The organism is Curtobacterium sp. 1544 (assembly GCF_040544915.1).
Taxonomy (GTDB): Bacteria; Actinomycetota; Actinomycetes; order Actinomycetales; family Microbacteriaceae; genus Curtobacterium; species Curtobacterium pusillum_C.
Genome location: NZ_JBEPKX010000005.1, coordinates 1 through 161,613 on the forward strand (window position 1 = coordinate 1; position 161,613 = coordinate 161,613).

The window sequence follows — 161,613 nt, forward strand, 5'->3', positions numbered from 1 at the left end:
CACTACCCGGCGTTCGGCGGGCTCGTCGGGCACGGGCTGGCGGCCGGTGCCGCGATGGGGAACCTCTTCGCCAGCCCGACCGCCCAGCAGGTTGCTGCCGTCGCGCGGGCGAGCGAGCACGGCGGTGGCGTGCTGCTCAGCTACGGCAACTACGCCGGGGACCTCCTGATCTGCGACGCCCCGGCGCCGCCGCGGGGGGGGGGGGGGTCGGGGGCGCTACGTGGGGCTGGGCCGGGGGGGGGCGCCGGGGGGGGGGGGCGGGGGCCGGGGGGGGGGGGGGCGGGGGGGCGGGGGCCCCGCGCCCCCCCCGCCTCCTGTCCGTCACCTGGTTCAGTTGAAGCTGAACACCTGCGGCTGCTGCCCGTTGCAGTCGTAGAGCTGCAGCGGCGTCGCGTTCGCGGTGTTGCCCGACGGTACGTCGAGGCACCGACCGGACTGCGGGTTCAGCACGGAACCGTTCGCCTGCGGCACCCACTGCTGCCCACCGACGCCGTTGCACGTGTACAGCTCCAGGTGCGAGCCGTTCGCCGTCGCGTTGCCGTCGACGTCCAGGCAGCGCCCGAGCGTCCGGATCGTGTGGTCAGCCGCGTTGTAGGCCCACTGCTGGTCCGTGGTCTGCTCGTCCGTCAGCAGCGTCTGGCAGTCGTAGACCTGGACCTGCTGGCCGTTCTGCTGCAGGTCGTTGCCGGCCACGTCGACGCACTTGGACCCGATCGTCTTGATCGGGACCGCGGCGACGAACTTCTGCGCCTGGTTGCCGTTGCAGTCGTAGATCTGCAGCGCCGTGCCGTTGGCCGTGTTGCCCGACGGGTCGTCGAGGCACCGACCGGACTGCGGGTTCTTGATCGAGCCGTCCGGCTGGACGATCCACTGCTGCCCGCCGACACCGTTGCAGTCGTAGAGCTCGACGTGGGTGCCGTTCGCCGTGCCGTTGCCGTTGACGTCCAGGCACCGACCGAGCGTGCTCAGCGTGTGCGCGCCGTAGACGCTGCCGAGCCAGTGCTGGTCGGCAGCGAGCGTCTGGCAGTCGTACAGCTGCACGACCGCGGTGTTCCCACCGGTGTCGTCACCGTCGACGTCGACGCACTTGCCGCCGGGGCCGGTGATCGCCGCCCCCGGGCCGCCGCCCGTAGACACGCCCTGGTAGTTCTGCGCCACGACGTTCGACTGCACGGCGTTGTCCGCCGCGTCGGAGGAGTACCCGGTGGTCATCACACCCTCGAAGAACGACTCCGTACCGCGGTTCGAGTTGTCGCCGCCGGCGCCGAGCACGATCGAGCCCTCGAGCTTCATCGGCGTGTAGCCCTGGCCGTCACCGTCCTTGTCCGTCGGCAGCGCCCCCTCGTACCACTTCGACAGCGAACCGGACTGCGCGTTCCCGCCCTTCAGCGCGAAGTTCGCGACGCCGTCGTTCTTGAGGAGCGCCGTGACGAACTTCGACGAGTTGCCGGTGTTCGCGGTGTTGATCGCGGTCTTCCCCTCGTAGACCCCGTTCTCCAGGTCGGCCTGCACCCACGGGCCGCGGCCGGCGCTGCCCTTGCCGTTGAGCATCGACAGGTTGAGCGCGTCCATGTGCCCCTTGCCGGTGTCCTTCTCCTGCGTCTCGACGTTGCCGAAGTCCGAACAGCAGCCGTGGTTCACGTTCGTGCCGCTGGCGACCTCGTACATCGACTCGGGGCTGGCGCCGCGCGCCGTGCCCTTCGCCAGCGTGCTCGAGATCCGGTACGCGACCCCCGGCGGCATGAAGACGCCGTAGGCCTTGTGCCCGGCGACCGTGATCGGCAGCGCCGTGGCGTTCGCGGCGACGTTCGCCGGGCCGGCGTCGCCCGCGGGCGCCACGGTCAGGTCGTTGTGGTTCGCCGACTGGTCGTAGATCTTCGGGATGGTGCACGTCGTGCCCGAGCAGAACGCGTCCTGCGTCGCGGCGTTCGCGTACCCGCCGGCCGCGAGCAGCCCGACGTTGGTGGTCGCGCCGTCCGAGGCGCGGCGCACCTGGTAGAGCGGTCCGTTGTAGGAGGAGTACAGCGCCCTGGTGGAGCTGTACGCGGCGACGCACGAGGTGCCGGCGCTGCCGTATGTGTCGCAGGGGCCGTTCGTGGCGGCGTTGGCGGTACTCGCGCCGAGCGTCGTGGTGAACAGGCTGCCGGCGATGAGCGCGAGGGCTCCGAGTGTGGCGGCGACTCTGCGCCGTCGTCTCGAGATCGACCCGATGTGCATGGTGGTGCGTCCTTCCGAGCGTCATTGCTGAGGGGAACGGTTGATCGTCGGGTGGGTTGCTTAATCGATTAACCGCGATCAATGCTACTCCGAGCGGGTCCACTTGTCCGATGCGGTGTCCGCGATGTGCAGGTCGAGGTCGTGGCCCCGTTGTCCGATGCCCTTCAAAAGGGGATGGCTCGTGGGGCGCGCCGGCCGGTGGGCGACCGTCGGCGGCGTCGCCGCGACGGGCTGCGATGCGTACGTGCGGCTCCTGCACCCGGTGAGCGCGCACCTGTCCGACGCGGACACCCTCGACGAGCAGGGCGTCCACCACGAGGTCGAGCACACACGTTGGCCGTGGGCCGAGGTCGCGCGCCGGAACGGCCGTGTGATGCACCCCCTCGTGCAGTGGTCCCGCATCAGCGACGGTGATCAGTCGAGGGACTGGGCGGACGGGTGGCGGGTCGACCAGTCCGACGACGGATGGTTCGATCCCGACGACCTCGCCGTCCTGACGAGGCACCTCCGGACGGCGACGCAGACTCCGGAGGACCTGGTCGTCGGAGCGTGGGACGAGACGTCGTCCCGCGCTCGACAACTGATGCACTGGCCCGGCCGGGACATGTGGCAATTCCGCTCGAGTCTCAGCGAGCTCGCGGATCCGACGTGGGCGCACCGCATCGTTCCGGGGTGGGAGAGCACCCGGTACGGGCACGAGGGGCCGCGGACCTCGATGATCTGGCCCGAGGACCACGCCTGGGTCGTCGCCTCGGAGGAGGACTGGGACTCGACGATCGTCGCGGGCTCCCGTGCGCTCGTCGACGGTGTCCTCGCGAACGACCACTTCGAAGCCTTCGAGGTGCACGAGGACGACGACCTGAGCTGGGACGGCGATCTGCTGAACCCCCGCCTGGCATCCTGCTGACGTGTCCCATCGTCACCCTGAAGACCTCGACGACGCGACGTTCGACGTCACCGACGTCCGGGTCGTTGGAGAGACCGTCACCCTGCACGGCCACGTCGACGAGCCGGTCGCGGGTGTCGGACTCGCGCGTCTGCCCGTCACCCTGTCGGTCGCCTCGGCCCGGAGCGTGACCGTCGAGGACGGAACCGGCACAGGGCAGCTCGTCCTGGAGGGCATCCGGACCGAGGACACAGGGGTCGTCCTCGACGGGGTCGTTCCCTGTCGCGTCCGGATCGAGACCAGCGGGCCGAGCGACGTCGTGCTCGATGTCGGTGAGGTCCCGATCGCGGTGCGGCGCTGGGGACGATGGCAGCACACCGGGCGTCTCCTCCCCTGGCAGGAGTAGGACCGTCAGGATCCGGACTCCTGAGGCACGCCCGCACGTCGGTCCAGCTCGGCGAGCATCGAGTCCGTGTTGCGGAGCGTCCGCGGTGTCGTGGCGACGGTGATGACGAACAGGGCGACGAACACTGCTGCTCCGAACCAGAACAGAGGCTGACCGGTGACCGCGAGCCAGACGGCCAGCGCGGTCATCGGGAGGTACAGCACCGGCGCCGCCCAGCGCAGGGGACGGTCCTGCCGCTGGTGCTGCGTCAACGCCCGACGCCACTCGTCGACGTCGACGTCCGGCGGGACAACGCCTCGGCGAACCGCCCGGCCGAACTCCGGACGGCGTGCTGCGCTGCCGTACCCGCGCCGTGTCCGTCCGAGCCAGAACCCCATGCCGATGCCGTAGAACGCACCGACGCTCACGGAAACGAGCACTCGAGCACCGAGGCCGAGTTCCGGTGTCGTGACGAACGTGATCCCGAACCACGCGGCGGCGAACAGGACTGCCATGACGATCCCGGCCACCCACGTCGGCAGCTGTCGCATCCACCCCATGAGCCGAGCATGCCACGACGTGGGTACGCTCGGCCGCATGATCCAATCGCTCCTGTTCGGTGCCTTCGGAGTGATTGCAGGTCTCGCCTTCACCGTCTTCGGAACCCGGATCGCGCGAGTGCTGCGCGCCTCACAGACCAGGGCGTTCGGTGCAGCAGCGGGTCGTGTGGTCACGCCGACGTTCATCCAGGTGATCGGGATCTTCTTCGTGATGGTCGGAGGGTTCATGGTTTTCCTGGCCCTCACCGGTCGGGGCTAGAACCAGCGAGATTCTCCGACCCGACGAAGCAGAGATACCGTGCAGAAGCCGATCGGTGACCGGACGCCCAACTCGGTACCCGCAAAGAATGGGTGGGGTGTGCAGAGGTACCCGTGACTGAGCTGGCGACAGTCTCACGGATTCGAGTCTGGGCGGGACACAACAGTGCTGCCTGTCTCGTCATCATCGTGGTCCTTGCACTCTCGATGTGCGTGCCGATCGCGTTCCTCTTCGTCGCGATGACGAGTGAGAACTTCGTCGGCTTCGCATCTCCGATCTTCGTGGTGCCGGTCTGCATGCTCGTCGTCTTGGGAGTCCCGCTCGCTGTCCTCGCGGTTGCATGGGTTCGGCGAGTACGGCCGAAGCATGCGAACAGAACCGATCTCGACACAAGCCACCAATAGCGATCGGTCCACGGATCACACTGCGCGATAGCGTCTGCTCGTGCGGAACGTCGAGGGCGAGTGTGTCTGGTGGAGTGATGAGAACGGCTGGGGTGCACTCCGTTCGGACGATGTCGCGTCAGAGGTCTTCGTGCACTTCGCGAACCTGCGCATGACTGGGTTCCACACGCTCCTGCCCGGGGAACGCGTTCGGTTCGACGTCGAGCCGTACTCATCTGGGCAGGACGGCTACTTCTTCCGCGCTCACGACGTCACGCCGATCTGAGCCGACCAAGCGCTCCGTCCGTTTCCGTATCCATCATCGGCCACCTTCGGGAGGTTTCAACAGCATGACGAATCTCGGGCGGCCAGGCCGACGCGTCCCACTCTGGACGCTGCTGCTGGTTGGGGTCGTCTTCCTTGGTGTCGCTGCGCTCCTGTTGTTCCTCGTCGACTCAATGCTCGTGTTCATCGCAATGTCTCCACTCACGATCATCGGGTTGTGCACGCTTGCCTACGCTGGCGGCGAGTGGCGACGGCGAAGCGACGAACGGGGTGTTCTATAGCCGGACGACGGGGTGTTCGAAAGCCGATCGAAACGCACTGCGACGTCAGTTCGAGGCGCGCGTCACTGCACGGCGAAGACCGTTCCAGCCGCGGTGACCACGATGGCGACCACTGCGGAGATGACGATGCGGAGCAGAAGAGATCTCTACCAAGCGGGTATGGCCACTGCGGCCGCCGCTGAACGGTTCGCGCATCTGACAGCCACTATTGCGTGCTGCGCTCGGAGTTGAGAGTGTCGAACCGTGGACGATGAGATCACCGCTGCTGCGCTTCGTCGAGCCTTCGCGGACGGGGATCTCGAGCCGTTGGTACTACCTGATGGTGAGGTCGTCGGGTCCGTCGAAGCCGATGTCGGACCATTGCGCGACACGCTCATGAACGCTGATTGGGTCCGTGCCATCGAATCCGGAGCGGGCGACGTGGGAGAGACCCTCTCCGTTTGGCCGAGCACCGGTGTGCAAGTCAACTTCTTCTTCGGTTGGGGAGCACCGATCGAGTTCGACATCAACCTCCGACAGATCAACGGGGAAGACGCCGTGAACAGTCTGATCCGTCTGCTCCGGCTGGTGAGTTCAGCAGCTGGCAAAGACGTCGTCGTTCGCCCCGAGGGGCAGCTCAACGCCTGCCCGGTCTTCCGTGTTGATGCTGCCACGGGGGAAGCGACGCTCAACCCGCGATCGTGAGCAGCGAGTGTCCGCAGGGCGGCGACGATCTCCAGCCGCCCGAACCGCAGTGGAGTTCCATCCGACGTAGCCGAGGGGCTCACCCTCTTCTTCTGCGAGTGCGGTGAACCGACTTACAACGGAGCGAAGCAGGACGGACACTCACTGCCGTGTCCGCCGCCGTGCTCCAGACACGTTCCGTGGCAGTCGGACAAGTGCGCTGGCCGACGACAACAACCGCCCTACTGCGGCATGTCGACGAACCGCGAGAACATCCCGTGGAACGCCACAGTGATGGTGTCCGTCGGACCGTTACGGTGCTTCGCCACGATGAGGTCCGCCTCGCCCTGACGCGGGTTGTCCTTCTCGTACGCCGACTCGCGGTGCAGCAGGATCACCATGTCGGCGTCCTGCTCGATCGAGCCGGACTCGCGGAGGTCGGAGATCTGCGGCTTCTTGTCTGCACGCTGCTCGGGACCACGGTTCAGCTGGGACAGGGCGACGACGGGGACCTGGAGCTCCTTCGCCATGAGCTTGAGCGCACGCGAGAACTCAGAGACCTCTTGCTGGCGGGACTCGACCTTCTTGCCCGAGGTCATGAGCTGCAGGTAGTCGATGACGACCATGCGCAGGTTGTGCTGCTGCTTGAGGCGCCGGCACTTCGCGCGGATCTCGACGAGGGTCATGTTGGGGGAGTCGTCGATGAAGAACGGTGCGTCGTTGATGCGCCCACGGGTCTGCGCGATGGTCGTCCAGTCTCGGGAGTCCACCGTGCCCTTGCGCATGTTCTGCAGCGGGACGCTGGACTCGGCGGAGAGCAGACGCATCGCGATCTCGGCGCGACCCATCTCGAGCGAGAAGAAGGCGGCGGTCTCGTTGTGCTTGATCGCTGCGGCGCGGCAGAGGTCGAGCGCGAGCGTCGACTTCCCGAGTGCGGGTCGGGCGGCGATGATGATGAGCTGTCCGGGGTGGAAGCCGTTCGTCAGGCCGTCGAGCTGCGCGAACCCGGTCGGCACGCCGGTCATCTGCCCGTCACGACCCTTCGCGGCCTCGATCTCGTCGAGGGCGGCGGAGATCGCGTCCGTGAGGGGGACGTAGTCCTCGGTCTGGATGCCACCGGCGACGTTGTAGACCTCGGCCTGGGCGCTGTTCACGAGGTCGGTGACCTCACCCTCGGACGCGTAGCCCATCTGCACGATGCGGGTACCGGCGTCGACCAGACGGCGCAGCACGGCCTTCTCGGCGACGATCGCGGCGTAGTAGCCGGCGTTCGCGGCGGTGGGCACCATGCTCGTGACACTGTGCAGGTACTCGGCGCCACCTGCACGGGACAGGAGCCCGGTCTTGGTCAGTTCGTCGGTGACGGCGATGACGTCGGTGGGCTCGCCGTGCGAGTAGAGCGAGAGGATCGCGTCGAAGATGACCTCGTGCTTCGGGATGTAGAAGTCCACACCACGGGCGGTCTCGATGACGTCGGCGACGGCGTCCTTCGACAGGAGCATCCCGCCGATGGTCGACTGCTCGGCGAGCATGTCGTGCGGCGGTGTGCGCTCCATGCCACCGCGCTCCGCGAAGTCCTGCGGGGCGGGCTCGAGATGCGCGATCGACACACTTGCTCCTCTTGGTTGGACGGGGTCCACGGACGGACCAGCCGAGCCAGTTCTACCTCGGGCGACCGACATCGCCGAGTCGCTGGGCCAAGCTACGGGGACAGAGTTATCCCCAGCAAACGGACTTGTGGATAACTCTGTGGAGAGTCTGCGGAACACGCCGGGGTGTTGTGTGGACAACTGTGGATGGGGGTGTGGACAAGTCGTGTGGGGAACACACTTTCGACCGCTTGACCTGGGGTTTTCAGTTCCACACCATGTGTGGAGAAGTGGGATTCAAGTATGCGTTGAAGGTTGTCGATTTGGTCGTTTCGCCTGTGTAAAAACAGTTGACAAACGGAAACCTGAGGACAACTTTCCCAAGCGCCTCCCAGCAAGCGGCACCACGTCTGAGAGGTAACCGGTCAGCGCGGGACGACCCGCGCCTCCAGGCCGTCTGACGTGCCACCGGACGGTCGGTGAGACGTCGTACGCGACCCGCGCCGACGCCGACGCCGACGCAGTGTGCGACGAACCGCCTACCGTGCGAGCCGCGGGCGGTCGCACCGTGCCCGGAACCTCGCACACTGCCGAGCGCGCCCCGCGCCGACGTCCCAAAACGCAAGCGCACGCCCGCGCCCGCCCCGGAACGCAACGACGGGCGGGCCTCCCGGAGGAGACCCGCCCGTCGTGGAGCGGAACGTCAGTGCTACTTGGCAGCGACGACCTTGAGCGAGATCACGGCAGTGATGTCCTCGCGCAGACGCACGGTGGCCTCGTGGTCACCGACGGTCTTGATGGTCGCGGGGACCTCGACCTTGCGCTTGTCGAGCGAGCCGACGCCCTGCGCCTGGACGGCGTCAGCGACGTCGCCCGGACGGACGGAGCCGAACAGACGGCCGTCCTTGCCGGCCTTGACCGACAGCTGGATGGTCGCGTTCTCGAGCTTCATCTTGAGGTCCTGCGCCTCTTCGATGGTGGCGAGCTCGCGAGCGGCACGCGCCGCACGGATCGACTCGACCTGCTTCTCGCCGCCCTTGGACCACGCGACAGCGAAGCCCTGGGGGATCAGGTAGTTGCGGGCGTAGCCGTTCTTGACGTCGACGACGTCACCGGCGGAACCGAGGCCGGAGACCTCGTGGGTGAGGATGAGCTTCGACATGTGTCGACCTCCGATCAGCGGCCGGAGCCGGCGTAGGGGAGGAGCGCCATCTCACGGGCGTTCTTCACGGCACGGGCGATGAGGCGCTGCTCCTGGACGGAGACGCCGGTGATGCGACGGGCGCGGATCTTTCCACGCTCCGAGATGAACTTGCGAAGGGTCGCGACGTCCTTGTAGTCGATGACGCCGACCTTGATCGACTTCGCGGGAGCGGCGTTCTTGCCGCCCTTACCGCGAGGCTTCCGGCGGTCGCCGGTGCTCTTTCCAGCCATTGTTTGTCCTTAAGAAGTGAAAGTTGTGTCCGTTGAACCGCGGAGGATCAGAACGGGGTCTCGTCGTCGTACGTGCCACCGGGCGTGCTCCACACGTCGTTCGACTGTGCGTTGCCGCCCTGCTGGCCACCCTGGGGAGACCAGGGCGCGTCCGACTGACCGCCACCGTTGTTGTTCCAGTTGCCGCCGTTGCCGGCCGGAGCGTTGCCGCCGCCGACCTGACCACGACCGCTGCCGGAACCACCCGCAGCACGGGTGACCTGCGCCGTCGCGTAGCGGAGCGAGGGGCCGATCTCGTCGACCTCGAGCTCGATGCTCGTGCGCTGCTGGCCCTCACGGTCCTGGTACGAGCGCTGACGGAGACGACCCTGCGCGATGACGCGCGAGCCCTTCGTCAGCGAGCCCGCCACGTGCTCGGCGAACTCGCGCCACACGCTCGCACGGAGGAACAGCGCGTCGCCGTCCTTCCACTCGTTCGCCTGACGGTCGAACGTGCGAGGGGTGGACGCGATGGTGAAGTTCGCCACGGCGAGCCCGTTCTGCGTGTAGCGCAGCTCCGGGTCCGCGGTGAGGTTGCCCACCACCGTGATGACGGTTTCGCCGGCCACGGGTTACTCGGCGCTCGCGGTCGCGGTTGCGTTGGCGGCCTTGCGGGCCGCGCGGGCCTCGTCGCGCTGCTTCTGGGCGGCGACCTGCGCGATGCCCTCTTCGGCGCGGAGGACCTTCGTGCGGAGCACGGCCTCGGAGAGACCGAGCTGACGGTCGAGCTCCTTGGCGGCCTCGGGGGAGGACGTGAAGTCGACGACGGCGTAGATGCCCTCGGACTTCTTCGCGATCTCGTAGGCGAGACGACGACGGCCCCAGACGTCCACGTTGTCGACGGTGCCACCGTCGTTGCGGATGACAGCGAGGAACTTGTCCAGGCTGGGAGCGACGGTGCGCTCATCGATCTCGGGGTCGAGGATCGCCATCAGTTCGTACTGGTGCATGCGGAACCCACCTCCTCTGGTCTCAGCGGCCCCGAGCAGTTCCCGGGGCAGGAGGGTTGATGCATGTGTCCCGCCACGCAGAATGCGCGCGGACAACCCGGCAAGCTTAGCGGACGGCCTGGAGGCGCGCCACCGGCTGTGGAGAACCGGTCGCGTCCGTTAGGCGGTCGCGTCGCGGGCGGCCCACCAGTCGCGCAGGCGCGCCTCGGCATCGTCGGGGCCCAGGGGCCCCTCGTCCATGCGGACCTCGAGCAGGTGCCGGTAGGCCTCGCCCACGGCACGCCCCGGCGGGATGTCGAGGATGCGCATGATGTCGTCGCCGGACAGGTCGGGCCGGATCGCGTCGAGCTCCTCCTGCTTGGACAGTGCGTCGATGCGGTCCTCGAGGTCGTCGTACGCGAAGGCGAGTCGGTCGGCCTTGCGGCGGTTGCGGGTCGTGACGTCGGAGCGGGTGAGCTCGTGCAGCCGTTCGAGCTGCGGGCCGGCGTCGCGGACGTACCGGCGGACGGCGGAGTCGGTCCAGGCGCCCTCGGTGTACCCGAAGAACCGGAGGTGCAGCTCGATCAGGCGGCTGACGGCGGCGATCGTGTCGTTGTCGAAGCGCAGGGCACGCAGGCGCTTCTTCGCGAGCTTCGACCCGACGAGGTCGTGGTGGTGGAAGCTCACGGCGCCGCCGGGTTCGAGCTTGCGGGTCGCCGGCTTGCCGATGTCGTGCAGGAGCGCCGCGAGTCGCAGCACGGTGTCCGGGGCCTCGCCGGGGTGGCGTTCGGCCTCGTACCCGATCGCCTGGGTCAGCACCGTGAGGGAGTGCTCGTAGACGTCCTTGTGGTGGTGGTGCTCGTCGATCTCGAGTCGCATCGCCGGCAGCTCCGGCAGGAACCGCTCGGCGAGACCGGTGTCCACGAGCAGCCGGACGCCGTCGACGGGGTCCCCGGTGTTCAGGAGCTTGACGAGCTCGTCCCGCACGCGTTCGGCGGAGACGATCCCGATCGAGTCGACCAGGTCCTCCATCGCCGCACGCACCTCGTCCGACACGGTGAAGCCGAGCTGCGCCGTGAACCGGGCGGCGCGCATCATCCGGAGCGGGTCGTCGCGGAAGGACACCCGCGCGGCCTGCGGCGTGTGCAGGCGCTGGGCGAGGAGGTCCTCCACGCCACCGTGCACGTCGACGAGCTCACGGGCCGGCAGCCGGAGCGCCATCGCGTTCACGGTGAAGTCGCGGCGGAGCAGGTCTTCCTCGATGGTGTCGCCGAACGCGACCTCGGGCTTGCGGGTCTCGCCGTCGTAGACGTCACTGCGGTAGGTCGTGATCTCGACCTGCTCGCCGGCGACCCGGGCGGCGATGGTGCCGAACTGGCGGCCGACGTCCCAGGTGGCGCTCGCGATGGGTTCCACGATCCGCAGGATGTCGTCCGGTCGGGCGTCGGTCGTGAAGTCGAGGTCGGTGACCGGGCGACCCAGGAAGGCGTCCCGGACCGGCCCTCCGACGAGCGCGAGTTCGTGTCCGGCGTCGGCGAAGGCCCGAGCGAGGAGGTCGACGGGCTCGGTGGCGGCGAGTGCGTCGAGACGCTCGACGGCCTGGGCAACGGACTGCATGACGGTCCTCATCCTCCCAGATCACGCCCCCGAGTTCTCCACATCGTCCGCGCGCACGGGAGCGTTCATGGTCGCGCCTCATACACTCGTGGACGGCCCGGACCGAACCCGTGGGCCCTCCCGCATGCAGATCTTCCGCAGAACGCTCGCCGCCGCCGCGACGACCCTCGTCGCCCTCGGCCTCGTCGTCGCGCCCGCGGCGGCCGACGGCGCCCTCGCCACGACGGCCCCCACGACGAAGACACGGGTGGCCCACCCCGCCGCCGCCGAGCAGGGCAAGACCACCATCTCGATCGCGCCGGCGAACCGCGGGATCGTCCGGCCCGACCAGGACCTCGAGCTCTCGGTCACCGTCACGAACGACACCGACGCGGACGTCCCCGCCGGCACCGCGGACCTCGACATATTCCGTGCGGTCAGCACCCGGGACGTCCTCTCGGACTGGCTCGGCGACACCAGCACGACCGGTTACTTCGGCGCCCCGATGGACTCTGTGGACGTCCCGGCGGTCCCGGCGCACCGATCGGTCACCCTCGGCTCGGTGAAGATCGTCTCCGGCAACGTGGCACTCGGGGGCTACTCGTCCTTCGGTGCTCGACGCATCGCCGCGGACTACACGGCCGGCGACACCCGAGCCGTGGCCCGGTCCGCGATCACCTGGTACCCGGACTCCGCCGACCAGACCCCGGTCGGCGTCTCGGTCGCGATGCCCATCACCGTCCCGAAGACCGGCGACGGCGTCCTCGACCGGAGCGTCCTCACCTCCGCGACCGCCGTCGACGGCACGCTCACCCAGCAGCTCGACGCGGCAGAGGACCACAACGTCGCCGTGGCGATCGACCCGAGGATCATCGCGTCGATCCGACTGCTGGGCGAGGACGCCCCGTCGTCGGCCACCGCCTGGCTCACGCGTCTCGAGTCGCTCCGCAACGAGACCTTCGCACTGCCCTACGGCGACGCCGACGTCACCGGCCTGCGCCAGGCGGGTGCGAACGGCATCCTGTCGCCGATCTCCCTCGACCAGGAGGTCGACCCCGACCACTTCCCCGGCGCCACGACACCGACGCCCACACCGACGCAGGAGCCCGCGTCGCCCTCGACCGCGGCCTCCGCGACGGCGACCCCCACCGACGGCGCGACCGCAGGCGCGGGTGACGGCACCGGCGACGGCAGCACGACCGACGACGGCACACCGACGACGCTGCCGACCACCGACTCGCTCCTCGACTTCCCGTACTCGATGGACTCGGTCGCGTGGCCGTCCGACGGCACGGTGACGGCGGCGGACCTGCCCGCGCTCGCGAAGGCCGGCACGAAGACGACCATCGTGTCGAGCGGCAACACGTCGGCCGGCGCGGACACCACGATCTCGGCGTCCGAGCAGATCAGCGGTCAGCACGTGCTCGTGTCCGACCAGTCGATGTCCTCGCTGCTCCGGTCGGCGGCCACCGCCACGAACCAGCAGGACTGGTCGTCCTCCGTGTCCGAGCTCACGGCCACCCTCGCCACCGCCGCCCGCGCGGGCACCGCCGAGAGTCCGATCCTCCTGACGCTCGACCGCGAGTGGCCGACGAACTCCGCACGGCTCAGTGCTGCACTCGACGCGATCGAGGGCACCCCCTGGGTCGCCCCGACCGACCTGTCGACGGCGTCGTCCGCGACCGCAGGGTCGCTCAGCCTCACCGCCGGGACGAACGGCGACGCACGGATCGACCAGCTGCAGCACCTCGTCGCGGGGGAGCAGGACCTCACGGCGTTCTCCTCGGCCCTCGACACCCCCACCGAGCTCACCGCCCCGGCGCGGCTCAACCTGCTCGCGCTGTCCTCGAACGCCTGGCGGTCCGACCCGGACGGCTTCGCGACGGCGGTCGACGCACGGGTCGCGAGCTGGGCGAACGCCGTCTCGAAGGTCAGCATCGTCGACTCGAGCAGCCTCACCCTGCTCGGCGACCGTTCGTCGCTCCCCATCTCGATCCGGAACAGCTCGACGTTCCCCGTGACCGTCCGGCTGTCCGTCCAACCCTCGAACTCGGCGCTGCGCGTCGTGCGCAACGACATCGAGGTCAAGATCCAGCCCCGGTCGTCAACCCGGACGACCGTCCCGGTGCAGTCGGTCGCGAACGGCAAGGTCAACCTGACGGTGTCGCTCGCCAGCCCGACGGGGGTGAAGGTCAGCGACTCGGCGACGGTCGAGCTCAACGTGCAGGCGCAGTGGGAGACCGTGATCACGGCCGCGGCGGCGGTCGCGCTCGTCGCGATCTTCGGCTTCGGCATCTTCCGGAGCATCCGCAAGCGGATCCGGCGCCGGAACGGCGAACTCGACGACGAGGACGACGACGACCCGAACCGGCCCCTGGAGGTCCAGCCGGTCGTCGGGGGCGAGCCCCTGCCGGCCGCGACGCACCGTGACGGACCCACGCCGCTCCTCCAGGCCGACCACCGTGCCGACGCCCGTGCCGCCGTCCCGGCCGACCGCGACGACCCGTCAGCCGACCCCGAGGAGCCCGTCATCAGCGCCACCCAGCCCCAGCCGTCCGTCGACGCGGAGCCAGCGGCCGAGCGCAGTCTCGGCCGGGCGAGCGCGATGCTCGCGGCCGGGACGATGGTCTCGCGCATCCTCGGGTTCGCGAAGACGTTCGTGCTGGCCTTCGCGATCGGCAACACGGGCTCCGACGCCGCCAACGCGTTCGCCATCTCGAACCAGCTGCCGAACAACATCTACGCGCTCATCGCCGGCGGCCTGCTCTCCGCGGTGCTCATCCCGCAGATCGTCCGCTCGATGAAGCAGCACACCGACGGCGGCACCGCGTACGTCAACAAGATCGTCACCCTCGGCGGCTCGGCGTTCCTGGTGATCACCGTCGTGGCGACCCTCCTCGCCCCCGTCCTGGTGCGGGTGTACAGCCAGAGCGCCGGCGACGGCGGCAAGGGCTTCAGCGCGGCCACGACCGACCTCGCCGTGGCGTTCGCGTTCTGGTGCCTGCCGCAGATCCTCTTCTACGCGATGTACTCGCTGCTCGGCGAGGTCCTCAACGCCAAGCAGGTGTTCGGGCCGTTCACCTGGGCACCGCTGATCAACAACGTGATCGCGATCGCCGGTCTCATCGTGTTCATCGCCCTCTTCGGCGGCCGCAGCGTGAACGCCTCCACCGACGACTGGACGCCGCTGAAGATCGCGGTGCTGGCCGGCAGCGCCTCGGTGGGCGTCCTCGCGCAGGCAGCGTTCCTGCCGCTGTTCTGGCGACGCGCGGGCCTGAGCTTCAGGCCCGACTTCCGGTGGCGCGGTGTCGGCCTGAAGGCGACCGGCACGGCCGCCGGATGGCTCTTCGCGATGATCCTCGTGACGCAGCTCGCCGGCGTCGTGCAGGCCCGCGTCGCCTCGCTCGCGACCGGGGCCGGGAACGCGACGCTCAGCACGACCTGGCTGCTCTTCATGCTGCCGCACTCGATCATCACCGTCTCGATCGCGACGGCGTACTTCACCCGGATGAGCCACGACGCCGAACGCGGCGACCTGGCCGCCGTCCGTCGGAACCTGTCCCTGTCGCTCCGGATCGTCGGCCTGTTCACGGTGTTCGCCTCGGTCGCCCTGATCGTCACCGCGATGCCGTTCGCACGGATCTGGGAGAACGAGTTCGGCCACACGCAGTCGATGGCACTCGTGCTCGTCGCCTACATGCCCGGCCTCGTGCTGTTCAGCATGCTCTTCATCATCCAGCGGGTGTTCTGGGCCATGCACGACCACCGCACGCCGTTCCTCATGCAGCTCGTGCAGTCCGGCCTGTTCGTCATCGGTGCCCTCGCCGTGGCGATGCTCCCCGGGTCGGTCATCGGCGTCGGCATCGCGATCTGCACCACCATCGCCGGCTCCGCCCAGACGATCGTCGCGCTCGTGCTCGTCCGGAAGCGCCTCGGCGGCATCGAGGGTCCCGTCGTCACCCGCTCGCACGTGCAGTTCGTCATCGCGGCCCTGATCTCAGGTGTCGCCGGTCTCGTCGTCGCGAACTTCTTCGGGGCGTTCTCCTCCGACGGCTTCGCGATGGCGGACGTCACGGGCGCCCTGATCACCCTCGCGCTCACGGGCGCCGTCATGGTCGTCGTGTACTTCGGGGCCCTCGTCGTGGCGAAGAACGGTGAGATCGCGAACGCGGTGTCGCTCCTGCGCAGCCGCCTCGGCCGCTGACTCCCGGCGTTCCCGGCTCTCCTGGAATGCGACGCCGCTAGCATGTGTTGACCCGGTCAGCGATCTACGGAAGGGCATCGAGGCACATGCGCCAGCTCATCATCATCGGTTCCGGCCCGGCCGGGTTCACCGCCGGCATCTACGCCGCACGGGCCGAGCTCAAGCCGCTCATCGTCGCGTCCAGCGTCGAGACCGGCGGCGAGCTCACCAAGACCACCGAGGTCGAGAACTTCCCGGGCTTCCCCGAGGGGATCCAGGGCCCCGACCTCATGATCAAGATGCAGGAACAGGCCGAGAAGTTCGGCGCCGAGGTCCTGTACGACGACGCCGTCTCGGTCGACCTCACCGGCGACGTGAAGAAGGTCACCGTCGGCTCCGGCGAGACGTACGAGGCCCTCGCGGTCATCTACGCGACGGGTTCGGCGTACCGCCACCTCGGCCTCGCCGACGAAGAGCGCCTGTCCGGCCACGGCGTCAGCTGGTGCGCGACGTGCGACGGCTTCTTCTTCCGCCAGAAGAACATCGCCGTCGTCGGCGGTGGTGACTCCGCGATGGAGGAAGCGACGTTCCTCACCCGCTTCGCCGACAAGGTCACGGTCATCCACCGCAAGGACACCCTCCGCGCGTCGAAGATCATGCAGGACCGGGCGATGAACGACCCGAAGATCGAGTTCGCGTGGAACAAGGAGGTCACCGGCATCACGGGTGACTCCGCGGTCACGGGCGTCACCCTGCGCGACACGGTCGACGGCTCCGAGAGCGAGCTCGCCCTCGACGGTCTGTTCATCGCGATCGGCAACGACCCCCGCACGCACCTGATCCACGGGCAGATCGACATCGCACCGGAGGGCACCATCGCCGTCCAGGGGCGGACGTCGAAGACCAACCTGCCGGGTGTCTTCGCTGCGGGCGACGTGATCGACCCCACCTACCGTCAGGCGATCACCGCTGCCGGTTCGGGCACGGTCGCAGCGCTCGACGCCGAGAAGTACCTGGCGGACCTGTCGGACGACCTCACCGCGGCGGCCGTGGGCGACGCGCCCGTCGAGCCCGTCACGGCGTCCGCCTAGGCACCGACGCGACACCCGGGGAATGCACCGACGGCACGTGCCGTTGCACCCACTGATCGACTTCTCGAAGGAGCACACATGTCCAACGCCAAGGCAGTCACCGACGCCACCTTCTCGGACGAGGTCCTCAAGTCCGACAAGACGATCCTCGTCGACTTCTGGGCCGAGTGGTGCGGCCCGTGTCGCGCGGTCTCGCCGATCCTCGACCAGATCGCCGCGGAGCACGCCGACAAGATCGAGATCGTCAAGCTCAACGTCGACGACAACCCGCAGTCGGCGATGAACTACCAGATCACCTCCATCCCGGCGATGAAGGTCTTCAAGGGCGGCGAGGTCGTCAAGACCGTCATCGGCGCGAAGCCGAAGCTGGCGCTCGAGGCCGACCTCGCGGAGTTCCTCGCGTAGGACCACCCCACACGGACGGCCCCGCACCCGAACAGGGAGCGGGGCCGTCCGTCGTTCCCGGCCGTTCCGGTCGTTCCCGGTCGTTCTCGGTCATTCCGGTCCACCGGTTCAGGATCGGCCCCGTCGCGGACCCCGGGTTTCCGGGATCGATGTCGTAGTGTGGCGGGAATGTGAGTGGCGGGCAGGTCCCGCTGGAACGGAGCCAAGATGACGAACGGCAACAGCCTCGACCCCTGGTACGACTCCTACGCCCAGCGCACCGCCGGGCTGAGCGCCTCCGAGGTCCGAGCCCTGTTCGCCGTCGCCTCGCGGCCCGAGGTGGTCTCGCTCGCCGGCGGCATGCCGTACGTCTCCGCGCTCCCGCGTGAGCTCGTCACGGGCTCCCTGGACCGTGTGATGGCCGAGGACGCCGCGATGGCGTTGCAGTACGGCGGTGGACAGGGCCTGCGGTCCCTGCGCGAGCACATCGTCGACGTGATGAGCCTCGAGGGCATCCGTGCCAGCGCCGAGGACGTCGTCGTCACCACGGGCTCGCAGCACGCGCTCGACCTCGTCACGCGACTCTTCATCGACCCGGGTGACGTCGTGCTGGCCGAGTCGCCGTCCTACGTCGGCGCGATCGGCGTCTTCCGCTCGTACCAGGCGGAGACCGTGCACGTCACGACCGACGACAACGGTCTCGTGCCCGAAGCCCTGCGCGAGGCCATCGCCAACCTGCGCACGCAGGGCAAGCGGATCAAGTTCCTCTACACGATCCCGAACTTCCACAACCCGGCCGGCGTGACGATGAGCCGTGAGCGGCGCATCGAGATCCTCGACATCTGCCGGTCGAACAACATCCTGGTGCTCGAGGACAACCCGTACGGCCTCCTCTGGTTCGACGAGCCCGCGCCGCAGGCCATCCGGTCCATCGACGAAGAGGGCGTGGTCTACCTCGGATCGTTCTCGAAGACCCTCGCACCGGGCTTCCGCGTCGGCTGGGCCCTCGCGCCGCACGCCATCCGCGAGAAGCTCGTCCTCGCCAACGAGTCCGCGGTCCTCGCCCCGAACTCCTTCGGCCAGTACGTGGTCAACGCCTACCTCGACGCCGCGGACTGGAAGGGGCAGGTCGACACCTTCCGCGGGCTGTACGCGGAGCGCCGCGACGCCATGATGTCCGCGCTGGGGGAGTTCCTGCCGGACCTGTCCTGGACGAAGCCGAACGGTGGCTTCTTCGTCTGGCTGACGCTCCCCGAGTCCCTGGACTCCAAGGCGATGCTGCCGCGCGCCGTCAAGGAACTCGTCGCCTACACCCCGGGAACCGCGTTCTACGCCGACGGACGCGGCGGCGGGCACATCCGTCTGTCGTTCTGCTACCCGACCCCGGACCAGATCCGTGTCGGCGTGAAGCGGCTCGCCAACGTCGTGAACGACGAACTCGAGCTCATCGAGACGTTCGGCCCGACCACCCGGCCGAACACCCTCGTCCGTCCGACCTCATCGGTCAGCGCGCCGCCGCCGAACATCTCCTGATCAGCACTTTTCACCGCTCCACCCGCAGTACCGGAGGTCCCTTCGCATGGCCGAGCTCACTCGCCGTCACGTCGTCGTCGTCGCCGGAGGGATCTCGCACGAGCGTGACGTCTCCCTGCGGTCCGGGCGCCGTGTCGCAGACTCCCTGACGGGGTACGGCTGGCAGGTCGACCTCCGCGACGCGGACGCGTCGCTCCTGCCGACCCTGCGGGAGACCCGCCCGGACGTCGTGTGGCCGGCACTGCACGGCGCCTCCGGTGAAGACGGCGCCCTGCGGGGCATCCTGGAGGCACTGGACATCCCGTTCGTCGGCTCACGTTCCACGTCGGCTCGCTTGGCATGGGACAAGCCCACCGCTTCAGCGCTGGTCGCGCGGGCGGGTGTCCGTACGCCTCGCTCCGTGACACTGTCCCACGACGTCTTCCGTGAGCTCGGTGCTGTCGGCGTCCTGGAGAGCATCGCAGCGGAGCACCCGGTTCCCCTGGCCGTGAAGCCAGCCCGGGGCGGCAGCGCGCAGGGTGTCACCCTCGTTGACGATGTGAACGACCTCCCGCGGGCGATGGTTACCGCCTACACGTACTGCGACGACGTCGTGATCGAACAGCTCATTCGGGGGACCGAGGTCGCCGTGGGCATCATCGACACAGGTGACGGCCCCGTCGCGCTCTCCGCGGTGGAGATCGTCCCGCGGAGCGGCATCTACGGCTTCGAGGCCCGCTACAACGCCGGCGAGACCACCTTCTACACGCCCGCTCGCCTGTCCGAGGAGTTCGCCGCGGCGGCCTCCGACGCCGCGGTCGCAGCGCACGCAGCACTCGGGCTCCGACACATCTCCCGAGTCGACCTGATCATCGACGCCGCCGGCACGCCATGGTTCCTCGAGGCCAACGTGCTCCCCGGGCTCACCGAGACCTCACTCGTCCCGCAGGCGCTCTCCGCATCCGGTTTCGATCTCGGGTGGACCTACGCGGAACTCGCCGAACAAGCGATCCGCGACCACCGCGCCTGATCCATGCGGAGGCGCGGCGTTCCACGTGGAACATCGGCGGTCGTCGCCACGCTCGCCGTAGCCGTTGCGACGGCGCTCACATGGGGCGAGTGGGTGCACGGCGCCGTCGAGCGAGCGGCCCGACGACTCCCGGAGCCACCCGCAGGAAGCCGGGGAGCCATCGTCGTCCTCGGGTTCGGCAATCGTTCGACCCGGGCGAATGCAGTCAACCGGTGGCGAGCTCGCATCGCCATTCGGACGGCCCGGCGCGCCGAGCTCGTCGGAGCGACGGCTACGATCATCTGCAGTGGGGGAGCCGTCCACGGGTCTGTCCCGGAGGCGGTGTTGCTTCGCACGTACATCGTGGAGCGACTGCGCTGGGGCGGTGACGTCCTCGTCGAACCGCACAGCTCGTCGACCTGGGAGAATGTCCGCAACGTCCTCCCGCTCGTCGAAGGCTTCGAATGGGTCGCTTTCGCATCGAATGGACTCCACGCCGCGAAGGCCCGTGTGTACCTCGCCCGACAGCGGCCGGATCTCCGCGGTCGGCTGGTCGCCGCTGACGACTACCGGGTCGGTGAGATGACAATATTGAAGCCGGTCTTCGCCGCCGTTGGAATCACCAAGCTGCGAGCGGTGTTCCACGTGGAACGTCGACACCGCTGACGTCACGGCTTCCGCGGCGGCAGACCGGTCACCTACGGCACCGCCTCCGACAAGAACTGCAACGTGATCGAGAGCTGGTGATGGTCTCCCGCGCCCCGGTCGTGTTCCATCCCGTCGTCGGATGGAGTCGCAACCCGGATGGCATCATCCGCTGATGCGCACCGTGTCCTCGTTCGCCAGGACGCCGAGCTCAGCCGTGATGCGTTCACGCAGGTCCGCGTGTTCGGTGCCGAGCGCGGTCTGCGGGTCTCGCCACCGCTCGGGCTCGTAGAGCCAGACGGGACGGGTCATCAACGGCGGCGGCTCCCACTCGTAACGCGGCCAGATGTGCGCGTGAACGAACGCGTCCGCGTTCCCGAGCACGTCAACGTTCACCCGTCGGAATCGCGGATCGATCGCCCGGCATGCGCGCTCGACAGCCGTGGCAAGGAGGTCGGCATCAGCGAGGAACTGCACTCGGTCAGCCCGCGGCATTTCGGCGAGGGCGGTCACTGACGGATCCTTCCCGAGAAGCACGCAGTACCCCGGCAGAAATTGCGCATCGCCGATGACCGCGAAGCCGCCAGCAAGCTCCGCAAGTACGGTCGGGTTTTCCCCACGGTGTGCCGCACCGATGCGGTCTTCACGCCAATCCACAGCCCCAACGTACTCGATGCCCACGAGCGGGCCGGCCACGAGGAGACACGTCTTAGCCCGCCCACGGCTGGACATCGACGATGTTCGAGCTGACCACATCAGCAGCCCTGCTGGTCCCCGTGCCGCAGCTCAGAGGCCCCACGAGAGGGTGAAGCGGCCACACCCGGGGGCGTCAGTCGTCCACCGCTCCGAACGAGCGGCTCGCGAGAATGTCCCGCCGAACGGCGAGTGCGGCGGAGTCCGATCACGGAACGATGCACCCGCGTAATCGCGCAATCACATCGAATGTTCCACGTGGAACTTGCCGGGAACCTATCCGTGCATCCCGGGCCGACCGCACAATCAGCCCCTCGGGCGCCGCTGTGGGACTGATCTCGGGCCACCCTACCCCAGAGGCCAGGAGCACCCCGGGATCGGCGGAGAAGGGCGTACAGCGCCGTACAGCGCCAGCGGGCGACGTTCCGTCAGTCGGCGACGTCCTGAATGCCCAGTTCGCCGAGGATCCGATTGAGGTCGTCACCGTTGGCGAAGTCGATCGTGACGGAACTCTTGCGTGCACCGACGGCGATCTTCACCCGCGTGTTCAGCCGATCGCCGAGCCGCTCGGCCAGATCGTTGAAGTGCACCTGACGCTTCGACGGCTCCGCCTTGGGCTTCACCGGAGCCTTCACCGACAGCTGCTGGGCGATCGCCTCCGTAGCCCGCACGGAGAGGTCCTCGTTCACGATCTTCTCAGCGAGGTACTCCATCGCCTCCGCATCTGGCGCGGCGAGGATCGCACGGGCATGACCGGCAGACAGCACACCCGCGGCGACGCGACGCTGCACGGGGGAGGGGAGGCGGAGCAGGCGGATCGTGTTGGTGATCTGCGGACGAGAGCGACCGATCCGCTGCGCCAGCTGCTCCTGCGTGATGCCGAAGTCCGCGAGGAGCTGCTGGTAGGCGGAGGCCTCTTCGAGCGGGTTGAGGTTCGCACGGTGCAGGTTCTCGAGCAGCGCGTCCCGGAGCATTGCGTCGTCCGGGGTGTCCTTGACGATCGCGGGGATCGTACTGAGGCCGAGCTCCTTCGTGGCGCGGAGTCGCCGCTCACCCATGATCAGCTCGTACTGCGGCTCAGAACCCGTGGCTCCCGCGATCGGGCGAACGACGATGGGCTGCAGGACGCCGATCTCACGGATCGAGTGGACGAGCTCCTGGAGTTCCTCCTCGCGGAACTCCTTGCGCGGCTGGTGCGCGTTCGGGACCACGTCGAGCGGGTTCAGGTTCGCCAGGCGGGCTCCGGGCACGGCGACGAGTTCCTCCGCCGTGGGCGCCGACGACGGAGACCCACCGGTCGGGAAGAAGACGTCGACCGGACGCTCCTGCTGCTCGGTGGCCGTCGGGATGAGGGCGCCGATGCCTCGGCCGAGCCCGGTTCGCTTCGGTGCCATCAGTCCTGTGCTCCTCGTGCTGCGATCTCCGCCGCTGCCTCCAGGTAGGAGAGCGATCCGGTTGAGTTGATGTCGTAGGCGACCACGCTCTGCCCGTAGCTCGGTGCCTCGCTGACGCGGACGGAACGGGGGATCACGGCCTCGAGGACCTGGCCTCCGAAGTGCTCCCGCACGTCCGCCGCGACCTGGTTCGACAAGTTGGTCCGGCTGTCGTACATGGTCAGCAGGATGGTCGAGACGCGCAAGTTCGGGTTCAGGTGCCGCTCGATCAGCTCGATGTTGCGCAGCAGCTGGCTGAGACCCTCGAGCGCGTAGTACTCGCACTGGATCGGGATGAGGACCTCCTGCGCCGCGACGAACGCGTTGATGGTCAGGAGCCCCAGCGAGGGCGGGCAGTCGATGAAGACGTAGTGGTAAGGCTCGTCGAGTGACTCGAGGTACTGATCGAGGGCAGTCCGTAGCCGCTGCTCGCGGGCGACCAGGGAGACGAGCTCGATCTCTGCGCCGGCCAGGTGGATCGTCGCCGGCACACACCACAGCGTGTCCGACTCGGGGGAGCGCTGGACGGTGTCGGCGATCGGAGCCTCGTCGACGATGACGTCGTAGATGCTCGCGACCTCCGCCTGGTGGTTCACACCGAGCGCCGTCGACGCGTTGCCCTGAGGGTCGAGGTCGATGACCAGCACCCTGGCCCCGCCGTGCGCCAACGCGGCCGCGAGGTTGACCGTGGTGGTCGTCTTCCCGACGCCACCCTTCTGGTTCGAGACCGTGAAAACCCGCGTCTTGGATGGCAGTGGGAACTGCTGCGTCGCGATCGCGCGACGACGACGGTTCAGGTCGGCGATCTCACGCGCGAGCGGCGTCGACGCGTCGTAATCGGTCGATGAACTCAACGAGTGCCTCTTCCCCGGTTCGGTGTTTCACGTGGAACGCGGAGCCACTGGCGGCCGGATGAACCGGCCCGAGCCGCAGCGTCAGTCAACTGTAGCCCGGAAGACCCGGGTGGTCTCCTCGACCACACCGACTCCGAGCTCGAGCACCTCGACGTCTGTGAGGCGCTTGCGGAGGATGACCTTCCGAGCCTTCTCGATCTCCTCGTCGACGCGCGCACCCTTCATCAGGATGAGCTGACCGCCGGAACGAACGAGTGGCACCGTCAGTGGGATCAGCTTCGAGAGTGCGCTGACTGCACGCGCCGTGACCTGGTCGACGACGATGTCATCAGCCACGTCCTCAGCACGGGCACGCACGACGTCGACGTTGTCGAGACCGAGGCGCTCCGCCTCCGACGTGAGCCAATCGACTCGACGCTCCATCGGCTCGATGAGCGTGAGGTGCACGTCGGGGCGGGCGATGGCGAGCACCAGGCCGGGCAGTCCAGCACCGGAGCCGACGTCCGCGACGCGGCCACGCGCCTCCAGGAGGGGTGCCAGCACCGCAGAATTGAGGATGTGTCGCGTCCAGAGCCGTGGGAGTTCGAGTGGGCCGATCAGGCCCAGCTCCTCGCCTCGACGAGCGAGCTCGTTCGTGAACGAACGCGCCACATCGACGCGTTCACCGAACAGGGTCGCTGCCGCCGCCGGCTCTGCCTCGAGGACGGGGGCCTGCTCCGTCATCGGGTGACGACGGTGTGGCGGTCCCGACCCTCACCCTCGGACTCGGAGTGGAAACCCTTCTCCGCGACGAGGTCGTGCACGAGCTTGCGCTCGTAGGAGGACATCGGGGGGAGCGCTGCGGAGGTCGAACCTGCCTCGATGCGCTCGACGGCGGTGTCCACGAGCCGCTGCAGCTCGGACGCACGAGCGTCGCGGGACCCACCGACGTCGAGGATGAGCCGGCTGAACTCGCCCGTCTCCGCCTGCACGGCGATCCGGGTGAGCTCCTGCAGTGCCGACACGGTGTCCGGCTTCGACAGCACACGGAGCGCGCTGCCCTCGTCCGTCACCGAGAGGTACACGCGCCCGGCGCGCTCCTCGATCTCGATGTCGCCGTCGAGGTCGCAGATGTCGAGGAGCTCCTCGATGTAGTCCGCGGCGATGTCCGCCTCGTCACGGGTGTCGTCGTCCTCGACGACCTCGGTCACGGGGGCGATGTCCTGCTCGGTCACTTACTTCTTGCCGTTCTTCTTGGAGCGGTTCTTGCCGACCGGCTGCTGACGCTGCGTGGTGACGCGCACGGCCTCGATCTCGGCGGCGCCGGCACCGGCACCGGCCTCGGCGAGCACCGGGGTGGCGGAGCCGCGACGCTGTGCCTTCTTCGCGAGACGAGCCTCACGCGCGAGCGCGGCCTCGGAACCAGGAGTCGGCATGCTGCGGATGACGAAGTACTGCTGCGCCATCGTCCAGATGTTGGAGGCGAGCCAGTAGAACATGACGCCGAGGGGGAACGAGAGACCCGAGATCACGAAGACCAGCGGGAGGATGTACAGCATCATCTTCTGCTGGCGGTACATCGGGGACGCCTTGGTCTCCGGCGACATGTTCTTGGCGACGAGCTGCAGCTGGGTGATGAACTGCGAGGCGGTCATCACGACGATCATGAAGCCGGCGATCGCACGGACCTCCCAGCCGGAGGCGTTCGTGAACGTCTCGTGCAGGGGAGCGCCGAACAGCGACGCGTTGCCGAACGACGCGGCGAGGTCGTTCGTCAGCAGGCCGATGCCGGTCTTGTTGATCTGCGCCTCGTGCAGCACCGAGTACAGCGAGAAGAAGATCGGCATCTGGATCAGCAGCGGCAGGCAGGAGCTCAGCGGGTTCGTCCCGGTCTCCTTGTACAGCGCCATGGTCTCGCGGCTCATGGCCTCACGCGAGAACTGGTCCTTCTTGCCCTTGTACTTGTCCTGGATCTTCTTGAGCTGCGGGGCCACCTCGAGCATGCGGCGCTGCGACTTGATCTGGCGCACGAAGATCGGGATGAGCGCGGCGCGGACCACGAACGTCAGGAAGATGATGGAGAGGACCCAGGTGATGCCCGCGCCGGGGTCCATGCCGAGGTTCTCGAAGACCCAGTGGAATCCGACGAGGATGGCCGAGACCACCCATTTGAGCGGCCAGAGGATCGTACCGATGAGGTCCATGGGGACGGTCACGCCTTTCGAGTGCGCTGGGGGAGCAGGACCGGGCGGAGGTTCCCGACCGCGGGCTGCGGCTGCTGCTGGGTCGGCGCGAGCACGAACCCGAACCGGTTGACGTCGTAGGGGCGACGCCGTGCACGGACGTCGTCGATGCCCCCGGCTGCCCAGGGGTTGCACCGTGCGATGCGCCACGCGCCCATCGCCGATCCGCGGACGACGCCGTACTGCTGGATGGCTTCGAGGGCGTACCTGGAGCACGAGGGGTGGTACCGGCAGACGTTGCCGTAGAGCGGTGAGATCACGGCCCGGTACGCGCGCAGCACGACCACGCACGCGTTGCGCGGGAGCAACGCGACGACCCAGGCGAGCCGGGTCCAGAGGTTGCGGTTCATGCTGCTGCCTTCTCCACACCACGCGCACAGGAGCGCGTGACGTCTTCGAGCAGGGTAGGCCATCCGGCCTGCGCAGCGGCTGGCAGTGCGCGGACCACCACGTCGTACCCGACGGGGATGTCCGCGAGGAGGCCGTGCGCGATCGCCTTGAGGCGACGCCTGATCAGGTTCCGGGTCACGGCGTTGCCCACCGTCTTGGCGACGATGAACCCGAAGCGGGTCGGACCGACACCACTCGACGCGTCGTCCGTGGTGCGACGGACCACCGATACGACGGCGTGCGCCGTGGCGCTCCTGCGACCACGACGCACGACGGACCGGTAGTCGTCACCACGGACGATGCGGTTGGCGCGGGCCAACACGATCGCTACCAGGTGTCCGGACGAGACCGGACGGGGTGCCCGATCAGGCGCGACTCGTTCAGGCGCTGAGCTCGGTGCGGCCCTTGGAACGGCGCGCGGCGAGGATGGCGCGGCCGGCACGGGTGCGCATGCGGGCACGGAAGCCGTGCTTCTTGGCACGACGACGGTTGTTCGGCTGGAAGGTGCGCTTGCTCATGATGGTCTCCACTACGGCTGCGCTGGGGGAACCCCGACGCGAGTCGTCACGTATGCGTAGTCGTCCGGTGCCGGACGACGCAGATGGGCGCGACCGAACGGCCGCAGTCAACTGGTTAACGGTACGTGACAGCGGCGAGCAGGTCAAACCCCGCACGGAGGCGCCTCCACCGGTGCCGTCCGCACGATCATTATCCACATTGGGGAAAACGTGCGTTCGGTACGACGCGCCCCGGTCCTTTACAGTGGTGTGATCGATCCGCCTGTGGCCCGGCAGGACGGGGGAGTCTCCTCGACCAGCCACCCGCGGCGGTCGTGGAGAACACTGTGGACAACCCTGTGGACCACCACGCGGGACGACACGCGGTCCGGGCCGTCGAAGAAGCCACCCGGGCACACGACGACCCGCCAGGACGATCCGACGGTCGACGCTGTCCCGGCACACCGGGCGGCCCCGAGCCACGGAACGCCCAACACCGCACACGAGACCTGGAGACGAGCGCGACATGACGATGCCGGCCGACCCCGTCGAGGACCTCTGGTCATCCGTCCTCGGACTCCTCTCGGAGGACGACCGCATCACCCCGCAGCTCCACGGCTTCCTCAACCTGGTCGAGCCGAAGGGCGTGCTCGCCGGGACGCTCTACCTCGAGGTCCCGAACGACCTCACCCGCGGCATGCTCGAACAGCGCATCCGGATCCCCATCACCGAAGCGGTCTCGCGCATCGGCGACGACACCGTCGCGAACTTCGCCATCACGGTGAACCCGGACATGGCCTCCGAGCCGCGGGTCGACACCACGGTCCCGAGCCACGTACCCGAGTACGCCGAGCCCGTGCAGGAGCCCGTCGAGCAGAGTGCGGCGCCACGGCAGTACATCGAGGCACCCTTCGTCCCGAGCCAGATCGACGCCCCTGGTACCAGCGGTCGCCCCGAGTCCCGGCTCAACCCCAAGTACAACTTCGACAACTTCGTCATCGGCTCGTCGAACCGCTTCGCCCACGCGGCCGCGGTCGCTGTCGCCGAGGCGCCGGCCAAGGCCTACAACCCCCTCTTCATCTACGGGGACTCCGGCCTCGGCAAGACCCACCTCCTGCACGCGATCGGCCACTACGCCGAGAGCCTCTACCCGGGGATCCGGGTCCGGTACGTGTCCAGCGAGGAGTTCACGAACGACTTCATCAACTCGATCGCGAACAACCGGTCGAACCAGTTCCAGCAGCGCTACCGCGACATCGACATCCTGCTGATCGACGACATCCAGTTCCTGCAGGGCAAGGACTCGACGCAGGAAGCGTTCTTCCACACGTTCAACACGCTGCACGACCACAACAAGCAGGTCGTCATCACGTCGGACGTCGCGCCGAAGCACCTCACGGGGTTCGAGGACCGGATGCGCTCGCGCTTCGAGTGGGGCCTCATCACGGACGTGCAGGCGCCGGAGCTCGAGACGCGCATCGCGATCCTCCGCAAGAAGGCGCAGTCCGACCACCTGCAGGTGCCGGACGACATCCTCGAGTTCATGGCGTCGAAGGTGTCGAGCAACATCCGCGAGCTCGAGGGGACACTCATCCGCGTCACCGCGTTCGCGAGCCTCAACCGCACGGCCGTCGACATGGCACTCGTGCAGACCGTCCTGAAGGACCTGATCACCCTCGACGACGACAACGTGGTCGCGCCGACGGACATCATCAACCACACCGCGGAGTACTTCAAGCTCTCCGTCGACGACCTCTACGGCTCGTCCCGCTCGCAGGCGATCGCCACGGCGCGACAGATCGCGATGTACCTCTGCCGCGAGCTCACGAGCCTGTCCCTGCCGAAGATCGGGCAGCTGTTCGGCAACCGCGACCACACCACCGTGATGTACGCGAACAAGAAGATCACCGAGCTGATGAAGGAGCGACGGTCGATCTACAACCAGGTCACCGAACTCACCAGCCGGATCAAGCAGGACCGCCGCTACCGCTGATCGCGGATCGGCCGAGTCGAGCGGCTCGCATCGGCAGATGGTCGCGCCGGCGGCTTGGAGGCACGACTGACGACCGTCAGATCGGCCTGCCTCCGAGCGCATCCACCATCTGAGACGGTTCCATGCGCCGGACTTCACACAGTGTGGAAAGCCTGTGGATAACTGTGGAGGACACGCCGGTCGGTTGTTCACAGCGGAGGGGTCACCTGTGGAGACTGGGGATGGAAGTGGATAGATGAGATTCACTCATCCAGAGGTCCCCCACACACCGCTCACAACTCACACGTGTGTAGTTCCCTGTGGACAAGCGGTGTTAACAGGGTTATCCACAGTGTGCACAGGCGTTAACACCATTACTTCTGGTTAACGATTGATCTCAGCGGGCCAACCTTGTGGACGGCGGGATGACAAGAAATCCGGGTCGGGTCGGGCTGTGCCACAATGGGGCGGCCGGACAGTCCAACCGATCGACAGGGGTTCCAGCTGTGAAGTTCGAGGTCAACCGGGACGTCTTCTCCGAAGCCGTCTCCTTCGCGGTGAAGCTCCTCCCACAGCGCACGACCCTCCCGATCCTCTCGGGCGTCCTCATCCACGCCGACGGCGACCGACTCACGCTCTCGTCGTTCGACTACGAGGTCTCGGCGCAGACGTCCATCGCCGCGCAGATCGACGACCCGGGCACGGTGCTCGTCTCCGGCCGCCTGCTGAACGACATCGCGAGCCGCCTGCCGAACGCGCCGGTCACGTTCACCACCGAGGACTCGAAGATCTCGGTCACCTGCGGGTCGGCGCACTTCACGCTGCTGTCCATGCCCGTCGAGGAGTACCCGACGCTCCCGGAGATCGGTGCGCAGACCGGCGTCATCCCCGGCGACGCGTTCTCCGAGGCCGTCTCCCAGGTCGCCGTCGCCGCCAGCCGCGACGACGTCACCCCGGTGATCACCGGCGTGCAGCTCGAGGTCGGTGACAACGACCTCTCGCTCATCGCCACGGACCGCTACCGCGTCGCCGTTCGCACGATCGCGTGGGACTCCGGCCGCGTCGGTTCGGACCCGCTGCACGCACTCGTGCCGGCCCGCACCCTGCAGGAGGTCGGCCGCACCTTCGGCTCGGCGTCCACGGTGTCGGTCTCGATCAGCGGTTCGTCGGACCGCGAACTCATCGCGTTCCACGCCGACGACAAGACCGTCACCTCGTTGCTCATCAAGGGCAACTACCCGCCGGTCCGCCGGCTCTTCCCCGAGACCGTCCAGGACCACGCGGTGATCAACACCGCGGAACTGGTCGAGGCGGTCCGACGGGTCTCCCTCGTCCTGGAGCGCGAAGCCGCGCTCCGGTTCTCCTTCACGGTCGACGGGCTCACGCTCGAAGCGATCGGTTCCGAACAAGCGCAGGCGTCAGAGTCGATCAGTGCGTTGCTGACCGGGGAGGAAACGGTGGTCTCGCTGAAGCCCGCCTTCCTCCTGGACGGGTTGAACGCGGTGCACTCCGAGTTCGTCCGGATCTCCTTCACCAAGACGGAGAACCCCAACAAGCCGGGTCCGGTGCTCATCACCGGACAGACCTCGCAAGAGGCCCCGGCGACGGACGGATACCGGTACCTGCTGCAGCCCAATCTCCTGCTGCGGTAAGCGCAACAGCCGAACACTGCGCTGACGCGCCACCCCTGCATCAGCGCGACGACGAACAGAAGAGGAAATCATGCACATCGGTCTTGTCGGCCTCGGTCGCATGGGCAACAACATGCGTGCCCGTCTCCGCAACGCAGGCATCGAGGTCACCGGCTACGACGCGAACCCCGCCGTCTCGGACGTCGCCGACCTCGGCGCACTCGCCGCGGCGCTCCCCGAGGGCAAGAAGCTCGTGTGGGTCATGGTCCCGCACGGCAAGATCACCGACGACGTGATCACCGACCTGTCGAACGTCCTGAGCGAGGGCGACCTCGTGATCGACGGCGGCAACTCGAAGTGGCTCGACGACGAGGTGCACGCCAAGCAGCTCGACGCCAAGGGCATCCGCTACATGGACGCCGGTGTCTCCGGTGGCGTCTGGGGCAAGGACAACGGCTACGGCCTCATGGTGGGCGGCGCCCCCGAGGACGTCGAGTTCGCCATGCCCGTCTTCGACGCACTCCGTCCCGAGGGCCCCCGCGAAGAGGGCTTCTCGCACGCCGGCGGCGTCGGCGCGGGTCACTACGCGAAGATGGTCCACAACGGCATCGAGTACGCGATCATGCAGGCGTACGGCGAGGGCTACGAGCTCCTCGAGGCCAAGGACATCGTCCACGACGTCCCGGCGGTCTTCGCCGGTTGGCAGCGTGGCACGGTCGTCCGCTCCTGGCTGCTCGACCTCCTCGTCCTCGCCATCAACGAGGACCCGAAGCTCGACGAGCTCGAGGGCTACGTCGACGACTCGGGCGAGGGTCGCTGGACCCTCGAAGAGGCGATCGAGCTCGCGGTGCCGATGCCCGCGCTCTCCGCGGCGATGTTCGCCCGCTTCGTCTCGCGTCAGGGCAGCGAGTCCCCGACGATGAAGGCCGTCGCGGCGCTCCGCAACCAGTTCGGCGGCCACGCCGTCAAGAAGGCGTAGCTCAGGTAACCACCTGAGCTCGTCTCGGCCCGCGTGCACGTCGACCACCTGCAACTGACGGACTTCCGGAACTACCGGGAGGCCGAGGTCGACCTCGCACGCGGGCCGAACCTGTTCGTCGGACGGAACGGACAGGGCAAGACCAACCTCGTCGAGGCGATCGGTTACCTGTCGACGCTCGGCTCGCACCGGGTCCCGACGGACGCCGCACTCGTCCGGCAGGGCTGCGACGCCGCGATCGTCCGCGCTCGGCTCGCCCACGAGGACCGCAGCATCCTCGCCGAGGTGCAGATCAACCGCACCGGCGCGAACCGTGCACAGGTGAACCGGTCCGCCATCAAGCCGCGCGAGCTCCCGCGGTACTGCACGAGCGTGCTCTTCGCTCCGGAGGACCTCGCGCTCGTCCGCGGTGAACCGGCCGGTCGGCGCCGGATGCTCGACGAACTCCTCGGCCAGATCGCCCCGCGCATGCAGGGCGTCCTCGCCGATTACGACCGGACGCTCCGGCAGCGGAACACCCTGCTGAAGTCCGCCCGGGCGACGGGCGCGAAGGCGGGTTCGCTCGCGACGCTCGACGTCTGGGACGAACGGCTCGTCGCGTTCGGCTCCGAGATCATCGCTGCTCGTGACCACCTCACCCGGCGGCTCGCACCGTTCGTGGCCGAGGCGTACGCGACCGTCGCCGGCGAACGGCACGAGGCGTCGATCTCGGGCGTGCTCAGTGTCCGCGGCGGCGACCCGGAGGACGCGGCAGCGACGGATCCCGTCCTCGGGACACCGGACGAGCCGGTCACCATCGCGGCGGCCGCCGATGCGTTCCGGGCCGCGCTCGAGCGACGGCGGCGTGACGAGCTCGACCGCGGCCTGACGCTCGTCGGGCCCCACCGGGACGACGTGCTCTTCCAGCTGAACGGGTTACCCGCCCGCGGGTACGCCAGCCACGGGGAGTCGTGGTCGTTCGCGCTCGCCGTGCAGCTCGCCAGTGCGTCGATCCTGCGCGCCGAGTCGAGCCTGGGCGACCCGATCATCATCCTCGACGACGTGTTCGCCGAACTCGACGAGTCCCGTCGGGAGCGCCTGGCCGGAGCGGTCGCGGACTACGAGCAGGTGCTCATCACCGCGGCGGTCTTCGGCGACGTGCCCGAGCAGTTGGCCGCGCACACCGTGCGGATCGAGGCCGGCACGATCGTGACCGACGAGGCGGAGGCGAGCCGCGCCTCCAGTCCGACCGAGCGCACGGGAGACCACCCGACGGAGGCCGGCGTCTGATGCCGAAACCCGTGAAGCCCACCGAGCCCTCGCGGGTCTACCGGCACCTCCGTGCCGTGTTCGGCGACCCCTCGAAGCGCGGCGTCGACGCGCGCCGCCGGCGCATGAAGGGACTCGACCCGGACTCCGTGCCCTACGGCCGCGGTCGCGAGCCCGCCGGACTCGGCGACATCGTCGGGTCGTTGGCCCAGGAACTCGGCTGGACAGAACCCCTCGCCCGCTCCGAGCTGTTCGTCGACTGGCCGGCCGTGGTGGGGGACGAGCTCGCGAAGCACTCCCGGCCGATGACGATCGACGACGGCGCACTCGTCATCCGGTGCGACTCGACGGCCTGGGCGACCCAGCTCCGACTGATGCGGAGCACCATCACGACGACGATCGCCGAGCGGCACCCGGAGGCAGGGGTGCAGTCGATCCGGGTTTCGGGCCCCGACGCCCCCACCTGGAAACGCGGTCCCAGGACGGTCCAGGGGCGCGGTCCTCGCGACACTTACGGGTGAGCCGACGAAATCGTCCGGGAGGACGAAAAAAGGCCGTCCACGGGCGGATTCCGCCCTCGGATCCGGGGTCCCTGCGGTAGACTGGGAGGTGCAGTGCGCGGGTGTTCCGCGCGCAGGCAGGAGCACCCTCGAATGACATCCGGATCTGACGACGACCGACTGAACTCGTCCAGCGAGCAGACCCCGCAGAACGATCCAGAGTACGGCGCAGACCAGATCCAGGTGCTCGAGGGACTCGAAGCGGTCCGGAAGCGTCCGGGCATGTACATCGGGTCGACCGGGCCGCGCGGTCTGCACCACCTCGTGCAGGAGATCGTCGACAACTCCGTCGACGAAGCACTCGCCGGGTACTGCGACACGATCAACGTCACCATCCGCGAAGACGGTGGCGTCCGCGTGGTCGACAACGGCCGCGGCATCCCCGTCGGGATCCACGCTGCCGAGGGCGTCTCGACCGTCCAGGTCGTCCTGACCGTGCTGCACGCCGGCGGCAAGTTCGGCGGCGGCGCGTACGCGGTGTCCGGTGGTCTGCACGGCGTCGGCTCGTCGGTCGTCAACGCGCTGAGCTCCGAGCTCGACGTCGAGGTCCGGCAACAGGGCCACGTCTGGCGCCAGAGCTACACCGACGGCGTTCCCGTCGCGCCCCTGTCCAAGGACGAAGAGGACGACGGGCACGGCACCACCATCACGTTCTGGCCGAACGCCGACATCTTCGAGACCGTCGTCTTCGACTACGAGACCCTCCGCACGCGGTTCCAGCAGATGGCGTTCCTGAACAAGGGCCTCCGGATCACGCTGCAGGACGAGCGCACCCCGGACGAAGGGGAAGAGTCCCGCAAGGACTCCTTCCTGTACGAGCGCGGGCTCGCCGACTACGTCGAGTACCTCAACGCCCAGAAGAAGGCCGACCTGGTGCACCCGGACGTCATCGGCTTCGAGGCCGAGGACCCGGAGCGCAAGATCGCGCTCGAGGTCGCGATGCAGTGGAACACCTCTTACCAGGAGAGCGTCCACACCTTCGCGAACACGATCAACACGCACGAGGGCGGCACCCACGAAGAGGGCTTCCGCGCCGCGCTCACGTACCTGGTGAACAAGTACGCGCGTGAAGCGAAGATCATCAAGGAGAAGGACGACAACCTCACGGGTGACGACATCCGCGAAGGGCTGACGGCCGTCATCTCCGTGAAGCTCGGCGAGCCGCAGTTCGAGGGCCAGACGAAGACGAAGCTCGGCAACACCGAGGCCAAGGGCTTCGTGCAGCGCGTCGTCGGCACCGAGCTCACCCACTGGTTCGAGAGCAACCCGACGCAGGCCCGCGACGTCGTGCGCAAGGCGATCCAGGCGTCGCAGGCCCGGCTCGCCGCCCGCAAGGCGCGTGAGACCACCCGACGCAAGGGCCTCCTCGAGTCGGGCGGCATGCCCGGCAAGCTCAAGGACTGCCAGTCGAAGGACCCGACGGTCTCCGAGATCTTCATGGTCGAGGGTGACTCCGCCGGCGGTTCCGCCGTGCAGGGTCGCAACCCGATGACGCAGGCGATCCTGCCGTTGCGCGGCAAGATCCTCAACGTCGAGAAGGCCCGCCTCGACCGCGCCCTGGCCAACCAGGAGATCCAGTCGATGATCACGGCGTTCGGCGCCGGCATCGGCGAGGACTTCGACCCGGACAAGGCCCGGTACCACAAGATCGTGTTGATGGCGGATGCCGACGTCGACGGTCAGCACATCACGACACTGCTGCTCACGCTGCTGTTCCGCTACATGCGGCCGCTCATCGAGCGCGGCTACGTCTACCTCGCGCAGCCGCCGTTGTACCGCCTGAAGTGGTCGAACTCGGCGCACGAGTACGTGTTCAGCGACCGGGAGCGCGACGCCCTGATGACCGCCGGCCTCGCCGCCGGCAAGCGGATCCCGAAGGACAACGGGATCCAGCGCTACAAGGGTCTCGGCGAGATGGACTACAAGGAGCTCTGGGACACCACGATGAACCCGGACACCCGCACGCTGCTGCAGGTCACGCTCGAGGACGCCGCCGCGGTGGACAGCGTCTTCGCGACGCTGATGGGCGAGGACGTCGAGTCCCGTCGCCAGTTCATCCAGCAGAACGCGAAGGACGTCCGGTTCTTGGACATCTGATCCTGGCCTGGAGGCACGGCGTGAGCCGCGCGCACCAGTCCTGACCACCTGTGGTCGCGCCCGGCGCGACGATGTGAACCACAGCCTCCCGGCTGTCCAGAAAGGGAACGAAGCCACATGGCTGACGACAACGAGAACGGCGCCGACGAGCAGCCCGAGATCGTCCACGGCGACAGCGGGGACATCGTCGTCTCCGGTGACCGCATCTCGCAGGTCGACCTGCAGCTCGAGATGCAGCGCTCGTACCTCGACTACGCGATGTCCGTCATCGTCGGTCGTGCCCTGCCGGAGGTCCGTGACGGGCTGAAGCCGGTGCACCGCCGCGTGATCTACGCGATGTTCGACGGCGGCTACCGCCCCGACCGGGCCTTCTCGAAGTGTTCCCGCGTCGTCGGCGACGTCATGGGGCAGTTCCACCCGCACGGTGACTCCGCTATCTACGACGCACTCGTCCGCCTCGTGCAGCCGTGGTCGCTCCGCTACCCGCTCGCACTCGGCCAGGGCAACTTCGGTTCCCCGGGCAACGACGGCGCCGCGGCCCCGCGGTACACCGAGACCAAGATGGCGCCGCTCGCCATGGAGATGGTCCGGGACATCGACGAGGACACCGTCGACTTCCAGGACAACTACGACGGCCGCACGCAGGAGCCCGCGATCCTGCCGGCACGGTTCCCGAACCTGCTCGTCAACGGGTCCGTCGGCATCGCGGTCGGCATGGCCACGAACATCCCGCCGCACAACCTGCGCGAGGTCGCCGCCGGCGCGAAGTGGGCGCTCGAGCACCCCGACGCGACGCGCGAGGAGCTCCTCGGTGCGCTCATGCAGCGGATCAAGGGCCCGGACTTCCCGACCGGGGCGCAGATCCTCGGGACCAAGGGCATCCAGGACGCCTACCGCACCGGCCGTGGCTCGATCACGATGCGTGCGGTCGTCAACGTCGAGGAGATCCAGGGTCGTACCTGCCTCGTCGTCACCGAGCTGCCGTACCAGGTCAACCCGGACAACCTCGCGATCCGCATCGCCGAGGGCGTCAAGGACGGCAAGCTCGCCGGCATCGCGGACATCCGTGACGAGACCTCCGGCCGCACGGGGCAGCGCCTCGTCATCGTCCTCAAGCGCGACGCCGTCGCGAAGGTCGTGCTCAACAACCTGTACAAGCACACGCAGCTGCAGGAGAACTTCGGCGCGAACATGCTCGCGATCGTCGACGGCGTGCCCCGCACCCTCGCGCTCGACGGGTTCATCTCGGCGTGGGTCGACCACCAGATCGACGTCATCGTCCGCCGCACGCAGTTCCGTCTGCGCGAGGCCGAGAAGCGCGCCCACATCCTCCGCGGGTACCTGGCCGCGCTCGACGCCCTCGACGAGGTCATCGCGCTCATCCGCCGGTCGCCCGACGTCGAAGAGGCCCGCACCGGCCTGATGGACCTGCTGTCCGTCGACGAGATCCAGGCGCGCGCGATCCTCGAGCTGCAGCTCCGTCGCCTCGCGGCCCTCGAGCGGCAGAAGATCCACGACGAGGCCGAGGAACTCGAGCGCAAGATCGCCGACTTCCAGGACATCCTCGGTTCGGAGACCCGGCAGCGCACGATCATCGGCGAGGAGCTCGACGAGATCGTGGAGCGCTTCGGCGACGACCGCCGCAGCGAGATCCTGCTCGGCTTCGACGGCGACATGTCCATCGAGGACCTCATCCCCGAAGAGGAGATGGTCGTCACCCTCACCCGCGGCGGCTACGTCAAGCGCACGCGGAGCGACAACTACCGCTCGCAGCACCGCGGTGGCCGCGGGGTCAAGGGTGCGCAGCTGCGCGCCGACGACATCGTCGAGCACTTCTTCGTCACGACGACGCACCACTGGCTCCTGTTCCTCACCGACCAGGGCCGGGTCTACCGGGCCAAGGCGTACGAACTGCAGGAAGCCAGCCGCGACGCCAAGGGCCAGCACGTGGCGAACCTGCTCGCGCTCCAGCCGGACGAGAAGATCCAGCAGGTGCTCGACATCCGCGACTACGAGGCCGCGCAGTACCTCGTGCTCGCCACCGAGCACGGCCTCGTGAAGAAGACGGCGCTGACCGAGTACGACACCAACCGCACCGGCGGCATCATCGCCATCAACCTGCGTGACGGTGACACCCTCGTGCAGGCGCTCCTCGTCGACGAGCACGACGACCTGCTCCTCGTCTCGAAGCACGGCATGTCGCTGCGCTTCACCGCGACGAACGACACGCTGCGCCCCATGGGTCGATCGACCTCCGGCGTGAAGGGCATGTCCTTCCGCGACGGCGACGCGCTCCTCGCAGCGCGGGTCGTGTCCGACGACGGCTACGTGTGGGTCATGACGGAGGGCGGCTACGCCAAGCGCACCTCGGTCGACCAGTACCGCGTGCAGGGCCGTGGCGGACTCGGCATCAAGGTGGCCAAGCTGGCAGCCGATCGAGGCGACCTTGTGGGTGCTCTCATCGTGGGCGAGGACGACGAGGTGCTCGTCGTGCTGCAATCGGGCAAGGTGGTAAGGTCTGCCGTGTCCGAGGTGCCCGCCAAGGGTCGCGACACGATGGGTGTGGTCTTCGCGAGGTTCGCGGAGAACGACCGGATCATCGCGGTGGCCCGGAACACAGAGCGGAACCTGGACGACCAGGACGACGCCGAGATCGAGCCTGCGGGCCCGGTGGAGACGGTGTGCCCTGCTGAAGCAGCGCCGGAATCCACTGATCCCATCGACACCGAGCCTGGCGACGACCAGGCCGGAGAGGACCAGTCAAGCAATGAGTAGTGTCGCCGAGAAGCTCCAGAAGAAGGCGAAGCGTCCCGTCGGCACCCGCCAGGTGCGGTTGCGACTGGTCTACGTCGACTTCTGGTCGATGGTGAAGCTCAGCTTCCTCATCGCCCTGGCCGGGTCCATCGTGATCGTCGTCGCGACGGCGCTCGTCTGGGTCATCCTGAACCAGACCGGTGTCTTCGGGGAGATCGACTCGCTCCTGAAGGACGTCACCGGACAGAACAACTACTCGATCATGGACCAGTTCTCGCTGGGCCAGGTACTCGGGTTCTCCATCGTCGTGGGCATCCTCAACGTGGTCGTCGGCACCGTGCTCGGCGCCATCGTGAGCGTGCTCTACAACCTCAGTGTGCGGATCACCGGCGGCCTGCTCGTCGGCTTCACGAACAACTGACACACCCGGCCCGGATGGGTCGACCGCCTCGATTTCGTTCTGCGGGATCGGTACGGTAGGCTTTCATCCGGTCTGAGGGGCTATAGCTCAGGCGGTTAGAGCGCTTCGCTGATAACGAAGAGGTCCAAGGTTCAAGTCCTTGTAGCCCCACCATCTCCCACCGGCTCCAGTACGCTGGAGTCCTCGGGGCCTTAGCTCAGTTGGTAGAGCGCCTGCTTTGCAAGCAGGATGTCAGGAGTTCGATTCTCCTAGGCTCCACTCCCTCAGGGTGAACGCTGTTCGCTCGTTCCTCGGCTCACCGGCCTTCGGCCGTCGTGTTCGTCGGCGCCTTCGGCGCGCCGCTCCGCGATGGGCGCCTCTCCGCAGCCGTTCCGGTGCGTGGCGTGGGCGCTTCGGTGCGTGGCGTGGGCGTGGGTCGTTTCGCGCGTGGGGTGCAGGAACGCTCGTGGGAGGCAGGAAGTTTCTGCCTCCTCTGCGCGGAACGACCTTCCATGTCGGACGCGATGGGATGGAACGCGACCCCAAGGCGGACTGGAGGCGCGGGGCGGCGCCGCCACGGGCCTCCAGTCCGTCACATGGTTGCGCCGTCACCCCCGCCGGTCGCCAGGTCCCACGGAGTGCCGTTCGGCCGGCGCACGGGCTGCACTTCCTGCGACCTCGGCGGACGTGAGTGGCGAGTCGTGCGACCTCGTGCCACCTCGTACGCCCCGACCGGAGACGACGAAGGGCCCCGGCGGATGCCGGGGCCCTTCGTACGAACCGGGGAGGTCAGGCGGCAGGCTTCTCCGCCGTGTCAGCGTCGTCGGCGACCCACAGGTCGTCGTCGGCGCGCAGCGTCTGGTACGCGGCGTACGCGGCACCCGCGACGGCGACCACGCCGACGACGATGAGCGCGACACCGCCGAAGCCGATGCCCTTCTTCTGGTGCGGCACGTACTTCTCCGCAGCCTTCTTGGCCTTCTTGCCCTTCTTCTGGGCGTTCTTCACGATCTTCTTGACGCGCGGGTCCTTCGCGAGGTCGCCCACGCTCAAGACCGAGCCCGCCGTCGCGACCAGGCCGGGGACGACCTCGGACTGGAAACGGTGGGATGCGTTCTGTGCTGCGCTCGTCGCGGCGTGCACACCCGTGGCGACAGCCGGCCGGATGCCGTTGTCGATCGCGTTCTGCACCCGCGGTGCGATGTCCTTGCGTGCGGCATCTGCCGCATTGGAACGCGCTTCCGCCAGGATCGCGTTCGCGTGCTCGAGGACCTTGCGCTGCTCGCCGAGGAGCGAGGCGGTCTGGCCCTTGAGCTTCTTGATCTGCTTCCGACGCTTGCGCGGGATCTCGATCGTCGTCATCTGGTACCTCCATCGGATCGGCGTGGGTCCCATCCTGCCACCCGACTCCCTGACAGGTCACGGAGCCTCACCTGTGGGATCCGTCTGACCTTCAGCAGTACATGCGAGAATCGGAACATGTCTCTGCACACCGCTGTCGCAACGATCCACACGAACAAGGGCGACATCCGCGTCAACCTGTTCGGCAACCACGCTCCGAAGACCGTCAAGAACTTCGTCGACCTCGCGACGGGCAAGCAGGAGTGGACGCACCCGGGCACCGGCAAGGTGTCCACCGACAAGCTCTACGACGGTGTTGTCTTCCACCGCATCATCAAGGACTTCATGATCCAGGGCGGCGACCCGCTCGGTCAGGGCATCGGCGGCCCGGGCTACCGCTTCGACGACGAGATCTCCCCGGAGCTCACCTTCCAGAACCCGTACATCTTCGCGATGGCGAACGCCGGCATCCAGGGCGGCCGCGGTACGAACGGGTCGCAGTTCTTCATCACCACGGTGGCGACCCCCTGGCTGCAGGGCAAGCACACCATCTTCGGCGAGGTCGCGGACGACGAGTCGCGTGCGGTCGTCGACGCGATCGAGGGCGTGCCCACGGACGGCCGTGACAAGCCGCTCGAGGACGTCGTCATCCAGAGCATCGACGTCGAGGACGTCTGAGCCACCACGTGAGCGATCCGGCGTACAACTCGAACAACACCTGCTACCGGCACCCCGACCGGCAGAGCTTCGTGCTCTGCCAGCGGTGTGGGCGCACGATCTGCCCTGAGTGCCAGACGCCGGCGGCGGTCGGGGTGCACTGCCCGGAGTGCGTGCGCGAGCAGCGCGCGCAGTTCGCCGCGAACCGTCGGGCGACCGGTCCCAGTGGGATGACGGTCGCCCGACGGCGCTTCGCCATGCTCGACCAGAAGGCGACGGTCGTGATCGTCGCCGTCTCGGTCGTCCTGTGGCTCCTCAACCAGGTCAGCGGCGGGTACGTCAACGCCTGGCTGAGCTACTACACGCCTCTCGTGGGCACGCAGCCGTGGCGTCTCGTCACCGGGCTGTTCGTGCACTCCTCGTTCTTCCACATCCTGTTCAACATGTGGGCCGTCTGGATCTTCGGACGGATGCTCGAGAACATCCTCGGGACCTGGCGCTTCTTGGCGTTGTACCTCCTGGCGGGACTCGGCGGGGACCTCGCGGTCTCGTTGCTGAGCCCGGGAACGCAGGTCGTCGGCGCCTCCGGTGCGATCTTCGGCCTGTTCGCCGCGTTCTTCGTCATCCAGCGCAGCCTCGGCTACAACGCCGTGCAGCTGCTCGTGATCATGGGGTTGAACCTCGTCGTCGGGTTCCTGCCCGGCACGGCGATCTCGTGGCAGGCGCACGTCGGTGGCATCGTCCTCGGCTTCATCACCGGGTTCGTCTTCGCGAAGACCCGCAACGTCCGGCAGCGGGGCCTGCAGATCGGCCTACTCGTGGCCGAGGCGGTCGTGCTCGTCGCGGGCATCTACGCGGTGTACGCGAGCCTCCAGGCCGGCATCGGGATCGGCATCTGACACACCCACTCGAAGGCCCCGTCGCACGCGCGACGGGGCCTTCGTCGTTGCGGGACGCGGCGGGTGTCGTGCGGGACGCACCAGGCCCGACGCACGCCGTGCTGCCGGATCGGTTTCCACACGTGCACGACCGAGTTATCCACAGCTGTGGACAAAGCGGTGAGTTACACGCGTGTGATTATCCCCACTGTGGACTCCGCTGTGGATAACTCCGGGGTCAGGGTGTGGAGAGTGATGTGGAGAGTGTGGAGAACGGCGCTCGGGTTGGGGAGAACGCTGACGCAGTGGCGGGGTGGGTGTGGAGAACGGGCCACCGGCTGCAACGACGACGCCCGCCGCACCTCTGGGGGGTGCGACGGGCGGCAGGGAAGCAGGTGGCCGGGGTGTCAGCGCCAGCGCGTGGTCATGAGGAAGCCGACGAACATGATGCCGAAGCCGATCAGGATGTTCCACGACCCGAGGGACGGAACCGGAAGGGTCGTGTTCGAGATGTAGAAGACGATCACCCAGGCGAGCCCGATGAGCATGAAGCCGAACATGACCGGCTTGAACCAGACGGGGTTCGGCTGGTCCCCCGCTGTGTCGACCGAGTCGGCTCGGGTCCTCCGGGCGGGCTTGGTGCGGTCCTTGTCCTTGGCCATGGCCGGTATCCTACCGTGACCACGTGTGTGGGAGGACTCTCAGCCCGCTGCACACATCCCCCACGAGTACGGTGAACCGACCATGACCAAGATCCTCGTCGTCGACAACTACGACAGCTTCGTCTACACGCTGAACGGCTACGTGCAGCAGCTCGGTGCGGAGACCGACGTGGTGCGGAACGACGCGTTCCCCGCATCCGAGATCGCAGACCGCATCGCCGACTACGACGGCGTGCTCCTGTCACCCGGCCCCGGCACCCCGGCCGACGCCGGCGTGTCCATCGCGACCGTGCACGCCGCGATGGAGGCGGACAAGCCGCTCCTCGGGGTCTGCCTGGGTCACCAGGCGATCGCCGAGGCGCTCGGCGCCACCGTGACGCACGCCGAGGAGCTCATGCACGGCAAGACGTCGCAGGTCGACCACGACGACAGTGCGCTGTTCGCCGGCGTCCCGCACCCGTTCACCGCCACGCGCTACCACTCGCTCGCGATCGTCGACGGGACCGTTCCCGAAGGACTCACCGTCACGGCCCGGACCGGCGGCGGGGTCATCATGGGCGTCCAGCACCGCGAGCACCCCGTGTACGGCGTGCAGTTCCACCCCGAGTCGGTGCTCACCGAGGGTGGGTACCGGATGGTCGGGAACTGGCTGGAGACCACCGGCATGGCGGGCGCGGCCGACCGAGCTGCGGGACTGAACCCGCTCATCGCGGTGCACCGCGCCTGACGGGCGTCCGGCCTGGAGGCACGGCTCGGCCCCGACGGACAGCCTCCGTCAGGACGCGGTCAGTTCACTGCCCGTCGCCGCCATCGCCGCCGTCACCGGCGTTGTCCCCACCGCTGTCGCCGCCCGACGCGGGCGGCTGTGTGGGCTGTGACGAGGCGGCGCAGTAGGTGAGGACCACGGTGCTGCCCTGCGCGATGTCGCCGGCGGGAGCGCTCTGCTGCGTCACGGTGCCACCGGTGCAGGAGTACGCGGGCGCCGGGGTCACGGTCAGCCCCAGGCCGGCGAGCGTCGCGTTCGCGGTCGCGAACGGCTGCTGCGTGACGTTCGGGAGCTCGACCTTGCCGTTCGACACGGTCAGGTTCACCACGGTGCCCTTCGCGTGCAGCGACGCGGATGCCGGATCGGTGCTCATGACCGTTCCCTCGGGGACGTCGGGCGAGTAGTCGGAGTTGATCGCCCCGACCGTGAAGCCGGCGTCCGTGAGGGTCTTCTCGGCAGCGTCCTGCGCCTGACCGGCGAGGTCCGGGATGGCGATCTGCTGCGGGCCGAGCGAGACGACGACACGGACGTTCTGACTGCGGCCGACCTTCGTGCCGGCACGGGGCTCGGTCCGGATGACCGTCCCCTTCTCGACGTCGTCGGAGTTCTCCTCCACCTTGACGGCGACCAGGTCCTGCTTGCCGAGCGCCGACGCGGCGGAGTCGTAGGTCGCGCCGGCGACGTTCGGCACGCTCACCGACGACACCGGACCCTTGCCGGGCTGGAGGTTGGCGACGAAGAACACCACCGCGACGATCACGGCTGCGGTCAGGATGATGCCGACCCAGATCCACGCCACCGGCGGACGGTTCTGCGTGCGCTGCGGGCGGTGCTCGGCCGTGTCGTCCTCGAGCTCGCGGAACGCGACGGCGGGGTTCGACGTCGTGCGGGGGTTGACGCCGAAGAGCATCGTCGACGCGTCGTTCGCGACCTGCTGCTGGAGCTTCCGGGTCGACGCCGGGACGTGACCGGCCGCGGCCTGCTGCAGCTCGGTCCGGAACTCGGCGGCGTTCTGGTACCGACGCGTGCGGTCCTTCACGAGGGCGTGGAGGGTGACGGCGTCGAGGGCCGGTGACACCTCGGGCACCAGGGTCGACGGTGCGACCGGCTGCTCGCTGACGTGCTGGTAGGCGACGGCGACGGGCGAGTCCCCGATGAACGGGGGCCGTCCGGTGAGGAGCTCGAACAGCACGACACCGGTCGAGTAGACGTCGGTGCGAGCGTCGACGGTCTCACCGCGTGCCTGCTCCGGCGAGAAGTAGGAGGCGGTGCCGAGGATCGAGGTGGTCTGCGCGACCGTGGCCGACGTGTCCGTGATGGCACGGGCGATCCCGAAGTCCATCACCTTGACCTGGCCGGCGTGCGTCACCATGACGTTCGCGGGCTTGATGTCGCGGTGCACGACGCCCGCGCGGTGCGAGTACTCGAGCGCGGTGAGGATGCCCTCGGTGATGCGCACGGCCTCGTCCGGGGCGACCGGACCGTCCTCGATGATGTCGGAGAGCGGACGGCCCTCGACGTACTCCATGACGATGAAGGGCACCTGCACCTCGGCGCCCGAGGTCTCGGTGACCGTCTCCTCGCCGGCGTCGTAGACGCGGACGATGGTGGGGTGGGCCATGCGCGCAGCCGCCTGGGCTTCCTGGCGGAACCGCGTTCGGAACGCGGGGTCGTTGGCGAGGCTCGGCTTGAGCAGCTTCACCGCCACCTTGCGTCCGAGGCGGGTGTCGTTGCCCAGATGCACTGTGGCCATGCCGCCCCGACCGATGACGTCACCGATCTCGTAGCGGTTGGCGAGGAGGGTGATCCCCGCGGTCACACCTTCTGGCACGTACTCCTCCGAATGTCCGTCCGGGCCAGTGTACGGCAGCCCTCGCTGGTGAGACGCTGCGGACGGGGCCCCCGACCGAACCGTTACGCAACGGTGTCGCGAGTCCCCGTCCGAGGGTCAGTCCTGCGGGCCCTGGCTGGGGTTGTTGCCGTCCGTCGGGTCGGTGGTCGGCTCGCCGGTGGCCTGCCAGGGGTCGCTCGTGGCGGACTCCGAGGCGGCCGATGCGGCGAGGTTCCCGCAGGTCACGGTGTAGGTCAGTGCCGCGGCCTTGCCCACCGCGTCGATCTGCACGGTGACCGAACGGTGCGAGGCGTCCAGCGTTCCCGAGGTCTGGCTCGAGGTGTCCTTGCCGCCGGTGATCGTGTACGCGTACGACGCCACGGTGTACCCGGTCGGGCAGGTCGCCGCCGCCCAGCTGAAGGTGACCTGGCCGTCCGTCGACACCGTGCCCGGGGACGCGGAGTTCGGCTGGTTGACCGTCGGCTGCGCCGTGTACTGCTGGATCACGACGACCGCGCCCGCTGCCAGGCTCCCGGTGGGGCTGATGGACTGGACGGTGTTCGCCTTGTCCGCCGTCGGGGCCGGGTCGCCGTCCTCGACCTGCGGGGTGAGGCCGAGCGACTGCAGCTTCGCCTGGGCGTCCGTGACCGAGAGCCCGACGTAGTCCGCCGCGTTGACGAGCACCCGTGTCTGCGTCGGGGTCGGCGTCGGCGTGTTGCTCGGACGCGGCGTGGAGCTCTTCGTGGTCGCCGAGCGCGTCGGCTCGGGCGTCCCGTTGCCGTTGATCGCGAACGCAGCGATCACCGCCGCGATGACGAGGACCGCGATGCCGCCGACGAGCCACCAGATCCAGGCGCGCTTCTTCTTCGGTTCCTCGTCCTCACCGTCGACCGGCGAGCCCGGCGTGCGGGGACCACCGGTGACGGCTCCGGCCTGGGTGCCGATGAGCGCGGTCGCGGCGTCGTTCCCCTGCCCCTGCGGCGGGTTGAACGCCACGGTGCCCCCGGCGGCGATGGCCGGCACGGCGACGGTGGCCGCTGCGACGTCACCACGGCGCAGCGCCTGTGCGGCACGGGCCAGGTTCGCGGCGGTGGCGGGACGGTCCGCGGGCTTCTTCGCGATGCAGGACATCACGAGCGCGGCGACGGGCTCCGGGATGTCGCCCGGGAGCGCCGGCGGCTGCTCGTTGATGTGCGCCATCGCGATCGCGACCTGCGACTCACCCGTGAAGGGTCGACGACCCGCAAGGGCCTCGTACGCGACGATGCCGAGCGAGTAGATGTCCGTGGAGGGCGACGCAGGGTGTCCGCTCGCCTGCTCCGGCGAGAGGTACTGCACGGTGCCCATGACCTGGCCGGTCGCGGTGAGCGGCACCTGGTCGGCGATGCGCGCGATGCCGAAGTCGGTGATCTTGACGCGGCCGTCCGGCGTGATGAGCAGGTTGCCGGGCTTGATGTCGCGGTGCACCAGGCCGACCGCGTGCGCGGCCTGCAGGGCGTTCGCGGTCTGCGCCACGATGTCGAGGACCTTGTCGACCGGCAGCGTGTGCTCCCGCTCGATCATGGTCGAGAGCGCCTCGCCGGGGACGAGCTCCATCACGAGGTAGGCGCTGCCGTCCTCCTCGCCGTAGTCGAACACGTTGGCGATGCCCTCGTGGTTGACGAGCGCAGCGTGACGGGCCTCGGCGCGGAAGCGCTCGAGGAACCCCGGGTCGCCGAGGTACTCGTCCTTGAGGATCTTGAGTGCGACGGTCCGTCCGATGACGAGGTCGGTGGCCTGCCAGACCTCTCCCATGCCGCCGATCGCGACGCGGGACGAGAGTTGGTACCGCCCACCGAAGGTGAGTCCGCTGGTGGGTCTCATTTGTTCAGCACCGCCTCCATGACTTTCTTCGCGACCGGAGCCGCGACCGTGTTGCCGACACCGGACTGCCCGAGCCCGCCGCCGTTCCCGACGACGACCGCGACGGCCACCTCGGGGTCCTTCGCCGGGGCGAACCCGGTGAACCACAGCGTGTACGGATCGCCCGTGCCGCCCTCTGCCGTGCCCGTCTTCCCTGCGACGTCGACACCGTCGATCTTGGCATTGGTCCCGGTCCCGGAGCTGACGACGCTCTGCATTGCCTCGGTCAGGTCGCTGGACTCGGAGGCCGAGAGCGGGTCGCTGTACTGCTTCGGGGAGAAGGACTCGACGGTCTTCAGGTCGCTCGTGGTGATCGAGTCGACGAGGGACGGCTGCATCACCTTGCCGCCGTTGGCGATCCCGGCCGAGACCATCGCCATCTGCAGCGGGGACACCCGGACGCTGGCCTGACCGAACGAGCTCAGCATGAGCTGCGCCGTGGAGTCGACGTCGGGGTACTGGCTCGCCGTCGCCCGCATCGGGACCTCGATCGCGTCGCCGAAGCCGTACTTGTCCGCCATGCTCTTGATCGCGTCGTAGCCGAGCTTCTGTCCGAGTTCCGCGAACGGGATGTTGCACGAGTTCTGGATCGCGGTGCGGAGCTTGACGGTGTCGCCGCCGCCGCAGGAGCCGCCCTCGGCGTTGTTGATGTAGGTGCTCGTGCCCGGGAGCTGCAACCGCGAGGGGTTCGGGAACTCGGAGTCGAGGTTGTACTTCCCGCCCTCGAGCGCGGCCGACGCGACGATGAGCTTGAACACCGATCCCGGCGTGTACAGGTCGCCGCCGATGGCGCGGTTCTGCAACGGCGTCCGCGACTGGTTCAGCAGGGCGTCGTACTGCGCCTTCACCTGCGCCGTGTCGTGCGAGGTGAGCGTGTTCGGGTCGTAGGACGGCTTCGACACCATCGCGAGGATCTTGCCCGTCTTCGGCTGGATCGCGACGACGGCCCCGGTGTTGTCGCCGAGCGCGTCGTAGGCGGCCTGCTGGACGTCGGGGTCGATCGTCAGGTTGACGTTGTCGCCCTGGACGTCCTGGCCGGTGAGGATCGCGTTGAGGTTCTGGAAGAACGACGCGTCGGAGTTGCCGGAGAGCACGGTGTTCTCCGCGCTCTCGATGCCGGTGTTGCCCTGGCCGATGGTGAAGTATCCCGTGACGGCCGAGTACAGGTCGCCGTTCGTGTACTTGCGCTGGTACTGGTACTGGTCGTCCACCGGGGTCGACTCGGCGATCGGGCTGCCGTTCACGAGGATGGCGCCGCGCTTCGTCGAGTAGCTGGCGAGGATCGTCCGGGAGTTGCGGGAGTCGGCACGGAGCGAGTCCGCCGAGAAGAACTGGATGGACGTCGTCGACACGAAGAGTGCGACGAACATGAGCACGATGACGGTCGAGACACCGCGGAGCTGTCGGTTCACCGGCTGCGCTCCTTCCTGGTCGCGCGCGCGTTCCCGCCACGCGCAGCGGGGATCGCGCCCTGCTGGACGCGCTGTTCGGCTGGGATGGCGTCGGTCAGTCGCAGCAGCATCGCGGCGATGATCCAGTTGGCGATGAGGGACGAACCACCGGCCGCCATGAACGGGGTCGTGAGGCCGGTCACCGGGATGACGCGGGTGATGCCACCGACGACGACGAACACCTGCAGGGCGATGACGAAGCCGAAGCCGACGCCGAGCAGCTTGCCGAAGTCGTCCTGCGCCATGAAGGCGACGCGCAGGCCGCGGGACGCGAGGACGATGAACAGCGCCAGGATCGCGAAGACGCCGATCAGGCCGAGTTCCTCGCCGAGCGAGGCGATGATGTAGTCCGCGTTGGCGACCGGCGTGATGTACGGGCGCCCCTGGCCGAGACCGGTTCCGGTGATCCCCCCGTTGGCGAAGCCGAACAGCCCCTGGACGAGTTGGTAGCTGCCCTGGGTCTGGCGGTCGAAGATCTCCTGGTTGAACGGGTCGAGCCACTGCTCGAACCGGCCGTGCACGTACACCAGCGCGCTCTGGGCGATGAGCGCGCCTCCGACGAACAGGGCGAGGCCGATCACGACCCAGCTGATCCGACCGGTCGCCACGTAGATCATCACGAGGAACAGGCCGAAGTACAGCAGGGCGGTGCCGAGGTCGCGCTGGAACACGAGGACGGCCATCGCCGCGCCCCACATCACCAGGATGGGACCGAGGTCCCGACCGCGAGGGAAGGTCATGCCGAGGAACTTCTTGCCGACGATCGACAGCGAGTCCCGAGCGGTGACGAGGTACCCGGCGAAGAACAGCGCCATGGTGATCTTCGCGAGCTCGCCGGGCTGGAACGAGAAGGCTCCGACGCGGATCCAGACCCGAGCGCCACCGACGTTGGACCCGATGCCCGGCAGCATCGGCAGCAACAGCAGCGCGATCGTGAGGAACATGAAGATGTACCGGTACCGCTGCAGGAACCGGTGGTTCCGGACGAGGACGACCGTGATGATCGCCAGGACCATCGCGAGCATCGTCCAGACGATCTGCTTCACGCCGATCGCCGACCACCCGGACAGGTCGTTGTGGATGTCGATCCGGTAGATCTCGGCGATGCCGATGCCGTTCAGCACGAGGGCCACCGGCAGGATGAACGGATCGGCGTTCTTCGCGACGACCCGGAGCACCACGTGCATGATCAGCGCCAGGCCGAGGATGCCCGCGCCGACCCAGAGCACCGAGGTGTCGAAGAGCCTGCCCTTCGTGCCGAGCTGCACGAGGACCATCGCCCCGGCGCAGATGCCACAAGCGATGACGAGCAGCACGAGCTCGAGGTTCCGGGCCCGCGCGGGCTCGCGCAGCTTGATCGTGATCGCCTGCGTGAAGGACTGGGCGGTGGCGTTGCTCATCGCTTCGCCCCGGGGGACGCGGACGGGGAGCCCGTGGGTGAGGAGGTCGGTGTCGGCGACGGCGAGCCGCCGTCACCACCCGTGCCGGCCTGGTCCTGCCCGGTCTCGGCGGCCTTCCGCAGTCGGTCCACGATGTCCCGCGCGTCGTCGAGCGACTGCGCGTTGATCGTCGAGCGGACGTTCTCCCGCGTGTAGTCGGGGAGCGACGACACGGTGATGTCGGTGTCCTCGTAGACGTCGGACAGCGCGATCGGCCCGATCGACTGCTGCACGCCCTTGTAGATCGCGACCGTGCCGCGGTCGGTGCCCACGTAGTAGTGGTCCTGGATGATGCGCCAGCCGAGGAACACGGCGCCGACGAGGGCGGCGATCGCCACGACGAGGGCGATGGTCCACGAGATGCGACGACGGATCCGGCGACGACGGTCCTCGGCGATGAGCTCGGCGAAGAACTGGTCGGACTCGGGCTCGAAGTGCGAGTCCTCGGGCGCCGTCGTGACCTTCAGCGGGTGCAGCAGGATCGTGGGGAGGCGGATCGGCTTGCGGCCGGTCGACGCCTCGAACGTGAGCGGCGCTGCTGCGGACCCGACGGTGGTCGCCGCGTCGTCGTCGTCGCCCGGCTCGGAGTCCGTGACGTCCATCACGACGACGGTGACGTTGTCGGGCGCGCCGTGGTCGAGCGTCTCCTTCACGAGGCGCTGCGTGACCTGGTTCGCGTCCATGTTCGACGCGAGGGCGTGCCGGATGCGCTCCTCGGCGAGGTACGACGAGAGCCCGTCCGAGCAGAGCAGCCAGCGATCGCCCGGCTGGATGTCCATGATCGCGGTGTCGACCTCGGGTGCGGCGTCGACGTCGCCGAGCACACGCATCAGCACCGAGCGCCGCGGGTGGACCGCTGCCTCTTCCGGGGTGATCCGGCCGCTGTCGACGAGCCGCTGCACGAAGGTGTGGTCCGAGGTGATCTGCCGCAGCTCGCCGTCGCGGTGCAGGTAGATGCGGGAGTCACCGATGTGCGCGATCGCGATCTGGTCGCCGACGCGGATCATGGCGGACACCGTGGTGCCCATCCCGGTGAGTTCCTGGTGTTCGAACACCGTCTCGGTGATGAGTTGGTTCGCCGCGATGAGCGCCGACTGCAGGGCGAACTCGGCGTCGTGGGCCGACGGGAACTCCCGGTCCACCTCCCTGATGCGACGGATCGCGATCGCTGACGCGACGTCACCGCCGGCGTGGCCGCCCATGCCGTCCGCGACCGCGAACAGGTGCTGCCCGGCGTAGCCGGAGTCCTGGTTGTTCGCGCGGATGCGTCCGACGTGGGACACAGCGGCGCTCAGCGTGCGAGCCGTCATCCCGGGTTACCGCCGCAGCTCGAACGTCGTCGTCCCGATCGTGATCGGCGTCCGCTCTGCGATGGTCACGGGAACGGTCACCTTCTGACCGTTGACGAAGGTGCCGTTCGTGGACTCGAGGTCGGTGAGGAGCCAGCCGTCGGCACGCAGGTCGAGACGGGCGTGGTTCGTCGAGGTGTAGTCGTCGCGGATGACCACGTTGGACTCGCTCGACCGGCCGATCGTGATCGGGCCGCCGCCCAGTGGCATCTCCATGCCCTCGCGGGATCCCTCGGTGATCACGAGGCGGGTCGCGACCGGCGTGGCGGGCTGCTGCGTGCCTCCAGGCTGTCCGATGAGGTCCGTGAACGCACCGTTGGATGCCGGAGCCGGCGCCGCTGCTGCCGGCACCGCAGGTGTCGTCGGGCCGGATGCACCGGCCTTCGGGTCGGTGGGGATGGTGCGCACGCGCTGACCGAAGAGGTCACTGCGCAGCGCGAAGACGATCACGAACACGAACAGCCAGAGCACCGCGAGGAACGCGAAGCGCAGGACGAGCAGGGTCAGCCCTGTGGTCACCTGGTACCTCCGTCGTTCTCGGGGATCACCCGGAACACCATACGGGTACGACCGATCTCGATCGTCGAATCCGGCTCCACGATGGCCTGCTGGAAGCGTTCGCCGTTCAGTTTCGACCCGTTCGTGGAGCCGAGGTCGTTGGCCTGGGCGTGCTTGCCGTCCCAGATGACCTCGACGTGCTTGCGGCTCGTGCCGGTGTCCGCGACGGTGATGTCCGCGTCCGTTCCGCGGCCGATCACGGTGCGACCGCGCTGCAGCTTGTGCCGCTGCGAACCGATGTCGAGCACCGCGACCCAGGCGACGTCGCGCTGCACCGTCGTCGAGTCGATCTGCAGGATGCCCGTCGACAGCGTGCCGTCCTGCTGCAGCCGGATCGTCACCGGGCCGGAGAACGAGTAGTTCTGCGCAACGGCGTGCTGCTGCACCATCTGCGACAGCTCGTCGATGAGGGGACGCCCCACGTCGTTCATGCGCGTGAAGTCCGGCGGAGCGAGGCGCACCGTGAACTCGTTCGGCACGAGGATCCGCTCGCGGGACACCACGGCAGCCTTGGTGTCGAGCTCTCGGCGGAGTGCGCTCGAGATCTCGACGGGCTGCACGCCGGAGCGGAAGGTCTTCGCGAACGCGCCGTTCACGGCACGCTCCAGCCCTCGCTCGAAGCTGTCCAACAGGCCCATGGGTCTCCAGTGTTCTCGGTCGCTGACCTTACGCATGGTAGTGGTTGGCGTCTGGCACCGTCTGTGCGTGGTAGTGTTCTCGGGCTGGCGCGAGTGGCGGAATTGGTAGACGCGCACGGTTCAGGTCCGTGTGCTGGAAACGGCGTGGGGGTTCAAGTCCCCCCTCGCGCACCAGGCGCAGTGCACATCAAGTACTGCACAGAAGGCCCCCGGAGGAATCCGGGGGCCTTCTGCGTTCCTGCTGGGCGTCACTGCCTGGAGGCGCGGCTCGGCTCCGCAGCGTCGACTCGCCGGAAGAACGGGCGTGCGCTGGGCAGGAAGAGCAGGACCGCGGCCACCACCGACAGCAGGACGAGCACCGCGGCGGGCCCGCCTTCCGTGATGCTCAGGACGGCACGCAGGGCGGCGACCGCGACGAGCACGATGCGGGCGACCGGGGAACCACGGAGGAGCAGGACGACCGCCGCGGCGACCACCGCCCAGACGACGAGGGACAGCGCGATCGTGAGGACGCCGCCGACGCCCGCGAGGCCGTCTGACGTCGCGACCAGGGCGGTGGACAGCACCCCGGCCACCAGCCACACCGCCCAGAGCACGACGGCGATCGTCACCACCCGTGGGCGACTCGGTCGTGTCCGTCGGAGGTCGTCCGTCGTGGTCATCGTGTCCCCGTCCCCGCCGCTCCCTGTGCGACGTGACGAGCGTACCGATCGGTGGGGCACGGACGGGAGATCACGAGAGCGGGGTGAGGGAGGCCTCGTCGAGGCCGACCGCGCGGGCGATCGTCGTGCGGACGAGCCCCTCGCGGGTGGGGCGGTCGAGGTAGTCGACGAGGGCGTACCCGTTCGTGGCGTCCACGAGCGCGAAGAGGAGCCGGCCGACCGCGTCCGGGTCGTCCACGCGCATGACACCGGCCCGGACCCCCTCGACGACGATCCCGGTCGCCAGTCGCTGCCAGTCGTCCATGACGCCGCGGGCCGCCGCCGCGAGCACGGTGTTCGTCCGGCCGATGCTCCACGCGTCGGCCCAGAGCGCGGCGACGTCGTCGCGGTCCGGGTCGGCGATGCAGGACAGCAGCGCGCCGAGCCTGGCGCCAGGGCCGTGCACGTCGGCCACGATCGCGGCCACCTCGGCGACCTCGGCTGCGGCGATCGCGCGGAAGGTCTCGCCGACGAGGTCCTCCATCGCCGGGTGGTAGTGCGCGACGAGTGACGGAGCGACCCCGATCGAGGCGGCGACACCGCGCAGGGTGACCGCGGCGAGTCCGTCGGCGCGGGCGACGGCGATCGCGGCGTCGGCGATCTGGGCCTCCCGCTCGGCGGGGCTCAGGCGCCGTCGGGTCGGTGTGGTCGGCACACGTCCAGCCTAGGCGGACGCCGTCGACCCGGCTCCGGGGCCGCCCTCGACGACGAAGGCCGCCCAGAGGTCCGCCCGGGTGGCGAACACGGACAGGTCCCGATCGAGGAGTCGTCCGGCGTGCTCGATCCGGGCGCGGGCGGTGTGCCGGTGGACACCGAGCTCCTGCGCGGTGCGGTCGTACTCGCAGTTCTGTTCCAGCCAGGTCCGCACGGTGCGGGTGAGCTCGGTGCCCGCGGTGCGGTCGTGGTCGAGCAGGGGAGCGAGCACCGCGCGGGCGACGGCCCGGGCGTCCACGTCGACGTGGGCGAGGTGGGCGAGGACGCCGTCACGGGCGAGGTCGCCGAACTCCGTGATCCCGGGGCGTCCTTCACGACGCCGGTCGAGCGCCTGGACGGCCTCGGTCCGGGCTCGGCCGAAGTACGGGTACGAGGCACCGTCGGAGAGCCCGGCGTGCAGGTCGTAGCGGCTGACGAGCTCCTCGACGACCGCGGTGTCGTCGGCGCCCACGCAGAGGAACAGGGCGTCGTCCACCGCGAAGAACAGCCGGCCGGGGCGGTCCTGCACCCAGAGCTCGAGCAGGTCGACCACCGTGTCGAGGTCCTGGTCGGCGACGTCGAGCGCCGCGATCCGGACGGGTTCCGCTGGGAGTGGCCCCCAGACCTCCCGCGACGTGGTGTCGACGACGGCCGGGTCCCCGACGGACAGCATCGTGAGCAGCCCGGTGCGGAGCAGGCCGCGGGCCCGCGCGAGCTCGCGGTTCTGCTGCAGGGCCAGACCGGCGAGGGCGATCACGGCGGTCACGACCTCGCGACCGGCGCGGTCGAGGGCGCTGCCGTTCGCGATGGCCAGGACACCGCTGAGGTGGCCACCGCTGCCGAGCGTCTGCAGCGTGAACCCGGTGCGGTGCTCGGTCGTCACGGGCAGGCTGGCCCGCTGACCGGCACGGAGGAGCCGGAGCGACTCGGTCCGGAGCAGGTCCAGGTCGGTGGCGGGCACGCCGCCGTCGGGGTACCCGCGGTCGAGACGTCCGGACACGTCGAACAGCCCGACCCAGCCGTCCAGCTGCCGTGAGAGTTCCGCGATCGTGGCGCCGAGACCGTCCGGTCGCATCGCGGCGAGGGAGATGGCGCGCTGGGCGGCGAGGGCCCACGCGTTCCGGGCGTTGGCCTCGCGCGCGACGGCGTCCGCGTTGGCCTGCGCGACGGCGATGAACGAGGTCTCGTACGGCACCTCGAACAACGGCAACCCGGAGGCCTCGCACGCGGCCACGAGCTGCGCGGGGGTGCCGGCGCGGACGACCTCGGTGCCGAACCCGAGTGCGACGACCCCGCGCTGCCGCAGCCGTCGCACGTAGGCGGCGGCGAACGACTCCGTGACCTCGGCCTCGGTGCCGAACTGCTTCCCCGTGGTCAGGAGACCCTGCCCGTCGGCGAGGAACGGCGTGGGGTCGTCGAGGTCGGAGCTGTGCAGCCACGACAGGGGAGCGTCGAGCGCCTCGGCCTCGGGGCTGGTGAGCAGCCGCAGGTGGAGGTCGGCGCGGTGGAGCAGGGATCGCAGCGTCGCGGGCATGAGGGCACCCTATCCGCCGAGTCGATCGAGACCACCCCGGGTGTACACGGCGGACAGTGGGTCCGGGCGCGCGGCGCTCCTACCATCGGCGCATGACCTCCACCGCTGCACCCTCGATCAGCGCCGCCCCCGGTGGCCCCTCGCTGCCCCAGGAACGGCGGCTCGTCACCGAGGTGCCGGGTCCGCGCTCGCGGGAGCTCTTCGAGCGCAAGTCCGCGGCCGTCGCAGCCGGGGTCGGGGTCGCCGTGCCGATCGCCGTCGTCGCCGCGGGCGGTGGCGTGGTCGTCGACGCGGACGGCAACTCCCTCATCGACCTCGGTTCCGGCATCGCCGTGACGAGCGTCGGGAACGCGCACCCCGGCGTGGTCGCCGCCGTGCAGGAGCAGGTCGCCGCGTTCACCCACACCTGCTTCACCATCACTGCCTACGAGGGGTACGTCGAGGTCGCCGAAGCCCTCAACCGGCTGACCCCCGGCGACCACGAGAAGCGGACCGCCCTCTTCAACTCCGGTGCCGAGGCCGTCGAGAACGCCGTGAAGATCGCCCGGAAGCACACCGGACGGCAGGCCGTCGTCGTGTTCGACCACGCGTACCACGGCCGGACGAACCTCACGATGGCGCTCACCGCGAAGAACCAGCCGTACAAGAACGGCTTCGGTCCCTTCGCCCCCGAGGTCTACCGCGTGCCGATGTCGTACCCGTACCGCGACGGGCTCACCGGTGCCGAGGCCGCGAAGCGTGCGATCAGCCAGATCGAGAAGCAGGTCGGCGCCGAGAACACCGCCGCGGTGCTCATCGAGCCGATCCAGGGCGAGGGCGGCTTCGTCGTCCCGGCGCCCGGGTTCCTCGCCGCCCTGTCGGAGTGGACCACGGCGAACGACGTCGTGTTCATCGCCGACGAGGTGCAGACCGGCTTCGCCCGCACCGGGGCGATGTTCGCCAGCGAGCACGAGGGGATCGTCCCCGACGTCGTGACGACCGCGAAGGGGATGGCCGGTGGTCTGCCGCTCTCGGCGGTGACCGGCCGCGCCGAGATCATGGACTCCGCCCACGTCGGCGGCCTCGGCGGCACGTACGGCGGCAACCCGGTCGCCTGCGTCGCAGCGCTCGCCGCCATCGACGCGTTCGAGCACGACGGGCTCGTCGAGCGTGCGGAGGCGATCGGCACCATCCTGCTCGACCGGCTCCGCACGGCCCAGGCGTCGGACGCCCGCATCGGCGACGTCCGCGGCCGTGGAGCGATGGTCGCGATCGAGCTCGTCGACCCCGCGACCGGCGAGCCGGACCCGGGACTCACCGGCGCGGTGGTGCGGTACGCGTACGAACACGGCGTCATCGCACTGACCGCCGGCACGTACGGCAACGTCGTGCGCTTCCTGCCCCCGCTCGCGATCGACGACGCGCTGCTCGGCGAGGGCCTCGACGTCGTCCTGGAAGGACTGGCAGCAGCATGACCACCACCGCCCCCACGACGGCCTGGCCCGTCGTCCCCGACGCGACCGGACCAGCCGCCGAACAGGCCGTCCTCGACCGGGTCCCCACGGGCCTCCTGGTCGACGGCACCTGGCAACAGGCGGCCGACGGCGCGACGTTCCCCGTCGTCGACCCCTCCACCGGCGAGACGCTCCTGCGGATCGCCGACGCCACCCCGGACGACGGCCGACGGGCGCTCGACGCCGCGCACGCGGCGAAGGACGGCTGGGCGACCACCCCGCCGCGGCAGCGCGCCGAGGTCCTCCGTCGCGCGTTCGACCTGCTGCAGGAACGCCGCGAGGAGTTCGCGCTCCTCATGACGCTCGAGATGGGCAAGCCGCTCGCCGAAGCGCGTGGCGAGGTGACGTACGGCGGCGAGTTCCTCCGCTGGTTCTCCGAGGAAGCGGTCCGCATCGGCGGGTCGTACCGCACCAACCCCGAGGGCACTGGCCGGGCGATCGTCACGCACAAGCCCGTCGGCCCGGCGTTCCTCATCACACCGTGGAACTTCCCCCTCGCGATGGCCACGCGCAAGATCGCGCCGGCGCTCGCCGCCGGTTGCACCGTCGTGGTGAAGCCGGCCGAACTGACGCCGCTCACCACGCTGCTCTTCGCCGACCTGCTGCTCGAAGCGGGGGTGCCGGCGGGTGTCGTGAACGTCGTGCCGACCACGCACGCGGGCGCGCTGTCCGAGCCGCTCCTCGCCGACCCGCGGCTGCGGAAGCTGTCCTTCACCGGGTCCACGCCGGTCGGCCGGACGCTCCTGACGCAGGCCGCGCAGACGGTGCTCCGGACGAGCATGGAGCTCGGCGGGAACGCCCCCTTCCTGGTGTTCGAGGACGCCGACCTCGACCTCGCCGTCGACGCCGCGCTCGCCGCGAAGTTCCGGAACACCGGGCAGGCGTGCACCGCCGCGAACCGGTTCCTCGTGCACGAGGACGTCGCCGACGAGTTCGCGCGCCGGGTCACCGAGCGCGTCGAGGCGATGTCGGTCGGTCGCGGCACCGAGGACGGCGTCGCGATCGGACCGCTCATCGACCAGCGTGCCGTGGACAAGGCGCACCGCCTGGTCACCGACGCCGTCGAGCGCGGAGCCGTCCTGCGCACCGGCGGCCACCCCGTCGACGGCCCGGGCACGTTCTACGCCCCGACCGTCCTGACCGACGTGCAGCCCGGCAGCGAGCTGCTCCGCGACGAGATCTTCGGGCCCGTCCTGGCGATCCGGACCTTCCGGACCGAGGACGAGGCGGTGACGGCGGCGAACGACACGGAGTACGGTCTCGTCGGTTACGCCTGCACGGAGGACGCCGCTCGCGGACAGCGGCTCATGGAACAGCTCGAGACGGGCATGCTGGGGCTCAACACCGGCGTCGTGTCGAACGCCGCCGCCCCGTTCGGCGGGGTGAAGCAGTCCGGCCTCGGTCGGGAGGGCGGCGGCGAGGGCATCGCCGAGTACCTCGAGACCATGTACACACTGACGCCCGACCCGTTCGGGCGCACGAAGGGAACGCAGCGATGACCATCGAGAAGGACGTCGTCGTCATCGGCGCCGGCGTGACCGGACTCACCGCCGCGAACCGGCTGGTCGCCGAGGGCAAGACCGTCGCCGTCCTCGAGGCCCGCGACCGCGTCGGTGGCCGCACGTGGACGAACGACATCGAGGGCGTCACGCTCGAGATCGGTGGCCAGTGGGTCTCACCGGACCAGACCGCGCTGCTCGAGACCCTCGACGAACTCGGCCTCGAGACGTACGACCGCTACCGCGAGGGCTCCAGCGTCTACGTCGACGAGCACGGCACCCGCACCGAGTACACCGGTGACATCTTCCCGCTGCCCGAGGCCACCGCTGCCGAGATCGAGCGACTCGTCGCCGTCGTCGACGAGTACGTGGCGACGGTCGACCCGGCCCGCCCGTGGGAGGCACCGGGTGCCGCGGCCCTCGACGAGACCTCCTTCCGCGCCTGGCTGCACACCCTCAGCGACGACCGGGTCGCGACGGACAACGTCGAGCTGTTCATCGCCGGCGCGATGCTCACGAAGCCCGCGCACGCCTTCTCGGCCCTGCAGGCACTGCTCATGGCCGCGTCGGCCGGTAGCTTCACGAACCTCGTCGACGCGGACTTCATCCTCGACAAGCGCGTCGTCGGCGGCATGCAGCAGGTCTCCGAGCGGCTGGCGGAGCGCCTCGGCGACGACGTGCACCTGAACGCACCGGTGCGCACCCTGCGCTGGGACGACGACGGGGTGGTCGCCATCGCGGACGGTGGCATCGAGGTCCGGGCACGGCAGGCGCTCGTCGCGGTGCCGCCGCCCCTGTACTCGCGCATCTCGTACGAGCCACCGCTGCCGCGACGCCAGCACCAGCTGTACCAGCACCTGTCGATGGGCTTCGTCATCAAGGTGCACGCCGTCTACGACCGGCCGTTCTGGCGCGGTGCCGGGCTGTCCGGCACGGCGTTCAGCCCCTACGAGCTCGTGCACGAGGCCTACGACAACACCTCCCACGGCTCGGAGCAGGGCACCCTCGTCGGGTTCGTCTCGGACGTGCACGCCGACGACGTCTTCGCGATGAGTGCCGAGGAGCGCAAGGCCCGCGTCCTCGCGTCGCTCGCGCACTACTACGGCGACGAGGCGCTCCGTCCGGTCGTCTACTACGAGAGCGACTGGGGCACCGAGGAGTGGACCCGGGGCGCGTACGCGGCGAGCTTCGACCTCGGCGGACTCGTCCGCTACGGGGCCGACCAGCGCGCGGCCGTCGGACCCATCCGGTTCGCGTCGAGCGACCTCGCCGGGCACGGGTACCAGCACGTGGACGGCGCGGTCCGGATGGGCCGCGAAGCGGCCGCCGAGATCCTCGCCTCGCTGCCGCAGCCGGCGGTGCGGTAGACCCACACCGAGACGGACTGGAGGCGCGGTGCCAGCTGGCGCCGCGCCTCCCGTCCGTCGTCTCCGCGCGTCTCGTTCAGTCGTCGCGGCAGACGTGCCCGAGCAGCTCCAGGGCGTCGGCGGCCGGGCCGCCGGGAGCCGCGTGGTACAGGAGCACACGGAGGCTCGACTCCGCGGGGCGGACGACCTCGTAGTCCAGGTCGAACCGACCGACGAGGGGATGCGCGTAGTGGTGCGTGCCGTACCCGCAGTCGCCCACGGGGTGCTCCGCCCAGATGCGCGCGAAGTCGTCGGACCGCTGCGTGAGCTCGCCGACGAGCGTGCTCAGCTGCAGGTCGTCCGGGTGGAGGCTCGACGAGTAGCGCAGGAACCCGACCACGTCGTCGGCCATCTCCTCCGCGTTCGCGTACAGCTCCGCACCGCCGGGTCCCAGGAAGAACCGGCGTGCGAAGTTCGGCCGCCGGTCCGGGTCGTGCGGGGCGTCGAAGGGCACCTCGTGCGCCATCAGGAGGTTCCCGAGCCGGTTCCACGCGTGGATGTCGTTGCTGTGGTCGAGGACGACCGCCGGTGCAGCCATCCCCTCCACGATCGCGACGAGGGAGGCACGGGCGCGTTCCTCGGCCGGTCCGACGACGCGACCGTACGACGGACGGGCCAGCCGGCGGAGGTGCGCGGACTCGTCCCCGTTGAGCTGCAGCGCGCGGCCGAGCGCCTCGATCACTTGGTCGGACGCCGTCTCGGCGTGGTCGGACTGCTCCAGCCGCGTGTAGTACGCGACGCTGACCCCGGCGAGCTGCGCCAGTTCCTCCCGACGGAGGCCGGGGACACGACGCGTGCCGTACGACCGGACGCCGACCTGCTCGGGGTGCAGGGCCGCGCGGCGGCTGCGGAGGAAGGCACCGAGCTCAGTGGTCATGCCCTCAGTATCCAGCCCCGGTCCTCGCTGCGGAACGACCGTGCCTGACCCTGTCGGTGGTACGCAGAAGGGTGGTCTGGCTCGCTGCGTCCGACGGGCCGAGGCTGACCGGCATGCACACCTCGATGACCGGGCGCCAGTTGACGGTGCTCCTCCTGCTGCTCGCGTCGCAGTTCATGCTCGCGGTCGACTTCTCGATCCTCAACGTCGCGTTGCCCCGCGTCGCCGACGGCCTCGGGTTCCGCGCCGCCGACGTCCAGTGGATCGCGACATCGTTCGCGCTCTGCGCCGCCGGCTTCACCCTGCTGTTCGGCCGACTCGGGGACACGCTCGGTCGCCGGCGGTTGTTCCTCGTCGGGATGGGCGTCCTCGGGGCCGCGTCACTGCTCGGCGGTGTCGCGACCACCCCCGAGGTGCTCCTCACAGCACGGGTGCTGCAGGGCCTCGCGACGGCGGCGGTGACCCCGGCGGCGCTGTCGCTCCTCACCGGGACGTTCCCCGAGGGGCCGCTGCGCCGCCGGGCGCTCGGCCTCAACAGCGTGATGATGTCGCTCGGCTTCACCGGCGGGGCCGTCCTCGGCGGGGTGCTCACCGACCTGTTCTCCTGGCGGGCCGCCTTCCTCGTGAACGTCCCGATCGCGGCCGCGGTCATCGTCGTGGCACTCGTCGTGCTGCGGGAGACGGCGGAGCGGGTCGTGTCCCGACTCGACGTCCGCGGAGCGGTCCTCGTCACGGCCGGACTCGTGGCCCTGGTGTTCGCGGCGACCCGCTTCGGCGAGCACGGCATCGCCGACCCCGTCGGACTGGTGTCGCTCGCACTCGCCGCGCTGCTCGTGGTGGCGTTCGGGATCGCCGAGCGGGGGCACCCGAACCCGCTCGTGCCGCTCGGACTCCTGCGTCGACCGACGATCCTCGGCGGCCACATCGCCGGGTTCACCACGTTCACGATGGAGACCGGGCTCGTCTTCCTGTCCACCATGTACCTCCAGCACGTGCTCGGCCTGGACCCGATGCAGACCGGTCTCATGCTCGGCGCCATGGGAGCCGGTGCCGTGCTCGGTGGGATCGTCGGTCCGCGCGTCATCGCGGCGGTCGGCGTCCGGAACACCGCCGTGGGCGGGCTCGCCCTGCAGGGGCTGCTGACCGGCGTCCTGCTGCTCCTCGGGTCCACGAACGGGTCCCTCTGGCTCTACGGCGTGGTCGTCTTCACCGCAGCGGTGCCGCACACGTGCGCGATCGTCGCGTTCATGGTCGCGGCGACGTCCGGGCTGCCGGACCGCGAGCAGGGGCTGGCGTCCGGGCTCGCGACGATGACACAGCAGATCGGGATGGCGCTCGGCACTCCGGCCCTCTCCGCGGTCGCCGTCGCCGCCGGGGGACTGGCGTCGCTGGGAGCGCTCCGGACCGCGATCGGCGTCGACGCGGCTCTCGTGCTCGCCGGAGCGGTCGGCGTCGCCATCGCGTTGCGTGCCCGTCGACCGGCACCTGTGCCGACCACGCCGGCGCGCGCGTAGCGTCCCGGCCATGAGCGACACGACCTCCACCGGCAGCAGCGAACCGACCGACGACGAGCGGCAGTACACCGAGGACCTACCGGACGGGTCGCCGTCGGGCGACGCCACGGAGGACCCGGGGCAGGACAGCGACCACGACTCCGGTGGCGAGCCCGCCGACCCGCAGTAGCGGTCAGGTCAGCGGTCGTCGACGAGGCGCAGGGCCGCGGCACGCGCCGCCGCAGCCCACGGCCGGGACGCGTCCGCCTGTGCGCTGGCCATCGCTCCGTCGTAGAGCAGGCACAGCTGCAGTGCCGTGCCGTCGGGCTCGGTGTCCCCGGCCTCGACGAGGAGTGCGGTGAAGAGCGCTCGGACCCAGTCCCGGTGTTCGAGCGTCACCTCGTGCGTCGGATGGCCGTCGCCGTACTCCGCTTCGACGTTGATGAACGGGCATCCCCGGTACCCGGGCTCGGCGAACCACTCTCCGAGCAGGTCGAACACCGCGAGGACCCGTTCACGCGGGGTCTCGCCGCGGGCGGGGAGCTGCGCGGCGACGTGTTCCTGCCACGAGCGGCTGCGCCCGCGGAGGTAGCCCAGCACGAGGTCGTCCTTCGTCCGGAAGTGCGTGTAGAGGCTCGCCTTCGAGATGTCCGCCTCCGCCGCGACCTGGTCGACGCCGACCGCGTGGATGCCCTGCTCGTAGAAGAGCCGGTCCGCGGTGGCGACGGCCCGTTCGAGAGCGGGGCGTCGGCGGGTCCTCGGTGCGGTCGTGTCGGGCATGGTTTGACTTTACTGCACTGATCTGTACAGTTACCAGCGCCAAACCAAACAGATCTGTTCAGATAGGACGACCACCATGCGCAAGACCGCTCTCGTCACCGGCTCCACCAGCGGCATCGGACGTGCCGCCGCCGAAATCCTCGCCGCCCGCGGCCTGCACGTCGTCGTGTCAGGACGGGACCAGGAACGCGGAGCGGAGGTCGTCCGCACGATCCGGTCGGCTGGCGGGTCCGCCGACTTCGTCCGTGCCGACCTCCGGGACGAGGCGGGTGCGCGAGCGCTCGCCGATGCAGCCCGCACGATCGGCGGCGGTCGGGTCGACGTCCTGGTGAACAGCGCGGGCATCTTCCCGTTCGGGCCGACGGCTGCCACCACGACCGAGGGGTTCGACGAGGTGTTCGACGTGAACGTCAAGGCGCCGTACTTCCTGGTCGCGGCGCTCGCGCCAGGCATGGCCGAGCGCGGTGACGGTGCGATCGTGAACGTGACCACGATGGTCGCCGAGTTCGGTGCAGCCGGGATGGGGCTCTACGGCTCGACCAAGGCGGCGCTCGTCCTGCTCACGAAGTCGTGGGCTGCTGAGTTCGGACCGTCCGGCGTGCGCGTCAACGCGGTCAGCCCAGGACCGACCCGGACAGAGGGCACGGCGGCGATGGGGGAGAGCCTCGACCAGCTCGCCGCTGCGGGTCCCGCGGGTCGGCCGGGGACGGCGTTCGAGGTCGCCGAGGCGATCGTGTTCCTCGCTACGGACGCCGCGTCCTTCGTGCACGGCGCGGTGCTCCCCGTCGACGGCGGGCGCATCGCGGTCTGACGCGACCAGTGGACGGACGGGAGGCGCGGTGTCGGCCGGCATCGCGCCTCCTGTGACGGTGCCCTCACGCTAGCGTTCCTCCATGAGGTGGACGCAGGCGCAGTGGGTGCGCGCGACGCAGTGGCCCCTCGCGGGGGCGGCGCTCGCGTTCCTCGCGGCGTACGCGGTCGAGGTGCTCGCCGAGCCGACGGGTGGGGCGCGTGTCGCCTGCGAGCTCGTGGTCAACGTCACCTGGGTGATGTTCGTCGTCGACTACGTCGTCATGCTCGTCCTCGCCGAGCAGCGGGTGCGGTGGTTCCTGCGGCACCTCCTGGACCTTGCCGCCGTCGCGCTCCCGTTCCTCCGTCCGCTCCGGCTGCTCCGACTCGTCCAGCTGTTCCGCGTCCTGCAGCACACCACCGGTGCGGCTGTCCGCGGGCGGGTGACCCTGTACGTCGTGGTGACCACGGCACTGCTGGTCTTCGTGTCCGCCCTGGCGGTGTTCGACGTCGAACGGCACGCGCCCGGTGCGACGATCGTGTCGTTCGGGGACGCGCTGTGGTGGGCGATGGTGACGATCACCACCGTGGGCTACGGCGACCTGACGCCGGTGACCGAGGCAGGACGGCTCATCGCGGTCGGGGTGATGGTCGGCGGGATCGCCCTGCTCGGCGTCGTCACCGCGACCCTCGCCAGCTGGATCATCGAGCAGGTCGGCCGACGGGACGAGGCAGCGCAGAGCGCGACGCGGCAGGAGATCCGGGAACTGACCGCGGAGGTACGTGCGCTGCGTCAGGAGATCGCCCGCCGCGAGTGAGTCGACTGCCCGTCAGCCGATGCGGATCAGCTTCTTGTTGACGAACTCGTCGGCCCCCAGGGGGCCGAGCTCCCGGCCGAAGCCGCTCGCCTTGACCCCGCCGAACGGGAGCTCCGGGCTGTCCGCGCCGACGATGTTCACGTAGACCATGCCGGCCTCGATCCGGTCCGCGACCCGGAGCGCCTGCTCGGCATCGGTCGTGAACAGGTACGAGCCGAGGCCGTACGGGGTGTCGTTCGCGATCGTGATCGCGGCGTCCTCGTCCTCGACGCGGTAGACGGCGGCGACCGGACCGAAGAACTCCTCGCGGTAGGCGTCGTTGTCGGGTGTGACGCCGGTCAGGACGGTCGGCGTGAACGCGTTGCCCTGGCGCTCGCCGCCGGTGACGACGGTCGCACCCTGGGCGCGGGCGTTCTCCAACTGCTCGGCGAGGCGGTCGGCGGCGGCCGGAGAGGACAGCGGGCCGAGCTCGGCGCCGGGCGTCGTCGGGTCGGTCGGCGCGACCGCGGCCATCGCCTCGGTGAACTTCGCCAGGAAGTCGTCGTACAGGTGGTCGGCGACGAGGAACCGCTTCGCGGCGTTGCAGACCTGGCCGTTGCCCTCGAGGCGGGTGGCCACGGCGGACTCGACCACGGCGTCGAGGTCGTCGGTCGACAGCAGGATGAAGGGGTCGGAACCGCCGAGCTCGAGCACGACCTTCGTCAGGTTCCGGCCGGCGATCTCGGCGACCGCGGCACCGGCCCTGGCGGAGCCGGTGAGCGAGACGCCCTGGACGCGCGGGTCGGCGATGACGTCGGCGGCCTGGTCGTTCGTCGCGAAGACGTTCGTGTAGGCACCCTCGGGGAAGCCGGCGTCGTGGAAGATCCGCTCGATGGCCAGGGCCGACTCGGGGCACTGCGGGGCGTGCTTCAGCAGGACGGTGTTGCCGAGGAGCAGGTTCGGGCCGGCGAACCGGGCGATCTGGTACGCGGGGAAGTTCCACGGCATGATGCCGAGCAGCACGCCGATCGAGGACTTCCGGATGAACGCGCTGCCCTCGCTGCCCGGTGCGAGGGTGATGGGCTCGTCCGCCAGGAACTCCGACGCGTGGTCGGCGTAGTAGTCGTAGATGTCGGCGCAGAAGTCGACCTCGCCGACCGCCTGGTCGATCGGCTTCGCCATCTCGCGCACGATCGTCGCGGCGAGGTCGTCGCGACGCTCCCGGTACAGCTCGGCGACGCGGTGCAGGAGCGCTGCCCGGTCGGCGACGGTGCTGCGGTCGGCGCGGTGGGCCCGGTCCGCGGTGTCGATCGCCGCGCGGAGCTCGTCGTCGGTGATCGTGGGGAAGGTGGTGAGCACCTCGCCGGTCGTCGGGTCGGTGACGGCGTAGACGGTGGCGGTGTCGGTCATCGTGTCTCCTGTGCGTGCTGGTCGGTCAGCTGCTTGTTGACGCCCGTGACGGGCTGGTTCTCGTCGAAGCCCTTCGGCTGGATCCGGAACCCCTTCGTGATGACGAGCAGGTACACGAAGCCGATCGCGGCCCAGACCCCGCCGGCGATCAGCGCGTCGGCGTGCAGCTGAGACCAGAGAACACCGGTGAGCAGCATCGCGACGCCGGGCAGCACGATGTACGTGAAGCGGTCGCGGGCGGAGTGGCGTCGGCCCTCGCGCCAGGCGAAGTGCACGATCACCGTCAGGTTGACGAACGTGAACGCGATGAGGGCGCCGAAGTTGATGTACGACGAGATCGTGTCGAGCGAGAACGTCATCGCGAGCAGCGTGACCGCACCGACGACGATCACGTTGAGGATCGGGGTCCTGGTGCGCGGGCTGACGTAGCCGAAGACCTTCTTCGGCAGCACGTTGTTCCGACCCATCACGAGCAGCATGCGGGCGACGCTCGCGTGCGAGGCCAGGCCGGACGCCAGGGCGGCGACGAACCCGGCGGCGACGAGGATCGCCTGGAAGACCTTGCCGCCGACCAGCAGGCCGATCTGGGGGAGCGGGTCGTCGGTGAACTCGCCGAAGGGGGCGTTCGTCGGGAACCGCAGCTGCGCGAAGTACGCCGAGACCAGGAAGATCAGGCCGCCGATGAGGACGGTCAGCAGGATCGCCTTCGGCATGATCCGGACGCTCTTCGCCTCCTCCGTGTACATCGTGACGGCGTCGAAGCCGATGAACGAGAAGCACACGACGGTCGCCCCGGTCAGCAGGGCCGACATCGTGACGCCGTCGTGCACGAACGGCTCCGCGCTGACGATCGTGCCTGCGCCGGCGCCGCGGACGAGCTCGATCACGGCGAAGACCACGAACGCGATCATCGCGAGGATCGCCCCGATGAGCAGCACCATGTTGAGGTTCGAGGTGCCCCGCATGGACAGGCAGATGACCGTCGTGACGAACAGCGTGTAGACCACCACCGTCACCCAGGCGGGCAGTGCCGGGAACACCTGCTCGAGGTAGAGCCGGATGATGAGCGCGTTCACCATCGGCAGCAGCAGGTAGTCGAGGAGCGAGGCCCAGCCGACCATGAAGCCGGCGTTCGGGTGGATCGACTCCCGCACGTACGTGTACGCGGACCCGGCCGCCGGGTAGACGCGGACCATCTTCCCGTAGCTGACCGCGGTGAGCAGCATGATGACGAGGGCGATGAGGTAGGCACTCGGGACGGCACCGTCGGTCTGGCCGGACACGATGCCGAACGTGTCGAACACCACGGTCGGGGTCATGTAGCCGAGCCCGAGGCCGACGATCGAGGCGAGGCCCAAGCTGCGTTGGAGCGACCCGCCGCGCGACGGTGGGGCCGGGGCGGTGACCGCGGTGGGTGATGCCATGGGAGTTCCCTCCTGCCCGCGGACTGCGCTGCGGGGCCGGGGTCCGCGCGGCGGTGCGTGGACCGTGTCGGGTGGACCGGTTCGCCGACGATACCGAGCGGAACGACCCGGTCCGACCCGCCACGGAGTCCATCGTTCGACCGGTTGCTGTACGCCGTGTCGATTGCCTGAGCGTGAACGGTGGGGCGGCTGGAGGTGTCCCCGAGAACACTCAGCCCGTGCTCCCGTCCCGTGGTCCGTTTCCCGGCGGGCTTCCCTACGATCGGCCCGTCACGACCGACGTCGTGGCGGAGGACGGGCCCTGGCGCCCGCGACGGACGAGGACGACCCATGGCACGGACACCACGAGCAGGACGGGCCCGCGGCGTCGCCGTCGGCCTGGTGGTGGGGATCGTCCTCGGAGCCCTCGGCGGCTGGGGCGTCGCCAGTGCCGTCGGCGGCGACGATCCCGTCGGCGCGCGTTCCGCCGCCTCGGCGACACCGCGATCGGTGACCCCGACCGGTACGAGGACCGCGACCGTCACGCCGACACCTGCGCCGGTGTCGACCGCCGGCATCCCCGCGGCGGAGGCACCCGGCGGCACCCGGGCCCCGGCCGACCTGGACCTGGCCACCACGTGGACGGCGCCCACCGACCAGCCCGAGCAGGGCCGCCTGCTGCGGGTGACGATCCCGGCGACGCGCTCGCACTTCACCGCCCGGCAGGCGCTGCTCTACCTGCCGCCCGCTGCACTGACCCCCGATCCGCCGTTCCTGCCCGTGGACGTGCTGCTGTCCGGGCAGTCGCGGGGTGCGGGCCCGGACGACGTGCAGAACGCCGGCCACATCGAACAGACGATGGACGCGCTCGCCACCGTCGACCGCGGCCTCACCCCGATCGTCGTCGTGCCCGACCAGCTCGGTCCGCAGTCGGCCAACCCGATGTGCGTCGACGGCCGCCTCGGCAACAGCCGGACCTACCTCACCGACGACGTCCCGGCGTGGGTCACGAGCCACCTCAAGGTGCAGACCGCGGCGTCGGCCTGGACCATCGGCGGGTTCTCACAGGGCGGCACCTGCGCGATCCAGCTCGGCGCCGGCGACCCCGCCCGGTTCGGCAACCTCATCGACGTCTCGGGTGAGCGTGGCCCCTCGCTCGGGACCGAGGCGAAGACGATCGCCGAGGGGTTCGCCGGGAACCGTGCCGCCTGGGCCGCGGCGCAACCCGCGGCGCTCCTCCGTGCCGGTGCACTGTTCCGGGCCACGAACGCCTTCTTCGCCGCCGGGGCCCAGGACGCCGCCTACGGACCGGTGATGCCGGTGATGGCGCAGGCCGCGCGGGCCGCGGGCATGCACGTCACCACCTGGGCCGTGCCCGGTGGCCGCCACAACTGGACCACCGCCCGAGCGGCGCTCGCCGCGGGACTCGACTGGCTGCAGCCGCGGATCGGGCTCGCGCCGTCCGGGACCTGATCACCCGGCGGGCTGCTGCTGGGTGATGCAGTGCAGCCCGCCGCCGCGGGCGAAGACCTCGCGGGCGTCCACCTTGCGGACCTCGCGCCCCGGGTACACCTCCGCGAGGATCCCGCGAGCCCGGTCGTCCGCCACCGGTTCCCCGAACCCGCACGCGATGACGGCACCGTTCACCACGACGTGGTTGACGTAGTTCCAGTCCACCGGGCCGTCGCCGTCGGTCAGTGTCGCCGGGGCCGGCAGCTCGACGACCGTCCGGTCCGTGGCCTCCTCGACGGCGCGGCGGATGATCGGCATCACGAGGTGGTCCGGGTGCCCGGGGTCCGGCTGCGCGTGCAGCAGGAGCGTGTCGGTCTCCGCGGCGAACGCGGCGACCATGTCGACGTGCCCGCGCGTGCCGAGGCCGTCGTAGTCGCGGGTCAGACCGCGGGGCAGCCACACCACGTCGGTGGCGCCGATCGTGCGGGCGAGCTCCTCCTCGACACGGGCGCGGTCGGCGTACGGGTTGCGCCGGGGGTCCAGCTGCACCGTCTCCGTGACGAGCACGGTGCCCCGGCCGTCGACGTGGATCGCCCCGCCCTCGTTCACGAGCAGCGACGGGATCCGTCGCACCCCGGCGGCCTGTGCGACGGTCGCCGCGATCTCGGCGTCGCGGGTCCAGGTCGACCAGGCGTTCGCTCCCCAGCCGTTGAACACCCAGTCGACGGCGCCGCGCTCGCCGGTCGCGTCGTCGACCACGAAGGTCGGGCCGATGTCGCGCATCCAGAAGTCGTCGAGCGGAGCCTCGAGGACGTCGACCGCGCCCGCGAGCAGGCGGTCGGCGTCCGCACGGGCCACTGGGTCGACGACGACGGTCACCGGCTGGTACTCGCTGATGGTGTTCGCCGTCGTGGCCCACGCGACCCGGGCCGCCTCGGCGCTCACCGGGTCGTCGCCGAGGGTCGCGCCGGGTCGCGGGAACGCCATCCAGGTCCGTTCCTGCGGTGCCGTCTCCGCCGGCATCCGCCAGGTCACGACCGCACCGCCAAGGAGGCACGGATCGCCTCGCGCGCGCCGTGGCCGTCGCGGACGGGGTCGACCTCCTGCACCAGGCCGCCGTACAGGTCGGGTCGCCGGGTCAGGTAGAAGGGGAAGAGCCGGAGCCACTCGACGCGAGCGTCGAGGTCGAGGTCCGCGACGAGCACCGCGTCGGCATCCCGCGGTGCCTCGACGAGCACGCGGCCGAACGGGTCGGAGATGAACGAGGAACCGTAGAAGGTGATGTCGCCCTCGTCGCCCCAGCGGTTCGGCACGACCATGAACTGCCCGGCCGTGATGCCGTTCGCCACGATCACCTGCCGCCAGATCGGCGCGGTGTCGAACGCCGGGAAGGTCGGTTCGGAGCCGATGGCCGTCGGGTACGCCAGCACCTCCGACCCGGCGAGCCCGTAGGACCGCGCGACCTCGGGGAACCACTCGTCCCAGCACGTCGGCAGGCCGAGCCGGAGGCCTGCGGCGTCGTGCACCGGGAACGGGTCGGCGTCCGCGCCCGGGCGGAAGTACGTGTCCTCGTAGTAGCCGGCGCTGATCGGGATGTGCGTCTTCCGGGTCCGGCCGACCAGGGTGCCGTCGGGTGCGACGAGGATCGCGGTGTTGTAGCCGCGCGGGTCGTCCGGCTGGTCGTCCTCGGCGGGGCGCTCGTACAGCGAGGCGTGCACGACCAGACCGTGCTCCGCGGCCTGCCGGCGGGCGAAGGTGATCGTCGGGCCGTCGAGGAGGGACTCGGCGCGGTCCTTCGGGACTCCGTCCGCGGGGGTGTCGCCGGGGTAGCGAGAGAGCGTGAGCTCCTGGAGGAAGACCGCTGCGGCACCCTCGGATGCTGCTGCGGCGATGCCGTCGGCGAGTCGGCGCTGGTGCGCGACGGGGTCCTCGAGCCAGCGGGCCTGCACGAGTGCGACCCGTGCAGACCGCCGTGGCGTGCCGGTGTCCTCGCGCAGTGGTGACGGGTGCGGCGTGCCGGTGATGACGTCCATGACGCCATTGTTGATCACATGATCAACGGACGCAAGGCCCCTTCGCTCGCTGGGATGTCAGTCTTATGGCGACAGGTCCGTGTCGCCGCCGGGACGGGGCCCGGACGACAAGCGAAGCCCACCACTGCTCCAACAGTGATGGGCTTCGCTTTGTCCTCCGAGTGGAGAACCCGCTCTCCGAGCGAGTTGCATCCCTCGGCCCGCACTGATCGTGTCCGTCGGCGTTGACACGAAGGTGGTCCGATGTCGAACGACAACGAACCGTCGCGGCCGACCGGCGCCGTGGCTGGGGATCGCGAGCTTGCCCGTCGGGCGGCCGGCCTCAGGAGTTGTCGATCACCCGGACGTAGTCGACCTTCATCTGCTGCGGCAACGGCGTCGAGCCGTCCGGGGACCCCGGCCAGTCGCCGCCGACCGCCACGTTCAGCACGATGAAGAACGGCTTGTCGAACACCCACGGGTGGCCGTTCGTGTCCGCAGGGGTGACGGTCTCGTACGCGACACCGTCGACCGACCACGTGATCGAACCGGGCTTCCAGTCCACCGCGAACGTGTGGAAGGTGTCCGCGAACGACCAGCCCTGCGGGTGCTGGTAGCTCGCCGTGATGCCCTGCCCGCCGGAGTACCCCGGGCCGTGGACGGTACCGTGCACGGTCGCGGGCTCGTACCCGACGTTCTCCATGACGTCGACCTCGCCGGAGCCGGGCCACCCGACCTGCGGCAGGTCGGACCCCAGCATCCAGAACGCGGGCCAGATGCCCTGCCCGCGCGGGATCTGGATGCGAGCCTCGACCCGGCCGTACCGCGGGGTGTACTTCCCCTGCGTCGAGAGTCGTGCGCTGGTGTACGAGCCGTCGGCCTCCCGCTTCGCGGTGATGACGAGGTTGCCCTGGCCGTCGAGCGCCGAGTTGTCGCGCGAGTCGGTGTACGTCTCGAGCTCGTCGTTGCCCCAGCCGCCCCCGCCGGTCTCGTTCGTCCAGACCGAGCGGTCGGGTGCGCTCCCGGCTGTGCCGTCGAAGTCCTGCGACCAGATCACGTCACCGTTCGCGGCGTTCGCGGCGGTGCCGGCGGTCAGCGTCGGCGTGACGCCGAGCACGACCGCTGCCGCCCCGGCGACCAGGAGCGCGGCGGCTCGTTGCTTCCTGCTGGTGGTCATCGTCGATCCTCCTCAGTTGTAGGACGCCAAGCGGTTCGGTGCCGTGTTGCCCGCGGACGTCGGGACGGACCCGCCGACGCCGTTGATCACGCTCGAGATCGTGCCCGTGTCCCCGAGCGACACCGTCACGAGCCCGTGTGCTCGGATGCCCGAGCCGGTCGGGGTCTCGAACGCGCGGTCGGCATGGACTGCCGGGTTCGTGTTGAAGAAGCAGTAGACGCCGCCACCCCAGATCTCGTGGCTGGTGACGTTCGCCGCGACCTTGTACGCGGCGTACCCGGCGCCGGTCGGGCTCTGCCACGAGGCGTTGTCCGGCACGTCGTACGGCATCTCGTTCTGGAAGAAGACCGTCCTGCCACGGTTGCCGTTCCAGAGCACCTCGTACCGCTGGTAGTGCTCGACGAACAGGCCGGTCGCGAGCACGTCGTCACCGTTCACCTCGACACCCGTCGCGCCGGTGTTGACGTTCCAGCCGGTCGCGGCGCCGCCGTGGTCGGCGCGCCAGGCCCAGATGTGGTCGACGAGCGTGTCGTCCGCGTTCACCTGCAGGGTGGTCGTCGCCTTGCCCTGGATGCTCGACCCGACGCGGAAGAACACGTCCTGGATGCTCTGCGGGTCGGCGGCGTGGTCGACGTGCGAGCCACTCGTCCCCAGTCGGACGAGCTGTGCGCTGTTCTGCGATCCGGCGTCGACGACGAGGTTCGAGAGGTTCACCCCGGCGACGTCGGTCGAGGTCAGCACCGCGTTGCCCTTCGTCGGCACGAGGGTCGGGAACCCGATGCCCGTCACGACGGTGTCGGCCCGGGTGACGGCGATCGGCGCGTCGAGCTGGTAGGTGCCCGGCGTGAAGAACAGGTTCAGCCCCTGCGTGAGCGCGCTGTTGATCGTCGCTGCGGAGTCCCCGGGGTGCGCGACGTAGAAGTTGCGCATCGGGATGTCGGTGCCGGCGGTGTTCGGCCAGGTCACCCCGGACGAGTTCTGCCGGAGGGACGGGACGAACACGTGGTACTTGTTCGACGAGTCGACGTACAGGTACGGCTTCTCACGGGTGGTCGGGGTCGTCGCCAGGGTCGTGTAGCTCTTCGAGAAGTCGTTCGCCGGTGCGCCCTGCACGCCCGAGAACGTCATGTTCCAGTTGCCGCCCTGCCACGCGCCGAGCGACGAGTTCCGGGTGTACCACTGCTGCTGCGACCCGCTCGTGACGGTGCCGTCGACCTTGGAGTCCGCGATGTACCCGCCGGACGAGTAGCCCTGGCCGCCGTCCTGGTTCGAGGGGCCCATGGTCAGGTTGCCCTTGACGTGCACCCGCCGCATCGGTGCAGCCTGGGAGACGGCCCACCGGTCGGTGCCGCCCTCCGGGACGATGGCGAGGTTCTCCACGGACCGCCAGAAGTTCTGCGTCGCGTTCTTCTCGTCGCCGGCGTTCCACCCGGAATCGACGTTGACCGCCCCGTTGATCGTGACGGCGTCCGGGTTCTTCCCCAGCCCCTGGAGGGCCGTGTAGAAGCCGAGGTTCGCCCAGACGCGGCCGTAGCTGCCGGGCTTGAACAGGAAGGCGTACCGCTGGGACCCGAACTGCGCGGTGGTGCTCCGGAGCTGCGAGTTGAACGCCGCGTCCACGTCGGCCTGGATGGTCGACGCGGGCACCGAGGGGTCGTAGACCTTGACGTTGCTCCCGAAGTCCGGGGTGTCGCTCGTGGTCACCGCCTGGGCCGCGATCGTCGGGATCGTGGCACCCACGATCCCGAGGCTCACCGCCACCACGAGGAGCTTGGTCATCCGTCGTTGCATGATGCTCGATTCGTCGTCGTGCGGCGCCGTTGCCGCACGAGGACCGACGGTAGACCTGTTCGCACGCTCAGACAGTCGGTCGAACTGCCCACGGCGGCGTCCCCCGACAGGTGTTGTGTGGGGGGATGCGCGAACCCATCCTCAGGCCGCTCGGCTTCTCGCACGTGCGGCTCACCGTCACCGACATCCGGCGGAGCAAGGCGTTCTACGAACAGCTGTTCGGCATGCCTCCCGGCAGTGACTTCAGCGACCAGATCGACGACCCGACGATCCACGACGACCCGTGGCGCACCTTCGGTGGCTGCTCGTTCACGTTCGGTGGCCAGACGCTCGGGCTCCGGCCGGTGGCACCCACCGACGACCGCTTCGACCCGGACCGCGTCGGCCTCGACCACGTCAGCTTCCGGGTCGCCTCCGTCGACGACCTGCACGCTGCGGTCGAGCGGCTGGACGCCGCGGGCATCGAGCACGGCGAGGTCACGGACCTCCCGCCGTTCGGTCTCGTGATCCTGTCCGTCCAAGACCCGGACGACGTCAACCTGGAGTTCGCGGCGCCCCGCCCCTGACTGTCCGGTCGGCGCACGCGTCCCCCGTGGTCCGAGCGGGTTCCATCGGTCCGGGCGTTGTCTGGTCCCGTCGATCACGAGGAGGACACATGAGCAAGACCTGGTTCATCACCGGCGCGTCGAAGGGCTTCGGTCGTGAGTGGGCGGAAGCCGCCCTGGAACGCGGCGACTCCGTCGCCGGCACGGCACGCAACCCCGACGACGTGCAGGCACTCGTCGACCGGTACCCCGACACCTTCCTCGGGCTGCAGCTCGACGTCACGGACCGCGCGGCGGACTTCGCGGCCGTCCAGCGCGCGGCCGAGCACTTCGGCTCGCTGGACGTGGTCGTGAACAACGCGGGCTACGGCCACTTCGGCATGGTCGAGGAGCTCACGGAGGACGAGGTCCGGGCGCAGCTCGAGACGAACCTGTTCGGCGCACTCTGGGTGACCCAGGCCGCGCTGCCGCTCATGCGCGAGCAGGGGTCGGGGCACATCGTCCAGGTCTCCAGCATCGGCGGCATCAGCGCGTTCCCGACCGTCGGTGCCTACCACGCGTCGAAGTGGGCGCTCGAGGGGCTCTCACAGTCCCTCGCGCAGGAGGTCGCCGGCTTCGGCATCCACGTGACCCTGATCGAGCCGGGCGGGTTCTCGACCGACTGGTCCGGACCGTCATCGAAGAAGAGCGACGAGATCGCCGCCTACGCCGACGTGCGCGAGGCGGCGTCGAAGCGTCCGTCGGCCGCCGATCCCGGCAAGCCCGGGGCGACCCGGTCGGCGATCCTCACGGTGGTCGACGCCGAGGAACCGCCGCTGCGGGTGTTCTTCGGCACGGCGCCGCTGGGCATCGCCGAGCGGGACTACGAGTCGCGTCTGGCGACGTGGCGCGCGTGGCAGTCGGTGTCCGAGGAGGCGCAGGGCTCCTGATCCGCACCGGGCGTGGAGCCGCCGCGCGTCAGCGGAGGTCGGCCCCGATGACGGACAGGAGCCGCAGCCGTTCCGCGCTCGCGCTGCCGGGTTCGGCCGTGTAGACGAGCAGGTTGTGCGAGCCGTCCGGGTCGGTCCGGCGGGGCGCCGGACGGCGTGGGCGCCCGTCCTGCGCGACGAGGACGCCGCGCGGCTCTGGGACGTCTCCGAGGCGCTCGTCGGCCGGACGGTCAGCTGATGATGTTGACCGCGCGCGAGATGACGAGCGCCAGCAGGATGAACCCGCCGATCGACTGGTAGGCCATGATCATCTTCGCCCGGGTCGTCATGGGCATCGTGTCCGTCGGGCTGAACGCCATCATGTTCGTCAGGGCGACGTAGAGGTAGTCGAGGTACGCGGGGCGCCACGCGGCCGTCTTCGGGTCGGTCTCCTGCGGGAACTGGAAGTCGGCCCGGTCGCTCACCCACAGGTCCGGCTGCCGTCGCGCCACGGGACCGCCGCGGTCGAGCTCCCAGTACACGAGGCCGAACGCGATGATGCTGCTCACCCAGACCTGCAGCGCGGTGAGCAGGACCGCCCCGCCGTCCGGGTGGCCGTGCAGGAGCTGGTCGATCGTCCTGACGACGGTGAGCTGGTTCGCGACCGTGAGCAGGACGGCGAGCCCCGTGGACAGCCACCGCGACCACGTCGTCTCGCGGGTCAGCCGCCGCGGGTTGAACACGATGAGCGGGGTGAGGAGCAGGACACCGATGAGCGGGACCACCCAGGACGGGAAGAACAGCACCTCGTCCGGCAGGAGCAGGCTCAGTGCCAGGTTGACGAGCACCGCGACGGCGACGGGCGCGCGGTGCTCGTGCTGCGGTCGGGCTCGCCCAGTGGTCACGCGCCGAGTGTAGAGCGCTGACCGGAGACCGCCGGGTGCGCGGGGATCAGTCGACCAGGTCGGCGACCCCGACGCCCCGTCCGAGCACCCGCCCGGCCGCCCGGAGTCCGGACAGCAGCGCGCCGTGCACCGTCGCCGGGTCGTCGCCCCACGTGGCCTCGCCCGCGAGCTGGACGCGGCCGAACGGCGTGCCGAGCAGGTCGTGGTCGTCCGGTGCGGCTCCGACGTGCAGGTACGAGTACGACCCCTTCGCGAACGGGTCGGCCGCCCACCGGGTGATCCGCACGGCTTCGGGCTCGGGGACGACCGGGCCGAACGCGTGACGCAGGGCAGCGAGGGCCTCGGCGACGATCTCCGCGTCGGGGAGCGTCTCGAGTCGTCGTGCTCCGGCACCCCCGACGAGCGCGGCCAGCACGGGGGCTCCGGTCACGCGGGACATGTCGTACCAGGAGTGCCAGTCGACGCCGGCGGGACCCTGCTGACGGACCACCCAGTCGCCGCCCCAGAACGCCTCGGGGAACCGGAGGAACACCTTGTCGTAGACGCCCATCCCGAGGCGGTCCCGAGCACCGGCGACCGGCTCGGACAACGGGGGGTCGAACGTCACGTCACCGGCCTGCAGGACCCCGAGCGGGACGGTGACGATCGCGTGCGCGGCCGAGACGGTCGACCCGTCCGCCAGTCCCACCGTCACGCCGGAGTCCGTCGACGACACCGACCGCACGACCGAGGACAGCCGGACGTCGAGGCCGGAGGCGAGTGCCGCGGCGTACTGCCCGTACCCGCCGGGGAAGACGACCTCGTCCCCGGCGACGTGTTCTTCCTCGAGCCCGTGCGCGTCGAGGTCGGTGACGGGGGCGCCGCACAGGTCCTCGGAGCGGTGCGCCGCGTACTCCTGCACCCGGTCGGCCCGGGCACCGGACCAGCCGAGGGCCGACACGACGGACGCGACGACCTCGGCGTACGAGGCACCGGGGGCAGCGTCGGCGACGGCGTCCTCGAGGGCGGCGTCGACCGTGTGCAGGTCGGCCGCGAAGGACGCCGCCGCAGCGCCGGACAGCGGTTCGCCCGACGGGTCGTGCCAGGCGATCGGGCGGCCGTCGAACTGGAAGCTGCCGACGGTGAACTCGACGGTCTCGATCCCGAACGACGACGCCAGCGACCACAGCGGGTTGCCCTCGATGCCGTGGATCCACGACGCGCCGAGGTCGACGGGCACGCCCAGCTCGGCGTCCGTCCAGGTGCGCCCGCCGATGCGGTCGCGGGCTTCGAGCACGATGACGGACCGACCGGCGCGTGCCAGTGCCCGGGCAGCGGCGAGACCGGAGACCCCGGCCCCCACGACGACGGTCTCGGCGTCCATCAGTGTCCTCCGGTCAGTGGTGCCATCAGGCGCGCGGCCAGGCTCGGCCGTCCGGTCAGTGCTTCCTCGCGGTCGGCCAGGTCGGTCGCCACGAGACCGGCGTTCGCCCCGAGGAACCGGAGCGGCTCCGGCTCCCAGTCCGGCGACCGGTGGTTCACCCACGGCAGTGCCGTCAGCGGTGACGACCGCCCACGGACGAGGTCGGCGAGGGTCCGCCCGGCCAGGTTCGTCGTCGACAACCCGTCACCCACGTACCCGCCGGCGGTCCCGACGTGTCCGTCCCACGTGACCGAGGCGCACCAGTCGCGCGGGACGCCGAGCGGGCCGCCCCAGGTGTGCGTGACCGGGGCGTCGGCCACCGCGGGGAACAGGTCGACGAGCGCCGAGCGCAGGTGCGCGAAGACCCGCGGTACACGGTCGTACCCGGGTGTGATCGAGGACCCCCAGTGGTAGCGGGCACCCCGGCCGCCGAACGCGAGCCGGTCGTCCGCCGTCCGCTGTCCGTAGACGAGCAGGTGTCGGTAGTCCGAGAATGTCTGCCCGTGCTCCAGGCCGATGCGGTCCCACACCGCGGCCGGCAGCGGCGCGGTCGCGATCATGAGCGAGTACAGCGGCAGGATCCGCCGCCTCGTCTGCGCCAGCTGCGCACCGTACCCCTCGACCGCGATCAGCACGGCCCCGGCCGAGACCGTCCCACGTGAGGTGACCACGCGCCCTGGAGCCCACGACACGGCGGGCGTGTGCTCCGCGATCCGGACGCCCCGTGCCTCCAGGGCGGCCGCCAGGCCACGCACCAGCGCTGCGGGCTGGACGCGCGCGCAGTCCGGGGTCCACGCGACGCCGGCCGAGCCGGCCGCGTCGCCGGGGCGACCGTCGCGGTACGTCATCTCGTCGCCCCACTCGGCGGACGAGTCGACCTCGTGGCGGGCTGCGCGCTCCTGCACGGCGGAACGCGCGTAGAGGACGGTGCCGCCCTTGACGTAGTCGCAGTCGACCTCGGCTTCGGACGCGGCACGTCCGACCTCGTCGACGGTGTCACGCATCGCGGCGCGCAGGGCGAGGGCCGCGTCGCGGCCGTGCTCCTCGGCGATCGAGGCGGCGGAACGTGGGAACAGGGCGGAGCACCAGCCGCCGTTGCGTCCGGAGGCGCCGAACCCCGCGATCTCGCGTTCCACGACGACGATCTGGAGGCGCGGGTCGGCCTGGTGCAGGTACCAGGCGGTCCAGAGACCCGTCAGTCCACCCCCGACGATGCAGACGTCCGCCGTGGTGTCGCCGTCGAGCGACGGCCGGGGCGTCAGGTCGTCGCGTCCGGAGGACACGAGCGCATCGAGCCAGAACGAGACGCCCCGGTAGCCGCCCACGGTCAGATCTTCGTGCCGGCCTCGGACAGGACGCTCCGCAGGATCGAGGTGATCTCGCGGAACTCCGGTTGCCCGATCGTGAGCGGCGGTGCGAGCTGCACGACGGGGTCGCCGCGGTCGTCGGCACGGCAGTACAGCCCCGCGTCGAACAGTGCCTTGGACAGGAACCCGCGCAGCAGGCGCTCCGACTCGTCGTCGTCGAAGGTCGTCTTGGTGGCCTTGTCCTTCACGAGCTCGATGCCGTAGAAGTAGCCGTCGCCGCGGACGTCGCCGACGATGGGCAGGTCGCGCAGGGTGTCGAGTTCCGCCTTGAAGAGCGGGGCGTTCTGCTGCACGTTCTGCAGCAGGCCCTCTTCCTCGAAGATGTCGAGGTTCTCCATCGCCACCGCGGCGGAGACCGGGTGCCCGCCGAACGTGTACCCGTGGTAGAAGGTCGTGTCGCCCTTCGAGAACGGCTCGAACAGCTTGTCGCTGATGATCGTCGCGCCGATGGGGGAGTAGCCCGAGGTCATCGCCTTCGCGCACGTGATCATGTCCGGCACGAAGCCGTAGGTGTCGCACGCGAACATCGTCCCGATGCGGCCGAACGCGCAGATGACCTCGTCGGAGACCAGCAGGACGTCGTACTCGTCGCAGATCTCGCGGACCCGCTGGAAGTACCCGGGCGGCGGGGTGAAGCAGCCGCCGGAGTTCTGGACGGGCTCGAGGAAGACCGCGGCGACGGTGTCGGGGCCCTCGAACTCGATCATCTCGCGGATGCGCTCGGCCGCCCAGAAGCCGAACTCCTCCTCGGTCTCGCCGGCGAAACCCATCTCGGCCGCGCGGTAGTAGTTCGTGTTCGGGACGCGGAAGCCACCGGGTGCCAGCGGCTCGAACATCTGCTTCATCGCCGGGATGCCGGTGATCGCGAGCGCGCCCTGCGGGGTGCCGTGGTACGCCACCGCCCGCGAGATCACCTTGTGCTTCATCGGCTTGCCGCGGAGCTTCCAGTAGTACTTCGCGAGCTTGAACGCGGTCTCGACGGCCTCGCCGCCGCCGGTCGAGAAGAACACCTTGTTGAGGTCGCCCGGCGCGTGGTCGGCCAGGCGGTCCGCGAGCTCGATCGCCGCGGGGTGCGCGTACGACCAGATCGGGAAGAAGGACAGCGTCTCGGCCTGCTTGGCGGCCATCTCGGCCAGGCGCTTCCGGCCGTGCCCGGCGGCGACGACGAACAGGCCGGACAGCCCGTCGATGTAGCCCTTGCCGTGGCTGTCGTAGACGTGGTGGCCCTCGCCGCGGACCATGATCGGCACGTCGGCGCCGGCCTGGTTCGCACCGTGCCGGGCGAAGTGCATCCACAGGTGGTCGCGGGACTTCTGCTGCAGGGCGGCGTCGTCGACCGGGGCGAACGGGTCGTAGGAGCCGAGGCGGGTGGGCTGTTCGGTCTTCTGGTCGGACATGGTCATCGCGTTCCCCAGTCGTAGAGCTGTTTGCGGAGTTGCAGGTAGACGAAGGTCTCGGTGGCGGTCACGCCCGGGATGGCCCGGATCGTGCCGTTGAGCAGTTCGATGAGGCCGTCGTCGTCCTCGCAGACGACCTCCACCATGAGGTCGAAGCTGCCGGCGGTCATCACGAGGTAGTCGACCGCCGGGAGCTGCTCGAGCGCGTCGGCCACCTTCCGGGTGTCACCGTTCACACGGATGCCGATCATCGCCTGCCGGTGGAAGCCGAGCTGCATGGGGTCGGTGACCGCGACGATCTGCATGACGCCGGTCTCGGTGAGCTTCTGGACGCGCTGCCGGACCGCCGCCTCGCTGAGACCGACCGCCTTGCCGATCTCGCCGTACGGACGGCGGCCGTCGGCCTGGAGCTGCTCGATGATGCGCTTGGAGATGTCGTCGATCGGACCCGGACGTCGTGGTGCTGCCGCCATGCCGCACAGCATTGCAGTGACCTTCGCGAGAACGCAAGGGATTTCGTTGTGAACACCGTGTTTCGCGACGATTTCCGTTGTTACGGTTCTCCACAACCTGCGGATTCTTCTTCCGCACCACCGGATTCCGTGCCAGTATCGCCGCCATGCTGGACACGACGAAGACAGCGACGGAGACGCACGAGGTGCGCAACTTCGTCGGGGGCACGTCCGTCGAGTCGCGTGCCGACAGCACGTTCGACCTGGTGGACCCGACCGACGAGCACGTCTACGGCACTTCACCCGTGTCGACCCCGGCCGACGTGGACGCCGCGTTCACTGCCGCGAGCAGCGCGTTCGAGACCTGGCGCCGCACCACCCCGGGGGAGCGTCAGCTCGCGCTGTTCCGGATCGCCGACGCGGTGGAGCAGCGTGCGGAGGAGTTCGCCGACCTCGAGTCGCTCGACACCGGGAAGCCCCGCGCCACCCTGGTGGAGGACGAGATCCTGCTGTCCGTCGACCAGATCCGCTTCTTCGCCGGAGCCGCCCGGAACCTCGAGGGGCGCAGCGCAGGCGAGTACATGACCGACCACACGTCGTTCGTCCGCCGCGAGCCGATCGGTGTCGTCGCCCAGGTCACCCCGTGGAACTACCCGCTCAACATGGCGGTGTGGAAGTTCGCCCCGGCGCTCGCCGCGGGGAACACCACGGTCCTCAAGCCGAGCGACACCACACCCCTGTCGACCCTGCTCCTCGCCGAGGTCGCCGCCGAGTTCCTGCCGCCCGGCGTCCTCAACGTCGTCGTGGGGGACCGCACCACCGGCGCCGCCATGATCGACCACCCGACGCCGCAGCTCGTGTCCATCACCGGGTCCGTCCGCGCCGGGACGGAGGTCGCCCGCGCCGCCGCCGGCGACCTGAAGCGCACGCACCTCGAGCTCGGCGGCAAGGCCCCGGTGATCGTGTTCGACGACGCAGACATCCCGTCCGCGGTCGCGGGCATCGTCGCCGCCGGGTTCTTCAACGCCGGGCAGGACTGCACCGCCGCCACCCGGCTGCTCGTGCAGGACGGCATCCACGACGAGTTCGTGGCAGCGCTCGCCGAGGAAGCCCGGGCGAACGCGCAGACCGGCGCCGGTACGGCAACCCCGTTCTTCGGCCCGGTGAACAACGCGAACCAGCTCGCCCAGGTCCGGTCCTTCGTCGACACGCTCCCGGACCACGCCACGATCGAGCTCGGGGGCGAGCGGCAGGGCGACGTCGGCTACTTCCACCAGGCCACGATCGTGTCCGGCCTGCGCCAGGACGACCGCATCGTGCAGCAGGAGGTCTTCGGGCCCGTGCAGACCGTGCAGCGCTTCACGACCGAGGACGAAGCACTGCGCGCCGCGAACGACGTCGAGTACGGGCTCGCGAGCTCGGTGTGGACGACCGACCACTCCCGGGCGATGCGCTTCGCCCGTGACCTCGACTTCGGCTGCGTGTGGATCAACACGCACATCCCGATCGTCGCCGAGATGCCGCACGGCGGCTTCAAGCACAGCGGCTACGGCAAGGACCTGTCCCAGTACGGCTTCGACGACTACACCCGCATCAAGCACGTCATGTCCTACATCGGCTGAGGCCGACCACCCCCTGGAGGCACCATGGCAATGACCGGCACCTTCGCCGAATCGGGAGCCGATCTCCGGCTCTACCAGATCACCAAGTCCTTCCCCGGGCACACCGCGGTGGACGCGCTGGACCTGACCGTGCCGGCCGGGTCGTTCTTCGCCCTGCTCGGTCCCTCCGGGTGCGGCAAGACCACCACCCTGCGGCTCGTCGCCGGCCTCGAGGAACCCACGAGCGGCACGATCACGATCGGCGGCCGCGACGTCACCGACACCAAGCCGTACCAGCGGCCGGTCAACACGGTGTTCCAGAACTACGCGCTCTTCCCGCACATGAGCGTGCTCGACAACGTCGCCTTCGGGCTGAAGCGACGCCGGATCCCGGACCCGATGACGAAGGCGCGCGAGGCCCTGCACCTCGTCGAGCTCGACGACTCCGCGGGCAAGCGTCCCGCCCAGCTCTCCGGCGGCATGCAGCAGCGCGTCGCCCTCGCCCGGGCGATCGTGAACCGGCCGGCGCTGCTCCTGCTCGACGAACCGCTCGGTGCGCTCGACCTGAAGCTCCGGCACCAGATGCAGCTCGAGCTGAAGACCATCCAGGCCGAGGTCGGGCTCACGTTCCTGCACGTCACCCACGACCAGGAAGAGGCGATGACGATGGCCGACACGGTCGCCGTCATGAACGGCGGTCGGATCGAGCAGATGGGCAGCCCCCAGGACCTGTACGAGCTGCCCCGCACCGCGTTCGTCGCGAACTTCCTCGGCCAGTCGAACCTGCTCGAGGGCGAGGTCCGCGGCACCGAGGGCGGCCTGCTCGTGGTCGCGACGGGGGCCGGCACGCTCGCCGTCCCGGCAGCGCGGGCGGTCGCGACCTCCGGCCGCGTCGTCGTCGGCGTCCGACCCGAGAAGCTCAAGATCCGCACCGCCGAGCCGGCACAGGAGGCCGGCCGCAACATCCTCGGACCGGGTCGGGTCGTGGACGTCTCGTTCTCCGGCGTCAGCACCCAGTACCTCGTCGACGTGCCCGGCGCGGGTCGCGTCTCCGTCTTCGCGCAGAACTCGAAGGGCGGGCCGCGGATCGCGACCGGCACCGAGGTCTGGCTCACGTGGGGCGTCGACCACGGTTTCGGCCTGGAGGCGCACCCCGCGTCCGACGCGAGCCTCACCGCCGGAGCCGACCCGCGCCTCCAGTCCGCACCCGCCACGGCAGGAGCCGTCGCGTGAGTCGGCCCGACCTGGTGCGCGGACTGACGTCCGCCCGGGTGAGCCGACGGGGGTTCCTGGCCGGCGGCGGCGCGGCCGCCGTCGCAGCGCTCCTCGCCGGGTGCAGCATCAAGGGTTCCGCGGCGTCGATGGGACCCGCCGTCGACTGGACGGCCTTCTGGAAGGACGCGAAGCCGACCAAGGAGCTCAACTTCGCGAACTGGCCGCTGTACATCGACTCCGACCACGGCAAGTCCGAGTCACTCGCGCTGTTCAAGCAGGAGACCGGCATCGCGGTCGACTACCAGGCGGTCATCCAGGACAACGCGACCTTCTACGCGACCGTCTCGCCGATCCTCCGGGCGCAGGGCGCCACCGGTTACGACCTCGTCGTGATGACGAACGGGTACGAGCTCACCGAGATGATCGGCAACGGGTTCGTGTGCGAGCTCGACCACTCGCGGCTGCCGAACTTCGCCGCGAACGCGTCCGACTCGGTGAAGGACCCGATCTACGACCCGGGCAACAAGCACTCGGTCGTGTGGCAGACCGGGTTCACGGGGCTCGCGTACAACCCGAAGTACACGGGCCGGAAGATCACGTCCTTCAAGGACCTGCTCGATCCCGCCTTCCAGGGCCGCATCGGGCTGATGAGCGATAACACCGAGCTCGGTTCCCTGGCGTTGCTCGCGCTCGGCATCGCACCCGAGCAGTCGACCCCGGCTGACTGGCGGAAGGCCCAGGACTGGCTGCGGAAGCTGCGACCGAACGTCACCGGGTTCTACGACCAGAGCTACATCAACCGGCTCGAGAACGGTGACACCTGGATCACCCAGGCCTGGTCCGGCGACGTGTTCCAGGCGCAGCAGTCCGGGTTCCCGCACCTGGAGTTCGTCACGCCGGAGGAGGGGCAGATGACCTGGCACGACAACATGCTCATCCCGCGGCAGGCTTCGAACCCGGTGTCCGCTCTCGAGTGGATGAACTTCTACTACACGCCGAAGGCCGCCGGCATCGTCGAGGACTACGTCAACTACGTCTGCCCGGTGCCCGGCGCCGAGGACTACGTGCGGAACGAACTCGACGACCCGACCGTGGCGGACAGTCCGCTGGTGTTCCCCTCGGAAGAAGTCCTCGCGAAGTCGCACGAGTTCCGGGTGTTCAAGAACTACGACGAGTACTCGGAGTGGAACGGCATCTTCAACGCGGTGGTGCAGTCGTGACGGCCCTGTCGGTGGGCGCGCCGCCCTCCGTGCCGGTCCGGCGGGGCCGACGTCGGAGCACACCGTTCCTGCTCGCCCTGGTCGGGACCGCGTACCTCTGCGTGTTCTTCGTCATCCCGCTCGTGTCGGGGCTCATCGTCTCGCTCATGTCGGGCAACCCGGACGACGGCTACACGTTCACGTGGAACTTCGGCATCTACTCGTCACTGTTCGTCGACCCGCAGGTGCCGTACCTCACCTTCCTGCTCCGATCGCTCTGGTACGGCTTCGCTGCGACACTGGTGACCATCATCGTCGGTTACCCGGTCGCGTACTTCATCGCGTTCCGGGTGTCACCGCGGTGGAAGAACCCGCTGCTCATGCTCGTGTTCGTCAGCTTCCTGGTGTCGTTCATCATCCGGACCGACATGTGGGCCTTCGTCCTCGCGTCGCAGGGGCCCGTCGTCACCTTCCTGCAGGGGATCGGGATCGCCGGCAAGGACTTCCACATCCTCGGCACCGGCGGCGCGGTCATCTTCGGCGACGCGTACAACGACCTGGCGTTCATGGTGCTGCCGATCTACGCGGCGCTCGAGCGCATCGATCCCCGACTCGGTGAGGCCGCGAACGACCTGTACGCCGGGAAGTTCCGCGCGTTCTGGCACACCACCCTCCCGCTGTCCCGCTCCGGCATCTTCGCCGGGGTGCTGCTGGTGTTCATCGACTGCGTGGGGGACCCCGTGAACTCGGCGCTGCTCGGCGGCACGAACACGTACACGATCGGCCAGGCGATCCAGGACGCCTACTCCGGCAACCAGCAGTACAACGTCGCCGCCGCGCTCTCGACCGTGCTCATGGTCGTGCTCGGCATCATCCTGTTCATCTACGCCCGTGTGTCCGGCACCGACGACCTCGAGGACCTCGTATGACCGCCGTCGCACCAACCCGCTCGTCCAGCGCCCCGACGTCGCCCGTCACCGGAGTGACCGGTCGGCTGCCCGGCCGGCACGGCGTGAACCGGCGCGGGCCGTGGCTCGCCATCGTGTACTGGGTGGTCATCGCCATCACCCTGGTGCCGATCGTCTACATGATCGTGTACTCGTTCAACGACGCCCCGACGAACCGGTTGTCGTTCGCCTGGAACGGCTTCACGACGTACTGGTACGCGAACCTCGTGAACGTCTCCGGACTCGGCCAGGCGTTCGTCACCTCGGTCGCCATCGCCTTCCTGGCGGCACTGATCTCCGTCGCGATCGGGCTGCCGCTGGCCCTGGCCCTCGAGCGCTACCGGTTCTTCGGGCGTGGTGCCGTCAACGCGGTCGTCTTCGCGGACATCGCGGCACCGTCGATCGTCGTCGGGTCCGCGTCGCTGTCGTTCTTCCTGTCGATCGGCCTCGGCACCGGGTTCCTCACCGTGCTGCTGACGCACGTCGCGTTCGACGTCGCCTACGTGGTGGTGGTGCTCCGGGCGCGGATCGCTGGGACCTCCCGGGCGTTGGAGGAGGCCGCGGGCGACCTCGGCGCGACGCCGTTCCAGGCGTTCCGGCTCGTCACCCTGCCACTGCTCGCACCGGGCATGCTCGCTGCGGGACTCCTGGCGCTGGCGATGTCGATCGACGACTACGTGATCACGTCGTTCGTCGCCGGGCCCTCCGTCACGTTCCCGCTGTTCGTGTACGGCGCCGCGAAGGCCGGGATGCCGCCGCAGGTGCTGTGCTTCGGGACGCTGGTGTTCGCGGTGGGGCTGCTCGTCGCGCTGCTGAACGGGGCGCTCAACCGGCGCTTGACCCGGACACGCGGCTGACGCCCGGAGCTCGATCACACTGGACCCGGGCGTTGAGTCTCGGGGACGTCTTGTCCGTCCTCGGCTTTCCACTCGGAGAGCCAAGCGAAGCCCATCACCGTTGGCGCGGTGGTGGGCTTCACCCTTGCCCGGGAGCACCACCCGGCGGTGGGATCCTCCCGCGATCAGCCTACGTGATACTTCACCGTCCAGTGCGGAGCAGCCGGTCGGCGGTGCGGAGCGACAGCGCCATGATCGTCAGCGCCGGGTTCGCGATGAGGGAGCTCGGGAAGACCGAGTTGTCGACGATCCACATGTTCGGCACGTCCCACGACCGACCGGCGTCGTCCACGACCGAGTTCCCCGCGTCCGTCCCCATCCGGGCGGTGCCGACGGTGTGCGCCGTCCGGTCGAGGACACGGACGTCCTTGCCGCCGGCGGCTTCGACGATCGCCGTCATGGTGCGGACCGCGTGGCGGGTGATCGCCTCCTCGTTCGAGCCCGGGGAGAACGTCACACGGGCCTTCGGCACCCCGTTGGCGTCCACCTCGTCGGCGAGGACCAGGCGGTTGTCGTCGTACGGCAGGCACTCGGCGTTGATGCCGACGCCGGCCATCCGCGGGTAGTCCTGCAGCGCGCGGACGAGTTCGGCGCCCCGGAGCCCGCCACCCCGCACGAGCGTCGTCGCGAGGGTCAGGGGCTGCACGCCGAGGCTCTGGATGAGGTAGCCGCCCGCGAAGTCCGCGTCCGCCGGTCGGACGAAGTCCTCGGTGATGATCGACGACGGGTACCCGCGGTACGACCGCATCGACTCGTCGAAGGTCGCCCAGACCTGGGTGGCGCCGTGCGCCGTGAAGTTCCGGCCGACCTGCCCGCTGCTGTTCGCGAGCCCGGTGTGCAGCAGGAGTCGGGGCGTCTCGATCCCGCCGGCGGCGAGCACGAGCGCCCGGCAGCGCTGCCGGTGGTCGCGACCACCCTGGCGGTACACGACCGCTTCGACCTCGCCGCGCGCGTCGAGTTCGATTCCGTGCACGAACGCCTCGGCGCGGATCTCGGCACCGAACGCCACCGCGGTCGGCAGGTACGTGGTGTCCATCGACACCTTCGCGCCGTTCCGGCAACCCTGGTGGCAGGAACCGCACGCGACACAGGCCTGCCGGAGGCCGTGGTGCTCCTGGTGCCGGTCCTCGGTGGTGAGGCCGACGGGGGCGTCGGTCGCGGTGATGCCCACGGCTGCGGCGCCACGGATCATCATGTCGGACGAGGCGTTCCGGGCCGGCGGTCCCATCCGGTAGCGACGGGCGGGGTCCCACGGGTAGTGCGCGGGACCGGCGACGCCGACGTCGTGCTCGACCTGCTCGATCCAGCCGGTGAGCTCGGCGTGGTCGATCGGCCAGTCCTCGCCCTGCCCGGAATCGGTGCGGAGCCGGATGTCGTGCGCGTTCGGCCGCGGGGTGAACGCTCCCCAGTGCAGGGTGGAGCCGCCGACACCGGTGCCGCTGTTGTTCGGCCCGAAAGCGGTCGGTGCGCTCCCGCCGCTGATCCGCTCGTCCATCCAGTTGATGTCGCCTGGAGCCTCGACCTCGTCGGGGGTGTGGTCGTCCGGCTCGGTGTTCGGACCGGCCTCGAGCGCGACGACGCTCAGACCCTTGCGTGCGAGGCTGGCGAGGAGTGGCGCACCGCCGGCTCCGGTGCCGACGACGACCACGTCGACGACCTCGTCTTCGCTGTGTTGGCGCTGGTGGTCGAGTCTCATCGTGCGGCTCCCGTCGGTTCCCATGCTTCGCGTTCGTCCGCTCGGAGCAGCAGGAAGCCCTGCTTGCGGAGCCCGTCACCGCCGTTGGCGAACCCGTCGTAGTCGACCGCGGCCATCGTCGCGGGGTGCGCCATCCACTGCTTCGCCAGGTCGACGGCGGCGTCCTCGGCCCAGGCCTGCAGCTGACCAGAGTCCAGGCGGCCCGACGCCGGCGTGTACTCGCCCGCGTCGATCGACGCGAGGACGTCGGCGAGGTGGTCGTCGCCCTGGGTCGCATCCGCCTGGAGTGCGTCGAGCCCTGCTCGGTAGGCGTCCACGTCGGCGGGCAGTCCGTCCGGTCGCCAGCCGTCGCCGAGCCCGTCGGCGAGCTGGTCGTCGACGCGCAGCGCGAGGTCGATCGGCCGGTCGCCGGGCTGCGGCACGACGACGCGCGCCAGGGCCCGGAGGGTGTCGAGCTGCCCGCGGGTGAGGGCACGGGGCTCGCGGTCGGGGGCGTCGGGCAGCGAGCGGACGGCGAGGATCCCCCGGGTGCGGGCGCTCACCCGCGGGGAGGCGATCACCCGGGCGGTGTCCGCGGGGACGACAGGGCCGTGGTCGACCCGTCGGCGCCAGAAGTCGCGGATGCGGTCGGCGACCTCGTCCGGCTGCTCCCACGGCAGCAGGTGCGCCGCCCCGGAGACGATGTCGAACTCCCCGGCACCCCAGTGCGGCAGGTTCACGGAGCGCTGGGCGTCTGGTCCGAGGTCGCCGTCCTCGGCGCCGGCGAGCACGAGCGCGGGCACGGGGTTGGCGGGGAACACGGTCGACCAGTCCTCACGGCTGCCGCGGACGAGCCAGTCGGTCCAGGCCTGCGGCACGGCGCGCTGTACGTCATGGACGGCGGTGGCGTGCGGTTCGGGTGCCAGGCGGGACGCGGTGTTCGCGTCGACGAAGGCCTCGGCCTCGTCCGGTCCGATCTCGCCGTCGGCCGCCCACGCGAGCATGGTGGCGCGGCGCTCCTCGTCCATCGGCTCGGGCGACAACGGCGAGGCGGCGAGCAGCACCACGGCCCGGAGCCCGAACAGGCCGTTCGTCCCGTCGACGGTGCGGGACGCCACCACGGACGCGACCTTGCCGCCCATCGAGTGCCCGAGGAGCGCCCACTCGGTGACGCCGCTGCGACCGATCGCCCGCTCGACGAGGACGACCATCTCCTCGACGGTCGTGCCGGTGGCGGCGGTGCTCGTCCCGAAGCCGGGCAGGTCGATCCCGACGAGGTCGAGCGTGCCGGCGAGGCGGGTGCGGAGGCCCACGAACTCCTCGGAACTCGAGCCGAGGGCGTGCAGGCAGAACACGGTGGTGGGCATCCTTCGTTCCTACGTGCCGGCGTACCGACGCTCACAGCACCGCTGTACCCCGTGTTTCGAACATGCGAAGATCGGCGGCGGTCCGGGCGGAACCGATGGTGGCGACGGTAGGTTCCAGCCATGAGTGCAGAGCTGACGCTCGGCGCCGAGGAAGAACTGCACCTCATCGACCTCGAGTCCGGCCGACTTTCCGCGAAGGCCCCGCGCCTTCTGCCCAAGCTGCCCGCCGATCGCTTCGGCGCGGAACTCCAGCGGACCACCATCGAGACGAACACCCCCGTGGTGCGGACCCTCGACGACCTCAGACGGGTGATCGTCGACCTCCGCCAGGAGCTCAGCGCCGCGATCGCCCCCGCGGGTGTCACGATCGCGGCGGCCGGCACCGCACCGCGCTCCGAGTACGCCGACTTCGAGCTGACGAGCGGCGGACGCTACGGTCGCATGCAGGAGCAGTACCGGATGCTCGTCGACGAACAGCTCATCTGCGGCCTGCAGGTGCACGTCGGGGTCAGCGACCGCGACCTGGCGGTGCAGATCGCCCAGCGGGTGGCCCCCGTGCTGCCGGTGCTGCTGGCGCTCAGTGCGTCGAGTCCGTTCTGGAACGGGCAGGACACCGGCTACTCGTCGTTCCGCAGCATCATCTGGCAGCGCTGGCCGTCCGCCGGCAGCTTCGGGCGGGTGTCCGACGCCGCCGAGTACGACAAGGTGCTCGACGACCTCATCGCGTCCGGGGTCATCGCGGACAAGAAGATGGCGTACTTCGACGTCCGACCCTCGTCGCACGCGCCGACGCTCGAGCTCCGGGTCTGCGACGCGACGCCGATCGTCGACGACGCCGTCCTGATCGCCGGGCTGTTCCGGGCGGCCGTCCGGAAGGCCGAGAAGGCGGTCGAGTCCGGGGCCGAGTGGCACCCCCGCAGCGAGCCCCTGCACCGGGCCGCGATGTGGCAGGCGGCGCGTGGTGGCCTGACCGGCGAACTGCTCGGGCTCGGCCAGCACCCGGAGCGGCTCCCCGCCGAGACCGCCGTCCGGCAGCTCGTCTCCCGCCTGCGCCCGGAGCTCGAGGAGCTCGGCGACTGGGGCACGGTGGCCGAGCTCGCCGAGGACACCCTCGCCCGCGGCAACTCCACCGACCGGCAGCGGACCGCGTACGCCGAGCGCGGCGAGCTCGACGACGTCGTGGCGTCGGTCGTCGAGGACACCGCCGGCACCCCCTCCGGCCGCACCGAGCACCCGACCGTGACCCTGCCGTCGTACCGCGTCCGCGCCGGCGACGAGGCGGTCGGTCCCGGTGCCCGACCGCGCCCGGCCTTCCGGGACCTCGCCCTGTTCTTCCGCGACTGGGACGCCGAGACCACGATCGACCGGTGCGCCGCCCGCGACGCCTGGACCCGCGAGCACGAGGTCGGGTTCGTGGTCGACGGCGGCGTCCAGGCCTTCGGGTGCGACCTCGTCCCGCGGACGATCAGCGCCTACGAGTGGAGTCAGCTCGCCGCCGGCCTCTCACAGCGGGCCCGTGCCGTCGAGCTGTTCCTCCGCGACGCGTACGGCGAGCAGCGGATCGTCGCGGACGGTGCGATGGACGCGCACCAGTTCGTCGGTGCGAACGGCTGGGACCCGGACGCGTCACGCCTCCCCGCATCGGCCGTCCGTGCGCCGGTGATGGGCTTCGACCTGGTCCGGAACGAGTTCGGCGGGTGGCGTGTCCTCGAGGACAACGTCCGGTCGCCCTCCGGCGTCGCGTACGGCATGGCCCTCCGCGAGCTGATGGACGACGTGGTGCCGGACGCCCCGCGTCCCGCGAACCTGCGCGACCCGGCGAGCGTCACCGGGCGCCTCCGCGACACCCTGCGGACCAACGCGACCGCCGTCACCGGCAACCCGGACCCGGTGATCGCGCTGATCAGCGACGGCCCCGCCGCCGGCGCGTGGTTCGAGCACCGCAGGCTGGCTGACGGAGCCGGGCTGCGCCTCCTGGCCGACACCGACCTGGACGTCCGTGACGGCCACGTCGTCGTCGCGGCGACCGGTGAGGTCCTGGACGGGCTGTACCTCCGGATCGACCGGGACGCGAGCGCCCTGACCACCGAGCGCATGCCGGACCTGGGCGCCCGGATCATCGACGCGGCCGAGGCCGGACGGGTGCACCTGGCCAACGCCCCCGGCAACGCGCTCGTCGACGACAAGGCGATGTACGTCAACGTGCCCGACCTCATCTGGTACTACCTCGAAGAGAAGCCCCTGCTCGACTCGGTGCCCACCTACCGCACGAGCATCGAGGGCGAACGGCTCTCCGTGCTCGACCGCGTCGGCGAACTCGTCACGAAGCCGGTCGACGGCGAGGGCGGCAGGGACGTCCTCATCGGACCGAGCGCGAGCGCCCCCGAGGTCGCCGAGCGACGTCGCGCGATCGCTGCCGACCCCGCGGGCTGGGTCGGCCAGGAGGTCGTGCAGCTCTCCTCGCACCCGACGATCGGGCCGGCGGGGCTCGATCCCCGGCACGTCGACCTCCGCGCCTTCGTGTACGTCACGGGGACCGGCCCGGACGACACCCACCTCGCCGACGTCGCGCTCACCCGCGTCGCACCCGAGGGCAGCATGGTCGTGAACTCGTCGCGGGGCGGCGGCGCCAAGGACACGTGGATCCTCGGCGCTCCCGCGACCGGGTCCGGCACCACCGAGGGAGACAGCTGATGTGTGGACTCGCGGGCGAGATCCGGTTCGACGGGACGTCCCCGGACGTCGGCGCGGTGGCCCGGATGACCGGGTGTCTGCGGCACCGCGGTCCGGACGGCGACGGACTGTGGGCACGCGGGCCGGTGGCGCTCGGGCACCGCCGGCTGTCGATCGTCGACCTGTCCACGGCCGGAGCGCAGCCGATGGTGGTCCCGCGGCTCGGGCTGACGATCGCCTACAACGGCATGGTCTACAACTACCGGCAGCTCCGCGACGAGCTGCACGGCAAGGGGCACACGTTCGACTCGACCTCGGACACCGAGGTGATCGTCGCCGCGTACGCCGAGTGGGGCACCGCGTTCGTCGACCACCTGATCGGCATGTTCGCGATCGCGATCTGGGAGCACGCGAGCGGTCGGCTCGTGCTCGCCCGTGACCGGCTCGGCATCAAGCCGCTCTACGTCGCCGAGGTCCCGGGCGGGATGCGCTTCGCGAGCTCCCTGCCGGCGATCCTGGCGGGGAACGCGGGTGCCGGCGACGGCGGTGGGCACAGCGTCGACACGTCCATCGACCCGGTCGCCTTCGCGTCGTACATGACCTTCCACTCCATCGTCCCGGCACCCCGGACGATCCTGTCCGGCGTCGGCAAGCTGCCACCCGCCACCGTCCGGGTGGTCGAGCCGTCCGGTGCGTTCCGCGACACCACGTACTGGGAGCCCCGCTTCGAGCGCGACCCGGCCAAGGCCGACTGGAGCGACCAGGACTGGCAGGAGGGCTTCACCGAGAAGCTCCGCACCGCCGTCGAGCGTCGCATGGTCGCCGACGTGCCGGTCGGCGTGCTGCTGTCCGGCGGCATCGACTCGTCCCTCGTGGTGGCGCTGCTCGCCGAGGCCGGGCAGCAGGACCTCGCGACGTTCAGCATCGGCTTCGAGTCGGCGGGCGGGGAGTCCGGCGACGAGTTCGAGTACTCCGACGAGGTCGCACGGCACTTCGGCACCGACCACCACCGCATCCGCATCCCCTCGTCGCGCCTGCTCGACGGGATCGACGGGGCGATCCAGGCGATGAGCGAGCCGATGGTCAGCCACGACTGCGTCGCGTTCTACCTGCTGTCCCAGGAGGTCTCGCAGCACGTCAAGGTCGTGCAGTCCGGCCAGGGCGCGGACGAGGTGCTCGGCGGGTACAGCTGGTACCCGCCGCTCGCGTCCGTCCCACGGGACCAGGCCGCCGAGGCCTACCGCTCGGTGTTCATGGACCGGCGCTGGCCGGCGCTCCAGCCGCTGCTCGGGGAGCGCTGGCGGAGCGACGACGACACCCCGTCGGCGTTCGTGGACGCCTCGTTCGCGGTCCCGGGAGCGGAGACCAGCGTCGACGCCGCGCTCCGCAGCGACACGATGACGATGCTCGTCGACGACCCGGTGAAGCGCGTCGACAACATGACGATGGCGTGGGGGCTCGAGGCGCGCGTGCCGTTCCTCGACCACGAGTTCGTCGAGTTCGCGAGCGCGATCCCGCCGTCGCTCAAGCTGGCGGACGGCGGCAAGGGTGTCATGAAGCGTGCGGCGCGCGGCATCGTGCCCGACGCCGTCATCGACCGGACGAAGGGGTACTTCCCGGTGCCGGCGATCCGCCAGCTCGAAGGCCCCTACCTGGAGCGCGTCCGGCAGGCGCTGCACGCCCCGGAGGCGCGCGAACGCGGGCTCTTCGACCCGGGTACGGTCGAGCGGATGCTCCAGGACCCGAACAGCACACGGACCGAGATCGGCGCCAACGCGCTCTGGCAGCTCGGCCTGATCGAGATGTGGCTGCAGCACCAGGGGGTGCGGTGAGCGGGTCGACGGTGCGGACTGGAGGCGCGGATCGCGTCGGGTCGTCGGCCCGCGTCGAGCAGGCGGTCGGCCTGGGCGAGCGCCTCGTCGCGGCCTGGGGATCGTGGGGACCCACCATGACGCGCAACGCGCGCCGGGTGGCGTTCGTCAGCGACCGGCACGGCAGCCCCGAGGTCTTCGTGCAGGACGTCGTCGTCGACGGCGCTCCGTCCGAGCCGGTCCGGATCCGACTGTCCGACGACCCGGTGATCCGGGTGACGTGGTCCTCCGACGGGGAGTGGCTCGCCGTGGCGATCGCGACCGACGGCGGCGTGAAGCAGCAGGTCTGGGTGGTCCGGCCGGACGGCACCGACGCCGCGCAGATCGCCGGCTCGCGGTACCAGCACGCCGAACTCGGACCGTGGAGCCGCAGCGGGCACCGGGTCGTCATCACCCTGCCCTCCACCGAACCCGAGCAGCCCGCACGCTCGTACCTCGTCGACCCGGTCTCCGGCGACCGCGACGACCTCGCCGTCGGGGAGCTCATCCACATCCTCGACCTCTCCGTCGAGGAACGACTCGTCGTGCTCCGGGACGGGCAACGCGGCCACGAGTTCGTCGTCGTGGTCGACCGGCTGACCGACGAGAGCCAGGCGCTGCTGACCGATCCGCCGGACGGCTCGGCGGAGGTCGCGTTCCTCCGTCCATCGCCCGCGAGCGAGACCAGCCCGCTCGTCGCCTACGTCGCGACCGAGGCCGGACTGCCCCGCCGCGGACTCGTCGCGCAGCCGGTCGGACCGCACGGGTGGCGCGGACAGGCCCGCCGGATCATCGAGCGCGCCGACGCGGAGCTCGAGTACCTCGACGCCGACGACGCCGGTCGGACGCTCCTGCTCGTCTGGAACGTCGACGGCCGGAGCGAACTCGACCTCATCAACACCCACGACGCCTCGCGCACCCCGGTGCCGGACCTGCCCGGGTACGTCGTCACCGACCCGGTCCTCAGCCGCGACGGGCGGAGCGTCATCCTCGCCGTCGAGGGCCCCACCCGGCCGCGCGAACTCTGGCGACTCGACACGAACGCGCTCACGTGGAGCCGGGTCACCGACGTGCCGGAGCTCCCCGACGTGCCGCTGGTGGAGCCGACCCTCGAGCGGTTCGCCGCGCGTGACGGACTGGAGCTCACCGGCTGGCTGTACCGGGCCGTGGAGCCGACCGTGTCGTCGACCGGCGGCGACCCCGATGCCGGTGCCGCGCCTCCAGGCCGCGCAGCGATGCTGCACCTGCACGGCGGACCGGAGTCGCAGGAGCGACCCACCTTCTCGCCGCAGCACCAGGCGCTCGCCGCCGCGGGCGTCACGGTCTTCGCACCGAACATCCGCGGCTCCAGCGGGTACGGGCGGGACTTCGTGCACGCGGACGACCTCGCGCTGCGCTGGAACGCGCTCGCCGACGTCGTGGACTGCGCACGGTTCCTGGTGTCGAACGGGTACGCGGACCGTTCCCGGGTCGCCGTCGAGGGCCGGTCGTACGGGGGGTACGCCACCCTCGCGTCGCTGGCGTTCACCCCGGACGTCTTCGCCGCCGGCGTCGCGGTGTGCGGGATGAGCGACTTCGCGACGTTCTACCGGGACACCGAACCGTGGATCGCATCGGCAGCCGCCACGAAGTACGGGCACCCCGTGGACGACGCCGCACTGCTCGACTCGCTCTCGCCGATGCGGGCGATCGACGACGTCACCGCGCCGCTGCTCGTCGTGCACGGTGAACTCGACACGAACGTGCCGATCGGTGAGGCGCACCAGGTCGTCGCGGCGCTGCGGGGACGGTCGCACGACGTGGAGTACTTCGAGCTCGCGGGCGAGGGGCACGAGTACCGGCGAGCGTCCTCGCGCGCGGAGCTCGTGCGGCGCATGGTGACGTTCCTGGCGGCGCGCCTGCGGTAGCGGGCGGTGCCGCGTGCCGCCTGCCGCGTGCCGCGTGCCGCAGTGTGCGAGGTCCCGCGCAGTGTGCGGGGTGAAGTGGCTCCCACACTGCTGTGAGCCTCGCACGGTGTTGGAGCGCACGTCGCACTGTGCGAGGTGCGGGCGCCGCCGTCACGTGGTGCAACGATGCGCCGTCGGACGCTCGCGGAGTCGCAGGATGGACGCCCCGACGACCGACGCCCCGACGACCGACCTGACCCGACCCGGAGAGGTCCTGCTGACCACCGCGGCGGACGTCGGCGACGTCGTGGACGGGGCGCGCAACCGCTACGCCGCGGCCGTCGTCGCCGACACCACCGGGTGGGCGGACGGGGACCGTCGCCGGCTGGAGGACCTCGGGTTCCGCGGGGGTGACGCACGCGGTGAGGCCGTCCGGGCCCTCGACCTCACCATCGCGGACGACGGCACCCCGACCCGGCTGCTCGACAACCCCGCGCTGGCCTCGCTCAACGGCGCGCACGCCCGGTTCGCCGAACGCCGCGGGGAGATCGCGCGGTACCTGCCCGACGTGTCGGTGTGGACCGGGATCCCGGAACGACCCACCGCCGAGGACTGGGAGGACGTCCGGACGCTGCTCGGCTCCGGTGCGGTCTTCGGTGTCGGTGCGTCGGCCGTGGTCCCCGAGGGGTGGCCCGCGGTCGAGAGCGCCGGCGGCGTGCAGCTCACCGGCGAGGACATCGAGGGCGCTCCGGACTCCGAGACCGTCGAACTCACGCCCGACGACGTCCCAGAGATCCTCGAGCTCATCGCCCGCACCAAGCCCGGACCGTTCCTGCCGCGCACGATCGAGCTCGGGCGCTACGTCGGCGTCCGGCGCGAGGGCCGCCTGATCGCCATGGCCGGGGAGCGCCTGCACCCGCCGGGGTGGACCGAGATCAGCGCCGTGTGCACGGACGCCGAGTTCCGCGGGCAGGGGCTCGGTCGGCGCCTGGTGCTCGACGTCGCCTACGGCATCCGGCAGCGCGGTGAGATGCCGCTCATGCACGCGGCCGCCGGGAACACCGGGGCGATCGGGCTGTACCAGCACCTCGGGTTCCGGCTGCGGGACCGTGGGGCGCCGCGGTTTTTGCAGGTGCCCTGATGCCGAGCGGGATCAGTACGTGTACGAGCCCTCGGTTGCGTAGAGCCGGAGCTGGGTCATCGTCGCGACGCCCTGCGTGATCGTCGGCATGGCAATGCTCCCGTTCCAGGTGTCCGACGGTCCTCCGCTCGAGACCGCACTGCCGACCCGGAGGCCGCCGGTGCTCGGCTTCTCGTCCGTCCCCAGTGCGTGGTATGCCGTCCCATCGAACGCCGCATCGTGGTTGATGACGATCCTGATCTGCTGGTTGTCGGCGGCGCACGGGCCTACGATGCGTCCCTCGGGCGGTTCCTCTCCGTCGACGCAGTGCTCAACCCCGACCAGCCTCAGCAGAACAACGGGTACAGCTACAGCGGGAACAACCCGATCTCGAACCCGGACGTCAGCGGCATGTGTCCGAAATGGCTCTGCGCCCTGATCAAGGCCGTCAATAAGGTCGTCAAGGCGATCGTCGGGTCGGCCGTCGCTGCGGCGGTCGCTTCGACCCGGCCGTCAACACGACCCGCCACGAGTCGCGCGAGCTCCTACACGGGCTGGACCCCGCATCGCGCCACGGCAGCGTCGTCACACGCGCCGAGCTGCACGTGGGGAGGAACCTGTGGCATCGGCATCGCACCACCGCCGCCGAAGAAGTCGACGGCGAGCACGCCGGAGAAGTGGGTGCTCTTCGAAGGAGCGGTGGCCCTCGGCGTGCTCCTGTTTGCTTGCGTCGTCGCCACAGAAGGAATCTGTGCTGCGGCTGTCCCCGAGGTCGTCGCCGGCGAATCGGCGGCGTTGACGGCTGACGCAGCAGCTTCCGCCACCGTCGAGACGGGAGCGGCAGGCGCCGGTGAGGCGGCCGCAACGGACGGCGTGGCCGCCTCCACGCGCGGATGGAAGCTTGGAGACGACGTGAACGCAGTCACGAAGGCCGGAAACAAGCCCTCTTGGAGCACCGTCAGGCAGCGCACGTGGAAGAATGAGGCAGCCAATCCCGAGTACGAGGGGTATGCACGCACCCCGGACAACCTGGCTCGGATGAAGGCGGGCAAGGCGCCGCAACGCTTCAACTTCCAGAAGGGCGACATGGAGTCCATGGAGCTGAGTCATGAACCGGTCCCGCAGCGCGACGGCGGCACCGAGTTCGTTCCGCGGTGGCCTCAGGAGCATGCACAGGTCGACCCGTTCCGATACGTGAACTACTAAAGGGGATTCGTATGACTCTTCTCATGCAGGAGCGATTCCAGCAAGCGGCGGCACCGTCCTTGGAGATGGACGGCCGCACGGTGTGGGCGATCTACGATTTGCCCGTTCCGGCGGACCGTGGTCGGGTCCAGTTCGAATCCGTTGCTGGCGAGCGTGCTCAGGGAGTCGCCCTTGCGTCGTCGGGGTCTCCGCTCGAGGTGAACGGTGCAACCGCGAACGACATTCGATTATGGAGCGATACTGCACCCGAGTTGATCGAATTCGGAGTGAGCGACCGGTCTCGATTGCAGCGCCTTCGTGTGTGGAACGTCTGGCGAACTCGACACGGAGCCGAGGACGCGTGGACGGGTAACTTCGGGATGTGGGTGGAGCAGAGCGGAACGAGTTTCCGTTTCCACTGCAGCGACGGAATTGGTGACGTCGATTTCGGCGATCTTGTCTTCCGGATCGAGTTCTGACCGCACCGGACGTAGCAGACCGGGGTCATCCCTGCCGGCATGAAGGCCTGAAGTGGCGGACCCCAGTTCACAGTCGAAAGCTGCCCACCGGCCTCGGAAGATCAACGGCATCGCGAACGATCTCCGGTCGTGGCGCGGTCCGAACATGGAACCTGGACGAGTGGACGGACAACTTCGGGATGTTGATCGAGCGGAGTGGCGCGGGCGTCACCGTGCCTGGGGCAGGGCGTCGAGCTCCGGGGCCGGTTCACCGAGGACGCGGCGGGCGAGGGCATCGCCGAGCAACGGGCCCATCGTGAGTCCCGCTGCGCCGTAGCCGGTGGCGACGAAGAGGCCGTCGTGCCCCGGGACCGCCCCGACGATCGGCATCGTGTCGTCGGCAAGCGGACGGAGGCCGACACGGGTCTCCAGGATCGTCGCGTCGGCGAGCCCCGGCGCGATGGACAGTGCGTCCCGCAGCACCTGGAGCTGCCCGGCCGCCGTCACCCGGGGATCGAAGCCACTGCCGGTCTCGCGGGTCGCACCCACGGCGACGCGCGACCCGTCGAACGCGACGAGGTAGTGGTGCGACAGCGGGTGCACGGACGGCCAGTGCGTGGTGTCCACCCCGGGCAGGGTCAGGTGCGTGATCTGTCCGCGCTGCGGCGCCACCGGGACCCGCACGCCGAGGGCCCCGAGCAGGTCGTTCGTCCAGGCACCGCCGGCGAGGACGACCGCGTCGGGGTCCTCCGTCCGGTCGCCGAACCGCACGCGTCCGTCGTCGAGGAGCGCCGCGTGTGCCGTGACCGTCGTCCCGCCGTGTCGCCGACCGGCCTCGACGAGCGCATCGCGGACAGTCCGCCCGTCGACCCGACCGCCGCCCTCGATCCACAGGGCGTCGAGTCCGGTCGCGAGCGGCGGGAACAGTCCTCGAGCGCGGTCACCACCGATGCGCTCGACCCGGCCGACCACGTCAGGGTCCGCCGCCCGGCGCCGTCCCACCCGCTCCTCGGCCGCGTCGACCGCCGCGGGGTCCGCGTTCACCACGAGGGCACCGCTCCGCCGGTGACCGGTCTGCGTGACGCCGACCTCCGCCAGACGTGCCAGGACCTCCGGCCAGAACGCGGCGCCGCGGACGTACAGGTCCGCGAACGGGCCGTCGATCGCGGACGACCAGGGCTGCAGGATCCCGGCGCTCGCCGCGGTCGCCTGCCCGACCGCACCGTCGTCGACGAGCGTGACGTCGGTGCCGCGGCGGGCGAGGGCGAAGAAGGTGGCGGCGCCGGCGATGCCCGAACCGATGACGACGACGGAGCGTGATCCCATGCACCGATCCTGCCGGACAGCACATCCGACCCGCGTTCGCACAGGCCACTTCGGGGGGTTGACCCTGCCGACGGCCGCTCCGCACACTGACTGCGTCGGGCAAGGGACTGCCCGGGCACAGGGGACCAGGAGGGTCGGATCGTGCGCATGTCTTCCGTGACCGCAGGGGCGGTCGCACTCGGGATCGCGGTGACCGCGGTCGTCGTCACGTCGGTGGGCGGAGCGTCGGCCGACGCGGTGCCGACCTGCCGCGGCGACCGGATCACCGTCGCGGAGCTCGCCGGCGGCTGCACGGTGTCCTCGGGCACCGTGGTGCTCCCGGACGGTCGTCGGTTCGTGGTGCCCCGCGCGGGCACGACGGTCTCCGCGTTGCCGGTGGCGTCGACCGGAGCCGGTGACCCGGGCGACGTCTCCGTCACGAACGCCGGACGCGCCGGACTCGCGGTGCGGATCGACCACGCGTGGTCCGGCTCGCCCGCGGCCATCCGACTGCAACAAGCCGCGGCCCGTCCCGTGGCGTCGCCGCACGCCGCGACCTCCGCGGTCGCCGTGAAGGCCGCGTCGAGCTGCGGCAACAAGACGTACACCAAGCTCGGGTTCCGGTGGACCGCACCGGTCTCCTGGAGCTACAACACGTCCGGCCAGAAGGCGGCCGTCGCGCCGGTGATCCGCGCCGGTGCCGACGCGTGGACCGGAGCGATCTCGGCGTGCGGGAAGTCCGTCACGTCGGCGGCGGCCGAGCGGCTCGTCGGCAACACCACCGAGCCGATCGCGGTCAGCGCGACCGGCGGCTGCGGAGCGTCGAGCGGGACGAGCGTCATCGGGTGGGGGCCCCTCAAGACCGGGACGCTCGCGGTGACCTGTGTCTGGTCGCGGTCCGGGGTGGCCATCGAGGTCGACCAGCGGTACTCGACCACGGCCGCCTGGTCGGCGAGTTCGACGTGCGCCGGCGCCCGGTACGACCTCCGGGGAGTGGCCACGCACGAGTGGGGGCACGCCTTCGGACTCGGACACACCGCGCAGAACAGCGGTCTGGTCATGAAGCCGGCGTCGACGACCTGCGAGGTCGGCCAGCGCACGCTCGGGCTCGGTGACCTGATGGGCATCGACGCCCTGTACTGATTCCTCGATTCTCTAGGATCGAGGCATGTCCAGCACGATGCCCGGCTTCGGGAGCGAACGCATCACGCAGCTCGGCCTGCGGGACCGCGTCTACGACCGGGTGCTCGAGGTGCTGATGGGCCACGACGTCGAACCGGGCATGCGCCTGTCGATCGACGGCCTCGCCCGGACCCTGGGCGTCTCGCCCACCCCGGTGCGCGAGGCACTGGTGCAACTGGAGCGCACCGGACTCGTCACGCGCGAGGCGAACAAGGGGTACCGGGTGTCCCCGCCCCTCGCGGGGGACCAGCTCGAGGCGCTCTTCGACGCGCGGCTCATCGTGGAGAGCGGCGCCGTGGACCTCGCTGCCCGCGGTGACGTGGACGCGCTGCGGGCCCGGCTGGCACACGCGCTCGAGGAGCAGGCGGCCGTCGCCGAGGAGATCGCCGCGGTCGGGGCAGCAGACGCGTCCGAGGAGCTGATGGCCCGGTTCTTCCGGAGCGACTGGCAGTTCCACCAGCTCGTCTTCGACGCGACGCGGAACCCGTTCCTCGAGGAGATGTCCGAGATCATCACGACCCGGGTGCACCGCATGCGGCAGATCGTCGAGGGCGGCGGCGACGACACCGACCGTGCCGTGCACGAGCACCGGGCGGTCCTCGACGCGCTCGCCGTGGGGCCGGCCGAGGCGGTGGCGGCGATGCGGCACCACATCGACGCCGTCCGGCTGCGGTCCCGCGCCGACGCCTCGCACGCCGGGTAGCGCGCACGGGGTTGCGTTTCGTCTCCGCACGAGTATCTTTCCTATAGGAAAGAGGTTCACCGCCGAACCGAGACATGCGAGGGAGCATTCCGTGAGCACACCACAGGACTGGGTCGACCAGGACTGGAACCCTGACACCTGGACGTCCGACACCTGGCCGATCGCCACCTGTCTCCACGGGTTCCCCCCGGTCACGCGCGACGGGGTCGCCTTCCACGACGCCGACCCCGAGGTCTGGGACGACGTGTTCGCGCAGATCGAGGCCGTCGGGTTCTCGCTCGCGGAGCTCGCGGACAGCCACATCCGTCCCGCCGACCTCGAGCGGTCCCGGCGCGACGAGCTGTTCGCCATCGCGAAGGCCCACGGCGTCGGGATCCCGTCGGTGCACCTGCAGCGCAAGAGCGTCATCCAGCCCGGGCACGAGGAGGACAACCTCGCCTACGCCCACCGCACGATCGACGCCGCGGCCGAGTGGGGCATGCAGGTGTTCTCGACCGGGCTGCACCAGCCGTTCAACGAGGCCCAGCGCGCAGCCCTGTGGTTCTGGACGGCGCAGGGCCCGAAGGACCCGGACGACCCCGAGGTCCGGAACGCCGCCGTCTCGCGACTGCGCGAACTCGGGGAGCACGCGGCGTCCGTCGGACTGCCGATGGCGCTCGAGCTGTACGAGGACACCTACCTCGGCACCGCCGACAGCGCCGTGCGGCTGATCGAGGAGATCGGCCTGGACACCGTCGGGCTGAACGCGGACGTCGCGAACCTCATCCGCCTGCACCGTCCCGTCGAGGACTGGCGGGAGCTGTTCGCCAAGACCATGCCGGTCACGAACTACCTGCACGTGAAGAACTACACGCGGGACGAGGCCGGCGACGGCAGCTGGGCGACGAGCGTGCCGAGCACCATGGAGGCCGGGCTCATCAACTACCGCCAGGTCCTCCGCGACGCCGTGGCCGACGGGTTCCGCGGGATCGTCATGACGGAGCAGTACGGCGGGGACAGCCTCGGCGTCTGCGCCACCAACCAGCAGTACATCCGTTCCGTCCTCGCGACGACGAAGCTCGACGCAGCGGCGGCGACCACCACCGAAGGAGCAACACGATGAGCACCCTCGACATCGCCGTCGTCGGGTCCGGCTACATGGGCGGCGGGATCGCCCAGGTCCTCGCCCTCGCCGGCCACACCGTCCGGATCGCGGACGTCTCCGCCGAGATCGCCGCGTCCAACCGTGCCCGGCTCATCGCCGAGACCGAGCAGTTCGTCGCGGACGGCCTGTTCCCTGCGGACGCCGTGTCACGCGTCGACGCGCACCTCAGCGCCGCCGCGTCCATTGAGGAAGCGGTCGCCACGGCCGACTTCATCGAGGAAGCGGTGCCGGAGAAGCTCGAGATCAAGCACGCGACCCTCCGTCGCATCAGCGAGGCCGCCCGTCCGGACGCCGTGATCGGTTCGAACACCTCGACGATCCTGATCGAGTCCCTCGCCGAGGCCGTCGTCGGACCCGAGCGGTTCCTCGGGGTGCACTTCTCGAACCCCGCGCCGTTCATCCCCGGCGTCGAGCTCATCCCGCACCCGACGACGAACGAGCACGCGGTCGAGGTCGGCGAGGCCGTCGTCGCCGCCACGGGCAAGCAGTCGGCACGGGTGAAGGACTCGACCGGCTTCGTGCTCAACCGGCTGCAGTACGCGCTGTTCGAGGAGGCGACGAAGATCGCCGACGAGGGCATCGCCAGCCCCGACGACATCGACACCATCGTCCGGACCACCTTCGGGTTCCGCCTGCCGTTCTTCGGCCCGTTCGCCATCGCCGACATGGCGGGGCTCGACGTCTACGCGTTCTGCTTCGAGTCGCTGCAGACCCGCTGGCCCGAGCGCTTCGCCACCCCGCCGTCGCTGCAGCAGCACGTCGACGCGGGCGAACTCGGCACGAAGTCCGGCGCGGGGTACCTCGAGGTGCCCGCCGACCGGACGCCGGAGCTCGTGGCCTACCGGAACAAGGCGTACGTCGCGATGCAGAAGGTCCTCGACGAGCTCGGCCCGGCACCGATCCACTGACGGGAACGACCGTGACCACGAACACGCAGAACCAGGACCACACCGTCGTCCTCACCGGAGCGGCATCGCCTCGGGGCATCGGCCGGGCGACCGCACACCACCTCGCCGAGGCGGGATGGAACGTCGGGATCATCGACCTCGACCAGACCGCGAGCGAGCAGGTCGCCGCCGAGATCCGCGAGCAGCACGGCGTCCGGGCCGTGGGCGCGGGCGCGAACGTCGCCGACGAGTCCGCCGTCCGTGCGGCCTTCGACACGATCGAGGCGCAGCTGCCGCCCGTCACCGCGCTCGTGAACCTCGCCGGGGTGTCCTCGGCGCACGCCTACCTCGACCTGCCCGAGGGGGAGTGGCACCGGGTGCTGTCGATCAACCTCGACGGCGTGCACTTCGCCAGCCTGCGGGCGGCGGAGTCGATGGTGCGGAACGGGTACGGGCGCATCGTCAACCTGTCGTCCGTCTCCGCCCAGCGCGGCGGCGGCACCTTCAGCAAGACGCCGTACACGGTGGCGAAGGCCGGCGTGATCGGCCTGACCCGCGGCCTCGCCCGTGAGCTCGGACCGAAGGGCGTCACGGTCAACGCGATCGCCCCCGGGCCGATCGACACCGACATCATGGGCGGCACCCTCTCCGAAGAGCGCAAGGCCGAGATGGCAGCGGACGGCGTCCTGCCCCGCATCGGGACGCCGCGGGACATCGCCGCGGCGATCGCCTACCTCATCAGCGCCGACGCCGGGTTCGTGACGGGCCAGACCCTGAACGTCGACGGCGGCCTCTACATGCACTAGACGGAACCACCCGCGGACCGCGCGCCGATCCGCGCGCGCCGACCCGCGCCTCCAGTCAGAAACCGTGTTCGCAAAGGAGCGACCGTGTCCTCATCCCTGCCCGCCCTGGGGTCCACCCACGACCCCGCCCTGAAGTCGGCCATCGGCAAGGCGACGAAGCACCTCATGCCGATGCTCGTCATCCTGTACTTCGTCGCGTTCCTCGACCGCACGAACGTCGGCTTCGCGGAAGAGGCGCTGAGCGTCGACCGCGGCATCTCCGACGCGGCCTTCGCGCTCGGCGCCGGCATCTTCTTCATCGGCTACGCGATCTTCGAGATCCCGTCGAACCTGCTCCTCAAGCGGTTCGGGGCGCGCTTCTGGCTCGCCCGCATCGCGGTCACGTGGGGCATCGTCGCCGCGCTGTTCGCCTTCACGACGAACGACACGATGTTCATCGTCCTGCGGTTCATCCTCGGTGTGACCGAGGCGGGTCTGTTCCCGGGCGTGATCATGTACCTGTCCGAGTGGTTCCCGAACAAGGTGCGCGTGCGGATGTTCGCCATCTTCTACCTGGCGCAGCCGTTCTCGCAGATGATCGGAGCGCCCCTGTCCGGTGGTCTGCTGAGCTTCGGCGACCAGGCCACCCCGTTCCACGGCTGGCAGGTCATGTTCTTCGGCGAGGGCATCCTCGCGGTGCTCGCCGGCGTCGCTGCCCTGGTGTTCCTGACGAACAGTCCGCAGCAGGCGAAGTGGCTGGAGCCGGGGGAGAAGGACTCGCTCACCGCGGCGATGGCGCGGGAGGACACCGCGCGCAGCGCCGACGGGCCGACGGGCATCTGGAAGGCGATGGCGAGCGGGCGCGTCTGGTACTTCACGATCATCTACTTCTGCCTGCAGGTCGCCGTGTACGGCACGACGTTCTACCTGCCGCAGCAGGTCTCCGCGCTGCTCGGGCAGGACGTCGGCTGGCAGGTGGGACTCGTCGCGGCGATCCCGTGGCTGGTCGGGCTGGTGGCCTGCTACCTCGTCGGATCGAAGGCGGACACCGTCGGTCGTCGGCGTCGCTGGGGGACCCTGTTCTACGTCACCACCGGCCTGTCGATCCTCGGGTCGGCGTGGGCCGGGGCGAACGGGCAGCCGATCCTCGGCATCGTCTTCATCACCCTGGCCGTGGCGAGCTTCCTCGCCGTGGGGCCCATCACGTGGGCGTACCCGACGGCGTTCCTCACGGGGGCCGCGGCGGCCGCGGGCATCGGTCTGATCAACTCGCTCGGCAACCTCGGCGGGTTCGTCGCCCCGATCATGCGGACCGCGATCAACGAGGTCGTGCCGACGGACAGCGGGGCGTTCGGCATCGTGTCGCTCGGGGTCCTGGCGTTCGTCGCCGCCGTGATGATCTTCTGCACGAAGTTCTTCCGCGGTGCGAAGGCGGACGAACTGCTCGACACCACCCACGTGCGCGCACAGGGAGACGGACGATGACGCGGCTGTTCAACGACCCGGCTGACTTCGCGGACGAGGCCACCGACGGCTTCGTCGCGGCGAACGAGCGATGGGTGCGGCGGGTGCACGGCGGGGTCGCCCGGTCGACGACGTCGCCGGACGGCACGGTCGCGCTGGTGGTCGGCGGCGGATCGGGGCACTACCCGGCGTTCGGCGGGCTCGTCGGGCACGGGCTGGCGGCCGGTGCCGCGATGGGGAACCTCTTCGCCAGCCCGAGCGCCCAGCAGGTTGCTGCCGTCGCGCGGGCGAGCGAGCACGGCGGTGGCGTGCTGCTCAGCTACGGCAACTACGCCGGGGACGTCCTGAACTTCGACGCCGCGGCGCGGACGCTCGAGGCGGAAGGGATCCCGGTCCGCACCGTCCGCGTCACCGACGACGTCACCTCGGCGCCGGCCGACCGGTCGTACGAGCGGCGGGGCATCGCGGGCGACCTCTGCGTCTTCAAGGTCGCCGGGGCCGCGGCGGAACGCGGCGACGACCTCGACACGGTGACGGCGATCGCGGACCGTGCCAACGACCGGACCCGTTCCTTCGGCGTCGCGTTCTCCGGCTGTTCCCTGCCCGGTGCCGAGGAACCGCTGTTCGAGGTCCCGGAGGGTCGCATGGCGGTGGGCATGGGCATCCACGGCGAACGCGGGATCGACGAGACCGACGTCCCGACGGCCGACGAGCTGGCATCGCTCCTGGTCTCCCGGCTGCTCGACGAGCTGCCCGCCGGGGTCAGCGCCGCCGGATCGCGCGCCGTGCCGATCCTCAACGGGCTCGGGAGCGTGAAGTACGAGGAGCTCTTCGTCGTCTACCGGTCCGTCCAGCGGCTGCTCGGCGACGCGGGCGTCGTGCTCGCCGAACCCGAGGTCGGGGAACTCGTCACGAGCTTCGACATGGCCGGGGTCTCGCTGACGCTGTTCTGGTTGGACGACGAACTCGAAGAACTCTGGGCAGCGCCCGCCGACACCCCCGCCTACCGGAAGGGCGGAGCCGTGCCGCAGGAGCGCGTCGCCGCGTCCGTCGCGGCCGCGGAGGCGACCCCCGACGCGGTCGGCCCGGCGAGCGACGACTCCCGTGCCGTCGCGGCACGCATCGCCGCCGGCTTCACCGCCGTCCGCGCGCTGCTGGACGAGCAGGCCGACGAACTCGGCCGGATCGATGCGATCGCGGGTGACGGCGACCACGGGATCGGCATGCAGCGCGGCGCGCACGCCGCGGCCGACGCCGCATCAGGTGCGGTGGAACGCGGTGCCGGAGCGGGTTCCGTGCTCCGGATCGCCGGTGATGCCTGGTCCGACAAGGCCGGCGGCACGTCCGGTGCGATCTGGGGAGCCGCCCTGGAGGCACTGGGTCGCGTCCTCGGGGACGACCAGCGTCCGTCGGGTGCCACCGTCGCGGACGCCGTCGGTGCGGCCACCGAGGCGGTGCTCGCCTTCGGCGCGACGGTCGGTGACAAGACCATGGTGGACGCGCTGGTCCCGTTCGACGAGGTCCTCCGGTCGCGGATCGACGAGGGAGCACCCCTCGCCGAGGCCTGGCGTGCGGCTGTCGTCGCGGCCGGGACCGCTGCGGACGGCACGGCTGCACTGCTCCCGCGGATGGGCCGGGCGCGCACGCACGCCGAGCACGCCGTCGGGACGCCGGACCCGGGAGCGGTGTCGTTCGCGCTGATCGTGGCGACGGTCGCGCCGTGACCACCGTCGGGGTGTCGCTGAAGGCGTACTTCTCGCACGCGCGGACGCTCGCCTGGGCCGCCGACGTCGCGGACATCGCCCGGCGGCACCCCGCGGTCCGGTCCGGGGCGGCGACGCTGTTCGTCGTGCCGACCTTCCCGGCGCTCGTCCCCGTGCGCCAGGTGCTCGGGGACGCCCCGGTGCTGCTCGGCGCCCAGGACCTGTCGTGGGCCGACGCCGGGGCGTACACGGGCGAGGTCACGGGCGCGGAGCTCCGTGAGATCGGCGTCGACCTCGTCGAGATCGGGCACGCGGAGCGGCGCGCCCTGTTCCACGAGACGGACGACGACATCGCGGGGAAGGTGCACGCCGCCTTCCGCAACCACCTGCGTCCGTTGCTCTGCGTCGGCGAGGCGAGTCGTGCCTCCAGGCCGGAGACCATCGCGGAGGTGACGGCGCAGCTCGACCGGGCCGTGTCGACGGCCGTCGCCGACGGTCTGGCCGGTCCGCTCACCGTGGCGTACGAGCCCGTCTGGGCCATCGGCGCGGCGCAGCCCGCGCCCGACGAGCACGTCGTCGCGGTCCTCGCCGGGATCGAGCAGCACCTCGCCACGCGGCCCGAGCTGGCGGGCGGCACCGTCATCTACGGCGGCAGCGCCGGACCGGGGCTGCTCACCCGTGGTGGCGGCAGGATCGGTGGGCTGTTCCTGGGCCGGTTCGCGCACGACCCCGCGGCGATCGGCACGATCCTCGACGAGGTGCAGGCGCTGGCGACCGCCCGCTAGGAGTCGTCGCGGGCGCCGGCCAGCCCGTGGTCGTGCGCGTACACGACGAGCTGCACCCGGTCGCGCAGCGCGAGCTTCCCGAGGATGCTCGAGATCTGGGTCTTCACGGTCGACTCCGTGACGAACTCCTTCGCGGCGATCTCCGCGTTCGACAACCCGCGCGAGGCCCAGCCGAACACGATTCGCTCCCGGTCCGTCAGCGTCTGGAACGCCGGCGGCTGCGGGGCCGGGGCGCGCTCGACGTCGGCGCCGAACAGCTGGGAGAGGTCGTTCGGCGCGATCACCGAGCTGCCCTCGTGCACCGCCCGCACGGCTGCGAACAGGAACGGCGGCGTGGTGTCCTTGAGCAGGAACCCGCTGGCGCCGAGGCGGATCGCCGTGGCTGCCGCCGGATCGAGGCCGAACGTCGTGAGGACGATCACGCGCGGAAGCGGCCCGCCGACCGCGCCGGAGAACAGCTGCCGGACCGTCTCGACGCCGTCCATCCCGGCCATGCGCATGTCGAGCAGCACCACGTCCGGTCGGAGCTCCGGGATCGCGGCGAGGGCCTCGGCGCCGTCGGACGCCTCACCCACGACGACCATGTCGTCCTGCGCGTCGAGGACGACACGGAGGCCGGCGCGGAAGAGCGCCTGGTCGTCGGTGAGCAGGATGCGGATCGGATCGGTCATCGGTTGGTCCCCCCATGGACGTCGAACGGGATGCGGGCGCGTGCTGCGAACACGTCGTCCAGGACAGCGGCGTCGAACGACCCGCCGAGTGTGCTGAGCCGGGACTGCATCCCGACGAGGCCGCGGCCGGAACCGCGGGTGGTCGGAGCCGGGAGCGCGACGGGACCGGTGCCGGCGGTGGAGCCCGTTGTGGCGTCCGTCGTCCCCGGGACCACGTTCTCCACCTCGAGCACGAGGTCGCCCGACCGCCAGGTCTCCCGCACGGTGACCGGCATGCCGGGGGCACCGTGCCGGAGCGCGTTCGTGAGCATCTCCTGCAGGACCCGGCGTGCGGCGGTCCCGCTCTCCGGGCCGAGCGTCACCGGGTTCCCGCGGACGGTGTGGTCGACGTCGACCCCGGCCTCCCGGATGCCCTGCACGATCTCGTCGAGCGACCCCGGGTCCGTCGCGGCGCCGGAACCGTCGATGTGCCCGAGCACCTGCCGGACCTCGACGAGGGAGCTCCGGGCGGTGCTGGCGATGGTGGCGCTGACCTCGCGGATGCGGGCCTCGTCGTCGAGGAACGGCACCGAGTCGGCCTGCGCGATGATCACCGCGAGGGAGTGCCCGACCACGTCGTGCACGTCGCGGGCGATGTCCGCGCGGATGCGTTCGGACTCGGCCTCGTCGATCGCGCGGGTGGCGGTGGCCTCCGCCTCGGTGGCGACGGCCTCGGCGCGGGAGGCAGCGGCCTCGGCATCGGCACGACGCTCCGACTCGCGGTCACGGGACCGGAACGCCCGGACGGCGACACCGCCGGCCCAGACGCCCAGGAGCGCGGTGACCGGGGCGGCCATCGCGAGGAACGCCTGGTCGCGCGGGCCGTTGATGAGCACCGCGAACCGGAAGCCGGTCAGCGCGAGGTAGGCGGTGGCACCGATCCCGACGACGAACGCCAGGAACCCGGAGACGATGACCTCGGTCCGTGAGCCGACCACGGCCGCGGTGCCGATCACGACGAAGATCGCGAGGTCCACCAGGGACGGCCGTTCGCCGCCGCCGACCTGGACGATCCCGAGGACGACGACCATGAGCATCGCCGCGGACGGCGACACCCGGCGGAGCGCGATCGCCCCGGACGCGGCGAGGACGGCGAAGAAGCTCGCGTGCTCGAGCTCGAGGTCGATGGGGAGCAGGAAGACGAACGCCGCGAAGACCGCCCAGGCCACGTCGACGACGATCGAACGGGTGGCGAGCGGCCGGATGAACGTGCGCCGTTCCGTCACGGCTCGATCATCGCACGCGGGCGTGTCGGGATCGTCACGGGACGGGCGACATCGCGATGAGGGCGGTGGCCGTGACCGCGACGATCGCGGCGCAGAGCAGCAGCGTGGCGATCGTGTGCTTCGTCGAGGACTCCATGCCATCAGCCTCCCGTCCCGGCGGGTCCACGGCATCGGGCGTGAGGTGGAAGGCGTTCATCCGATCGACTGAACCGCACACGGTCACCCCGCCGAGCTGTCGCGGCGCATCGGCGGGCACTCGCCGCCCGCGGTCGTCGCGAGCTCGTAGTGCCACGACTCGTTCTCGTAGGTCTGGCAGAGCCCGAACCGCCGTCCGTGCTCCTGCATCCACACCGCGGCGTCGAGCGCCCCGACGTCCACCGCACGACCCTGGACGTGCGTCGACCGGTCCGGGGTGTTCACCCAGCGGCGGGCCTCGTCGAGCGAACCGTGCTCCTCGACGCCCTGGTCGAGCAACGCCTGCTGGTACGCCCTGCTGCGCCAGCCGGAGTTGATGCGGACCTCCACCCCGTCCTCGGCCGCCGCCTCGGTCGCACGGGCGACCGCCCGCCGCAGGTCCGGGTCCAGGTTCGCGATCGCCGGGGTGTGCGCGATCTCGGACATGGGTGCGCCGTCGGCCGCGTACCCGTCCGCGGTGCTGACGGTGTGGCCGCCGACCTCCGCGGTCTCGCCTGAGGGCGGCCCGACGGACACCGTCGTGTCGCCGGCGTGGGCGCCGGCTCGCTCGGCGGCGGGGATGGAGGCCGCGGCGCACCCCGCGACGGTCAGCGCCGTGGCGGTGACCACGATGGTGGCGATCAGGTGGAGGCGTGACTTCTGCATGCTGCCAGCATGTGGAACATCGCCGTCGTCGCGCTTCGGGCGCGGGACCCAAGGCGGTCACCCGGCCGGGTGAACCCGCGTCGTCCGCGGTGACCGGCCGTCGGACTGGAGGCGCGGGGCGGCGCCGCCACGTCCTCCCTCGCAGGCTCGGTCGGCGCGCCCCGCGCAACGCTCCGCGTCGCCCCCGAGCGTGGCGCGCCAGTCCGTCAGATGGTGATCTGGCCCAGCACGCGGTGGGCGATCGAGATCGACTCGCCGGACACGACCGACAGCGGCGACGCGAGGAACGCGACCAGGTCGGCGATCTGCTGCGGGCTGGAGTCCCCGGGGCCGCCCGGCCGGACCTCGGCGCTCGGGGTGTCCGTCACGGTCCCCGGGTTGACGACGTTGACCGTGACACCGGAGCCCACAGCATCGTCGGCGAGGTTCTTCGCGATCACGCTCACCGCGGTGTTCCGCAGGGACGCGGTGATGTTGCCCGACAGGTACGCGTTCTGGCCGCTCACCACGACGACGCGTCCGAAGCCCGCGGCCCGCTGCGCCGGCAGCACCGCGTTGGCGACCCGGAGGAAGCCGAGGGCCTTGCCGTCGATGGCGGAGAGCACCTGCTCCGGGTCGGACTTCTTCGCCGGGTCGAGCGTCCCCGCGCTCGGGGCAGCCGTCACGACGAGGGCGTCGATGCGGCCGTGCTGCTCGAGCACACGGGCGATCCCGGCATCGACGGAGGCCTGGTCGGCGGTGTCGATCGCGACACTGTCAGGGGAGTCGCCGGCGCTCCGGGAGGCGACGACGACGGTCGCTCCCTCGGCTCGGAGGCGATCGGCGACTGCGGCGCCGATGTACCCCTTCCCTCCGACGACGAGCGCGACACGGTTCTTGAGTTCGAGGTCCACGACGCCACGTTATGCCGCGCACCGAGCCGTGTCCGTCACCATCGGTACGCTGCTGCCCATGGGTGGGAAGCAGGCACGCGGGGCCGAGTGGACGGCAGACGATGCCGCGCTGTGGAACACGGTCGTGATCGCGGGCGAGCTCGACGCGCGTCGGGTACCGGCACACCGCACCGGGACCTCCTTCGCGTTGCAACCCGGTGAGATCGCGTTCGTCGGCGGTCCCTTCGCACTCGACGAGTGGCGGGCCGACGGGGACGGCTCGTACCAGCAGTCGTCGACGTTCGCGTTCGGCGGTCCGGCGTTCGTCGCCGGAGCGCTCATCGGCACCGCGATCGGCAACAGCCGGCGCCGGTCGAACGCGCGATGGGCGGCGACGCCGATGTGGCGGCCCGGCTTCGCCGGCTGGGTCGTCGTCACGAACCGCGGGTTCCACCTCTCCACCGACCACGCGAACCTCTTCTGGAACTGGGAGTCGATCTCGCAGATCGACGTCGTGGGTCGCGGGCAGCTCGTCATGTTCGGCGAGAGCACCGGTGGTCCGGTCCGGTGGATGATCCGAACGGGCTGGGCGGAGCTCGTCTTCGTCCTCTGGGCGCACCAGCAGCATCCCGACCACCCGCAGTACCGCGGCCGTGGCTGGCTCCACCCCGCCTGGCCCGAGTGGGCGGCGCACATGGGGCACCCCCTCCCGGACGGTGTCCTGCACGGCCAGCCCTCGGGACGCTCCGAACTCACCTGATCGACGCTCCCGCCGACTCGGCGACAGTCGCGAATGACACGGATGTAGTTCAACAGTGCTAACAGTTCGGTGCGTGAACCGTACAGAACAGAAACAGTTCGTTGCACTGATCGTTCACGTCGTGAAAGACTTCTGACCGTCCGCAGGGGACAGCAGGAAGCAGGAAGGCGGGATCGCAATGCACAGCACGTACACCGGGATGCCGCGACACACACGGCTCGGCGGCACCCACACCCGCGTCGGCCTCACCGACCCGGCCGTGATCGACGCCTGCGTCGAGCGACGCATCCAAGACCCGTCGCTCCTGTCCGGTCGCGCCGAACCGTCCTACGCGGACTTCTTCAACGTCCCCGCCGCGTAGTCCCAGGTCCGTCCCACCCCGCACCGCCCGTACGAGAGAACACTCGACCACATGCCGTTGACCGTCGTCCGTCGTGAGCACATGCACCTCTACGCCCGGGAGCCCCGGTCGCGTGCCGCGAAGGTCGCCGTCGATGCCCTCCTCCGGCTGCAGCACGCCGAGGAGCAGCAGCTCGAGCAGGCCCGCGGCGAGAGTGGGCTCACGAAGAACGAGTTCCTCGCCGTGCGGTACATGCTCCAGGCGCACCGGGACGGCCGGGCGATGGGTCCGAAGGACCTCGCCGTCATGCTCAACGTGTCGAACGCGTCGGTGACCAAGATCGTCGACGGGCTCGTCGACAAGGGCGACCTCGTGCGTGGACCGCACCCCACCGACCGCCGGGCGCAGGTGCTCGAGCCGACGGTGCAGGCGGCGAAGAAGATCGACGCCTCGTACGCCCGCTTCCACGAGGCCGTCGTCGAGGTGATGGACCACCTGTCCTCCGTGGAGAACGGCATCCTCGCCCGCTGCCTCTCGCAGATCACCGAAGCGCTCGCCGACGGGCGCCCCGCGCCCGTGGACGAGTACACCGTCGACCCGGACGGCGTGGCTGAGCCGCACGACGCCTGACCGTCACCGGGAGGAACGAGTCCCCACGCGCCTCCCGGAAAAAACCTTCCAGCGGTAAGTTGGGGGCATGACGCACCCCGCCGACGACGAAGCGGCCGTGCCGCGACGCGGTGGGTACCGCAAGGGTGCCGAGCGCCGGACGCAGATCCTCGACGAGATGATCCGGATGGTGGCCGACCACGGCGTCGACGCTTCGTCACTCCGGTCGGTCGCGGATGCACTCGGGATCACCCACGCGGCACTGCGGCACTACTTCCCGAACCGCGACGAACTGCTCCTCGCCGTGTACCGCGAGCACGAGGTGCGCGAGCAGGGCGCTCCGGACCGGATGAAGTCGGCGATCGGTGACATGCGTGACAGTGCCTCGCGGAACCGCGAGGTCCCGGGACTCGTGCAGCTCTACACGACCCTCGCGGCCGACGCCGTGCAGGAGGGGCACCCCGCGACGCGGGAGTTCATGCGCGAGCGGTTCACACGGCTGCGGGCGGACCTGGCGGCGTTGATCGCGGCGGACCAGGCGTCCGGGCGGATCCGCGCCGACCTGGACCCGGTCGACCTGGCGAGCCTGAGCATCGCCGCGTCCGACGGGCTGCAGGTGCAGTGGCTGCTCGACCCGGAGGCCGTGGACGGCGAGAAGGTGCTGCGGTTGCTCGAGCAGATCGTGCCGGCGGCCGACTGAGTCGCGGGCGGTCTTGCGGCGGGGGCCCGTCCAGTGAGCAGAAGACGTCGGGTACCGAATCGGTACCCGACGTCTTCTGCTCAGTGAACGCTCACCGCCCACGCGGGTGGCGCGTGCGACGACCTACGCCGTCAGCACCGCGGCCGCAGGGTCGAAGTCCTCCGGCAGCGGCGGGATCGGGTCCACGGACGACGTGATGTCGACCGCGGAACCCGAGGCAGCCGCGTCACGGATGCCGAGCAGCACGTCGAGGACGTGCAGCGCGACCGCGCCGGAGGCACGCTCGGGACGGTCCTCGGCGATGGCGCGGGCGAGCTCGACGACGCCGGTGCCGCGACCCCACGTGGAGCCGACGGCCTCGAGCGTCTCCGGCTCCTCCTGCCCGTAGCGCCAGAGCTGCGACGAGCCCTCGAACGTGTTCGGGTCGGGGAGCGAGATCGTGCCGAGCGTGCCGTTGATCTCCACGAAGCCCATGCGCGGCAGGGCGTGCTGGAACGAGAACGTCGACTGGGCGGACTGCCCGCCGGCGAACTCGATCAGGGCGGCGTGGTGGGTCGGGACCTCGACCGGGAACGTCTCGCCGGCGCGGGGGCCGGACGCGATCGTGCGACGGTCGAGCGACTTCGACGACACGGCTTGCACACGCGAGGCGGTGCCGAACGCGTGCACGAGGGTCGTCACGTAGTACGGGCCCATGTCGAACAGGGGACCGGCACCCTCGGCGAACAGGAAGTCCGGGTTCGGGTGCCAGGCCTCGGGTCCGGGGACGTGGAACAGCGTCGTCGCGGAGAGCGGTTCGCCGATGTCGCCGCGGGCGATGGCGCGGAGTGCCGTCTGGATGCCCGCGCCGAGCACGGTGTCCGGAGCCGTCGCGACACGGAGCCCCTTCGACGCAGCAGACGCGAGGACCGCGGCGGCCGACTCGTGGTCGGTCGCGATCGGCTTCTCGCTCCACACGTGCTTGCCGGCGTCGACGATCTGCTGGTCGACCTCGGCGTGTGCGGCCGGGATCGTCAGGTTGATCACGATGGAGATGTCGTCGCGGGCGAGGAGCTCCTCGACCGAACCCGACGCGCCCACCCCGTACTCCGCTGCCTGGGCGGCGGCGCGGTCGAGCAGCACGTCGGCGACGAACCGGACCTCGACGTCGGCGAACTTGGTCAGGTTCTCCAGGTACTGCGTGGAGATGTTGCCGGCACCGATGATGCCGATCCCGACACGGGTCACTTGTCGTTGTCCTTCAGCCACGCGAGCGACTCGGTGATGCCCTCGAAGACGTCGCCCTTGTACGCGTCGAACTCGACGACGCGGATGGCCTGCGGCGCCGCGGCGAGGATGCCCGCCACGTCGACGTCGCCCTGGCCGGCCGGGGTCTGGTTCTCGAAGGCACGCTGGAGTGCTTCGGGGACGATGAGGGCGCTCTCGGACGAGGGCAGCGCGGTGCGGATGTCACCGTCGACCTTGCCGTCCTTGACGTGGATCGCGACGACGCGGTCGCCCAGCGACTCGAGGACCGCGGGAGCGTCAGCGCCGCCGACGGTCGCCCAGAAGGTGTCGACCTCGAGGACGGTCTCCGGGCTGATCTGCGAGACGAACAGGTCGTAGACGGTGCGGCCGTCGACCTTGTTCGTGAACTCCCACTGGTGGTTGTGGTACCCGAACTGCAGGCCGCGCGACGCGGCCTCGGCGGTCAGGACGTTGACGCGCTCGGCGATCTTCGCGACGTCGTCGGCGGTCTGCCAGCGGTCCGTCGGGATGAACGGGTCGATGACGGTCTTGATGCCGAGGCGCTCGGCGGCGTCCCAGATCGGGGCGGTGTCGTCGGCGTCGATCACGGCGACGTGGCCGGACGGAGCCTCCAGGCCGGTGGCAGCGAAGGCACGCTCGAGGTCCGCGGCGCGCTCGACGAACGCGTAGGGCTCGACGTTCTCGTAGCCGATCTCGGCGACGCGGGCGATGGCCTTGTCGAGGTCTTCGGCGATGGCGTCGCGCAGCGAGTACAGCTGCACAGAGGTGATGGGCATTGCAGAGGCTCCTTCGGTCCTGTCTGGGTGTCGAGGAGCGATGCTCCACGGCGAGATCGATGACGACGCTACCCCAAAAACCACCCGCTGTGTAGTTTTAGTCGCATGACCACAGCGTCGGTCGACGACGACCGCACACAGCTCGCCGGGTGGCGGAACGCCATCATCATCGCCTTCGCGATCGGCGGGGTGAGCCTCGCCGCCTGGGGACCGCGCCTCCCCGAGCTCCGCGTCGAACTCGGTGTGGACGTCGGCACCATCGGACTCATGCTCGGCGGCGTCACGATCGGTTCGATCGGCGGACTGCTCAGTGCCGCCCCGCTGCTCCGGCGCCTGGGTGGGCGGCGGGCGTTGACGGCGGTCGTCGTGCTCGTCCCCGCGGCGATCGCCGTCATCGGCACCGCCGCCGCGCTGCACTCCGTCCCGCTCGCCGCGGTCGGGTTCGTGGTCGCCGGGGCGGGCATCGGCTCGCTCGACGTGATGGCGAACGTCGAGGGCACCGCGATCGAGGCGCTCGCCGGCCGCACGCTGCTCCCGTTGATGCACGCCGCCTGGTCGGGAGGCGCGGCCCTCGGTGCAGGACTCGCCGCCCTGTGCGCGTGGCTGGGCATCACCCCCTCGGCACAGTTGCTGGGAGAGGCCGTCGTCATCCTCGTGGTCGGCGTGATCGCCATGCGCGGCATCCCGGACGGCACCCGGGCCGAGGAGCACGACACGTCGCTCACGCCCCGGCAGCGGCTCCGGCAGTGGGCCCGCGGGTGGGCCGACGTGCGGCTGCTGCTCATCGGCGTGGTCATGCTCGGCGTCGAACTCGGCGAGGGGTCGGCCAACAACTGGCTCGCGCTCGCCACCACCGACGGGCACGGCCAGACCGCGGCGATCGGCGCGCTGTTCTTCACCGTGTTCGCCGTCTCCGAGGCAGCCACCCGCGTCTTCGCCGGCCCCGTCGTCGACCGGCTGGGTCGTGTCCGGACGGTTCGGTGGACGACCGCGCTCGGCATCGTCGGCGCCGTCCTCTTCATCGTCGGTGGCAGCTGGTGGCTCACCCTGATCGGCGTCGTGCTGTGGGCCGTCGGCGTCTCCGTGGGCTTCCCGCTCGGCATGTCCGCCGCGGCGCAGAGCGGCCCGAACCCGGCGGCCCGCGTGAGCGTCGTCGCGTCGATCGGGTACTTCGCGAACTTCGCTGGCCCGCCCGTCATCGGCGCGATCGCCGAGCACGTGGGCGCGCTCAGCGCGCTGTGGCTGGTGGCGGTGCTGTTCGTCGCGGCGTTCGCGGCGTCCGGTTCGCTGCGTCCCGTCGCCCGACGCGACTGACGGGCGGACTGGAGGCGCGGGGCGGGCCCGCACCGTGCCTCCAGTCCGCATGGTGGTCACGCTGGATAGCGTGGGGTCCATGCTCGACGCCGACTCGCTCACCTGGGACCCGCCTGCCGGACGCATCACCGGCGTCGTCGACGGGGAGGTCGTCCGCGCGCTCGGGATCCCGTACGCCCGGGCCGCGCGCTTCCAGCGTCCCGAGCCGATGCCGCCCTTCGACGAGCCGTACCCGGCGACGACGCCGGCGCCCGTCGCGCCGCAGGTCCAGGCGACGTTCGTCGACCAGCTGCTGCCGCCGGCCGAGGGTCTCGTCGTCGACGAGCACTGCCAACGCCTGTCGATCACCGCACCGGCCGACGTGCAGCCCGGCGAACGGCTGCCCGTCATGGTCTGGATCCACGGCGGCTCGTACGTCATCGGCGGTGGGGACGTGCCGATCTACGACGCCCGTGACCTCGTCTCCGAGCAGCGCGTCGTGTTCGTCTCGGTGACGTTCCGGCTCGGGATCCTCGGGTTCCTCGGTGACGGCGAGCGCATGCCGGCGAACCTGGGGCTGCTCGACCTGGTCGAGTCGCTCCGCTGGGTCCGGACGAACATCGCGGCGTTCGGCGGCGACCCCGACCTGGTGACGGTGTTCGGCCAGTCCGCCGGCGGGGACGCGGCCGCGCACCTCATGATCAGCGAGGGCACGGCGGGGCTCTTCCGGCGGGCGATCATCCAGAGCGCACCGCTCGGGCTGTCCCGCGGGCGGTCACGGATGAACGCGGCCATGGTGCGCGCCGTCGGGAGCCTGCACCCGGACACCCCGCTCGACGACCTGCTCGAACGTCAGGCGATCGGGACCCGCGCTGCCGCACCGTACGGACTGCCGGGCGGGATGCCCTACGGCACGCAGTACGGTCACGCGCCCCTGCCCGCGGAGCGGTCCGTCGGCGAGGCGTGGTCCACGGTCGCACCCGACATCGACGTGCTGATCGGTTCGGGCACCGACGAGGCCGGCATGTACGTGCCGCTCGTCCCCGGCCTCCGGACGATCGCGCGCTCGAAGTTGGTTCGTCCGCTCCTCCGGTGGCTGCTCGTCCGGCCGCTGTCGGACGTCATCTACGGCAGGGACGTCCGCCGCTTCACCGCACGGCACCGCGCTGCCGGGGGTCGAGCAACGTCGTACCGGCTGATCCGGGGCGTCACGACGAAGCCGACCGGCGCCGTCCACATGAGCGACCTGCCGCTGCTGCTCGGCGGTCGTGCGGCGTGGGCCGGCTCCCGGTTCGTGCCGGAGCGGGACTGGCCGGAGGTCGAACGGCGCGGCAGGGCCTTCCGTGCGATCTGGGCCGAGTTCGCGCGCACGGGGCGGGTCACGGCGGCGGACGACGAGACGCTGACGTTCGACCGGGGCTGACGGGCCGGGCGCGCGGGTGGCGCCTTCCGCCTCCGTCACCCTGCGCTTCCGCGAAAGCGACAGTCTGCCGCCGGAGTTCCGCGGCGATCTGTCGCCCTGGCGCACCAGACGGCCGGGCTCCCCGGCACACTGTCGCTGTGGCGGCACGGCCACGACCCCAGAACTGGCGGCTCGCGAGCCTGCCGCGCGGCCCGGAGAATCGACGGCATGCCCGAGTCCGACGTCGACCTGCGCGCTCGGATCGTCTCGGGCGCGATCGAGGCGTACCGCGCGGCCGACTTCCACACCGTCGGTCCGGCCGACGTGGCCGAGCACGCCGGGGTCACCGAGGAGACCGTCCGGCGCGTGTTCCCGCTGTGGGAGCTCCTCGTCGTCGCCGTGATGGACCGGTGGAACAACGGCAGCCGTCGGGCGCTGTGGGTCGTCGCCGAACGCTCGGGTGCCGTCGCCTACCTGCGCGCACGACTCGAGGCCGGCCGTGACGAACCCGCCCTCGTGCGCCTCCGGACCGCGCTGCTCAGTGCGGCGTCCAGCCCGGAGCACCCTGCCGCCGGATGGTTCCGGGGGCAGTACACGCGCTCGTTCGAGGACGTCACCCTCGCACTCGTGCGCGACGTCGTCGCCGGGCGCGAACCCCGCGGGACCTCGCCGCGGCACGCGGCCGAGCAGCTGGTCGCGCTCTACGAGGGGCTCCAGCTGCAGTCGATGCTCCGTGACGACGCCGAGCCGCTCGCCGGGTTCGACCGCGCGGTGGCGCGGATGCGGGCGGGATGGGCTGCTGCGGCAGCGACCGTCTGAGGACGCGGTCCGTCGGCACGGCAGTGTGCGAGGTTCCGTACCGGGTGCGACACCGTGAGGCTGTCACGTTGCGCGGAACCCCGCACGTTGCGGGCTGACCGGCCTGGAGGCGCGGCGCGGCTCGCGCACGCTCGCTCGGCTTCCTGGCATGGTCAGGAGATGGAGTACACGGACTACGACACCCGGCTCGCCGCCTACGGCGTGGTCACGCACGAAGGTCGCGTCCTGCTCGCCATGCAGCGGTTCCCGGAGGCGGGGACGTGGGCGCTCCCCGGTGGCGGTGTCGAGCTCGACGAGAGCGTCGAGCAGGCAGTCGTCCGCGAGTTCATGGAGGAGACCGGGTACGAGGTCGCCGTCGGTGGGCTGCTCGGTGTCCGCCACCACGTCGTGCCCGCCGAGCGTCGGATGCACGCGAACGGTCGGCCGATGAAGGCCGTGCAGGTGGTCTTCCGGGTGTCGATCACGGGTGGTGCGCTCCGTGACGAGACCGACGGGTCCACCGAGCGTGCCGACTGGCTGCCGATCGCGGACCTGCCCCGGCACCGGCACGGTCTCGTGGTGCCGATCGCCCTCGGTTGGGCCGGCGCCCTCACCCGCTGACGGCGACTACTCCTCGATGACGCTCAGGACGTTGCCCGACGGGTCCGTGAACCAGGCGATGAGCGGGCCACCCTTCCGGTTCACGCCCTTCTCGTCGGTCATCCCGTCGTAGTGCAGGAACTCGACGCCCTTCGCGACGAGCTCGTCGACCGCGTCGTCGACCGAGGGCACCGGGAAGTTCAGGACCGTGAACGCCGCGGGCTCGTGGGCCGGCCCCTTCGGGTAGACGAGCACCCCGTGGCCGTCGCCGAGCTGCAGGAACAGCATGCCGTGGTCCTCGGTGACCTCGACCCCCAGGACGTCCTCGTAGAACGCCTTCGCCTCGGGCACGTCCCGCACCGAGAAGCCACTGAACGCCTTCGTCGCATCGACCATGCGGCAAGTGAACCACCGCCCGGCGCTGTCGGTGCGCTCTGCCAGGATGAACGCGTGACCCCGCCCGAGATGTCCGTCGACCAGGCCGTCGAGCGTGCCGTCGAGCTCGCGGGCCGCGACGGCCGGACGGTCCTCGGGATCGCCGGAGCGCCTGGTGCGGGCAAGTCGACGCTCGCCCGGCGGGTGGTCGTGGCCGTCGACGCGGCACTGGGAGCGAGGACCGCCGTGCAGGTCCCGATGGACGGCTTCCACCTGTCGAACGCCGCCCTCGACGCCCTCGGACGACACGACCGCAAGGGTGCGATCGACACCTTCGACGGCGAGGGCTACGTGGCGCTCGTGCGACGACTCGTGGCGGCGGACGCGGTGGACCACGCACGCGGTCCCGTCGTGTGGGCGCCGGACTTCGACCGCCGCGTCGACGAACCCGTCGCCGGCAGCATCGCCGTCCCGGCCACGACCCGACTGGTCGTGTCCGAGGGCAACTACCTGCTCGACGACAGCGACCCCTGGGCGGCGCTCGCCGAACTGTTCACCGAGACCTGGTTCTGCAGCGTCGACGACGGCGTCCGCGTCGACCGTCTGGTGGGCCGGCACATGCGGCACGGCCGCGACCACGAGGCGGCCCGCACCTGGGCGGTGGAGGTCGACGGCGTGAACGCGGCGAGGGTCGCACCCACGGTGATCCGTGCCTCCAGGACGGTACGGACGTGACCACGAGACCGACGCGGACCAACACGACGCGACCCGAACAGGAGCTGCCATGACCATCGCCATCACCGGCGCCACCGGCAAGATCGGCGGCGCCGTCGCCCGCGCACTCGCCTCGGACGGCGTCCCCTTCCGGATGATCGTCCGCGACGCCGCGCGCGCCCCGGAGCTGCCGGGGACGGAGGTCGCCGTGGCGTCGTTCGACGACGTCGACGCGAGCCGTGCCGCGCTCGAGGGGGTCGACCTGCTGCTCATGGTCTCGGCGGCGGAGGCCGAGGACCGCCTCGCCCAGCACCGTGCGTTCGTCGGCGCTGCGGCGACGGCCGGGGTCCGTCACGTCGTGTACACGTCGTTCTCGGGCGCCGCAGCGGACGCGACGTTCACCCTCGGGCGCGACCACTGGGCGACCGAGCAGGCGATCCGCGCGACCTCGATGGCGCACACGTTCCTGCGGGACTCGTTCTACCTGGACTTCGTCGAGGACCTCGTCGGCGAGGCCGGCGTGATCCGCGGCCCGGCCGGCGACGGCGCGATGGCCGCGGTCGCGCGGGCGGACGTCGCCCGCGTCGCGACCGAGGTGCTGCGCAACCCGTCGGCGCACCTGGACCGGGCCTACGAGCTGACCGGGCCGGTCGCGATCACGCTCGAACAGGCCGCGGCGACGGTCTCCGAGGTCCGCGGCCGGGCGGTCACGTACCACCCGGAGACGGTGGAGGAGGCGTACGCCTCACGGGCGCGCTGGAACCCGGAACCCTGGCAGGCGGACGCCTGGGTGAGCACCTACACGGCGATCGCCGAGGGCGCGCTCGCGCGGGTCTCCGGCGACGTCGAGCGGGTCACGGGGCGCCGTCCGCTCTCGTTGCGCGAGGTGCTGGAGGGCTGACGCCCGGCCTGGAGGCACGGGGTGCGCCCGTCCTTCAGTGAGCGTCCGACAGGTGGTCAGGACACACGCCGGGCGGCGAAGGTCCCCACGACGCCGAGGGTGAGCACCGCGACGAGCACGACGAGCAGCGGTGCCGTCCAGTTCCCGGTCGCCCCGTGCAGGGACCCGGCGACGATGGGGCCCGCGGAGCCGATCAGGTAGCCGCCGCCCTGCACGAACGCGGACATCCGACGGGCATCGGCGTCGCTCGACACGATCCGGACGATCACGATGAAGATGACCGTGATGCCGCCACCCTGGGCAGCGCCGCCGAGCACCGACCAGAGCAACCAGAGCTGCGGCGCGAACAGGAGACCGAGGGGCATCGCGAGCCAGAGGAACGCGACGAGGGAGATGATCGCGCGCGGCCGCCACTTCGATGCGAGCACCGGGACGCCGAGCGCTCCGACGACGGCGAGGATCTGGAAGACCGACGAGCTGGCGCCGGACGATGCCTTCGAGAAGCCGATCTCGTCGTGCAGGAGCGTCGGGATCCAGGCGGTGAGGGCGTAGTACGAGAACGCCTGGCCGCCGAACGCCAGGGTCAGGCCCCAGGTGATCAGGCGCCGGGCGGGACGGACCGGTTCGGCAGCCGCCTGAGCGGCACGGACGGTCCGGATCGCGCCGGTGTCGAGCACCTGGTCGATCGGCCCGGTGGCCGGGAGTGGCTCGGTGTCCGCCGCCGAGGGGCGCAACCAGGCGGCGCGGGCTCCGACGGCGTACGTCCACGCGAAGCCGGCGATGACCGCGAGCACGGCCCAGACCGCGATCGCGAGCGGCCATCCCCACGCCGCGGCGATCGGCGCGGTGCCGAGCGAGGTGACCATCGAACCGACGTTGAGCGCCGACGTGTACACACCGGTGACGAGGCCGACGCGCTCCGGGGAGGTGTCCCGGCGGATCACCACCGGGATCACCACGTTGCCGATGGTGATGCCGATGCCGATGATCGCGGTTCCGACGAGCAGCGTCGCGGCGGAGGGCATCGACCGGACCACGGTGCCGGCCAGCACGATGACGAGCGACAGGGACACCGCACGCTCGGGGTCGGCCTTGGCGATCACCCAGCTGGCGAACGGCGTCGCGAGCGCGAAGCACAGCACCGGGATCGTCGTCAACAGGCCCGCGATCGTGGCGGTGAGGCCGAGGTCGAGCCGGATGTCCCCGATCACCGGAGCCGTCGCGACGATCGGGCCGCGGAAGTTCAGCGCGATCAGGACGATCGCGGCCGGCAGCACCCAGGCGGCTCCGCGCAAGCCCGTGCGTGCGGCGGCGTTCACCGTGGGACGACCGTGCCGGGCAGCAGGATCGGGAGCAGGTCGAGCGGGGTCGCCGCCGACGCGATCGTGCCCTCGGCCTCGGCGGGGGAGCCGTAGCCCCACTCGGCGAAGACCACCGGGACGCCGTGGACCGTCGCGCCCTCGACGTCGTGCAGCCGGTCGCCGACGAGCACCGGTCGGCTCGTGTCGAACCCGCGGGCATCGAGTCGCTTGAGTGCTTCCTCGACGACGTCGGCCTTGCTCGACCGGACCTCGTCGTCGCTCGCGCCCGTGATGATGTCGATGTCACCGGTGAGGCCGTAGTGCTCGAGGATGTACGTCGCCGGCGTCTCGGGCTTGCTCGTCGCGGTGGAGATCGGCAGACCGGCCTCGTGCAGGGTGCGGAGCACGACGTCGATGCCGGGGAACATGGCGGAGTCGAGGGCCCCGTGCGAGAAGTAGTGCTCGCGGTACACGGCGAGGGTGTGCCCGGCCTGCTCCTGGTCCATGCCCATCGCGGTGGTGAAGGTGTCCATGATCGGGGGACCGACGAACGACATCAGCGTCGCGTGGTCCGGCACCGGGACGCCGACCTTCCGGAACGTGTACGTGAGGCTCTCGAGGATGCCCGGCGCGGAGTCGCTGATGGTGCCGTCGAGGTCGAAGAGGATGGCGCTGAACGGGCTGGTCATGTCCTGCCCACCCTACCGGCGCGGGCCGGGACCGACGTGGCGGGGCCGACCCGTGCCTCCGGGCCCGGATCAGGTTCCGCAGCGCTCGCTCAGAACAGGCGGGTGTGCCCGCCCTCGATGCCGCGCATCGCGTCGTAGTCGAGCACGAGGACGCGGATGCCGCGGTCCTCGGCGAGCGTGCGCGCCTGCGGTGCCACGGTCTGCGCCGCCAGCACGCCCTGGACCGGGCGGAGCAGCGGGTCGCGGTTCATCAGCTCGAGGTACCGCGTCAGCTGCTCGACCGCGTCGATGTTGGCGTTGCGCTTCATCTCGACCGCGACGCTCGCGCCGGCGTCGTCCCGCGCCAGGATGTCGACCGGTCCGATGGCGGTCATGTACTCGCGGCGGACCAGCGTGTGACCGTCTCCGAGGAGCTCGATCTGTTCGGCGAGGAGCTGCTGCAGGTGCGCCTCGACGCCGTCCTTCACGAGCCCTGGGTCGACGCCGAGGTCGTGGGTCTCGTCGGTGACGATCTCGTACAGGGAGACGATGAGCTTGTCCTGCGTCTTCTTCTGCGTGACCGTCCACACCTGCGTGATGCCGGCGCTGGACTGCTCGTCGTCCGGCTCGCTGATCTCGATCGAGCACGGCGGGCTCATCCAGTTGAGCGGCTTGTAGCTGCCGCCGTCGGAGTGCACGAGGAGGGAGCCGTCGGCCTTCAGCATGAGGAGACGGGTCGCGAGCGGCAGGTGGGCTGAGAGCCGCCCCGCGTAGTCGACGGAGCAGCGGGCGATGACGAGACGCACGCCCGGAAGCCTAACGGGCGGCGACGCCTCGTTCGCGCGCCGCACCCGATGCCAGCCCGGCCGCGATGATGAAGACGAACACGACCAGCAGGGCCCCGAGCAGGCCGATGTGCTCGCCGAGGAACCCGATGAGCGGCGGCCCGGCCAGGAACGCCACGTAGCCGATGGTGGCGACGGCGCTGACCCGTGCAGCGGCGGTCCTGGGGTCGTCGGCGGCGGCGGACATGCCCATCGGGAAGCCCAGGCTCGCGCCGAGGCCCCAGAGCACGACGCCGACGACGGCGAGCGGGACGTCGTCGATGAAGATGAGCATGCCGAGGCCGACCACCGCGACGGCGGCGCTGATCCGCAGTACGGGCACGCGACCGAACCGGTCGATCAGGGGGCTGCCGGCGACACGGCCGACGGTCATCGCGGCGAGGAAGACCGTGAGCACGGCGGACCCGGCGGCGTTGTCGAGGCCGTGGCCGTCGATCATCGCGAGCGGGAGCCAGTCGTTCGCGGAGCCCTCGGCCAACGCCATGCCGAGCACGATCACGCCGATGAAGATCGTGGAGGGCTGTGCCCAGACCTGCCAACGGGTGAGCGGCGTCGCGACCGGGCTGGTGTCGGTGCCGACCGGCTCCTCGAAGCGGTGCTCGTCCTGGAACTTCGCGACGGCGACGAGCATCGCGGCACTCGTGACGACGACCAGGACGATGAAGTGCCACGCGACCGGGACGTCGAGCCGTTCGGCCAGGGCTCCGAGGCCCGCGCCGGCGAGCGTGCCGAGGCTGAAGGCGGCGTGGAAGAGCGGCATGATCGTGCGCCCGCCGGCCTTCTCGGCAGCGGCCCCGGACACGTTCATGGACACGTCGCAGAGGCCGTTGCCGAAGCCGAACGCGATGAGGGCGATCCAGATGGCGGCGAAGCCCCACCCGAGGGTGACCGCGACCCCGGCGAACACCATGCCCGCCGTCAGGCAGACCGCGGCGATCTGGACGCCTCGACGTGCGCCGAGCTTCGCGACGATGTGTCCGGCGAAGGTCAGGCCGCCGATCGAGCCGACGGCCATGCCGAGCACGAGCAGGCCCATCTCGAACGTGCTCGCACCGAGGGAGTCGCGCACGCTGGGGATCCGGCCGAGCCACGTCGCGATGTCGAGGCCGGACAGGGTGAACACGACGAACACCGCGGTGATCCAGGCCCGGGTGGTCGGGGTCGTGCGGGTGGACGTCGTCGTCATCGGAGATCCTTGCTGGGGCGCGTGTTGCGGTCGGATCGAATCGATTCGACCGCTGGTTCCGGCTACGCTAACGGGCGATGGACGAACCGGCAACAGGACTCGGCGAGTCGCGCTCTGCCCGACGGGCGCGTCCCACGCTGGCAGCGGTCGCGCGTGCCGCCGGGGTCGCACCGTCGACGGCGTCGCTCGCGTTCAGCGGCCTCGGCCCGGTGTCGGAGGACGCCAAGGCCCGTGTGCTCGCGGCCGCCGCCGACCTCGGGTACGGCGGTCCCGACCCACGTGCGCGCTCCCTGCGCCGCGGCCGCTCCGGCGTCATCGGGGTCGTGATGGACGAGCGCCTGAGCGACGCCTTCCGTGACCCGGTGAACGTCCTGACACTCGACGGCATCGCCGAGGTCGCGGGTGCCGCCGGTGCGTCCCTGCTGCTCGTCCGGAGCCCGCTCGACGACGAACAGGGCGCCGGACCCATCGTCGACGCACCGATGGACGCCGTGGTGCTCGTCGGCTGCAACGTCCGCATCGACCCCGCGGTCGCGGTCCTCCGCCGACGCCAGATCCCCGTCGTCGCGATCGAGGCGGACGAGATCGAGGGTGCCGTGCCGATCCACCTCGACAACCGCGAGGCCTCCCGACGTGCCGCCGCCTACCTCCGCGACCTCGGGCACACCGACGTGGCGATCGTGGCGCTCCCGCTCGACGCCGCCCGGCGTCGGGGTCCCGTCGACGAGGCGCGCGAGGCCGAGGGCGTCGCGCACACGACCCTCGAACGGCTGCGCGGCGTCCACGGCGTCTACCCCGACGCCGTCGCCGTGGAGACCGCCGGCAGCTCGGTGGAGGAGGGCCGCATCGCCGGCGAGGCCCTGTTCACTCCCGGATCGACCGCGCCGACGGCCGTCGTGGCGCAGAGCGATCTGCTCGCCGTCGGGGTGATCTCGGCGGCCCTCGACGCCGGACTCCGGGTGCCGGAGGACGTCAGCGTCGTCGGGTTCGACGGCATCACGGTCGACGACAGCCTGCTGCACCGCACCCCGATCCGGCAGCTCACGACCCTGGTGCAGCCGTTCGAGCAGAAGGGTCGCGCTGCCGCGCGTGCCGCGCTGGCGATGCTCGAGGGGGACGAGCCCGTGCCGGCGGCGTTCCGGTCCGAGTTGCGGATCGGCGACACCACGGGACCGGTACCGGACCAGCCACCCTCCGGACGCGGCTCCGGGCGAGCCTGACGCGGGTACCGTGCCCGGCCGAGCCGACGGGGCGGGCCGTCCCCGCGCCTCCCGGCCCGCTTGTCGAGACGGCTGCCGCGGACCGGGTCGTCTCGAGTACGAGGACCGCTGGCTGCGATGAGCAGGACGCCATGGTCGCGCCCGGAACGGCGCTGGTCAGGCCACCGGCGCGGTGATCCCGGTCAGCCGTTCCGAGACGTCCCACAGCCGGGCCGCGAGCTCCCGGTCCCCAGCGCGTCGTGACCGACCGATGACCTGCGCCCCACCGCGCATGTGCATGAGGTGCTGCGGCCCCACGAACGTGTCGCCGGGGAGGTCCTCCGTCGCCGCGTAGAGCGTGGGGAGCGCGCCCTGGTCGGCGTCCTGTCCCAGCCGGGGGAGCAGGTGGTCCCAGATGCCGGGTCGTGCGCCGTCCGGCAGGTCGTAGATCGACGTGGTGACGAGCCCGGGGTGTGCGGCGAGGACCCGGACCGTCGAACCCGCGGTGGAGAGCCGGCGCTGGAGCTCGGCGACGAACAGCAGGTTCGCGAGCTTGGAGTCGTTGTAGGCGCGCGACGACCGGTAGGGGCGCCGTTCCCAGTTCGGGTCGTCGAGGTCGAGCCGAGCGGCACGTTCGGCTTGGGACGCGACGACGACCACCCGGTCGCGCACCCGTGGGAGCAGCAGCGTCGTCAGTGCGAAGTGCCCGAGGTGGTTGGTGCCGAAGTCGAGTTCGAAGCCGTCGGCGGTCCGGGTCAGCGAGCGCGCGGAGACGCCGGCGTTCGCGACCAGGACGTCGATCGGTCCGGTCCACTGCTCGGCGAACGACCGCACGGATCCGAGGTCGGCGAGGTCGAGCGGCCGTACCTCGACGGAGCCCGTGAGCGTGCTCGCCACCGCCCGGCCCTTGGTCGTGTCACGGACGGCGAGGACCACGTGCGCCCCGGCCCGAGCGAACGCAGCGGCCGTTGCCCGCCCGATACCGCTCGACGCGCCGGTGATGACGATGGTGCGGTCGGTCAGGTCCGGCAGGGCGGACGCATCGTAGTCGGTCATGTCGCCAAATGTAGGCGCTGTCAACATAGTTGTCAACGACCACATCGCGCTAAGGTCGGGCCGTGGACACGAGCTACCACCACGGTGACCTGCGCGAGACCCTGCTCGCCGAGGGCCGTCGGCTGCTCGTCGAACAGGGCGTCGAGGCGGTCACGCTGCGTGAACTCGCCCGCCGCGCCGGCGTGAGCCACGCCGCACCCAGCCGGCACTTCCGCGATCGCGACGCGCTGCTCGAAGCCATCGCTGCGCGGGGCTTCGAGAGCCTCACCGCCGCCCTGCGAGACGCCGACCGGCTCGACGGCCAGGAGGCACGACTCACCTCCTACGCGCACGCACACATCGCGTTCGCGCGCGACCAGGGCCCCCTCATGTCGCTCATGTTCGGGACGCACGCCACGCCGGACGGGCCGCTCGACGCGGCAGCGGCCCGGTTCTTCGCGCTCGGCGCAGAACTCCTCGGTCGGCAGGCGGACGGCGATCCGGGCGCCCTCCCCTTCCTGGTCGCCGGGATGTTCGAGGGCATCGCCGGCCTGGTCATCGCCGGTCGGCTCGCACCGGAACGGGTGGACGCCGTGGTCGCCGACGCAGTCGCGATGCTGCTGCCCCGGCTCGGGCCGCCTGGTCGGCGCAGGTGAGCATCTGCTCCGACACCGGATGGTGAATCGAAGTCGTCAGGCGACCTCGTTCACGGGCGCAGGGCCTTGCGGTACCAACGATCCGAGTAGGGGTCGTCGTTGAACGCGGTGATGCGTTCGAACCCGTTCCGTTCGTACATCGCGCAAGCCTCCGTCAGTTCGGCGCGGGTGTCCAGGCGGAGCGTCGTGACGGCTCGTGCACGGCAGGATCGCTCGACGGCGCGGAGCAGCTCCGAGCCGACGCCTCGACCGCGGTGCAGCGGCGACGTGAACACCTTGGTGAGCTCGGCCACGTCGCCCAGGAAACGCACGCCGGCGCAGCCGACCGGGTGGCCGTCTTCGAACGCCACGAACAGCGCGCCGGTGTCCCCCTGGAGGTCGTCGAAGGGTTCGTCGAGGAGCGCCTGGTCGACCTCGGCGTCCGTCGCGGGCCGCCCGTACCACCGCGAGGCCACGTCGGCCAGGTAGCCGCGGACGATCCGGGCCGCGGTGGTGGCATCGGGGGAGATCGTCTCGATGGAGCGCACGGTACGGAGCGTACGGGCGCCCGGGGTCAGTTCGACGTCGCGACGAGCGCGATGGTGAACAGGACGAACGCGACCGCAGCAGCGCTCGACCGGAGGACGTCGATCCGCTCCCACCGCCGCACGACGTCCTTCCAGTCCGCGGGAGGGTTCGCCGGGTCCCAGTCGTTCACGCCGATGTTGATCGGCACGGTCCCGAGGAACGACGCGAGGACGAACACCACCAACGCGGTCATCGCGGCGATGCGCCACCCGAGGCCGTCGCCCGCGCCGGCCGTCACGAGGACGGCGACGGACGCGAGCACTGCCGGCACCATCACGATCGGCACCACGACCTTGAGGGACCGCACCAACGCGATGCGCGTGCGCACGTGGGCGTCGTCGGGCAGCGCGGCGATCGCCGGTTGCACGCCCCAGCGGACGATGAACTCCTCGCCGGCGAGCACACCGACGAGGACGAGTTGGACCACCAGGAGGACGTTCACGACACCACCTTCGTCCGAGCCCCTCACACCGCGCTGACGCGACGCTGACGCGGACCGGCCCCGACCTCGGTGCTCACCGCGCCAACGCGTGCTCGATCCAGCCGCGTCGGTGCGCCCGCACCCCGAGCGTCACCGCCCGCACCCCGATGTACCCGAGTGCGAACACGGCCCACAGCCCCGCGAGGGTCCCACCCGCCCACCAGAGCAGCGGCAGGTACACGACGAGGTTCACCCCGCCCGCGATCGCGAGGTACCGTGCGTCCCCGGCGCCGATCAGCACGCCGTCGAGCACGAACACGTACCCGGCGATCGGCATCCCGACGGCGATGAGCACGAGCACTGCGGGCAGAGCGTCCCGCACGGCGGACGAGTCCGAGAACACCGGCGCGAGTACCCCGCTGACCGCGATGGTGAGCACGCCGAGCAGTGCGCCGCCGGCGATCCCGAGCAGGACGAGCCGCCGGGTGACCAACCGCACACGCGAGGGGTCCCGCGCGCCGAGTCCGTGCCCGACGAGCGCCTGTCCGGCGATCGCGAGCGCATCGAGCGCGAACGCCAGGGTCGAGAACACCGTCAGACCCACCTGTGTGGTCGCGAGACCGGTCGTCCCGAGTGCTGCCGCGGCGCCGACCGTCGCGAGCATCGCCACGCGCAGCGAAGCCGTCCGCAGGAACAGCCAGGCCCCGGACCGGAGCGCCCGTGCGACACCCGAGGCGCCTGGGCGGAGCGGAGCCCCCGATGCCCGCGCTGCGCGAACAGCGATCCGGACGTAGACGACCGCCATCGCCCACTGCACGATGACGGTGCCGGCCGCCGACCCCTCGACGCCCCAGCCGGCGCCGTAGATGAGGAGGGCGTTGAGCAGCCCGTTCGTGACGAATCCGACGGTCGCGACGACGAGCGGGGTCCTCGTGTCCTGCAGCCCGCGCAGCAGCCCGGTCGACGCGGTCACGACCAGGATCCCGGGGAGTCCGACGAGCGAGACCGTCAGGTACGCGGTCGCGGCCGCCGAGACGTCGGGCGACGCACCGAACAGGTCGACCAGCGGTCCGGCGAGCGGCCACCCGACGAGCGCGAGGACGACCCCCAGCCCGAGCGCCAGCCACATCCCGTCGATGCCGGCGTGCACGGCTCCACGTCGGTCCCCGCCCCCGAGCGCCCGCGCGACGGCCGGGGTCGTCGAGTACGCCAGGAACACGAGCAGTCCGGTCACGGTCTGCAGTACGGCGCCCGCGAGCCCGACGGCAGCGAGCGGCGTCGCACCGAGGTGTCCGACGAGAGCGGTGTCGGTCAGCAGGAACAACGGCTCGACGACGAGTGCGCCGAGCGCCGGTACAGCCAGGCGGACGATGTCGCGGTCGACGGCGCGCCGCTCGGTGGTCGCTGCGGGTCGCGTCGGTCCGGGCACCGACCCATTCTGGCCGTGCTGCGGACCGTGCGCGGCACGAGATGTGGGACCGACCACCCCGCTGGCCGCGGGGGCGGGGCGGAGCCGACCCGCGCCTCCAGGCCGGGATACGCTCCGAACGTGGACATCGCCGCACTGGTTCCGGGAGCGATCGGCATCGCGCTCAGCCCTCTGCCGGTGGCGTCGGTCGTGTTCCTGCTCGGGCACCGGCGCGGCTACGGCTCGGCCGTCGCGTGTGCCGCGGGTTGGATGGCGGCGGTGGCGGTCGCCCTCGTCGTCGCGGTGTCCGTGGGCGAGCAGCTCCCGGCGCCGACGGACGACGGCCCACCGGTGCAGGCGCTGGTCGCGCTCGTCGCCTCGGTGGTGCTCCTCGCGCTCGCCGCGTGGCAGTGGGTGCGCCGCCGTCTGCCGGACGGCTCGCCGGCGAGCACGCGGTGGGCAGATGCGATGGAGGCACTCGGTCCAGGGCGCGCCTTCGGACTCGGGGCGCTCTTGTTCGTCAGCCCGAAGTCGGTCGTCCTGGCGTTCGCGGCCGGCGTGACGCTCGGCGATGCGGACCCGCAGGCCGCCCTGACGGTCGTCGTCGGAGCGGTGTTCGTGCTCGCGTCCGGCGTCGTCGTGCTGCTGCCGGTCGTCCTCGCCGTCGCGCTCGGCCCGCGGGCCGAGCGGCCGCTCGAGGCCATGCGCTCGTGGATCGCGCGGTGGGGTGTGCACGCCCTCGTCGTGGTCCTGGTCGTCCTCGGGGTCGTGCAACTCGTCATCGGGCTGACCGGGCTGCGCTGAGCGCGGGCCTGGAGGCGCGACCCACCTCGACACGTCGGGTGCCGGGACGAGACGGCCGGGTCAGTCGTGGCGTGGATCCGCCGGGATGCCGCCGGTCGCCGCGTGCGCGGCGTCGGACGCCGTCGGCGTCGGCTCGTCGGTGCCGCGCGCCCGGCCGACGAGGTCCATCAGGTGGTAGACCACGATCGCCGCGACGGTGCCGAGGATGATGCCCCCGAAGCTCGCCGCACCGAATGAGAACGTGAAGTCCGCGATCCCGATGATGAGCGCGATGCCCGCGGTGAGCTGGTTCTTCGGCTTCGAGAAGTCGACCCGGTTCTCGACCCAGATCCGGATGCCGATGACGCCGATGAGGCCGTAGAGCGCGGTGGTCGCGCCGCCGAGGACCCCTGGCGGGACGGAGGAGATGACCGCGCCGATCTTCGGGGAGAGCCCGAGCAGCACGGCGACGATCGCCGCCACCCAGTACGCCGCCGTGGAGAACACCCGGGTGGCCGCCATCACGCCGATGTTCTCGCCGTAGGTGGTGGTCGCCGAACCGCCGCCGAGGCCGGCGAGCACGGTGGAGACGCCGTCCGCGAAGAGCGCCCGGCCGGTGAGCGGGGTGAGGTCGCGCCCGGTGAGCTGCCCGACGCCCTTCACGTGGCCGACGTTCTCGGCGACGAGCGCGAGGACGACCGGTACGAACGCCAGGTAGATCGCGAGCTGTGACGGGTCGAACGCGGGGGCCGTGAACTCAGGCAGCCCGATCCACGCTGCCTTGTCGACGGCGGTGAACGAGACCTCGCCGCCGATGAGGGCCGCGACGTACCCGACCACGACGCCGATCACGATGGACAGCCGTCCGATGAGGCCCTTGAACAGGACCGTCACGAGGATGATCGCGCCGAGGGTGATGAGGGCGACGACCGGCGCCTTCGTGAAGTTGTCGCGCGCAGCCGGCGCGAGGTTGAACCCGATGAGCGCCACGATCGCCCCGGACACCACGGGCGGCATGAGCCGGTCGATCCACCCGGCGCCGGCCAGGTGCACGACGGCACCGACGATGGCGAGTAGAGCGCCGACCACGATGATCCCGGAGAGCGCGAGCGGGATGCCGCCGATCTTCGTCGCGGCGGCGATCGGCGCGATGAAGGCGAACGACGAGCCGAGGTAGCTCGGCAGGCGGTTGCCGGTGATGAGCAGGAACAGGATCGTCCCGATGCCGCTGAAGAGCAGCGTCGTCGACGGCGGGAACCCGGTCAGCAGTGGGACGAGGAACGTCGCCCCGAACATCGCGACCACGTGCTGCACGCCAAGGCCGATCGTCCGGCCCCAGGTGAGGCGCTCGTCCGGCGCGACGATCGTCGTCGCGGAGACGGTCGCGCCGTCCCCGTGCAGCTTCCACGGAAGTCCCATGCGACGACCGTACCGGCAGGTCTCCACCGGTGACGGCACCACGGGTGCGCACGACTGAACACCATGTACAAGGTGTGTGAAGTACCAGCGAAGGAGTCCCATGTCGCAGCCCCGCCTCGTGTCCGTCGGCCGTCGAGCGATGGCGACCGTCGCCGTCGCAGCGGTCGCGCTCTCGCCCGTGGTCGTGGCCACCACGGCCGATGCGGCGCCCGATCGGCCGGCAGCAGCCTCGGACCGGACGCCGACGTCCGACTTCACCGTCGGCGTGCGTTCGATCGACCACGGGCTGGGGATCGTCACGCTCGCCGGGACCGGGCCGGTCGGCGGCAGCATCGGCATCGCGGGCGACGTCGTCGCGCCCGAGTGGACCGACGCCGGTTCTGACGGCACGTGGTCGACGTCGGTGCGGGTCCGGTCCGGGGAACGGGTCATCCGCGTGACCTCGCAGGTCACGGATCAGTCGATCGACGTCCCGGTGGACGTTCTCTACCTCCAGCCGCCCGGGATGCTGGCCACGGTCGACGGCATCGGTCGGAAGATCGAACTCGACGGGACCGGCTACCCGGATGCGCACTTCGTCATCAAGGACAACGGGACGACCGTCGGCGAGACCGACGCGGATCACGACGGTGCCTGGTCGTTCACCCTGCGCGGGCTCGCGTTCGGTGAGCACCACATCGAGGCCTGGCAGTACTTCGACGGCACGCACAACGGCGGGGCGGACGACGTCTACACGATCTCGGGCGCCGCGGTGGTCCAGGAGGCGACCGCCTCGCGTGAGACCGAACGGGTGTCGCTCGCGGGCCGGGCGCCCGCCGGTGCGACGCTCCGGTTCTCCGATGCCGACGGCCCGGTGCTCGACGCCGACGGGAAGCCGCTGACGGTCCGGGCCTCGGCAGACACGACCTGGTCGGCGGAACTGCCCGTCCCCGAGGCCGCGCGCTTCTACTCGGTCACCGTGACCACCTTCGACGGTGCGACCGAACTCGGCACGACGGAGGCTCGGGTCACCGTGCCGATGGCGCTCACCGGCACGGCGGAAGAGCTCGCCGACGGCTCCGTGCGGCTCGCCGGCACGGGCGAGGTCGGCGGCGTGGTCGCCCTCGAGACCGAGAGCGGCACTCCGGTCGAGAGCGCCGACGGGCAGCCGCTCGCCACCACGATCGGGCGCAGCTGGGAACTCGTCGTCCCGCGTGCGGTGCTCCCGGACGACGTCGTGGTCGCACGGCAGCGTGTCAACGGAGTCGAGCAGGGCGCTCTCCGCCTGATCCTGCCGAAGCTCCCCGTCCGACCGGCACCGAAGCCGGACCCGGGCGCCGGTCCCGGGGTGTCCACGGGCAACCACTCAGCCGCGCAGCAGGCCGCCGCGGGCCCGATCACCGTCGGGTCGGCGAAGCATCTCGCGTACACGGGTGACGACCCCACGATGCCGCTCAGCATCGCCGGCGCGTTGCTGGCGCTGGGGCTCGGTGGGCTCGCCGGCGCTCGACTCCTGCGCCGGCGTGGCGCCCATCGTGGCTGACACCGCTCTGACAGGGCTGCGGTGGCTATCGTGGACCGCATGACCGACGTCGCAAGCACCTCCGGGATCCACAACGCTTCTGGGATCAGCATCGACGAGCTGGACGCCACTGTCCGCCCGCAGGACGACCTGTACCGCCACGTGAACGGCTCGTGGGTCGACGCGACGCCGATCCCCGACGACAAGGCGCGGTACGGCTCGTTCACGGTGCTGGCCGAGGCCGCCGAGATCGCCGTGCGGGACATCATCGAGCGGTCGCAGCAGGCGGCACCGGGGACCGAGGAGCGCAAGGTCGGCGACCTCTTCACGTCCTTCACCGACGAGGACCGGTTGGAGGCCCTCGGCACCGCGCCCATCGAGCCGCTCCTCGCCGAGATCGCAGCGATCGACTCGACCGAGGACGTGATCCGGATCGTCGGGCGCTTCGAACGGCTCGGTCTGCCGAGCTTCCTGCAGCTCTTCGTCGACAACGACCCGGGCGACCCGGAGTCGTACGTCGTGTTCCTCGAGCAGTCCGGCCTCGGGCTGCCCGACGAGTCCTACTACCGCGAAGAGCGTTTCGCCGACATCCGCACGAAGTACCGCGAGTTCGTGGCGGCGATGTTCCCCCTCGCGGGCTTCGAGGACGCCGGCGACCGCACCGAGCACGTCATAGCGCTCGAGACCGCGCTGGCGTCGAAGCACTGGGACAACGTCACCACGCGTGACAGCCAGAAGACGTACAACAAGCTGCCGTGGGCCGAGGTCGCGGCGCTCGCCGAGGGCATCGACCTGCAGCTGTGGTGGGAGGCCATCGACGCCCCCGCCGGTGCCTTCTCGACCGTCGTCGTCCGCGAGCCCTCGTTCGTGACGGGCGTGGCGGAGCTGCTCCGCACCGAGCCGCTGGACGTCTGGAAGGACTGGCTCCGCTGGCAGGTGATCCGCGCCTCCGCGGCGTACCTGACGAGTGCGTTCTCGGCGACCAACTTCTCCTTCTACGGCACGGCGCTGACCGGTGCGCCGAAGCAGCGCGAGCGCTGGAAGCGCGGTGTCTCCCTCGTCGAGGGCGCGATGGGCGAGGCCGTCGGGCGCATCTACGTGCAGGAGCACTTCGACGAGACGTCGAAGGCGACGATGGACGTCCTCGTCGCGAACCTCGTCGAGGCGTACCGCCAGAGCATCACGGCGCTCGAGTGGATGACCGACGAGACCCGTGCGCGGGCGCTCGACAAGCTCGACAAGTTCACGCCGAAGATCGGCTACCCGGTGCAGTGGCGCGACTACTCGGCGCTCCCGGTGTCGGCCGACGACCTCATCGGCAACGTTCGGGCGGTCGCGAGCTTCCAGGTCGACCGTGAGCTCGGGAAGATCGGCAAGCCGATCGACCGCGACGAGTGGTTCATGACGCCGCAGACGATCAACGCGTACTACAACCCCGGCTTCAACGAGATCGTCTTCCCCGCGGCGATCCTGCAGTTCCCGTTCTTCGACGCCGGACGTGACGCCGCCGCGAACTACGGTGCGATCGGGGCCGTCATCGGTCACGAGATCGGCCACGGCTTCGATGACCAGGGCTCGCAGTACGACGGTGACGGCCGACTGCAGGACTGGTGGACCGAGGCCGACCGCACCGCGTTCGAGGAGCGCACGAAGGCCCTCATCGCGCAGTACGACGCGCTCGTCCCGACCGAGGTCCCGGACGGTCACGTCAACGGGGCCCTGACGATCGGCGAGAACATCGGTGACCTCGGCGGTCTGTCCATCGCGTGGAAGGCGTACCTGCTGTCCCTCGACGGCCAGGAGCCGCCGGTGGTGGACGGTCTGACCGGCGCCGAGCGGTTCTTCCTCAGCTGGGCCCAGGCCTGGCGGATGGCGATCCGTCCGGAGGAGGCAGCTCGGCTCCTGAGCATCGACCCGCACTCGCCGAACGAGTTCCGCTGCAACCAGGTCGTCCGCAACATCGACGTCTGGTACGACAGCTTCGGCGTGACCGAGCGGGACGCGATGTACCTCGACCCGGCCGAGCGCGTCTCGATCTGGTGATGGCCGAGCCGGACGCGGCTCCGTCGTCGGAGCCGGGAGCGGCTCGACGGTCGCGTCGACGACAGGACGTCGGCGGTGCCGACGGCCGTGCGCGCGGTCGGCACCGCGGCGGCGCCGACGAGCGCTTCGCGGCCACCCTGGAGGCACTGGGCGCGATCGCGCGCGACGGTGCGTCGGTCAGCGCGTCGGTCATCGACACCTCGACCGGGAAGTCCCTGCTGGCGGTGGACGACACGCTCGTCCAGCCGGTGGCGAGCCTCGGTCGTGTGCTGTTGCTCGTCGAGGTCGCGGCGCGGCTCGAGGACGGTGGGCTGCACGGCGACCGGCTGCAGCGGATGGCGCGCGACACCGCCACCGGTGCCGGACTGTGGCAGTTCCTGCAGGAGCCGACGATGCAGGTGCCCGACCTCGCGACCCTGGTCGGGGCGAACGCCGACGCGTGGGCGATGAACGCGCTGCTGTCGACGGTCGGGATCGACGCCGTCCGCGAGCGTGCGGAGTCGCTCGGGATCGAGCGCACGGCCCTCATCGACCGGGTGCGGGACCGCCGCGGGCCGGACGACGCCCCGGACGCGTCGGTCGCGCCGACGGGGGAGCTCGCCTGGCTGATGCGGGGGCTGGCCCTCGGCGAGGTCGTCGACGAAGCGGTGTCGAACCGGGTGCTCGGGTGGCTGTCGCTCGCGAGCGACCTCAGTCTCGTCGCCGGCTCGTTCGGGCTCGACCCGCTCGCGCACCGGGCGCTCGACCACGGGCTCCAGGTGGTGTCCGTGACGGGATCGAGCACGGGTGTCCGGGCCGAGGCCGGGATCCTCCGCGGACCCGGATCGTCCGTGAGCTACGCCGTGACCGTCACGTTCGACGACGCCTCGCTGCAGCGGCGGCTCGCGGTGGTCGAGGCGATGCGGACCCTGGGCACCGAGGTGCTCGAGGTCGTGCACGAGCCAGCCGTGCGCTGAGCGCGACTGCCCCGTCGCGGTCAGCGCTGGAGTCGCGTACCGATGAGGGAGCCGACCCAGGTGTCGAAGCGCGACCGGAGCAGTCGACCGTCGATCTCCGGCCGCCCGATGCCGGCGTAGTTCGGCGCCCAGGTCTCCAGGTAGGCGTCCGCCCGCGCTGCGGCGATGACGTCCCAGGCGCGTACGTCGCGCACACGCTGACCCGTCGCGCCCTCGTAGACGGCGAGGAACCGGTCGGCCGCCGCGGTCGACCCGAGGAGGACGAGGTCCTGCCGGCACCAGGCGATGTCCACGCCGCGCGGAGCGGACATCGCGCCCGACCAGTCGACGATCCCGGTCAGCCGCTCGCCCTCCCACAGGGCGTTGCCGCTCCAGAAGTCGCCGTGCGTGAGGACCCGGTCGAGGTCGACCTCGCGCCAGGCCTCGTGCGCGCTCGTGGCGAGGCGTCCGGCACGGCGCGTGGGCTGTCGGGACTCGTCGGGCAGGTCGACCGGGTCGAGTCGGTGGATCTCCGCCAGCGCGCGGCCCATCTGCTCGCCGATCACCACGGGGTCGAGACCTGGCGCCGGTGGGCCACCGGGTACCGCGTCGGTCACGATCACCGGGTGACCCTGGGCCTCGCCGTGCGCCAGGAGCCGTGGGGCGAGCGTGCCGAGGGGGCCGAGCCGTCGCAGGACCTCGCGTTCCCGCCGGACCGCGTCGTCGCCGCGGGGGAACATCCGGACCACCACCCGGGCGTCGCCGTCGACGGCCATGAGGGTGCGGGCGTGCTGGCCGCCGGTCAGTTCGCGGTCGAGGGTCAGCGGCCGGCCGAGCAGGTCCGCCGCCGCGGCGACGATGGCCGGTGAGGTGAGCTGGTCCACGGCGACGAGCGTACTGTCGCGGCCTTCGACGAAGGAATGACGGTGTACCCGGTGGCCGAGCCGGACGGTGTGTCCAGAGTCCTCACCGGAGCAGGACGAACGACCGCAGCGGGTGCGGTTCCACGTCGTGCACCTCGACGAGCCCGCGCGACTCGTAGAACGCCCGCTGACCCGGCTCGGCATCGGTGAGGAGCACGGTCTGGCGGACGTGGGCGTACCGCTCGAGGACGGCATCGAGCAGTTCTCCGCCGACCCCCGCTCCCTGGTGTGACGGCAGTACGAGGACGTCCTGCACGTACGCGATCGTCACGCCGTCGGACAGCGTCCGGACGAGACCTACCAGAGCGCCGGTGTGATCACGGGCCGCCAGCACGAGGTGCGAGCCGGCGACCGCGGCGACGAGTGCATCCGGGTCCCGCGTGTACGCCGTCCACCCGACGCCGTCGTACAGGCCGAGGAGCTCGTCCCGTCCCGGGAGTCCTGCCGTGATCGTCACCATGCGGTCATGGTCGCAGACGTCAGTCGGCAGCCTGCCCCTCCGGGACGAGCGCCTGCACGTTCAGCACGGTGACGGCGGTGGACCGGCACGCGGTGTACTCGGTCGCGGCGACGAACAGGGACTGCTTCGACCCGGGCGGGTAGACGCGGAGGCCGTCGGGCGAGATCGGGTCGCACTGCCCGGACGGGTAGTTCTCGGCGTTGGTGATCTTGAGCGGCGCCACCGCCTTCTGCCCCGCCGTGAGCGTCACCGTCGGGTGTGCGGAGGCACGGTCCTCGGACGCGGCGTTCCCGAGCTGGGTGCCGTTCGTCTCGCCGACGAACGAGACGCCGGGCCACCCCTGCAGTGTGCAGGTCGCGGTACCGGTGTTCTGCAGGACGAGATGGACGTAGGTGCTGCCTGCAGCACCACCGCTGCCGGCCTCGATGCTGCCCGTCAGTGCGGACGCAGCGCACACCCCGGTTCCGCCGGTCGCACCACCGGCGGGCGTCGAGGCGGCTGCCGCCGAGGTCGACGCGGGGGACGACGGAGCGGACGACGACGGTGCCGCCGTGACGGTCTTCGTGGCCGTCGCGGACGGCGTCGCGGTGCCACCCGACGAACACCCGGCGAGGACGCCGACCGCGACGAGGCCGACGGCGAGGAGGAGCGGAGGACGAACGCGACGTTGCATGTCCCAACGCAATCACCGTGCCGGGGTACACGTCTCGGGTGGCGTCCAGCCGTCACGAGCACACTCCGGAGCACGCGCGCCAGCGCACGAGCAACCCAGCGCACGAGCAACGGAGGTCGACATGGCAGGCAAGCACGAACAGGCACGGGGCGACGAGGGCCGTTCGGACGGCGTCGAGCCGCGCGCGGGGTCCTTCACGGACAGCGAGATCCCCGGCGAGACCCCGGTCGCGTCGAACGAGCCGGCCGGCGAGTTCGTCTCGAGTGACATCCCCGGCGAGACCCGTCCCGAGGGCGGCGACGGCGAGGGCGAGTACGTGGAGTCGGACATCCCCGGCGAGGCCGAGCCCACTCCGGACGGCGAGGTCGGCCACTACACCGACGCCGAGACCGGCTCCAGCCCTTCCTGATGCAGGGCGGTCCGCCGACTAGTCGACGAGCCCCGCCGCGACCAGTCGGCGGAGCGTCTCGACGCCCGCCGGCGGGCACCGGTCCGCATCCGCGGAGGTGACCCACTCGACCTCGTCCACCTCCGCCGAGGCGACGGGTGTGGCGGAGTCGAGCGTGCCTCCAGGCCGGACGAGGAACAGTGCCATGGCGACCATCGTCCCCGGAGCCTGCCCGTGCGCGGGCTCCGTGACGGTGCCGAAGGCATCGACGTCGTCGGCGGTGAGCCGCAGGCCGGTCTCCTCGAACGCCTCGCGGACGACGGCCTCGACGTCGGTCTCGTGCGGCTCGGCCTTGCCGCCCGGCAGGTAGAGCACGTCGCGCGCTCGCGCGCGCACCATGAGCACGCGTCGGTCACGCACCAGCAGCAGCGCACTGACGCGCAGGGTCACCGGGTCGGACGGGAGGCTCAGCTCGCGTCCGCCTCGTCGGCTCGGGCCGCGACGGAGCGCTCGGGCGCGGTGCGCTCCGCGAGGGGCACGACGGGCGTCGGCAGTTCCGCCTCGGGCTCGGGGCGGACGCCGAACAGGGTGTCGAGCGCGCCGACGAACTCCTCGCCGCGTCCGGCGCGGCCGAGTTCACGTGCGCGGACGGACGGGCGGTGGAGCAGGACGCCCACGAGGTGTCGGAGGGCCCGCTCGGTCTGCTCGGCCGACGCTTCGTCACCGTCGGCACGGCGCGTGGCGCGGTCGATCTCGTCGTCGAGGATGTCGAACACGTGCTTGCGGAAGGCCACGAGCGCCGGGGTGGTCGACTGCTCGAGCGCCTGCGCCCGGAAGCGTGAGACGGCGTCGTCGACCATCGCTCGGGCCTCGGACTCGGCGTTCAGCTCGGCGACCGGGGCGTGGATGCTGATCGTCTCGAGGTCGAGCATCTCGACACCGTCGACGTCGGCCGCGTCAGGGTGGACGTTGCGGGGGAGCCCGAGGTCGATGACGATGCGGCGGACACCGTCGTCGAGGTCGGACGCCTGGACGACCGGGAGCTCGCTCGAGGTGCAGGTGATGACGACGTCGCTCGTGGCGATGGCCTGGCGGAGGTCGTGGGCGGCCACGAGCTCGTGCTTCGCGGCGAACCAGGGGGCCCGGCCGGAGGGGGAGAAGACCTGGATGGTCGTGGCCCCGCGGTCGCGCAGCGCGGCGATGGTGGTCGCGGCGTAGCTGCCGGTGCCGACGAGGAGCACCCGGGTGTGGGCCCAGTCGGTGATGCGGGACGACGCGAGCTCGAGGCCGAGGCGCACGAGCGAGCGGCCGGCGGCACCGATCCGGGTGCGGGTCTTCACGCCGCGGGAGGTGTGCGCGGCCTCCTGGAAGAGGCGCTCCAGGTCCGAGGTGGTGGTGCCGTTGGAGCGGGCGTCCTCGAGCGATCGACGGACCTGCCCGGAGATCTCGGTCTCGCCGACCACGACGGACTCGAGGCCGCTCGACACGGCGAAGAGGTGCTGGACGACGTCCTTGCCGCCGAGCACGTTGACGGAGTGCAGGACCTCGGTGGGGTCCAGGTCACTGGCGGTGGCGACGGCTTCGACGGTGGCCGAGACGGCGGAGTCGCGGTCGTCGCCCGCGATGTCGAGGTAGGCCTCGAAGCGGTTGCACGTGGCGAGGACGACGGCCCCGTCCAGCACGTCGGAGTCCGTCACGAGACGGCTCGCGGCGGTCGGTGCGCCGATGCTCAGTCGCTCCAGGAGATCGAAGCTGGCGTTGCGGTGCGACGCCGTGAGACAGATGAGCACGTCTTCCATGGTAACCCGCGTTCCGCCCGGTTCCCGTTCCCATCGTGCGTGCACGGGATACGTTCCGTTCGCCGATGGGAGAATCGTGCGGTGACCGATGCACCGACCACCTCCCTCCCCGCCTCGCACCCGCTCGTCTCCGGGCGCACGTCGGGCTCGCCGCTCGTCCGCGCGCTCCGCGGTGACCGGCCGGAGACCCTGCCGGTGTGGTTCATGCGCCAGGCGGGGCGATCGCTGCCCGAGTACCGCGAACTCCGGGTCGGCACGGCCATGCTCGACGCCTGCCTCGACCCGGCGATGGCGTCGGAGATCACGCTGCAGCCGGTGCGCCGGCACGGCGTCGACGCGGGCATCTTCTTCAGCGACATCGTCGTGCCGATCAAGCTCGCGGGCGTCGACGTCGAGATCGTCCCCGGACGTGGCCCGGTCCTCGGCTCCCCGATCCGGTCGGCGGCGGACGTCGAGGCGCTCGAGCAGCTCGACCCGACGGCCCTTGCCCCGATCTCCGAGGCCGTCGCACGCACCGTCGAGCAGCTCGGGGACACCCCGCTGATCGGGTTCGCCGGCGCCCCCTTCACGCTCGCCGCCTACCTCGTGGAGGGCGGCCCGTCGAAGGACCACATCCGCGCCCGCACGCTCATGCACTCCGACCCGGATACCTGGTCGCGCCTGCTCGCCTGGGCCGCCGACGTGTCGGGGGCGTTCCTCCGGGCCCAGGTGCTCGCCGGGGCCTCGGCCGCGCAGCTCTTCGACTCGTGGGTGGGCTCGTTGTCCCGAGCGGACTACGTGCAGTCCGTCGCACCGCACTCCGCGGCGGCCCTCGCCCACGTGGCCGACCTCGGCGTCCCCCGCATCCACTTCGGTGTCGGCAGCGGCGAGGTCCTGCGCGACATGACCACGCTCGGCACGGACACCGTGGGCGTCGACGCGGTCGGGGTCGACTGGCGCCTGCCGCTCGACGAGGCCGTCCGCCGCGTCGGCACGGGCGTCACCGTGCAGGGCAACATCGACCCGGCGATGCTCTCCGCCCCGTGGGAGGTGCTCGAGGCCCACGTGCGCGACGTCGTCCGTCGCGGTGGTGCGGCTCGTGCCCACGTCGTGAACCTCGGGCACGGAGTGCCCCCGGAGACCGACCCGGCCGTGCTCACCCGGATCGTGGCGCTCGTCCACGAGCTCGGCGACGGGACGGACGGAGCCGCCGCGTGACCGACGTCGTCGTGGTCGGCGGCGGGGTCGCCGGTCTCGTCGCCGCCCGTGACCTCGCGAAGGGCGGCGCACACGTGGTCCTCGTCGAGGCGTCCGGCGTGCTCGGCGGGATGGTCCGTCGGCACACCGTGGCCGGGCTCGACGTCGACATGGCCGCGGACTCGTTCGCGACCCGGAACGACGCCGTCGGACGACTGGCGATCGAGCTCGGTCTCGGCAACGAGATCACGACGCCCGACCCCCGCGGCGCCTGGCTGATGACACGCGACGGTCGCACCTTCCCGATCCCCGCCACCGGCCTGCTCGGGATCCCGGGCAGCCCGATGGCGGCGGACGTGCTCGCGGTCGTGGGGCAGAAGGCCGCGTTCCGGGCGCAGATGGACTCCCTGCTGCCGTCGCTCGTCGGCTCGAAGGCGACGTCGCTCGGCGAGCTGGTCCGGAAGCGCATGGGCGAGCGGGTGCTCGACGACCTGGTCGTGCCGATCGTCGCGGGCGTGCACTCCACGCACCCGGACCACCTCGACCCGGACCGCGTCGCACCAGGGCTGCGTGCCGCGCTGCTCCGGGACGGCTCCCTCGCCCGCGCCGTCCTCGCACTCCGGGCCCGGGCGACCGCGGGGTCGGCGGTGCAGGGGATCCGCGGCGGCATCGTCCGGCTCGTGGACGAGCTCGTCGCCGACATGGACACCTACGGCGTCGAGGTCCGGCTGCACACCCGGGCCACGGCGATCGAGGAGCACGCGGTCGAGCTCGTCTCCGCTGACGGGCCGACCGAACGCCTGCCGGCCGATCACGTCCTCGCCTCGACCCCCGACCCCGCCCGGACCGCCCCGGCCACGCGGACGGGCATCGAGCTCGTCACGCTCGTGGTCGACCAGCCCGAGCTGGACGCGGCTCCGCGGGGCACCGGGATGCTCGTGCACCCCGATGCCGCCGAGGTCGCCGCCAAGGCGATCACGCACGCGACGGTGAAGTGGCCGTGGCTCGCCGAGGCGGCCGCGGGCCGACACGTCCTGCGACTCAGCTACGCGACCGACGCGACCGACGGGGCGGACGTCGCCACGAGCCTCCCGGTCGACCCCGCCGACGCCACCGGGACCCGCGCCACCCGCGATGCGACCGCCCTGCTCGGCGTGCCGGTCGCACCGAGTGCGGTCGTCGGCGCCGCCCGCGTCCGCTGGCACGGGCCGGACACGACCGCAGCCGGTCTGGCGGAGGGGGTCGTCGCGATCGGGGAGGCCTCGACCGGCCGGGGCCTCGCCGGGATCGTGGCGTCATCGCGCACCGCCGCTGAGCACATCCTGGATTCCTGAGCGGACCCCACCCTGGTGGAGGGCTACTGTTGCAGGAACGCCGGACGTATTCCGTTCGGCGCATGACCACCGCACACTGACCCAACGGAGGAATCGCAGATGCGAGGCAAGCTCCTGTTCGTCGCCGGCGCCGCACTCGGGTACGTCCTGGGATCGCGAGCCGGACGGGCGCGGTACGAGCAGATCAAGACCGTCAGCGGCAAGATCTGGAACAGCAACGGCGTCCAGAAGGGCGTCCACGTCGCCGAGGACTTCATCGCCGACAAGACCCCGGACGTCGCCGAGTTCGTCGGTGAGCAGACGAAGAAGGTCGTCCGCAAGGTCGGCCAGAAGAAGGACAACGCCACCTCATGACGGACACGCGCGACCGCAAGCCGCGTTCGCTGTTCGGCCTGGTCGGCGACGTCCCCAAGCTCGTCAAGGAGCTGGTCAAGGGCGAGCTGAACCTGCTCAAGGCCGAGATGCTGACCAAGGCGAAGATCTTCGGTCTCGCCGCCGGTCTGCTCGTGGGCGCGCTCGTCATCGTCCTGTACGCGATCGGCGTCCTGCTGACCGCTGCCGTGATGGGCCTGGCGACCGTGATGCCCGCGTGGCTCGCGGCGCTGGTGATCGCCGTCGCGATGCTGCTCGTCGCCGCGATCCTCGGACTCCTCGGCTGGCGGCGCCTGAAGACCGGGCTGCCGATCACGCCGAAGCGCACGATCGACAGCGTGAAGAACGACGTCAACGCGGTGAAGGGCCTGGGCAAGAAGCCGACCCCGCCGACCCAGTACGGCACCCGCAAGCCGGACGTCGGTGGCCGCTTCTAGCGGCTCGTACCCGCACCACCCCCTCGGAGGAACCACGTGACCGATCAGCACGACGACCTGGCCGACCGCGTCGCAGCGACGCGCGCCCAGCTCTTCGACACCCTCGACGCGATCGAGGACAAGCTCAACGTGCCGAAGCAGATCGGGATCGCGGCCTCGAAGGTCAAGCGTGGGATCGACGAGAAGTCGGTGCCGTACCTGGCCGGGCTCGCAGCGGGCGTGGCGGTGGTCGGGGGTATCGTCGTAGCGGTGCTCCGACGGCGGTAGACCGCCCGAGCGCGGTCCACGGGATGCGGGGCGGCCAACACCCTGGCAACCGATAGGACAATGGATTCCATGAGCTCCACCGCGCCCTCGTCCGCGCACGACGCCCACGAGACCGCCCCCGACGGCATCGACCCCAACCTGCTCACGGCGTACGCCCTCTGGGCCGTGTTCCGTCGGCCCCTCGGCCCGATCCACACCGTCGGAGACGACGCGGTGGCCGAGCTCGACGCCGTCGTCACGGCCGCCGCCGAGCGAGGCGTGACGATCCGCGGCTTCTACGACGTGTCCGGCTTCCGCGCCGACGCCGACGTGATGATCTGGCTGCACGGCGACGACGCGCAGGCGATCCAGTCCGTCCTGCGCGAGATCCGCCGGACCGGCCTGTTCCAGGACGCCGAGCCGGTGTGGCACGCCATGGCCATGCACCGCGAGGCCGAGTTCAACAAGCGGCACACCCCTGCGTTCCTGCGCGGCAAGGACCCCGAGGCGTGGATCACGGTGTACCCGTTCGTCCGCTCCTACGAGTGGTACCTCCTGCCCGAAGAAGAGCGCTCGAAGATGCTCCGCGACCACGGCATCGCCGGCGCGAAGTACCGCCGGGTGCTCACGAACACGATCGCCACGTTCGCGCTGAGCGACTACGAGTGGATCCTGCCGCTCGAGAGCCCGGACCTGGTGGACCTCGTCGACCTGATGCGCGACCTGCGCTACACCGAGGCGCGCCTGCACGTGCGCGAGGAGGTCCCCTTCTTCACCGGTCGTCGGGTGACGACCGCCGAACTGCCGGAGGTGCTGTCATGACCGACACGAGCCACATCACGAACGGTCAGCCCGTGCTCGCCGCGACGCCGGCAGCGGCCGACGGTCCCGAGCACGTCGAGGTCCCGGTCGCGTACGACGCGATCCTGCTCGCCGGCTTCGGCGGTCCCGAGGGCCAGGACGACGTCATCCCGTTCCTCCGCAACGTCACGCGTGGTCGCGGCATCCCGGACGAGCGACTGGAAGAGGTCGCGCACCACTACCGGCACTTCGGCGGTGTCAGCCCCATCAACGCGCAGAACCGCGCGCTCAAGGCGGCTCTCGAAGGTGAACTCGCGAGCCGCGGCATCGACATGCCGGTGCTCTGGGGCAACCGCAACTGGGAGCCCTACCTGGAGCAGGCGTTCACCGAGGCCGCCGACAACGGCTACACCAAGCTCATCGCGATCGCCACGAGCGCCTACTCGTCGTTCTCGAGCTGCCGCCAGTACCGCGAGGACTACGCCCGCGTGCTCACCGAGACCGGTCTGATCGACACCATCCAGATCGACAAGGTCCGGCAGTTCTTCGACCACCCCGGCTTCGTCCGCCCGTTCGTCGACGGTGTCCGCGACGGCATGGCGAAGGCCATCGCCGAGAACGACGGCCTCGACGTCGCGACCGAACTGCACGTGCTGTTCTCGACGCACTCGATCCCGTCGACCGACGCGGCGAAGTCCGGCCCCGACTACGGCGGCTTCGACGAGCACGGGGCGTACGAGGCCCAGCACCTCGCCGTGGCGCAGGTCGTCCTCGACCAGGCGTGGGCCGAGCTGCTCGAACGCCCCGAGCACGCGTCCCTCCGCGGCACGAGCACGCCGCCGTGGAAGCTCGTCTACCAGTCGCGCTCGGGCCCGCCGTCGCAGCCGTGGCTCGAGCCGGACATCAACGACTACATGAACGAGACGCTCAAGGGCGGCCCGACGCGTGCGGTCCTCATCGTCCCGCTCGGCTTCGTGAGCGACCACATGGAGGTCATGTGGGACCTCGACGAAGAGGCCACCGAGACCGCTGGCGAGCTCGGCTTCTGGTCGGTCCGGACGCAGACCCCAGGCGTCGACCCGGCCTACGTCGCCGGCCTGGTGGACCTCGTCCTCGAGCGCGTCAACGGCACGCCGACGAGCGAGCGGCCGCACGAGACGGACCTCGGCCCCTGGTACGACGTCTGCCGTCCGGGCTGCTGCGAGAACGTGCGCGCCGGGTTCAAGCCCGCCGCCGCGGGGCTCGCCCCGTGACGGACGAAGCAAGCGTGACGGACGGAGCAGCCGGCGGCCCGGCGCCGATCCGCCTCGGCACCCGCGCCAGCCGCCTCGCCGTCGCGCAGTCCCAGGACATCGCCGACCGCCTGGCGAAGGCATCGGGTCGCCCGGTTGAACTCGTCACCGTGACGAGCGAGGGCGACACGAACCGTGCCTCGCTCGCGAGCCTCGGCGGCACCGGCGTCTTCGCCAGTGCCCTCCGCGAAGCCCTCGTCGCGAACGAGGTCGACGTGCTCGTGCACTCGCTGAAGGACCTGCCGACCGCGCCGTACCCCGGCCTGCGGATCGGCGCGGTGCCGAAGCGCGCGGACGCCCGCGACGTCCTGGTCGCCCGGAACGCCGCGACGCTCGACACCCTGCCCGAGGGCGCGAAGGTCGGCACCGGATCGCCCCGCCGCGTCGCGCAGCTCAAGGCGAAGCGCCCCGACCTCGACGTCGTGGACATCCGCGGGAACATCGACACCCGTCTCGGCCGCGTCGAGGACGACCTCGACGCCGTGGTGCTCGCCGCAGCCGGCCTCGGTCGGATCGACCGGCTGAACGAGGCGACCGAGCTCCTGGATCTCGGCTTCTGGCCGAGTGCTCCCGGCCAGGGCGCACTCGCGGTCGAGGTCCGAGCGGACGAGGCCGACCGGAACCTGCTCGCCGCGCTGGGCAAGATCGAGCACGCCCCGACCCGTCTGACGGTGTCGGCCGAACGCGAGGTCCTCGCGAAGCTCGAGGCCGGCTGCTCCGCACCGATCGGCGCGACGGCGATCGTCGACGCCGAACTCCTGCTCGTCTCGGCGACGGTCTACCGTCCCGACGGCTCCGAGTACCGCACCGCGTCGCACGCATCGGTGCTCGAGGGATCCGCGCAGGACCGCCAGGCCGAGGCACTCGAGGTCGGCGCCCGCGTCGCCGCCGAACTGCTCGAGAGCGGCGCGGCCGAGCTGGCCGACATCGCCTCCGCCGCCGAGTAGGCACGTCACGGACACGCGGTCGCCCGTCGTCGTCATCCCGCGGGGTGGCGACTGGGGCGACCGCGTGGCCGCTGCCGCACACGACCGGGGGCTCGACCCGCGGATCGTCCCGCTCATCGGGACGGAGGCACCGAAAGACCCCGCCCCGCTCGCCGCTGCGGTCCGCCGTCTGGTCGCCTCCGGAGCGGCCGGGAGGCACGACGCACCATCCGCGGTCGGCGACCGTCCACGCGTGGCCGGCCCCGACTGGCTCGTGGTGACCAGTGCGACGGCGGTGCGCGTGATCGCGGGACTGGTGACGCGCCTCCCGTCCGACCTGCTGGTGGCGGCGGTCGGCGAGCCGACCGCACGAGCCGCGCGTGCCGCCGGCTGGGTCGTCGACCTGGTGCCGCCGGACGCCTCGGCGGCGGCGCTCGTCGAGGCGCTGCCGGACACGGCTCGATCCGTCCTGTTCCCGCGGTCCGACCTGGCCGCACCGACGCTGGTGGACGGCCTGCGCGCCCGCGGGATCGACGTGGACGACGTGGTGGCGTACCGTACCGTGGGGACCGGCGACGAGCCGATCACCCTCGACACGGTGCCCGCCGCGGTGCTCGTGACGAGCGGCAGCGTCGCCCGCGAGATCGCCCGCCGGATGACCCCGCTCGACCCCGGCACCCTCGTGGCCTGCATCGGGCCCGGGACCGCCGCCGACGCCCGCGCGGCCGGACTGCCGGTCCACGTGATCGGACGCACCCGGTCCGCCGAAGCCCTCCTCGACGCCGTCGCCGAGACCCTGCACCACTCCGCCCCCGAACAGGAAGGCACCTAAGTGACCGGCCGCTTCCCCCAGGTCCGCCCCCGTCGACTCCGCGCCACCCCCGCGATGCGACGCCTCGTCGCCGAGACCCGGCTCCACCCCGCCGAGCTCGTGCTGCCGATGTTCATCCGGGAAGGGGCGCGCGACGCGATCGACATCTCGAGCATGCCCGGGGTGCAGCAGCACTCGCTCGACTCGTTCCGGCGTGCGCTGGTCGAGGCCGCGTCCGTCGGCATCGGGGGCGTGAACCTCTTCGGCGTGCCCGAACGCAAGGACGCCGTCGGCTCCGGCGCGACCGACCCGGACGGCATCCTCAACGTGGCGATCCGGATCGCGAAGGAAGAGGTCGGCGACGCGCTCGTCGTGCAGTCCGACCTGTGCCTCGACGAGTTCACGGACCACGGGCACTGCGGTGTCCTGGCGGCGGACGGGTCGGTCGACAACGACGCGACCCTGCTGCGCTACCGCGACATGGCCGTCGCACAGGCCGAAGCGGGTGCCGAGCTCGTCTGCATGAGTGGGATGATGGACGGCCAGATCGCCGCCGCACGTGACGCGCTCGACGTCGCGGGCCACTCCGGGACGGCCCTGCTCGCCTACGCGGCGAAGTACGCGTCCGCGTTCTACGGCCCCTTCCGCGAGGCCGTCGACTCCTCGCTCGTGGGCGACCGTCGGACGTACCAGATCGACGCCGCGAACGGCCGGCAGGGGCTGCGCGAGGTCGAGCAGGACATCGAGGAGGGCGCCGACATCGTCATGGTGAAGCCCGCGATGAGCTACCTCGACGTGCTCGCCGAGACCGCTGCGACCTCGCCCGTGCCGGTGTGGGCGTACCAGATCTCCGGCGAGTACGCGATGATCACGGCAGCCGCGCAGAACGGCTGGATCGACCGGGACGCCGCCGCCATGGAGGCCCTCGTCGGCATCAAGCGTGCAGGTGCGGACGCGATCCTCACCTACTTCGCGGTCGAGATCGCCCGCACGCTCACCCGTTCGTCCGCCGAGGAGGCCGCACGATGACCACCAACGACCAGCTGTTCGGCCGCGCGAAGAACAGCATCCCCGGCGGCGTGAACTCCCCAGTGCGCGCGTACGGTTCCGTCGGCGGGACCCCCCGCTTCCTGACGAGCGCGAAGGGCGCCTACGTCACCGACGCGGAAGGCCGTGAGTACGTCGACCTCGTCGCGTCCTGGGGTCCGGCGATCCTCGGGCACGCGCACCCCGCGACGGTCGAGGCCGTGCAGCAGGTGGCGGCCCGTGGGCTGAGCTTCGGGGCGTCGACCCCGGGTGAGACCGAGCTCGCCGAACTCGTGAAGCAGCGGGTGTCCGTGGACGGCGACGGGCCGATCGAGAAGCTCCGGATGGTGTCGACCGGCACCGAGGCGACGATGACGGCGATCCGGCTCGCCCGCGGGTACACCGGCCGTGACCTCCTCGTGAAGTTCGCCGGGCACTACCACGGGCACTCGGACTCCCTGCTCGCCGAGGCCGGTTCGGGCGTCGCCACCCTGGCGCTCCCCGGCAGCGCGGGCATCACCGCCGAGACCGCCGCGCAGACCCTGGTGCTGCCGTACAACGACCTCGACGCCGTGCGCCGTGCGTTCGACGAGCACTCCGAGCGCATCGCCGGCGTCATCGTCGAGGCCGCCGCCGCGAACATGGGCGTGCTCGCACCGGAGCGCGGGTTCAACCGGGCGCTGGCGCAGATCGTCCAGTCGCACGGCGCACTCCTCATCGTCGACGAGGTCCTGACGGGCTTCCGTGTCGGCTCTGCCGGCTGGTGGGGGCTCGAGGCGTCCAAGGTCGTCCCGGACGGTGCCGGCTGGAAGCCCGACATCATCACGTTCGGCAAGGTCATCGGCGGCGGCATGCCGCTCGCCGCACTCGGTGGTCGCCGGGAGGTCATGGACTACCTGGCACCGCTCGGCCCCGTGTACCAGGCGGGCACCCTGTCCGGGAACCCGCTCGCCGTCGCTGCCGGCATCGCCACGCTCCGGGCCGCGACCCCGGACGTGTACGCGCACCTGGACCGCACGGCGTCGACCATCGCGACCGCCACCAGCGAGGCACTCTCCGCCGAGGGCGTCGCACACACCGTGCAGCACGCCGGGAACCTGTTCTCCTTCGCCTTCAGCGAGACCGCCCCCCGGAACTACGACGACGTCCGCGCGCAGGACGCGTTCCGGTACGCGCCGTTCTTCCACGCGATGCTCGACGCCGGGGTCACCCTGCCGCCGAGCGTGTTCGAGGCGTGGTTCGTCACCGCCGCCCACGACGACCGGGCCGTCGGCCGGGTGCTGGACGCGCTGCCGGCCGCGGCGAAGGCGGCGGCGAGCGCGACGCCGTAGAGCCGACCGTCCCCGCGACGGGAGGCGCGTGCCCGACCCGGGCCGTGCCTCCCGTCCGCTGGTTGGATGGCGACATGCAACTCGCTGAAGCGCTCATCGAACGCGCGGACCTGCAGAAGCGCATCGAGCAGCTCCGATCGCGGATCGCCGCCAACGCCCGCTACCAGGAGGGCGAGGAGCCCGACGAGGACGCCGCTGCCCTGCTGGCCGAGGCCGAGCAGGCCGTCGACGCACTCGAGGTGCTGCTCGCGCGCATCAACGCGACCAACGCGTCGACCGTGCTGGCCTCCGGGGACACCGTCACGGCGCTCCTCGCACGCCGGGACGCCCTGCGGCTGCGGCACTCGCTCGTGACCGGAGCCGCCGACGCGACCGCGGGCGGTGGTGGTGGCTACCGACAACTCCGCAGCGAGCTCCGGACGTTCGCCGCCCTGCCGACCGCCGAGCTGCGGAGTCGTGCGGACACCCTGGCGAAGGAACTCCGCGAGCTCGACGCGACCATCCAGCGCAGCAACTGGGAGGTGGCGCTCCTGGAGCCGACCGACTGAACGAACGGGGCGGTGCGTCGGTAGGCGGACCGGGGCGGGTACGGACCCGACGGACCGGCGGGCAATCCGGTCCTCATGTGGCGCAGTGGGCAGCGCCGTGGCGCGAGCCGGCACAACGCAGCCCAGCACCGCGCACCGGCGACGGTGCACGCAGCACCACGCACAACCGCGTACCGACCGGACCACCGAGGGTGGGACAGGGGACACCACCGCCCCGTCAGCAGGTCGCGCTGTCGCCGTCCGCTCCCTGGAGGCGCGGGTCGGCTACGACGCGCGGCGTGCGGCCCAGCGGCCCTCGGCGCGCAGGATCGCGAGGGGGAAGTCGAACGCGTGGGAGACCGCGGACGACGTGATGACCTCGTCGGAGGTGCCCTGCGCGACCGACGCGCCGTCCCGCAGGAGCATCGCGTGCGAGGTCGAGGCCGGCAGGTCCTCCAGGTGGTGGGTCACCATCACGCTGCCGAGCTCGGGGTGCCGGTGCCGCAGCGCGTCGACGGTCTCGAGCAGGTGCTCCCGGGCGGCGACGTCCAACCCGGTGGCGGGTTCGTCGAGCAGGAGCAGCTGCGGCTCGGACATCAGCGCGCGGGCGATCAGGGCCCGGCCGCGCTCACCCTGGGAGAGCACGGGCCAGCGGGCATCGAGCCGGTCGGTCAGCCCGACGTCGGCGATGTGCCGCTCGGCCGTGGCCACCTGGGCGTCCGTCGGCGTCCACCGCATCATGAGGTCGGTCGTCCCGGTGAGCCCGGTCAGCACCGTCTCGAGCACCGTCAGCGGCGAGAGCATGCGGTGCCTCGGGTCGACGTGCCCGATGTGCTCGCGGAGCTCCCGGACGTCCACCCGCCCGAGTCGGCGGCCCAGCACCTCGACGGTGCCCGCCGTCGGGTGGCTGTTCGCACCGAGGACCGCGAGCAGCGTCGACTTGCCGGCACCGTTCGGCCCGAGGAGTGCCCAGTGCTCGCCGCGCCGGACGGTCAGGTCGATGTCGTGCAGGAGGTCTCGGCCGGACCGGGTCACGCGGACGCCGGTGGCGTGGATGAGGACGTCGGTCACGATCCCATCGTGCCCGACGCCGCTCATGCGCGAGCGGCGCGGAGCGTCTTCAGGTGGTCGTCGACGGCACGGGCGAGTGAGCGCATGACCGCGGCCCCGGCCTCGCCGTCACGACCTCGTGCCGCAGCGGCGAGGGGGTCGACGGCGTGCTTGACGTCCCAGAAGATGAACTCGTCGGCGGTCAGCGCGAGGAACTTCACGCGCGGCACGAGCGACGTGGTGAACGTCGCGAGCAGCTCGTTGTCGGCTACGCGGACCAGGAGTTCGAGGAAGTCGGAGATGTCGTCGTTCGTTGCGCGGTCCTCGTTCTCCGCGTGGACCCGGAGGTTCTCGAGGACGTCCACGAGCTGCGCGAGATCGGTTTCGTCGAGCTTCGGGAACGACCACCGCACCGCGAGCTCGGCGATGCCGAGGAAGACCTGGAGCGCTTCGTCGTACTGCTTGGCGTTCGGCGTCGCGATCCGGGTGTACCGGTTCGCCTCCATCTCGACCAGGCCGTAGTCGACGAGCTTGGCGATCGCCTCGCGGATCGGGGTGCGACTGACTCCGAGCCACTGCACGAGCTCGTCGTCGTTGAGACGCTCGCCGGCCTGGAGTGTGCCGTCCTGGATCGCGGCGAGCATCTTCTCGAGCACGACGTCTCGCAGGAGCTTCCTCGGCGAGTTCTCGACGGTCGACTTGGGTACCGGCATGCCGGACTCCTCACAGGGTCAGGTGTTCTGTACTCCAATCCTAACGTGTCAATATGCAAACGTTGTGAAATCTTAGCATGATGGAATGTCATGCATCAACCCTGACGATGGTCCGCCCGTGCACCTGTCCCGCGACGACCTCCGGACCCACCCGCAGGGCCTCGTCGAGCGACACGGTCCGCACCACCCCCGCCAGCACCGCCGGGTCGAGATCGGTCGCGAGTCGGTCCCACGCCTGCTGCCGGAGCGGCAGCGGTGCGTCGACCGAGTTGATGCCGAGCAGGGACACCGCTCGCAAGATGAACGGCATCACCGTCATCGGCAGCGCGGCGTCCTGCGCGAGTCCGCACGCCGTGACCGCTCCGCCCCACCGTGTCGCAGCGATGACGTTCGCGAGTGTGGCGCCACCGACGCTGTCCACCGCGCCCGCCCAGGCCGCACGCTGCAGGGGCTTGCCGGGTTCGGACAGCGTGGCCCGGTCGACGACGCCCGTCGCACCCAGGGCACGGAGCGAGTCCTCGTTGGCGAGCCGTCCGGTCGACGCGGTGACGTCGTACCCGCGGGCGGCGAGCAACGCGATCGCGACGGTACCGACACCGCCGGACGCGCCGGTCACGAGCACCGGACCGTCCCCGGGGGCGACGAACCGTTCGAGTGCGAGCACGCTGAGCATCGCGGTGAACCCCGCCGTGCCGATCGCGGCGGCGACGGAGTCGTCGAGGCCGTCGGGCAGCACCACCAGCGACCCGGACGGCACCACGGCGTGCTCCGCCCAGCCGCCGTGCCGGGTCTCGCCCAGCCCGGCGCCGTTCAGCACGACACGGTCGCCGATCGCGACGTCGTGCACACCCGGGCCGAGGGCCGACACCCGACCGACGACGTCGATGCCGGGAACGAGGGGATCGACCCGCGCCACACCGGGGTTCCGGGCGAGCGCCAGGCCGTCCTTGTAGTTGACGCTCGAGTACGTCACGTCGACGAGGGCCTCGCCCTCGGCCGGGTCGGCGAGGTCGACCTCGGTGACGGTGGGCGGGGCGGAACTGGAGACGAGGACTGCGCGGGTCACGAGACGGACGCTACCCCGCGCCTCCCGGCCCTGCTTACCCGGCAGTGCTCATCCGAACATGATGGCGGCTTCGTCGTACCGGGCCTGCGGCACGGTCTTCAGCTCGCCGAGTGCCTCGTCGAACGAGACGTGCACGATGTCCGTGCCCCTCAGCGCGACCATCCGGCCCCACCGCTCCTCGACGACCGCGTCGATGGCCGCCAGGCCGAGGCGCGTCGACAGCACGCGGTCGTACGCCGTCGGCGTCCCACCGCGCTGGATGTGGCCCAGGGTGGTGGCGCGGGTCTCGATGCCCGTCATCTCCTCGATGAGGGGCGCGAGGCGTTCACCGATACCGCCGAGCCGCGGCCGCCCGAAGGCGTCGAGCCCACGCTCGGTGTGCGCGTTGTCCTCGTGGTCGGGGACGAAGCCCTCGGCGACGACGACCAGGGGAGCCCGGCCGCGGTCGTAGGCGGCACGCACCCACTGCGCGATCTGCTCCATGCTCGTCTTCTGCTCCGGGATCAGGATCGCGTGCGCACCCGAGGCCATCCCCGAGTGCAGGGCGATCCAGCCGACGTGGCGGCCCATGACCTCGGCCACCATGCAGCGCGAGTGCGACTCACCCGTCGTGCGGAGGCGGTCCATGGCCTCGGTCGCGATGGCGACGGCGGTGTCGAAGCCGAACGTGTAGTCGGTCGCGCCGAGGTCGTTGTCGACGGTCTTCGGGACGCCGACGATCTTCAGGCCGGCGTCGGTCAGGCGCTTCGCTGCGGCCAGGGTGCCCTCGCCGCCGATCGCGACGATGGCGTCGATACCGTGCCGCTCCAGCGTCTTCTCGATGTTCTCCACGCCGCCGTTCGGGCCCTCGAAGGGGTTCGTCCGGCTCGTGCCGAGGATCGTGCCGCCCTGCTTCGCGATGCCCTGGATGTCCTTGCGACCGAGCGGGACGATGTCGCCGTCGACCACACCGCGCCAACCGTCGCGGAACCCCACGAAGTCGTGTCCGTAGATCGCGATGCCCTTCAGCACGATCGCGCGGATGACCGCGTTCAGGCCGGGGCAGTCGCCTCCGGAGGTGAGGATGCCGATGCGCATGGGAACTCCGTCGTCGGGTGGTGGGGGACTGCCCCCATCATGACTGACGGTGGTTCCGCATTACCATCCCCGTGTGTCCCTGCATGCTGCCGCCGCGTCGTCGTCCGTCGCCGCGTCGGGCGACGCGGCTCGCGTGGACACGCTCTACCGGCCTGGAGGCGCGGTGGACGTCCGCGCGACCCTCCGGCCCCTGCAGCGCGGCTCCGGTGACCCCGCCTTCCGCGTGGTCGGCGCCGACACGTGGCTCGCCCTCCGCACGCCGACCGGGCCGGCCTCGGTGCTCGTGCGCCGTGCGGGGTCGTCCACGATCGCGGTGTCCGCGTGGGGAGACGGTGCCGCCTGGGCCGTCACCCACGCACCCGACCTGCTCGGCCGCGGCGACGACTGGTCGTCGTTGGACGTCTCGGGGCACCCGTTCCTCGCCGACGCGCTGCACCGGCAACCCGGGCTCCGACTGCTCCGCACCAACACCGTCGTCGCGATGCTCGTGCCGGCGATCATGGAGCAGAAGGTGACCTCGCGCCAGGCCTGGCGCGCCTGGCGGTACCTGCTCCGGCGGTACGGCACGCCCGCCCCCGGACCGGCCCCGGCGGACATGTTCGTCCCGCCGGACGCTGCGACCTGGTCCAGGATCCCGAGCTGGGAGTGGCACCGGGCCGGCATCGAACCCGGGCGGTCGGCCACCGTGATGCGGGCGATGCGGGTCGCGCCCGCACTCGAGCGGACGCTGACGCTGGGCCGCGGCGGCACCGTCGTGTCCGAGCGCCTGCAGTCGGTGCCGGGCATCGGGAAGTGGACGGCTGCCGAGACGGCGCAGCGTGCGCACGGCGACCCGGACTCCCCGAGCGTGGGGGACTTCCACGTGCCGGCGCTCGTCGGGTGGGCACTCACCGGCGGGCCGGTCGACGACGACGGGATGCTCGAGCTCCTCGAACCCTGGCGCGGGCACCGGGAGCGGGTCGTGCGGTTGATCGGGGGCTCGGGCTTCCGGAAACCGGCGTTCGGGCCGCGGATGACGATCCAGGACCACCGGTTCCACTAGCGCGTCGCGTCGCGTCGCGTCGCGGCGCTGCCCGCTCGATCGCGCCCCGTTCCGGACGTCGCACCCCGATGTGCCGGGGTGCGACGTCCGCACCGGGGCGCGACGTGCCATCCCCGGTACTGGGTCAGGGGTGGCGGGTGCCCTCGCCGGCGATCACGGCGCGGTAGCCCTCGCGGAACGACGGGAAGCGTGGGGCCCATCCCGTCGAGCGGAGCAGGGCGTTCGACAGGCGCTTGTCCCCGGCGCTCTGCCGTCCGGGGGCCTCGGCGGCTTCGTCGCGGGGAGGCTCCGGAGCGCCGAGTTCGGCGGCGAGGAACGCGTACACGTCGTCGAGCCGCGCGGGTTCGTCGTCGGTGACGAGGTACGTCGCCGCGGGGTCGTCCAGAGTCGCGAGGTGCACCAGTGCGGCGGCGGCGTCGTCGCGGTGGATCCGGTTCGTGTGCGGTGAGACCCCCGGCGCCAGGCTCGCAGAACCGGAGCGGACCTGGTCGATCAGGCGCTCGCGGCCCGGACCGTACACCCCGGACAGGCGCACGAGCAGGGCACCGGGAGCGCGTTCGCGGAGCAGCGACTCGGCCTCGAGCAGCACACCAGCGGTCGGGGTGGCGGCGACCGCCGGGGTCGTTTCGGTGACGGTGCTGCCGTCGTCCACGTCGTACACGGCGGTGGAGGACACCACGATCACCCGCGGGGCGGACCCCGACGCATCGATGCCGTCCAGGACGTTCCGCAGCCCGTCGACGTAGGTCGCGCGGTACTCGTCGACGTCACGGCTCCCCGCCGCCAGGGCCACGACGACGACGTCCGTGCCGGGGTCGATCGGTGCGACCTCGTGCCGGAGGTCCACCGACCGGCCGACGAGCGGCAGGGGGACGAGTTCACCCCGACGCCGGAGCCCGACCACACGGTGCCCCTCCGCGGCGAAGCGCAGGCCGGTCTCGATCCCGAGGTCGCCGCAGCCGGCGATGACGATGTCCACCGTCCCATCATGGGCCAGCAGCGCCTCAGCGGTGCTCGGTGCCGTCGGGGTTCACCGCGTACCAGACCCCACCAACACCCTGCCCGGTGACGTCCCCGGCCTTCGTGTCCGCCGCGTACGTGTAGATCGGCCGCCCGTCGACGGTGACCTGGAGCTTCCCGTCGACACCCGTGATCGTGCCGACCGTGCCGGTGACACCGGACACCGAGGGGGTGGTGGCGCCGGACTCGATCGCCGGCCAGGCCGAGGCGCACCCGCCGGTGCAGGTGCTCTTGCCCGAGCCCTTGACGTCCTGCTCGTAAAAGTACGCCGTCATCCCCTTGCCGTCGACGACCGTGCCGAGCGAGGTCGAGGCGGTCGCGATGCCGTCGTCGGCGCCGTGGCCACCGCTGTCTCCGCCGCTGTCGTCGGACCCGTACAGGCCCCCGGACGACGACGAAGAAGACGACGGTGACGACGAAGCAGACGAGTCGGAAGCAGCAGACGACGCCGACGACGACGACGAACCTGCCGACGCCGTCGACTGCGACGCGCACCCGGCGAGGGCCAACGCGCCGAACGCGACGCCGACGACCAGCAGGACCGAACGGGTGGAACGTGTGGAACGCATGGGTGGCCCCTGTCCTGCGGACCCGGGCCGGGCCTCCCGGCTGGAACGGATCCGCTCGTGAGGTGACACGGCACGACGGGCCGGATCGTTCGATCCCGACCCGGATCGAACGATCCGGCGACCTGCCTCGTTGACCGGGTGTGAAGAGACGAACGAAGGTCCTGCTCGGCATCGCCGCCGGTGTGGTCGTCGTCGGCGCCGCGGGCGTCATCGGCGGTCCGATCGTCTACGCGAACCTCGTGAACAACGCCGCGGACGCAGCGCCGTCCCTGGCGCCGACCGGGGGTGCCACCCTGAGCGCGACCGAGGCAGACGGCACGTGGACCTCGACGTCCGCAGGTTTCGCGGGGTACCGGGTGCACGAGGTGCTCCGGGGCCAGGATGTGACCGTGACCGGACGCACCAAGGACGTCGATGCCCGGGCCACCGTGGCGGACGGGGCCCTCACGGCGGCCACGGTGACGGTGCAGGTCGCGTCGATCAGCACGCCCGAGTCCGCCCGCGACGACTACTTCCGCGGGACCGCGATGCAGACGGACCGCTTCCCGACGGCGACGTTCCGGGTGACCACGCCCGTCGACGTGCGTGCGGCGCTCGCCGGGACGGACCCCGACGTCGCCCTGCGCGGCGAGCTCACGCTGCACGGCGTCACCAAGGCCGTGACGGCGGACGCGCAGCTCGGTGTCGACCGGGACGGTCACGTGCAGGTCGCGGGCTCGGTGCCGATCACGTTCGCGGACTACGGCGTGCAGGCGCCGGACCTCGGTTTCGTGCGGGTCGACGACGACGGTGCGGTCGAGTTCTCGGTCGAGCTGGCGCGGTGACGGTGGACGCCCGGCCCGCCGACGAGCTCCTGACGGCACTGCACGCCGAGCACGGGGACGCGCTCCGGCGGTACGTGCTGCACCTCACGACGGACCGGGCGCTCGCCGAGGACGTCGTCCAGGAGACCCTCGTGCGCGCCTGGCAGCGGCCCGCGGTGCTCGAGCGCGACGCGGATGCCGCCCGTGCGTGGTTGTTCACGGTCGCGCGGAACCTCGTCGTCGACGATGCGCGGTCCGCCCGGCGCCGCCGCGAGGTCGGCTCCGACCTGCCCGTCGACGAGGTCCAGCCAGACCGGACGGACGCCGTCCTCGACGGGATCGTCGTCGCGGACGCGCTCGCCGGCCTCTCGCCGGAACACCGACGGGTCGTGGTCGACGCGTACTGGCTCGGCCACACCGTGCCCGAGATCGCCAGACGCCACGGGATCCCGGAGGGCACCGCGAAGTCGCGGCTGCACTACGGCCTCCGCGCGCTCCGGCTCGCACTGCAGGAACGAGGGGTGACCCGATGACCGACGACCGCTACCGGGACTGGGACGCCGCGTACGTGCTCGGCTCGCTGCCGACCGACGAGCGGCTCGAGTACGAGCGGCACCTGGAGACGTGCGCCGCGTGCCGCGCCGCCGTCGCGGAGCTGGCCGGGATGCCGGGGCTCCTGGGGCGGCTGCCGGCCGGGGACGCGGTGGCGATCGCAGAACCGGACGGGAGGCCCGACCCGGCCCCGCAGCACTCGCTCGCCGTGGTCGCGCACCGCGTCCGCACCCGTCGGCGCCGTCGTCGGGTGCTGGTCGCGTCCACAGCGGGGCTTGCCGTCGTCGCGGCGGTGCTCGGCGGGGTCGTGTTCGGGACGGGAGCCGGATCGCCGGGGTCGCCCTCGGCGCCGCCGCTGTCGTCGTCCGTGCCGCAGGCGGGGGAGCGCTACGCGATGTCGTCGGGCTCCGGGCTGACGGTGGACCTCGATGTGACGGGCAAGGCGTGGGGCACCCGGTTCGACTGGGGGTGCGAGTACGGCGGCCGCGACTGGGGCACGGGCAGCGCGGTCAGGTACGACCTCGTGGTGGTGCGGGAGGACGGCACCGACGAGACCGTCGCGTCGTGGAGCGCGACGGGCGAGCGTGCGACGGGGCTCGCGGCGGCGACGGACGTGCCGCTCGGATCGATCGCGTCGGTCGAGGTCCGACTGCACGGTGCGGCGCGGTCGTTGGCGTCCGTCGAACTCTGATCGAACGATTTCCCGAACTCGACCAAACCGGTCGGCCGAGGGTGCCGAATCACCTGCAACAACCGGGGAACACCCGGAGCGCTCACCAGCCGCACATCGCTGGTTCTCCACCCTCGCACGGGGTGTGTTCGGCGCGCTTTCAGGGAATTCGCGCCGAGCGCGATCACAGCAAAGGAATGAACACCATGCGCAAGAGCCTCAAGACCTCGATCACCCTCGCGACCACCGGTGCGCTCGTGCTCGGTGGTGCCGCGTTCGGCATCTCCTCCGCCCAGGCGTCGACGCCGACGGTGCACACCGTCTCCTCCAGCTCGTCGAAGATCCCGGCTCCGGTCGCTTCGGTGCCGGAGGTCCTCGGTGGCAGCACGGCCGTCGCGCTCGACTCGGGCTTCACCGACGCGCTGACCGCGCTGAAGCTGACCCCGGGTGTGTCCGGCAACGCCAAGCTCGCTGACGGTTCGGTGTCGTTCCCGATCACCGCCGGTTCGGTGACGTACTGGTCGCCGGACGGCAACTACCGTCCGTACGTGCA

The 161,613-nt window shown here is 70.7% G+C and carries 158 protein-coding genes, 3 tRNA genes and 2 pseudogenes; 90 read left to right on the forward strand and 73 right to left on the reverse strand.

Going from position 1 to position 161,613, the window contains the following annotated elements; translation table 11 throughout:
• Positions 1 to 180: pseudogene (locus ABIC61_RS04450) on the forward strand (dihydroxyacetone kinase subunit DhaK); the annotation flags it as partial.
• Positions 181 to 330: 150 nt separating this feature from the next.
• Here ABIC61_RS04450 and ABIC61_RS04455 read toward each other — a convergent pair.
• Positions 331 to 2,217 carry an arabinofuranosidase catalytic domain-containing protein gene (locus ABIC61_RS04455; RefSeq protein WP_354028948.1) on the reverse strand — a complete coding sequence of 629 codons (1,887 nt, stop codon included), beginning with the start codon at positions 2,215 to 2,217 and terminating at the stop codon, positions 331 to 333.
• Between the two features lie 181 nt (positions 2,218 to 2,398).
• Here ABIC61_RS04455 and ABIC61_RS04460 point away from each other — a divergent pair, with 181 nt between their 5' ends.
• Both ABIC61_RS04460 and ABIC61_RS04465 read left to right on the forward strand, forming a co-directional pair.
• Positions 2,399 to 3,124 carry a hypothetical protein gene (locus ABIC61_RS04460; protein WP_354028949.1) on the forward strand — a complete coding sequence of 242 codons (726 nt, stop codon included), beginning with the start codon at positions 2,399 to 2,401 and terminating at the stop codon, positions 3,122 to 3,124.
• A 1-nt stretch (position 3,125) separates the two neighbouring features.
• Positions 3,126 to 3,509: a hypothetical protein gene (locus ABIC61_RS04465; RefSeq protein ID WP_354028950.1), complete on the forward strand. Its 384-nt coding sequence runs from the start codon at positions 3,126 to 3,128 to the stop codon at positions 3,507 to 3,509.
• A gap of 5 nt (positions 3,510 to 3,514) precedes the next feature.
• Here ABIC61_RS04465 and ABIC61_RS04470 read toward each other — a convergent pair whose 3' ends face one another.
• Complete coding sequence (locus tag ABIC61_RS04470) at positions 3,515 to 4,048, reverse strand: hypothetical protein (RefSeq protein WP_354028951.1); 534 nt, start codon at positions 4,046 to 4,048, stop codon at positions 3,515 to 3,517.
• 37 nt (positions 4,049 to 4,085) lie between these two features.
• On the opposite strand from ABIC61_RS04470, the gene ABIC61_RS04475 reads away from it, so the two are divergent.
• The 3 genes from ABIC61_RS04475 (at position 4,086) to ABIC61_RS04485 (ending at position 5,940) form a co-directional block, all read left to right on the forward strand.
• On the forward strand, positions 4,086 to 4,307 hold the full coding sequence (locus ABIC61_RS04475) for a hypothetical protein (protein ID WP_144753863.1): 222 nt from the start codon (positions 4,086 to 4,088) through the stop codon (positions 4,305 to 4,307).
• Between the two features lie 444 nt (positions 4,308 to 4,751).
• A complete protein-coding gene (locus ABIC61_RS04480) occupies positions 4,752 to 4,976 on the forward strand; it encodes a cold-shock protein (RefSeq protein ID WP_354028952.1) in 225 nt (74 codons plus the stop codon).
• Between the two features lie 523 nt (positions 4,977 to 5,499).
• Entirely contained in the window at positions 5,500 to 5,940 is a 441-nt protein-coding gene (locus tag ABIC61_RS04485) for a hypothetical protein (RefSeq protein ID WP_354028953.1), read from the forward strand.
• Between the two features lie 221 nt (positions 5,941 to 6,161).
• Here ABIC61_RS04485 and dnaB read toward each other — a convergent pair whose 3' ends face one another.
• From dnaB to ABIC61_RS04515, 6 genes are all read right to left on the reverse strand, one after another.
• Positions 6,162 to 7,529, reverse strand: coding sequence for a replicative DNA helicase (gene dnaB / locus ABIC61_RS04490; protein WP_079237584.1), 1,368 nt, complete (start codon positions 7,527 to 7,529; stop codon positions 6,162 to 6,164).
• Positions 7,530 to 8,217: 688 nt separating this feature from the next.
• Positions 8,218 to 8,670 carry a 50S ribosomal protein L9 gene (gene rplI, locus ABIC61_RS04495; RefSeq protein ID WP_097181421.1) on the reverse strand — a complete coding sequence of 151 codons (453 nt, stop codon included), beginning with the start codon at positions 8,668 to 8,670 and terminating at the stop codon, positions 8,218 to 8,220.
• Positions 8,671 to 8,684: 14 nt separating this feature from the next.
• Positions 8,685 to 8,942: a 30S ribosomal protein S18 gene (rpsR, locus tag ABIC61_RS04500; RefSeq protein WP_017887834.1), complete on the reverse strand. Its 258-nt coding sequence runs from the start codon at positions 8,940 to 8,942 to the stop codon at positions 8,685 to 8,687.
• A gap of 47 nt (positions 8,943 to 8,989) precedes the next feature.
• Positions 8,990 to 9,550: a single-stranded DNA-binding protein gene (locus ABIC61_RS04505; protein WP_144753872.1), complete on the reverse strand. Its 561-nt coding sequence runs from the start codon at positions 9,548 to 9,550 to the stop codon at positions 8,990 to 8,992.
• A 3-nt stretch (positions 9,551 to 9,553) separates the two neighbouring features.
• A complete protein-coding gene (gene rpsF, locus ABIC61_RS04510; RefSeq protein ID WP_144753875.1) occupies positions 9,554 to 9,931 on the reverse strand; it encodes a 30S ribosomal protein S6 in 378 nt (125 codons plus the stop codon).
• A 159-nt stretch (positions 9,932 to 10,090) separates the two neighbouring features.
• A complete protein-coding gene (locus ABIC61_RS04515) occupies positions 10,091 to 11,527 on the reverse strand; it encodes a CCA tRNA nucleotidyltransferase (protein WP_354028954.1) in 1,437 nt (478 codons plus the stop codon).
• A 124-nt stretch (positions 11,528 to 11,651) separates the two neighbouring features.
• Between ABIC61_RS04515 and ABIC61_RS04520 the strand changes: the two genes are divergently transcribed.
• The 6 genes from ABIC61_RS04520 (at position 11,652) to ABIC61_RS04545 (ending at position 20,351) form a co-directional block, all read left to right on the forward strand.
• Entirely contained in the window at positions 11,652 to 15,710 is a 4,059-nt protein-coding gene (locus ABIC61_RS04520; protein WP_354028955.1) for a DUF6049 family protein, read from the forward strand.
• 86 nt (positions 15,711 to 15,796) lie between these two features.
• Complete coding sequence (gene trxB, locus ABIC61_RS04525; protein ID WP_144753880.1) at positions 15,797 to 16,780, forward strand: thioredoxin-disulfide reductase; 984 nt, start codon at positions 15,797 to 15,799, stop codon at positions 16,778 to 16,780.
• Between the two features lie 78 nt (positions 16,781 to 16,858).
• Entirely contained in the window at positions 16,859 to 17,185 is a 327-nt protein-coding gene (gene trxA / locus ABIC61_RS04530) for a thioredoxin (RefSeq protein WP_354028956.1), read from the forward strand.
• Positions 17,186 to 17,392: 207 nt separating this feature from the next.
• Positions 17,393 to 18,697, forward strand: coding sequence for an aminotransferase-like domain-containing protein (locus ABIC61_RS04535; RefSeq protein ID WP_354028957.1), 1,305 nt, complete (start codon positions 17,393 to 17,395; stop codon positions 18,695 to 18,697).
• 46 nt (positions 18,698 to 18,743) lie between these two features.
• Positions 18,744 to 19,706: a D-alanine--D-alanine ligase family protein gene (locus ABIC61_RS04540; protein ID WP_354028958.1), complete on the forward strand. Its 963-nt coding sequence runs from the start codon at positions 18,744 to 18,746 to the stop codon at positions 19,704 to 19,706.
• A 93-nt stretch (positions 19,707 to 19,799) separates the two neighbouring features.
• A complete protein-coding gene (locus ABIC61_RS04545) occupies positions 19,800 to 20,351 on the forward strand; it encodes a YdcF family protein (protein ID WP_354028959.1) in 552 nt (183 codons plus the stop codon).
• Between the two features lie 144 nt (positions 20,352 to 20,495).
• Here the strand turns inward: ABIC61_RS04545 and ABIC61_RS04550 are convergent, their stop codons facing one another.
• From ABIC61_RS04550 to rpmH, 9 genes are all read right to left on the reverse strand, one after another.
• On the reverse strand, positions 20,496 to 20,987 hold the full coding sequence (locus ABIC61_RS04550; RefSeq protein WP_354028960.1) for an HIT family protein: 492 nt from the start codon (positions 20,985 to 20,987) through the stop codon (positions 20,496 to 20,498).
• A 464-nt stretch (positions 20,988 to 21,451) separates the two neighbouring features.
• The gene (locus ABIC61_RS04555; protein WP_354028961.1) at positions 21,452 to 22,417 is read right to left on the reverse strand and encodes a ParB/RepB/Spo0J family partition protein; all 966 of its coding nucleotides are present in this window, start codon (positions 22,415 to 22,417) and stop codon (positions 21,452 to 21,454) included.
• Positions 22,417 to 23,310 (reverse strand): ParA family protein, encoded by an 894-nt coding sequence (locus ABIC61_RS04560; RefSeq protein WP_144753891.1) that lies wholly within the window; start codon positions 23,308 to 23,310, stop codon positions 22,417 to 22,419. Before ABIC61_RS04560 ends, ABIC61_RS04555 begins: the two co-directional genes overlap by 1 nt.
• An 81-nt stretch (positions 23,311 to 23,391) precedes the next feature.
• Positions 23,392 to 24,033: a 16S rRNA (guanine(527)-N(7))-methyltransferase RsmG gene (gene rsmG / locus ABIC61_RS04565; RefSeq protein ID WP_354028962.1), complete on the reverse strand. Its 642-nt coding sequence runs from the start codon at positions 24,031 to 24,033 to the stop codon at positions 23,392 to 23,394.
• On the reverse strand, positions 24,030 to 24,524 hold the full coding sequence (locus ABIC61_RS04570) for a Jag family protein (protein WP_144753897.1): 495 nt from the start codon (positions 24,522 to 24,524) through the stop codon (positions 24,030 to 24,032). The genes rsmG and ABIC61_RS04570 overlap by 4 nt, the downstream gene beginning before the upstream one ends.
• Positions 24,525 to 25,493 carry a membrane protein insertase YidC gene (gene yidC / locus ABIC61_RS04575; RefSeq protein WP_079239101.1) on the reverse strand — a complete coding sequence of 323 codons (969 nt, stop codon included), beginning with the start codon at positions 25,491 to 25,493 and terminating at the stop codon, positions 24,525 to 24,527.
• A gap of 8 nt (positions 25,494 to 25,501) precedes the next feature.
• On the reverse strand, positions 25,502 to 25,882 hold the full coding sequence (gene yidD, locus ABIC61_RS04580; protein ID WP_144753899.1) for a membrane protein insertion efficiency factor YidD: 381 nt from the start codon (positions 25,880 to 25,882) through the stop codon (positions 25,502 to 25,504).
• Positions 25,879 to 26,244 (reverse strand): ribonuclease P protein component, encoded by a 366-nt coding sequence (gene rnpA / locus ABIC61_RS04585; RefSeq protein ID WP_144753902.1) that lies wholly within the window; start codon positions 26,242 to 26,244, stop codon positions 25,879 to 25,881. Before rnpA ends, yidD begins: the two co-directional genes overlap by 4 nt.
• Before the next feature lie 58 nt (positions 26,245 to 26,302).
• Positions 26,303 to 26,440: a 50S ribosomal protein L34 gene (gene rpmH, locus ABIC61_RS04590; RefSeq protein WP_019181680.1), complete on the reverse strand. Its 138-nt coding sequence runs from the start codon at positions 26,438 to 26,440 to the stop codon at positions 26,303 to 26,305.
• Positions 26,441 to 26,945: 505 nt separating this feature from the next.
• On the opposite strand from rpmH, the gene dnaA reads away from it, so the two are divergent.
• The 10 genes from dnaA (at position 26,946) to ABIC61_RS04640 (ending at position 38,339) form a co-directional block, all read left to right on the forward strand.
• Positions 26,946 to 28,412, forward strand: a complete 1,467-nt coding sequence (gene dnaA, locus ABIC61_RS04595) for a chromosomal replication initiator protein DnaA (protein WP_502908782.1) — start codon at positions 26,946 to 26,948, stop codon at positions 28,410 to 28,412.
• Between the two features lie 485 nt (positions 28,413 to 28,897).
• Positions 28,898 to 30,043: a DNA polymerase III subunit beta gene (gene dnaN / locus ABIC61_RS04600; RefSeq protein ID WP_097181437.1), complete on the forward strand. Its 1,146-nt coding sequence runs from the start codon at positions 28,898 to 28,900 to the stop codon at positions 30,041 to 30,043.
• A 70-nt stretch (positions 30,044 to 30,113) separates the two neighbouring features.
• On the forward strand, positions 30,114 to 31,001 hold the full coding sequence (gene gnd / locus ABIC61_RS04605) for a phosphogluconate dehydrogenase (NAD(+)-dependent, decarboxylating) (RefSeq protein WP_099051919.1): 888 nt from the start codon (positions 30,114 to 30,116) through the stop codon (positions 30,999 to 31,001).
• 33 nt (positions 31,002 to 31,034) lie between these two features.
• Complete coding sequence (recF, locus tag ABIC61_RS04610) at positions 31,035 to 32,270, forward strand: DNA replication/repair protein RecF (protein WP_354028963.1); 1,236 nt, start codon at positions 31,035 to 31,037, stop codon at positions 32,268 to 32,270.
• Positions 32,270 to 32,770, forward strand: a complete 501-nt coding sequence (locus ABIC61_RS04615) for a DciA family protein (RefSeq protein ID WP_354028964.1) — start codon at positions 32,270 to 32,272, stop codon at positions 32,768 to 32,770. Before recF ends, ABIC61_RS04615 begins: the two co-directional genes overlap by 1 nt.
• 132 nt (positions 32,771 to 32,902) lie before the next feature.
• Positions 32,903 to 34,906 (forward strand): DNA topoisomerase (ATP-hydrolyzing) subunit B, encoded by a 2,004-nt coding sequence (gyrB, locus tag ABIC61_RS04620; protein WP_354028965.1) that lies wholly within the window; start codon positions 32,903 to 32,905, stop codon positions 34,904 to 34,906.
• A gap of 117 nt (positions 34,907 to 35,023) precedes the next feature.
• Positions 35,024 to 37,681: a DNA gyrase subunit A gene (gene gyrA / locus ABIC61_RS04625; protein WP_354028966.1), complete on the forward strand. Its 2,658-nt coding sequence runs from the start codon at positions 35,024 to 35,026 to the stop codon at positions 37,679 to 37,681.
• Complete coding sequence (locus ABIC61_RS04630) at positions 37,674 to 38,081, forward strand: DUF3566 domain-containing protein (protein WP_071291657.1); 408 nt, start codon at positions 37,674 to 37,676, stop codon at positions 38,079 to 38,081. The genes gyrA and ABIC61_RS04630 overlap by 8 nt, the downstream gene beginning before the upstream one ends.
• Before the next feature lie 76 nt (positions 38,082 to 38,157).
• A tRNA-Ile gene (locus ABIC61_RS04635) sits at positions 38,158 to 38,234 on the forward strand.
• A 32-nt stretch (positions 38,235 to 38,266) separates the two neighbouring features.
• A tRNA-Ala gene (locus ABIC61_RS04640) sits at positions 38,267 to 38,339 on the forward strand.
• Positions 38,340 to 38,849: 510 nt separating this feature from the next.
• On the opposite strand, the gene ABIC61_RS04645 is transcribed toward ABIC61_RS04640, so the two are convergent.
• A complete protein-coding gene (locus ABIC61_RS04645) occupies positions 38,850 to 39,422 on the reverse strand; it encodes a hypothetical protein (protein ID WP_144753914.1) in 573 nt (190 codons plus the stop codon).
• Positions 39,423 to 39,539: 117 nt separating this feature from the next.
• On the opposite strand from ABIC61_RS04645, the gene ABIC61_RS04650 reads away from it, so the two are divergent.
• Both ABIC61_RS04650 and ABIC61_RS04655 read left to right on the forward strand, forming a co-directional pair.
• Positions 39,540 to 40,079 carry a peptidylprolyl isomerase gene (locus tag ABIC61_RS04650; protein ID WP_144753917.1) on the forward strand — a complete coding sequence of 180 codons (540 nt, stop codon included), beginning with the start codon at positions 39,540 to 39,542 and terminating at the stop codon, positions 40,077 to 40,079.
• An 8-nt stretch (positions 40,080 to 40,087) separates the two neighbouring features.
• Complete coding sequence (locus ABIC61_RS04655) at positions 40,088 to 40,957, forward strand: rhomboid family intramembrane serine protease (RefSeq protein WP_144753920.1); 870 nt, start codon at positions 40,088 to 40,090, stop codon at positions 40,955 to 40,957.
• Between the two features lie 386 nt (positions 40,958 to 41,343).
• On the opposite strand, the gene ABIC61_RS04660 is transcribed toward ABIC61_RS04655, so the two are convergent.
• Positions 41,344 to 41,598 carry a cell division protein CrgA gene (locus ABIC61_RS04660; protein WP_079237606.1) on the reverse strand — a complete coding sequence of 85 codons (255 nt, stop codon included), beginning with the start codon at positions 41,596 to 41,598 and terminating at the stop codon, positions 41,344 to 41,346.
• A gap of 82 nt (positions 41,599 to 41,680) precedes the next feature.
• Here ABIC61_RS04660 and ABIC61_RS04665 point away from each other — a divergent pair, with 82 nt between their 5' ends.
• Positions 41,681 to 42,325, forward strand: a complete 645-nt coding sequence (locus tag ABIC61_RS04665; protein ID WP_354028967.1) for an anthranilate synthase component II — start codon at positions 41,681 to 41,683, stop codon at positions 42,323 to 42,325.
• Positions 42,326 to 42,389: 64 nt separating this feature from the next.
• Here the strand turns inward: ABIC61_RS04665 and pknB are convergent, their stop codons facing one another.
• The 7 genes from pknB to ABIC61_RS04700 form a co-directional block, all read right to left on the reverse strand.
• Complete coding sequence (pknB, locus tag ABIC61_RS04670) at positions 42,390 to 44,195, reverse strand: Stk1 family PASTA domain-containing Ser/Thr kinase (protein WP_354028968.1); 1,806 nt, start codon at positions 44,193 to 44,195, stop codon at positions 42,390 to 42,392.
• Between the two features lie 117 nt (positions 44,196 to 44,312).
• Positions 44,313 to 46,058, reverse strand: a complete 1,746-nt coding sequence (locus ABIC61_RS04675) for a protein kinase domain-containing protein (RefSeq protein ID WP_354028969.1) — start codon at positions 46,056 to 46,058, stop codon at positions 44,313 to 44,315.
• Positions 46,055 to 47,509, reverse strand: a complete 1,455-nt coding sequence (locus ABIC61_RS04680) for a peptidoglycan D,D-transpeptidase FtsI family protein (protein ID WP_354028970.1) — start codon at positions 47,507 to 47,509, stop codon at positions 46,055 to 46,057. The genes ABIC61_RS04675 and ABIC61_RS04680 overlap by 4 nt, the downstream gene beginning before the upstream one ends.
• Positions 47,506 to 48,948, reverse strand: coding sequence for an FtsW/RodA/SpoVE family cell cycle protein (locus ABIC61_RS04685; protein WP_354028971.1), 1,443 nt, complete (start codon positions 48,946 to 48,948; stop codon positions 47,506 to 47,508). Before ABIC61_RS04685 ends, ABIC61_RS04680 begins: the two co-directional genes overlap by 4 nt.
• A complete protein-coding gene (locus ABIC61_RS04690; protein WP_144753935.1) occupies positions 48,945 to 50,297 on the reverse strand; it encodes a Stp1/IreP family PP2C-type Ser/Thr phosphatase in 1,353 nt (450 codons plus the stop codon). Before ABIC61_RS04690 ends, ABIC61_RS04685 begins: the two co-directional genes overlap by 4 nt.
• Positions 50,298 to 50,303: 6 nt before the next feature.
• Positions 50,304 to 50,855: an FHA domain-containing protein FhaB/FipA gene (locus tag ABIC61_RS04695; RefSeq protein WP_144753938.1), complete on the reverse strand. Its 552-nt coding sequence runs from the start codon at positions 50,853 to 50,855 to the stop codon at positions 50,304 to 50,306.
• Entirely contained in the window at positions 50,852 to 51,532 is a 681-nt protein-coding gene (locus ABIC61_RS04700) for an FHA domain-containing protein (RefSeq protein WP_079237613.1), read from the reverse strand. Before ABIC61_RS04700 ends, ABIC61_RS04695 begins: the two co-directional genes overlap by 4 nt.
• An 87-nt stretch (positions 51,533 to 51,619) precedes the next feature.
• Here ABIC61_RS04700 and ABIC61_RS04705 point away from each other — a divergent pair.
• Positions 51,620 to 51,706 (forward strand) — tRNA-Leu (locus ABIC61_RS04705).
• 74 nt (positions 51,707 to 51,780) lie between these two features.
• Here the strand turns inward: ABIC61_RS04705 and ABIC61_RS04710 are convergent.
• From ABIC61_RS04710 to ABIC61_RS04720, 3 genes are all read right to left on the reverse strand, one after another.
• Positions 51,781 to 52,194, reverse strand: a complete 414-nt coding sequence (locus ABIC61_RS04710) for a hypothetical protein (protein WP_354028972.1) — start codon at positions 52,192 to 52,194, stop codon at positions 51,781 to 51,783.
• A gap of 70 nt (positions 52,195 to 52,264) precedes the next feature.
• Positions 52,265 to 52,888: a TetR family transcriptional regulator gene (locus tag ABIC61_RS04715; RefSeq protein WP_354028973.1), complete on the reverse strand. Its 624-nt coding sequence runs from the start codon at positions 52,886 to 52,888 to the stop codon at positions 52,265 to 52,267.
• 9 nt (positions 52,889 to 52,897) lie between these two features.
• Complete coding sequence (locus ABIC61_RS04720; RefSeq protein ID WP_354028974.1) at positions 52,898 to 54,460, reverse strand: PucR family transcriptional regulator; 1,563 nt, start codon at positions 54,458 to 54,460, stop codon at positions 52,898 to 52,900.
• A 92-nt stretch (positions 54,461 to 54,552) separates the two neighbouring features.
• Between ABIC61_RS04720 and gabT the strand changes: the two genes are divergently transcribed.
• From gabT to ABIC61_RS04735, 3 genes are read left to right on the forward strand one after another with little or no spacing between them, the layout of a single operon-like run.
• Positions 54,553 to 55,914, forward strand: coding sequence for a 4-aminobutyrate--2-oxoglutarate transaminase (gene gabT / locus ABIC61_RS04725; RefSeq protein WP_354028975.1), 1,362 nt, complete (start codon positions 54,553 to 54,555; stop codon positions 55,912 to 55,914).
• The gene (locus tag ABIC61_RS04730) at positions 55,911 to 57,452 is read left to right on the forward strand and encodes an NAD-dependent succinate-semialdehyde dehydrogenase (protein ID WP_354028976.1); all 1,542 of its coding nucleotides are present in this window, start codon (positions 55,911 to 55,913) and stop codon (positions 57,450 to 57,452) included. Before gabT ends, ABIC61_RS04730 begins: the two co-directional genes overlap by 4 nt.
• On the forward strand, positions 57,449 to 58,819 hold the full coding sequence (locus ABIC61_RS04735; RefSeq protein ID WP_354028977.1) for a flavin monoamine oxidase family protein: 1,371 nt from the start codon (positions 57,449 to 57,451) through the stop codon (positions 58,817 to 58,819). The genes ABIC61_RS04730 and ABIC61_RS04735 overlap by 4 nt, the downstream gene beginning before the upstream one ends.
• Positions 58,820 to 58,895: 76 nt before the next feature.
• On the opposite strand, the gene ABIC61_RS04740 is transcribed toward ABIC61_RS04735, so the two are convergent.
• On the reverse strand, positions 58,896 to 59,735 hold the full coding sequence (locus ABIC61_RS04740; RefSeq protein ID WP_354028978.1) for a helix-turn-helix transcriptional regulator: 840 nt from the start codon (positions 59,733 to 59,735) through the stop codon (positions 58,896 to 58,898).
• A gap of 113 nt (positions 59,736 to 59,848) precedes the next feature.
• Between ABIC61_RS04740 and ABIC61_RS04745 the strand changes: the two genes are divergently transcribed.
• The gene (locus tag ABIC61_RS04745) at positions 59,849 to 61,249 is read left to right on the forward strand and encodes an MFS transporter (protein WP_354028979.1); all 1,401 of its coding nucleotides are present in this window, start codon (positions 59,849 to 59,851) and stop codon (positions 61,247 to 61,249) included.
• A gap of 10 nt (positions 61,250 to 61,259) precedes the next feature.
• Complete coding sequence (locus ABIC61_RS04750) at positions 61,260 to 61,418, forward strand: hypothetical protein (protein WP_354028980.1); 159 nt, start codon at positions 61,260 to 61,262, stop codon at positions 61,416 to 61,418.
• Between the two features lie 8 nt (positions 61,419 to 61,426).
• Here the strand turns inward: ABIC61_RS04750 and ABIC61_RS04755 are convergent, their stop codons facing one another.
• Positions 61,427 to 62,008, reverse strand: a complete 582-nt coding sequence (locus ABIC61_RS04755) for a TetR/AcrR family transcriptional regulator (protein WP_354028981.1) — start codon at positions 62,006 to 62,008, stop codon at positions 61,427 to 61,429.
• Positions 62,009 to 62,084: 76 nt separating this feature from the next.
• On the opposite strand from ABIC61_RS04755, the gene ABIC61_RS04760 reads away from it, so the two are divergent.
• Together ABIC61_RS04760 and ABIC61_RS04765 are read left to right on the forward strand one after the other, a co-directional pair.
• Positions 62,085 to 62,819: an SDR family NAD(P)-dependent oxidoreductase gene (locus tag ABIC61_RS04760; RefSeq protein ID WP_354028982.1), complete on the forward strand. Its 735-nt coding sequence runs from the start codon at positions 62,085 to 62,087 to the stop codon at positions 62,817 to 62,819.
• Positions 62,820 to 62,901: 82 nt separating this feature from the next.
• Positions 62,902 to 63,615 (forward strand): potassium channel family protein, encoded by a 714-nt coding sequence (locus ABIC61_RS04765; RefSeq protein ID WP_354028983.1) that lies wholly within the window; start codon positions 62,902 to 62,904, stop codon positions 63,613 to 63,615.
• A 12-nt stretch (positions 63,616 to 63,627) separates the two neighbouring features.
• Here ABIC61_RS04765 and ABIC61_RS04770 read toward each other — a convergent pair whose 3' ends face one another.
• Positions 63,628 to 65,004, reverse strand: a complete 1,377-nt coding sequence (locus ABIC61_RS04770; protein WP_354028984.1) for an NAD-dependent succinate-semialdehyde dehydrogenase — start codon at positions 65,002 to 65,004, stop codon at positions 63,628 to 63,630.
• Positions 65,001 to 66,428, reverse strand: a complete 1,428-nt coding sequence (locus ABIC61_RS04775; RefSeq protein ID WP_354028985.1) for an APC family permease — start codon at positions 66,426 to 66,428, stop codon at positions 65,001 to 65,003. The genes ABIC61_RS04770 and ABIC61_RS04775 overlap by 4 nt, the downstream gene beginning before the upstream one ends.
• A 330-nt stretch (positions 66,429 to 66,758) precedes the next feature.
• Between ABIC61_RS04775 and ABIC61_RS04780 the strand changes: the two genes are divergently transcribed.
• Positions 66,759 to 67,880: an alpha/beta hydrolase gene (locus tag ABIC61_RS04780; RefSeq protein ID WP_354028986.1), complete on the forward strand. Its 1,122-nt coding sequence runs from the start codon at positions 66,759 to 66,761 to the stop codon at positions 67,878 to 67,880.
• Here ABIC61_RS04780 and ABIC61_RS04785 read toward each other — a convergent pair whose 3' ends face one another.
• From ABIC61_RS04785 to ABIC61_RS04800, 4 genes are all read right to left on the reverse strand, one after another.
• Positions 67,881 to 68,894, reverse strand: a complete 1,014-nt coding sequence (locus ABIC61_RS04785; RefSeq protein ID WP_354028987.1) for an agmatine deiminase family protein — start codon at positions 68,892 to 68,894, stop codon at positions 67,881 to 67,883.
• Positions 68,891 to 69,892 carry a nitrilase-related carbon-nitrogen hydrolase gene (locus tag ABIC61_RS04790; RefSeq protein ID WP_354028988.1) on the reverse strand — a complete coding sequence of 334 codons (1,002 nt, stop codon included), beginning with the start codon at positions 69,890 to 69,892 and terminating at the stop codon, positions 68,891 to 68,893. Before ABIC61_RS04790 ends, ABIC61_RS04785 begins: the two co-directional genes overlap by 4 nt.
• 322 nt (positions 69,893 to 70,214) lie before the next feature.
• Positions 70,215 to 71,048 (reverse strand): glycoside hydrolase family 16 protein, encoded by an 834-nt coding sequence (locus ABIC61_RS04795; RefSeq protein WP_354028989.1) that lies wholly within the window; start codon positions 71,046 to 71,048, stop codon positions 70,215 to 70,217.
• Positions 71,049 to 71,060: 12 nt separating this feature from the next.
• Complete coding sequence (locus ABIC61_RS04800; RefSeq protein ID WP_354028990.1) at positions 71,061 to 72,827, reverse strand: pectate lyase-like domain-containing protein; 1,767 nt, start codon at positions 72,825 to 72,827, stop codon at positions 71,061 to 71,063.
• Positions 72,828 to 72,964: 137 nt separating this feature from the next.
• Here ABIC61_RS04800 and ABIC61_RS04805 point away from each other — a divergent pair, with 137 nt between their 5' ends.
• The 3 genes from ABIC61_RS04805 (at position 72,965) to ABIC61_RS04820 (ending at position 74,551) form a co-directional block, all read left to right on the forward strand.
• Positions 72,965 to 73,405 carry a VOC family protein gene (locus ABIC61_RS04805; protein WP_354028991.1) on the forward strand — a complete coding sequence of 147 codons (441 nt, stop codon included), beginning with the start codon at positions 72,965 to 72,967 and terminating at the stop codon, positions 73,403 to 73,405.
• A gap of 89 nt (positions 73,406 to 73,494) precedes the next feature.
• Positions 73,495 to 74,313, forward strand: a complete 819-nt coding sequence (locus ABIC61_RS04810; protein ID WP_354028992.1) for an SDR family oxidoreductase — start codon at positions 73,495 to 73,497, stop codon at positions 74,311 to 74,313.
• 115 nt (positions 74,314 to 74,428) lie between these two features.
• A complete protein-coding gene (locus ABIC61_RS04820) occupies positions 74,429 to 74,551 on the forward strand; it encodes a hypothetical protein (protein ID WP_354028993.1) in 123 nt (40 codons plus the stop codon).
• Here ABIC61_RS04820 and ABIC61_RS04825 read toward each other — a convergent pair.
• From ABIC61_RS04825 to ABIC61_RS04845, 5 genes are all read right to left on the reverse strand, one after another.
• The gene (locus ABIC61_RS04825; RefSeq protein WP_354028994.1) at positions 74,544 to 75,197 is read right to left on the reverse strand and encodes a DUF1345 domain-containing protein; all 654 of its coding nucleotides are present in this window, start codon (positions 75,195 to 75,197) and stop codon (positions 74,544 to 74,546) included. The genes ABIC61_RS04820 and ABIC61_RS04825 overlap by 8 nt on opposite strands.
• Before the next feature lie 46 nt (positions 75,198 to 75,243).
• Positions 75,244 to 76,560, reverse strand: a complete 1,317-nt coding sequence (locus ABIC61_RS04830; RefSeq protein WP_354028995.1) for a flavin monoamine oxidase family protein — start codon at positions 76,558 to 76,560, stop codon at positions 75,244 to 75,246.
• The gene (locus tag ABIC61_RS04835; protein ID WP_354028996.1) at positions 76,560 to 77,924 is read right to left on the reverse strand and encodes an NAD(P)/FAD-dependent oxidoreductase; all 1,365 of its coding nucleotides are present in this window, start codon (positions 77,922 to 77,924) and stop codon (positions 76,560 to 76,562) included. The genes ABIC61_RS04830 and ABIC61_RS04835 overlap by 1 nt, the downstream gene beginning before the upstream one ends.
• Positions 77,925 to 77,926: 2 nt before the next feature.
• Positions 77,927 to 79,258 carry an aspartate aminotransferase family protein gene (locus ABIC61_RS04840; protein ID WP_440130712.1) on the reverse strand — a complete coding sequence of 444 codons (1,332 nt, stop codon included), beginning with the start codon at positions 79,256 to 79,258 and terminating at the stop codon, positions 77,927 to 77,929.
• A 107-nt stretch (positions 79,259 to 79,365) separates the two neighbouring features.
• Positions 79,366 to 79,836 carry an Lrp/AsnC family transcriptional regulator gene (locus ABIC61_RS04845; protein WP_144754012.1) on the reverse strand — a complete coding sequence of 157 codons (471 nt, stop codon included), beginning with the start codon at positions 79,834 to 79,836 and terminating at the stop codon, positions 79,366 to 79,368.
• Positions 79,837 to 79,982: 146 nt separating this feature from the next.
• Here ABIC61_RS04845 and ABIC61_RS04850 point away from each other — a divergent pair, with 146 nt between their 5' ends.
• Genes ABIC61_RS04850 through ABIC61_RS04870 form a run of 5 tightly spaced genes read left to right on the forward strand, consistent with a single transcriptional unit; the run spans position 79,983 to position 85,634 of the window.
• Positions 79,983 to 81,437: an aminobutyraldehyde dehydrogenase gene (locus tag ABIC61_RS04850; protein WP_354028997.1), complete on the forward strand. Its 1,455-nt coding sequence runs from the start codon at positions 79,983 to 79,985 to the stop codon at positions 81,435 to 81,437.
• 24 nt (positions 81,438 to 81,461) lie between these two features.
• Positions 81,462 to 82,649, forward strand: coding sequence for an ABC transporter ATP-binding protein (locus ABIC61_RS04855; protein ID WP_354028998.1), 1,188 nt, complete (start codon positions 81,462 to 81,464; stop codon positions 82,647 to 82,649).
• Complete coding sequence (locus ABIC61_RS04860) at positions 82,646 to 83,851, forward strand: ABC transporter substrate-binding protein (RefSeq protein ID WP_354028999.1); 1,206 nt, start codon at positions 82,646 to 82,648, stop codon at positions 83,849 to 83,851. Before ABIC61_RS04855 ends, ABIC61_RS04860 begins: the two co-directional genes overlap by 4 nt.
• On the forward strand, positions 83,848 to 84,759 hold the full coding sequence (locus ABIC61_RS04865) for an ABC transporter permease (protein ID WP_099051920.1): 912 nt from the start codon (positions 83,848 to 83,850) through the stop codon (positions 84,757 to 84,759). Before ABIC61_RS04860 ends, ABIC61_RS04865 begins: the two co-directional genes overlap by 4 nt.
• A complete protein-coding gene (locus ABIC61_RS04870) occupies positions 84,756 to 85,634 on the forward strand; it encodes an ABC transporter permease (RefSeq protein WP_354029000.1) in 879 nt (292 codons plus the stop codon). The genes ABIC61_RS04865 and ABIC61_RS04870 overlap by 4 nt, the downstream gene beginning before the upstream one ends.
• 181 nt (positions 85,635 to 85,815) lie before the next feature.
• Here ABIC61_RS04870 and ABIC61_RS04875 read toward each other — a convergent pair whose 3' ends face one another.
• A complete protein-coding gene (locus tag ABIC61_RS04875; RefSeq protein WP_354029001.1) occupies positions 85,816 to 87,369 on the reverse strand; it encodes a GMC family oxidoreductase in 1,554 nt (517 codons plus the stop codon).
• Positions 87,366 to 88,715: an alpha/beta hydrolase gene (locus ABIC61_RS04880; RefSeq protein WP_354029002.1), complete on the reverse strand. Its 1,350-nt coding sequence runs from the start codon at positions 88,713 to 88,715 to the stop codon at positions 87,366 to 87,368. The genes ABIC61_RS04875 and ABIC61_RS04880 overlap by 4 nt, the downstream gene beginning before the upstream one ends.
• A gap of 120 nt (positions 88,716 to 88,835) precedes the next feature.
• Between ABIC61_RS04880 and ABIC61_RS04885 the strand changes: the two genes are divergently transcribed.
• The 6 genes from ABIC61_RS04885 to ABIC61_RS04910 all read left to right on the forward strand — a co-directional run bounded on the left by ABIC61_RS04885 (position 88,836) and on the right by ABIC61_RS04910 (position 97,908).
• Complete coding sequence (locus tag ABIC61_RS04885) at positions 88,836 to 91,409, forward strand: glutamate--cysteine ligase (protein WP_354029003.1); 2,574 nt, start codon at positions 88,836 to 88,838, stop codon at positions 91,407 to 91,409.
• The gene (locus ABIC61_RS04890) at positions 91,409 to 93,220 is read left to right on the forward strand and encodes an N-acetylglutaminylglutamine amidotransferase (protein WP_354029004.1); all 1,812 of its coding nucleotides are present in this window, start codon (positions 91,409 to 91,411) and stop codon (positions 93,218 to 93,220) included. Before ABIC61_RS04885 ends, ABIC61_RS04890 begins: the two co-directional genes overlap by 1 nt.
• Complete coding sequence (locus tag ABIC61_RS04895) at positions 93,217 to 95,145, forward strand: S9 family peptidase (RefSeq protein ID WP_354029005.1); 1,929 nt, start codon at positions 93,217 to 93,219, stop codon at positions 95,143 to 95,145. Before ABIC61_RS04890 ends, ABIC61_RS04895 begins: the two co-directional genes overlap by 4 nt.
• A gap of 196 nt (positions 95,146 to 95,341) precedes the next feature.
• Complete coding sequence (locus ABIC61_RS04900) at positions 95,342 to 96,265, forward strand: GNAT family N-acetyltransferase (RefSeq protein WP_354029006.1); 924 nt, start codon at positions 95,342 to 95,344, stop codon at positions 96,263 to 96,265.
• A 219-nt stretch (positions 96,266 to 96,484) separates the two neighbouring features.
• The gene (locus tag ABIC61_RS04905) at positions 96,485 to 97,450 is read left to right on the forward strand and encodes an RHS repeat-associated core domain-containing protein (protein WP_354029007.1); all 966 of its coding nucleotides are present in this window, start codon (positions 96,485 to 96,487) and stop codon (positions 97,448 to 97,450) included.
• 11 nt (positions 97,451 to 97,461) lie between these two features.
• Positions 97,462 to 97,908, forward strand: a complete 447-nt coding sequence (locus ABIC61_RS04910) for a hypothetical protein (protein ID WP_354029008.1) — start codon at positions 97,462 to 97,464, stop codon at positions 97,906 to 97,908.
• A gap of 207 nt (positions 97,909 to 98,115) precedes the next feature.
• Here the strand turns inward: ABIC61_RS04910 and ABIC61_RS04915 are convergent, their stop codons facing one another.
• Positions 98,116 to 99,213, reverse strand: coding sequence for an NAD(P)/FAD-dependent oxidoreductase (locus ABIC61_RS04915; protein ID WP_354029009.1), 1,098 nt, complete (start codon positions 99,211 to 99,213; stop codon positions 98,116 to 98,118).
• Positions 99,214 to 99,360: 147 nt separating this feature from the next.
• Here ABIC61_RS04915 and ABIC61_RS04920 point away from each other — a divergent pair, with 147 nt between their 5' ends.
• From ABIC61_RS04920 to ABIC61_RS04955, 8 genes are all read left to right on the forward strand, one after another.
• Positions 99,361 to 100,335 carry a matrixin family metalloprotease gene (locus tag ABIC61_RS04920; protein WP_144754048.1) on the forward strand — a complete coding sequence of 325 codons (975 nt, stop codon included), beginning with the start codon at positions 99,361 to 99,363 and terminating at the stop codon, positions 100,333 to 100,335.
• A gap of 25 nt (positions 100,336 to 100,360) precedes the next feature.
• Complete coding sequence (locus ABIC61_RS04925; protein WP_354029010.1) at positions 100,361 to 101,077, forward strand: GntR family transcriptional regulator; 717 nt, start codon at positions 100,361 to 100,363, stop codon at positions 101,075 to 101,077.
• Positions 101,078 to 101,168: 91 nt separating this feature from the next.
• Positions 101,169 to 102,179: a sugar phosphate isomerase/epimerase family protein gene (locus ABIC61_RS04930; protein ID WP_354029011.1), complete on the forward strand. Its 1,011-nt coding sequence runs from the start codon at positions 101,169 to 101,171 to the stop codon at positions 102,177 to 102,179.
• Positions 102,176 to 103,129, forward strand: coding sequence for a 3-hydroxyacyl-CoA dehydrogenase family protein (locus ABIC61_RS04935; protein WP_354029012.1), 954 nt, complete (start codon positions 102,176 to 102,178; stop codon positions 103,127 to 103,129). Before ABIC61_RS04930 ends, ABIC61_RS04935 begins: the two co-directional genes overlap by 4 nt.
• Before the next feature lie 11 nt (positions 103,130 to 103,140).
• Complete coding sequence (locus tag ABIC61_RS04940; RefSeq protein ID WP_354029013.1) at positions 103,141 to 103,914, forward strand: SDR family NAD(P)-dependent oxidoreductase; 774 nt, start codon at positions 103,141 to 103,143, stop codon at positions 103,912 to 103,914.
• 84 nt (positions 103,915 to 103,998) lie between these two features.
• The gene (locus ABIC61_RS04945; RefSeq protein WP_354029014.1) at positions 103,999 to 105,378 is read left to right on the forward strand and encodes an MFS transporter; all 1,380 of its coding nucleotides are present in this window, start codon (positions 103,999 to 104,001) and stop codon (positions 105,376 to 105,378) included.
• On the forward strand, positions 105,375 to 107,081 hold the full coding sequence (locus tag ABIC61_RS04950) for a dihydroxyacetone kinase family protein (RefSeq protein ID WP_354029015.1): 1,707 nt from the start codon (positions 105,375 to 105,377) through the stop codon (positions 107,079 to 107,081). Before ABIC61_RS04945 ends, ABIC61_RS04950 begins: the two co-directional genes overlap by 4 nt.
• A complete protein-coding gene (locus ABIC61_RS04955; protein WP_354029016.1) occupies positions 107,078 to 107,845 on the forward strand; it encodes a triose-phosphate isomerase family protein in 768 nt (255 codons plus the stop codon). The genes ABIC61_RS04950 and ABIC61_RS04955 overlap by 4 nt, the downstream gene beginning before the upstream one ends.
• Here the strand turns inward: ABIC61_RS04955 and ABIC61_RS04960 are convergent.
• From ABIC61_RS04960 to ABIC61_RS04980, 5 genes are all read right to left on the reverse strand, one after another.
• Positions 107,842 to 108,516, reverse strand: a complete 675-nt coding sequence (locus ABIC61_RS04960) for a response regulator (protein WP_354029017.1) — start codon at positions 108,514 to 108,516, stop codon at positions 107,842 to 107,844. The genes ABIC61_RS04955 and ABIC61_RS04960 overlap by 4 nt on opposite strands.
• Entirely contained in the window at positions 108,513 to 109,781 is a 1,269-nt protein-coding gene (locus ABIC61_RS04965; RefSeq protein WP_186321994.1) for a sensor histidine kinase, read from the reverse strand. Before ABIC61_RS04965 ends, ABIC61_RS04960 begins: the two co-directional genes overlap by 4 nt.
• Before the next feature lie 34 nt (positions 109,782 to 109,815).
• Positions 109,816 to 109,977: a hypothetical protein gene (locus ABIC61_RS04970; protein WP_186321995.1), complete on the reverse strand. Its 162-nt coding sequence runs from the start codon at positions 109,975 to 109,977 to the stop codon at positions 109,816 to 109,818.
• A 23-nt stretch (positions 109,978 to 110,000) separates the two neighbouring features.
• Positions 110,001 to 110,621, reverse strand: a complete 621-nt coding sequence (locus ABIC61_RS04975) for a M15 family metallopeptidase (protein ID WP_354029018.1) — start codon at positions 110,619 to 110,621, stop codon at positions 110,001 to 110,003.
• 206 nt (positions 110,622 to 110,827) lie between these two features.
• Positions 110,828 to 111,514: an SDR family NAD(P)-dependent oxidoreductase gene (locus ABIC61_RS04980; protein WP_354029019.1), complete on the reverse strand. Its 687-nt coding sequence runs from the start codon at positions 111,512 to 111,514 to the stop codon at positions 110,828 to 110,830.
• A 58-nt stretch (positions 111,515 to 111,572) separates the two neighbouring features.
• Here ABIC61_RS04980 and ABIC61_RS04985 point away from each other — a divergent pair, with 58 nt between their 5' ends.
• The 4 genes from ABIC61_RS04985 (at position 111,573) to ABIC61_RS05000 (ending at position 113,902) form a co-directional block, all read left to right on the forward strand.
• Positions 111,573 to 112,253: a hypothetical protein gene (locus ABIC61_RS04985; RefSeq protein WP_354029020.1), complete on the forward strand. Its 681-nt coding sequence runs from the start codon at positions 111,573 to 111,575 to the stop codon at positions 112,251 to 112,253.
• A gap of 178 nt (positions 112,254 to 112,431) precedes the next feature.
• Positions 112,432 to 112,614: a hypothetical protein gene (locus ABIC61_RS04990; protein ID WP_354029021.1), complete on the forward strand. Its 183-nt coding sequence runs from the start codon at positions 112,432 to 112,434 to the stop codon at positions 112,612 to 112,614.
• A 51-nt stretch (positions 112,615 to 112,665) separates the two neighbouring features.
• A complete protein-coding gene (locus tag ABIC61_RS04995; protein WP_354029022.1) occupies positions 112,666 to 113,223 on the forward strand; it encodes a MarR family winged helix-turn-helix transcriptional regulator in 558 nt (185 codons plus the stop codon).
• A gap of 67 nt (positions 113,224 to 113,290) precedes the next feature.
• On the forward strand, positions 113,291 to 113,902 hold the full coding sequence (locus ABIC61_RS05000) for a TetR/AcrR family transcriptional regulator (RefSeq protein WP_354029023.1): 612 nt from the start codon (positions 113,291 to 113,293) through the stop codon (positions 113,900 to 113,902).
• A gap of 123 nt (positions 113,903 to 114,025) precedes the next feature.
• Here the strand turns inward: ABIC61_RS05000 and ABIC61_RS05005 are convergent, their stop codons facing one another.
• Positions 114,026 to 115,129 carry a Gfo/Idh/MocA family protein gene (locus ABIC61_RS05005; RefSeq protein WP_354029024.1) on the reverse strand — a complete coding sequence of 368 codons (1,104 nt, stop codon included), beginning with the start codon at positions 115,127 to 115,129 and terminating at the stop codon, positions 114,026 to 114,028.
• Positions 115,126 to 115,926: a sugar phosphate isomerase/epimerase family protein gene (locus ABIC61_RS05010; RefSeq protein WP_354029025.1), complete on the reverse strand. Its 801-nt coding sequence runs from the start codon at positions 115,924 to 115,926 to the stop codon at positions 115,126 to 115,128. Before ABIC61_RS05010 ends, ABIC61_RS05005 begins: the two co-directional genes overlap by 4 nt.
• Before the next feature lie 105 nt (positions 115,927 to 116,031).
• On the opposite strand from ABIC61_RS05010, the gene ABIC61_RS05015 reads away from it, so the two are divergent.
• From ABIC61_RS05015 to ABIC61_RS05030, 4 genes are all read left to right on the forward strand, one after another.
• The gene (locus tag ABIC61_RS05015; RefSeq protein ID WP_354029026.1) at positions 116,032 to 117,240 is read left to right on the forward strand and encodes an MFS transporter; all 1,209 of its coding nucleotides are present in this window, start codon (positions 116,032 to 116,034) and stop codon (positions 117,238 to 117,240) included.
• Positions 117,241 to 117,319: 79 nt separating this feature from the next.
• Entirely contained in the window at positions 117,320 to 118,642 is a 1,323-nt protein-coding gene (locus ABIC61_RS05020) for a carboxylesterase family protein (RefSeq protein ID WP_354029027.1), read from the forward strand.
• Between the two features lie 207 nt (positions 118,643 to 118,849).
• Positions 118,850 to 119,440: a TetR/AcrR family transcriptional regulator gene (locus ABIC61_RS05025; protein ID WP_354029028.1), complete on the forward strand. Its 591-nt coding sequence runs from the start codon at positions 118,850 to 118,852 to the stop codon at positions 119,438 to 119,440.
• Positions 119,441 to 119,599: 159 nt separating this feature from the next.
• A complete protein-coding gene (locus tag ABIC61_RS05030; protein ID WP_144754103.1) occupies positions 119,600 to 120,040 on the forward strand; it encodes an NUDIX hydrolase in 441 nt (146 codons plus the stop codon).
• Positions 120,041 to 120,046: 6 nt separating this feature from the next.
• Here the strand turns inward: ABIC61_RS05030 and ABIC61_RS05035 are convergent, their stop codons facing one another.
• On the reverse strand, positions 120,047 to 120,415 hold the full coding sequence (locus ABIC61_RS05035) for a VOC family protein (RefSeq protein WP_354029029.1): 369 nt from the start codon (positions 120,413 to 120,415) through the stop codon (positions 120,047 to 120,049).
• Positions 120,416 to 120,484: 69 nt separating this feature from the next.
• On the opposite strand from ABIC61_RS05035, the gene ABIC61_RS05040 reads away from it, so the two are divergent.
• Complete coding sequence (locus ABIC61_RS05040; protein ID WP_502908783.1) at positions 120,485 to 121,129, forward strand: nucleoside/nucleotide kinase family protein; 645 nt, start codon at positions 120,485 to 120,487, stop codon at positions 121,127 to 121,129.
• Positions 121,130 to 121,178: 49 nt separating this feature from the next.
• Positions 121,179 to 122,009, forward strand: coding sequence for an SDR family oxidoreductase (locus ABIC61_RS05045; RefSeq protein ID WP_354029031.1), 831 nt, complete (start codon positions 121,179 to 121,181; stop codon positions 122,007 to 122,009).
• Between the two features lie 56 nt (positions 122,010 to 122,065).
• Here the strand turns inward: ABIC61_RS05045 and ABIC61_RS05050 are convergent, their stop codons facing one another.
• The 4 genes from ABIC61_RS05050 to ABIC61_RS05065 form a co-directional block, all read right to left on the reverse strand.
• A complete protein-coding gene (locus tag ABIC61_RS05050) occupies positions 122,066 to 123,328 on the reverse strand; it encodes an MFS transporter (RefSeq protein ID WP_354029032.1) in 1,263 nt (420 codons plus the stop codon).
• Positions 123,325 to 123,999: an HAD hydrolase-like protein gene (locus ABIC61_RS05055; RefSeq protein ID WP_354029033.1), complete on the reverse strand. Its 675-nt coding sequence runs from the start codon at positions 123,997 to 123,999 to the stop codon at positions 123,325 to 123,327. Before ABIC61_RS05055 ends, ABIC61_RS05050 begins: the two co-directional genes overlap by 4 nt.
• Before the next feature lie 89 nt (positions 124,000 to 124,088).
• Entirely contained in the window at positions 124,089 to 124,784 is a 696-nt protein-coding gene (gene nucS / locus ABIC61_RS05060; protein ID WP_144754118.1) for an endonuclease NucS, read from the reverse strand.
• A 10-nt stretch (positions 124,785 to 124,794) separates the two neighbouring features.
• Positions 124,795 to 126,009, reverse strand: a complete 1,215-nt coding sequence (locus ABIC61_RS05065; protein WP_144754121.1) for an MFS transporter — start codon at positions 126,007 to 126,009, stop codon at positions 124,795 to 124,797.
• 77 nt (positions 126,010 to 126,086) lie between these two features.
• On the opposite strand from ABIC61_RS05065, the gene ABIC61_RS05070 reads away from it, so the two are divergent.
• On the forward strand, positions 126,087 to 127,229 hold the full coding sequence (locus ABIC61_RS05070; protein ID WP_354029034.1) for a substrate-binding domain-containing protein: 1,143 nt from the start codon (positions 126,087 to 126,089) through the stop codon (positions 127,227 to 127,229).
• Between the two features lie 156 nt (positions 127,230 to 127,385).
• Here the strand turns inward: ABIC61_RS05070 and ABIC61_RS05075 are convergent, their stop codons facing one another.
• Entirely contained in the window at positions 127,386 to 128,264 is an 879-nt protein-coding gene (locus ABIC61_RS05075; protein ID WP_354029035.1) for an oxidoreductase, read from the reverse strand.
• A gap of 62 nt (positions 128,265 to 128,326) precedes the next feature.
• On the opposite strand from ABIC61_RS05075, the gene ABIC61_RS05080 reads away from it, so the two are divergent.
• A complete protein-coding gene (locus ABIC61_RS05080) occupies positions 128,327 to 128,899 on the forward strand; it encodes a TetR/AcrR family transcriptional regulator (protein WP_354029036.1) in 573 nt (190 codons plus the stop codon).
• 50 nt (positions 128,900 to 128,949) lie between these two features.
• Here the strand turns inward: ABIC61_RS05080 and ABIC61_RS05085 are convergent, their stop codons facing one another.
• The 3 genes from ABIC61_RS05085 to ABIC61_RS05095 all read right to left on the reverse strand — a co-directional run bounded on the left by ABIC61_RS05085 (position 128,950) and on the right by ABIC61_RS05095 (position 131,316).
• Complete coding sequence (locus ABIC61_RS05085; protein WP_354029037.1) at positions 128,950 to 129,426, reverse strand: GNAT family N-acetyltransferase; 477 nt, start codon at positions 129,424 to 129,426, stop codon at positions 128,950 to 128,952.
• 26 nt (positions 129,427 to 129,452) lie between these two features.
• Positions 129,453 to 129,908 (reverse strand): anthrone oxygenase family protein, encoded by a 456-nt coding sequence (locus tag ABIC61_RS05090; RefSeq protein ID WP_354029038.1) that lies wholly within the window; start codon positions 129,906 to 129,908, stop codon positions 129,453 to 129,455.
• A 73-nt stretch (positions 129,909 to 129,981) separates the two neighbouring features.
• Positions 129,982 to 131,316, reverse strand: coding sequence for an MATE family efflux transporter (locus tag ABIC61_RS05095; protein ID WP_354029039.1), 1,335 nt, complete (start codon positions 131,314 to 131,316; stop codon positions 129,982 to 129,984).
• Between the two features lie 120 nt (positions 131,317 to 131,436).
• On the opposite strand from ABIC61_RS05095, the gene ABIC61_RS05100 reads away from it, so the two are divergent.
• Positions 131,437 to 132,099 (forward strand): GAP family protein, encoded by a 663-nt coding sequence (locus ABIC61_RS05100; protein ID WP_186321999.1) that lies wholly within the window; start codon positions 131,437 to 131,439, stop codon positions 132,097 to 132,099.
• A 60-nt stretch (positions 132,100 to 132,159) separates the two neighbouring features.
• On the opposite strand, the gene ABIC61_RS05105 is transcribed toward ABIC61_RS05100, so the two are convergent.
• The gene (locus ABIC61_RS05105) at positions 132,160 to 133,497 is read right to left on the reverse strand and encodes a uracil-xanthine permease family protein (RefSeq protein WP_354029040.1); all 1,338 of its coding nucleotides are present in this window, start codon (positions 133,495 to 133,497) and stop codon (positions 132,160 to 132,162) included.
• A gap of 100 nt (positions 133,498 to 133,597) precedes the next feature.
• Between ABIC61_RS05105 and ABIC61_RS05110 the strand changes: the two genes are divergently transcribed.
• Genes ABIC61_RS05110 through ABIC61_RS05120 form a run of 3 tightly spaced genes read left to right on the forward strand, consistent with a single transcriptional unit; the run spans position 133,598 to position 137,997 of the window.
• Positions 133,598 to 135,019, forward strand: a complete 1,422-nt coding sequence (locus ABIC61_RS05110) for a hypothetical protein (RefSeq protein WP_354029041.1) — start codon at positions 133,598 to 133,600, stop codon at positions 135,017 to 135,019.
• A 39-nt stretch (positions 135,020 to 135,058) separates the two neighbouring features.
• The gene (locus ABIC61_RS05115) at positions 135,059 to 137,041 is read left to right on the forward strand and encodes a M13 family metallopeptidase (protein ID WP_354029042.1); all 1,983 of its coding nucleotides are present in this window, start codon (positions 135,059 to 135,061) and stop codon (positions 137,039 to 137,041) included.
• The gene (locus ABIC61_RS05120) at positions 137,041 to 137,997 is read left to right on the forward strand and encodes a serine hydrolase (protein ID WP_354029043.1); all 957 of its coding nucleotides are present in this window, start codon (positions 137,041 to 137,043) and stop codon (positions 137,995 to 137,997) included. Before ABIC61_RS05115 ends, ABIC61_RS05120 begins: the two co-directional genes overlap by 1 nt.
• 20 nt (positions 137,998 to 138,017) lie before the next feature.
• Here ABIC61_RS05120 and ABIC61_RS05125 read toward each other — a convergent pair whose 3' ends face one another.
• From ABIC61_RS05125 to ABIC61_RS05135, 3 genes are all read right to left on the reverse strand, one after another.
• Positions 138,018 to 138,860 carry a phosphotransferase family protein gene (locus ABIC61_RS05125; RefSeq protein WP_354029044.1) on the reverse strand — a complete coding sequence of 281 codons (843 nt, stop codon included), beginning with the start codon at positions 138,858 to 138,860 and terminating at the stop codon, positions 138,018 to 138,020.
• An 82-nt stretch (positions 138,861 to 138,942) separates the two neighbouring features.
• Entirely contained in the window at positions 138,943 to 139,359 is a 417-nt protein-coding gene (locus ABIC61_RS05130) for a GNAT family N-acetyltransferase (RefSeq protein ID WP_354029045.1), read from the reverse strand.
• Positions 139,360 to 139,378: 19 nt separating this feature from the next.
• The gene (locus tag ABIC61_RS05135) at positions 139,379 to 140,032 is read right to left on the reverse strand and encodes a DUF4232 domain-containing protein (protein WP_354029046.1); all 654 of its coding nucleotides are present in this window, start codon (positions 140,030 to 140,032) and stop codon (positions 139,379 to 139,381) included.
• Between the two features lie 121 nt (positions 140,033 to 140,153).
• Here ABIC61_RS05135 and ABIC61_RS05140 point away from each other — a divergent pair, with 121 nt between their 5' ends.
• On the forward strand, positions 140,154 to 140,441 hold the full coding sequence (locus ABIC61_RS05140; protein ID WP_354029047.1) for a hypothetical protein: 288 nt from the start codon (positions 140,154 to 140,156) through the stop codon (positions 140,439 to 140,441).
• A gap of 18 nt (positions 140,442 to 140,459) precedes the next feature.
• Here ABIC61_RS05140 and ABIC61_RS05145 read toward each other — a convergent pair whose 3' ends face one another.
• Positions 140,460 to 140,870 (reverse strand): NUDIX hydrolase, encoded by a 411-nt coding sequence (locus tag ABIC61_RS05145; protein WP_354029048.1) that lies wholly within the window; start codon positions 140,868 to 140,870, stop codon positions 140,460 to 140,462.
• A gap of 17 nt (positions 140,871 to 140,887) precedes the next feature.
• On the reverse strand, positions 140,888 to 142,210 hold the full coding sequence (locus ABIC61_RS05150; RefSeq protein WP_354029049.1) for a glutamyl-tRNA reductase: 1,323 nt from the start codon (positions 142,208 to 142,210) through the stop codon (positions 140,888 to 140,890).
• A gap of 90 nt (positions 142,211 to 142,300) precedes the next feature.
• On the opposite strand from ABIC61_RS05150, the gene hemE reads away from it, so the two are divergent.
• From hemE to ABIC61_RS05210, 12 genes are all read left to right on the forward strand, one after another.
• A complete protein-coding gene (gene hemE, locus ABIC61_RS05155) occupies positions 142,301 to 143,416 on the forward strand; it encodes a uroporphyrinogen decarboxylase (protein ID WP_354029050.1) in 1,116 nt (371 codons plus the stop codon).
• Entirely contained in the window at positions 143,413 to 144,729 is a 1,317-nt protein-coding gene (locus ABIC61_RS05160; protein ID WP_354029051.1) for a protoporphyrinogen/coproporphyrinogen oxidase, read from the forward strand. The genes hemE and ABIC61_RS05160 overlap by 4 nt, the downstream gene beginning before the upstream one ends.
• 99 nt (positions 144,730 to 144,828) lie before the next feature.
• Positions 144,829 to 145,083, forward strand: a complete 255-nt coding sequence (locus tag ABIC61_RS05165; RefSeq protein WP_079237686.1) for a hypothetical protein — start codon at positions 144,829 to 144,831, stop codon at positions 145,081 to 145,083.
• Positions 145,080 to 145,538, forward strand: coding sequence for a phage holin family protein (locus ABIC61_RS05170; RefSeq protein ID WP_079237687.1), 459 nt, complete (start codon positions 145,080 to 145,082; stop codon positions 145,536 to 145,538). The genes ABIC61_RS05165 and ABIC61_RS05170 overlap by 4 nt, the downstream gene beginning before the upstream one ends.
• Before the next feature lie 36 nt (positions 145,539 to 145,574).
• Positions 145,575 to 145,805 carry a DUF3618 domain-containing protein gene (locus ABIC61_RS05175; RefSeq protein ID WP_354029052.1) on the forward strand — a complete coding sequence of 77 codons (231 nt, stop codon included), beginning with the start codon at positions 145,575 to 145,577 and terminating at the stop codon, positions 145,803 to 145,805.
• A 69-nt stretch (positions 145,806 to 145,874) separates the two neighbouring features.
• Positions 145,875 to 146,606: a hydrogen peroxide-dependent heme synthase gene (gene hemQ, locus ABIC61_RS05180; RefSeq protein ID WP_144754171.1), complete on the forward strand. Its 732-nt coding sequence runs from the start codon at positions 145,875 to 145,877 to the stop codon at positions 146,604 to 146,606.
• The gene (locus ABIC61_RS05185) at positions 146,603 to 147,838 is read left to right on the forward strand and encodes a ferrochelatase (protein ID WP_354029053.1); all 1,236 of its coding nucleotides are present in this window, start codon (positions 146,603 to 146,605) and stop codon (positions 147,836 to 147,838) included. The genes hemQ and ABIC61_RS05185 overlap by 4 nt, the downstream gene beginning before the upstream one ends.
• A gap of 14 nt (positions 147,839 to 147,852) precedes the next feature.
• Positions 147,853 to 148,824, forward strand: a complete 972-nt coding sequence (gene hemC, locus ABIC61_RS05190; RefSeq protein WP_354029054.1) for a hydroxymethylbilane synthase — start codon at positions 147,853 to 147,855, stop codon at positions 148,822 to 148,824.
• 64 nt (positions 148,825 to 148,888) lie between these two features.
• A complete protein-coding gene (locus ABIC61_RS05195) occupies positions 148,889 to 149,635 on the forward strand; it encodes a uroporphyrinogen-III synthase (protein ID WP_354029055.1) in 747 nt (248 codons plus the stop codon).
• Positions 149,636 to 150,643: a porphobilinogen synthase gene (gene hemB, locus ABIC61_RS05200; protein ID WP_354029056.1), complete on the forward strand. Its 1,008-nt coding sequence runs from the start codon at positions 149,636 to 149,638 to the stop codon at positions 150,641 to 150,643.
• Positions 150,640 to 151,971 carry a glutamate-1-semialdehyde 2,1-aminomutase gene (gene hemL / locus ABIC61_RS05205; RefSeq protein ID WP_354029057.1) on the forward strand — a complete coding sequence of 444 codons (1,332 nt, stop codon included), beginning with the start codon at positions 150,640 to 150,642 and terminating at the stop codon, positions 151,969 to 151,971. The genes hemB and hemL overlap by 4 nt, the downstream gene beginning before the upstream one ends.
• Before the next feature lie 74 nt (positions 151,972 to 152,045).
• A complete protein-coding gene (locus ABIC61_RS05210) occupies positions 152,046 to 152,519 on the forward strand; it encodes a DIP1984 family protein (RefSeq protein WP_354029058.1) in 474 nt (157 codons plus the stop codon).
• A gap of 264 nt (positions 152,520 to 152,783) precedes the next feature.
• Here the strand turns inward: ABIC61_RS05210 and ABIC61_RS05215 are convergent, their stop codons facing one another.
• The 4 genes from ABIC61_RS05215 to ABIC61_RS05230 form a co-directional block, all read right to left on the reverse strand.
• Entirely contained in the window at positions 152,784 to 153,569 is a 786-nt protein-coding gene (locus tag ABIC61_RS05215) for an ABC transporter ATP-binding protein (RefSeq protein WP_354029059.1), read from the reverse strand.
• 23 nt (positions 153,570 to 153,592) lie between these two features.
• Positions 153,593 to 154,261, reverse strand: a complete 669-nt coding sequence (locus tag ABIC61_RS05220) for a GntR family transcriptional regulator (RefSeq protein WP_354029060.1) — start codon at positions 154,259 to 154,261, stop codon at positions 153,593 to 153,595.
• Positions 154,262 to 154,349: 88 nt separating this feature from the next.
• A complete protein-coding gene (locus ABIC61_RS05225; RefSeq protein ID WP_354029061.1) occupies positions 154,350 to 155,327 on the reverse strand; it encodes an MDR family oxidoreductase in 978 nt (325 codons plus the stop codon).
• 48 nt (positions 155,328 to 155,375) lie between these two features.
• Positions 155,376 to 156,404, reverse strand: coding sequence for a 6-phosphofructokinase (locus ABIC61_RS05230; protein ID WP_354029062.1), 1,029 nt, complete (start codon positions 156,402 to 156,404; stop codon positions 155,376 to 155,378).
• A gap of 79 nt (positions 156,405 to 156,483) precedes the next feature.
• Between ABIC61_RS05230 and ABIC61_RS05235 the strand changes: the two genes are divergently transcribed.
• Positions 156,484 to 157,446 (forward strand): DNA-3-methyladenine glycosylase family protein, encoded by a 963-nt coding sequence (locus ABIC61_RS05235; protein ID WP_502908784.1) that lies wholly within the window; start codon positions 156,484 to 156,486, stop codon positions 157,444 to 157,446.
• A 124-nt stretch (positions 157,447 to 157,570) separates the two neighbouring features.
• Here ABIC61_RS05235 and ABIC61_RS05240 read toward each other — a convergent pair whose 3' ends face one another.
• Both ABIC61_RS05240 and ABIC61_RS05245 read right to left on the reverse strand, forming a co-directional pair.
• Positions 157,571 to 158,425 (reverse strand): NAD-dependent epimerase/dehydratase family protein, encoded by an 855-nt coding sequence (locus ABIC61_RS05240; RefSeq protein ID WP_354029064.1) that lies wholly within the window; start codon positions 158,423 to 158,425, stop codon positions 157,571 to 157,573.
• A gap of 25 nt (positions 158,426 to 158,450) precedes the next feature.
• Positions 158,451 to 159,035 carry a COG4315 family predicted lipoprotein gene (locus ABIC61_RS05245; RefSeq protein ID WP_354029065.1) on the reverse strand — a complete coding sequence of 195 codons (585 nt, stop codon included), beginning with the start codon at positions 159,033 to 159,035 and terminating at the stop codon, positions 158,451 to 158,453.
• 140 nt (positions 159,036 to 159,175) lie between these two features.
• Here ABIC61_RS05245 and ABIC61_RS05250 point away from each other — a divergent pair, with 140 nt between their 5' ends.
• The 4 genes and pseudogenes from ABIC61_RS05250 to ABIC61_RS05265 form a co-directional block, all read left to right on the forward strand.
• Positions 159,176 to 159,859: a YceI family protein gene (locus tag ABIC61_RS05250; protein ID WP_354029066.1), complete on the forward strand. Its 684-nt coding sequence runs from the start codon at positions 159,176 to 159,178 to the stop codon at positions 159,857 to 159,859.
• Positions 159,856 to 160,371 (forward strand): sigma-70 family RNA polymerase sigma factor, encoded by a 516-nt coding sequence (locus ABIC61_RS05255; RefSeq protein WP_079237701.1) that lies wholly within the window; start codon positions 159,856 to 159,858, stop codon positions 160,369 to 160,371. The genes ABIC61_RS05250 and ABIC61_RS05255 overlap by 4 nt, the downstream gene beginning before the upstream one ends.
• Positions 160,368 to 161,081, forward strand: a complete 714-nt coding sequence (locus ABIC61_RS05260; RefSeq protein WP_354029067.1) for an anti-sigma factor family protein — start codon at positions 160,368 to 160,370, stop codon at positions 161,079 to 161,081. Before ABIC61_RS05255 ends, ABIC61_RS05260 begins: the two co-directional genes overlap by 4 nt.
• Before the next feature lie 185 nt (positions 161,082 to 161,266).
• A pseudogene (locus tag ABIC61_RS05265) lies at positions 161,267 to 161,613 on the forward strand (hypothetical protein); the annotation flags it as partial.

Excerpts from the sequence above, each read along its gene's own strand:
- ABIC61_RS04455 (WP_354028948.1), bottom strand. The coding sequence starts at position 2,217 with ATGCACATCGGGTCGATCTCGAGACGACGGCGCAGAGTCGCCGCCACA.
- ABIC61_RS04470 (WP_354028951.1), bottom strand. The coding sequence starts at position 4,048 with ATGGGGTGGATGCGACAGCTGCCGACGTGGGTGGCCGGGATCGTCATG.
- ABIC61_RS04475 (WP_144753863.1), top strand. The coding sequence starts at position 4,086 with ATGATCCAATCGCTCCTGTTCGGTGCCTTCGGAGTGATTGCAGGTCTC.
- rplI (WP_097181421.1), bottom strand. The coding sequence starts at position 8,670 with ATGTCGAAGCTCATCCTCACCCACGAGGTCTCCGGCCTCGGTTCCGCC.
- rpsR (WP_017887834.1), bottom strand. The coding sequence starts at position 8,942 with ATGGCTGGAAAGAGCACCGGCGACCGCCGGAAGCCTCGCGGTAAGGGC.
- rpsF (WP_144753875.1), bottom strand. The coding sequence starts at position 9,931 with ATGCACCAGTACGAACTGATGGCGATCCTCGACCCCGAGATCGATGAG.
- ABIC61_RS04515 (WP_354028954.1), bottom strand. The coding sequence starts at position 11,527 with ATGCAGTCCGTTGCCCAGGCCGTCGAGCGTCTCGACGCACTCGCCGCC.
- ABIC61_RS04520 (WP_354028955.1), top strand. The coding sequence starts at position 11,652 with ATGCAGATCTTCCGCAGAACGCTCGCCGCCGCCGCGACGACCCTCGTC.
- trxB (WP_144753880.1), top strand. The coding sequence starts at position 15,797 with ATGCGCCAGCTCATCATCATCGGTTCCGGCCCGGCCGGGTTCACCGCC.
- trxA (WP_354028956.1), top strand. The coding sequence starts at position 16,859 with ATGTCCAACGCCAAGGCAGTCACCGACGCCACCTTCTCGGACGAGGTC.
- ABIC61_RS04535 (WP_354028957.1), top strand. The coding sequence starts at position 17,393 with ATGACGAACGGCAACAGCCTCGACCCCTGGTACGACTCCTACGCCCAG.
- ABIC61_RS04540 (WP_354028958.1), top strand. The coding sequence starts at position 18,744 with ATGGCCGAGCTCACTCGCCGTCACGTCGTCGTCGTCGCCGGAGGGATC.
- ABIC61_RS04555 (WP_354028961.1), bottom strand. The coding sequence starts at position 22,417 with ATGGCACCGAAGCGAACCGGGCTCGGCCGAGGCATCGGCGCCCTCATC.
- rsmG (WP_354028962.1), bottom strand. The coding sequence starts at position 24,033 with ATGACGGAGCAGGCCCCCGTCCTCGAGGCAGAGCCGGCGGCGGCAGCG.
- yidC (WP_079239101.1), bottom strand. The coding sequence starts at position 25,493 with ATGGACCTCATCGGTACGATCCTCTGGCCGCTCAAATGGGTGGTCTCG.
- yidD (WP_144753899.1), bottom strand. The coding sequence starts at position 25,882 with ATGAACCGCAACCTCTGGACCCGGCTCGCCTGGGTCGTCGCGTTGCTC.
- rpmH (WP_019181680.1), bottom strand. The coding sequence starts at position 26,440 with ATGAGCAAGCGCACCTTCCAGCCGAACAACCGTCGTCGTGCCAAGAAG.
- dnaA (WP_502908782.1), top strand. The coding sequence starts at position 26,946 with ATGACGATGCCGGCCGACCCCGTCGAGGACCTCTGGTCATCCGTCCTC.
- gnd (WP_099051919.1), top strand. The coding sequence starts at position 30,114 with ATGCACATCGGTCTTGTCGGCCTCGGTCGCATGGGCAACAACATGCGT.
- ABIC61_RS04615 (WP_354028964.1), top strand. The coding sequence starts at position 32,270 with ATGCCGAAACCCGTGAAGCCCACCGAGCCCTCGCGGGTCTACCGGCAC.
- gyrB (WP_354028965.1), top strand. The coding sequence starts at position 32,903 with ATGACATCCGGATCTGACGACGACCGACTGAACTCGTCCAGCGAGCAG.
- gyrA (WP_354028966.1), top strand. The coding sequence starts at position 35,024 with ATGGCTGACGACAACGAGAACGGCGCCGACGAGCAGCCCGAGATCGTC.
- ABIC61_RS04630 (WP_071291657.1), top strand. The coding sequence starts at position 37,674 with ATGAGTAGTGTCGCCGAGAAGCTCCAGAAGAAGGCGAAGCGTCCCGTC.
- ABIC61_RS04645 (WP_144753914.1), bottom strand. The coding sequence starts at position 39,422 with ATGACGACGATCGAGATCCCGCGCAAGCGTCGGAAGCAGATCAAGAAG.
- ABIC61_RS04650 (WP_144753917.1), top strand. The coding sequence starts at position 39,540 with ATGTCTCTGCACACCGCTGTCGCAACGATCCACACGAACAAGGGCGAC.
- ABIC61_RS04660 (WP_079237606.1), bottom strand. The coding sequence starts at position 41,598 with ATGGCCAAGGACAAGGACCGCACCAAGCCCGCCCGGAGGACCCGAGCC.
- ABIC61_RS04665 (WP_354028967.1), top strand. The coding sequence starts at position 41,681 with ATGACCAAGATCCTCGTCGTCGACAACTACGACAGCTTCGTCTACACG.
- ABIC61_RS04675 (WP_354028969.1), bottom strand. The coding sequence starts at position 46,058 with ATGAGACCCACCAGCGGACTCACCTTCGGTGGGCGGTACCAACTCTCG.
- ABIC61_RS04685 (WP_354028971.1), bottom strand. The coding sequence starts at position 48,948 with ATGAGCAACGCCACCGCCCAGTCCTTCACGCAGGCGATCACGATCAAG.
- ABIC61_RS04690 (WP_144753935.1), bottom strand. The coding sequence starts at position 50,297 with ATGACGGCTCGCACGCTGAGCGCCGCTGTGTCCCACGTCGGACGCATC.
- ABIC61_RS04700 (WP_079237613.1), bottom strand. The coding sequence starts at position 51,532 with ATGGGCCTGTTGGACAGCTTCGAGCGAGGGCTGGAGCGTGCCGTGAAC.
- ABIC61_RS04710 (WP_354028972.1), bottom strand. The coding sequence starts at position 52,194 with ATGACCACGACGGACGACCTCCGACGGACACGACCGAGTCGCCCACGG.
- ABIC61_RS04720 (WP_354028974.1), bottom strand. The coding sequence starts at position 54,460 with ATGCCCGCGACGCTGCGATCCCTGCTCCACCGCGCCGACCTCCACCTG.
- gabT (WP_354028975.1), top strand. The coding sequence starts at position 54,553 with ATGACCTCCACCGCTGCACCCTCGATCAGCGCCGCCCCCGGTGGCCCC.
- ABIC61_RS04730 (WP_354028976.1), top strand. The coding sequence starts at position 55,911 with ATGACCACCACCGCCCCCACGACGGCCTGGCCCGTCGTCCCCGACGCG.
- ABIC61_RS04735 (WP_354028977.1), top strand. The coding sequence starts at position 57,449 with ATGACCATCGAGAAGGACGTCGTCGTCATCGGCGCCGGCGTGACCGGA.
- ABIC61_RS04740 (WP_354028978.1), bottom strand. The coding sequence starts at position 59,735 with ATGACCACTGAGCTCGGTGCCTTCCTCCGCAGCCGCCGCGCGGCCCTG.
- ABIC61_RS04745 (WP_354028979.1), top strand. The coding sequence starts at position 59,849 with ATGCACACCTCGATGACCGGGCGCCAGTTGACGGTGCTCCTCCTGCTG.
- ABIC61_RS04750 (WP_354028980.1), top strand. The coding sequence starts at position 61,260 with ATGAGCGACACGACCTCCACCGGCAGCAGCGAACCGACCGACGACGAG.
- ABIC61_RS04755 (WP_354028981.1), bottom strand. The coding sequence starts at position 62,008 with ATGCCCGACACGACCGCACCGAGGACCCGCCGACGCCCCGCTCTCGAA.
- ABIC61_RS04760 (WP_354028982.1), top strand. The coding sequence starts at position 62,085 with ATGCGCAAGACCGCTCTCGTCACCGGCTCCACCAGCGGCATCGGACGT.
- ABIC61_RS04765 (WP_354028983.1), top strand. The coding sequence starts at position 62,902 with ATGAGGTGGACGCAGGCGCAGTGGGTGCGCGCGACGCAGTGGCCCCTC.
- ABIC61_RS04770 (WP_354028984.1), bottom strand. The coding sequence starts at position 65,004 with ATGACCGACACCGCCACCGTCTACGCCGTCACCGACCCGACGACCGGC.
- ABIC61_RS04775 (WP_354028985.1), bottom strand. The coding sequence starts at position 66,428 with ATGGCATCACCCACCGCGGTCACCGCCCCGGCCCCACCGTCGCGCGGC.
- ABIC61_RS04780 (WP_354028986.1), top strand. The coding sequence starts at position 66,759 with ATGGCACGGACACCACGAGCAGGACGGGCCCGCGGCGTCGCCGTCGGC.
- ABIC61_RS04790 (WP_354028988.1), bottom strand. The coding sequence starts at position 69,892 with ATGGACGTCATCACCGGCACGCCGCACCCGTCACCACTGCGCGAGGAC.
- ABIC61_RS04795 (WP_354028989.1), bottom strand. The coding sequence starts at position 71,048 with ATGACCACCAGCAGGAAGCAACGAGCCGCCGCGCTCCTGGTCGCCGGG.
- ABIC61_RS04800 (WP_354028990.1), bottom strand. The coding sequence starts at position 72,827 with ATGACCAAGCTCCTCGTGGTGGCGGTGAGCCTCGGGATCGTGGGTGCC.
- ABIC61_RS04805 (WP_354028991.1), top strand. The coding sequence starts at position 72,965 with ATGCGCGAACCCATCCTCAGGCCGCTCGGCTTCTCGCACGTGCGGCTC.
- ABIC61_RS04810 (WP_354028992.1), top strand. The coding sequence starts at position 73,495 with ATGAGCAAGACCTGGTTCATCACCGGCGCGTCGAAGGGCTTCGGTCGT.
- ABIC61_RS04830 (WP_354028995.1), bottom strand. The coding sequence starts at position 76,560 with ATGGACGCCGAGACCGTCGTCGTGGGGGCCGGGGTCTCCGGTCTCGCC.
- ABIC61_RS04840 (WP_440130712.1), bottom strand. The coding sequence starts at position 79,258 with ATGCACTTCGCCCGGCACGGTGCGAACCAGGCCGGCGCCGACGTGCCG.
- ABIC61_RS04845 (WP_144754012.1), bottom strand. The coding sequence starts at position 79,836 with ATGGCGGCAGCACCACGACGTCCGGGTCCGATCGACGACATCTCCAAG.
- ABIC61_RS04850 (WP_354028997.1), top strand. The coding sequence starts at position 79,983 with ATGCTGGACACGACGAAGACAGCGACGGAGACGCACGAGGTGCGCAAC.
- ABIC61_RS04855 (WP_354028998.1), top strand. The coding sequence starts at position 81,462 with ATGGCAATGACCGGCACCTTCGCCGAATCGGGAGCCGATCTCCGGCTC.
- ABIC61_RS04870 (WP_354029000.1), top strand. The coding sequence starts at position 84,756 with ATGACCGCCGTCGCACCAACCCGCTCGTCCAGCGCCCCGACGTCGCCC.
- ABIC61_RS04875 (WP_354029001.1), bottom strand. The coding sequence starts at position 87,369 with ATGAGACTCGACCACCAGCGCCAACACAGCGAAGACGAGGTCGTCGAC.
- ABIC61_RS04880 (WP_354029002.1), bottom strand. The coding sequence starts at position 88,715 with ATGCCCACCACCGTGTTCTGCCTGCACGCCCTCGGCTCGAGTTCCGAG.
- ABIC61_RS04885 (WP_354029003.1), top strand. The coding sequence starts at position 88,836 with ATGAGTGCAGAGCTGACGCTCGGCGCCGAGGAAGAACTGCACCTCATC.
- ABIC61_RS04890 (WP_354029004.1), top strand. The coding sequence starts at position 91,409 with ATGTGTGGACTCGCGGGCGAGATCCGGTTCGACGGGACGTCCCCGGAC.
- ABIC61_RS04900 (WP_354029006.1), top strand. The coding sequence starts at position 95,342 with ATGGACGCCCCGACGACCGACGCCCCGACGACCGACCTGACCCGACCC.
- ABIC61_RS04910 (WP_354029008.1), top strand. The coding sequence starts at position 97,462 with ATGACTCTTCTCATGCAGGAGCGATTCCAGCAAGCGGCGGCACCGTCC.
- ABIC61_RS04915 (WP_354029009.1), bottom strand. The coding sequence starts at position 99,213 with ATGGGATCACGCTCCGTCGTCGTCATCGGTTCGGGCATCGCCGGCGCC.
- ABIC61_RS04920 (WP_144754048.1), top strand. The coding sequence starts at position 99,361 with ATGTCTTCCGTGACCGCAGGGGCGGTCGCACTCGGGATCGCGGTGACC.
- ABIC61_RS04925 (WP_354029010.1), top strand. The coding sequence starts at position 100,361 with ATGTCCAGCACGATGCCCGGCTTCGGGAGCGAACGCATCACGCAGCTC.
- ABIC61_RS04935 (WP_354029012.1), top strand. The coding sequence starts at position 102,176 with ATGAGCACCCTCGACATCGCCGTCGTCGGGTCCGGCTACATGGGCGGC.
- ABIC61_RS04950 (WP_354029015.1), top strand. The coding sequence starts at position 105,375 with ATGACGCGGCTGTTCAACGACCCGGCTGACTTCGCGGACGAGGCCACC.
- ABIC61_RS04960 (WP_354029017.1), bottom strand. The coding sequence starts at position 108,516 with ATGACCGATCCGATCCGCATCCTGCTCACCGACGACCAGGCGCTCTTC.
- ABIC61_RS04970 (WP_186321995.1), bottom strand. The coding sequence starts at position 109,977 with ATGAACGCCTTCCACCTCACGCCCGATGCCGTGGACCCGCCGGGACGG.
- ABIC61_RS04975 (WP_354029018.1), bottom strand. The coding sequence starts at position 110,621 with ATGCAGAAGTCACGCCTCCACCTGATCGCCACCATCGTGGTCACCGCC.
- ABIC61_RS04985 (WP_354029020.1), top strand. The coding sequence starts at position 111,573 with ATGGGTGGGAAGCAGGCACGCGGGGCCGAGTGGACGGCAGACGATGCC.
- ABIC61_RS04990 (WP_354029021.1), top strand. The coding sequence starts at position 112,432 with ATGCACAGCACGTACACCGGGATGCCGCGACACACACGGCTCGGCGGC.
- ABIC61_RS04995 (WP_354029022.1), top strand. The coding sequence starts at position 112,666 with ATGCCGTTGACCGTCGTCCGTCGTGAGCACATGCACCTCTACGCCCGG.
- ABIC61_RS05000 (WP_354029023.1), top strand. The coding sequence starts at position 113,291 with ATGACGCACCCCGCCGACGACGAAGCGGCCGTGCCGCGACGCGGTGGG.
- ABIC61_RS05010 (WP_354029025.1), bottom strand. The coding sequence starts at position 115,926 with ATGCCCATCACCTCTGTGCAGCTGTACTCGCTGCGCGACGCCATCGCC.
- ABIC61_RS05015 (WP_354029026.1), top strand. The coding sequence starts at position 116,032 with ATGACCACAGCGTCGGTCGACGACGACCGCACACAGCTCGCCGGGTGG.
- ABIC61_RS05020 (WP_354029027.1), top strand. The coding sequence starts at position 117,320 with ATGCTCGACGCCGACTCGCTCACCTGGGACCCGCCTGCCGGACGCATC.
- ABIC61_RS05025 (WP_354029028.1), top strand. The coding sequence starts at position 118,850 with ATGCCCGAGTCCGACGTCGACCTGCGCGCTCGGATCGTCTCGGGCGCG.
- ABIC61_RS05030 (WP_144754103.1), top strand. The coding sequence starts at position 119,600 with ATGGAGTACACGGACTACGACACCCGGCTCGCCGCCTACGGCGTGGTC.
- ABIC61_RS05035 (WP_354029029.1), bottom strand. The coding sequence starts at position 120,415 with ATGGTCGATGCGACGAAGGCGTTCAGTGGCTTCTCGGTGCGGGACGTG.
- ABIC61_RS05040 (WP_502908783.1), top strand. The coding sequence starts at position 120,485 with ATGTCCGTCGACCAGGCCGTCGAGCGTGCCGTCGAGCTCGCGGGCCGC.
- ABIC61_RS05045 (WP_354029031.1), top strand. The coding sequence starts at position 121,179 with ATGACCATCGCCATCACCGGCGCCACCGGCAAGATCGGCGGCGCCGTC.
- ABIC61_RS05055 (WP_354029033.1), bottom strand. The coding sequence starts at position 123,999 with ATGACCAGCCCGTTCAGCGCCATCCTCTTCGACCTCGACGGCACCATC.
- ABIC61_RS05065 (WP_144754121.1), bottom strand. The coding sequence starts at position 126,009 with ATGACGACGACGTCCACCCGCACGACCCCGACCACCCGGGCCTGGATC.
- ABIC61_RS05070 (WP_354029034.1), top strand. The coding sequence starts at position 126,087 with ATGGACGAACCGGCAACAGGACTCGGCGAGTCGCGCTCTGCCCGACGG.
- ABIC61_RS05075 (WP_354029035.1), bottom strand. The coding sequence starts at position 128,264 with ATGACCGACTACGATGCGTCCGCCCTGCCGGACCTGACCGACCGCACC.
- ABIC61_RS05105 (WP_354029040.1), bottom strand. The coding sequence starts at position 133,497 with ATGGGACTTCCGTGGAAGCTGCACGGGGACGGCGCGACCGTCTCCGCG.
- ABIC61_RS05110 (WP_354029041.1), top strand. The coding sequence starts at position 133,598 with ATGTCGCAGCCCCGCCTCGTGTCCGTCGGCCGTCGAGCGATGGCGACC.
- ABIC61_RS05115 (WP_354029042.1), top strand. The coding sequence starts at position 135,059 with ATGACCGACGTCGCAAGCACCTCCGGGATCCACAACGCTTCTGGGATC.
- ABIC61_RS05120 (WP_354029043.1), top strand. The coding sequence starts at position 137,041 with ATGGCCGAGCCGGACGCGGCTCCGTCGTCGGAGCCGGGAGCGGCTCGA.
- ABIC61_RS05130 (WP_354029045.1), bottom strand. The coding sequence starts at position 139,359 with ATGGTGACGATCACGGCAGGACTCCCGGGACGGGACGAGCTCCTCGGC.
- ABIC61_RS05135 (WP_354029046.1), bottom strand. The coding sequence starts at position 140,032 with ATGCAACGTCGCGTTCGTCCTCCGCTCCTCCTCGCCGTCGGCCTCGTC.
- ABIC61_RS05140 (WP_354029047.1), top strand. The coding sequence starts at position 140,154 with ATGGCAGGCAAGCACGAACAGGCACGGGGCGACGAGGGCCGTTCGGAC.
- ABIC61_RS05165 (WP_079237686.1), top strand. The coding sequence starts at position 144,829 with ATGCGAGGCAAGCTCCTGTTCGTCGCCGGCGCCGCACTCGGGTACGTC.
- ABIC61_RS05170 (WP_079237687.1), top strand. The coding sequence starts at position 145,080 with ATGACGGACACGCGCGACCGCAAGCCGCGTTCGCTGTTCGGCCTGGTC.
- hemQ (WP_144754171.1), top strand. The coding sequence starts at position 145,875 with ATGAGCTCCACCGCGCCCTCGTCCGCGCACGACGCCCACGAGACCGCC.
- ABIC61_RS05185 (WP_354029053.1), top strand. The coding sequence starts at position 146,603 with ATGACCGACACGAGCCACATCACGAACGGTCAGCCCGTGCTCGCCGCG.
- hemL (WP_354029057.1), top strand. The coding sequence starts at position 150,640 with ATGACCACCAACGACCAGCTGTTCGGCCGCGCGAAGAACAGCATCCCC.
- ABIC61_RS05210 (WP_354029058.1), top strand. The coding sequence starts at position 152,046 with ATGCAACTCGCTGAAGCGCTCATCGAACGCGCGGACCTGCAGAAGCGC.
- ABIC61_RS05220 (WP_354029060.1), bottom strand. The coding sequence starts at position 154,261 with ATGCCGGTACCCAAGTCGACCGTCGAGAACTCGCCGAGGAAGCTCCTG.
- ABIC61_RS05230 (WP_354029062.1), bottom strand. The coding sequence starts at position 156,404 with ATGCGCATCGGCATCCTCACCTCCGGAGGCGACTGCCCCGGCCTGAAC.
- ABIC61_RS05245 (WP_354029065.1), bottom strand. The coding sequence starts at position 159,035 with ATGCGTTCCACACGTTCCACCCGTTCGGTCCTGCTGGTCGTCGGCGTC.
- ABIC61_RS05260 (WP_354029067.1), top strand. The coding sequence starts at position 160,368 with ATGACCGACGACCGCTACCGGGACTGGGACGCCGCGTACGTGCTCGGC.